General features: G+C 68.3%; 209 protein-coding genes, 1 tRNA gene, 3 pseudogenes and 1 riboswitch (1 of these 214 only partly in view). Of the genes and pseudogenes, 92 read left to right on the top strand and 121 right to left on the bottom strand.

Translation table 11 applies throughout. The features are described 5' to 3' along the window. Positions 1-212, bottom strand: partial view of an SDR family NAD(P)-dependent oxidoreductase gene (locus AB0M45_RS10470; protein ID WP_364325489.1) — the beginning only. It extends 550 nt beyond the left edge of the window; 212 of the gene's 762 nt are visible here — the first part of the coding sequence; its start codon is at positions 210-212; its stop codon lies off the left edge, out of view. Positions 213-339: 127 nt separating this feature from the next. Here AB0M45_RS10470 and AB0M45_RS10465 point away from each other — a divergent pair, with 127 nt between their 5' ends. After that, on the top strand, positions 340-945 hold the full coding sequence (locus AB0M45_RS10465) for a helix-turn-helix domain-containing protein (RefSeq protein WP_364325486.1): 606 nt from the start codon (positions 340-342) through the stop codon (positions 943-945). A gap of 819 nt (positions 946-1,764) precedes the next feature. On the opposite strand, the gene AB0M45_RS10460 is transcribed toward AB0M45_RS10465, so the two are convergent. From AB0M45_RS10460 to AB0M45_RS10440, 5 genes are read right to left on the bottom strand one after another with little or no spacing between them, the layout of a single operon-like run. Then, positions 1,765-2,550, bottom strand: coding sequence for an enoyl-CoA hydratase (locus AB0M45_RS10460; RefSeq protein WP_364325483.1), 786 nt, complete (start codon positions 2,548-2,550; stop codon positions 1,765-1,767). A 44-nt stretch (positions 2,551-2,594) separates the two neighbouring features. Beyond that, positions 2,595-3,488, bottom strand: coding sequence for a 3-hydroxyisobutyrate dehydrogenase (gene mmsB / locus AB0M45_RS10455; RefSeq protein ID WP_364325480.1), 894 nt, complete (start codon positions 3,486-3,488; stop codon positions 2,595-2,597). Further along, positions 3,488-4,552, bottom strand: coding sequence for an enoyl-CoA hydratase/isomerase family protein (locus tag AB0M45_RS10450; RefSeq protein WP_364325477.1), 1,065 nt, complete (start codon positions 4,550-4,552; stop codon positions 3,488-3,490). Before AB0M45_RS10450 ends, mmsB begins: the two co-directional genes overlap by 1 nt. Next, positions 4,549-5,688, bottom strand: a complete 1,140-nt coding sequence (locus AB0M45_RS10445; RefSeq protein WP_364325474.1) for an acyl-CoA dehydrogenase family protein — start codon at positions 5,686-5,688, stop codon at positions 4,549-4,551. Before AB0M45_RS10445 ends, AB0M45_RS10450 begins: the two co-directional genes overlap by 4 nt. Positions 5,689-5,693: 5 nt before the next feature. Next, entirely contained in the window at positions 5,694-7,193 is a 1,500-nt protein-coding gene (locus AB0M45_RS10440; protein ID WP_364325471.1) for a CoA-acylating methylmalonate-semialdehyde dehydrogenase, read from the bottom strand. A 715-nt stretch (positions 7,194-7,908) separates the two neighbouring features. Here AB0M45_RS10440 and AB0M45_RS10435 point away from each other — a divergent pair. Further along, positions 7,909-8,994 (top strand): hypothetical protein, encoded by a 1,086-nt coding sequence (locus AB0M45_RS10435; RefSeq protein WP_364325468.1) that lies wholly within the window; start codon positions 7,909-7,911, stop codon positions 8,992-8,994. A gap of 17 nt (positions 8,995-9,011) precedes the next feature. Here the strand turns inward: AB0M45_RS10435 and AB0M45_RS10430 are convergent, their stop codons facing one another. Beyond that, positions 9,012-9,962, bottom strand: a complete 951-nt coding sequence (locus AB0M45_RS10430) for a DUF2157 domain-containing protein (RefSeq protein WP_364325465.1) — start codon at positions 9,960-9,962, stop codon at positions 9,012-9,014. Between the two features lie 351 nt (positions 9,963-10,313). Here AB0M45_RS10430 and icmF point away from each other — a divergent pair, with 351 nt between their 5' ends. Continuing rightward, positions 10,314-13,532, top strand: a complete 3,219-nt coding sequence (gene icmF / locus AB0M45_RS10425) for a fused isobutyryl-CoA mutase/GTPase IcmF (RefSeq protein WP_364325462.1) — start codon at positions 10,314-10,316, stop codon at positions 13,530-13,532. A 21-nt stretch (positions 13,533-13,553) separates the two neighbouring features. Here icmF and AB0M45_RS10420 read toward each other — a convergent pair whose 3' ends face one another. Continuing rightward, on the bottom strand, positions 13,554-13,880 hold the full coding sequence (locus tag AB0M45_RS10420) for a Dabb family protein (RefSeq protein ID WP_364325584.1): 327 nt from the start codon (positions 13,878-13,880) through the stop codon (positions 13,554-13,556). Here AB0M45_RS10420 and AB0M45_RS10415 point away from each other — a divergent pair. Both AB0M45_RS10415 and AB0M45_RS10410 read left to right on the top strand, forming a co-directional pair. After that, entirely contained in the window at positions 13,780-14,166 is a 387-nt protein-coding gene (locus tag AB0M45_RS10415) for a TetR/AcrR family transcriptional regulator C-terminal domain-containing protein (protein WP_364325459.1), read from the top strand. The genes AB0M45_RS10420 and AB0M45_RS10415 overlap by 101 nt on opposite strands. Before the next feature lie 74 nt (positions 14,167-14,240). Continuing rightward, entirely contained in the window at positions 14,241-15,311 is a 1,071-nt protein-coding gene (locus AB0M45_RS10410) for an amidohydrolase family protein (RefSeq protein WP_364325456.1), read from the top strand. A gap of 76 nt (positions 15,312-15,387) precedes the next feature. Here AB0M45_RS10410 and AB0M45_RS10405 read toward each other — a convergent pair whose 3' ends face one another. From AB0M45_RS10405 to AB0M45_RS10395, 3 genes are all read right to left on the bottom strand, one after another. Beyond that, complete coding sequence (locus AB0M45_RS10405; protein ID WP_364325453.1) at positions 15,388-16,194, bottom strand: helical backbone metal receptor; 807 nt, start codon at positions 16,192-16,194, stop codon at positions 15,388-15,390. Between the two features lie 453 nt (positions 16,195-16,647). After that, on the bottom strand, positions 16,648-17,415 hold the full coding sequence (locus AB0M45_RS10400) for an SWIM zinc finger family protein (RefSeq protein WP_364325450.1): 768 nt from the start codon (positions 17,413-17,415) through the stop codon (positions 16,648-16,650). After that, complete coding sequence (locus tag AB0M45_RS10395) at positions 17,412-20,222, bottom strand: DEAD/DEAH box helicase (protein WP_364325447.1); 2,811 nt, start codon at positions 20,220-20,222, stop codon at positions 17,412-17,414. The genes AB0M45_RS10400 and AB0M45_RS10395 overlap by 4 nt, the downstream gene beginning before the upstream one ends. Positions 20,223-20,570: 348 nt before the next feature. On the opposite strand from AB0M45_RS10395, the gene AB0M45_RS10390 reads away from it, so the two are divergent. Next, a complete protein-coding gene (locus AB0M45_RS10390) occupies positions 20,571-20,933 on the top strand; it encodes a hypothetical protein (protein WP_364325444.1) in 363 nt (120 codons plus the stop codon). 12 nt (positions 20,934-20,945) lie between these two features. Here the strand turns inward: AB0M45_RS10390 and AB0M45_RS10385 are convergent, their stop codons facing one another. Further along, the gene (locus AB0M45_RS10385; protein WP_364325581.1) at positions 20,946-21,752 is read right to left on the bottom strand and encodes a sulfurtransferase; all 807 of its coding nucleotides are present in this window, start codon (positions 21,750-21,752) and stop codon (positions 20,946-20,948) included. Between the two features lie 186 nt (positions 21,753-21,938). Here AB0M45_RS10385 and AB0M45_RS10380 point away from each other — a divergent pair, with 186 nt between their 5' ends. Then, a complete protein-coding gene (locus AB0M45_RS10380) occupies positions 21,939-23,144 on the top strand; it encodes a benzoate/H(+) symporter BenE family transporter (protein ID WP_364325441.1) in 1,206 nt (401 codons plus the stop codon). A 45-nt stretch (positions 23,145-23,189) separates the two neighbouring features. Here AB0M45_RS10380 and AB0M45_RS10375 read toward each other — a convergent pair whose 3' ends face one another. After that, positions 23,190-23,996 (bottom strand): SDR family oxidoreductase, encoded by an 807-nt coding sequence (locus AB0M45_RS10375; protein WP_364325438.1) that lies wholly within the window; start codon positions 23,994-23,996, stop codon positions 23,190-23,192. A 74-nt stretch (positions 23,997-24,070) separates the two neighbouring features. Further along, positions 24,071-24,562 carry an Lrp/AsnC family transcriptional regulator gene (locus AB0M45_RS10370; RefSeq protein ID WP_040774899.1) on the bottom strand — a complete coding sequence of 164 codons (492 nt, stop codon included), beginning with the start codon at positions 24,560-24,562 and terminating at the stop codon, positions 24,071-24,073. A 139-nt stretch (positions 24,563-24,701) separates the two neighbouring features. Between AB0M45_RS10370 and pdhA the strand changes: the two genes are divergently transcribed. From pdhA to AB0M45_RS10355, 3 genes are read left to right on the top strand one after another with little or no spacing between them, the layout of a single operon-like run. Further along, complete coding sequence (gene pdhA, locus AB0M45_RS10365; RefSeq protein WP_364325434.1) at positions 24,702-25,814, top strand: pyruvate dehydrogenase (acetyl-transferring) E1 component subunit alpha; 1,113 nt, start codon at positions 24,702-24,704, stop codon at positions 25,812-25,814. Then, a complete protein-coding gene (locus AB0M45_RS10360; RefSeq protein WP_364325431.1) occupies positions 25,811-26,794 on the top strand; it encodes an alpha-ketoacid dehydrogenase subunit beta in 984 nt (327 codons plus the stop codon). Before pdhA ends, AB0M45_RS10360 begins: the two co-directional genes overlap by 4 nt. A gap of 30 nt (positions 26,795-26,824) precedes the next feature. After that, positions 26,825-28,237, top strand: coding sequence for a dihydrolipoamide acetyltransferase family protein (locus AB0M45_RS10355; protein ID WP_364325428.1), 1,413 nt, complete (start codon positions 26,825-26,827; stop codon positions 28,235-28,237). Positions 28,238-28,248: 11 nt separating this feature from the next. Here the strand turns inward: AB0M45_RS10355 and AB0M45_RS10350 are convergent, their stop codons facing one another. Continuing rightward, a complete protein-coding gene (locus AB0M45_RS10350) occupies positions 28,249-28,671 on the bottom strand; it encodes a thioesterase family protein (protein WP_364325425.1) in 423 nt (140 codons plus the stop codon). 66 nt (positions 28,672-28,737) lie between these two features. Next, positions 28,738-29,694, bottom strand: a complete 957-nt coding sequence (locus tag AB0M45_RS10345; protein ID WP_364325422.1) for an AraC family transcriptional regulator — start codon at positions 29,692-29,694, stop codon at positions 28,738-28,740. Positions 29,695-29,774: 80 nt separating this feature from the next. Between AB0M45_RS10345 and AB0M45_RS10340 the strand changes: the two genes are divergently transcribed. Together AB0M45_RS10340 and AB0M45_RS10335 are read left to right on the top strand one after the other, a co-directional pair. Next, positions 29,775-30,620: an NAD(P)H-binding protein gene (locus AB0M45_RS10340; protein WP_364325419.1), complete on the top strand. Its 846-nt coding sequence runs from the start codon at positions 29,775-29,777 to the stop codon at positions 30,618-30,620. A gap of 59 nt (positions 30,621-30,679) precedes the next feature. Then, positions 30,680-32,197, top strand: a complete 1,518-nt coding sequence (locus AB0M45_RS10335) for an MFS transporter (protein WP_364325416.1) — start codon at positions 30,680-30,682, stop codon at positions 32,195-32,197. On the opposite strand, the gene AB0M45_RS10330 is transcribed toward AB0M45_RS10335, so the two are convergent. The 5 genes from AB0M45_RS10330 to AB0M45_RS10310 all read right to left on the bottom strand — a co-directional run bounded on the left by AB0M45_RS10330 (position 32,169) and on the right by AB0M45_RS10310 (position 37,308). Next, complete coding sequence (locus AB0M45_RS10330) at positions 32,169-32,921, bottom strand: hypothetical protein (protein ID WP_364325413.1); 753 nt, start codon at positions 32,919-32,921, stop codon at positions 32,169-32,171. The genes AB0M45_RS10335 and AB0M45_RS10330 overlap by 29 nt on opposite strands. 156 nt (positions 32,922-33,077) lie before the next feature. Next, positions 33,078-34,229, bottom strand: coding sequence for a DUF5925 domain-containing protein (locus tag AB0M45_RS10325; RefSeq protein ID WP_364325410.1), 1,152 nt, complete (start codon positions 34,227-34,229; stop codon positions 33,078-33,080). A gap of 96 nt (positions 34,230-34,325) precedes the next feature. Beyond that, positions 34,326-35,756 carry an NAD(P)(+) transhydrogenase (Re/Si-specific) subunit beta gene (locus AB0M45_RS10320; protein ID WP_364325407.1) on the bottom strand — a complete coding sequence of 477 codons (1,431 nt, stop codon included), beginning with the start codon at positions 35,754-35,756 and terminating at the stop codon, positions 34,326-34,328. Positions 35,757-35,758: 2 nt separating this feature from the next. After that, the gene (locus tag AB0M45_RS10315) at positions 35,759-36,076 is read right to left on the bottom strand and encodes an NAD(P) transhydrogenase subunit alpha (RefSeq protein WP_364325404.1); all 318 of its coding nucleotides are present in this window, start codon (positions 36,074-36,076) and stop codon (positions 35,759-35,761) included. Then, positions 36,076-37,308 (bottom strand): Re/Si-specific NAD(P)(+) transhydrogenase subunit alpha, encoded by a 1,233-nt coding sequence (locus AB0M45_RS10310; RefSeq protein ID WP_364325401.1) that lies wholly within the window; start codon positions 37,306-37,308, stop codon positions 36,076-36,078. Before AB0M45_RS10310 ends, AB0M45_RS10315 begins: the two co-directional genes overlap by 1 nt. Before the next feature lie 407 nt (positions 37,309-37,715). Between AB0M45_RS10310 and AB0M45_RS10305 the strand changes: the two genes are divergently transcribed. From AB0M45_RS10305 to AB0M45_RS10295, 3 genes are read left to right on the top strand one after another with little or no spacing between them, the layout of a single operon-like run. Next, positions 37,716-38,177, top strand: a complete 462-nt coding sequence (locus tag AB0M45_RS10305; RefSeq protein WP_364325398.1) for an HIT family protein — start codon at positions 37,716-37,718, stop codon at positions 38,175-38,177. Further along, on the top strand, positions 38,174-39,010 hold the full coding sequence (locus AB0M45_RS10300) for a maleylpyruvate isomerase family mycothiol-dependent enzyme (protein WP_364325395.1): 837 nt from the start codon (positions 38,174-38,176) through the stop codon (positions 39,008-39,010). Before AB0M45_RS10305 ends, AB0M45_RS10300 begins: the two co-directional genes overlap by 4 nt. 5 nt (positions 39,011-39,015) lie before the next feature. Next, positions 39,016-39,669, top strand: coding sequence for a Type 1 glutamine amidotransferase-like domain-containing protein (locus AB0M45_RS10295; protein WP_364325392.1), 654 nt, complete (start codon positions 39,016-39,018; stop codon positions 39,667-39,669). Positions 39,670-39,735: 66 nt separating this feature from the next. Here AB0M45_RS10295 and AB0M45_RS10290 read toward each other — a convergent pair whose 3' ends face one another. Next, a complete protein-coding gene (locus tag AB0M45_RS10290) occupies positions 39,736-40,251 on the bottom strand; it encodes a GtrA family protein (protein WP_364325389.1) in 516 nt (171 codons plus the stop codon). A 272-nt stretch (positions 40,252-40,523) separates the two neighbouring features. Here AB0M45_RS10290 and AB0M45_RS10285 point away from each other — a divergent pair, with 272 nt between their 5' ends. The 3 genes from AB0M45_RS10285 (at position 40,524) to AB0M45_RS10275 (ending at position 43,282) form a co-directional block, all read left to right on the top strand. Further along, positions 40,524-41,882 (top strand): FAD-linked oxidase C-terminal domain-containing protein, encoded by a 1,359-nt coding sequence (locus AB0M45_RS10285; protein ID WP_364325386.1) that lies wholly within the window; start codon positions 40,524-40,526, stop codon positions 41,880-41,882. A gap of 46 nt (positions 41,883-41,928) precedes the next feature. After that, on the top strand, positions 41,929-42,213 hold the full coding sequence (locus tag AB0M45_RS10280; RefSeq protein WP_364325383.1) for a GNAT family N-acetyltransferase: 285 nt from the start codon (positions 41,929-41,931) through the stop codon (positions 42,211-42,213). 610 nt (positions 42,214-42,823) lie between these two features. Continuing rightward, entirely contained in the window at positions 42,824-43,282 is a 459-nt protein-coding gene (locus AB0M45_RS10275; RefSeq protein WP_364325380.1) for an NUDIX hydrolase, read from the top strand. Between the two features lie 126 nt (positions 43,283-43,408). Here the strand turns inward: AB0M45_RS10275 and AB0M45_RS10270 are convergent, their stop codons facing one another. Further along, entirely contained in the window at positions 43,409-44,566 is a 1,158-nt protein-coding gene (locus tag AB0M45_RS10270) for an acyl-CoA dehydrogenase (RefSeq protein WP_195129998.1), read from the bottom strand. A 154-nt stretch (positions 44,567-44,720) separates the two neighbouring features. Next, entirely contained in the window at positions 44,721-45,407 is a 687-nt protein-coding gene (locus AB0M45_RS10265; RefSeq protein WP_364325376.1) for a TetR family transcriptional regulator, read from the bottom strand. A 100-nt stretch (positions 45,408-45,507) separates the two neighbouring features. Here AB0M45_RS10265 and AB0M45_RS10260 point away from each other — a divergent pair, with 100 nt between their 5' ends. Then, entirely contained in the window at positions 45,508-45,966 is a 459-nt protein-coding gene (locus tag AB0M45_RS10260; protein WP_364325373.1) for a helix-turn-helix domain-containing protein, read from the top strand. Between the two features lie 2 nt (positions 45,967-45,968). Continuing rightward, complete coding sequence (locus tag AB0M45_RS10255) at positions 45,969-46,535, top strand: PIN domain-containing protein (protein ID WP_364325370.1); 567 nt, start codon at positions 45,969-45,971, stop codon at positions 46,533-46,535. Positions 46,536-46,547: 12 nt separating this feature from the next. Here AB0M45_RS10255 and purE read toward each other — a convergent pair whose 3' ends face one another. After that, positions 46,548-47,063 (bottom strand): 5-(carboxyamino)imidazole ribonucleotide mutase, encoded by a 516-nt coding sequence (gene purE / locus AB0M45_RS10250; protein WP_364325367.1) that lies wholly within the window; start codon positions 47,061-47,063, stop codon positions 46,548-46,550. Beyond that, positions 47,056-48,276, bottom strand: a complete 1,221-nt coding sequence (locus AB0M45_RS10245; protein WP_364325364.1) for a 5-(carboxyamino)imidazole ribonucleotide synthase — start codon at positions 48,274-48,276, stop codon at positions 47,056-47,058. Before AB0M45_RS10245 ends, purE begins: the two co-directional genes overlap by 8 nt. A 39-nt stretch (positions 48,277-48,315) precedes the next feature. Between AB0M45_RS10245 and AB0M45_RS10240 the strand changes: the two are divergent. Next, positions 48,316-48,795: pseudogene (locus AB0M45_RS10240) on the top strand (GtrA family protein); the annotation flags it as partial. 61 nt (positions 48,796-48,856) lie between these two features. On the opposite strand, the gene AB0M45_RS10235 reads toward AB0M45_RS10240, so the two are convergent. The 5 genes from AB0M45_RS10235 to AB0M45_RS10215 form a co-directional block, all read right to left on the bottom strand. Further along, a complete protein-coding gene (locus AB0M45_RS10235) occupies positions 48,857-50,161 on the bottom strand; it encodes a HAMP domain-containing sensor histidine kinase (protein WP_364325361.1) in 1,305 nt (434 codons plus the stop codon). A 1-nt stretch (position 50,162) separates the two neighbouring features. Further along, positions 50,163-50,840, bottom strand: a complete 678-nt coding sequence (locus tag AB0M45_RS10230; RefSeq protein ID WP_364325359.1) for a response regulator transcription factor — start codon at positions 50,838-50,840, stop codon at positions 50,163-50,165. Positions 50,841-50,857: 17 nt separating this feature from the next. After that, positions 50,858-51,403: a PH domain-containing protein gene (locus tag AB0M45_RS10225; RefSeq protein ID WP_364325356.1), complete on the bottom strand. Its 546-nt coding sequence runs from the start codon at positions 51,401-51,403 to the stop codon at positions 50,858-50,860. Positions 51,404-51,614: 211 nt separating this feature from the next. Continuing rightward, positions 51,615-52,415, bottom strand: coding sequence for a biotin--[acetyl-CoA-carboxylase] ligase (locus tag AB0M45_RS10220; RefSeq protein ID WP_364325353.1), 801 nt, complete (start codon positions 52,413-52,415; stop codon positions 51,615-51,617). 28 nt (positions 52,416-52,443) lie between these two features. Further along, positions 52,444-52,641, bottom strand: a complete 198-nt coding sequence (locus AB0M45_RS10215; RefSeq protein WP_364325350.1) for a hypothetical protein — start codon at positions 52,639-52,641, stop codon at positions 52,444-52,446. Positions 52,642-52,845: 204 nt separating this feature from the next. Between AB0M45_RS10215 and AB0M45_RS10210 the strand changes: the two genes are divergently transcribed. The 3 genes from AB0M45_RS10210 to AB0M45_RS10200 all read left to right on the top strand — a co-directional run bounded on the left by AB0M45_RS10210 (position 52,846) and on the right by AB0M45_RS10200 (position 55,600). Next, entirely contained in the window at positions 52,846-54,486 is a 1,641-nt protein-coding gene (locus AB0M45_RS10210; RefSeq protein ID WP_364325347.1) for an acyl-CoA carboxylase subunit beta, read from the top strand. Between the two features lie 149 nt (positions 54,487-54,635). Then, complete coding sequence (locus AB0M45_RS10205; protein WP_364325344.1) at positions 54,636-54,971, top strand: acyl-CoA carboxylase subunit epsilon; 336 nt, start codon at positions 54,636-54,638, stop codon at positions 54,969-54,971. After that, the gene (locus AB0M45_RS10200; protein WP_364325341.1) at positions 54,968-55,600 is read left to right on the top strand and encodes a Maf family nucleotide pyrophosphatase; all 633 of its coding nucleotides are present in this window, start codon (positions 54,968-54,970) and stop codon (positions 55,598-55,600) included. Before AB0M45_RS10205 ends, AB0M45_RS10200 begins: the two co-directional genes overlap by 4 nt. Here the strand turns inward: AB0M45_RS10200 and AB0M45_RS10195 are convergent. Further along, positions 55,529-56,305: a transcriptional regulator gene (locus AB0M45_RS10195; RefSeq protein ID WP_364325337.1), complete on the bottom strand. Its 777-nt coding sequence runs from the start codon at positions 56,303-56,305 to the stop codon at positions 55,529-55,531. The genes AB0M45_RS10200 and AB0M45_RS10195 overlap by 72 nt on opposite strands. Positions 56,306-56,474: 169 nt before the next feature. On the opposite strand from AB0M45_RS10195, the gene AB0M45_RS10190 reads away from it, so the two are divergent. The 3 genes from AB0M45_RS10190 (at position 56,475) to AB0M45_RS10180 (ending at position 60,541) form a co-directional block, all read left to right on the top strand. Continuing rightward, complete coding sequence (locus AB0M45_RS10190) at positions 56,475-57,392, top strand: sulfurtransferase (RefSeq protein ID WP_364325334.1); 918 nt, start codon at positions 56,475-56,477, stop codon at positions 57,390-57,392. A gap of 196 nt (positions 57,393-57,588) precedes the next feature. Further along, positions 57,589-59,394 (top strand): acetyl/propionyl/methylcrotonyl-CoA carboxylase subunit alpha, encoded by a 1,806-nt coding sequence (locus tag AB0M45_RS10185; protein WP_364325331.1) that lies wholly within the window; start codon positions 57,589-57,591, stop codon positions 59,392-59,394. Positions 59,395-59,587: 193 nt separating this feature from the next. Beyond that, positions 59,588-60,541 (top strand): patatin family protein, encoded by a 954-nt coding sequence (locus AB0M45_RS10180; RefSeq protein WP_364325328.1) that lies wholly within the window; start codon positions 59,588-59,590, stop codon positions 60,539-60,541. A gap of 16 nt (positions 60,542-60,557) precedes the next feature. Here the strand turns inward: AB0M45_RS10180 and AB0M45_RS10175 are convergent, their stop codons facing one another. Further along, the gene (locus tag AB0M45_RS10175; RefSeq protein WP_364325325.1) at positions 60,558-62,681 is read right to left on the bottom strand and encodes a protein kinase; all 2,124 of its coding nucleotides are present in this window, start codon (positions 62,679-62,681) and stop codon (positions 60,558-60,560) included. Positions 62,682-62,856: 175 nt separating this feature from the next. Beyond that, a complete protein-coding gene (locus AB0M45_RS10170) occupies positions 62,857-64,302 on the bottom strand; it encodes a serine/threonine-protein kinase (RefSeq protein ID WP_364325322.1) in 1,446 nt (481 codons plus the stop codon). 132 nt (positions 64,303-64,434) lie between these two features. Here AB0M45_RS10170 and AB0M45_RS10165 point away from each other — a divergent pair, with 132 nt between their 5' ends. Continuing rightward, the gene (locus AB0M45_RS10165) at positions 64,435-64,779 is read left to right on the top strand and encodes a hypothetical protein (RefSeq protein WP_364325319.1); all 345 of its coding nucleotides are present in this window, start codon (positions 64,435-64,437) and stop codon (positions 64,777-64,779) included. 16 nt (positions 64,780-64,795) lie between these two features. Here AB0M45_RS10165 and AB0M45_RS10160 read toward each other — a convergent pair whose 3' ends face one another. The 3 genes from AB0M45_RS10160 to AB0M45_RS10150 all read right to left on the bottom strand — a co-directional run bounded on the left by AB0M45_RS10160 (position 64,796) and on the right by AB0M45_RS10150 (position 67,998). Then, a complete protein-coding gene (locus tag AB0M45_RS10160; RefSeq protein WP_364325316.1) occupies positions 64,796-65,977 on the bottom strand; it encodes a hypothetical protein in 1,182 nt (393 codons plus the stop codon). Between the two features lie 169 nt (positions 65,978-66,146). Then, positions 66,147-67,481, bottom strand: coding sequence for an L-lysine 6-transaminase (lat, locus tag AB0M45_RS10155; protein ID WP_364325313.1), 1,335 nt, complete (start codon positions 67,479-67,481; stop codon positions 66,147-66,149). 64 nt (positions 67,482-67,545) lie between these two features. Beyond that, on the bottom strand, positions 67,546-67,998 hold the full coding sequence (locus AB0M45_RS10150; protein ID WP_040774829.1) for an Lrp/AsnC family transcriptional regulator: 453 nt from the start codon (positions 67,996-67,998) through the stop codon (positions 67,546-67,548). A 133-nt stretch (positions 67,999-68,131) separates the two neighbouring features. Between AB0M45_RS10150 and AB0M45_RS10145 the strand changes: the two genes are divergently transcribed. The 6 genes from AB0M45_RS10145 to AB0M45_RS10120 all read left to right on the top strand — a co-directional run bounded on the left by AB0M45_RS10145 (position 68,132) and on the right by AB0M45_RS10120 (position 73,400). Continuing rightward, positions 68,132-69,664: an aldehyde dehydrogenase family protein gene (locus AB0M45_RS10145; RefSeq protein WP_364325309.1), complete on the top strand. Its 1,533-nt coding sequence runs from the start codon at positions 68,132-68,134 to the stop codon at positions 69,662-69,664. Between the two features lie 63 nt (positions 69,665-69,727). Continuing rightward, positions 69,728-69,801, top strand: a tRNA-Met gene (locus tag AB0M45_RS10140). Between the two features lie 626 nt (positions 69,802-70,427). Beyond that, the gene (locus tag AB0M45_RS10135) at positions 70,428-71,057 is read left to right on the top strand and encodes a hypothetical protein (protein WP_364325306.1); all 630 of its coding nucleotides are present in this window, start codon (positions 70,428-70,430) and stop codon (positions 71,055-71,057) included. A 6-nt stretch (positions 71,058-71,063) separates the two neighbouring features. Continuing rightward, positions 71,064-71,258, top strand: coding sequence for a hypothetical protein (locus tag AB0M45_RS10130; RefSeq protein ID WP_364325303.1), 195 nt, complete (start codon positions 71,064-71,066; stop codon positions 71,256-71,258). A 317-nt stretch (positions 71,259-71,575) separates the two neighbouring features. After that, complete coding sequence (locus AB0M45_RS10125) at positions 71,576-73,042, top strand: subtype B tannase (RefSeq protein ID WP_364325300.1); 1,467 nt, start codon at positions 71,576-71,578, stop codon at positions 73,040-73,042. A gap of 55 nt (positions 73,043-73,097) precedes the next feature. Beyond that, positions 73,098-73,400 carry a hypothetical protein gene (locus tag AB0M45_RS10120; RefSeq protein WP_364325297.1) on the top strand — a complete coding sequence of 101 codons (303 nt, stop codon included), beginning with the start codon at positions 73,098-73,100 and terminating at the stop codon, positions 73,398-73,400. 10 nt (positions 73,401-73,410) lie between these two features. Here the strand turns inward: AB0M45_RS10120 and AB0M45_RS10115 are convergent, their stop codons facing one another. After that, positions 73,411-76,884: an indolepyruvate ferredoxin oxidoreductase family protein gene (locus AB0M45_RS10115; RefSeq protein WP_364325294.1), complete on the bottom strand. Its 3,474-nt coding sequence runs from the start codon at positions 76,882-76,884 to the stop codon at positions 73,411-73,413. A gap of 275 nt (positions 76,885-77,159) precedes the next feature. Between AB0M45_RS10115 and AB0M45_RS10110 the strand changes: the two genes are divergently transcribed. Then, positions 77,160-77,639, top strand: a complete 480-nt coding sequence (locus tag AB0M45_RS10110) for a hypothetical protein (RefSeq protein WP_364325291.1) — start codon at positions 77,160-77,162, stop codon at positions 77,637-77,639. Between the two features lie 397 nt (positions 77,640-78,036). Then, positions 78,037-79,200 (top strand): lipase family protein, encoded by a 1,164-nt coding sequence (locus AB0M45_RS10105; protein ID WP_364325578.1) that lies wholly within the window; start codon positions 78,037-78,039, stop codon positions 79,198-79,200. 54 nt (positions 79,201-79,254) lie between these two features. Here the strand turns inward: AB0M45_RS10105 and AB0M45_RS10100 are convergent, their stop codons facing one another. From AB0M45_RS10100 to AB0M45_RS10090, 3 genes are all read right to left on the bottom strand, one after another. Beyond that, entirely contained in the window at positions 79,255-80,091 is an 837-nt protein-coding gene (locus AB0M45_RS10100; protein ID WP_364325287.1) for an SDR family NAD(P)-dependent oxidoreductase, read from the bottom strand. Beyond that, complete coding sequence (locus AB0M45_RS10095; protein ID WP_364325284.1) at positions 80,088-81,035, bottom strand: patatin-like phospholipase family protein; 948 nt, start codon at positions 81,033-81,035, stop codon at positions 80,088-80,090. The genes AB0M45_RS10100 and AB0M45_RS10095 overlap by 4 nt, the downstream gene beginning before the upstream one ends. A 61-nt stretch (positions 81,036-81,096) precedes the next feature. Further along, on the bottom strand, positions 81,097-81,642 hold the full coding sequence (locus AB0M45_RS10090; protein ID WP_364325281.1) for a histidine phosphatase family protein: 546 nt from the start codon (positions 81,640-81,642) through the stop codon (positions 81,097-81,099). A gap of 107 nt (positions 81,643-81,749) precedes the next feature. On the opposite strand from AB0M45_RS10090, the gene AB0M45_RS10085 reads away from it, so the two are divergent. Both AB0M45_RS10085 and AB0M45_RS10080 read left to right on the top strand, forming a co-directional pair. Then, the gene (locus AB0M45_RS10085) at positions 81,750-87,044 is read left to right on the top strand and encodes a DEAD/DEAH box helicase (RefSeq protein ID WP_364325278.1); all 5,295 of its coding nucleotides are present in this window, start codon (positions 81,750-81,752) and stop codon (positions 87,042-87,044) included. A 63-nt stretch (positions 87,045-87,107) separates the two neighbouring features. Continuing rightward, the gene (locus AB0M45_RS10080; protein WP_364325275.1) at positions 87,108-87,890 is read left to right on the top strand and encodes a DNA-formamidopyrimidine glycosylase family protein; all 783 of its coding nucleotides are present in this window, start codon (positions 87,108-87,110) and stop codon (positions 87,888-87,890) included. Positions 87,891-87,914: 24 nt separating this feature from the next. Here AB0M45_RS10080 and AB0M45_RS10075 read toward each other — a convergent pair whose 3' ends face one another. The 5 genes from AB0M45_RS10075 to AB0M45_RS10055 form a co-directional block, all read right to left on the bottom strand. Then, positions 87,915-89,648, bottom strand: a complete 1,734-nt coding sequence (locus AB0M45_RS10075; RefSeq protein WP_364325272.1) for a glycerol-3-phosphate dehydrogenase/oxidase — start codon at positions 89,646-89,648, stop codon at positions 87,915-87,917. 325 nt (positions 89,649-89,973) lie between these two features. Then, a complete protein-coding gene (locus AB0M45_RS10070) occupies positions 89,974-91,149 on the bottom strand; it encodes a PLP-dependent aminotransferase family protein (protein ID WP_364325269.1) in 1,176 nt (391 codons plus the stop codon). A gap of 111 nt (positions 91,150-91,260) precedes the next feature. Then, the gene (locus AB0M45_RS10065; protein WP_364325266.1) at positions 91,261-92,271 is read right to left on the bottom strand and encodes a hypothetical protein; all 1,011 of its coding nucleotides are present in this window, start codon (positions 92,269-92,271) and stop codon (positions 91,261-91,263) included. Positions 92,272-92,344: 73 nt separating this feature from the next. Continuing rightward, entirely contained in the window at positions 92,345-93,286 is a 942-nt protein-coding gene (locus tag AB0M45_RS10060; protein WP_364325263.1) for a hypothetical protein, read from the bottom strand. A gap of 379 nt (positions 93,287-93,665) precedes the next feature. Continuing rightward, a complete protein-coding gene (locus tag AB0M45_RS10055) occupies positions 93,666-95,069 on the bottom strand; it encodes an NAD(P)H-quinone dehydrogenase (RefSeq protein WP_364325260.1) in 1,404 nt (467 codons plus the stop codon). A 170-nt stretch (positions 95,070-95,239) separates the two neighbouring features. On the opposite strand from AB0M45_RS10055, the gene AB0M45_RS10050 reads away from it, so the two are divergent. After that, a complete protein-coding gene (locus tag AB0M45_RS10050; protein WP_364325257.1) occupies positions 95,240-95,716 on the top strand; it encodes a gamma-glutamylcyclotransferase in 477 nt (158 codons plus the stop codon). A 334-nt stretch (positions 95,717-96,050) separates the two neighbouring features. Here AB0M45_RS10050 and AB0M45_RS10045 read toward each other — a convergent pair whose 3' ends face one another. The 3 genes from AB0M45_RS10045 to AB0M45_RS10035 form a co-directional block, all read right to left on the bottom strand. After that, positions 96,051-97,190 (bottom strand): M20 family metallopeptidase, encoded by a 1,140-nt coding sequence (locus AB0M45_RS10045; RefSeq protein WP_364325575.1) that lies wholly within the window; start codon positions 97,188-97,190, stop codon positions 96,051-96,053. Positions 97,191-97,306: 116 nt separating this feature from the next. After that, entirely contained in the window at positions 97,307-98,545 is a 1,239-nt protein-coding gene (locus AB0M45_RS10040) for a M20 family metallopeptidase (RefSeq protein ID WP_364325255.1), read from the bottom strand. 67 nt (positions 98,546-98,612) lie between these two features. Continuing rightward, complete coding sequence (locus AB0M45_RS10035) at positions 98,613-99,311, bottom strand: enoyl-CoA hydratase-related protein (RefSeq protein WP_364325252.1); 699 nt, start codon at positions 99,309-99,311, stop codon at positions 98,613-98,615. A gap of 124 nt (positions 99,312-99,435) precedes the next feature. Between AB0M45_RS10035 and AB0M45_RS10030 the strand changes: the two genes are divergently transcribed. Then, positions 99,436-100,215, top strand: coding sequence for a purine-nucleoside phosphorylase (locus AB0M45_RS10030; RefSeq protein ID WP_364325249.1), 780 nt, complete (start codon positions 99,436-99,438; stop codon positions 100,213-100,215). Next, entirely contained in the window at positions 100,216-101,712 is a 1,497-nt protein-coding gene (locus AB0M45_RS10025; protein ID WP_364325246.1) for a phospho-sugar mutase, read from the top strand. A gap of 10 nt (positions 101,713-101,722) precedes the next feature. Here the strand turns inward: AB0M45_RS10025 and upp are convergent, their stop codons facing one another. Continuing rightward, entirely contained in the window at positions 101,723-102,346 is a 624-nt protein-coding gene (gene upp, locus AB0M45_RS10020; protein WP_364325243.1) for a uracil phosphoribosyltransferase, read from the bottom strand. Positions 102,347-102,499: 153 nt separating this feature from the next. Here upp and AB0M45_RS10015 point away from each other — a divergent pair, with 153 nt between their 5' ends. The 5 genes from AB0M45_RS10015 (at position 102,500) to AB0M45_RS09995 (ending at position 106,032) form a co-directional block, all read left to right on the top strand. Beyond that, entirely contained in the window at positions 102,500-102,811 is a 312-nt protein-coding gene (locus AB0M45_RS10015; protein ID WP_364325240.1) for a hypothetical protein, read from the top strand. Positions 102,812-102,815: 4 nt separating this feature from the next. Further along, positions 102,816-103,922, top strand: a complete 1,107-nt coding sequence (locus tag AB0M45_RS10010; protein WP_364325237.1) for a C40 family peptidase — start codon at positions 102,816-102,818, stop codon at positions 103,920-103,922. Next, complete coding sequence (locus AB0M45_RS10005; protein ID WP_364325234.1) at positions 103,919-104,260, top strand: hypothetical protein; 342 nt, start codon at positions 103,919-103,921, stop codon at positions 104,258-104,260. Before AB0M45_RS10010 ends, AB0M45_RS10005 begins: the two co-directional genes overlap by 4 nt. Before the next feature lie 150 nt (positions 104,261-104,410). Beyond that, the gene (locus tag AB0M45_RS10000) at positions 104,411-104,758 is read left to right on the top strand and encodes a YbaB/EbfC family nucleoid-associated protein (RefSeq protein WP_364325231.1); all 348 of its coding nucleotides are present in this window, start codon (positions 104,411-104,413) and stop codon (positions 104,756-104,758) included. Positions 104,759-104,784: 26 nt separating this feature from the next. Next, the gene (locus AB0M45_RS09995) at positions 104,785-106,032 is read left to right on the top strand and encodes a primosomal protein (protein WP_364325228.1); all 1,248 of its coding nucleotides are present in this window, start codon (positions 104,785-104,787) and stop codon (positions 106,030-106,032) included. Here AB0M45_RS09995 and AB0M45_RS09990 read toward each other — a convergent pair whose 3' ends face one another. The 4 genes from AB0M45_RS09990 to AB0M45_RS09975 all read right to left on the bottom strand — a co-directional run bounded on the left by AB0M45_RS09990 (position 106,033) and on the right by AB0M45_RS09975 (position 109,914). Next, positions 106,033-106,689, bottom strand: coding sequence for a hypothetical protein (locus AB0M45_RS09990; protein WP_364325225.1), 657 nt, complete (start codon positions 106,687-106,689; stop codon positions 106,033-106,035). It lies immediately after the preceding gene. Positions 106,690-106,712: 23 nt separating this feature from the next. After that, the gene (locus AB0M45_RS09985; RefSeq protein ID WP_364325222.1) at positions 106,713-107,810 is read right to left on the bottom strand and encodes an adenosine deaminase; all 1,098 of its coding nucleotides are present in this window, start codon (positions 107,808-107,810) and stop codon (positions 106,713-106,715) included. A gap of 321 nt (positions 107,811-108,131) precedes the next feature. After that, positions 108,132-109,436 carry a thymidine phosphorylase gene (locus tag AB0M45_RS09980; RefSeq protein WP_364325219.1) on the bottom strand — a complete coding sequence of 435 codons (1,305 nt, stop codon included), beginning with the start codon at positions 109,434-109,436 and terminating at the stop codon, positions 108,132-108,134. A 76-nt stretch (positions 109,437-109,512) separates the two neighbouring features. Then, a complete protein-coding gene (locus AB0M45_RS09975; RefSeq protein ID WP_364325216.1) occupies positions 109,513-109,914 on the bottom strand; it encodes a cytidine deaminase in 402 nt (133 codons plus the stop codon). 276 nt (positions 109,915-110,190) lie between these two features. Between AB0M45_RS09975 and sdhC the strand changes: the two genes are divergently transcribed. From sdhC to AB0M45_RS09955, 4 genes are all read left to right on the top strand, one after another. Then, positions 110,191-110,589, top strand: a complete 399-nt coding sequence (sdhC, locus tag AB0M45_RS09970; RefSeq protein WP_364325213.1) for a succinate dehydrogenase, cytochrome b556 subunit — start codon at positions 110,191-110,193, stop codon at positions 110,587-110,589. Between the two features lie 82 nt (positions 110,590-110,671). Continuing rightward, positions 110,672-111,103, top strand: coding sequence for a succinate dehydrogenase hydrophobic membrane anchor subunit (locus AB0M45_RS09965; protein WP_364325210.1), 432 nt, complete (start codon positions 110,672-110,674; stop codon positions 111,101-111,103). 15 nt (positions 111,104-111,118) lie between these two features. Then, positions 111,119-112,888, top strand: a complete 1,770-nt coding sequence (sdhA, locus tag AB0M45_RS09960) for a succinate dehydrogenase flavoprotein subunit (protein ID WP_364325207.1) — start codon at positions 111,119-111,121, stop codon at positions 112,886-112,888. Further along, the gene (locus AB0M45_RS09955; RefSeq protein WP_364325204.1) at positions 112,888-113,661 is read left to right on the top strand and encodes a succinate dehydrogenase iron-sulfur subunit; all 774 of its coding nucleotides are present in this window, start codon (positions 112,888-112,890) and stop codon (positions 113,659-113,661) included. The genes sdhA and AB0M45_RS09955 overlap by 1 nt, the downstream gene beginning before the upstream one ends. Before the next feature lie 62 nt (positions 113,662-113,723). Here the strand turns inward: AB0M45_RS09955 and AB0M45_RS09950 are convergent, their stop codons facing one another. Both AB0M45_RS09950 and radC read right to left on the bottom strand, forming a co-directional pair. Next, a complete protein-coding gene (locus AB0M45_RS09950) occupies positions 113,724-113,948 on the bottom strand; it encodes a hypothetical protein (protein ID WP_364325201.1) in 225 nt (74 codons plus the stop codon). 97 nt (positions 113,949-114,045) lie between these two features. Next, on the bottom strand, positions 114,046-114,723 hold the full coding sequence (gene radC, locus AB0M45_RS09945) for a DNA repair protein RadC (RefSeq protein ID WP_364325198.1): 678 nt from the start codon (positions 114,721-114,723) through the stop codon (positions 114,046-114,048). A 164-nt stretch (positions 114,724-114,887) separates the two neighbouring features. Here radC and AB0M45_RS09940 point away from each other — a divergent pair, with 164 nt between their 5' ends. Then, the gene (locus tag AB0M45_RS09940; RefSeq protein ID WP_364325195.1) at positions 114,888-115,184 is read left to right on the top strand and encodes a hypothetical protein; all 297 of its coding nucleotides are present in this window, start codon (positions 114,888-114,890) and stop codon (positions 115,182-115,184) included. Positions 115,185-115,218: 34 nt separating this feature from the next. Here the strand turns inward: AB0M45_RS09940 and AB0M45_RS09935 are convergent, their stop codons facing one another. Further along, a complete protein-coding gene (locus AB0M45_RS09935) occupies positions 115,219-115,422 on the bottom strand; it encodes a type II toxin-antitoxin system VapB family antitoxin (RefSeq protein WP_364325192.1) in 204 nt (67 codons plus the stop codon). Positions 115,423-115,529: 107 nt separating this feature from the next. On the opposite strand from AB0M45_RS09935, the gene AB0M45_RS09930 reads away from it, so the two are divergent. Both AB0M45_RS09930 and AB0M45_RS09925 read left to right on the top strand, forming a co-directional pair. Further along, entirely contained in the window at positions 115,530-116,060 is a 531-nt protein-coding gene (locus AB0M45_RS09930; protein WP_364325189.1) for a DUF4396 domain-containing protein, read from the top strand. A 121-nt stretch (positions 116,061-116,181) separates the two neighbouring features. Further along, entirely contained in the window at positions 116,182-117,078 is an 897-nt protein-coding gene (locus AB0M45_RS09925; protein WP_364325186.1) for a phenylalanine 4-monooxygenase, read from the top strand. A 21-nt stretch (positions 117,079-117,099) separates the two neighbouring features. On the opposite strand, the gene AB0M45_RS09920 is transcribed toward AB0M45_RS09925, so the two are convergent. Together AB0M45_RS09920 and AB0M45_RS09915 are read right to left on the bottom strand one after the other, a co-directional pair. Beyond that, entirely contained in the window at positions 117,100-117,705 is a 606-nt protein-coding gene (locus AB0M45_RS09920) for a TetR family transcriptional regulator (protein WP_364325183.1), read from the bottom strand. Beyond that, positions 117,695-119,209: an MFS transporter gene (locus tag AB0M45_RS09915; protein WP_364325180.1), complete on the bottom strand. Its 1,515-nt coding sequence runs from the start codon at positions 119,207-119,209 to the stop codon at positions 117,695-117,697. The genes AB0M45_RS09920 and AB0M45_RS09915 overlap by 11 nt, the downstream gene beginning before the upstream one ends. Positions 119,210-119,338: 129 nt before the next feature. On the opposite strand from AB0M45_RS09915, the gene AB0M45_RS09910 reads away from it, so the two are divergent. Beyond that, positions 119,339-120,640, top strand: a complete 1,302-nt coding sequence (locus tag AB0M45_RS09910) for a serine hydrolase (RefSeq protein WP_364325177.1) — start codon at positions 119,339-119,341, stop codon at positions 120,638-120,640. Between the two features lie 38 nt (positions 120,641-120,678). Here AB0M45_RS09910 and yhjD read toward each other — a convergent pair whose 3' ends face one another. From yhjD to AB0M45_RS09895, 3 genes are all read right to left on the bottom strand, one after another. Further along, on the bottom strand, positions 120,679-121,710 hold the full coding sequence (gene yhjD, locus AB0M45_RS09905) for an inner membrane protein YhjD (RefSeq protein ID WP_364325174.1): 1,032 nt from the start codon (positions 121,708-121,710) through the stop codon (positions 120,679-120,681). Between the two features lie 93 nt (positions 121,711-121,803). Next, entirely contained in the window at positions 121,804-122,835 is a 1,032-nt protein-coding gene (gene trpS / locus AB0M45_RS09900) for a tryptophan--tRNA ligase (RefSeq protein ID WP_364325171.1), read from the bottom strand. Positions 122,836-122,856: 21 nt separating this feature from the next. Further along, the gene (locus AB0M45_RS09895; protein ID WP_364325168.1) at positions 122,857-123,789 is read right to left on the bottom strand and encodes an oxygenase MpaB family protein; all 933 of its coding nucleotides are present in this window, start codon (positions 123,787-123,789) and stop codon (positions 122,857-122,859) included. A gap of 188 nt (positions 123,790-123,977) precedes the next feature. On the opposite strand from AB0M45_RS09895, the gene AB0M45_RS09890 reads away from it, so the two are divergent. Further along, entirely contained in the window at positions 123,978-124,667 is a 690-nt protein-coding gene (locus tag AB0M45_RS09890) for a TetR/AcrR family transcriptional regulator (protein ID WP_364325165.1), read from the top strand. 10 nt (positions 124,668-124,677) lie between these two features. Here the strand turns inward: AB0M45_RS09890 and AB0M45_RS09885 are convergent, their stop codons facing one another. The 3 genes from AB0M45_RS09885 to AB0M45_RS09875 are packed head-to-tail and all read right to left on the bottom strand — an operon-like array spanning position 124,678 to position 126,436. Next, positions 124,678-125,172, bottom strand: coding sequence for a barstar family protein (locus tag AB0M45_RS09885; protein ID WP_364325163.1), 495 nt, complete (start codon positions 125,170-125,172; stop codon positions 124,678-124,680). After that, positions 125,172-125,663 carry a ribonuclease domain-containing protein gene (locus tag AB0M45_RS09880; RefSeq protein ID WP_364325160.1) on the bottom strand — a complete coding sequence of 164 codons (492 nt, stop codon included), beginning with the start codon at positions 125,661-125,663 and terminating at the stop codon, positions 125,172-125,174. The genes AB0M45_RS09885 and AB0M45_RS09880 overlap by 1 nt, the downstream gene beginning before the upstream one ends. Further along, positions 125,660-126,436, bottom strand: coding sequence for an exodeoxyribonuclease III (locus AB0M45_RS09875; RefSeq protein WP_364325157.1), 777 nt, complete (start codon positions 126,434-126,436; stop codon positions 125,660-125,662). The genes AB0M45_RS09880 and AB0M45_RS09875 overlap by 4 nt, the downstream gene beginning before the upstream one ends. 68 nt (positions 126,437-126,504) lie before the next feature. Between AB0M45_RS09875 and AB0M45_RS09870 the strand changes: the two genes are divergently transcribed. Beyond that, positions 126,505-127,425 carry an alpha/beta hydrolase gene (locus AB0M45_RS09870; RefSeq protein ID WP_364325154.1) on the top strand — a complete coding sequence of 307 codons (921 nt, stop codon included), beginning with the start codon at positions 126,505-126,507 and terminating at the stop codon, positions 127,423-127,425. A 100-nt stretch (positions 127,426-127,525) separates the two neighbouring features. Here the strand turns inward: AB0M45_RS09870 and AB0M45_RS09865 are convergent, their stop codons facing one another. The 5 genes from AB0M45_RS09865 to AB0M45_RS09845 form a co-directional block, all read right to left on the bottom strand. After that, positions 127,526-128,779: an acyl-CoA dehydrogenase family protein gene (locus tag AB0M45_RS09865; RefSeq protein WP_364325151.1), complete on the bottom strand. Its 1,254-nt coding sequence runs from the start codon at positions 128,777-128,779 to the stop codon at positions 127,526-127,528. Positions 128,780-128,806: 27 nt separating this feature from the next. Beyond that, positions 128,807-129,685 (bottom strand): SDR family oxidoreductase, encoded by an 879-nt coding sequence (locus tag AB0M45_RS09860; protein ID WP_364325148.1) that lies wholly within the window; start codon positions 129,683-129,685, stop codon positions 128,807-128,809. A gap of 73 nt (positions 129,686-129,758) precedes the next feature. Continuing rightward, positions 129,759-130,637, bottom strand: coding sequence for a MaoC/PaaZ C-terminal domain-containing protein (locus AB0M45_RS09855; protein ID WP_364325145.1), 879 nt, complete (start codon positions 130,635-130,637; stop codon positions 129,759-129,761). A 70-nt stretch (positions 130,638-130,707) separates the two neighbouring features. Continuing rightward, positions 130,708-131,142 carry an SRPBCC family protein gene (locus AB0M45_RS09850; RefSeq protein WP_364325142.1) on the bottom strand — a complete coding sequence of 145 codons (435 nt, stop codon included), beginning with the start codon at positions 131,140-131,142 and terminating at the stop codon, positions 130,708-130,710. 39 nt (positions 131,143-131,181) lie between these two features. Continuing rightward, entirely contained in the window at positions 131,182-132,399 is a 1,218-nt protein-coding gene (locus tag AB0M45_RS09845) for a lipid-transfer protein (protein ID WP_364325139.1), read from the bottom strand. 265 nt (positions 132,400-132,664) lie between these two features. On the opposite strand from AB0M45_RS09845, the gene AB0M45_RS09840 reads away from it, so the two are divergent. Together AB0M45_RS09840 and AB0M45_RS09835 are read left to right on the top strand one after the other, a co-directional pair. Continuing rightward, positions 132,665-133,246, top strand: a complete 582-nt coding sequence (locus tag AB0M45_RS09840) for a helix-turn-helix domain-containing protein (protein ID WP_364325573.1) — start codon at positions 132,665-132,667, stop codon at positions 133,244-133,246. Positions 133,247-133,409: 163 nt separating this feature from the next. Further along, entirely contained in the window at positions 133,410-134,372 is a 963-nt protein-coding gene (locus AB0M45_RS09835; protein WP_364325136.1) for a serine/threonine-protein kinase, read from the top strand. A 136-nt stretch (positions 134,373-134,508) separates the two neighbouring features. On the opposite strand, the gene AB0M45_RS09830 is transcribed toward AB0M45_RS09835, so the two are convergent. Then, positions 134,509-135,699, bottom strand: coding sequence for an MFS transporter (locus AB0M45_RS09830; RefSeq protein ID WP_364325570.1), 1,191 nt, complete (start codon positions 135,697-135,699; stop codon positions 134,509-134,511). An 866-nt stretch (positions 135,700-136,565) separates the two neighbouring features. Here AB0M45_RS09830 and AB0M45_RS09825 point away from each other — a divergent pair. Both AB0M45_RS09825 and AB0M45_RS09820 read left to right on the top strand, forming a co-directional pair. Then, positions 136,566-136,820 (top strand): peptidoglycan-binding domain-containing protein, encoded by a 255-nt coding sequence (locus AB0M45_RS09825; RefSeq protein ID WP_364325133.1) that lies wholly within the window; start codon positions 136,566-136,568, stop codon positions 136,818-136,820. 11 nt (positions 136,821-136,831) lie between these two features. Continuing rightward, entirely contained in the window at positions 136,832-136,960 is a 129-nt protein-coding gene (locus AB0M45_RS09820) for a hypothetical protein (RefSeq protein WP_364325130.1), read from the top strand. A gap of 156 nt (positions 136,961-137,116) precedes the next feature. Here the strand turns inward: AB0M45_RS09820 and AB0M45_RS09815 are convergent, their stop codons facing one another. Together AB0M45_RS09815 and AB0M45_RS09810 are read right to left on the bottom strand one after the other, a co-directional pair. Further along, positions 137,117-138,334: an NADP-dependent isocitrate dehydrogenase gene (locus AB0M45_RS09815; RefSeq protein ID WP_330232904.1), complete on the bottom strand. Its 1,218-nt coding sequence runs from the start codon at positions 138,332-138,334 to the stop codon at positions 137,117-137,119. Positions 138,335-138,696: 362 nt separating this feature from the next. Further along, the gene (locus tag AB0M45_RS09810) at positions 138,697-140,196 is read right to left on the bottom strand and encodes an MFS transporter (protein WP_364325126.1); all 1,500 of its coding nucleotides are present in this window, start codon (positions 140,194-140,196) and stop codon (positions 138,697-138,699) included. Positions 140,197-140,322: 126 nt separating this feature from the next. Between AB0M45_RS09810 and AB0M45_RS09805 the strand changes: the two genes are divergently transcribed. The 3 genes and pseudogenes from AB0M45_RS09805 (at position 140,323) to AB0M45_RS09795 (ending at position 142,792) form a co-directional block, all read left to right on the top strand. Next, the gene (locus AB0M45_RS09805; RefSeq protein WP_364325123.1) at positions 140,323-141,027 is read left to right on the top strand and encodes a TetR family transcriptional regulator; all 705 of its coding nucleotides are present in this window, start codon (positions 140,323-140,325) and stop codon (positions 141,025-141,027) included. A gap of 52 nt (positions 141,028-141,079) precedes the next feature. Next, positions 141,080-141,190, top strand: a riboswitch (SAM riboswitch). A 265-nt stretch (positions 141,191-141,455) separates the two neighbouring features. Further along, positions 141,456-141,638 (top strand): annotated as a pseudogene (locus tag AB0M45_RS09800) (O-acetyl-L-homoserine sulfhydrolase); the annotation flags it as partial. Further along, the gene (locus AB0M45_RS09795; RefSeq protein WP_364325120.1) at positions 141,635-142,792 is read left to right on the top strand and encodes a homoserine O-acetyltransferase; all 1,158 of its coding nucleotides are present in this window, start codon (positions 141,635-141,637) and stop codon (positions 142,790-142,792) included. The pseudogene AB0M45_RS09800 and the gene AB0M45_RS09795, both read left to right, overlap by 4 nt. Before the next feature lie 46 nt (positions 142,793-142,838). Here the strand turns inward: AB0M45_RS09795 and AB0M45_RS09790 are convergent, their stop codons facing one another. After that, a complete protein-coding gene (locus AB0M45_RS09790) occupies positions 142,839-143,075 on the bottom strand; it encodes a DUF3017 domain-containing protein (protein ID WP_364325567.1) in 237 nt (78 codons plus the stop codon). Positions 143,076-143,266: 191 nt separating this feature from the next. Between AB0M45_RS09790 and AB0M45_RS09785 the strand changes: the two genes are divergently transcribed. Continuing rightward, positions 143,267-143,731 carry a tRNA (cytidine(34)-2'-O)-methyltransferase gene (locus tag AB0M45_RS09785; RefSeq protein WP_364325117.1) on the top strand — a complete coding sequence of 155 codons (465 nt, stop codon included), beginning with the start codon at positions 143,267-143,269 and terminating at the stop codon, positions 143,729-143,731. Between the two features lie 39 nt (positions 143,732-143,770). Here AB0M45_RS09785 and AB0M45_RS09780 read toward each other — a convergent pair whose 3' ends face one another. From AB0M45_RS09780 to AB0M45_RS09765, 4 genes are read right to left on the bottom strand one after another with little or no spacing between them, the layout of a single operon-like run. Next, the gene (locus tag AB0M45_RS09780) at positions 143,771-144,001 is read right to left on the bottom strand and encodes a DUF167 domain-containing protein (protein WP_364325114.1); all 231 of its coding nucleotides are present in this window, start codon (positions 143,999-144,001) and stop codon (positions 143,771-143,773) included. Beyond that, positions 143,958-144,944 (bottom strand): DUF4349 domain-containing protein, encoded by a 987-nt coding sequence (locus AB0M45_RS09775; protein ID WP_364325111.1) that lies wholly within the window; start codon positions 144,942-144,944, stop codon positions 143,958-143,960. The genes AB0M45_RS09780 and AB0M45_RS09775 overlap by 44 nt, the downstream gene beginning before the upstream one ends. Before the next feature lie 30 nt (positions 144,945-144,974). Next, complete coding sequence (locus AB0M45_RS09770; protein WP_364325108.1) at positions 144,975-148,403, bottom strand: error-prone DNA polymerase; 3,429 nt, start codon at positions 148,401-148,403, stop codon at positions 144,975-144,977. A gap of 56 nt (positions 148,404-148,459) precedes the next feature. Then, positions 148,460-148,915, bottom strand: a complete 456-nt coding sequence (locus AB0M45_RS09765) for a hypothetical protein (RefSeq protein ID WP_364325105.1) — start codon at positions 148,913-148,915, stop codon at positions 148,460-148,462. Positions 148,916-149,126: 211 nt separating this feature from the next. On the opposite strand from AB0M45_RS09765, the gene AB0M45_RS09760 reads away from it, so the two are divergent. Continuing rightward, a complete protein-coding gene (locus AB0M45_RS09760; RefSeq protein ID WP_364325102.1) occupies positions 149,127-150,098 on the top strand; it encodes an SDR family NAD(P)-dependent oxidoreductase in 972 nt (323 codons plus the stop codon). Between the two features lie 15 nt (positions 150,099-150,113). Here AB0M45_RS09760 and AB0M45_RS09755 read toward each other — a convergent pair whose 3' ends face one another. Together AB0M45_RS09755 and AB0M45_RS09750 are read right to left on the bottom strand one after the other, a co-directional pair. Continuing rightward, entirely contained in the window at positions 150,114-151,022 is a 909-nt protein-coding gene (locus AB0M45_RS09755) for a sucrase ferredoxin (RefSeq protein WP_364325099.1), read from the bottom strand. Positions 151,023-151,244: 222 nt separating this feature from the next. Beyond that, complete coding sequence (locus tag AB0M45_RS09750) at positions 151,245-152,000, bottom strand: alpha/beta hydrolase (RefSeq protein WP_364325096.1); 756 nt, start codon at positions 151,998-152,000, stop codon at positions 151,245-151,247. A 174-nt stretch (positions 152,001-152,174) separates the two neighbouring features. Here AB0M45_RS09750 and AB0M45_RS09745 point away from each other — a divergent pair, with 174 nt between their 5' ends. After that, the gene (locus AB0M45_RS09745; protein ID WP_364325093.1) at positions 152,175-152,873 is read left to right on the top strand and encodes a class I SAM-dependent methyltransferase; all 699 of its coding nucleotides are present in this window, start codon (positions 152,175-152,177) and stop codon (positions 152,871-152,873) included. A 72-nt stretch (positions 152,874-152,945) separates the two neighbouring features. Further along, on the top strand, positions 152,946-153,821 hold the full coding sequence (locus AB0M45_RS09740) for an LLM class F420-dependent oxidoreductase (RefSeq protein ID WP_364325090.1): 876 nt from the start codon (positions 152,946-152,948) through the stop codon (positions 153,819-153,821). Positions 153,822-153,826: 5 nt separating this feature from the next. Here the strand turns inward: AB0M45_RS09740 and AB0M45_RS09735 are convergent, their stop codons facing one another. The 3 genes from AB0M45_RS09735 to AB0M45_RS09725 all read right to left on the bottom strand — a co-directional run bounded on the left by AB0M45_RS09735 (position 153,827) and on the right by AB0M45_RS09725 (position 156,479). Continuing rightward, positions 153,827-155,341 carry a DNA polymerase Y family protein gene (locus tag AB0M45_RS09735; protein WP_364325564.1) on the bottom strand — a complete coding sequence of 505 codons (1,515 nt, stop codon included), beginning with the start codon at positions 155,339-155,341 and terminating at the stop codon, positions 153,827-153,829. 88 nt (positions 155,342-155,429) lie between these two features. Further along, positions 155,430-156,212: a hypothetical protein gene (locus AB0M45_RS09730; protein ID WP_364325088.1), complete on the bottom strand. Its 783-nt coding sequence runs from the start codon at positions 156,210-156,212 to the stop codon at positions 155,430-155,432. A 144-nt stretch (positions 156,213-156,356) separates the two neighbouring features. Then, positions 156,357-156,479: a hypothetical protein gene (locus AB0M45_RS09725; RefSeq protein ID WP_364325087.1), complete on the bottom strand. Its 123-nt coding sequence runs from the start codon at positions 156,477-156,479 to the stop codon at positions 156,357-156,359. A 336-nt stretch (positions 156,480-156,815) separates the two neighbouring features. On the opposite strand from AB0M45_RS09725, the gene AB0M45_RS09720 reads away from it, so the two are divergent. Next, the gene (locus tag AB0M45_RS09720; RefSeq protein WP_364325084.1) at positions 156,816-157,937 is read left to right on the top strand and encodes a serine/threonine-protein kinase; all 1,122 of its coding nucleotides are present in this window, start codon (positions 156,816-156,818) and stop codon (positions 157,935-157,937) included. Positions 157,938-158,003: 66 nt separating this feature from the next. Here the strand turns inward: AB0M45_RS09720 and AB0M45_RS09715 are convergent, their stop codons facing one another. Together AB0M45_RS09715 and AB0M45_RS09710 are read right to left on the bottom strand one after the other, a co-directional pair. Then, positions 158,004-158,648 carry a response regulator transcription factor gene (locus AB0M45_RS09715; protein ID WP_364325081.1) on the bottom strand — a complete coding sequence of 215 codons (645 nt, stop codon included), beginning with the start codon at positions 158,646-158,648 and terminating at the stop codon, positions 158,004-158,006. Between the two features lie 91 nt (positions 158,649-158,739). After that, positions 158,740-160,029: a PspC domain-containing protein gene (locus tag AB0M45_RS09710; protein ID WP_364325561.1), complete on the bottom strand. Its 1,290-nt coding sequence runs from the start codon at positions 160,027-160,029 to the stop codon at positions 158,740-158,742. 395 nt (positions 160,030-160,424) lie between these two features. On the opposite strand from AB0M45_RS09710, the gene AB0M45_RS09705 reads away from it, so the two are divergent. Further along, positions 160,425-162,038 carry a PspC domain-containing protein gene (locus AB0M45_RS09705; protein WP_364325078.1) on the top strand — a complete coding sequence of 538 codons (1,614 nt, stop codon included), beginning with the start codon at positions 160,425-160,427 and terminating at the stop codon, positions 162,036-162,038. Then, on the top strand, positions 162,031-162,249 hold the full coding sequence (locus AB0M45_RS09700) for a hypothetical protein (protein WP_364325075.1): 219 nt from the start codon (positions 162,031-162,033) through the stop codon (positions 162,247-162,249). The genes AB0M45_RS09705 and AB0M45_RS09700 overlap by 8 nt, the downstream gene beginning before the upstream one ends. Positions 162,250-162,569: 320 nt before the next feature. Here the strand turns inward: AB0M45_RS09700 and guaA are convergent, their stop codons facing one another. Further along, on the bottom strand, positions 162,570-164,144 hold the full coding sequence (gene guaA, locus AB0M45_RS09695; protein ID WP_364325072.1) for a glutamine-hydrolyzing GMP synthase: 1,575 nt from the start codon (positions 164,142-164,144) through the stop codon (positions 162,570-162,572). A gap of 119 nt (positions 164,145-164,263) precedes the next feature. Here guaA and AB0M45_RS09690 point away from each other — a divergent pair, with 119 nt between their 5' ends. Then, on the top strand, positions 164,264-165,082 hold the full coding sequence (locus AB0M45_RS09690) for an alpha/beta fold hydrolase (protein WP_364325069.1): 819 nt from the start codon (positions 164,264-164,266) through the stop codon (positions 165,080-165,082). A 55-nt stretch (positions 165,083-165,137) separates the two neighbouring features. Here the strand turns inward: AB0M45_RS09690 and AB0M45_RS09685 are convergent, their stop codons facing one another. Together AB0M45_RS09685 and guaB are read right to left on the bottom strand one after the other, a co-directional pair. Next, entirely contained in the window at positions 165,138-166,301 is a 1,164-nt protein-coding gene (locus AB0M45_RS09685) for a GuaB3 family IMP dehydrogenase-related protein (RefSeq protein ID WP_364325066.1), read from the bottom strand. A 388-nt stretch (positions 166,302-166,689) separates the two neighbouring features. Beyond that, entirely contained in the window at positions 166,690-168,234 is a 1,545-nt protein-coding gene (guaB, locus tag AB0M45_RS09680) for an IMP dehydrogenase (RefSeq protein ID WP_364325063.1), read from the bottom strand. Positions 168,235-168,461: 227 nt separating this feature from the next. Between guaB and AB0M45_RS09675 the strand changes: the two genes are divergently transcribed. Then, entirely contained in the window at positions 168,462-168,875 is a 414-nt protein-coding gene (locus tag AB0M45_RS09675; protein WP_011207424.1) for a DUF5319 domain-containing protein, read from the top strand. Between the two features lie 198 nt (positions 168,876-169,073). Here the strand turns inward: AB0M45_RS09675 and AB0M45_RS09670 are convergent, their stop codons facing one another. The 3 genes from AB0M45_RS09670 to AB0M45_RS09660 all read right to left on the bottom strand — a co-directional run bounded on the left by AB0M45_RS09670 (position 169,074) and on the right by AB0M45_RS09660 (position 171,794). Then, positions 169,074-170,210 carry an anti-sigma-D factor RsdA gene (locus AB0M45_RS09670; RefSeq protein ID WP_364325059.1) on the bottom strand — a complete coding sequence of 379 codons (1,137 nt, stop codon included), beginning with the start codon at positions 170,208-170,210 and terminating at the stop codon, positions 169,074-169,076. After that, positions 170,203-170,781, bottom strand: coding sequence for a sigma-70 family RNA polymerase sigma factor (locus AB0M45_RS09665; RefSeq protein WP_195128916.1), 579 nt, complete (start codon positions 170,779-170,781; stop codon positions 170,203-170,205). Before AB0M45_RS09665 ends, AB0M45_RS09670 begins: the two co-directional genes overlap by 8 nt. Positions 170,782-170,921: 140 nt before the next feature. After that, the gene (locus tag AB0M45_RS09660; RefSeq protein WP_364325056.1) at positions 170,922-171,794 is read right to left on the bottom strand and encodes a hypothetical protein; all 873 of its coding nucleotides are present in this window, start codon (positions 171,792-171,794) and stop codon (positions 170,922-170,924) included. A gap of 626 nt (positions 171,795-172,420) precedes the next feature. Here AB0M45_RS09660 and AB0M45_RS09655 point away from each other — a divergent pair. The 3 genes from AB0M45_RS09655 to AB0M45_RS09645 all read left to right on the top strand — a co-directional run bounded on the left by AB0M45_RS09655 (position 172,421) and on the right by AB0M45_RS09645 (position 174,023). After that, entirely contained in the window at positions 172,421-172,714 is a 294-nt protein-coding gene (locus tag AB0M45_RS09655; RefSeq protein WP_039796164.1) for a WhiB family transcriptional regulator, read from the top strand. 480 nt (positions 172,715-173,194) lie between these two features. Beyond that, a complete protein-coding gene (locus AB0M45_RS09650) occupies positions 173,195-173,770 on the top strand; it encodes a sigma-70 family RNA polymerase sigma factor (RefSeq protein ID WP_364325053.1) in 576 nt (191 codons plus the stop codon). A 1-nt stretch (position 173,771) separates the two neighbouring features. Beyond that, the gene (locus tag AB0M45_RS09645; protein WP_364325050.1) at positions 173,772-174,023 is read left to right on the top strand and encodes a hypothetical protein; all 252 of its coding nucleotides are present in this window, start codon (positions 173,772-173,774) and stop codon (positions 174,021-174,023) included. A gap of 219 nt (positions 174,024-174,242) precedes the next feature. On the opposite strand, the gene groL is transcribed toward AB0M45_RS09645, so the two are convergent. Next, positions 174,243-175,853 (bottom strand): chaperonin GroEL, encoded by a 1,611-nt coding sequence (gene groL / locus AB0M45_RS09640; RefSeq protein ID WP_364325047.1) that lies wholly within the window; start codon positions 175,851-175,853, stop codon positions 174,243-174,245. Positions 175,854-175,995: 142 nt separating this feature from the next. Beyond that, complete coding sequence (gene groES, locus AB0M45_RS09635; protein ID WP_014981824.1) at positions 175,996-176,295, bottom strand: co-chaperone GroES; 300 nt, start codon at positions 176,293-176,295, stop codon at positions 175,996-175,998. Positions 176,296-176,879: 584 nt separating this feature from the next. Here groES and AB0M45_RS09630 point away from each other — a divergent pair. Then, positions 176,880-178,394, top strand: coding sequence for an Hsp70 family protein (locus AB0M45_RS09630; RefSeq protein WP_364325043.1), 1,515 nt, complete (start codon positions 176,880-176,882; stop codon positions 178,392-178,394). A gap of 213 nt (positions 178,395-178,607) precedes the next feature. Here the strand turns inward: AB0M45_RS09630 and tsaD are convergent, their stop codons facing one another. From tsaD to AB0M45_RS09595, 7 genes are all read right to left on the bottom strand, one after another. Then, entirely contained in the window at positions 178,608-179,684 is a 1,077-nt protein-coding gene (gene tsaD / locus AB0M45_RS09625) for a tRNA (adenosine(37)-N6)-threonylcarbamoyltransferase complex transferase subunit TsaD (protein ID WP_364325040.1), read from the bottom strand. Next, positions 179,681-180,187 carry a ribosomal protein S18-alanine N-acetyltransferase gene (gene rimI, locus AB0M45_RS09620; protein ID WP_364325037.1) on the bottom strand — a complete coding sequence of 169 codons (507 nt, stop codon included), beginning with the start codon at positions 180,185-180,187 and terminating at the stop codon, positions 179,681-179,683. The genes tsaD and rimI overlap by 4 nt, the downstream gene beginning before the upstream one ends. A 2-nt stretch (positions 180,188-180,189) precedes the next feature. Next, complete coding sequence (tsaB, locus tag AB0M45_RS09615; protein WP_364325034.1) at positions 180,190-180,882, bottom strand: tRNA (adenosine(37)-N6)-threonylcarbamoyltransferase complex dimerization subunit type 1 TsaB; 693 nt, start codon at positions 180,880-180,882, stop codon at positions 180,190-180,192. Between the two features lie 54 nt (positions 180,883-180,936). After that, complete coding sequence (gene tsaE / locus AB0M45_RS09610) at positions 180,937-181,389, bottom strand: tRNA (adenosine(37)-N6)-threonylcarbamoyltransferase complex ATPase subunit type 1 TsaE (RefSeq protein WP_364325031.1); 453 nt, start codon at positions 181,387-181,389, stop codon at positions 180,937-180,939. Then, complete coding sequence (locus AB0M45_RS09605) at positions 181,382-182,470, bottom strand: alpha/beta hydrolase (protein WP_364325028.1); 1,089 nt, start codon at positions 182,468-182,470, stop codon at positions 181,382-181,384. The genes tsaE and AB0M45_RS09605 overlap by 8 nt, the downstream gene beginning before the upstream one ends. Then, a complete protein-coding gene (gene alr / locus AB0M45_RS09600) occupies positions 182,467-183,609 on the bottom strand; it encodes an alanine racemase (protein ID WP_364325558.1) in 1,143 nt (380 codons plus the stop codon). The genes AB0M45_RS09605 and alr overlap by 4 nt, the downstream gene beginning before the upstream one ends. A 342-nt stretch (positions 183,610-183,951) precedes the next feature. Beyond that, positions 183,952-185,397, bottom strand: coding sequence for an NAD(P)H-hydrate dehydratase (locus AB0M45_RS09595; protein WP_364325025.1), 1,446 nt, complete (start codon positions 185,395-185,397; stop codon positions 183,952-183,954). Positions 185,398-185,439: 42 nt separating this feature from the next. Here AB0M45_RS09595 and AB0M45_RS09590 point away from each other — a divergent pair, with 42 nt between their 5' ends. Next, positions 185,440-185,871 (top strand): plastocyanin/azurin family copper-binding protein, encoded by a 432-nt coding sequence (locus AB0M45_RS09590; protein WP_364325022.1) that lies wholly within the window; start codon positions 185,440-185,442, stop codon positions 185,869-185,871. 29 nt (positions 185,872-185,900) lie between these two features. Here the strand turns inward: AB0M45_RS09590 and AB0M45_RS09585 are convergent, their stop codons facing one another. Then, positions 185,901-186,383 (bottom strand): MarR family transcriptional regulator, encoded by a 483-nt coding sequence (locus AB0M45_RS09585; protein WP_364325019.1) that lies wholly within the window; start codon positions 186,381-186,383, stop codon positions 185,901-185,903. 139 nt (positions 186,384-186,522) lie between these two features. Here AB0M45_RS09585 and AB0M45_RS09580 point away from each other — a divergent pair, with 139 nt between their 5' ends. Beyond that, complete coding sequence (locus tag AB0M45_RS09580; RefSeq protein WP_364325016.1) at positions 186,523-187,707, top strand: MFS transporter; 1,185 nt, start codon at positions 186,523-186,525, stop codon at positions 187,705-187,707. Positions 187,708-187,778: 71 nt separating this feature from the next. Here the strand turns inward: AB0M45_RS09580 and glmS are convergent, their stop codons facing one another. Next, entirely contained in the window at positions 187,779-189,662 is a 1,884-nt protein-coding gene (gene glmS / locus AB0M45_RS09575) for a glutamine--fructose-6-phosphate transaminase (isomerizing) (RefSeq protein ID WP_364325013.1), read from the bottom strand. A gap of 36 nt (positions 189,663-189,698) precedes the next feature. Between glmS and AB0M45_RS09570 the strand changes: the two genes are divergently transcribed. Then, positions 189,699-190,556 (top strand): hypothetical protein, encoded by an 858-nt coding sequence (locus AB0M45_RS09570; RefSeq protein ID WP_364325010.1) that lies wholly within the window; start codon positions 189,699-189,701, stop codon positions 190,554-190,556. Between the two features lies 1 nt (position 190,557). Here the strand turns inward: AB0M45_RS09570 and AB0M45_RS09565 are convergent, their stop codons facing one another. The 7 genes from AB0M45_RS09565 to AB0M45_RS09535 all read right to left on the bottom strand — a co-directional run bounded on the left by AB0M45_RS09565 (position 190,558) and on the right by AB0M45_RS09535 (position 195,360). Then, positions 190,558-190,908 (bottom strand): hypothetical protein, encoded by a 351-nt coding sequence (locus AB0M45_RS09565; RefSeq protein ID WP_364325007.1) that lies wholly within the window; start codon positions 190,906-190,908, stop codon positions 190,558-190,560. Positions 190,909-190,957: 49 nt separating this feature from the next. After that, positions 190,958-192,598: a hypothetical protein gene (locus AB0M45_RS09560; protein ID WP_364325004.1), complete on the bottom strand. Its 1,641-nt coding sequence runs from the start codon at positions 192,596-192,598 to the stop codon at positions 190,958-190,960. A gap of 58 nt (positions 192,599-192,656) precedes the next feature. Next, positions 192,657-192,968, bottom strand: coding sequence for a hypothetical protein (locus AB0M45_RS09555; RefSeq protein WP_364325001.1), 312 nt, complete (start codon positions 192,966-192,968; stop codon positions 192,657-192,659). Positions 192,969-193,263: 295 nt separating this feature from the next. Further along, on the bottom strand, positions 193,264-193,737 hold the full coding sequence (locus tag AB0M45_RS09550; protein ID WP_364324998.1) for an LOG family protein: 474 nt from the start codon (positions 193,735-193,737) through the stop codon (positions 193,264-193,266). Between the two features lie 2 nt (positions 193,738-193,739). Beyond that, positions 193,740-194,492, bottom strand: a complete 753-nt coding sequence (locus AB0M45_RS09545) for a hypothetical protein (RefSeq protein ID WP_364324995.1) — start codon at positions 194,490-194,492, stop codon at positions 193,740-193,742. Positions 194,493-194,579: 87 nt separating this feature from the next. Then, on the bottom strand, positions 194,580-194,882 hold the full coding sequence (locus tag AB0M45_RS09540; RefSeq protein WP_364324992.1) for a DUF6802 family protein: 303 nt from the start codon (positions 194,880-194,882) through the stop codon (positions 194,580-194,582). Positions 194,883-195,168: 286 nt separating this feature from the next. Then, positions 195,169-195,360, bottom strand: a complete 192-nt coding sequence (locus AB0M45_RS09535) for a PspC domain-containing protein (RefSeq protein WP_364324989.1) — start codon at positions 195,358-195,360, stop codon at positions 195,169-195,171. A gap of 147 nt (positions 195,361-195,507) precedes the next feature. On the opposite strand from AB0M45_RS09535, the gene AB0M45_RS09530 reads away from it, so the two are divergent. Next, on the top strand, positions 195,508-197,163 hold the full coding sequence (locus tag AB0M45_RS09530) for an ABC-F family ATP-binding cassette domain-containing protein (RefSeq protein ID WP_364324986.1): 1,656 nt from the start codon (positions 195,508-195,510) through the stop codon (positions 197,161-197,163). Between the two features lie 186 nt (positions 197,164-197,349). Here AB0M45_RS09530 and glmM read toward each other — a convergent pair whose 3' ends face one another. The 5 genes from glmM to AB0M45_RS09505 all read right to left on the bottom strand — a co-directional run bounded on the left by glmM (position 197,350) and on the right by AB0M45_RS09505 (position 204,543). Then, on the bottom strand, positions 197,350-198,726 hold the full coding sequence (gene glmM / locus AB0M45_RS09525) for a phosphoglucosamine mutase (RefSeq protein ID WP_364324983.1): 1,377 nt from the start codon (positions 198,724-198,726) through the stop codon (positions 197,350-197,352). A 281-nt stretch (positions 198,727-199,007) separates the two neighbouring features. Then, on the bottom strand, positions 199,008-199,514 hold the full coding sequence (gene rpsI, locus AB0M45_RS09520; protein WP_364324980.1) for a 30S ribosomal protein S9: 507 nt from the start codon (positions 199,512-199,514) through the stop codon (positions 199,008-199,010). Then, a complete protein-coding gene (gene rplM, locus AB0M45_RS09515; protein WP_364324977.1) occupies positions 199,511-199,954 on the bottom strand; it encodes a 50S ribosomal protein L13 in 444 nt (147 codons plus the stop codon). The genes rpsI and rplM overlap by 4 nt, the downstream gene beginning before the upstream one ends. 178 nt (positions 199,955-200,132) lie before the next feature. Beyond that, positions 200,133-201,917 (bottom strand): hypothetical protein, encoded by a 1,785-nt coding sequence (locus tag AB0M45_RS09510; RefSeq protein WP_364324974.1) that lies wholly within the window; start codon positions 201,915-201,917, stop codon positions 200,133-200,135. A gap of 100 nt (positions 201,918-202,017) precedes the next feature. Beyond that, positions 202,018-204,543 (bottom strand): FHA domain-containing protein, encoded by a 2,526-nt coding sequence (locus AB0M45_RS09505; RefSeq protein ID WP_364324971.1) that lies wholly within the window; start codon positions 204,541-204,543, stop codon positions 202,018-202,020. A gap of 105 nt (positions 204,544-204,648) precedes the next feature. Between AB0M45_RS09505 and AB0M45_RS09500 the strand changes: the two genes are divergently transcribed. Then, positions 204,649-206,094 carry a metallopeptidase gene (locus tag AB0M45_RS09500; protein ID WP_364324968.1) on the top strand — a complete coding sequence of 482 codons (1,446 nt, stop codon included), beginning with the start codon at positions 204,649-204,651 and terminating at the stop codon, positions 206,092-206,094. Between the two features lie 25 nt (positions 206,095-206,119). Here the strand turns inward: AB0M45_RS09500 and AB0M45_RS09495 are convergent, their stop codons facing one another. After that, positions 206,120-207,445: an FHA domain-containing protein gene (locus AB0M45_RS09495; RefSeq protein WP_364325555.1), complete on the bottom strand. Its 1,326-nt coding sequence runs from the start codon at positions 207,443-207,445 to the stop codon at positions 206,120-206,122. Positions 207,446-207,591: 146 nt separating this feature from the next. Between AB0M45_RS09495 and AB0M45_RS09490 the strand changes: the two genes are divergently transcribed. The 6 genes from AB0M45_RS09490 to AB0M45_RS09465 all read left to right on the top strand — a co-directional run bounded on the left by AB0M45_RS09490 (position 207,592) and on the right by AB0M45_RS09465 (position 214,176). Next, complete coding sequence (locus AB0M45_RS09490) at positions 207,592-208,797, top strand: hypothetical protein (RefSeq protein WP_364324965.1); 1,206 nt, start codon at positions 207,592-207,594, stop codon at positions 208,795-208,797. A gap of 151 nt (positions 208,798-208,948) precedes the next feature. Next, positions 208,949-210,112 (top strand): hypothetical protein, encoded by a 1,164-nt coding sequence (locus AB0M45_RS09485; protein ID WP_364324962.1) that lies wholly within the window; start codon positions 208,949-208,951, stop codon positions 210,110-210,112. Then, the gene (locus AB0M45_RS09480; protein WP_364324959.1) at positions 210,109-211,338 is read left to right on the top strand and encodes a hypothetical protein; all 1,230 of its coding nucleotides are present in this window, start codon (positions 210,109-210,111) and stop codon (positions 211,336-211,338) included. The genes AB0M45_RS09485 and AB0M45_RS09480 overlap by 4 nt, the downstream gene beginning before the upstream one ends. Before the next feature lie 86 nt (positions 211,339-211,424). Beyond that, complete coding sequence (locus tag AB0M45_RS09475) at positions 211,425-212,966, top strand: serine/threonine-protein kinase (RefSeq protein ID WP_364324956.1); 1,542 nt, start codon at positions 211,425-211,427, stop codon at positions 212,964-212,966. 553 nt (positions 212,967-213,519) lie between these two features. Further along, positions 213,520-213,837, top strand: coding sequence for a WXG100 family type VII secretion target (locus AB0M45_RS09470; RefSeq protein ID WP_364324953.1), 318 nt, complete (start codon positions 213,520-213,522; stop codon positions 213,835-213,837). Between the two features lie 36 nt (positions 213,838-213,873). Next, positions 213,874-214,176 carry a WXG100 family type VII secretion target gene (locus AB0M45_RS09465; RefSeq protein ID WP_364324950.1) on the top strand — a complete coding sequence of 101 codons (303 nt, stop codon included), beginning with the start codon at positions 213,874-213,876 and terminating at the stop codon, positions 214,174-214,176. Between the two features lie 94 nt (positions 214,177-214,270). Here the strand turns inward: AB0M45_RS09465 and AB0M45_RS09460 are convergent, their stop codons facing one another. Next, entirely contained in the window at positions 214,271-215,710 is a 1,440-nt protein-coding gene (locus AB0M45_RS09460; protein ID WP_364324947.1) for a type VII secretion-associated protein, read from the bottom strand. Further along, positions 215,710-219,741, bottom strand: coding sequence for a type VII secretion protein EccCa (gene eccCa, locus AB0M45_RS09455; RefSeq protein WP_364324944.1), 4,032 nt, complete (start codon positions 219,739-219,741; stop codon positions 215,710-215,712). Before eccCa ends, AB0M45_RS09460 begins: the two co-directional genes overlap by 1 nt. Before the next feature lie 169 nt (positions 219,742-219,910). Between eccCa and eccD the strand changes: the two genes are divergently transcribed. The 5 genes and pseudogenes from eccD to AB0M45_RS09430 form a co-directional block, all read left to right on the top strand. Continuing rightward, positions 219,911-221,377 carry a type VII secretion integral membrane protein EccD gene (gene eccD, locus AB0M45_RS09450; RefSeq protein WP_364324941.1) on the top strand — a complete coding sequence of 489 codons (1,467 nt, stop codon included), beginning with the start codon at positions 219,911-219,913 and terminating at the stop codon, positions 221,375-221,377. Continuing rightward, positions 221,374-222,783: a type VII secretion-associated serine protease mycosin gene (mycP, locus tag AB0M45_RS09445; RefSeq protein ID WP_364324938.1), complete on the top strand. Its 1,410-nt coding sequence runs from the start codon at positions 221,374-221,376 to the stop codon at positions 222,781-222,783. Before eccD ends, mycP begins: the two co-directional genes overlap by 4 nt. 255 nt (positions 222,784-223,038) lie before the next feature. Further along, positions 223,039-223,866: an ion channel gene (locus tag AB0M45_RS09440; RefSeq protein ID WP_364324935.1), complete on the top strand. Its 828-nt coding sequence runs from the start codon at positions 223,039-223,041 to the stop codon at positions 223,864-223,866. Positions 223,867-224,378: 512 nt separating this feature from the next. Beyond that, positions 224,379-224,810, top strand: a complete 432-nt coding sequence (locus tag AB0M45_RS09435; RefSeq protein ID WP_364324932.1) for a contact-dependent growth inhibition system immunity protein — start codon at positions 224,379-224,381, stop codon at positions 224,808-224,810. A 106-nt stretch (positions 224,811-224,916) separates the two neighbouring features. Further along, positions 224,917-225,273 (top strand): annotated as a pseudogene (locus AB0M45_RS09430) (pentapeptide repeat-containing protein); the annotation flags it as partial. A 33-nt stretch (positions 225,274-225,306) separates the two neighbouring features. Here the strand turns inward: AB0M45_RS09430 and AB0M45_RS09425 are convergent. Genes AB0M45_RS09425 through AB0M45_RS09410 form a run of 4 tightly spaced genes read right to left on the bottom strand, consistent with a single transcriptional unit; the run spans position 225,307 to position 228,314 of the window. Further along, positions 225,307-226,122: an ESX secretion-associated protein EspG gene (locus tag AB0M45_RS09425; protein WP_364324929.1), complete on the bottom strand. Its 816-nt coding sequence runs from the start codon at positions 226,120-226,122 to the stop codon at positions 225,307-225,309. Further along, the gene (locus AB0M45_RS09420; protein WP_364324926.1) at positions 226,119-227,402 is read right to left on the bottom strand and encodes a hypothetical protein; all 1,284 of its coding nucleotides are present in this window, start codon (positions 227,400-227,402) and stop codon (positions 226,119-226,121) included. The genes AB0M45_RS09425 and AB0M45_RS09420 overlap by 4 nt, the downstream gene beginning before the upstream one ends. Positions 227,403-227,418: 16 nt before the next feature. After that, on the bottom strand, positions 227,419-227,796 hold the full coding sequence (locus tag AB0M45_RS09415; protein WP_364324923.1) for a hypothetical protein: 378 nt from the start codon (positions 227,794-227,796) through the stop codon (positions 227,419-227,421). A gap of 17 nt (positions 227,797-227,813) precedes the next feature. Then, on the bottom strand, positions 227,814-228,314 hold the full coding sequence (locus tag AB0M45_RS09410) for a DUF3558 domain-containing protein (RefSeq protein WP_364325552.1): 501 nt from the start codon (positions 228,312-228,314) through the stop codon (positions 227,814-227,816). Between the last annotated feature and the right edge of the window lie 100 nt (positions 228,315-228,414).

Genomic DNA, 228,414 nt, shown 5'->3' with positions numbered 1-228,414 from the left:
GCGGCTTGGGGGTCGGTGACGTCGGCGGGCACGACCAACGCCTGTCCCCCGGCATCGGAGATTTCCGCGGCGAGGTCGGTGAGCCGGTCCTCGCGGCGTCCGGCCACGGCCACGGACGCGCCCTCGCGGGCCAGCTCCAGGGCGGTGGCGCGGCCGATACCGCTGGATGCTCCGGTGACGAGGGCGACGGTTCCGTCGAGACGACGAGTCATGATTTCAAAGCCTTTCGATGAACGGCCACATTGCTGCGGGCCGTAGGAGAGAGATCGACGGTCCTATAGGTGCGGCCGTACAGGTGTGGAGGCCGGCTCGACGCTGGGCCAAGGGCACAATGGGGAAGTGAGCACCCCTGCGCGGTCCACCGATGCCACGCGTCGAGTGACCGAGATAGATCGAGAACTGCCGCCCCGCGAACGCCTGGTCAAGGCCGCGTCGCGCCTGTTCTACTACGAGGGCGTACGCGCGATCGGCGTGGAGCGGCTGATCGCCGAGGCCGGGGTGACGAAGGCGACCTTCTACCGGCACTTCGCATCCAAGGACGACCTTGTCCTGGCCTATCTGCTGACCAAGGATGCCTACTATCGGCAGGTGGCCGAACCGCTGGCCGCCGGGTATCCGCCCGCGGAGGCGATCGACCTGATCTTCGAGGCGATCGCCGAGCACGCCCGCGAACGCGGATTTCGCGGATCGCCGTTCCTGAACGCGGCCGCCGAGTACCCGGACGCCACCGATTCGGTGCGCCGTCTGGTGGCGTCCCATCGGGAGTGGCTTCGCACCCTCTTCCAGGACCTGCTCACCCGGCTCGACCACGCCGACCCGGAGTCGGCCGCCGGTGCGCTGCTGATGCTGTACGACGGCGCGATGGCCGCCGGTTACCTGGACGACTCGTCCGCCGCCCACAAGACCCTGCTGGACGCGGTCCGGCTGATCCGTTCGGTGGACTGACCCCACCGGGGCCTCGCGAACCCGCGACCCGCTGTGAAACCCCGGCCGAGCCTGCGCGCCCTCGCGCCAGCGAATGGAAGGGTTCTCCACAAGCATCACCCGCAGATCGGTACAGAGCTGAACCTGCGGCTCATCCAGCTTGCCCCGCTCGGGGAGGCCGTCGGCCAAAGCGTCGCGCACCGGTTGGGGATCGGCCGGCCGGCCGATGACGCGCGGCGTCAGGGGCTCGGCGGTGGGGACCACCCTGACTCCGAAGCGGCTTTGTTTCATACAACCTGTTCATCTCTATTCGATGCGCACCGGTGACCCAGTGGCACTCCTCCGCCGGGAGGCGGCCCGACCAGAAGCCCAGAGATCCACTCCTCGCGGCAAGGTGGAAAGACCGGTCGTTCTACCTGAGCGAGGATAGCGTCCCCGACGCTCTCGCGCCAGTCGTCGATCCCGCTCGGAGGATCCCCCGCAAGGTCGATCGCCAGCATGTTGCCGCTTCGCGATCTCATCCGAGTTCGTTTTGGCGGTCCCGGCTCACGCGTTCTACAACAAAACGCTAGTGCCGCGTATTCGGGTGAAACAGGTCCGCACGCCGGGAGAAGACGTGTTCTATCGGCGGTGGCCGGTGACCGGACGAGGCCGACTGCACCACAGCCGCGCAGGCATTCGTGAAGGAATGGCGAGCAACCCACTACGGCGACGCGGTGGAAGTCTTCACCGACGGCGCGAAGGGCCTACCCCGCCTCCCCTGCGAGCGGCTCTACCTCGAGCCATGATTTCCGCAAGACGACTTCGCCCGGCCGAGTGTGCGGCCGGGCGATGTCGTCGTCAGCGGTTGGTGAACTTCGCGGGGCGCTTCTCGACGAAGGCGGTCATGCCTTCCTTCTGGTCCTCGATCGCGAACAGCGAGTGGAAGACGCGCCGTTCGAAGCGCAGGCCCTCGGCGAGGGTGGTCTCGAACGAGCGGTTCACCGCCTCCTTGGCGATCATCGTGACCGGCAGCGACATCGACGCGATGGTCTCGGCGACCTCGAGGGCGGTGTCGAGCAGTTCCGCTGCGGGCACGATGCGCGAGACCAGGCCGGCGCGCTCGGCTTCCTCGGCGTCCATATTGCGGCCGGTGAGCACCAGGTCCATCGCCTTCGCCTTGCCGATCGCGCGGGTCAGGCGCTGCGAGCCGCCGATGCCGGGGATCACGCCCAGCTTGATCTCCGGCTGCCCGAACTTCGCGGTGTCGGCCGCCAGCAGGATGTCGCAGATCATGGCCAGCTCGCAGCCGCCGCCGAGCGCGTAGCCCGCGACCGCGGCGATGGTGGGCTTGCGGAACTGCGCCAGCCGGTCCCAGCGGGCGAAGTAGTCGCCCAGGAACATGTCCATATACGACTTGGGCTGCATCTCCTTGATGTCGGCGCCCGCCGCGAAGGCCCGCTCCGACCCGGTGATCACGATGGCGCCGATCTCGTCGTCGTGCTCGAGCTCGTCGAGCGCGGCGATGACGTCGTCGAGGACCTGCGCGTTCAGTGCGTTGAGCGCCTTCGGGCGGTTCAGCGTGATCCAGCCGACCCGGCCCTTGCGTTCCAGCAGAATCGTCTCGAAGTCAGGCCCTCCCGTCACCCGGCCGCCACCCCCCACAGAATCGCTTCGCGATGCATCCATCTTCAGGCACCTTCATGGTCGGAACGGTTACGGACATCGGTGACGATAGCGGAGAAGTCCCGCCCGGCAGCCGTCTGGTTGAACCGGCTGTAGATCTCCGCGGCGAGCAATCCGAACCGGCCGTCGACGTTGTTCTCGAGCAACGCGTTCGCGGCCAGGCCGAGGTCTTTGGTCATCAGCGCGGTGGCGAAACCGGGCTGGTAGTCGTTGTTGGCCGGGCTGGTCGGCACCGGGCCGGGCACCGGGCAGTAGTTGGTCAGCGCCCAGCTCTGGCCGGAGGCGGTGGAGACCACGTCGAAGAAGGACTGATGACTCAGCCCCAGCTTCTCGCCGAGTACCAGCGCCTCCGACAGCGCGATCATCGAGACGCCCAGCAGCATGTTGTTGCAGATCTTCGCCGCCTGGCCAACGCCGGAGCCGCCGCAGTGCACGACTTTGCCGCCCATCACCTCGAGCACGGGAAGCGCGGCGGCGAAGTCCTCGCCGGCGCCGCCGACCATGAAGGTCAGCGTCCCCGCGGCCGCACCCGCCACACCACCCGAGACGGGAGCGTCCAGCGCGCGATGTCCGGCAGCCATGGCGCGTTGGGCCGCGGCTTTGGCGTCGGCCACGTCGATGGTGGAGCAGTCGATGAACAGCGTGCCCGGCGCGGCGACCGGGAGCAGTTCGGCGTACACGTCGTGAACGAGTTTGCCGTTCGGCAGCATGGTGATCACGGTGTCGGCGGCGGCCGCCTCCGTAGCCGTGCCGACTACCGTCGCGCCGTCATGTTCGGCCTGTTCCCGCGCGGCGGGCACCGGATCGAATGCGAGCACCTCGTGACCCGCTCGCACCAGGTTGGCCGCCATCGGCGCACCCATGTGGCCCAAACCGAGGAAACCGATTCGCTTGCTCATCACGCCACCTCCGGGGCCACCAGACCCAGCTCTTGCTCGCCCAACTCGGCGAAGTATTCGTCTACCTGTGCTTTCGTGACCTCGGCGAGGGTCGCGGGCGACCAACGCGGGTTGCGGTCCTTGTCGATCACCTGGGCGCGGATGCCTTCGACCAGATCATGCGAGGACAGCGACGCGATCGAGACCCGGTACTCCTCGTTCAGCACCGCCTCCAGGCTCGGCGCGGTCCGCGCGGCCCGGAGCGAGCGCAGCGTGACCTTCAGCGCGACCGGGGATTTCGCCAGGATCTCGGCGGCGGCCGCTCGCGCCTCGGGCGCTTCGTGCGCCTCCAGGCGCGCGACGATCTCCTCGACGGAGCCGGCGCCGTAGCAGGCGTCGATCCATCCCTGTCCGACGGCCAGCGCGGATTCCGGTGCGTCCGTGGCGAACTTGGCGATCGCGATATCGGCGGTCTCCGAGCGCAGCGTCTCCAGCAGGGCGGGCAGATCCTCCGAGGCGACGAAATAGTCGGCGAAGCCTGCCGCGATGGCGTCACCGGCGCTCATGCGCGCGGTGGTCAGAGCGATGTGGGTACCGATCTCGCCCGGGCTGCGCGCGAGCAAATAGGTGCCGCCGACGTCGGGGACGAAGCCGATGCCCACTTCCGGCATGCCGATCTTGGACCGTTCGGTGACGATGCGGTGGCTACCGTGCCCGGACAGGCCGACGCCACCACCCATCACGATGCCGTCCATCACCACCACGTACGGCTTCGGGTAGCGGCCGATCAGCGCGTTCAGGATGTACTCGTCACGCCAAAACCGTCCGGTCGCCGAATCCGCGGTATTCGCATCATTTTTCGCGTCGGCGTGGATGGCGACGATATCGCCGCCCGCGCACAGCCCACGCTCACCCGCACCGGCGACGACCACGGTGCGCACCGCGTCGTCCTCGGCCCAGCCGTGCAGCGCATCCGTGATGGCAAGGGCCATCGAATGATTCAGCGCGTTGATCGCTTTCGGCCGATTCAGCGTGATCAGGCCGAGGCCGTCACGCTGCTCGAGCAGAACTTCTGATTCGGTCATGCCGCTCCTACCACCGAGCGGGCGACGACCACCCGCATGATTTCGTTGGTGCCTTCGAGGATCTGATGCACCCGCAGATCCCGGACGATCTTCTCCACGCCGTACTCGGCCAGATACCCGTAGCCGCCGTGCAGCTGAAGCGCCTTGTTGGCCACCTCGAAACCGGCGTCGGTCGCGAAGCGTTTCGCCATGGCGCACAACTCGACCTTGTCCGGCGCGTCGGCGTCCAGCGCCGCCGCGGCCCGCCACAGCAGCGTGCGCGCGGCCTCCAATTCGGTGCGCATATCGGCGAGTTCGAATTGCAGCGCCTGGTTTTTCGACAGCGGCTTGCCGAACGCGTGCCGCTCGGCGAGATACGGCACCGTCTTGTCCAGCGCCGCCTGCGCGCCGCCGACCGAGCACGCGGCGATATTGAGCCTGCCGCCGTTGAGCCCGTTCATCGCGATGCGGAAGCCGTCGCCCTCCGCGCCGAGCCGGTTCGCCGCCGGAATCCTGGCGTCGGAGAAGATCACCTGACGGGTCGGCTGCGCGTTCCAGCCCATCTTCTTCTCATTCGGGCCGAAGGAGACGCCTGGGGTGTCGGCGGGCACGATGAACGCCGAGATCCCGCGCGCCCCGGCGTCTCCGGTCCGCGCCATGACGACGTAGACGTCGGTGGCGCCCGCGCCGGAGATGAACTGCTTGGCGCCGTTGAAGATATAGTCGTCGCCGTCACGAACGGCCTTGGTGGCCAAGGCCGCCGCGTCCGAGCCGACGCCCGGTTCGGTCAGCGCGTAGCTGGCCAGCAGCTCCATCGTGGTCAGGCGAGGCAGCCAGCGGTTGCGCTGTTCGTCGTCGCCGTAGCGGTCGATCATCCACGTCGCCATGTTGTGGATGGAGATGTAGGCGGCGATGGCCGGGCAGCCGGTGGCCAGCTGCTCGAAGATGCGCACCGCATCCAGCCTGCGCAGGCCCGAACCGCCCACGTCCTCGCGGACGTAGATGCCGCCGAGGCCGAGCGGTCCCGCCTTGCGCAGCACGTCGACCGGGAAATGCTTCTGCTCGTCCCATTCCAGCGCGTTCGGGGCCAGGAATTCGTCGGCGAAGCCGCGCGCGGTGTCGCGGATCGCTTTTTCGTCGTCGTCCAAGTCGAACATCAGCGTCAGTCCATGGTCGGGATGACGAACGCGTTGCTCTCCTTCAGGCCCGCGGGCCAGCGCTGCGTCACCGTCTTGGTCTTGGTGTAGAAGCGGATCGAATCCGGACCGTGCTGGTTCAGGTCGCCGAAACCGGAACGCTTCCAGCCGCCGAAGGTGTAGTACGCGATCGGCACCGGGATCGGGACGTTGATGCCGACCATGCCGACCTGCACCCGCGCGGCGAAGTCGCGCGCGGTGTCGCCGTCGCGGGTGAAGATCGCGACGCCGTTGCCGTACTCGTGCTCGTTGGCCAGCCGCAGCCCTTCTTCGTAGTCCTCGGCGCGGACCACGCTGAGCACCGGACCGAAGATCTCCTCGCGGTAGATCCGCATGTCCGGGGTGACCTTGTCGAACAGCGTCGCGCCGACGAAGTAGCCGTCCTCGGCGCCTTCCACCACCAGCCCGCGACCGTCCACCACCAGCTCGGCACCCTCATCGATGCCGAGCTGGACGTAGTTGTTCACGCGGTTCACCCCGTCCTGGCCGACCAGCGGGCCGAAGTCGGCGCCGGGGTCGTCGGAGCGGCCGACGTTGAGCTTGCGCACCCGCTCGGTCAGTTTGGCCACCAGGCGATCGGCGGTCTCCTCCCCGACCGGGACCGCCACCGAAATGGCCATACAGCGCTCGCCCGCGGAGCCGTAGCCCGCGCCGATCAGCTGGTCGGCGACGTCGTCCAGGTCCGCGTCCGGCATGACGATCGCGTGGTTCTTCGCGCCGCCGAAACACTGGGCGCGTTTGCCGTTCGCCGTCGCGGTCTCGTAGATGTACTGCGCGATCGGAGTGGAACCGACGAAGCCGACGGCCTTGATCCGCGGATCGTGCAGCAGCGTGTCGACCGCTTCCTTGTCCCCGTTGACCACGTTGAACACACCGGCGGGCAGACCGGCCTCGAGGAACAGTTCGGCCAGCCGCAGCGGCACCGAGGGATCGCGTTCGGAGGGCTTGAGCACGAACGCGTTGCCGGTGGCCAGCGCGGGACCAGCCTTCCACAGCGGGATCATGGCCGGGAAGTTGAACGGGGTGATGCCCGCGACCACGCCGAGCGGCTGGCGCATCGAATAGACGTCGATGCCGGTGCCCGCGCCTTCGGTGTACTCACCTTTGAGCAGGTGCGGGATGCCGGTGGCGAACTCGATGACCTCCAGTCCGCGCTGGATGTCACCCTTGGCGTCGGCGATGGTCTTGCCGTGCTCGGAGGACAACAGAGCGGCCAGCGAGTCCATCTCGTCCTGCACCAGCATGAGGAACTTCATCAGCACGCGCGCCCGCTTCTGCGGGTTGAACGCGGCCCACCCCGGTTGCGCCGCCTCGGCATTCGCGATGGCCGCCTCGACTTCGGACTTGCTCGCCAGCGGCACCCGGGCCTGCACCTGACCGAGGTTGGGGTCGAAGACGTCGCCGAAGTTGCCGGACGCGCCCGGCACATGCTGCCCGCCGATGAAGTGGGTGAGTTCGCGAACCATGCCAGTCCTGTTCTCGTAGCCGATCGGAACACCGCGATGCGGTATGCGGGCATCCTATAGTTGGATGTCCAAGTATTGACGGATCGTTCCGAGCGATGTGATTCATCCCACGTCTATCACGTGGTTGCACCGGCGCTCAGCTCCACTCACCGTCTCATCGAGCCGCGGAATCGCGATAGACGCCAGTTCCGCCGCCTCAGGTGCGTCTCCCGAATTGATGTGACGACCACGCGGCAGCATGGTCCCTGTGGTTACGGGAGCGCTTGCCGCATTTGTCGGCCGGTTCTGGCACTGTGGACCGCCGGGCGCCCACGACCGGGCGTTGCTCGCGCGGAGGGTACTTGTCACCGATGGATATCGATCGCTGCATCGCTCAGTTGGACGCCACCGATCGGAATGCCCGGCGCGCCGCCGCAGATACGCTGGTCGCCGCAGGCCGCAGCGCGATACCGGCATTGCTGCACACACTGCGTGCAGCGGAGTCGGCAAGCAGTGCCGATGCCTGCGCAGAAGTGCTGCGCAGGCTCGGTCCGCTCGCGTACCCGGCGCTGCTCGAGCTGCTGGGCGGCATCCGAGCCGAGCCTCGCTCGATCGAAGCGAAGAGCCGAGCCGAGCCGAATACCGAGCGTGCCGGGCGCTGGGTCTCCCGGCTCTCAACAAAGCAGCGTTCTACACTGAGCAGATACGCCGTGCGAATGCCGCCGCGCGGCACGAGGTGGCCGAGGAAATCGGCAGGCACGGCGCGACCGATTACGCATTTGTGCTCACAGCGCTACTCGGCGATGTCGATGAGCGGGTGCGCAGCACGGCAGCGAAGTCGTCCCGCGAGCTCGGCGCGCAGCTGGTTCCACTACTACAGCAAGTCAGACGGTCGCCTCTGCCCGCGCGGCGCGGCGCACTCGAAGCGCTCGCCGAAATCGGCTGGCACACTATCGAACCCGTTGATCTGGCGCTGCTTCATCGGTTCATCATGAGCAAGCTCGCATGCGAGGCACCCCAGCCCATCCCGGCAGCGAAGGAGTGCTTGTGGTGGGCGCTACCCACCGATGACCAAGCCGCGGTACTCGACGCGTTCGGGCTCTCGGATCCGGTCCCGGCGACCGTCGCAATGGGCTCCGCTGTGGCTTTGGACGAACACCGTCCACTCGAGGAGTGCGAACGGGTCTACGTCAGCCCTGTTCTCGACGGCTGGACGCTCGTATTCGGCGACTCGGCTTCCCATTACCCCCGCGACGACCGGCGTATCCACGAGTTACAGCAATCCGACATCTGGCAGACGATCATGGTGAACGAGTCGGATGCCGTCAAAACGGCATGGCTCACAGCGATGTCGCGCCCGTCCAAGGAGGAACGTTGCGCGCAGCTGAGCGGACGATTCGGCGCAGCACACTGGTATGAAGAAGCGGGCGACCACGATTCGGGTGGCTGGTGCATCGCCGAAAACGGCGAAACGATACGCACTGCTCACCTCGAGGATTGCGTCCACGAGGAGCTGACGTTGTACGGAGATCCGCACCCGTCCGAGCAGGGTCTGCGTGCCGAGCCGGTCTCGGAGTGGTTGCGCGACCACGGCTTCGCACCCGACGCTTGGAACGATATCGTCTCCGGCGCTCCTTACACCGCGTGGGACGCACAGTGGGCGGAATTCCAGCACCGGACCGGAATTCCGGATGCAATGACACCCATGCGTATCGCCGAACGGGCCTCTGTGGGTCCGCTTACCCTGGGCCCGCACACTCGGATCGCACTGACCGAGCGTGGGCGGCAAGGCGGCAGACACCGCGGTGCTCTACCCATCTGATACGAGAGCTGAGGTGGCTAGCTCGGTTTCTTCTGGGATCGCGTGAGCTGGAACGCGCCGAAGGCGAGGGTGATCGCGCCGATCGCCACGACCACGGCGGCCGCGCCGAGAGCGTCGTCGGTCCATTCGGCGACCGCCTCGCCCGCGGCGAGCGCGACGGACACAGCGCCGCCGATCACGAGCACCGCCGACCGCTGGGTCGCGTACAGCACGAAGCAGACCAGAGCCACCAGCGCGGTGAGTGCATAAGCCCAAGTCCGGCCCTCGACGTCGATGCTCTGCGCGGCCGCGACGGAGGTGACGATCGCGATCAGATATCCGGCGTGGGTTTCGAACAGGGCACCGATTCTGGTCAGCGCGAACCACGCGCCGCCGAGCAGCAGTACGGCCGCGCTGCCCCACACGTCATCGAGGCCGAACACCTCGGTGAGCATCCCCGCGACGGCCGCGGGCACGAAACAGGCGCAGACGAGCATGCCGAGCACCGACGGCAGCGCGAGGTAACCGAGTACCGCGACCACCGCACCCGCCGCGCACGCGAAAACCCAGGCGGCGTCGAATCTCCCGTCCTCGAACGCGGTGCCGACCGCCCCGGCGAGCGCGACGGAAGCCAATGCGAACAACGCCGCCGCAAGCCTGGCGCGGGCTCCGTGCGCCCTGCGGCGGGTGAACAACGCACCGGCGAGCAGGACTCCGACGAACAGCAGCCCGGCCGCCACGATGGCGAGTACGCCCACCCGGACCGGACGTCCCAGGTCCTCCCAAGACGAAGCCATCACCAGGACGATCCCGCCGAACACCAGACCGGCCCCGAGGTAAGCGGCGATCTCGGCGAGCACCTTCCCGCGCGCCGCCGCGGCCTGCTCGACGGCGAGCGCCGCGAGTACCGCATCGGCCTGTTCACGGGACAGCACCCCCTCGGCGACCAGCCGCCCTACCGCTGCCCTGGCCCTGTCGTCGCGCACCATGCGCCCAGTATGTCCGAGTCGGTAGTTCGGGCAACACAAATAGGGTCCCGGACAACCTTGCCCGAACCGCCATTGGCGTCGACCTGGACGAACACATTCGCGACTCCGACGACGCCGACCGCCTCGCACATCCAGCGCCGGCAGCCGTCGAACTCGACCAGCACCAAGTCGTGCGCCAGGCTCGGCACGACGGTCCCGAACCAAGATCAGCACATAGGCACCGAGAGAGCGCGGTGGCCGTCGGCCATCTCGCGCCCCGGCACCGGATCACCTGGCGCTGTGATCACGATCACCGTAAGATTAGTTTGACGTCCTAGTATCGGGCGCCAATGGACTCGCCGGAGGAATCCCGTGGCCGACCGCAGCGCGCTCTACACGCCCATCCATCCCGTTCGCTTCGTCACCTCCGCTGCCCTCTTCGACGGGCACGACGCGGCGATCAACATCATGCGCCGCATCCTGCAGAGCCAAGGCGCGGAGGTGATTCACCTCGGCCATAATCGCGCGGTCAGCGAGGTGGTGGACGCGGTGCTGACCGAGGACGCGCAGGGCGTCGCGGTCAGCTCCTATCAGGGCGGCCATGTCGAGTACTTCGAATATCTGGCCGACGCCTTGCGGAAGGCAGGAGCCGAGCACGTCCGGATCTTCGGCGGCGGTGGGGGCGTCATCGTCGCCGACGAGATCGCTCGGCTGGCCGAATCCGGCGTCACCATCTTCTCCCCCGAGGACGGGCAGCGACTCGGCCTGCCGGGCATGATCAATCAGTTGATCCGCGACTGCGACATCGACGTGGCAGCCGAAGCGCCCGCGCTGGACGCGGTACTCGCCGGCGAACGATCCGCTCTGGCCCGCGTCATCACCTGCCTGCAAGGGGACACGCTGCCGGAGACCGACCGGCAGAAGCTGGCTGCCGCCGCCGCGGCGCGCCGCGTGCCGGTGCTGGGCATCACCGGGACCGGCGGCTCCGGAAAGTCTTCGCTCACCGATGAATTGGTGCGCCGACTGCGTTCGGATCAACAGGACAAGCTTCGGGTCGCGATCCTCGCGGTGGACCCTACCCGGCGGCGCGGCGGCGGCGCGCTGCTCGGCGACCGGATCCGGATGAACGCACTGGACGGCGAGCACGTCTTCTTCCGCTCGCTGGCCACCCGCGGCGGCCGGGAACTGCCGGACAATATCGATCTGATCGTGACCGCCTGCAAGGCCGCCGGATACGACCTGGTCATCGTGGAGACGCCGGGCATCGGCCAGGGCGACGCTGCGGTGACCGACCACGTCGACGTCTCGCTGTATGTGATGACGCCCGAATTCGGCGCCGCCTCCCAGCTGGAGAAGATCGACATGCTGGATTTCGCGGACGTGGTGGCGATCAACAAGTTCGAGCGACGCGGCGCGGCGGACGCGTTGCGTGACGTGGCCCGGCAGCTGATCCGCAACCGGGAGGAGTTCCAGGCGACGCCGGAGGACATGCCGGTCTTCGGTACCAGCGCCGCGACGTTCAACGACGACGGTGTGACGGCGCTCTACCAGCACCTGACCGGTTTGCTCGCCGACCGCGGCCTGCCGCTGGAGCCCGGCACGCTACCGAAGGTCGACACCCGCCTTTCCACGCGCTTCGCACAGCTCATCCCGCCCGCACGGGTCCGCTACCTGGCCGAGATCGCCGAGACCGTACGCGCGTACCACGCCGAGACCGCCGCCCACATTGTCGCGGCGCAACGCCTGCAACGCCTCGAGCAGGTGGCGGCCGAACTGCCCGACGACAATGCCGTCGCCGCACTGGCCGAACGCGCACGCGCCGACCTCACCCCGGCCGATGCCGCACTCTTGGCCGAATGGCCCGCGCTGGCCGAATCCTATCGGGGAGACGAACAAGTCGTGCGCGTGCGCGACCGCGAGATCCACACCCCGTTGCGGCGGGAAACGCTGTCCGGCAATTCGGTTCCGCGCGTCGCACTCCCCCGTTACACCGATCACGGTGAGCTGCTGCGCTTCCTGCGCGCCGAACACCTACCGGGCCGATTCCCCTTCACTGCTGGAGTGTTCGCGTTCAAACGCGACACCGAGGACCCGGCTCGGATGTTCGCGGGCGAAGGCGACGCCTTCCGCACCAACCGCAGGTTCAAGGTTCTGAGCGAGCATTCCGACGCCAAAAGGCTGTCCACGGCGTTCGATTCGGTGACGCTCTATGGTCACGACCCCGCCGAGCGCCCCGACATCTACGGCAAGGTGGGCACGTCCGGGGTGTCGATCGCCTCGCTCGACGACATGAAGGTCCTCTACGACGGCTTCGATCTGACCGCGCCGACCACGTCGGTGTCGATGACCATCAACGGACCGGCGCCGACCATCCTGGCGTACTTCCTCAACACCGCGATCGACCAGGCGCTGGATCGGTTCGCGACCGAACAGGGACGCCCACCGACCGACACCGAGGCGGCCGAGGTCCGGGCCCGGGCGCTGGCCACCGTGCGCGGCACGGTGCAGGCCGACATTCTCAAGGAGGACCAGGGTCAGAACACCTGCATCTTCTCCACCGAGTTCAGCCTGCGCATGATGGCCGACATCCAGGAATGGTTCGTCCACAACGGCGTCCGCAACTTCTACTCGGTGTCCATCTCCGGCTACCACATCGCCGAGGCGGGTGCGAACCCGATCAGCCAGCTGGCCTTCACCCTGGCCAACGGATTCACCTATGTGGAGGCGTATCTCGCGCGCGGCATGCACATCGATGATTTCGCGCCCAACCTGTCGTTCTTCTTCTCCAACGGAATGGATCCGGAGTACTCGGTCATCGGCCGGGTGGCCCGGCGCATCTGGGCCGTCGCCATGCGGGATCGCTACGGCTCAGGCGACCGATCGCAGAAGCTCAAGTACCACATTCAGACTTCCGGCCGGTCGCTGCACGCGCAGGAGATGAACTTCAACGACATCCGCACCACCCTGCAGGCGCTGATCGCGATCTACGACAACTGCAACAGCCTGCACACCAACGCCTACGACGAGGCGGTGACCACCCCGACCGAGGAATCGGTGCGCCGCGCGCTGGCCATCCAGCTCATCATCAACCGGGAGTGGGGCGTCGCGATGAACGAGAATCCACTGCAGGGCAGCTTTCTCGTCGACGAGCTCACCGACCTCGTCGAGGAGGCCGTGCTGGTGGAGTTCGACCGGATCAGTGAACGCGGCGGCGTGCTCGGCGCGATGGAGACCGGCTACCAGCGCGGCAAGATCCAGGACGAATCGATGCGCTACGAGCAGCGCAAACACGACGGTTCGCTGCCGATCATCGGCGTGAACACCTTCCGCAACTCACACGGCGAACCGCACCGGGTTCTGGAGCTGGCGCGTGGCACCGAGGCGGAGAAGCAGTCGCAGCTGCGGCGGGTCCGCGAGTTCCAGCAGCGCCACCGCGACGACGCCCCCACCGCGCTGGCCCGTCTGGAGGCGGTGGCTCGCACCGACGACAACATCTTCGAGGTGTTGATGGACGCCGCTCGCGTGTGCACGCTGCAACAGATCACCGACACCTTCTTCCGCGTCGGCGGGCAGTACCGCCGCAACGTGTGAGGTGCGGAAGGCGCTGAGCCGTCAGAAGATTCGCACCTCGGGGATGGTGTCCATGAGCGCTGCCCACTCGGGGTACTTCGCGAGCTTCGCCTCGTGCAGCGCCATGATCTTCTCGCGCAGCTCGGGATCGGGCTGATCGGAGACGTCGGGACCGATCGCGATCTTCGCGAAGTACGGGATGATCCGCGGATCGCCCGCCAAGTGGACCGGGTCGTGCATGTAGCGCTCCAGCGCGTCCAGGTCTTCGATGCCCACGCAGTACGCGTGGGTCAGCCCGTCGGACGCGTCGCCCAAGTTCTGGCCGACCGTCGAGAACGACACCGACTCCACCGACGCTGTCCGCCGCATCATCGCGAGGACCTCGGCTTTCTGCTCCTCGGTGGTCGACACTGTTCTCACGCGTACCTCGCGCATGGTCGCCGAAGCGCTGGCCGATCGGATCGCCCGGCTCGCGCTCGCGGGCAAGCTTCGCCTCACCGATCCGTCGGAGGCCGCCGATCAATTGCTCGCCTTGCTCACCGCCCCGCTGGAGGCCCGCTCCCGGCTCGGGACCCGCCCGGTCCCAGCCGACGAACTCGAGAGCATCGCCGCGGCCGCGATCCGTACTTTTCTGGCCGCCTACGGGCCCGGCTGATTCCCGGACCCGCCCCCATGGGCCGTGTGACAATCGGCCCCGGGCAGACCATCAGCGCGGTTGGGACGGCAGACATGGATCTCTCGGGCATCCGGATCATCGACGCACACATCCACCAGTGGGACCCGTTCACCACGCCCCGGGATTTCAGCGGGCTGGCGAAGCTGTCGCGGCGGCTGCCCGTGCCGGTTGACCTGGCCAAGCGCCTCGCGCCGCGGCGAGACCGCGAATTCGTCGGCGACCCGGTCGCCTATCTGCGGCCCTACCTTCCGTTCGACTACCGCGCCGATGCCGGGAACGCGCCGATCGAGGTGGTCGCGCACATCGAGGTCGAGTGGTCGCAGCCGGGGCCGCTGGGCAAGGCAGGTGAGACCGCCTGGGTGGCGGGGCTGCCGCTGGAGGCCGCACCGCGACTGGGCGCGATCCTCGCGGGTGGCGACCCGGCCGAACCCGGGTTCGGCGAGTTACTTGACGCGCATGCCGCCGCCTCACCGCTCTTGCGCGGCATCCGCACGATGGTTGCCCACCATCCCGATCCGGGCGTGCGGTCGTTCACCGACACGCCGGGCAAACTCACCACCAAGGCGTTCCTGGACGGCTTCGCACACCTCGCCGAGCGCGGCCTGTCCTTCGAGGCATGGGTGTACTCGCACGCCTTTCCGGATGTCACCGCTCTCGCCGAGCGTTATCCGGAGGTGCCGATCGTGCTGAACCATCTCGGTACGCCCGCGGGGATTTTCGGCGCGGTCGGCAAGCACACCGGTACTGATCCCGGCCTGCGCAGGCAGCTGCTGGTGCGCTGGCGCGACGATCTCAGCGCGCTGGCCGCGCACCCGAACGTGGTCGCGAAGGTCAGCGGGCTGATGATGCCGATTCTCGGCCACCCGGTCCCGCCCCGCGGCACGCCGACACCGGTGCCGCGGCTGCTCGACCGGATCGTCCCGCTGGTCGAGCACGCCCTCGACGTCTTCGGCGCCGATCGCCTCATCTGGGGCTCGAACTTCCCCGTGGACAAGCCGATCACCAGCATTCCCGACAGCATCGAGACGATCGCGACCGCGATCACCGGTCACGGCGGCGGACGACCGGAACTCGAGCAGGTCTTCCGGACCACCGCGCAGCGGGTGTACCGCATTGCGGACTGACCGGGCGCTCGCCTGCACAGAGGTGTCCAGCCGTGTCGGTGCCCGTCGTTCAGCGGGGATCGCGAATCTGGTTCGACTACTGACTCGGCTGATTCGGCAGCCGCGCACGCCCCAGTGCCGCGGTGAGTTCGGCGCGCGCGGTGGCCAGCGAGGGCCCGTACCAGGTGAGGGCGCGGCCCTCGACCAACGCGACCGGAATGTGTGGGAATGCTTCCGGCCCCTCTGATTCGGTGAAAACGTAGGGTTCGTCGGGGAGCACCGCCAGGTCGACGCCCTCGGTCAGCTCCGCGTCGGTGACGCGGGGATAGCGCTCGGGGCGAACGGCGTGCACCAGCCGTAACCCGAGACGGCGTGCGACATCGCCGGTGAAGGTGTCGCGTCCGACCACCATCCACGGATTGCGCCAGATCGGGATGACCGCGGCGCATTCCGGTTCGGGTGGCGGTGACGCCCAAGCGGATTCGGCTTCGGCCAGCCAGGGCGGGACGCCGACGCCGATGGCCTCGGCGCAGAGCCGGGTGAGGGAAGCCATGGCGTCGGCGACTGTTTCTATCTTGGTGACCCACACCGGGATTCGCGCCGCGCGCAGCCGCATGACATCCAAGCGGCGGTTCTCCTCCATGTTGCACAGCACGAGATCTGGGCGGAGTTCGATGATGCGCCGGACGTTCGGGTTCTTGGTGCCGCGGACCCGTTCGACCGCCAAGTCCGCCGGGTGCGTGCACCACTGTGTCGCGGCGACAAGGACTTCCGGGCACGTCGACGCCACCGCCTCGGTCAGCGACGGCACCAGCGAAACCACCCGGCGCGGGGGCGTGCGGACGTCGACGGGTGTGCCGAGATCGTCGCGCGGCAACGCTGCCCGCGAGCTGTTCCCTGCCACGCCTGCCAGCCTATAACAGAACATATGCGCTGGTCGGTGCCGTATTTCTTGGCACGGTTGCGCGCAGCGTCCGGGCTTGGTCGATCCGATGCCGATCGGTCCTCTGCTGCCGGGAGCCGGGTGGCGGCTCAGTGCTGCGGCCACCAGCGTGAAACGCGGCATTGCGCTCTGCTGCACCGGACTGTGAATCGCCAGATCCGCTGGAACCCAGGCTCTTAACGCCATCGCGACAGCTCGCGGCGATGGGACGAGACACGCGGTATCGCTCGTTTACGCGTCAAGTTCGGCGCAAGGGCAGTGCGGGGGCAGTTCCATACGGAAGGGTCCGGCGGGAGACTGAGAAAGGCACCCGGTATCGGGAAGTCTCCGGTCCCTTCGCTGCGCCGGACTCGATCCCGCCCCGACTGTCCGGCGTCAACCGACAGCCCCGATGCCGGGTGCCTACCAAACCGATCAGCCGTCGAATCGGCGATAGAGCGCGGTGAGTTCGCGCAGGCCGGTCGCGGCGGTCGTCTCGTCGGGAGCGGTCATCCGCAGCGCCTTGCGCAGCAGCAGCGGATCCAAATCCTCTGGCGCGGGATGGAATTCGGGGCTCGGCAGGGCCGGCAATACGATGTGGTCGCCGTACGGGTCATCGGAGACGGCAGGCTGGGCGTCGCGTTCGATGCCGCCGATCAGCGTGTCCAAGTCGAGGCCGCGCAGGGTGAGAATCTCGCGGGGGCGTTCGTCGAGCCGCTCGGCCAGCAGGTAGCACACCGCGGCCACGTGCTTGCACGGCCAGCCCGGATCCGGGCAAGTGCAGGTGAAATCCAGGTCCGCCGCGGTGGTCGGCAGCAACAGCGGCCCGAGGCCGGTCGGCAACGCGCCCGACGCGATCTCGGCGAGCATGCCCGGCGCGGAACGGATGGTCTCGATCAGCAGCTCCAACTCGTCCTCGCGCAGGGGGCGCACGATGAATACCGCGGTGAACGGACGCGGTTGGCTGCCTTGCACTTCCGCGGTCACGGCACCGGGCTCGATCCGGTAGTTCACCACCTGACCCGACCTGGCGTAATTGCGGCCGCGCGCCAGACGCCCCGGCTCCGCCATCCGCTCCACCGAGTCCACCAGGGCCTTGCCCCACCAAGTGCGCCCGAACGTCCCGCGGCGGCTGCGCGCGGCCACCCCGCCGCGCACCGGCAGCTTCTTCCCGTACTCGGAGTAGTCGACGAAAGGACTCATTCGCCCACCGCCGCGGCGCCCAGGGTGAACAAATCGCGCAGTTCGTCGGTGCTCAGCTCGGTGATCCAGTTCTCCTCCGCGCCGACGGCCAGATCGGCGAGCTGCCGCTTGCCGGTGATCATCTCGTCGATCCGCTCCTCGATGGTGTCCACGCAGACCAACTTGCGCACCTGGACGTTGCGCCGCTGCCCGATCCGGAACGCGCGGTCGGTGGCCTGGTTCTCCACCGCCGGATTCCACCAGCGGTCCAGGTGGACGACGTGATTGGCGGCGGTGAGGTTGAGTCCCGTACCACCGGCCTTGAGCGACAACAACATCAGCGGCGGCCCGTCCGGCGCCTGGAACCGGATGACCATGTCGTCGCGCTTCTTCTTCGGCACCCCACCGTGCAGGAACGGGATCTCGGCGCCGAACCGCTCGGCCAGATACGGCGCGATCAGTTCGCCGAACTCACGGAACTGGGTGAACAGCAGGGCTTTCTCGCCCTCGGCCAGCACCGCGTCGAGCACATCCTCCACGAGGGCGAGCTTGCCGGAACGGTGGGCGCCGCGGTGCAGCACCGCCGACCCATCGCCGAGAAAATGGGCGGGATGGTTGCACACCTGCTTGAGCCGGGTGAGTGCGCCGAGAACCGCTCCCTTGCGGGCCATCCCCTCGGCGTCCTTGATCTTGGCGAGCATGTCGTCGACGACCGCCTGGTAGAGCGCGGCCTGCTCGACGGTGAGATTGGCCCGCACCGTCATCTCGAGTTTGTCCGGCAGATCGCTGATCACCGCCGGGTCGGTCTTCACTCGGCGCAACACGAAGGGCCGGGTGAGCCAGCGCAGGCGACTGATCGCGTTCTCGTCGCGCTCGCGTTCGATGGGCACCGCGAAACGCGCTCGGAACGACTGCGGGCTGCCGAGCACCTTCGGCATCGCGAAATCCATGATGGAGCGCAGCTCTTCCAATCGGTTCTCCACCGGAGTTCCGGTGAGCGCCAGGCGATGTCGCGCTGGCAGCGACCGCGCCGCCCGCGCCTGCCGCGTGCCCGCGTTCTTGATGTGCTGCGCCTCGTCCAAGACGACGCGGTCCCACGGTTGCCTGCCGAGTTCCTCGACATCGCGGGCGAGCAGCGCGTAGGTGGTGATCACCAGGTCGGCCGCGGCGATCGTCGCGTCGAGTTCGGCGCCCGCCAGGCGTCCGCCGCCGTGGTGCACCCACACCCGGAGATCGGGCGCGAATCGCTCGGCCTCGCGCTGCCAGTTGCCCACCACGGACATCGGACACACCAGCAAGGTGGGGTCCGGCTGCTCGGGCGCATCGGCCGCCGCCTCGCGCTCGTGCACGAGCAGGGCGAGCAGCTGGACGGTCTTGCCGAGCCCCATGTCGTCGGCGAGGATCGCGCCGCAGCCCATCCGGCTCATGGTGGCCAGCCAGGCCAGACCGCGTTCCTGATACGGCCGCAGCTCGGCTTTCAACCCGACCGGCGGCGCCACCGGCGCCGGCTCGCGGGCGCCATCGAGCAGGTCCGCCGCCCAGCCTGAGGCCGTGACCTCGGCGATCGGCACCTGCTGCACCCGTGATCCCGCTATCTCGCCGAGCATGTCCGCGAAGGTGACCGGAGAGTCGTCGGTATGCGCGGCGACATAGCGGGCCGCGGCGGCGAGCACCTTGTGGTCGGCCTGCACCCACTGGCCGCGCAGCTGGACCAGATCGGACTTGCCGCGCACCAGCCGTTCCATCTCGGCCGGGGTCAGCACGATATTGCCGAGCGCGAGTTCCCACCGATAGGAGACCAGGCCGCGCATGCCGACCGTGCTCTCCGCGGCGGGCACCGCGCTCTCCACCTGCAGCCGCATGCTCGGCTCGGCGACGCTCCACGCCCGCGGCAGCAGCAGCCGGATCCCCGCGCCGTGCAGGGCGTGCGCGCCGTGCGCGACCAGGTCGAGCACCACCTCGGTGGGCAGCAGCAGATCCATGCTGCGCGGATCGCTCGGCAGATCGCGCAATCGCGGGTAGGCCCGCTGCGCCGCGCCGAGTTTGTCCACCGCGATCCGGACCAGACTCGGATCGTCATGCAGCGGAACGGGTTTCGGCGCCTCACCGGTGACGGCCAGGCAGACCTCCAGCCGCCACAGCGCCACCGTCTCGTCGCCGGTGCCGAATTCGCCATCCGGCTCCAGCAGGCGAAGCACCAGATCCGGTTCGTCGCCGGTCAGGCTGGCGCGCCACTGTTCCAGCACCTCGGCCACTTGATAACTGCCGTTGTCCAGCGGGGTATCCCCGACCAGGGCAGCCACCAGGGGATGCGGCGAATCGGTCAAGTCGACCAGCGCTCGCGCGATCGGATCGGTGAGTTCGGTGACCATATCGTCGAGCAGCGCGGCCGGACGCCCGGCTACTCGCAGAGCCCGCGGCATGGCGACAGCCAGTTCAGCCAGCCAGGCGCGTTGCCGCTCGCCGCCGACCAGCCGCCAGCGCACCCACCACTCGCCGTCCTCCCTCCGCAGCTCCGGAACAACCCGCCCGGCGCGGACCCAGCGCTCGACCCCGTGCGCGACGTGCGCGAGAAAGCGCAGATCACCCGCCACCAACTCGGCGGGCAGCCGCTGCCGCAGCACCTGCGCCGCCGCGGCCGGGGTCAGCGCATGCGCCCGGACCTGCTCGGTGGCGCCGGACCCCGCAGCCAGAACCTCGGCACGGTGCCGGAACTTCGCGGCACGCAGCACACCGCCCAGCGGGTCGGGAAGCGCAGGCAGCGCGGTGGCCGGCGAGTCGTGCCAGAGCAGCAACCCGCCACCCGGCGACCACAGACCGTGCAGCATCACCCCATCCAATCAGGCCGGTCCGACACGTCCACGGCGACTGGGGGGCGTCTAGGGCTCGGAGGCGCGCGCTCCGCCCTAGCGGCCGCGCTGCGTGGCCTCCGAGTAGCGGCGAGTACCAGCGGACACGCCGACGACGTGCCGCAGCAAGCGAAGAACGCAGGTCAGGCGTAGTTTCGAAGGTGCGGCCAGCACCGGGACGGCACGGGCCGGAGGACGAGAAGACGCCGACCCGGCGAACGAACGGACGAGCAGTACCCAACGGACCGGAAAAGGAAGATACTGGAATATCCGCTGGTCATCGCGGAAGAACCGCAGCTTGGTGTCAAGGGAAGCGGAGGAAGCAGCATGACGATTCTGCTCCAGGTCCTCGAACAGAGCTTCACACCGACGACCGCGTGGGAACGACGGAAGTTCACCTTCGTGCACGCCGACAAGATCGTCGGCATGCGGTGCGACGGACAGTGCGGCGTGTGGCTTGACCTGTCGCGACCTGGTGAATCCCAGCGTCTGGCGCGGACAAGCGACCCGCGTGCAGCGGTCACCTTCCTGCTCACCACCTTCGCCAAGATCGCCGAGTGCGAGGAACGCGGCGGATCGTGGGTGATCGGGCACGACGGAACGCACATCGATTCCATCGCGGCCACCCGGTTCCCGCCTCGGGTGAGTGAGGTCGCCGACGACGATCTCCTGGCACGCGCCTGGTTGTAACGGCTCGCGCCGTCAGTTCCCCGCCGCCACCGGCCGTTTCGGATCGTTCGACCACTGCGACCACGAACCGGGGTACAGCGCCGCCTCGACACCTGCCACCGCGAGCGCGGCGATCTGATGCGCCGCCGTCACGCCGGACCCGCAGTACACCGCGACCGGCCCCGAGCCGAATCCGGCAAAACGGTCGCGCAGTTCGTCCGCCGCCCGGAAGCGGCCCTCGGCGTCGAGGTTCTCGGCGGTCGGAGCGCTGAGCGCACCGGGTATGTGCCCGGCGCGGGGATCGATCGGCTCCACCTCACCGCGGTAGCGCTCGCCCGCGCGGGCATCCAGCAGTACGCCCTGCCAGCGTGCCGCGGCGTCCGCGTCGATCACGGGCAGCCGGCCGGGGCTCAATTCGACATCGCCCGGCTCGGGGTCCGCTTCGGCGCCGGTCGCGATCGGCCCGCCCTCGCCGGTCCATGCGGGCAGCCCGCCGTCGAGAATGCGCACGTCTTCGACGCCCGCCCAGCGCAGCAGCCACCAGGCGCGGGCGGCGGCCATGCCGCCGGTGGCGTCGTAGACCACCACCGGATCGCCAGCGCACAGCCCCCAGCTGCGCGCGCACTTCTCCAGTTGCGCGGGGTCCGGCAGCGGGTGCCTGCCGCGGGCCGGCGAAGGCGGCGCGGCCAGTTCGGTTTCCAGATCGACGAACACCGCCCCGGGGATGTGGCCGTCGAGATAGTGCTGCGGCCCATCCGGGTCGCCCAGCGCCCATCTGACGTCCAGCAGGCGGAGCCGCTTGTCCGCCAATGCTTCCCGCAGCTCCCCCGGTGAGATCAGTACCGCGCTCAACCCAGCTCCTCGTCCCGAATCGCGTCCTCGCGCACCGACTCCCCCACCCTACGCATCCGGATGCGCCGATGTCGCCATACTCGCGCGTACCGCCGAGCCGGGCGGCGCGAGTCAGGCCAGTTTCCTGGCACTGGCTGGCGACACGGCCTGGTGACCAGGGGCAATATCCGGCCAATGTCGAACGTTTCCACGGCCCCGGCCACCGCCGCCCGCGAACCCGAGCATTCCAAGGCCGGTCTCGTGCCGCCGCTCGGCGCGGGCGCGGTGACGGCGCTGGTGGGTTTCACCAGTTCGTTCGCCGTTGTGCTGAGCGGGCTGACCGCGGTGGGCGCCACTGCCGCACAGGCGGCCTCGGGTCTGCTCGCGCTGTGCGTCACGCAGGCGATCGGCATGCTGCTGCTGAGTTACCGGTATCGGATGCCGATCACGCTGGCCTGGTCCACGCCGGGGGCGGCGCTGCTGGCGGGCACCGGTGCCGTGGCGGGCGGGTGGCCCGCGGCGATCGGCGCCTTCGTGGTGGCCGGGGCGCTGATCGTGATCACCGGACTGTGGCAGCGGCTCGGCGCGCTGGTCGCCGCGATCCCGGTGGAGATCGCGCAGGCCATGCTGGCCGGAGTGCTGCTGCCGCTGTGCCTGGCTCCGGTGCGGGCGGTGCAGACCAGTCCGGCGGTGGTGGTTCCGGTGATCCTCGTCTGGCTCGTGCTGCAACGGTATGCCCGGCGCTGGGCCGTGATCGCGGCCTTCGCCACCGCGGCGGCAGGCGCCGCGATCAGCATCGTCGTCCAGCACAAGCCGCTCACCGTGGGCGCCATGGTTCCGTCGCTGGAACTGACACTGCCGCACTGGAGTTGGCAGGCGCTGATCGGCGTCGCGATCCCGCTCTACATCGTGACCATGGCGTCGCAGAACATTCCCGGCACCGCGGTGCTGGCCTCGTTCGACTACCGGGTTCCGTGGCGCGCGGCGATGACCGTCACCGGCCTCGGCACCGTCATCGGGGCGCCCGCGGGCGGGCACGCGATCAACCTGGCGGCGATCAGCGCCGCGCTCTCCGCGGCGCCAGCCGCGCATCCGGACCCGAAGCGACGCTGGATCGCGGCGTTCACCGCGGGCGTGACGTACTTGCTGCTGGCGCTGGGCTCGGCCGCCCTGGTCACGCTGATCGCGACCGCTCCGGCGGGAACGCTGGAAACCGTCGCTGGTCTCGCCCTGCTCGCCACACTCGCCGCGGCACTCGACGCGGCGCTGCGCTCCGACGAACATCGGGAGGCCGGCGTCGTCACCTTCGTGATCGCCGCGTCCGGCGTCGGCTTCGCCGGAGTCGGCGCAGCGTTCTGGGCCTTGCTCGCCGGTCTGCTGGTGCGCAAAGTGCTGCGTTAGCGACCGAACGCGCGGTCAGCGCGGCGCTCGAGGGGCCGGTTGCCGCTACGACTGGAGGACGGCCTGGAAGCGGCGCATGCCGTCGATCCAGCGGTCGTAGTCGGAGCCCTTGTGGCGGTACATCTTCAGCACCTCCGGATGCGGGAGGATCAGGAAGTGCTCGTCCGCGACTCCGGTGAGGACGATCTCGGCGACCTCATCCGGGGACAGCACCGCGCCCGCGCTGGTGACGGCTTTCACCGCGAGCTCGGCTTCGGTGGCATGCTCAGGCGGAACGAGTCCGCCGTGCAGCAGCTGGGTGTCAACGCCCATCGGGCACACACAGCTCACCCGCACCCCTTTGTCGCCGTATGTGACCGACAGCCACTCGGCGAAACCGACGGCCGCATGCTTGGACACTGCGTAGGGCGCCGAACCGAGCTGGGTGAGCAGGCCCGCCGCCGACGCCGTGCTCACGAAATAACCGCCGCCACGCTCCAGCCAGCCGGGCACCAGCAGCCGCGCGGCGCGAACATGAGCCATCACATTGACCTCGAGCGCGGCCGCCCACTGCTGATCGGTACTGTCCAGACCCGCGCCGCCGCCGATGCCCGCGTTCGCGAAATAGAAGTCGACCGGCCCGAATTCGGCCTGGGCGCGCTCGATCAGCCCGCGGATCACCGTTTCGTCGGCCACGTCGCCACCGATCGCGACCGCGGCCGAGCCGAGCGATTCCGCCACCCGCTCCGCACTCGGCCCGTCGAGGTCGGCGAGCACCACCCGCGCCCCACCGGCGACAAGCCGGCTCGCCAGCGCCGCCCCGATCCCAGCGCCCGCGCCCGTGACGATCGCAACCTTGCCCGAAATCTCCATCTCCGCACCCTAGCGGGGCGTCGCCGAGAACTCCCCGACCACCGGCCGATCGATCGCACCCGAGGTCAAGGACCTCAGCTCGAATTCGCCAGGCGATCCAGCAACGGCGCGGTACGCGGGCCGACCAGCTCACGCATTACCAGCGCCATATTGGTCCGCTCGACGCCGGGAATCTTGAGGATTTGCCCCGCGATGCGATACAGGTCGTCGGCGTCCTGCGCCACCACCCGGACCGTGAGGTCGGTGAGCCCGGTCATGCCGCACACCTCGGTCACCTCGGGCACCTCCGCGAGCTCGTCGACCACCGAATCCAGCCGGTGCTGATCGACGACGACCGCGACGAACGCCGCGAGCGGATAACCGAGCGCGCGCGGCTCGACGCGGCGCTCGAAACTGCCGAGGACGCCACCCGCCTCCCAGCGGGACAGCCGAGCCTGCACGGTATTGCGGGACAGGCCGAGCCGGGCCGCCAGCTCGACGCCCGTCGCCCGGGGATTGGCGACCAGCTCCAGCAACAGCCTGGCGTCGGTGGCGTCCAGGGTCACGCCGACGTTTTCTCTGGTCATACAACGCAGTATGACACCAGTCGCGGGGGCAGAATTGAGCATTCTGCCCATTCGCCTGTCAAGCACTTGCGCAGTCCGCGTTCTGGTGGATGCTGTGAGATAGAACACATTTCTTTGTGGCGCGACGGGGTGAGCACCGATGACGGGCAAGTCCGAGTATCCGGTCCAATTGGTCCAGCCAGACGGTCGCCGTGTGCTCGACCCCGAGCATGCGGCGCTGGTCGCCGACATCGGCCCCGACCAGCTGCGCGATCTGTACGTGGACATGGTCGTCACGCGAAGGATCGACACCGAGGCCACCGCGCTGCAACGGCAGGGCCAGCTCGGACTGTGGGCGCCCCTGCTCGGGCAGGAAGCCGCCCAGGTGGGTTCGGCGCACGCGCTGCATCACGACGACTATGTGTTCTGCAGCTATCGCGAGACCGCCGTCGCCTACTGCCGTGGCGTGCCGCCCACGGATCTCACCCGGCTGTGGCGCGGCGCCGCCCACCACTGCTGGGATCCGCACGCGGTGAACATGACCAACCCGAACATCGTCGTCGGCTCCCAGGGCCTGCACGCCACGGGCTACGCGTTCGCCGCGCACCTGGACGGCGCCGACATCGCCACCATCGCCTACTTCGGCGACGGCGCGACCAGTCAGGGCGATATCGCCGAGGCACTGGGGTTCGCCGCGAGCTGGAGCGCGCCCGTGGTGTTCTTCTGCCAGAACAACCACTGGGCGATCAGCGAACCGGTACGTGTGCAGAGCGCCACCCCGATCGCGCGCCGCGCGGATGGATACGGCATGCCGGGCACGCAGGTCGACGGCAACGACGTGCTGGCCGTGCTCGCCGTGACCAGGCAGGCGGTGGCGCGGGCGCGCTCGGGCTGCGGCCCGTCGTTCATCGAGGCGCTCACCTATCGGATGGGTCCGCACACCACGGCGGACGATCCCAGCCGCTACCGCTCGACCGCCGAGACCGAGCAGTGGGCGCGGCGCGATCCGATCGACCGGATGCGCAAACTGCTCGAACGCGAGGACCTGTGGGACGAGGCGTTCGCCCGCCACGTCGCGGAGCGCTCCGACGAGGTCGCCCAGGCGGTGCGCAGCGCCACCATCGACATGCCCGACCCCGTGCCGACGGAACTGTTCGACCACGTCTACACCACCCCGCACCCGCTGATCACCGAACAGCGGAGGGCGTACGCGGAGTACCTGACCGGCGATCCCGGCCTGTCCTCCGCACGAGGAGAAGGAGTCACACAATGATCACCACCTTCGCCGCCGCACTCAACACCGGATTGCGGCGCGCGCTGGAGGACGACCCGAAGGTCCTGCTGATGGGCGAGGACATCGGCCGTCTCGGCGGGGTGTTCCGGGTGACCGACACACTGCAGAAGGACTTCGGCAACAATCGCGTCATCGATACGCCACTGGCCGAATCCGGCATCATCGGAACGGCTTTCGGCATGGCGCTGCGCGGCTACCGGCCAGTGTGTGAGATCCAGTTCGACGGCTTCGTCTACCCCGCGTTCGACCAGATCGTCTCGCACGTGGCGAAGATCAACTACCGGACGTGGGGAAAGGTCAACGCCCCGCTGACGATCCGCATCCCGTTCGGCGGCGGCATCGGGTCGGTGGAGCACCACTCCGAGTCGCCCGAAGCTTATTTCGCACATACAGCGGGCCTGCGCGTCGTGACGCCGAGCAACCCGGCGGACGCGTATTCGATGATCCGGCAAGCGATCGCGTTGAACGACCCGGTGATCTTCTTCGAACCCAAGCGCAGGTATTGGGACAAAGCCGATGTCGACTTCATCGCGCTGGACCGTCACGGCGGACTGCCGCTGGATCGCGCCAAGGTGTGCACAACGGGCACGGACGCGACCGTCGTCGCGTACGGCGGTACCGTCGCGACCGCGCTGTCGGCCGCGAAAATCGCCGCGGCGGAGGGACACGCGCTCGAGGTGATCGACTTGCGTAGTCTCTCACCGATCGACTTCGACACGATCGAGGCGTCGGTCGCGAAGACCGGGCGGCTGGTCGTCACGCACGAGGCGCCGGTATTCGCCGGGCTCGGTGCGGAGATCGCCGCGCGGATCACCGAGCGCTGTTTCTACCACCTCGAAGCACCGGTCCTGCGGGTCGGCGGATTCGACATCCCCTATCCCCCGGCTAAGCTCGAGAAGCACCACCTGCCCGATCCCGACCGCATTCTCGACGCGGTCGACCGCTCCCTCGCCGCCTGACGCGGGTTCGCCGTAGTGAGAGGTGCCCACGTGGAAGACCATGCTCCCCAGTCTCTTCCGGCGTCCCTGCTGGAATTCCGGCTTCCGGATCTCGGGGAAGGGCTCACCGACGCCGAGCTGGTGTCCTGGGCGGTGGAAGTCGGCGACACGGTGGAGTTGAACCAGACCATCGCGGAGGTGGAGACGGCGAAAGCGGTGGTGTCGCTGCCATGTCCGTTCGCGGGCCGGGTGGTCGAGTTGCTGGCGCAGCCGGGCGACACGGTCGCGGTCGGCGCACCGCTCATCCGTGTGGAGGACGAGCGGAAAACGGCACCCGAGGACGCCGCCATTCGGGAATCGGGGCGCTCCTCGGTTCTGGTGGGCTACGGCCCCGAGGAGGAAGTGACATCTCGGCGGCGCAGGCCCGCAAGACAAACCCCAGCCGAACCGGGCATCGTCGTTCCGGAGCCCGACCGATCCGGTTCAGAAGCAGGCGCAAGCAACATCACGGCAGACAGCGTCGTCCGAGAGCCCGAACGGCCGAGTTCAGCGCTCGGCGCGACGCGCGCGGCGGCGACCCCTGCCGCCCGGAAACTCGCACGCGAGCTCGGGGTCGATCTGTGGTTTGTCGCGGGGTCCGGCCCGGGCGGCGCGGTTACCGTCGACGACGTGCGCGGCGCGGTGCCCGTCTCCCAACCTCGTCCGGCCGAACACGCCGGGGCAACAACGACCGTCGGCGATGCCGGTGTGGTTCGGCCGCCCGCGCGTGAGGTCCGCACGCCGATCAGCGGCATCCGCAAGCGCACCGCCGCGGCGATGCTGAACAGCGCCCGCACCATCCCGCAGGCCAGCACCTTCGTCACGGTCGACTGCACCGCCTCGATGGAGCTGCTCGACCATCTGCGCAGCACGAAATCCTTTGCGGGCCTTACACCGACACCGCTGGCGCTGGTCGCCAAGTCGGCGCTGGCCGCACTCGCCGATTTCCCCGGCATGAACGCCTTCTGGGACGAAGCGAACCAGGAGATCGTCACCAAACACTATGTGAACCTCGGCATCGCGGTGGCCACCGACCGTGGCCTGCTGGTACCGAACATCAAAGAGGCGCAGACCCTGAGCCTGCGCGATCTCACCCGCGAGATCGGCTGGCTGGCCGACACCGCCCGCTCCGGCGGCGCCACGCCCGCCGACCTGCGTGGTGGCACCTTCACCATCACCAACGTCGGGGTCTTCGGCGTGGACGCCGGGGTACCGCTGGTCAATCCGGGCGAGGCCGCGATCCTGTGTCTCGGCTCGATTCGCAAGCGGCCGTGGGTATTCCGCGACGAACTCGCGGTCCGGTGGGTGACCACGCTCGGCGTGAGCTTCGACCACCGGATGATCGACGGACAACTGGCCGCCCGCTTCCTCGCTACTACCGCAAGCCTGCTGGAGGACCCGCTGACGCTCCTCAGCCGCGTGTAGTCCAGGGACCGTCAGTCCGTGACGAGCGCCGCCGCGGCAGTGCGGATGACGTCCGGGATCTCGACCGGCTTCCGCGTCTCCGCGTCCACGTAGACGTGCACGAAGGTGCCGGTCGCCGCGAACTCGAGGCCGCCGTCGGCCTCACGGAAGATGGCGAGATCGTAGGTGATGCTGGAACGGCCGAGCCGCGAGACGCGCAAGCCGACCTGCAACTGATCCGGGAAGCTGATCGAACCGAGGTACTGGCAGGATGTCTGCGCGACCACGCCGAGCGCGGGCAGCGTGCGGATGTCGGTGCCGGTGGCGTGCATCAACCACGCGTTGACCGCGGTGTCGAAGTACGAGTAGTACGTCACGTTGTTCACGTGCCCGTAGTGGTCGTTGTCGGCCCACCGGGTGGGGACCGGCCAGAGCACCGGATACTGCTGCGTCACCCGGCCGACGATAGCTCAGTAGGAGTCCTGGCCGTATCTACGCGCCGCGTGCGGGGCCCTCCATGGCTACGCGAGCTCCCTCCTCCGGGCCTGACCACACACGGCCTGGCGGTGGTCGCGCGGGGATACGCCGAAGTGGCGCTTGAACGCGGTGCTCAGCGCGAAGGCGCTGCCGTACCCGACCTGGCGGGCGATCGCCTCGATGGTGGCGTCGGATTCCTGGAGCAGGTCCGCCGCCAGCGCCAGCCGCCATTCGGTGAGGAACGCCATCGGCGGCTCGCCGACCAGGTCGGTGAACCGGCGGGCCAGCGCGGCCCGGGATACTCCGACCGCCTCGGCCAGGCCCGCGACCGTCCACCCGTGCGCCGGGTTGTGCTGGAGCAGGCGCAGTGCTTTGCCGACCAGCGGGTCACCGTAGGCGTGATACCAGGCGGGCGCGTCGTTGCGGGCGAACCACGCGCGCAGCGCCGCGATCAGCACCAGATCCAGCAGGCGGTCCAGCACCGCGCTCTGCGCGGGCTGATCCTTGGTCGCCTCGTCGACCAGGATGTCGAGCACTCTGCTGTCGAAGTCGCCCCGTTGCAACACGATCACCGGTGGAAGCGCGCGCAGCAGGCGCTGGCTGGCCGCGCCCGCGGACTCGTAGGTCCCGGTGACCATCATGGTGGCCCCCTCCGGGTCGGTGCCCCACTGTCGAACGCCGAGACTCAATGTCTCGCAGAGGACTTCACCGTCCGGCGTCTTCGTCACCTGGCCCGGATCGATGACGATCTGCGGTTCGGTCGCCGGGTCGTCGGCCACCGTGTACGGATCGGGCCCGCGGAAGATCGCGACATCGCCCGCGCCCAGTTGCCGCGGCGCGCCCTTGCCGGTGACGATCCACGCGCCGCCGCGGATCATCGACAGCACCGTCAGCGGGGACTCGTCCTGAATCCGCAGCGACCACGGCGGGTCCAGCAGAGAACACATCACGAACGCACCGCGGGCGCGAGGACCTTCGAGCAGACTGGCTAGCGCATCCACCCGTCAACTGTAGACGATCACGCATGTCCATGAGCCCCTGAACGATGTTCCGTCTCAGCCCGGGACGATGTACTGGGATCATGACAAACACCACCGCTCACCAGCGCCTCATCCTCGTCACCGGCGGCACCGGCAAGACCGGCAGCCGCGTCGTCACCCGGCTCCGGGCGGCCGGGCATCCGGTGCGGGTCGGCTCCCGAATCGCTGACATTCCCTTCGACTGGGCCGACCGGGACAGCTGGGCCGCGGCGCTGACCGGCGTGCACAGCGCCTACGTCGCCTACCAACCGGACCTCGCGGTCCCCGGCGCTCCCGAGGTGATCCGCGCGTTCGCCGCGGCCGCCGCGCACGCCGGTGTGCGCAAGCTGGTGCTGCTGTCCGGCCGCGGCGAGCCGGAGGCCGTGCAGTGCGAGCAGATCGTGCAGGAATCCGGCCTGAACTGGACCATCGTGCGGTGCAGCTTCTTCGCGCAGAACTTCAGCGAAGGCGCGTTCACCGAGTACATCCTGGCCGGGCAGGTCGCGCTGCCGAACGGCCACGTTCCGGAGCCGTTCGTGCACGCCGACGACATCGCCGACGTCGCCGTCGCAGCGCTGACCTCGGACGGGCACGACGGCGAGATCTACGAACTGACCGGTCCACGGGCGATTACCTTCGCCGAAGCGGTGGCGGAGATCGCCGCGGCCACCGACAGGCCGATCGCCTTCGTGCCGATCTCCCGCACGGATTTCGTCGCCGGGCTGACCGACTACGGGGTGCCCGCCGACACGGTGAGCCTGCTGGACTACCTCTTCGGCACCGTGCTCGACGGCCGCAACACCAAGGCGGCCGACGGGGTGCGCCGGGCGCTCGGGCGGGAACCGAAGGATTTCGCGGAATACGTCATGGCGACGGTGATCACGGGAGTCTGGAATGTCCCGGAGTGATGCGGCGTTGCACTGATCAGTAGGCTCGCCCGCGGACGTGACGCGCAGCGTCGAGCGTCATGCACGGGACGCACGATCAGGTCAATGACGCCCTGGACCGATTCCGCGGGTGGGCTGGCCATACCGGAGCGTCCATCGGTACCGTCGAAGTGGTGTTGAGCCCGACGGTCGATCGTCCGATCCGCGTCGCGCGCGCCGCGGTGTTCACGGTATTCGCGTTGAACGGCTTCCTGCTCGCCATGTGGGTGGTGCACATCCCGGTCGTCACCGACCGCACCGGCGTCGCGAAATCAACGCTGGGGATGTTCATCCTGCTGATGGCCGGTGCGGGCATCGTGGGAATGCGGCTGGCGGGTCCGCTCGCCGACCGATTGGGCAGCAGAACGCTGGTCGGCACGGCCGCGTGCATCGCCTCGGTGGCGGTGCTCGGGCCCGGCCTCGCCACCGGACCCGTCACCCTCGCCATCGCGCTGGCCTGCTTCGGTTTCGGCAACGGCGCGCTGGACGTCTCGATGAATACCCAAGCGGTGCATGTGGAACGGGCCTACCGGCGTCCGATCATGGCCGCGTTCCACGCCTTGTTCTCCGGCGGCGGCCTGCTCGGTTCGCTCGTCGGCGCCGCCACCCTCCGAGCTGGCTGTGATGTGCGACTGACGCTGGCGGCGGCCGCACTGGGCTGCGTCGCGCTGACGCTCGCTTTGGTACCGCACCTGCTTCGCGACACCACATTCGACGCGGAGACAGCGGTTGAGACGACGATTCACGGCGTCTCGGCCGGGCACGACACGCCTCTGCCCGAGCAAGGCGGGGAACTCGGCAAGCACGACACGACCCCACTCGAGCGAGAGACAGCCCTGCTCGATGTCCACCCCGAGCACGACATGACACCGGCCCGGCCCGACGGCGCACCGACCGGGTACGACGCCGCACCGGCGCTCGGCGAGCCCGACCCGAACACCTCGGAACACACCGCGCTCGCCACGGTTACCGACACCCGCGATCGCAGCCGAAAGGTGCTGGCGCTTGCGGCGATCGCTTTCGCATTGCTGCTGGCCGAAGGCGTAGCCGCCGACTGGAGCACGTTGCAGATGCGCGAGCATCTCGGCGCCGACGAGGCGACCGCGGCGCTCGCGTTCGGCGCCTTCTCCACCACGATGACGGTCGGACGTTTCGGCACCGACCGGGTCAGCCACGCGTTCGGCCGGGTGGCGGTGGTTCGCTACGGTGCGCTGATCGCGGCCGTCGGATTGGCCGTGATCATCGTGTCGCCGTGGGTTGCGCTGACGCTGCTCGGCTGGGCGATGGCCGGACTCGGACTCGCCGGCGGTGTTCCGCAAATCTTCACCGCCGCAGGCAATCTCGGTTCGGACACCGCCGCCACCGATATGTCCCGAGTATTCAGCGTCGGTTATCTCGGGCTGCTCGCCGGTCCCACGGTGATCGGCTGGCTCACCGCGGTGGTATCGCTGACCACGGCCATGGTGGTGCCGCTGGTGGCCATGCTGCTCTGCTGCCGATACGCGAGCGTCGTGGCCGCGCCGCGAAAACCTACTTGGGTGGCACCAGGCACAGCGTGATGGGTTCGGGCTTGGGGTAGACGATCGTGTCGTTCTCGGTCGCCTTCGACCCGCACGCGGATACGTCCGCGGTGCCGCGCACCACCCGGCCGATCTTGAAGTCCGCCGCCGCGCCACAGGCGACCTTGGTGCTGGCGCCGAGGAAGCCGCCGTCGATACAGTCGCCCTCCTTGACGTTCAGCCGCAGGCAGAGCGTGTATTCGTCGCCGCCGGTCTGGTAGTAGCTGGCGTAATCCTTGGTCGGGCACTCCGCGTTCGAGTCGTCGAGCCGTTGCGCCACCACGTAGTTGGCTTCCGAATCGGAGCAGTCCTTGATGGCGAACTCGGCCTTGACGGTGGTGCCGGACAACTTCGCGCATTGGCCGATCTCGATCTTCTCGCCATCGGAGCGCAGCACGGTCCGGCCGCCGACGATCAGGAGACCGATCACCACCACCGCGCCGAGCACGGCGAGAATCTTTCCGATTCCGCTACCGCCGCCGCGATTCTGCTGCGGTGGCGGCCCCGGCGGAGGGAAACTGCCGGCCGGGTTGCCGGGCTGCTGCGGCGGCGGGAACCCGCCCTGTGGCGGATACCCGACTTGCGGCTGACCGGGATATCCCGGCTGTGGATATCCCTGCTGCTGGCCCGGAAAGCCTTGGGGCGCCCCGGCCGGCGGCTGCTGCGGAAAGCCGGGCTGGCCGCCGGGCTGACCTGGATACGGATTGTTCGGTGGTGTGGTCATGGATCCCCTCCCCGAGTCTCGCGTGGTTCCGTCCGCACTGGGCGACGGGCGAACCCATGGAATCTAGCCGATGCGCACGGGTGCCGCCGCATGAGATATACCGCGTGGTCCACTTCTATCGCGGTGAACCGCCGCAACGACTTCGGCTCCACAAGGTCAGAGATACAGCCCCGGATTCACCGGATCTCGTGCGACGGCATCGATTCGAACGTCACCGTCACGCCGCACAACCAGCTCGGCGAGCGTCCCGCCGTCCGGGCCCGCGGTGGCGTCGCTGCCCTCCCTGACCAGCCATGCCGCCGCCTCCGCCGCGGACAGCCGCCCGATCTCGATCCGCGCCAGGCACCGCCCCGGCCGGGTCACCGCCGGGTGCAGCCGGGACAGATCCTCGTTGGTGGTGATGGCGACCAGCACGTCACGACCTTGGCCGAGCATGCCGTCGGTCAGGTTGAGCAGGCGGGAAAGCCCCTGGCCCGCAGCCTCTTTCGCTTCACCGCGGATCAGCTCGTCACAGTCTTCCAGGACGAGCATGCGCCAGCGGCGCTCGCCGCCGTCACCGTCGACGCCCGCGGCCACGTCCATCAGGTATCCAGGCTTGCCGAACATCACCTCGGGATCCAGCACGCAGTCGAACTGACACCAGGCACTCCAGGCCCGAGCCAATGCGCGCAGCGCGGTGGTCTTACCGGTGCCGGGAGGGCCGTGCAGCAGCACCAGTCGGCCACGCACGTCGTCGGCGGTGAGCGTCATCAGGTGATCCATCGCGGCGGCGACATCCCCCGAATAGTTGCCGCGTATCGCGGACCACTCGGGCGCGGAGATCGAACGAGCGCGCCGCTGCGGTCCGTGGCTGTGCAGATGCCAGAACCCCATGTCGACGGTCTCCCCCACCTCGGGTGGAGCGGCCGCGTCGCGGATCGCCTCGGCGAGCAGTTCGTCCGCGAGCGCGTCGGTGGCGGCGGTGACTTCGACCAGCGCCGATCCACCCGACCAGCGCACCGACCGCAACGACCACCCGGCGCCGACGACCAGGGTCGCTCCGCTGTCGTCGTCGCGCACGGTGCGCACCACACGACCCTGTGCTGGTCGCAGCGGCGCGTCGGGACGCACCCGCTCCAGATGCGCGGTGCGCGCGCACGGCTGGTCGCCGCGCAGGAACGGACCGAGCGCGAGGGCGTCGATCGCGTCGCGGACCGAGTAAGTGGAATCGATCGTGACGGTCCACGGCAGCCGCTCGGCGGGATCGACCGCGGGCTGCCCGGGACCGATCAACCGAAGAGGCTCATGACGTGCGGACACTTCGAGCATGATCCGGGGTGACAGTCCGCGGTGTCCATCGAATTACGCCGAACGCCCCTGCACCCGAGGACTCGGTGCAGGGGCGTTCGCGTCGAAACCGCCGGCCTACAAGACCTTCAGTTCTTCGGTGACTGCGCTGACAGACTTCTTGGCGTCGCCGAACAGCATGGAGGTGTGGTCGGCGTAGAACAGCGGGTTGTCGATACCGGCGAAACCACTGTTCATGGAGCGCTTGAGCACGATTACCGACTTGGCCTGGTCGACGTTGAGCACGGGCATGCCGTAGATCGGGCTGGCGGCGTCCTCGCGGGCGGACGGGTTGGTGACGTCGTTGGCGCCGATCACCAATGCGACGTCGGTCCGGTTGAATTCGCCGTTGATCTCGTCCATCTCCTTGAGCGCGTCATAGGAGACCTCGGCTTCGGCCAGCAGCACGTTCATGTGGCCGGGCATGCGACCGGCGACCGGATGGATGGCGTACTTGACCTCCACACCCTTCTTCTCCAGCAACTCGGCCATCTCCTTGACCGCGTGCTGAGCCTGCGCGACGGCCATGCCGTAGCCCGGTACCACGATCACCTGGTTGGCGTACGCCATCTGGATCGCGGCATCCGCGGCGGAGGTGGCCTTGGCCTGCTTCTGCTCACCACCGGCGCCGCCGACGGCCGCACCGCCGCCACCGAATCCGCCGGCGACGATGGCCGGGATGGACCGGTTCATCGCCTTGGCCATCAGGTTGGTGAGGATGGTGCCGGACGCGCCGACGATCATGCCCGCCACGATCATCGCGGTGTTGTTCAACGCCAAACCCGCGGCCGCGGCCGACAAGCCGGTCAGCGCGTTGAGCAGCGAAATGACCACCGGCATGTCCGCGCCGCCGATCGGCAGCACGACCATCAGGCCGAGCACACCCGCGAGCACCAGCACCGCGATCATCCACAGCTGCGACACCCCGTCACCGGTGGCGCCGCCGCCGATCACCACCGCCGCGGCGATCGCACCGAGCAAAAGCAGCAGGTTCAACGGTTGCTGGAGCTTGCCGATCCCGATCGGACGCCCGGGCAGGATCTCCTGCAATTTGCCGAACGCGATCAACGAACCCCAGAACGACACCGAACCGATGATCGCCGCGAACAGCGACCCGATCACGATGTGCACCGTCGGCTCTTCCTCGAAGTGCGAGAAGCCCTGGGAATTGATGAATTCCGACCACGCGATCAGCGCGACCGTGCCACCGCCGACACCGTTGAACGCGGCCACCAGCTGCGGCATCGCGGTCATCTTCGTGTACTTCGCGGGCGGAACACCCAGCACGACACCGACCACAAGACCGGCGATGATCAGAATCCAATTGCCGGTGTGGCGGACCGCGATCAGCGTCGCCCCCACCGCGATCGCCATGCCGACCGCCGCGATCAGGTTGCCGCGCACCGCGGTCTTCGGGCCGGTCAAGCCCATCAGACCGTAGATGAACAGCGCGAACGACAGAATGTAGAGGCCGTTGACCAGATAGGTCACATTGTCGAAGGTGTGCATCGTCAGTTACCCGCCTTCTCGACAGCAGCGGGCTTCTTGCCCTTGAACATGCCCAGCATGCGGTCGGTGACCACGAAACCACCGATGACGTTCAGGGTTCCGAACACCACCGCCACGAACAGGATCACCTGGGTCAGGATCGAGGGATCCTGCACGTTACCCAGCGTGACCAGGGCGCCGAGCACGACGATGCCGTGAATGGCGTTGGTGCCCGACATCAGCGGGGTGTGCAAGGTGTTGGGCACCTTGGAGATCACGGCGAAGCCGACGAACCCGGACAGCACCAGGATGGCGATATTCGCCAACAATTCGGTGTACATCAGCTCTCCACCTTCGCCTCGATCGCGTCCTTCGCCTCAGCCGGCTCCGCCACCTCGGCCGACTCCGCCACCTCAGCGGAGTCCACCGCCTCGGTCGCGTCGGCCGATTCGGTCACCTCGGTCGCAGCACGGGTGACGCAGGAATCGGCGAGCACCTGATCGCTGAAGTCCGGCGCGAGCTTGCCGTCCACCAGCATCAATTCCAGCAGCGCCGCGATGTTCTTCGAGTACAACTCGCTGGCGTGCTCGGGCATGGTCGCGGGCAGGTTCAACGGCGAGGCGATGGTCACCTCGTGCTTTACTACGGTCTCGCCCGGCTCGGTCAGCTCACAGTTGCCGCCGGTCTCTCCGGCCAGGTCCACGATCACGCTGCCCGGCTTCATGCCCTGCACCGCCGCGGCGGTCACCAACCGCGGCGCGGGACGGCCGGGCACCAACGCGGTCGTGATCACCACGTCGAAACCCTTGATCGCGTCCTCGAGCGCCTGCTGCTGGGCGGCCTTCTCCTCCTCGGTCAGCTCACGCGCGTACCCGCCCTCCCCGACGGCATCGATGCCCAGATCCAGCCACTGGGCCCCGACCGAACGCACCTGATCGGCCACCTCCGGTCGCACGTCGTATCCGGTGGTGCGTCCGCCGAGACGCTTGGCGGTGGCCAGGGCCTGCAACCCGGCCACGCCCACACCCAGCACCAGCACCGTCGCGGGTTTCACCGTGCCCGCCGCGGTGGTGAGCATCGGGAAGAAGCGGGTCGACTCCGAGGCGGCGAGCAGCACGGCCTTATAACCGGCCACGTTCGCCTGCGACGACAACGCGTCCATCACCTGCGCGCGCGAAATCCGCGGGATCGCCTCCACCGCGAATGCTTGCACCCCCGCCGCTTTCAGCGCACCGATCTGATTCTCGGCGTTGCGCGGCGCCAGGAATCCGATCAACGTCTGCCCCGACGACAGCTTGCCCACCTCGTCGTCACTGGGCGGGGCCACCTTCACGACCACATCCGCCGACCACGGATCCCCGATCGAGGCACCCGCCTCCACATAGGCGCTATCGGGAATCAGCGCACCGAGCCCGGCACCGGACTCGACGACAACCTCCACACCTTGCTTGGTCAGGCTCGGAATGATCTTCGGCACCAATGCGACACGGCGTTCTCCCGCGGCGGATTCGCGGACGACTCCGACACGCGCGCCACGCGGCGATGGATCGCCTACGCTCTGCGTTGTCTCCACTTGTCAGACTTCCTTCTCGTACTGAGCTTCAGGCAACGAGTAGACGACCGGGCGATGTTACTGTCGAGTAGGTTCGCCCAAATCCTCGCAACTGTACCTGGCTCGCGGTGAGCGTAGCTGAGATGCCCGTCACACACGCCGGACGGATCGCGCCGCTACGCTGGATTCCCCGGTCGTCGCGGAGCGGGCGGCCGACTGCCGAACCGCGGTCTACTCGTTTTTCCTCTCGCTGTGTGATCGTGGTCTCCCCAGGTGAACCCGGCAAGACCGTACGGAAAAGTCCCTTACTTACCCCGAGGTTCGACAACTGGTCAGGGCCTCGGCGTGTCGCCGGATAGTGACGTGCGTCATGCTCGATCGGCACACGGGGGTGTTCCGACCGGCTCGTACGCCGTATGGTCCAGCGTGTGAACGACTGCGTCTTCTGCCGCATCGTGGCAGGCGAGGCTCCGGCGGCCAAGGTGTACGAGGACGACACGCTCTGCGCGTTCCTCGACATCCGCCCGGTCGCCCGCGGGCACACGCTGGTGATCCCCAAGCGGCACGCGGCCGAGTTGGAGGACCTCGATGCCGAACTCGGCGCGCAGATCTTCCGGGCCGGACATCGGCTGGCGCTGGCCATCCGCCGCAGCAGCCTCGCCGCGGACGGCGCCAATCTGGTTCTGAACGACGGCATCGCCGCGTTTCAGACAGTCCCGCACGTCCACCTGCACGTGATCCCCCGCCGGCACGGCGACACGCTCCGGTTCGCCAAAGGTTTTCTGCTGCGGCGTCCGCACGACCCGGTCACTACCGCCGCCGCCATCCGGGATGGCATCGCGGCACTGGACAACGAGGGCGAAGGCCCGGAAAAGGAAACCGACGGATGACCGAGACGCTGGACCGCACCGCGCGGATCAGCCTGCTGTCGCAGCAGTGGGACGCGATCGAAGCGCTGGTCGCCCCGCTGGGCGAGGACGGCTGGCGCACCCCATCGGCGCTGCCCGGCTGGACGGTGTTCGACATCGTCGCCCACGTCATCGGCACCGAGTCCTGGCTGCTCGGCGATCGTCCACCCGCACACGACCCGACCAGAGCCAAGACCGATGTGCGCACGCTTCCTTACGTGCGCAATGAGACCGCGGTGCTCAACGAGATCTGGGTGGACCGGCTGCGCGCGCTGTCCGGCGCCCGGCTGCTCGAGCTCTACCGCGACGTCATCGACCGCAGGCGAGCGGCACTCGCGGCGATGGGCGACGCCGCGTGGGCGAAGGAAACCGTGTCGCCGATCGGTCAGATCAGCTACGGCCGGTTCATGCGGGTGCGGTTGTTCGACTGCTGGACGCACGAACTCGACATCGCCGACGCACTCGGCGTGCGGGTCGAGGAGGGTGGGCCGCGCGGCGAGCTGGCGTTCGCCGAGTTCGCGCTCGGCATTCCGCGCGTGGTGGCCAAGAAGGGCGAGGCGCCCGAGGGCGCGCGGATCGCCTTCACGCTGACCGGTCCGCTGGCCAGGACGCTGCGTATCCAGGTGGCGGGCCGGGCGAACTACGTGGACGCGTTCGACCAACCCGCCACGGTCGAGATCGGCATGGGCTCGGGGCTTTTCGTGCGGTTGGGCTGCGGCCGGACGAAGGCCGAGGAGCACCTCGACGAGATCAGCATCGACGGCGACGCCGAACTCGGGCAACGCCTGCTTCGCCACCTGGCCTTCACCCTCTGACCCCCGTGCGCCTCTTTCTGTCCAGCTACCGTTTCGGGGCGCACCACGACCGGCTGGTCACGCTCGCCGGGCCGCCGGCCCGGGTCGCGGTGATCGGCAACGCTTGCGACGCATGGCCCGCCATGCGAGCGTCGGCTATCACCAGCGACTTGGTGCCGTTGCGCAAACTCGGATATGCCCCGGAGGAGATTGATCTGCGCGACTTCGTCGGCCGTACCGCGGAACTCGAACGCCGTCTGGCCGAGTTTCCCCTCGTGTGGGTGCGGGGCGGCAACACCTTCGTTCTGCGCGCCCAATTCGCCCGCAGCGGAGCGGATCTCGCGCTCACCCGGCTACTCGCCGACGACGCCCTTGCCTACGCGGGTTACAGCGCGGGCGCGTGTGTGCTCACGCCGGACCTGCACGGACTGGAGACACTCGACGACCCGGCCGAGGTCGCCCCCGCGTCCGGCATCGAACCACAATGGGACGGACTGAATTTGGTCGATCGCGCGATCATCCCGCACATTGATTCCCCCACCGACCCGGACGGCGCGTGCAACCGCCTCGCCGCACGCTACCGCGCCGAGGCCATCGCACACTGGGCGCTCACCGACGACGACGCGATCGTCATCGATGGCCCACGCACCGAGGAGCTGATCACCTCGTCCGGCCGATGACCAGCCCGGCCAGTGGCACATGGCGGCGGCGAAACGCGAGAAGGTCACACGGTGGTGTGCCACTCGTCAGTGGGACTGGCGCTCGGGCCTGAGGCGTGGTTCCGGCTGGACAGTGCGGCGGAAGACTATCCAGCGCATGGCGCTGTACATGTAGACCGCCTCGCAGCCGCCGGCCAGTAGCCGGGACAGGTGGTATTCCATGCCCAGCGCGGTCAGCCCGCTGCCGACGCCGAGGATGAACGAGAGGTAGTTGATGACGACCACCACGACGTACACGGCGGCCTGCCTGCCGACCGGCGCGTGCGAATGGAAGTTGAAGGTGCGGTTCAGCACGAAGCTGAGGCCGAACGCGCACACATACGCCACGGTCACCGACAGCCAGACCGGCAGACCGAACCAGCCGTGCAGGAGAGTGAGCAGCACCAGGTCGACGCCGAAGGTGAAGCTGTTGATCAGCGCGAAGCCCAGGAAGGTCGGCGGGACGACACGATCCAGCCCGAAAGGCAACCTGGCCACGACGGCCTCGCACCAGCGGGTGAATCGATCAGCGATCGTGTCGGCGGTCTCGGACAGCTCGTGCACGCGGCCAGCTTGCCAGCGGCAGGTGTCCGTCAGATGAGCAGCCGGAGACCGGGCGGTAGCTCAGCGGATCCGCGCCTGGGGTCCGCCCGCCGCATGATCCGGCATGCCCGCACCACGTCGCAATCCGATCGGCACCGTCAGCAGTGCTCCAACCTGGAGCACTGCTCGGGTGTCACCGTTCGGGCACCGGCGGCATCCAGGCTTCCCGCCCGCTACACGCTGAGCACACGGCCGATCGGCGAATATCGGGCATAGGGAGCTAGCGTGAAGATGTGGACCTGGAAGACCTGATCGCCTGTCTCCCCGAAGGCGCGGTGCTCACCGACGCCGATCTGCTCGCGAGCTACCGGCAGGACTGGGCGCGTGATCCGGACGCGGGCACCGCCCTGGCCGTGGTACGCGCCACCAGCACCGAGGACGTGGCCGCGACGCTGCGGTGGGCCAGCGCCCACCGCGTGCCGGTGACCCCGCGGGGCGCTGGGTCCGGTCTGTCCGGCGGCGCGACGGCCGTCGACGGCGGGATCGTGTTGAGCACCGAGCGGATGCGCGCGATCACGGTCGATCCGGTCACGCGGACCGCGGTCGTGCAGCCGGGCTTGCTCAACGCGGAGGTCAAGCGCGCGGTCGCCGAACACGGCCTGTGGTACCCGCCCGATCCGTCGTCGTTCGAGATCTGCTCGATCGGCGGCAACGCCGCGACCAATGCGGGCGGCCTGTGCTGCGTGAAGTACGGCGTGACCACCGACTATGTGCTCGGCATGAAGGTCGTCCTCGCCGACGGCACCGTCGTGCGGCTCGGCGGCCCGCGACTGAAGGACTCGGCGGGGTTGTCACTGACCAAGCTGTTCGTCGGCAGCGAGGGCACGCTCGGGGTGATCACCGAGCTGACCTTGCGGCTGCTGCCCGCGCAGCCGCCACAGAGCACGGTCGTCGCGAGCTTCGGCACGCTTACCGCCGCCATCGAGGCGATCTTGACGATCACCGGCGAACTCCGGCCGTCGATGCTCGAGTTCATGGACTCGGTGTCGATCAACGCCGTGGAGGACGAGTTGCGGATGGGCCTGGACCGCACGGCGGCCGCGCTGCTGGTCGCGCGGTCGGACGCACCCGGCGAATTCGCCCGTCGCGAGGCGGAAATCATGGCCACGGCCTGTGAGAAGGCAGGCGCTACCGAGGTTTTCCACACCGACGACCCTGCCGAGGGCGAAGCTTTCGCTGCCGCGCGGCGTTTCGCGATTCCCGCCGTGGAGAAACTCGGCCCCCTGCTGCTGGAGGATGTCGGCGTCCCGCTGCCCCGGCTCGGCGACCTGGTGACCGGCATCGCCGAGATAGCCGAGCGCAATGCGGTCACGGTGTCGGTGATCGCGCACGCGGGTGACGGCAACACCCATCCGCTGATCGTGCACGACCCGTCCGACGCGGACCACAGCGCCCGAGCGCACCGCGCCTTCGGCGAGATCATGGACCTGGCCATCGCCCTCGGCGGCACCATCACCGGCGAACACGGCGTCGGCCGGTTGAAGAAGGCCTGGCTGCCCGATCAGCTCGGCCCCGACGTGATGGCCCTGACCCGGCGCATCAAGGACGCCCTCGACCCCAACGGCATCCTCAACCCCGGCGCGATCCTGTAACGGCCCCGCCGGAACATTCCCCACCGCCAAGGAGTTCTACCCCATCATGACGACCAGGCTCGAACACAACGTCGCCGACACCCGTTTCGAGATCTACATCGACGACACCCTCGCCGGGTACGCCGACTACGCCGAGAACGCCGACACCAAAGTCCGCGACTTCCACCACACCCTGACCTTCCCCGAATTCCGCGGCCACGGCATCGCCGCCCAGGTCGTCGGCTACGCCCTCGACGACTCCCGCAAAGCGGGCTACTCCGTCATCCCCACTTGCTGGTACGTCGAGAAGTACATCACCGAACACCGCGAATACGCCGACCTGGTCGGTTAGTTCGGTCACGTCACGGCTCGAGGAACAGACGTTCACAGCGCAGGCGGGGTAGCCCGGCGGTGCCGCCGAGAACCACAGCAACTGTGTCTGGGTGCCGCTTGGCCCGCCACTCTCGGACGAAGACATGCGCCGCCGTTTCGCACGCCACTACGTCGAACCGCATGCCGCATATGGACAACCGCAGGTGAAAATCTGGTTCGTCGGGTTTGGGAGACTCCTTCAATGGCGAGTCTTCCGTCGTATGCAGTCAGCAACCACGTCGAGAACTACGGACCCTGAGGGCCGGAACCGGTCAGCCGGGGCCTCGATCCACCGACGCAACAGGCTCCGCTGATCTCGTGGCGACGGCAGGGCAATCTCCCCTCCGATGGGCACTACTGAAACCACATCGCGAGCCGTTGCCCCACCCAAGGTGCGCGCGGATCACCGAGCGGAGTGAAATGGCGGCCCGCGGATGCTTGACGAGAAGGACGGGAGTTTCGGCCCGGTCCGGTTCGACGCCACAATCTGAGCCGACAGCTCGTACTCAACTGGATGCGCAACGCCCACAGCAGCTCGTCGTTCGCATCACAGCCTCTTGCCCAAGGTATGCGGATCGTGAGGTAACCCGATGACAAGCGAGGACAACAACTTCGCCCGCGCGCGATTGGCTGCGGGCGCATTGTTCGTGAAGGGGGACGCCGTGCTGCTGATACACAAGACATACGGCAGCGGCTGGGATATTCCAGGCGGCTACGTGGAGCCAGGTGAAGCGCCCGCAGTGGCCTGCCACCGCGAAGTCCGTGAGGAACTCGGAATTGACCGTGCCCCACAACGACTGCTCGTGCACGACTGGGCGCCGAGCCCGGGCGATGGCGACAAGATTCTCTATGTGTTCGACTGCGGCGAACTCGGCAATGAAGAAGCCATCAATCTTCAGCCATCCGAACTCGACCGCTGGGACTGGGTTCCGGTCGACAAGCTCGATGACTATGCGATCCCACGTCTGGTCCGCCGACTACGACAGGCCCACGCCGCCCACAGCCAGTGCCGCACCACCTACCTCGAACATGGTGAGCCCGCGCCGTGAAACCGAGATAGGGGCATCGGCGACCGCCTCAACTACGGTCGAACACGCACCGGATCGGTTCGGTGGAACGCGATCGGCGGGATGTCCGAGGCCTGATGCGCCCTCGAACATCCCGTATCGACGGAATCAGCGCAGCAGCGCGCGGGACATGACCAGGCGCTGGATCTGGTTGGTGCCCTCGTAGATCTGGGTGATCTTGGCGTCGCGCATCATGCGCTCCACCGGGAAGTCGGTGGTGTAACCGGCCCCGCCGAACAGCTGGACGGCGTTGGTGGTGACTTCCATGGCGACGTCGGAGGCGAAGCACTTGGCGGCGGCGGAGATGAAGCCGAGGTTCTTCTCGCCGCGCTCGGCGCGGGCGGCCGAGCTGTAGACCATGAGGCGGGCGGCCTCGATCTTCATCGCCATGTCGGCGAGCATGAACTGGGTGTTCTGGAAGTCGGCGATCGACTTGCCGAACTGCTTGCGGTCCTTGGTGTAGGCGATGGCCGCGTCCAGTGCGCCCTGGGCGAGGCCGACGGCCTGCGCGCCGATGGTCGGGCGGGTGTGGTCGAGGGTCTGCAGCGCGGTCTTGAAGCCGGTGCCCGGTTCGCCGACGATGCGGTCACCCGGCACCCGGCAGTTCTCGAAGTACAACTCCGCGGTGGGCGAGCCCTTGATGCCGAGCTTGTGCTCCAGCGGGCCGACCACGAAGCCCTCGTCGTCCTTGTGCACCAGGAACGCCGAGATGCCGTTGGCGCCCTTGTCCGCGTCGGTCACTGCCATCACGGTGTACCAGGAGGACTTGCCGCCGTTGGTGATCCAGCACTTGGAGCCGTTGATGATCCAGTCGTCGCCGTCCTGCTTGGCCCGGGTGCGCATGCTGGCCGCGTCGGAACCGGCCTCGCGCTCGGAGAGCGCGTAGGAGGCCATCTCGCCGTTGACGATGTCGGCCAGCACCTTCTTCTTCAGCTCCTCGGAGCCGTTCAGGATCAGGCCCATGGTGCCGAGCTTGTTGACCGCGGGGATCAGCGAGGAGGAACCGCACACCCGGGCGACCTCTTCGATCACGATGCAGGTGGCCACCGAGTCGGCGCCCTGACCGCCGTACGCCTCGGGCACGTGCACGGCGTTGAAGCCGGAAGCGTTGAGCGCGGTCAGTGCCTCTTCGGGGAAGCGGGAGTTGCCGTCGACGTCCTTGGCGTGCGGGGCGATCTCCTTCTCCGCGAGCGCACGGATCGCCTCGCGCAGCTCATCGTGGAAGTCCTCGAGCTTGAACAGGTCGAAATCGGGGTTTCCCGCCATCGGGCTCACTCCTGGTCGTCGGTGATGATCGCTGATATCCGCCAGCACATCGGCACTCAGTGCCACTTTGTCACCGAGTATACCCACATATACGCCAGCTACGTGCTGATAAACCGTGGCACTCAGTGTCAGATTGGTCGCATTCCGGACGGGTTCAGAGCGTACCGAGCTTGCGGAGGAGCAGATCGGCGACCTGTCTGGGCGGTGCGTCCCGGGGAAACACGGCGACGACCAGCTCATCGGCGTTCGCCGTGCGCCTGGCGCCGCGCGGAATCGCGGCCAGCTCTACCCGCAGATCGGTGGCGCCCGCGTCCGACTCGCCGCGCACCATCCGGCGCAGCAGATAGTTGTGCGTCGCCGTCACGGCCGCGGTGAACTGCACCCGCGCCAGATCCGGGACATCGGGCAGCCGTTCACGCAGGTAGTCGGTGAACAACCGCTCGTAGCGGAACACCGTGACGATCTCCCGCTCACGCAGCGCGGGCACCCGGCGCACCACCTGATACCGCCGCGCCGCGATATCCCGCCACTGCGTGAATCGCTCGAACACCTGCACCACCGCCGAGCACACCGCCTCCCACGGGTCCTCGCGCGACGCGGATAGGAACTCGGCCGCCTGGGCCAACTGCGACTCGTGATCCGCGAAGATCACATCCTCTTTCGACCGGAACTGCCGGAAGAACGTCCGCCGCGAGATCCCGGCCGCCTCCGCGATCTCGTCCACAGTCGTCGCCTCATACCCCTTCTCGGCGAACAACCGCAGCGCCTGATCCACAACAGTGAGCCGGAAATAGGCGGTGTCGTCGTTGCCCCGCAGCCGAGCGATATCCCCTGTAGTCACGAACTAACCGTAGTCAGGGGACGCCCCGCGGGTTTCCACCCTATGGAGACGTTTCGTTTATTTCGGAAGATTCGTATACTTCGATTAGGAGGTGGCCACGATGGCGAAGATTCAAGCCGCAAAGCGTGCCGAGCCCGGAGCGATCGATGCCGAGGTCGCGGCCCGCGCCCTGCGCAGGATCAAGGACTACCTGATGCGGCACCCTGCGGAGCAGACGATCCGGGTGTCTCCTGAGCACGCTGGTGATGATGCTCTGATCCTGCCGCGCGAGTCGGTCAGTCTGCTGGCGTTCATCCTGGCGCAGGCCGCCGAAGGACGCGGTATCACCGTGGTGCCCTCGCACGCCGAACTCACCACGCAGCAGGCGGCGGACATGCTGAACGTGTCAAGGCCTTACGTGGTGACTCTGCTGGAGGCAGGCGAGATTCCGTTCCGTCTGGTCGGCCGACATCGCCGGATTCGTTACGACGACTTGAAGCAGTATCAGCTGCGAACCGAGGCAAAGGGCCGAGCCGCAATGGACGAGCTGGCGAAACTCGGCCAGGATCTCGGCATCTGACCATGGCCTTCGTTGTCGTGTACGACGCCAATGTGCTGTACGGCAATACCCTCCGGGACCTGCTGATCCGCCTGGCGCGATCAGGGGCCGTACAAGCAAAGTGGACTGATCGAATCCTCGATGAGGCACTGAGCAACCTGTCCGCGAAGCGACCGGACATCCCATCCGAGAAGTTGGCCCGCCTCCGCACGCTGATGAACGCCGCCATCCCAGACTGCCAAATCTACGGCTACGAACCCTTGATCGAGGGGTTGAAGCTACCGGACCCTGACGACCGGCACGTCCTCGCGGCGGCAATCGCAGCAGGCGCACAGGTCATCGTCACATCGAACTTGGCGGACTTCCCGACCGATGCATTGGCACCGTGGCACATCGAGGCAAAGAGCCCGGACGATTTCCTGCTGGACCAGATCGATCTGGATGACCGAGTGGTGTGGGCGTGCATTCAGCAGATTGCCGACTCCCGCATCAATCCACCGGAATCCATCCAGGATATCCTGGACGCCCTGGAAAACGCCGGGCTGGTGGAGGCGGTCGCGAGCTTGCGTGCGGGCGGTCGCGACCGTTGATCCGAAACCGGGTCAGCCCAGGAGCTTGGTGCGCAAAGCGTCGTCCTTGTCCAGGACCATCTGTTCCAGTCCGGCCTGGAACTGTTCCATGCGGGTGCGCAGGGACGGGTCGTGGGCGGCGAGGATGCGCGCGGCCAGCAGGCCCGCGTTGCGGGCGCCGCCGATGGAGACGGTGGCGACGGGGACGCCTGCGGGCATCTGGACGATGGACAGCAGCGAATCCATGCCGTCGAGGTACTTCAGCGGGACCGGGACGCCGATCACCGGGAGCGGCGTGGCCGAGGCGACCATGCCGGGGAGGTGAGCCGCGCCGCCAGCGCCCGCGATGATCACTTTCAGGCCGCGGCCCACGGCCTCGCGCGCGTAGTCGAGCATGCGCTGCGGGGTGCGGTGCGCCGAGACGACGCCCACCTCGAAGCGAATCCCGAACTCCGCCAACGCTTCCGCCGCGGCCTCCATGGTGGGCCAGTCGGAGTCGCTGCCCATGATCAGGCCGACCGACGGGGTCACGGCCTCTGCTTCACTCATGCGGATCCCATCCATCGGTCCAAACCGCGTGCGACATCCAGTGCGCCGCCCGCTCGGCCTTCTCCCGAACTTCGGCCACGTCGTCGCCGAGAACGTTCACATGCCCGATCTTGCGATCGGGACGCTCGCCCTTGCCGTACAGATGCACCTTCGCCTCGGGCATCCTGGCGAACAGGTGGTGCAACCGCTCGTCCATCGACATGGCCGGGGCCTGCGCCGCGCCGAGAATATTGGCCATCACCGTGACGGGCGCCAGCGGCGCGGTGTCGCCGAGCGGGTAGTCGAGCACGGCGCGCAGATGCTGTTCGAACTGGCCGGTGCGGGCGCCGTCCATCCCCCAGTGCCCGGAATTGTGCGGCCGCATGGCCAGCTCGTTCACCAGCAGTTCGCCGTCGGTGGTCTCGAACAGCTCCACCGCCATCACGCCGACCACACCGAGTTCCTTGGCGAGATTCAGCGCCATGGTCTCCGCCGCGGCAGCCGTGTCCTCCGGCAGACCGGGGGCGGGCGCGATCACCACCGCGCACTGCCCGTTGCGCTGCACGGTCTCCACCACCGGCCAGGTCGCCGCCTGCCCGAACGGCGAACGCGCCACCATCGCCGACAGCTCCCGCTTCAGGTCGACCTTCGCCTCGGCGAGCAGCTGGACGCCGTGTGCGAGCTGATCGCTGACGACCGCCTCGGCCGCCTCGGCGGATTCGGGCATCCACACACCGCGACCGTCGTAACCGCCGCGCACCGCCTTCAGCACGATCCGCCAGTCGTGCTTCTGACCGAAGCGCACCGCGTCGGCGACCGAGGTGACCGGCGTGAAGGCGGGCACGGGCAGCCCGAGCTCGCTCAGCTTGGTGCGCATGGCCAGCTTGTCCTGCGCGTAGACCAGCGCTCGCGGCGGAGGCTGCACGCTGACCCCGTCGGCGACCAGCGCCGCCAAGTGCTCGGTCGGCACGTGCTCGTGGTCGAAGGTCAGCGCGTGCGAGCCGACCGCGGCCTTGCGCAGCGCGGTCAGATCGGTGTGGCTGCCGAGCACCACATCCGGGCTCACCTGCGCGGCCGGGTCATCGGGGTGCTCGGCGAGCACGCGCAGCCGCTGGCCCAGCGCGATGGCCGCCTGGTGGGTCATGCGCGCGAGCTGGCCACCACCGATCATGGTGACGGTGGGCATGGCCGATGGATCGAAGGAACGAGCGCTCACGTCGGACCATATTGTCATGTCCGGCGCAAATGATCGGGACCGGTACACTCCGGTCTTGTGTCATTCGTCGACGACGTGGTCAGCGTCCTTCCCAAGCCGCTGCAAGATATCGCATACCGGCATCGGGAACTGATCAAGTTCGCGATCGTAGGCGCGACCACGTTCGTCATCGACAGCGGCATCTTCTACGCGCTGAAGTGGACGGTGCTGGCGGAGAAGCCGGTGACCGCCAAGATCATCTCCGGCGTCATCGCCGTGATCGCCTCCTACATCCTCAACCGGGAGTGGTCGTTCAAGAACCGGGGCGGACGCGAGCGCCATCACGAAGCGCTGCTGTTCTTCGGCGTCAGCGGCGTCGGCGTCGTCCTGGCCTTCACGCCATTGTGGATTTCCAGCTACATCTTCGACCTGCGGCAACCCAACGTGAGCTTCACGGTGGAGAACATCGCCGACTTCATCAGCGCGTTCATCATCGGCAACCTGCTGCAGATGGCCTTCCGGTTCTGGGCGATGCGCCGCTGGGTCTTCCCGGACGAAATGAGCGAGCTGGAGGCGGAATTCGTGGATCTGGTGGAAGAGGAACTCGGCCGCAGCTGAGTCATCTCGGCTCGGGCACCACCGCTGGTGGACGAAACTTCGAGGACCCGAGGAACACCGCGAACAGCGCGGGCCTGCGCCGCTGCAATTCCAGCCGACCGCCGTCGGCCTCGACCAGGGCCCGCGCCAGCGCCAGCCCCACACCCGTCGAACCGCCCGCGGAGAATCCCCGGTCGAAGATGTGCGGCGCCAGCTCGTCGCGCACGCCGTGGCCCTCGTCGGCGACCTCGACACACACCAGCGGCTCGCGGTCGGCTCCCGGCCACACCGACCGCACCGACACCGTGCAGGTCCCGCCGCCGTGCATGAGCGCGTTGTCCACGAGCACCGCCACCGCCTCGCGCAACCGCGAACCCGTGATCGGCGCGCGCAGCGATTCGTCGCCGGTCAGCGTGAGGGTGCGGCCCGCCTCGGTGAACGGGTGGGTCCATTCGGCCACCACGCCGCGCAATTCGGCCATCACCGGCACCGGGTCGCGGTCGGCCGCGTCCTCGTCGCGGGACGCGCGCACCAAGTCGTCGATCGCTTCGGTGAGCCGGTCCACCTGGGCCATCGCCTCCTCGGCCTCGTGCACCACCTCAGGATCAGCGTGCGCGGACAGCTCGTCGAGGCGCAGCCGCACGGCGGTCAGCCTGCTGCGCAACTGATGCGAGACGTCGGCGACCAGCGCGTGTTCGCGCTGCAGTCGCCCGGCGATCTCCACGGTCGCGGAGTCGAGCACGTCGGAGACGCGATCCAGTTCGGCGATACCGTGCCTGCGTGAATCGGGCCGGAAATCGCCCATCGCCAGCCGCGCGGCGCGCGCCGCGACGTCGCGCAGCGGATCGGCGACCCGGCGAGCGGTGACCACCGCCACCGAGACTGCCGCGCCCAGCGAGGCGAGCACCGCGAGCGCGACCACCGCGACCGCTTGGCGCTGCATGGCGTGCATCGGCGCCGAGGGCACCTCCAGACGCAGTGACCCGGACGTGCCCATCGACAGCGACTCGACCAGCGGGTCGGGCACCTCGGCCACCCCGAGGTCGCGGCGGGAGGCGTTGTCCGCGGGCGCAGGATAGACGATGGTCAGTCTGCTGTTCTCGGGCACCAGCGGCGCCACCGACCTGGTGTCCAGCTCGCCGAGCACCATCCCATCGCCGTGCTCCTGCGCGATGATCTCCGCGGCGATCCGGTCCAGCCGGTTTTGCAGGTCGTTGCGGGTGATGTCCTCCACCCACAGCCACGCCGTGTAGATCAGCGGCACGCCGAGCACCACCGTCGTGAGCGTCAGTACGGTGAGCATCGAACGCAGGATGCGGCGGCGCATGTCAGTCGGTGTTCAGCCGGAACCCGACACCGCGGACGGTGACGATGCGCCGTTCGGCCATCGGCCCCTCGTCGCCGATCTTGCGGCGCAGCCAAGACATGTGCATGTCCAGGGTCTTGGAACCGCGCAGCTCGGCGTCGCCCCACACCTCGCGCAGGATGGTCTCCCGCGCCACCACCTGGCCCGCCCGATCGATCAGCACCTTGAGCAACTCGTATTCCTTGTTGGCCAAACCGATTTCGACGCCGTTGACCAGCACCCGCCGCGCCGCGGGCTCCAGGCGGATACCGCCGACCTCCACCGTGTCGTCACCGATTCCGCTGCGCCGCAACAACGCTCGCACGCGGGCGAGCAGTTCGGCGAGCCGGAACGGCTTACCGACGTAGTCGTCGGCGCCCGCGTCCAATCCGACCACGAAGTCCACCTCGTCGGTGCGCGCGGTGAGCATCAGCACGGCCAGATCCGCGCCGCGGGCACGCACCTGACGGCACACCTCCAGCCCGTCCATGCCGGGCAGGCCGAGGTCGAGAATGAGCAGATCGTGGCCGCCCTCCAGCGCTCGCCGCAGCACGGCGGGACCGAAACTCTCGACGGTCACCGAGTACCCCTCGCGGCCGAGCGCGCGCGACAGCGGAGCGGCGATGGCCTCGTCGTCCTCGGCCAGCAGTACGGCGGTCATACGCCCAGGTTACGGGCTCACCGGTAGCTGCGGCGGTCGTCCCAGCGATCGTCGTGCCCGTTGTGCTGGCGTTCGACCTCGAACACCTGGTGATACAGCAGCGAATGCACCTGCTGGACGGACGGGATGTCGTCGTACTCCAACGGCTCGGAGGAGGACGATTCGATGATCAGCGTTCCGGTGCCGAGCAACCTGTCGAACAGGCCGTGCCGGAACTGGACACTGGAGATCCGGCTCATCGGGATGTCTATGCCGCTGTGGGTGATCACGCCCTGGCGCACCAGCACTCTGCGGTCGGTAACGATGAAATGCGTCGACTTCCAAGTGATTATCGGTGCGACACAACGCCATAGGAGAATTCCCAGGTACACCACGAGCACCGTGATCAGCAACGCGGAGCGCGCGGTCCCCTCGGCTTTGCGCGAGATCAGTCCCGCCGCGAAACCGGCGAGTGCGGTGGCGACGATCAGCGTCACGATCGGCCAGAAGAGCATTTTCCAATGCGGATGACGATGAAGCATCAGCCGTTCGTCGGGCGCCAGGACATCCTCCGGATAACCCATGCCACGAACACTACCGGGTGCGGATGCCGGAAAGGCGCACACCGCAGCGCGTCATGCTGCACAATCGCCCGCCTGCGTGTGACGATTCCTCGGCGGTTGCTCGCCGCCGATCCGGCTCTGTGCCGACGTGCACCGCACAACGCTCGGTTGCCCGGTCGAGCAGCTCGTCGCTACCGCGCTTTCCGCATTGTGACGCTTGCCGTTTCGGCGGTCACTGCCCCACGCGCAGGTGCGTGACGTCTGCCGCCGACACCGCTTCACCGCCGATGAGCAGGCGACCGGAATCGTCGATGTCGTCGGCGACGCCGGTCAGCGTCCGGCCGCCGGGCAGTTCGGCACGAACCTGGGTGCCGATCGTCGCGCACCGCTCGCGATAGGCGGCGGCCAGCTCGCCGATCCTCCAGTCGTCGTCACGCCAGGCGGAGAAACGACGGGCGAACTCGGTCAGCAGCGAACGGACGAGCACGGTGCGATCGGTCTGTTCCGCCCCGGCCAGGACGAGCGACGTGGCGTGCGGCACCGGTAGTTCGGCTTCAGTGAGACTCACGTTGACCCCGACGCCGACCACCACCGCCGGCACACCAGCGCCCACCGCGACCTCGGCGAGGATGCCCGCGACCTTGCGGCCATCGATCAGCACGTCGTTGGGCCATTTGAGCTCGGCGGGCACGCCCGCGGTCGCCCGCAGCGCGTCGACCACGGCCACGCCGGTCAGCAGGGACAGCCAGCCGAGCGTGGCCGGGTCGATTCCGCGCAACCGCACCAGCACCGACATCGAGATCTGCGCCCGCGGCGGGCTGACCCAGGTCCGCGCGTGCCGGCCGCGCCCCTGCTCCTGTGCCTCCGCCAAGAGAACCGCGTGGTCGGCGCCCGGCTCGGCCGCGCGCGCGATCAGGTCCGTGTTCGTGGACCCGGTCGACTCCACCACGTGGATCTGCGAGAAGAACGACAGCTCGGGCGACTCGATGACGCTGCGCCGTAACTGCTCTGCATCCAACGGTGGCCTCTGCATACCGGCAGGCTACCCGCCGGGCGAGGCGCTACCCGGCCAGGTCGAACTCGCCGATGAACGGGTCGCCCGCCGCCGCGCCGACCCCATCGCCTTCCGCGGACCGCTCCTCCGTGGTGGTCTCGGCCCAGCACTCGGGCTCGCCGTACTTCGGCTCGGTCTCGGCAGGCTGCGTGGTCCACGCCGCGGCGGCGGCGTATTCGGCGAAGGTCTTGCTCCATTGCCACATGACGGGCTCCTCCCCTGAGCTCGAAAATCCGTCGCTGCCAGGCTATCCGGACACGACCGGCGGGCGATACTCATTTTCCGCCCTCCGACCCGGCGACCGACCAGGAAGTTCGTCTCCTGATATATGATCTAGCTGCGGTTTTCTACTCGCCGGTAGGCGGACTCGGTTACGGAGAAGCACTGCCACTGGTTACACTCCGGAGCCATGACGAGTGTCCAGCAGCAGCCCGCCTCAGGACCGGCGGACTCCCCCGATATCCACACCACCGCCGGGAAGCTGGCTGACCTGCGGAATCGGCTGGAAGAGGCCAAGCACCCGATGGGTGAGGCCGCGGTCGACAAGGTGCACGCGAAGGGCAAGATGACCGCCCGCGAGCGCATCCTCGCCCTGCTGGACGAGGGTTCCTTCGTCGAACTCGACGCGCTGGCGCGCCACCGCAGCGTCAACTTCGGCCTGGAGAACAACCGCCCGCTCGGCGACGGCGTGGTAACCGGCTACGGCACCATCGACGGCCGCGACGTGTGCATCTTCAGCCAGGACGTCACGGTGTTCGGCGGCAGTCTCGGCGAGGTCTACGGCGAGAAGATCGTCAAGGTGATGGACCTGGCCCTGAAGACCGGCCGCCCGCTGATCGGCATCAACGAGGGCGCGGGCGCGCGTATCCAGGAGGGCGTGGTCTCCCTCGGCCTCTACGGCGAGATCTTCCACCGCAACATCCAGGCCTCCGGCGTGATCCCGCAGATCTCGTTGATCATGGGCCCGGCCGCGGGCGGTCACGTGTACTCCCCGGCGCTGACCGACTTCGTGGTGATGGTCGACGGCACCAGCCAGATGTTCGTCACCGGCCCGGACGTCATCAAGACGGTCACCGGCGAGGACGTCACCATGGAGGACCTGGGCGGCGCGCACACGCACATGGTGAAGTCCGGCGTGGCGCACTACGTCGCCTCGGGCGAGCAGGACGCGCTGGACTACGTCAAGGACCTGCTGTCCTACCTGCCGAGCAACAACCGCGCCGAAGCGCCGCGGTTCCCGGCCACCGACCCGATCACCGGCGCCATCGAGGACTCGCTCACCGAGGAGGACCTCGAACTCGACACGATCATCCCGGACTCGCCGAACCAGCCCTACGACATGCACGAGGTGATCCGTCGCCTGCTCGACGACGACGAGTTCCTCGAGGTGCAGGCCGAGCGCGCGATGAACGTCATCGTCGGCTTCGGCCGGATCGATGGCCGCAGCGTCGGCATCGTGGCCAACCAGCCCACCCAGTTCGCGGGCTGCCTGGACATCGACGCCTCGGAGAAGGCCGCCCGTTTCGTGCGTACTTGCGACGCGTTCAACATCCCGATCATCACCCTGGTCGACGTTCCCGGCTTCCTGCCCGGCACTGGACAGGAGTACAACGGCATCATCCGGCGCGGCGCGAAGCTCCTCTACGCCTACGGCGAGGCCACTGTGGGCAAAATCACGATCATCACCCGGAAGGCCTACGGCGGCGCCTACGACGTCATGGGGTCCAAGCACATGGGCGCCGACGTGAACCTCGCCTGGCCGACCGCGCAGATCGCCGTCATGGGCGCTTCCGGCGCCGTCGGATTCGTCTACCGCAAGCAGCTGCAGCAAGCCGCCAAGGAGGGCGGCGACGTCGATGCGCTGCGGCTCGAGCTGCAGAACGAGTACGAGGACACGCTCGTGAACCCGTACATCGCCGCCGAGCGCGGATACGTCGACGCGGTCATCCCGCCGTCGCACACGCGGGGCCAGATCGTGTCCGCGCTGCGACTGCTCGAACGCAAGATGGTGACCCTTCCGCCGAAGAAACACGGCAACATTCCGCTGTGATCGAGCGATACCCTCGTTGGGCCGCGCACCACGTACAGAGACGCAATGAGTGAATCCGAGGATGATTGGTTCATCCGTAAACAGTCGGAAAATGGGAACAGCCTGACCAGGTGATCATCCTGATCGAGGCACAGAGAGGATCTGGCACTGTGACGACCGTGGCAGAAGAAGATGTGTTGACCGCCGTCGAACTGGATCTCGCAGTCGACCCGCTCACGGACGAGGTCGGTGCGGCCACCGACCCGGACGCGGCCGCGCTACCCGCCGAAGCCACCGCGGAGCCGTTCTTCCGTGTCGTGAAGGGCTCGCCCACCGACGAGGAACTCGCCGCGCTGCTGTGCGTGCTGTCCGCCGTCGCGAGCGATGCCGCGTCGACGGGCCCGTCCGGCCCTCCGGACGGGTGGGGCCGCCCGACGCTGATGCATCGTGGCACTTCGCCGTTCTCCCCGTACGCCTTCCCGCAGCTGTCCCACCTGCGCGGGTGACCCATCTGATTCTCGCTTCCGCGTCGCCTGCCCGCCGGGAGGTTCTCCGCTCGGCGGGCATCGACCCGATCGTCCGGGTTTCCGCCGTGGACGAAGACGCTGTGGCCGCCGCCCTCCCCGAGCGCACACCACCGCAGGTAGTCGTGGTGGAGCTGGCACGGGCCAAAGCGGATGCCGTAGCCGCCGACATCCCCGAGTTCGCCGCCGACTGCGTTGTGGTGGCTTGCGATTCGATGCTGCTCGTCGACGGCGAGCTCCAAGGCAAACCGCACACCCCCGAGGTCGCTCGCGCCCGCTGGGGCGACATGGCCGGGCGCAGCGCGGATCTTGTGACCGGCCACTGCGTCGTGCGGCTCCAGGGCGGTCAGGTCACCGCAGAAGCGGTCGACTGCAGCAGCACCACCGTGCATTTCGCCAAGCCGGAGCCGGACGAGCTGGACGCCTACATCGCCACCGGTGAACCGCTTCAGGTGGCGGGCGCGTTCACCCTGGACGGACTCGGCGGCTGGTTCGTCGATCGCATCGACGGCGACCCGTCCAGCGTCATCGGCATCGGGCTACCACTGCTGCGCCGACTGCTTGGCGACGTTGGGATCAGCGTTACGCAGTTGTGGGGCCACACGGCCTGAGGGCGCGGGGAACGCCTCCGCGTCGCCGCCAGGAGGCACCGTGGCCGCCTCTTGGGTTTTCTCGCGGGACGCGGCGATCAGTTCCAGTCGGGCCACGCACAACTCCGGCTCGACGAACGGATGCAGCCGGACATCGATCTCGCCGCGCGCGCCGCCCCGCTCCAGCACCTCTTCGATCAGACCCAAGTGCACGCCGCACACCACCTCGGAATGCGTTCGCGCGAGTTCGCGCAGCGGACACGCCGTCAACCGGATCAGCGCCTTGTCCCCGGTCTCCGAGGAAGGATCGCGTTCGGGCGCGAAGCCGAGTTCCGACATCAGCGTCATGGTGACGTCCTTGGCGTCCTCCAGCGATTCGACCCGGTGCTCACCGATATCGACCTTGGACCCCCACGCTCGGCCCGCCGCGACGGCGGCCTCCGCTCTGCGCCGCGGGTCGGGCCCCAACTGGTCGGCGAGCACCTGCGCCAAGTCCTGATAGCCGACCGATCGCTGCACCGCGCTGTAGCCGATACGCGGACGCCCGCGACCGCGCGGCGGCTGCTGGAATTGCCGGACGAGGGATTCCCTGGTGAGCACGTCCAGATGGAACCGGACCGTGGTGACGTGCTGTCCGGTGATCCTGGCCAGCTCCTGAGCGTCGAGAGGCTCGCTGGCGCCACGTAGGATCGCGAGCAGTCGCCGCCGCGGCCAAGAATCGGACATAGCTCACCCCTCCTCCCGGGAGACTTTATCGGATCTAGGTGCAATTTATTCGCCCCTCATCCGATTTGTGATCTGAAACGAGAGTCACTGTCGTCTCATACCTACCATCGCTGTGAGACTTCCCAATCGCCGTCACCGCCGCCCTACCCACGCATGAAGGACCCACATCGTGCCCGTTGCCCCGGATCCTCATCCCTCGTTCGGTTCCTACGCACACTCTCACCGACTAGTAACCACCGAGTGGCTGTCGGCAAACATCGGCGCGAAGGGACTCAAGATCATCGAGGCCAACGAGGACACGCTGCTCTACGACATCGGGCACGTTCCGGGCGCCACCAAACTCGATTGGCGAAGCGATCTGAACGATCCGGTCACGCGCGACTATATCGACGGAAACCGCTTCACCGAACTGATGCGCGCCAAAGGAATCGAACGTGACGACACTGTGGTGATCTACGGGGACCGCGGCAACACGCAAGCGGCGCACACCGCGTGGGTATTCACCCTGTTCGGGCACGAGGACGTGCGGTTGCTCGACGGCGGCCGGGCGGCGTGGATCTCCGAGGAACGCGACACGACCTTCGAGCCCGCCCACCCGGTGTCCAGCGACTACCCGACGGTGCGCCGCGACAACGACACCGCCCGCGCCTTCCGCGAGGACGTGCTCGCACACCTCGGCAAACCGCTGGTCGACGTGCGCGCGCCCGACGAGTACTCCGGCGCGCTGGCCCAGAAGCCGGACACTCCGGAAGACGCGGCGCTGCGCGGCGGCCACATCCCCACCGCGTCGAACATCCCCTGGACCGAGACGCTCGCCTCCGACGGACGGTTCCGTTCCCGCGCGGAACTCGAGGACGTCTACCGCGCGCTACCCAGCCAGCAGGACCTGATCGTCTACAGTCGGGTCGGCGTACGATCCGGCCACACCTGGTTCGTCCTGACCTATCTGCTCGGCTTCGACCGCGTGCGGAACTACGACGGCTCCTGGACCGAGTGGGGCAACTCGGTGCGGATGCCGATCGCCAAGGGGGATGAACCCGGTGAGGTCCCGTCGGGTGGTGGTTCGCGGCGCACCCGCAGCGGGTAGGGCCGTGCACGATCCCTACCACAGTCCGCGTACGTTGTGACCCACGACCTACTGTGGAGTAGGCATAGCCGAGTTCGGCGTCTGTTGGCAGACTGCCTACACTCGCCGAGACGTAAGGTTGTCGATTACGGGAGCGGAGCCTGCGCAGCGACCCCATCCCCCTGAAGCGACCAGAAGAATGCACACAGGAGGCTCAGTGCCCAGCCATGCCAGCGCGCGGATCACGAAGGTACTCGTAGCTAACCGAGGCGAAATCGCCGTGCGCGTGATCCGGGCGGCCAAGGACGCCGGTATCGGCAGCGTCGCGGTGTACGCCGAGCCGGACGCCGACGCACCGTTCGTCAAGCTCGCCGACGAGGCCTTCGCCCTGGGCGGCCAGACCTCGGCCGAGTCGTACCTCGTGTTCGAGAAGATTCTCGACGCCGCGGCCAAGTCCGGCGCCGACGCCATCCACCCGGGCTACGGCTTCCTCTCCGAAAACGCCGACTTCGCCCAGGCGGTCATCGACGCAGGGCTGATCTGGATCGGCCCGTCCCCGCAGTCGATCCGGGACCTGGGCGACAAGGTCACCGCGCGGCACATCGCCGAGCGCGCGAACGCGCCGATGGCCGCGGGCACCAAGGACCCGGTCAAGGATGCGAACGAGGTTGTCGAGTTCGCCGAGAAGTACGGCGTTCCGGTGGCCATCAAGGCGGCATTCGGCGGCGGTGGCCGGGGTATGAAGGTCGCGCACTCCATCGAGGAGATTCCCGAGTTGTTCGATTCCGCCGTTCGCGAGGCAACCGCCGCGTTCGGCCGTGGCGAATGCTTCGTCGAGCAGTACCTGGACAAGGCCCGCCACGTCGAGGCGCAGGTACTCGCCGACAAGCACGGCAACGTCGTGGTCGCAGGCACCCGCGACTGCTCGCTGCAGCGGCGCTTCCAGAAGCTCGTCGAGGAGGCCCCGGCGCCGTTCCTGTCCGACGAGGTGCGCGCGAAGATCCACGCCTCCGCCAAGGCCATCTGCAAGGAAGCCCACTACTACGGCGCCGGCACCGTGGAATACCTGGTGCAGGGCGAGACGGTCTCCTTCCTCGAGGTGAACACCCGCCTGCAGGTCGAGCACCCGGTCACCGAGGAGACCTCGGGCATCGACCTCGTGCGCCAGCAGTTCCGGATCGCCAACGGCGAGAAGCTGGAGATCACCGAAGACCCGGCCCCCCGCGGCCACTCCTTCGAGTTCCGCATCAACGGTGAGGACGCCGGCCGCGGCTTCCTGCCCGCCCCTGGCCCGGTCATCGTCTACCGGGAGCCTGCCGGCCCCGGTGTGCGCGTGGACTCCGGTGTGGTGCAGGGCAGCGTGATCGGCGGACAGTTCGACTCGATGCTGGCCAAGCTGATCGTCACCGGCGAGAACCGCACTCAGGCACTGGAGCGTGCGCGGCGCGCTCTGGCCGAATTCGAGGTCGACGGCCTGGCCACCGTTATCCCGTTCCACCGGGCGATCGTCGAGGACTCGGCATTCGTCGGCGACGGCGAGAAGTTCGACGTCTACACCAAGTGGATCGAGAACGAGTGGGTCAACACCATCGAGCCGTTCACAGGCGCGGGCGCCCCGGCCGACGAGGACGAGGAGCTGCCGCGGCGCAAGGTCGTCGTCGAGGTCGGCGGGCGCCGCGTCGAGGTGTCGCTGCCGGGTAACTTCACCGTCGGCGCCGGAGCAGGCGGGGCCGCGGGCAACGGCGCGGGTGTCATCCGCAAGAAGCCCAAGCCGCGCAAGCGTGGCGGAGCTGGCGGCGGTGCGGCCTCGGGTGACGCGGTCACCGCTCCGATGCAGGGCACCGTCGTCAAGGTCGCTGTCGAGGAGGGCCAGTCGGTCGAGGCGGGCGATCTGATCGTGGTGCTCGAGGCCATGAAGATGGAAAACCCGGTCAACGCCCACAAGGCGGGTGTGGTCACCGGCCTGTCCGTGGAGGCGGGCGCGGCGATCACCCAGGGCACGGTTCTCGCGGAGATCAAGTAGACACCTGGCGGAGACCGTCTCGCCAGCGGGCGCAGGACAACGGCGTCCGCGCCCGCTCCGCTCGTTTTCGGCGGTCCCGCCGTGGTCGCGCAAGCGGCCTCGTCCATCTCGCCTCCCTGTCGCTGTCCCGCGGTGGCCACACGCCGCCCTTCTTCGACCTGAGGTTCGCGCCGCGGTGTCGTATCGTGATGCGGTGACCAGCTCGTCAAGCGTCTCCCCCGTCGCGGAGCTGATCCGCGCGCGCCGTGCGGCGTCCAGCCGTGCCGACGGGCATCGGCTCGTGCTCGTCGTCGAGGGCGGCGGCAGCCGAGGCGTGTACTCCAGCGGCATGGTGTCCGCGCTGGAGGAACTCGGGCTCACGGCGGTGTTCGACGCGGTGTACGGGACGTCGGCGGGCGCTATCAACGGCGCCTGGCTGCTGTGCGGGCGCGCGATCCCCGGTATGCGTACCTGGACCGACCCGGTGATCATGCGCCGCGCCATCGACCCGGCCCGGCTCCTGCGCGGGCGACCCGCGTTCGATCTGCGGTACCTCGTATACCAGGTGTACGACGGCATCGAGCCGATGGATTTCGACGCGATCCTGGCGAACTCCACAACGTTCCATCCGATCGCCACGGATATCCGGACCGGTCGAGCGGTCGACCTGCATCCGCACATCACCGACAAGGGCACGCTCATGCGCGCGCTGCGAGCGTCGGCGGGCCTGCCCATCCTGGCCGGTCCACCGGTCAGCTTGGGCGGCTCCGCCTACTTCGACGGCGGTCTCACCGAGACGGTGCCGATCCGCACCGCCGTCAAAGCAGGCGCAACGCATGCCCTCGTCCTGCGTACCCGCCGCGTCGACGAGCGACGTCCGCCCGCCTCACGGCTGCACCAGATCGTGGGCGGCAGCTATCTGCGCGCGGTGGCACCCGGCGCCCACCGTGCTTGGCTCGAACGCCCGCGTCAGCAGGACATCGAGGACAAAGCGCTGGCTGATCTCGGCGATTCCGTCCTGCAGATCCACCCTCCGCCCGGCTCCCCCGACGTCGACAGTGCCGCCCGCGACACGACGCTCCTGTCCGCCGCGCTCCAGATCGGCCGCCATGCCGTCCTCAGCGCCCTCTCCACCACCATCCACGGCGGTGTAGCGGTCGCCGAGTGAGGAACCGGCGCAGACGTCAAGAAACCTTGACGCGAGTGCCGTTGGACAGCACGAAGTCGTGGAGTTCGAGGTGGTCCGGGCTGGCGTCGGGCGGGAGATCGAAGACCAGTTGCGTGGTCGCGGATTGGCCGGGGCGCAGCTCGAAGGAGTAGCCGAGGCCCTGCTGGGTGTTCTGCCACAGGGTGGCGGTGGCGTTGTGATCGAAGGGGGTGCCCTTGGTGTCGACGAGGCGCTGCCCCAGCGGTAGGAACCACTTCACTTCGTCGGAGATATTGCGGATGGCCAGCGTGACGGTCAGGAATGAGCCTGCGGCCGTTTGCAATCCGACGCGGGATACGCCCGCGTCGACCTTCGTCACGACGAATTCGAACTTGCCGTCGCGGACGGCGGTGCCGACCGGCGCCACGGCGGCAGGGTCGGGCAACCGGTGATCCTCGGGCGGGCCGAGGTGCTCCACGGCCACCGCGGAGGGTGGCAAGGTGGGGGCGGACGTGCCGGAGTCGCCCGTCCTGCTCCCCGCCGCGATCAGAGCGACGCACCCTGCCGCGAATGCGAAGGGCGCGAGGAAAACTACGACCAGCACGCCGATCACCTTCGACATCACGCTCCGGCGCCGTCGCGGCCGTCGCCGGATCACCGGGGCAATCGAACGTCGCTGCGGAACCGCAGGATAGGCGGGACGTCCGACCAGCGGGAAGACTTTGCGCGCGGGCACGCCCGGCCGCGAATAGGGCGGTGGGGCAACAGGACCCGGCCTGGGGGCCAGCACACGCGCCTGAAATGCGAGCAGCCGCGCCTGCCAAGCGTTGCCCGGATGTCCGGGCGGGACCGGCGCGGCAGGGTAGGACCCATTCCGATACCACCGTCGAGCAGCGGTGTGTGGTGGCTGTCCGGCAACGGGATACCCGTTCCCCGGTGAGGGCTGTCGAGTACCGGAATAGCCCTGCACAGAAGATCTCGGAACATACTGCACCGGAGCCGGATGGGGCGCGGGCGCGGGTAGGGACCAGTCGAGTTTCGTGGCCACCAAGGTCGGGGGGAGACCCGGCTCCGGCAGGACCTTGGTCGGAGCGGGCCGCGCAGCCTCCCCCGAATCCGCGCCCTGCTGGGGAGCCTCCTGCAAGCCGTCGGCGGCATCGTCAACCGACTGTGCCCCGGCCACGCGTTCCTGCGAACGCCCGTCCCGTGCCGCTTCCCCGGCCGGACTCCCGGATTCGGGCAGGGACTCGATCGGCCTCGGCACGAGGGCCGCCGGTTCATCGGTCGATGCCTTCGTTGCCGGACGGCCTGCACCAGAAGCCGCGGGTGGCGATGCGGCATGCGGGGTGGCAGCGCCGATCGCGACACGTGCGGCGGCGGCGAATTCACCCGCGGTGGAGAATCGTTCGTTCGGATCTTTGGCCAGACCGCGAGCGATGACGGCATCCAGCGCGGCGGGAACGTCGGCGCACACCGACGCGGCCCGTGGTGGCGCCGTCATCAGGTGGGCGTGCATCTGCTGCGCGGGATCGGTGTCGCCGTAGGGGCGGGCGCCGGTGAGGCATTCGTAGAGCACGCAGGCCAGCGAGTAGACGTCCGCGCGGCCGTCCACCGCACCGGTGAATCGTTCCGGAGCCATATACGCCAGCGTGCCGATCGCCATGCCGGTGGTGGTCACGGCGGTCTGGCCGAGGCCGTGCGCGATGCCGAAGTCGATCAGATAGGTGAAGCCGCTGGGATGGACGATGATGTTCGAGGGTTTGACGTCGCGGTGGACCAGTCCCACCCGGTGCGCCGCGTCGAGCGCCACAGCGACGTGACCGACGATGCCGACCGCCACGTCCGGCGTCATCCGCCCCGCGGCCCCGAGTTTGCCCGCCAGGTCGGTGCCCTCGACGAATTGCATGTCGATGTAGAGCCGACCGTCGATTTCGCCGAACCGGTGGATCCGCGGGACGTGCGGGTCGCGCAGCTGTGCGACGGCCTCGGCCTCGCGCTCGAATCGTTTGCGATAACCCCCGGTGGCCGCACGTTCGGCGGGCAAGAGTTTCAACGCCACCCGTCGCGCCGCCGCCGTGTCGTACGCCAGCCACACCTGCCCCATGCCGCCCTTGCCAAGCAGCCGCTCCAGCCGGTAACTCCCGAATCGCACCTCCCCCATAGCGAACCTCCAGTCACCGTCGACGTCTGGTCGACCCGCCCATCGCCGCGGCGCCGACAACGGAAAATCAGCAGCTCACCGCGTGAATACCGAAGGACGTGGCCTCTTCGGAGCGTAACCGCACCCCGCGTCGCACACCACTGTGTGCTGGACGACAGTCCGGCGGAATGGCCGCCTACCGATGCGGTCTCGGCTTGTCCTTGCCGTTGCCCTGTTTCGAATGGTCGGGCTCGTCCTTGCTCCGACGGTCCGCGCCCGAGTCGTTCGGACCGTTATCGACATTCACCGGGCCCGCACCGCCCGAATTCGACCGGAACGGAATCCAATCCGCTTTGCCCGCCGCCAGCGGCGTGCAGGTCGAACTGATGCCGTCGACCACGACACCGTGCACGTCGACCGCGGGATCACAGGGCAGCCCGGCCGCGGGTACGACATGAGTCGGCGCCGAAATAGGTGCCGGTGCGGCCGGAACGAGCGACGGTGGTTGCGAATGCGACGTGCGCTCCTGCTTCGGGGATGAGACCGGCGCGGCTGCCGGGCCGGCGTCGGCAGGCTCGGGCCGGCCGAACCATAGCGCTCCGGCGACCGCCGCGACGAGAACCGCGAAGGCCGCCAGCGCCAGGCGCGGCCCGAGAGACGTCCGCGCATACGGGATGCGCGATTCGGCGGCCCACATCCTCCAGAGTGGCGGCCGCATGATGGTCGATACCGCGGGCGCCAGCTCCGCCGTCGTCGCGTCCTGGCCCGTCACGGCCGCATACGCCGCGGACGCTAGTTCCCCGGCGCTGGACCACCGCCGGTCCGGGTCCTTCGCCATGCCCCGCGCGATCACCGCGTCCAGCGCCGCGGGCACACCCGGATTCAGCGCGGACGCGAGCGGCGGCGTGTCCAGCAGGTGGGCGCGCATCACACGCGGCGCCTCGCTGACGTCGAACGGCCTTCGGCCGGTGAGACACTCATACAGCACGCAGGCCAGCGAGTACTGGTCCGCACGGGGCCCTGCCGTGCCGTCGAACCGCTCCGGCGCCATGTAGGCCAGCGTGCCCACCACATTCCCGGCGGCGGTGATCGCGGGCTGATCACCGCGGCGTGCGGTACCGAAATCGATCAGGTACACCATGCCGTCCGGCTGCACCATGATGTTGGACGGCTTGACGTCACGGTGCACCAGACCGCCGCGATGCGCGGCCTCGAGCGCGGCCGCCGTCTGCGTGACGATCTCCACCGTCTGCTCCGGCTCCAGCCTTCCGTGACGGCGCAACAGCGCCGCGACGTCGAGGCCATCGATGAACTCCATCTCGATATAGAGACGGCCGTCGAGCTCGCCGAAGGAATGGATCGGCACAAGATGCGGCCCACGCACCTGGGCGGCGAGCCGGGCTTCTCTCGTGAATCGCTGCTGGAAGGCGGTATCGTCCGCGTGCACGGCGGCCAGGACCTTCAATGCGACGGCACGGTCGGCAGTGGTGTTGTACGCGAGCCACACTTCGCCCGTGCCGCCGCTACCTAGCAACCGGTCGAGGCGGTAGTGGCCGAACCACAGCTCGCCCATATCTCTAGAACCTCCCGCTACTAGCCTTCTCCTCGTGAAGGAGCTACCCAGAAACCGCGTCGGTACCACGGAACGCGCGCGAACGGCACCGTGGAAGGCCGATCATGTCGCAGCGGAGCGTCTCCGCGCCCCGGAATCCGGCAGACTGGTCACGGATGCCTTGGTCGGCGCCGACTGGCGCGGCGAAGCGGGCGAGGGCTGATGGAACCGATCGAGATCAACGCGGGCGCTTGGTATTTGCGTGCGCTACGCGCGGACGACCGCATCGATGACCGCCCGGCGCTGGCGGCGGGCGGGATCACCGATCTCGACTACGTGGCCCGGCGCGGCACAGGCTGGACCGAGGAGACCCACTTCTCCTGGGCGGTGTGTGAACCGACCACCGCCGAGCTGGTGGCCGAGATCGGGGTGACGCCCGTGGGCGATGGCACCGCGACCATCACCGGGTGGGCGCGCCCGGGCTACCAGCAGGCCCTGGACGCCGGGCTGACGTCCGTCCGTCGCTTCGTCGAGGGCGGTTTGGGCCTGCGGCCGGTCGCCTCCTGATGACGCCGGGCGGGGATCAACGCATGACGCCGGTGTGCCCGGTGGAATAGCGTCCTGGTTGGGGCCAGATGGTGAGCCCGTGCGGTCCTTTGCCCACCGGGATGCGCGCCAAGAGATTCCAATTGACGATGTCGATGGCGTATACCTCGCCGTGGTGGCGGCCGGACGCCCAGAAGACGCGCCCGTCCGCGGAGAGATTGCCCATGTCAGGGCTGCCGCCTCCCGGCACGAACCACTTGTGCACCAGGGCATTCGCCGCGAAGTCCCACACCGAGATGCTGCCTTCGTGCCGGTTGGTGATGAGCATCTGGCGGGAGTCACGGGTGACGTAGAGCCCGTGCGTGCCCTTGCCGGTCGGCACGAAACCGGTGTTCTCGAACGTGTGCGCGTCGAAGGTGTAGATGCCGTCGGCGGTCATGTCGGCGACGAAGAAGGTGTGCCCGTCCGGCGACAGCTTCACATCCTGCGGCTTGCCGGAGCGGCCGCCGGGCAGATCGACCACCTTGACGACCTTGCGCTCGGCGACGTCGAAAGCCACCATCCTGCCGATGAATTCGCAGGACGCCAGGCCGAACCGTCCGTCGGCGGTGAAGTCCATGTGATCGACGCCGGCGCAGTCGGGCACCGGAAGGGCGTGGATCTTCTCCCAGTTCTGCGGGTCGTAGAAGTCCAGCGACTTGTCCGCCTCCGCGACCACCAGGGCGTACCGGCCGTCGGGCGTGTAATACATGTTGTACGGGTCACGGACGGGAAAAGGCTCCCCCGGCTTGCCCGTGCGCGGATCGATCGGCAACAGGCTGCCCGCACCCAGCGGCAGGTCGTTGGTGACGTAGAGCGTTTGCATGTCGTAGGACGGGACGACGTGCTGCGGCTCCTGGCCACCCGCGGCGAAGGTATCGATCACCTGGAAGGTGTCCGGATCGATCACCGAGACCGTGCTCGACTGGCTGTTGGGCACGTAGACCAGCGGGCGATGGTCGGCCACGCTGGGACTCAGTTCGCGGTTGGCCGCGTACACGTCGGTGGGCGAGAGCGGCGGCGGCATCCCGGGCAGCAGATCGGTCATGTGCGGCGGGAGCCCGCTGCTGGTCGGTGCGGCCACAGTGGTCGTGGCCGCCTGTCCCGCCTCGGCGCCCACCGTGCCCGCGTCGCTGGCGGCGCAGCCTGTCACGGCGGACAGCACGGTGAGGGACGCCACGAGGTGGGATGCGCAGTACCGGTATATGCGCTGTCGGTTCAAGCGCCGCACCTGCTCGGAGAGTGGTGAAGACGAGTGGACATGCTTGCGAAGCCTAGGAGGTGGATCCGGGATTCCGGCGCACCCCGCGCCGAGGACACCGGAATGCCCGGATCATCCTCTTCGCGTGCTATTCGAGGCTGGTCAGCACACGATCCAGGGCGTCGACCGCCTCATCCAGCTCGGCGATCGTGACGGTCAGCGGAGGACGGAAGCGGATGCCCCGCTCGCCGGTGCCGAGAATCAGCACGCGCTCGCGTTCGTGCAGCGCCGAGAGCACCTCATCGCGCAGCCGGGCCGAAGACAGTGTGATCGCGCACATCAGCCCGCGCCCGCGCGCCTCACTGGCGTCGGCGTGCCGTGCGGCCACCCCCGCCAGCCGGTCGAGCAGGTGCGCACCCAGCCGCCGGGACCGTTCGATGAGCTCGTCGCGCTCGATCACCTCCAGGATGCGCCGGGTGCGCACCATGTCCACGAGGTTGCCACCCCAGGTGGAGTTGAGCCGGGAGCTGACCGCGAACACATTGTCGGGCACCTCGTCCACGCGCCCGCCCGCCATCACGCCGCACACTTGGGTCCGCTTACCGAAGGCGACGACGTCCGGCGCCAGCCCGAGTTGCTGGTAGGCCCAGGTGGTTCCGGTCATGCCGACGCCGGTCTGCACCTCGTCGAGGACGAACAGCGCGTCGTTGTCGTGGCACAGCCGCTGCACGGCTTGCAGGAACTGCGGGCGCAGATGCCGGTCGCCGCCTTCGCCCTGGATCGGCTCGGCGATGAAACACGCGATGTCGTCGGGGTTTTCCGTGAACGCCCGGCGTGCTTGGGCCAGCGCGCACGCCTCCGCCTCCTCGATGTCGAAGGCGTCGGTCAGGTAGGGCGCCTTGATGCGGGGCCAGTCGAACTTCGGGAACCGCGCCGTCTTCACCGGATCCGTGTTGGTGAGCGACATGGTGTAGCCGGTGCGGCCGTGGAACGCGCCGGTCAGGTGCAGCACCTTGGTGCCGAGTTCCGATGCGCGGCCGTGGGATTGGTTGTGCCTGCTCTTCCAGTCGAACGCGATCTTGAGGGCGTTCTCCACCGCGAGACCGCCCCCGTCGATGAAGAACAGGTGCGGCAGCCGCGGATCGCCGAGCACCCGTACGAAGGTCTCGACGAAGCGGGCCATCGCCACGGTGTAGATGTCGGAGTTGCTCGGCTTGTTCAATGCCGCGGTGAGGAGTTCGGCACGGAACTGTTCGTCCGCTGCGAGGGCGGGATGGTTCATGCCCAGCGCGTTGGAGGCGAAGAAACCGAACATGTCGAGGTAGGCGGTGCCGTCACGTTCGTCGACGAGACGGCAGCCGCGGGACTGCTCGAGGTCGAGGACAAGGTCGAAGCCGTCGGCGAGGATGCTTGCCGACAAGATCTCGCGGACCCGGGCGGCGGGGGTGACCGCCGGGCGGGTGCGTTCCAGTTCGATGGTCACGCCCTGAGGGTACGAAAAAATTTGCGCAACCTCTACACCAAAACGGATTAATTCCTAGCTATCGCTACCTGTCATAGAATGTCTGAAGGATGATGGTGCTCCGGGTGCGCACGTTGGCGGTCGCTCTGATCTCCTGGAGCAACTGCTCGAGGTGCCGCGGGGAGGCCACGCGGACCAGCAGGATGTAGCTCTCGTCGCCGGCCACCGAGTGACAGGCCTCGATGCCGGGGATGTGCTGGAGCACCGCGGGCGCGTCATCGGGTTGCGACGGGTCGAGAGGAGTGATCGCGACGAATGCCGACAGCAGCTGGCCGAGCGCTTCGGGATCGACATGCGCGGTATACCCGCGGATCACGCCACGCGCCTCTAATCGACGGACCCGCGATTGCACTGCGGACACCGACAGACTCGCCTTTTCGGCCAGATTCGACAGGGTGGCCCGTCCATCGGCCATCAGTTCACGAATCAGCAGGCGATCGATGTCATCGAGTACGGGTCTTGCCGGTGTATCCGCCATCAGCGAAGGCTAACCCAGGCGGCGCACCTCGTGTCCGGAACCTGACCTCCATCCTCCCGCTATGTGGGACGACACCCCCGCTCTGCGGGCCAACGATGCCGCGATGCGGCCGAAAGGTACGGCGGAACAACAGATGACTGAAGTACTCGGCGCCAAGGCCACTACGCAGGAACTCGCCGATCGCGCGACCGCGGTGCTGCGCGAACTCGGCGCGCGACCCCCGGAGCCCGGCACGCTGCCAGCGCGCACTCCGATCACCGGAGGACAGCTACTGAGCCTGCGGCCCAGCTCGCTCGAGGAGGTCGATGCCGCGATCGGCCGGGCCGCCACCGCCTTCCAGGCGTGGCGGAGCGTTCCGGCGCCGGTCCGGGCCGCGGTCGTGCGCCGGCTGGCGCAGCTGCTCACCGCGCACAAGGGCGACCTGGCCGAGCTGGTGACCCTGGAGGCGGGCAAGATCCCCGCCGAGGCCGCGGGCGAAGTGCAGGAGATGATCGACATCTGCGAGTTCGCCATCGGCCTTTCCCGGCAGCTGTACGGACAGACCATGCCCTCCGAACGGCCGGGGCACCGGTTGATGGAGACGTGGCATCCACTCGGTGTGGTCGGGGTGATCTCGGCGTTCAACTTTCCGGTCGCGGTGTGGGCGTGGAACACGGCGATCGCGCTGATCTGCGGGGACACCGTCGTCTGGAAGCCCTCGGAGACGACGCCGCTGACCGCGCTGGCCTGCCATGCGTTGCTGCGGCGCGCGGCGAGCGAGGCCGGGGCGGATCCAGAAGTGCATCAATTGATCCAGGGCGGCAGCGACGTCGGGTCCCGCCTCGTCGAGGACGAACGAGTGGCGCTGGTGAGCGCGACCGGCTCGGTGCGGATGGGGCGGCTCGTCGCGCCGCGGGTTGCCGAGCGGCTCGGGCGCTGCCTGCTGGAGCTGGGCGGCAACAACGGCGCGATCGTCACCCCCTCCGCCGATCTCGAGCTCGCGGCGCGGGCCATCGTGTTCGCGGCGGCGGGCACGGCCGGGCAGCGCTGCACCACGCTGCGGCGGCTGATCGTGCACCGCGACGTGGCCGACCCGCTGGTGGAGCGGCTGGAGCGGGCGTACCGGCAGCTGGCCGTCGGCAATCCGCTCGACGACGGGGTGCTGGTGGGTCCGCTGATCGACGGAAAGGCCTATACCGGAATGCGCGCCGCGCTGGACAAGGCGGTGACCGATGGCGGCGAATTGGTCTGCGGCGGTGAGCGAGTCGAGGGGTACGGCGACGACGCCTACTACGTGCGGCCCGCCATCGTGCGCATTCCCGCCCAGACCGCCGTGGTGCGCGAGGAGACCTTCGCGCCCATCCTGTACGTGCTCACCTACGACGACTTCGACCGCGCGCTAACCCTGCACAACGACGTGCCGCAGGGCCTTTCGTCCGCCATCTTCACCACCGACCAGCGCGAGGCAGAACGCTTCCTGGCCGCCGACGGATCCGACTGCGGAATCGCCAACGTCAACATCGGCACCTCCGGCGCCGAGATCGGCGGCGCCTTCGGCGGCGAGAAGCAGACCGGCGGCGGACGCGAATCGGGCTCGGACTCCTGGAAGGCCTATATGCGCCGGGCCACCAACACGATCAACTACTCCGCCGAACTCCCCCTGGCCCAGGGCATCAAGTTCGGCTGAACACCCCCGCCCACCAGCGGATTCGGTAGTACGCGCATACCTGTGTAGTGTTGTACCTACCGACGCGGGGTGGAGCAGCTCGGTAGCTCGCTGGGCTCATAACCCAGAGGCCGCAGGTTCAAATCCTGTCCCCGCTACTAGAAAACGGTCCGGAACACACAGCTCCGGGCCGTTTTTCTTCGCCCGATCCGAGACGGCCACGGACCGCAGAGCAGTGTCCGCCCCGAGCAGTACAGCGCGTGGAACGGTCCGGGTTCCGGATCGGCGGGCAACGATGCCGGAGCCGTTGGGCCGGACACCAACGGTTTCACGGAATGGTTGCGACGGAACTCGCGCCGGTGCGCCGGATGCGGAACCGCCGCGCACCGTCGGAGACTGCGACAGTCCACGCGGCGATTTCCATACCTACGTATGTCGCTTGTGGCGACGTAAGCACATCCACTGCGATCGGTCGCGTATCTGTCACCCGGCTCACATCCGGATCTTCGCAGGAATAGCGTCATTGCCCACCCGTCGCGGGGCGCCGCCGCAAACCGGGCGTTAAGAGATGGTTACAGCGCGGTCCTGGATTGGTGGCCCCGAAGCTACCGTGTCACGATACTTTCGAGTCACACCCGGACAATTCATCCCGAAGCGTTTACCCAAAGGCAACGCCCGGTTCCCATCGCCGCACCGGCTTGTCTCCTTCGGCGTGTTCGTATGACGATCGCCAATGTCGGCCATCTCCGCACACCAGGGCAAGAATCTGTGAGGAATTTTTCGCGTGAGTGATTTCTGGAGTGTCAGCACGTCTATGGCGTGCCTCAGCATCGGCATTTCATTGTATGGCGTCATCGCCTATCTGGGCGGGATACTGGACGGTGATACGCGGCCGCGCATCGCGTCGTGGGCGGCGTGGTGCACGGCCAATACCGTATTCGCGGTCGTCGCGTATCTCGAGGGAGCCCATCTCGCCGCAGGCATCAACGCCGCGGCGGCAGCGATGAATGCCGCGGTCATCGCCGCCGGCATAACTCGTGGGTCCGGTCTGCGACCGGAAGACAATATCGACTGGGCATGCCTGATTTCATCGATTGCCTGCGTCATGGTGACCGTCGGCGTATCAGAGAAGGCTTACGGTGCATTATTCGCCATTTGCGCGAACCTCATCGCCACCGTGCCGACAGTCCGGCACGCATGGTCCAAACCCCATGAAGAAACGTGGCAAACTTTCGCCGCGAATTCCTTCGCCAACAGCCTCGGCTTGGTCGGCGTACTCATGGTCAGCGGGCTGGAATTCGCCTCGATCGCCGGTCCGCTGATTTCCACGGCGGGCAATATCGGCTTGGTCACCCTCACCATCGGTCGTGGTCTATTCGCCGATGATGCCGCCGAACCGGTGAGAGTTGGTTGACCACTGATGCGATCGCTCATCTCGAATATCGGCGACTGCTTCGCCGATCCCGGCGAACTCACCCTGGGGCAGGCCCGACGCGCCCTCGACATCCACATCATCTGTTCTGCCCGCTGTCTCGTCCTGCAGCGGGCCAAGCGTGTGCTCGGCGTAGACGGCCGAGACGGGCCACCGGCCGGTGCGCCACAAGTCGCTCGGTGACCGCTGGCCGGGCAGTTCGCCCGCGCTGACAACGTCCTGCGTCGGAGGATCCAATGGTTCTCCGGCCCAGGGCTTTTCATGCCGAAAGCGGCCGAGATCTCGATCGGCAACCGCCCGGACCGTACATGAATGGCGACCGACCTGGCCATCACGTCATCGAACGCGACATCAGACGACAATGCGTCCACCATGCCGGCTACCCAGACCGGCGAGACAAGACGGACGCCGTTCCGCTCCGAATACCAACTGTTCGTTCCAGCGACAGTTCCACCAACGCCTGTCGGGCATGACTTGCCACGTACGCGAAGGAGATAGCTGTGCAGCGCAGAGCGATGCTCAAGGGATGTGCCGCGGCGGCCGCAGTGCCGATTGTCGGTACCGGTTGTTCGCGCAAAGGCGACGGGAACCCGGTGGACGCCTTGGTCTTCGACCCGGACAGGTTCACGGTGGAGACGAAGACCGTGGCCACCTTCGAGCGCGACAAGAAGGTGACCTATCGCTTGCACCGGGGCATCGTCTATGTCGCGGAACCGGTGGACGATGCGTATCAGAGTTTGAACATCAGTGTTCCCGTCGAAGTCGACGGAACGCCGGTCGACGCGAGCAAGGCGCCGATTCTCTTCAGCAACTCGGTCGGCGGATACCTGTCGTCGTCGGTGACGAGCGGCAAGCCGAACGGCTTCGACGGTGGCGATCGGACCAGGAACCCGGACCTCGCCTTGGTCGCCGGTTATGTCGTCGTGGAGTCCGGTGCTCGCGGGCGTGAGCTGGTCGCCGACGACGGCACGTACTACGGCGTAGCGCCCGCCGCCATCGTCGACCTGAAGGCCGCCGTGCGGTACCTGCGGCACAACTCCGGTCGCGTGCCGGGGGACACCGACCGGATCGTCACCACCGGAGTCAGCGCGGGCGGCGCGCTCTCCGCCCTGCTCGGCACGTCCGGCGACAGCCGGATGTACGACCGGTACCTCGATGAGCTGGGCGCGGCGGACGCCAGTGACGCCGTCTTCGCGAGCGCCTGCTACTGCCCCATCACCGATCTCGAGCACGCGGATATGGCGTACGAATGGAATTGGGGCGCGAACCCGCTGAGCTCCGGCCAACTCGACCCGACCGTCTCACGGGAATTGAGCAAGGCGTTCGTCGACTACCAGGCATCACTCGGCCTGCAAGGGAAGAACGGATTCGGACCGATCACGGCCGACAACTACGGCCGGTACCTCGTGCGGACCTACCTCGAACCGGCCGCCACCGCGTACCTCACGGATTTGAACGGCGCCGAACGCTCCAGCTACCTGGCCGACAATACGTGGATCACGTGGGCAGGCGATCGAGCGGAGTTCCCGTGGCAGGACTTTCTCGTTCACGTGGGACGGCGAAAGAAGAACGCGCCCGCGTTCGACGCGTTCGACCTGTCATCCGGAGAGAACAACTTGTTCGGTGCGGGAACGACCAAGGCCAGGCATTTCACCCTCTACAGCTTGCGGAGCGCGACCGGCGACGCGGGCGCACAACTCGACCGCGATCTGCCCGAGAAGATCACCCTGATGAATCCGATGCACTTCATCGAACAGAAGAATCCCGCGCGGGCGAAGCACTGGTGGATTCGTGTCGGTACCAAGGACACCGACACCTCGTTGACGATCGCGGGCAATCTCGCCGCCGGACTGCAGAATCTGGGCGATGCCGTCGACGCCGCGATGTACTGGGACGCTGGGCACGGCAGCAATGAGGACGCCGAGGACTTCATCGAGTGGATCGGCAAGGTGACCGGCTACTCCTAGAACGAGACCTGCGGATACCCTCCATTCCCCGAATAGCCGGCCCTGGCATCACTCCGTGAGTGACGCGGAGAGCAGTGCCGCGGTGCCGGTGAGGAGTTCGTCGGTCTGCCCCGACGCGCCGGTCGCCAGTTCCGTGAGCGCGAAGTTTTGTGCTGCGCCCCAGCGCATGGCCACCACCTATACGACCCAGACAGCCCTGGTCAACGGAGCCGCCGGGCTGGTCAGCACTCTCGATGGCGTGCTGATGTCGGTGATGAGCTTCACCGTCGTCGCCGGCCGGATCGCCGAAATCGACATTCTCGCCGACCCGGACCGGCTGGCCCGGCTCGACGTGGCCACCATCACCGCAAGCCAGTAGCCCTCCGCGTCTAGCTCACAGGCGGCTGGATGCCCAGCTCACGCAGACGATCGCAGTAGCGCCCGACATTGGCGAGTTTGATGTCCTCGTAGCCGCGGACGAGATCGGCCAGGCCCGCGGCCTCCACGGCGCGGTCGTAGTTCTCCGCGTCGAGAGAGTCGGCGAGGGTGGTCACCATCTCGAGGTAGTGGTCGCGCAAGGCGCGCTCCACGCGGCGCACGTGGGCGTAGCCGAACGGGTCGAACTTGGTGCCGCGCAGTCGTTTTCCCTTGGCCAGCAGCCGCAGTGCGAAGTGGCCGCGTCGGCCGATGCCGATCTTCTTCTCGCGGCCCATGGCACGCAGGATCGGCGGGTGCAGCCGGTAGGTCAGGTTCGCGCCGTCGGGCAGCTGCGCGGCGACGTCGTCCAGGAAGGCCGGATCGGTGAGCCTGCGCGCCACCTCGTACTCGTCCTTGTACGCGGTGAACTTGTACAGCCCGCGCGCCACCTGCTCGCTGAACTCGGTGCGGTCGCCGACCCGGCTCTGCGCCTGCCAAACCCGTTCCACGGCGTCCACATATGCGCGGGCGAGCCCGGCGCTCTGAAATCCGATCAACTCTTTCGCACGCAACTCGACCAGCCGCCGGGTCTCCCCACCCGCGGTCAGGCCGTCGAAAAGAGTTGCCGGAATGGGAATCTCGGACTTCGGTCGGCGCTGCGGTGTGGTGGCCGCCGCGAACTCGTCCGGCCGCGCCACCGCGACGCGTCCCCAGCGGAACGCGGCGATGTTCGCGGCGACCGCGACGCCGTTGATCTCGATCGCCTCCTCGATCGCCGCCGCGGGCAGCCGCAGGCCGCCGACCTGGTAGGCGGCGCCGATCAGGAGGAAGTTGGCGGCGGCGGTGTCGCCGAACAATGCTTCGGCCGCGGCGAGTGCGTCGAACGAATGCACCGAGCGCGAAACCTGCTCCAAGCGGTTCAGCAGCAGCCGCTCGTCCGGATAGGACACCGACTTGTCGTAGACCATGTCGCCGGTCGGCGTCTTGCTGGTCGACGCCACGGCGACGGTGACCGTCGGCGAACCGTAGGCGAGGTTCTTGTTGTCGGTGGCGGCGAGCAGGTCGAAGGCGACGACGCAGTCGGCGGAGGCGGGCGCCAGCCGGTTCGCCGGTTCCAGCTCGCCGAGCGCGAACCGCAGGTGGGAGACCACCGGGCCCGCCTTCTGACTCAAGCCGATCTGATCCAGGCTCGCGACCTCGTATCCGGCGCGCATCGCCGCGGTGGCCAGCACCTGGTTGACGGTCACGATGCCGGTTCCGCCGATACCCGCGAGGAAGACGTTCTGTGTCGATGCCGGCGCTTCGTAGGGAAGGTCGGGTACTCGCGGCGGCTCGGGGCGGCGAATGCTCATGCGCTTCTTCACCTTCGCCGGGTCGGGCAACTCGACGGTGACGAAAGACGGGCAGTCGCCGTTCAGGCAGCTGTAGTCGGTGTTGCAGGAGGTCTGGTCGATCCTGGTCTTCCGGCCGAATTCGGTGTCCACCGGCTGGACCGAGAGGCAGTTGCTCCGCACCCCGCAGTCACCGCAGCCCTCACACACCGCCTCGTTGATGACCACCCTGGTGCGCCGCACCGGCAGCGTGCCGCGTTTGCGCTGCCGCCGGGCGTCGGCGGCGCAGTGCTGGTCGTAGATGAGCACCGTGACGCCGGGCACCTCGCGCAGCATGCGCTGCGCTTCGTCGAGCCGGTCCCGGTGCCAGAGCAGAGTGCCGGGGGCGAGATCGCGCTTGCGGTAGCGCTGGGGCTCGTCGGCGCAGACGACGATCCGCCGCACCCCCTCGGTGGTGAGCTTGTGGGTGAGCATCGGCACGGTGAGCGCGCCCTCGGCGTGCTGCGCGCCTGTCATCGCGACGACGTCGTTGTGCAGCAGCTTGAAGGTGATGTTCACGCCCGCGGCGACGCACGCCTGCACGGCGAGCTGGCCGGAGTGGAAATAGGTGCCGTCGCCGATGTTCTGGAACAGATGCCCTACGTCGGTGAACGGTGCCTGGCCGATCCATTGCGCGCCTTCGCCGCCCATCTGGGTCAGGCCGGTGACCTTACTGTCGGCGCGACCAGACATGGTCACCATGGTGTGACAGCCGATGCCGCCGCCCGCCAGCGAGCCTTCGGGCACGGCGGTGGAGCGGTTGTGCGGGCAGCCGCTACAGAAGTACGCCGCGCGCTTGGCGGGGAGGACCGCCAATGACAATGGTTGCGGCAGCGGGCGTTTCAATTCGAGGTGGCCGTCGAGCGCACGGCGCAGCGGCGCAGCGATGCGCCCCGAGGTCAGTTCGCCGTCCTGACCGAACAAGGGGCGGCCCGAAGCGTCACGTTTGCCGACGATTTCGGGAGCGCCGGGCGTACCGTACAGGATGTCCCGGATCTGCGTTTCGATGAAGGCGGTCTTGTCCTCGACGACGATCAGCCGGGAGAGCCCGGCGGCGAACTCGCGGACACGTTCGGGCGCGATGGGGTACGGCATGCCGATGCGCAGCAGCCGAATGCCCGCGGCGCGCAGCAGGTCGTCGTCCGCGCCGAGGTCGATCAACGCTTGCCGGACCGCGTCGAAAGTCGGTCCGGCGGCGGCGATTCCAACGGTGGCGCGTGCGGGGTTCACCTCGATCACGTCCAACCCGTTGCACGTGCTGTATGCCCGCACCAGTTCCCAGCGCGGGCCGTAGAGGTCCGCCTCCGCAGGCAAGCTGTCCGCGGGGGCGGCCATCGGACGCTGCCGGTAGCGGAATGGCTTTCCCTCCCAGTGGATCTCGGGCACCACGATCTCGATGTCGCCGACCGAACCGTCGACGGTCCAGGCGCCGTCGGCGACATCGGCGACGATCTTGAGCGCCACGAGGCATCCCGAGGCTCGCGACAGGGCCACGCCGTGCAGGCCCATGGTGATGATTTCGCGGGCGTTGCGCGGGAACAGCACCGGGATGTTCATCGCCGCCAGGGAGCGCTCGCTCACCGCGGGCACGGTGGACGACTTCGACGCCGGGTCGTCGCCGACCAGCAGCAGCACGCCGCCGCGCGCGTTCGCGCCGTACATGTTGGCGTGGCGCAACGCATCGGTCGCCCGGTCCAGTCCTGGCCCTTTGCCGTACCAGACACCGACCACGCCGTCGTGCGTGGCGGTGCCCGCGGGCAGGTCGGCCTGGCTGCCCCACACCGAGGTCGCGGCCAGTTCCTCGTTCAGTCCGGGCACGAACGTGATGTCGTGCTCGGCGAGGACCTCCGGCATGCCGGCCAGCATCTTGTCGACGCCACCGAGCGGACTGCCCTGATAGCCCGATACGAATGTGCCGACTCGCCGGCCGGCCCGCAGATCGCGCACGTGCTGCTCGACCAGCTGCCGAGCGATGGCCTGGACACCGGTGAGGACAACCGCCCCCGCGCCGACGCGATAACGGTCGGCAAGGTCATAGGGAGCTGCGATCAGATCGCGGTCAGCGAGCTCGGTCATACAGATCCACCCGTCCGCAAGGCCCCGGTCGGGGGCGCCTCGCATCGTTGTGCACTTGGTGCCGACATCGTGGCCTTAAAGATCTGAACGCACAACCGTTACGAACCAAACTGAGCATCATGCACAATCTGGAGCGTTGCCAATGGGCATCCCCTATGCACGGTGCGAGGTAAATGTGACGACGCGCACAAGGATCTACCGGCTGGGCGCGGACGTGGCCGCGCCACACCGCGTTGCTCCGCGACAGGGGTCCACACCTGTGTGAAGGTGGAGAGATGGGTATGCGCAGGAGGCGCACGGCGGTCGCCGCGGCCGCCGCGCTGTGGGCGTTGACCGCTTGCGGGCAACAGGCGCCGCACGCGGATTCGGGCGTCACCTCCGCACGGGACCCAACGGCGGCGGGGACCAGGGCCGACGCGGGTTCCCGCAGCTACGCGGGCGGATCGATGGTCGTCATCCCGCACGCGGCGGATCTGGAACCGAGTTCAGGCATGGCCTTCTCGGAGTACGACATCGACGACGGCACGGACAAGCTCGCCATCCACATCCCCGGGCCGGTCGGCTGCCCGAGCATCGGGTTCACCGCGCGCGTCGAGGAATCGGCCGAGCTGGTGAGCGTGCGGCTGATCCGGGGGCTGCATCGCGGCATGCCGCCGTGCCAGGGCGCCAGCCCCGAGCAGAAGCGCGAGTACGGCGTGGTCGTGGTCGACCTGGAACGCCCGCTGGGCAATCGGACGGTGCTCAGCCTGGCGTGAGCCGCGCCTGCCGGTCCGCGTACCGACCGGGCGACCGCTCAATAGTGATCTTGTGCAACTCCGAGCGGGCCGAGTTGTGAATTGTCCCTTTCGTCGTTTCTCATTCGGCGGCGCGCTCGGTTCGACGCTATTTTCGCAGCGGATGGTGCCGCCTCCGCGGCCACCGGCGGTCCCGGAGCAGAAGGAGGGTGCACCAGTTCGCCGCGATCGGCCCACAGTCGCTTGCGGTGATTCCTTCTGCTCTTTCCGTGGTGAACGAGGTGGTTCGCCGCGGCTTTCCGTGTAGTGCCGGTCCGTCCGAAGCACCGGCGCCGCGGCGTGACCGCCGCGCGCCGATGGGTCGGTGGCGGCTGACTTTCGAAGGAAAACCGTGTCCAGAATTCCGTTCCGGATCGCGATCTTGCTGCTGTTGAGCGTCGTCTCGGTGGGCCTGCTCGGCCTCCCCGCGACGGCCCAGCCGCTGTATCCCACTCCCGATCCCGATCCGTTCTACACCGCGCCGCCGGACCTGGCGGCGTTCGCGCCCGGCGACGCAGTGCGGAGCCGCCGGATCGACACCGGCCCCTACCTGGGGACCGAGGGCTGGCAGGTGGCGTTCCGGTCGACCAACTCGCAGGGCAAGCCGGTCATGGGCGTCACGACCGTCCTGGTGCCGGTCGGCGTCCAGAACCCGCCGCTGGTCTCCTATCAGGCGTTGATCAACTCCCTCGGCACCCAGTGCAACCCGTCGCGCTCACTGTTCAACGGCGAACTGCAGGACGCGGTCGGCGCGATGCTGCCCATCGGACGCGGTTGGGCGATCTCGCTGCCGGACTACCTCGGCCCCACCTCCGCCTATGGCGCAGCGCGGCTGGGTGGCATGATGACGCTCGACAGCGTCCGGGCCGTGCAAAAGGTTGCCGAGCTCGGTCTGTCCCAGTCCCCGGTCGCCATCGCGGGCTATTCCGGCGGCGGAATGGCCACCGCCTGGGCGGCCGCGCTGCAGCCCAGCTACGCGCCGGATCTGCGCCTCACCGCGGCCGTGGCCGGCGGCATCCCCGCCGACCTCGAAGAGATGGCGCTCGCGCTCGGCTTCGACCCGCACCCCGGCTTCGGGCTCGCGTTCGCCGCGGCCATGGGACTGGAGCGCGAGTACCCGGACCGGCTGCCGGTCTCCGAACAGCTCAACCCACACGGATTGTGGTTCCGGGAATTCACACACGACGCCTGCCGCCGGTTCCTGCTCTTCCACGGCGCCTTCCGCAGTGCCGAGCAGATGGCGGCGACCAAGAGCCTGATGGACAGCCCGGAGGCACATGCCGTGCTGCGCGAGAACAGCCTTCGCTACTTCCAAGGCGTACCGGCCGTTCCCACCTACCTTTGGCAGGGCCGATTCGACACGCTGACCTTCTACGGGCCCGTCGCCGAGGTCGCCGACCGGTACTGCAAGGCAGGTGCGCCGGTGCAGTTCCACACCTATGACATCTCCGAGCACATGACCGCGGCGGTCGCCGGATTCGCCGACGCGTGGAACTACGTGGAGGCCAGGTTCCGCGGCGAACCCGCGACGACGAACTGCTGACCACGCGCGAGCAGCGGCCCAGGAGATGATCTCCCGGGCCGCCATTCGTTCGGATCAGCTGATGGAGCGAACGTGCCGCTCGTACTCCGCGCGGGTCTTCTCGTCGTCGGGATGCAGCGCGCGGTCGCCGTCGAACAGCCTGCGGACCAGACGCACCGCGCGTTCCGGCGCGGCGGCCAGCGCGATGTCCACCGGACCGAGGTAATTCGGCACGGCCACTTCGGCTTTGCGGGTCGCGCAGGTGCGTACGATCGCGGCGGCGACATCCTCCGGATCGACGGTCGGCATGCCGTGACCGAGCGCCAGCCCCGAAGAGAGACGGGTCCGCACCGCCGACGGCAGGACACAACTGACGCTGACGCCATGTTCGGCGAACTCCAGACGCGTGGCCGCCGAAAGGCCGACGGCCGCGAACTTGCTCGCGTTGTAGACGGCGAGGCCGGGGATCGGGACCTTGCCCGCCAGCGAGGCGACGTTGACGATATGGCCGCGGCCGCGCTGGATCATGCCCGGCGCGGCGGCCCGCATGCCGTGGATGAGGCCCCACACATTGATGTCCATCGTGGCCTGGCCCACCACGTCCGGCTCGTCGAGGAACGCGCCCGCCGGCATGACGCCCGCGTTGTTGACCAGGATGTCGACCTCACCCACCGCGGCGATCATGGTGTCCCACTGGCCGCGCGAGCGCACGTCCAATTCGCAGGCGACCCCGCCGATCGCGTCGGCGGCCGCTTCGGCGGCGGATTTGTCCACGTCCGCGAGCATGACCCGAGCGCCTTTGGCGGCGAACAGTTCCGCGGTGGCTCGGCCGATGCCGCGACCACCGCCGGTGATCACGACCCTGGCCTCGCGCAGATCGATGCCGGAGTAACCGGATCCGAAAATTCTCATTCGAAGGCTCCTTGTTCGAGCGCGTGACGAGTGCTGCGCAGGCTGTGTTCGAAGGTGGCCAGACGGCGACGGCCGTCCATGAAGTTGGCGCCCATCACCGCGAGGTCGTCGGCGGTGGCGCCCACGAAGAGGACCTTGGTGCCAGCGGCGCGCAACCGCACGAGCTCGGCGTCGAGCTCGGCACTCATGCGATTGCGCATCTGTCGCTCCAGTAGCTGACCGACACCGGTCGCGGGAATCCGCCCCACCGAAGCCATCGGGGCGAGCACGAGCACCTCGCCCAGCTTTTCGCCGGCGAGCAGGTCCACCGATGCGGTCGACCCCGCTCCGCCGTCGACGAAGCGCCGGCCGGCGATCGTGACCGGCGGGAACCAGCCGGGGATCGCCCAGGACGCGCGCAGTGCTTCTCCGATGGTCGCCTCGGGCGCGCCGGGTGAGCCGAACGCCACCCGCTGTCCGGTCTCGTAGTCCATCGCCACCAACCGGGTCGCCGGATGCGGTACCCACGAGCGGCCCGGGTTGAGTTTCTCGGCCAGCCGCTGCAACCAGCTCGGGTCGCCGCCGCCGATCGGCAGCAGCCCGCTGCCCGCGGCCAGCAGCACCTGCCCCGGCTGGTGGCGCCGCAGGGCCAGCCGCGGCGAGCCGAGTCGCGGGCGCGGCAACGGCGGAAAGCGCCCCGGCTCGGTGCGCCCGTGCTCGCGCAGAATCGGGTCGGTCGAGGTGCCGCGTTGCATGGCGACCAGCTCGTCGACCGAGACGCCACTGCCGAGCATCGTCACCGCCTCCGCGCCCGCCGAGGTGCCGATCAGCACGTCCGCCGCGCGTGGATCCCAGTCGAGCACGTCGCGGGCAGCGGCCAACGCGGCGACGATCCACGCAGCCCCCACGGTGCCACCGCATCCGATGGCCAGGCCGCGGCGCTGCGGCCCATTGTTGTTACTCATAGTCTCAGACAGTATCCGGTCTGCGCCGGAATGCCACCCGTCTCGGGTTCCTCGACCGGTATCAGGCCGTGAAGTGCAGCGTCCACTCGCCGCGATAATGCAGGCGGGTCACACTTCCGGGCGGAATATCGATGCGCCAGAACGATTTCGGCGGGGCGTCCAGCGTCACCAGCAGAGCGGCCCGGATGACCGCGGGGTGGGTGACCGCGATGGTGGACACGGCCTGTGCGGCGACCTCGGCCATCCAGGTTCTGGTCCGCTCGATCACGTCCACCACGGACTCGCCACCGTGCCCGCGGAACTCGGGATCGGTGAGCCACGCGTACAACTCGTCCTGGGGTACCGACATGAGCTCCCCCCCGCGCCAGGCGCCCGCGTCCAAGTCGCGCAATCGGCTCTCTTCCTTGCCCGGCAACCCGAGCAGAGCGGCGGTCTCCACGGTCCGGCGTTCCGGTCCGGTGAGCACCCGCGGAGCGGTCAGCGGTCCGCATCCCGACACCGCGCGGCGACCTGCCTCGGTGAGCGATTCGTCGACCGGAAAACGTGCCTTGCGCATCGCCTCGGTCATGCCATGGCTGACCAGGTCGAGTCTGAGCACCTTTTGCACCTGTCGAAGCGTACGGTGCGACGGCCGCAGCCGTAGTTCGATTGCTCCCGCTGAGCTCGCGCAATGGCACGGGCGTACTTGTCGGTGGTTCGGTGCACACTGATGCCATGGCCCAGTTCTCCCGCGCGACCCAGGAGTGGTTCGACGGCGCGTTTCCCGCGCCCACGTCCGCTCAGCTCGGGGCGTGGCGAGCGATCGCTGCGGGCGAGCACACCTTGGTCGTCGCGCCGACCGGCTCCGGGAAGACGCTGTCGGCGTTCCTTTGGGCGATCGACCAGCTGGCTGCCCGGGAGCGGACCGCCGAGCGTAGCGACACCTCCGTGCTGTACGTGTCGCCGCTGAAGGCGCTCGCCGTGGACGTGGAGCGCAATCTACGGGCTCCGCTGGTCGGCATCACGCAGACCGCCAAGCGGCTGGGCGTCGAGCCGCCGGAGATCACCGTCGGGGTCCGTTCCGGCGACACCAGCGCCGCCGACCGGCGGTCCATGCTGCGCACCCCGCCGGACATCTTGATCACCACGCCGGAATCGCTGTTCCTCATGCTCACCTCGGCCGCGCGAGACACGCTGGGTGACGTGCGCACGGTGATCGTGGACGAGGTGCACGCGATCGCCGGTTCCAAACGCGGCGCGCACCTGGCACTGTCGCTCGCCCGGCTGGACCTGCTGACCGAGCGGCCCGCGCAGCGCATCGGCCTGTCCGCCACGGTCCGGCCACCGGAGGAAGTCGGGCGTTTCCTGGTCGGCGCCGCGCCGATCACACTGGTCGCGCCGCCCGCGCCGAAGACGTTCGACCTGTCGGTGCGCGTGCCGGTCGCGGACATGACCGAGCCGGGCGACTCCGACCAGCCCGGATCGATCTGGCCGCACGTGGACGAAGCGATCGTCGAGCTCGTCCTGGAACACCGATCCTCCATCGTCTTCGCCAACTCCCGCAGGCTGGCCGAGCGTCTCACCGCCCGGTTGAACGAGGCCTACGCGGCACGGCTCGGCGAGCCGGTGGAGACCGAACACAAACCGCCCGCCCAGCTCGGGGCGTCCACGGAGGTGATCCACGGCGCTGATTCGCTGCTGGCGCGGGCGCACCACGGTTCGGTCAGCAAAGAACAGCGCGCGCTGATCGAAGACGATCTCAAAAGCGGGCGGCTGCGCTGCGTCGTCGCGACCAGCAGCCTGGAACTCGGCATCGACATGGGCGCGGTGGATCTCGTCGTGCAGGTGGAGGCGCCGCCCTCGGTGGCGAGCGGATTGCAGCGGATCGGACGCGCCGGCCATCAGGTCGGTGAGATCTCCCGCGGAGTGATCTTCCCGAAGCACCGCACCGACGTCATCCACTGCGCGGTGGCGTCGCAGCGGATGACCGCGGGGCAGATCGAGGCGATCCAGATCCCGGCGCACCCGCTGGACATTCTCGCGCAGCAGACCGTCGCCGCGTGCGCGCTCGATCCGATCGACGTCGACGCGTGGTTCGACGTCGTTCGCGGCACGGGGAGTTACGCGTCGCTGCCGCGCTCGGCCTACGAATCGGTCCTCGACCTGCTCTCCGGGCGCTATCCCTCCGACGAGTTTGCCGAGCTGCGGCCCCGGCTGGTCTGGGACCGCGACGCCGGGACGCTGACCGGGCGGCCCGGCGCGCAACGCCTGGCCGTGACCTCCGGCGGCGCGATCCCCGACCGGGGCCTGTTCGCGGTGTACATGGTGGGCGAGAAGTCCTCGCGCGTCGGTGAACTCGATGAGGAGATGGTCTACGAGTCACGGGTCGGCGACGTGTTCGCGCTCGGGGCGACGAGCTGGCGGATCGAGGAGATCACCTTCGATCGGGTGCTGGTCACACCCGCGTTCGGGCAGCCGGGCCGGTTGCCGTTCTGGCACGGCGATGGGCTCGGGCGGCCCGCGGAACTCGGTGCTGCGCTGGGAGAGTTCGTGCGCACGGTCGGGCTGCGGCTCGCGTCCGAACCGGACGGCGCGACCGGAACGCGTAAGGCATTGCGACGCAGGACCACTGCTGCGTCGACCGGTTCGATGTCGTCCGATTCGGCGGCATCCGATCGCGCAGAATCCGATTCCGTCTCGCTGAGTACAGCCGAGCCCGATTCGGCGGCGCTCGGTTCGGCGGAGCCGGGTTCAGCCGAGCCCGGTTCAGCGAAGCGCGGTGCGGCGGAGCGCGGTGCGGCGGAGCGCGGTTCTGCGGAGCCGCCCTCGGATGCATCCGGCTCGACGAATCCGTCTCGGCCGCCCGGGGAGCCCGCTCGCGTCGAGCACGATCGGGCACAGGCTGCCGTTCCGCGTACCTCGCGGCGAAAGTCCGGCAGCGACGAATCGAGCACCGAGCCAGCGCAGGACGGCATCGCACAGGTGCTGCGATCGGCCGGTCTGGACGACAACGCGACCGCGAACCTGCTCACGCTCTTGGACGACCAGCGCGCCGCGACCGGGCATCTGCCCACCGACCGCACGCTGATCGTGGAGCGTTTCCGCGACGAACTCGGCGACTGGCGACTGGTCCTGCATTCGCCCTACGGACTGCCGGTGCACGCGCCATGGGCGCTGGCCGTCGGTGCGCGGCTGCGCGAGCGGTTCGGTGTGGAAGCCGCGTCGAACGCCTCCGACGACGGCATCGTCGTGCGGCTGCCCGACACCACCGACGATCCGCCCGGCGCCGAGCTGTTCGTGTTCGAGTCCGACGAGATCGACGACATCGTCACCGAGCAAGTAGGCGGTTCGGCGCTGTTCGCCTCCCGGTTCCGGGAGTGTGCGGCACGCGCCCTGCTGCTGCCCCGCCGCGACCCAGGCAAGCGTGCCCCGCTGTGGCAGCAGCGCCAGCGCTCGGCTCAGTTGCTCGACGTGGCGCGCAAATTTCCCGAGTTCCCGATTCTTTTGGAGACGGTGCGCGAATGCCTGCGCGACGTCTACGATCTGCCGTCGCTGCGCGAGTTGCTCGGCCGGGTGGCGCGTCGCCAGGTGCGACTGGTCGAAGTGGAGACCGCGACGCCGTCACCGTTCGCGAACGCTCTGCTGTTCGACTACATCGGCCAATTCATGTACGACGGCGACAGCCCGCTGGCCGAGCGCCGCGCCGCGGCGCTGTCGCTCGACTCGGGCCTGCTCGCCGAGTTGCTCGGCCGGGTAGAGCTACGCGAGCTGCTCGACGCCGCGGTCATCGACCAGACCGAGCGAGAGCTGCAGCGGCTCACGCCGGAGCGGCGCGCTAGGGACGCCGAGGGCTTGGCGGATCTGCTGCGGCTGCTCGGGCCGCTCACCGCCGCGGAGGCCGCCGAGCGCTGCGAAGAACATCCCGCGGAATGGTTCGCGAGTCTGGTGGCCGCGCGGCGGGCACTGGAGGTGTCGTTCGCGGGCCGAACCTGGTGGGTGGCGGTCGAGGACGCGGCCCGCCTGCGTGATGCGTTGGGGGTTCCGCTGCCGATCGGAACGCCCGCGGCGTTCATCGAGCCGGTGGCCGATCCGCTCGGCGACCTGGTCGGCCGCTACGCCCGCACACACGGGCCTTTCGGCACCGAGGCGGTCGCGGCCCGGTTCGGGCTCGGCACCGCCGTCGCCGCTTCCGCGCTGCACCGGCTCGTCGCCGAGAAACGCGTGGTGGAAGGCGAATTCACGCCCGGAGCCGCCGGGGCGGAATGGTGTGACGCGCAGGTGTTGCGCCGACTGCGCCGCCGGTCGCTCGCCGCCGCACGGCACGAGGTCGAGCCGGTCTCCACCGCCGCGTTGGGCCGCTTCCTGCCGTCCTGGCAGCACATCGGCACCGGCGAACTGCGTGGCGTCGACGGCGTCGCGGCCGTCGTGGAACAGCTTGCCGGCGTGCCGATTCCGGCGTCGGCCTGGGAGTCGTTGATCTTGCCCGCGCGGGTGCCGGGCTATACCCCCGCCATGCTCGACGAGCTGATGGCGACCGGCGAGGTGATCTGGTCCGGACATGGGGCCATCACCGCGAAGGACGGCTGGATCGCCCTGCACCTGGCCGACCAAGCCCCGTTCACGCTCGCACCACCGGACGAGATAGATCTCTCGGACACTCAGCTGCGGCTGCTCACGGGATTAGGGGCGACTTTCGTGCCGTGGACATCTCTCGGCACCGCCGACACCCCGGCAGACCGGGAGCCCGTGCCGCTGGACGAGCCCGACCCATCGGCCGACGACACTGACGCGCGGATGGATTCGAGCCGAAAACGCTCCGCCGGACGGGCAGCACAGGTAGGCCGCGATCCACGCGAAGCAGACGGCCCGGTAGATCGAGAGCCGGTGCCGCTCGATGAGCGCGATCCATCGTCGGCAAACGGCCGTGGCACGCGCAGGGATTCGACCGGCAGAGGGGAAGCACTCGTGGGCGGTGATACGCCGGCCGGAGGCACGGCGGCGCGTCACGACGTCCGCGGGCGTCGGTCGCCGAGCGACTTCGGACCCACGGCTGGGACCGAACAACTCGGCGGAGCACAACGCCTGGTGCCGGTCCCGCAGGGCGGCGGTGCGTTCTTCTTCCGGCAGCTGTCGGATGCCACCGGTCTGCTCGACGACTCCGCGGTGGTTACCGCGCTGTGGGAATTGGTCTGGGCGGGCTTGGTTTCCGGTGACACGTTCGCCCCCGTACGCGCGCTGTTGTCGGGAACGACGCGGAGCACCACCGCCCATCGCACACCCAGGCGCGCTCCCCGCGGCCGCGCCTACCTGCCCAGACCGACCATGCCGACTCGTTCCGGTCCGCCCTCGGTGGCCGGAAGGTGGTCGCTGCTGCCCCAGCGCGTCTCGGACAACACCGTGCGCGCGCACGCGACCGCGGATCTGCTTCTGGAGCGGTACGGGGTGCTCACCAGAGGATCGGTGCAGAACGAAGGGGTGCCGGGCGGATTCGCACTGATGTACCGGGTGCTGACCGAATTCGAGGATCGCGGGCGGTGCCGCCGCGGGTATTTCGTCGACTCGCTCGGCGGCGCCCAGTTCTCCACCACCGATGTGGTGGACCGACTGCGTTCCTTCGACACCGAGCGAGCCCGTCCCGAGTCCAGGCAGCCGACCGGTACGGTGCTGGCACTGGCCGCCTGCGATCCCGCCAACCCGTACGGCGCCGCGCTGGCCTGGCCGAAGAGCAACGTCGAGGGCGGGCATCGTCCCGGGCGCAAAGCCGGGGCGCTGGTCGTGCTCGTGGACGGGGAACTGGTCCTCTACCTGGAACGGGGCGGCAAGACCCTGTTGACCTTCACCGAAGATCCCGACGCCCGCCGCGGCGCCGCGCAGGCCCTGGCCGATCTGGTACGGCACCGCCGCGTGGACTCGCTGGTCATCGACCGCGTCAACGGAGACACCGTGCACGGCAATACTTTCGCCGGATTCCTCATCGAGGCGGGCTTCTCCGCCACGCCGCGCGGCCTGCGCCTGCGGAGCCGCCCGTGAGTCCCGATGGTCCCTTAGGCGGCGATAGCGTCGATGTCCGCGGTACAGCACCGGGGCCGCGCTATGCCTGAGGGTGACACCGTATTCCTCACCGCCAAGCGGCTTCGGGCCGCATTGACAGGAAAGGTGCTGACGCGCAGCGACTTTCGAGTACCGCGTTTTGCGACGCTCGACCTGCGCGGGCAGGAGGTCGAGAGCGTCGGCAGCTACGGCAAGCACCTTTTCATCCGTACGCCGACCGTCAGTATCCACACGCACCTGAAGATGGAGGGCAGCTGGCACGTGTTCCACTGCGGACAGCGCTGGACCAAACCGCGGGTCACCGCACGGGTCGTGCTGAGCACCGCGGAAGTGGAAGCGGTCGGGTTCTCGCTGGGTACCGTCGACGTGGTACGGGTCGGCGATGAACACCGGATCATCGACCACCTCGGGCCGGATCTGCTCGGCCCGAATTGGGATGCCGTGGAAGCGGTCCGGCGGCTGCGGCGGTATCCGAACCAGCCGATCGGTGTCGCCGTGCTCGACCAGCGCAACCTCGCGGGCATCGGCAATATCTATCGCAGCGAGGTCTGCTTCCTCCGCCGCGTCCACCCCGCCACCCGCGTCGGCGACGTCCCTGATCTGCTCGCCCTGGTCAACGAGGCGCACCGGGTCTTGACCGAAGCCGTGGACAAACCCCCACGACGCCCGCTGGCCTACGGCCGCACCCACCGTCCATGCCAACGCTGCGGCACACCGCTGAAGGCCGACCTGCTCGACTACACCGCACCCGATTACGATCGCGTGGTCCAGCGTGAACGCGGCATCTATTTCTGCCCGCGCTGCCAGCCCGTTCCGCCGATGTAGTCCGGCAGGGCCACAAAAAGAGCATCAGCCTTCGGACGGCACCGGTTCCAGGATTTCCGGGCGGGGTTCGGGAGCCGCGATCCGCAGGGCGTCCGCGGAGGCGTCGTCGGGCTGGGTCTGCGAATGGACTTCCGCGTCGACCCGCGCCTGATAGGTGCGGACCTCCCGGTCGATCTCCTCCTCGTCCCAGCCCAAGATCGGGGCGACCAGCCCGGCCACTTGCTCGGCACAGTTGGCGCCGCGGTGCGAATACTCGATCGAGATCCGGGTCCGCCGGGCGAGGATGTCGTCCAAGTGCAGCGCGCCCTCGGCTGCCGCCGCGTAGACCGCCTCCACCTGCAAATAGGATGGCGCGTCCGTAATCGGTTGCAGCAGTTCGGGTTTGTCCTCGGCCAAGGCCATGACGTCATAGATCAGGGAGCCGTACCGGTCCAGGAGGTGCTTGATCCGGTAGGGATGCACGCCGTACGTCTCAGCCAACTGCACCGTCTGGTTGACCAGCGCGAAGTAACCGTCCGCGCCGAGCAGCGGCACCTTCGCGGTGATCGACGGGGAGACCCGGGCCGGAATGTCCTGCGCCGCTTCGTCCACCGCGTCGTAGGCCATCACGCGATAGGTGGTGTACTTGCCGCCCGCGATACCGACCAAGCCGGGCGCGACGCGGGCCACGGCGTGCTCGCGCGATAGCTTGGAGGTCTCGTCGCTCTCCCCCGCCAGCAGCGGGCGCAGCCCCGCGTACACGCCGTCGATGTCGTCGGGAGTGAGCGGCGTGACCAGCACTTGGTTCACCCGTTCGAGCAGGTAGTCGATATCGGCCTTGGTGGCCGCCGGGTGCGCCAGGTCGAGGTTCCAGTCGGTGTCGGTGGTGCCGATGATCCAGTGCGTGCCCCACGGGATGACGAACAGCACCGAGGTCGCGGTGCGGAGGATGATCGCGGTGTCGCTGACGATCCGATCACGCGGCACCACGATGTGCACGCCTTTGGACGCCCGCACGTGGAACCGGCCCCGCTGATGCGACAGGGCCTGGACTTCGTCGGTCCACACGCCGGTCGCGTTGATCACGACATGTCCGCGGACCTCTCCGGTGCGCCCGTCCTCGGTGTCGCGCACCTTGACGCCGACCACCCGGTCGGCCTCGCGCAGGAACCCCACCACCTGGGTGGAGGTGCGGATCACGGCACTGTAGTGCGCGGCCGTGCGCGCCACCATCATGGTGTGGCGTGCGTCGTCGACGACCGTGTCGTAGTAGCTGACACCGCCGATCAGCGAGTCGCGCCGCAACCCCGGCGCCAGCCGCAACGCGCCCGCACGAGACAGATGCCGTTGACCGGGAACGGATTTCGCGCCGCCCATGGTGTCGTAGAGGACCAGCCCGGCGGCCACGTACGGACGCTCCCAGGCGCGACGGGTCAGCGGATAGAGAAAGCGCAGCGGCTTGACCAGGTGCGGCGCCAGAATGGACAGCGAAAGCTCGCGTTCCCGCAGCGCCTCGCGCACCAATCCGAACTCCAGCTGTTCCAGATACCGCAGTCCGCCGTGGAACATCTTCGACGACCGGCTGGAGGTACCCGACGCGAGATCGCGAGCCTCGACCAGCGCGACCTGCAAACCCCTGGTCGCCGCGTCCAAGGCGATGCCGGCCCCCACGATCCCGCCGCCGACGACGACCACGTCGAAATGATCCTTGCCGAAGCGCTCCCAAGCCGTCGTGCGCTGCTCCGGGCCGAGAAACTGCGAATCCGGTTTCGTGGTCATGCTCGACTCCTCCCGCCGACGCGGATGTGTCCGACCGAGCCTTCACCACCAGGCTAAAGCGTATCGAACAACTTTGGTGAAGCTGGTCGGCACCGCCCTTCCCGGGCGTCGTCGGTTCAGGCTGCGGGGGCAGCGTGAACGTTGGTTCCCGCGTCTTCCGGGATGGTTTCACCGGCACACGTATGGTGCCGGTCAGTGCCGTCCCGTCGGCGGGCGTTGGTGGCCCGGCCTCCTGCTCGGGGGTCCGGGGATCGGGGGTGGTCACGGTGGGTCTACAAATCGGTCGAGCGCACCTACGACTGGGTCGGCTGAGCGTTCTCCGGCGCTACCCGACGGCGTCCGCCAGCCGGTCGACAGCCAGTTCCAGCGTCGCCGCGTCGGATGTGGTGAAGCACATCCGCATCGAATTGCGGTACCCGCCGTCGACCGCGAACGCGGAACCGGGCACGTAGGCGACACCGGATTCGAGCGCACGCGGCAGGAGCCGGCCGGTGTCGGTGCCGTCGGTGAAATCGGCCCAGACGAACATGCCGCCCGCGGCGTCGCTGCAGCGCACGCGGTCCCCGAACCGGGTGCGTGTCGCGTGCACGAGCGTCTTCGCCCGCTCGCCGTAGACCCCGCGGACGTGGTCGACATGGCCGGCGAGCCACGCCGTGTCGGCGAGCAGGTCGGCGGCGATCTGCTGGGTGAGCGCCGACCCGCACAGGTCCGCCCCCTGTTTCAGCAGTTCGACCGCGCGGCAGACCGGTTCGGGCGCAACCATCCAGCCGACGCGCAGGCTCGGCGAGAGGATCTTCGACGCGCTCGACAGCCGGATGACGTTGCGGGAGTACGACGCGACCGGAGCGGGCGCGGGGCTGTCGAACCACAGCTCACCGTACGGATCGTCCTCGATCACCCAGAAGCCGTGCTGCTCGGCCAACCTCGCCAGTTCCGCGCGGCGCCGCGGGCTCATCGTCACGCCGCCTGGGTTGTGGAAATTGCTCACCGTGTGGACCACGGCCGGGCGCTCGCCCCCCGCGATCAGCTCGGCGATGGCCTCGGTGCGCATGCCCTCGTCGTCCAGCGCCACCGCGGCGATACGCGCTCCCGCGGCCCGGAAGACTTGCAGCGCACCGACATACGCCGGATCCTCGACCACGACCAGCGCGCCCGGGTCGAGCAGCACCTCGGCCAGCAGCGACAATGCCTGCTGCGAACCGTGCGTCACGAACACCTCGGCGAGTTGCACTGGGCGGCCGATTCGCGCCGACTCCCGGTGGGCGAGCACCTCGCGCAGTGGCGTCCACCCGGTCGACTCGGTGTACTGCAGGCAGCCGTTGTGGCTCAGCGCCGCGTCCGCGGCCGCGGCCAGGCGCTCGCGCGGCATGAGTTCGGCGTCCGGCAGCCCCCCGGCCAGGCTGACGATATCGGCGCGCGAGGTCAGCTTCAGGAGATCACGGATCGCCGAGCTCCGCAGGCCCTCCAGTTTGCCTGCCAGCGGTGGGATGGTCGGCGACATGGGAAACCTCCGGGGGACGCCGCGGGACGCGATGTCCCACTGTCGCACATCGCCACCAGATTCCGAAATATTCATCCCATGATCCGGGAGGCGACGAACCGCCCGGCGAAGTTACCGCTTCGCGATGACGAAGACCAGTTTCCTGCCGTCCCGGTCGACGGTCGAGACACGCTGCGGGTACACGATCGTCGTGCCGTCGGGGCGATGCTCGGTCAGATCGACGTCGAAGGTGTCCGGGCCTGTCTCGGTGATCCGCACGCAGTGCGTCGTCCCCACCGGGATCTGCTCGTCGATGGCCTGCTGAAGGACTGCGGCGGTCGAAAAATCAGCGTCCGCCGCGACGAATGACCTGGCCAGTTCCCCGTTGCGCGCGACATAGAACGCGTTCTGGAACCCGAGAATGGCCCCGGCCCCGCTGGCGGTGTCGCCGGGTCCGTTGCCGATGGTCACTGTGCCGTCCTTGCGGGACGGGCAGCTCAATGCCGCTGTCGTGCCGACGGCACTCGGAGCGGCGCTGCTGTCGCCGTTGTCGCGGGAGACCCCGATGATCGTCACCGCCAGCGCAATCAGCACCACGACCGCCGCGAGCGTCCCGAGCACGACCCATCTGCGCCGCGAGGAGCCGGAACGTCGCGCGGGCGCCGGCGTCGAGGGGACGCGCAGCGCCAACCGCATGGCGATCGGGTCCTCGGCCCAGGACAGGCCGGAATCGGACTGCTCAGGCGGCTTCGGCACGCCACCTTCGGCGGTCGGCTGATTCCACCACGTGTCCCGCTCGCTACCGGTGGCCTGCGGGCGCGCGGCCTCCGCGGCAGGCTGCTCCGGCGGCACGGGCGCGGATGGCCGTTCGGTGTGGACCGTGGAATCCGGCGCGCGATACTGCGGGGCCGGTGCGGGCCTCGGCTCCGGCTCGCCCGCGGGGCGCCAGGTGAGTCCGGGGTGGTCGGTGGGCTGCTGCGGGACCTGCCACCTCTGGCCGGTATCGGCGCCCATCGGTGGACCGAATTCCGAAATAGCCGGCCCGAATTCGGAAACCGGCGGCCCGAACTCCCCCAGCGGTGGACCGAACTCCGACCCGGACTGGTCGGATTCGTTCTCCCTCGCATCACCCTCGGAGGTCACACCCAATCCTTTCCCAGGACACACGAGTGGGGCGGCCGTGAACGACCGCCCCACCCGTCGAGATCAGCTCGTGTCAGTACTGGAGCGAACCACCCCACTGGGCGGTCACACCAGCGACGTCGACGGTCTGCGGAGCGATATCGCCCGACTGAAGCGGAAGCTTAACCTGTGCGGCCGCCTCGAGTGCGGCCGCGCCGCCCGGCTGCTCCCGGATCCAATCCTCCACCGCGGCCTTGGCCTGGTTCAGCTGCGTGGTGTCGAACACCGCGGTGGCGTTGTTGTCGGCCAAGCCCTCGCCACCGGTGTAGGTGGTGAGCTTGACGGTGTTCTTGTCGACGAACTCCACCGAGACGCCCGCTTCGCCCTGACCGGTCGGCGTGCGGTAGCCGATGGTGCCGACGTAACCGGCCTCGTTGCTGAAGTGATGAGTGTTGGCCACGTAGCCCGGCAGCAGTCGGTTGCCGTCGATGTTCGCGCCGATCTCCGCGTGCGGACCGGTCATCTCCACGACCGGGGCGGGCGGGGCGGTCTCCAGGCGCGGCGCCTGCCAACGCGGCTGCGGCTGCACCAGCGTGGAGCTATCCGGCTGCTGCGCCTGGGCGTTCTCGCCGCCTTGCGTGTCCGGCTGCGGGGCCGCCTGCTGCCCGGGTTGCGGAGTGGCTTGCTGCCCGGGTTGCGGGGCGGCTTGATCCGGCACCACCGCGGGCTGCGGCTCGCCCGGCTGCTGGCCGGGGACCGGCAGCGGCGCGACGCGCGGGGTGCTCACACCCGGCTGCGTCGGACTCGCCAGTTGCGGGTCCTTCTGATCGGGCGCGGCGTGGTCTTGGTCCGGAGTGGTGACGCCGGGCTGGCTCGGCGTCGGTTTGCTGTCCGGCTTCTGCGGATCCTGCTTGGACTCCGGCTTGTTCGGTTCCGCCTGAGTGGTCTCCGGGGTACTCGGCGACTCGGTCACACCCGGCTGCGTCGGCTGATCGTTGGGAGCCGCCCCCGCCGGCGCCGCGAAGAGAGTGGCCACTGCGGCCGCTGTAGCCAGCGGCAACGAGGTGCTCGCCATCGCTCGCTGCGCCCGACTCGGCTTACGATGTTTCACTGTCGCAATTCCCTTCCGGGTGCGGCTGGTCGGCCGCATTCAGTTGTCCCTGGGTGAGACGCCTGATCGTCGAACGACCCGAATCGTTCGCCGTGCCGATTTGGAAAGGAACCCATCCCCCCGCACCGAACCTCGCGACCGCCCTCCGATCGCATCTCTGTCGAGGAGTGAACCACATGTGCGCACAATGAGCAACGCGGCGAATACCCAAGGGTGGCAAGCCCACCCGCGCCGCACGGCAGCCCCATGTTCGCGGGGCATGATGTCCGATATCGGACACGGCACAGCGCGCGTCAGGCCGACGTCAATCCAGATCGTCGTGCCGCATCAGCAAACGGGCCGCCTCGGTCACCGACCCGGTCAGCGACGGGTACACCGAGAAGGTCTGGGCCAGGTCGTTCACCGTCAGATTGTTCTGCACCGCAAGCGCGATCGGCAGAATCAGTTCCGAGGCGATCGGCGCGACGATCACACCGCCGATCACAACGCCGGTCGCGGGACGGCAGAAGATCTTGACGAAACCGCGTCGCAGCCCGGACATCTTGGCGCGCGGGTTGGTGTTCAGCGGCAGCATCACCGTGCGCGCGGGCACCTCGCCGTTATCGATCGCGGTCTGGCTGACCCCGACCGTCGCGATCTCCGGCCGGGTGAACACCGCGGAGGCAACGGTCTTCAAGCGAATCGGGCTGACGCCCTCGCCGAGTGCGTGGTACATCGCGATGCGTCCCTGCATCGCGGCCACCGAAGCCAGCGGCAGCAGACCGGTGCAGTCGCCCGCGGCGTAGATACCCGGCACCGACGTGCGCGATACGCGGTCCACCCGCAGATAGCCGCCGCGGTCGAGTTCGATGCCGACCCGGTCCAGCCCGAGCCCCTCGGTATTGGGTGTCGAGCCGACGGTCATCAGCGCGTGCGTGCCGGAAACCGTGCGGCCGTCGGACAACTTGACCACGATGCCTTCGGCGGTGCGCTGCACCGCGTCCGCCCGCGCGTGCTTGACCAGTTCGACGCCGCGCTCGGCGAGCGCGTCCTCCAGCACGAGCGCCGCGTCGGCGTCTTCACCGGGCAGCACGCGGTCGCGGCTGGAGACCAGCTTCACCCGCACGCCCATTTCGGTGTACGCGGAGACGAACTCGGCGCCCGTCACACCGGAGCCGACCACCACCAAGGTCTCCGGCAGCTCCTCCAAGTCGTAGAGCTGACGCCAGTTGAGAATGCGCTCGCCGTCCGGTTCGGCGCCGGGGAGCACGCGGGGGCTGGCGCCGGTGGCGATCAGCACAACCTCCGCCTCGATCGTCTGCTGCGCACCGTCGGCCAGCTTGGCGAGCACCCGGTGCGCGGCCAGACCACTGCCGGGATCGATCAGCTCGCCGCGGCCGGACAGCACCGTCACCCCGACGGTCTGCAGCTTCGAGCGGATATCCGACGACTGCGCCAACGCCAGCGCCTTCACGCGCGCGTTCACCTCGGGCAGCTGGACGTGTGCCTGGTTCGGGTCGAGGGTGATCCCGAGATCGCGGGCGCGGCGCAGGTCGGTGCGCACCCCGGTCGAGGCGATGAACGTCTTGGAGGGGACGCAGTCCCACAGCACACACGCCCCGCCGATGCCGTCGGAATCGATCAGCGTCACCGACGCACCGTGCTGGGCCGCCACCAGCGCCGCCTCGTAGCCGGCCGGTCCGCCACCGATGATCGCGATGCGGGTCATTGATACCTCCGCTCGTGCTTCGCGCCGGGATCTCCGGCACATGTCAACGTTATCCGGCAATCACCTCGCACTTCCGACCGCGTTACCGGTGCGCGGCAGTTCCCCGCACGCCGCGCCGCAGGTGCGGCAATCGAACGCGGTCGGTGAAGGTTATTGGCTACCCTTTGCTGGTGCCGATCTATGCCGCCTACGGGTCCAACATGGACGCAACGCAGATGCTCGAGCGCTGTCCGCACTCACCCATGTCCGGGACGGGCTGGTTGGAGGGCTGGCGGCTCACCTTCGCCGGTGACGACATCGGCTGGGAAGGGCCTCTCGCGACGGTCGTCGAGGACCCGGATTCCCGGGTGTTCGTCGTGCTCTACGACGTCTCCCCGGAGGACGAGCAGCGGCTGGACCGCTGGGAGGGATCGGACTTCGGTATCCACAAGAAGATCCGCCTGCGGGTCACCCGCGACGCCGACGGCGACAGCGAACCCACCCTCGCCTGGCTCTACGTGCTGGACGCCTACGAGGGCGGGCTGCCATCGGCCCGCTACCTGGGCGTGATCGCCGACGCGGCCGAAAAGGCGGGCGCGCCAGCGGATTACGTGCACGAACTACGCACCAGAAACAGCCGCAACGTCGGGCCGGGCAACTTCGGCTGACCACGCGTTCCACTCCGCTATCCGATCAACACACTCCCAGCCCGGTCAGGTGCGAGACCATCGAGCACCGTTCGCGGCCCGTCTCGTGTCCAAGTGGGCGAAGCGCATGTGCCGCAGGCGCGAGTCTCGCCCGCACCGCTCACCCGATCACTACCGAACAACCACGTAACAACCAATCCCACCCAGCCCCGTCGGGTGCGAGACCATCGAGCACCGTTCGCGGCCCGGCTCGCGTCCGAGCGGGCGAAGCGCATGCGCCGCAGGCGCGAGTCTCGCCCGCTCGGACGCGAGCCATAAAGGGGCCGCGAACACCGAGCGCCGCAGGCGCTGGAAATCAGACAGAGAGCACGATATTGCTCAGCACCCGGACGCCGACCGCGAGCGCCCGCTCGTCGATGTCGAAGGTCGGCTGGTGTAGATCCAGTTGTTCGCCCTCGCCGGACCAGACACCCAGGCGAGCCATCGCACCCGGCACCTCTTCCAGGTACCAGGAGAAGTCCTCGCCGCCCCCGGACTGCATGGTGTCCGACAGCGCGTCGGGACCGAGGGCGCGGATCGCGTCCTCGAACATGCGGGTGGAGTGCTCCTCGTTGACCACGGGAGGCACGCCGCGCCGGTAGTTGAGCTGGTAGCGCACGCCGGTCGGGGCGAGCAGCCCGTCGACGATCTCGCGCACCATCGGCTCCAGCAGCGACCAGGTGTCGTGATCGCCGGTGCGGATGGTGCCGGTGAGCATGCCGGTCTGCGGAATGGCGTTCGGCGCCTTGCCCGCGCTCACCGCGCCCCACACCATCACGGTGCTGGTGCGCGGGTCGATGCGGCGGCTCAGCAGGCCGGGCAGGCCGGTGATCACCGTGCCGATCGCGTAGACCAGGTCGCTGGTCAGGTGCGGGCGCGAGGTATGGCCGCCCGGTGAGTCGAGCACCAGCTCGATGGTGTCGGCCGCCGAGGTGATCGCGCCGACGCGGATGCCGACCCGGCCCACCTCCAGACGGGGATCACAGTGCAGCGCGAAGATCCGCTCGACGCCCGCCATCGCACCGGTGGCGACCACGTCGATCGCACCACCCGGCATGATCTCCTCGGCGGGCTGGAAGACCAGCCGCACGCCGACCGGCAGCTCGGGCACCTCGGCCAGGGCCAGCGCCGTGCCGAGCAGGATCGTGGTGTGCGCGTCGTGGCCGCACGCGTGTGACACGCCCGGCACGGTGGAGGCGAAGCTCAGTCCGGTGAACTCCTGCAGGGGCAGCGCATCCATATCGGCGCGCAGACCGATCCGGCGCCCCTCCGGCCCGATATCACAGATCAGACCGGTGCCGCCGGGAAGTACCTGCGGCGCCAGGCCCGCCTTGATCAGCCATGCCGAGACGAACTCGGTGGTGCCGAACTCGGTGCGGGACAGTTCCGGGTTGGCGTGGATATGCCGTCGCCACCCGACCAGGTCGACCGTGTGATCGGCCAGCCACGACTCCACCACTTCCCGCCCGGATCCCCTGGTCTCCGACACCGCGGAGCTTCCGAGGCCTTCCGTGACGACGCGGGCGCCCGCGGTCGGAACCGTCGCCTGCGCCGCCGAACGGCCGGATGTGCTCACCGAATGTCCTCCTGTCGTTGAACTAGCCGTTGCAACAACCTGTCTCTATGGATGTCATCGCGTGCGACCGTGACCGCGGTACGCGCGAGCGCGAGCGCACCGTCGACGACCGCACGATCGGCCGAGGCGTTGACGCTCGCCGCGGCGAAGCCTGGCTGATGTGTCACCGCACCACCGGCATCAATGCCGATGACCGGGTGAATGCCCGGAATGACATTGGTCACGTTGCCCATGTCCGTGCTGCCCAGGGGCCGCTGCGCCTCGAGTTCCGGGGCGAGCGGCACGCGTCCCAATCCGGTGATCTGCTCGCGATAGGCGAACAATAACTCCGGATCCGGGGTCAACTCGGTGTACGTCGGCGCGAGCGTCCGGATTTCGTGGGTGCAGCCGGTCGCGAGGGCGCCCGCCTCGAAGCAAGCCGTCGCTCGTCGCGTCAGATCGTCGAGGGATGCGGAGTCGACTGCGCGTAGGTAATACAGCAGTTCCGCACGTCCGGGCACGATGTTGGGAGCTACGCCACCCTCGCCGACTATACCGTGCAGTTGCTGGCCCGGCAGGAGATGTTGTCGCAGCAACCCGAGAGCGACCTGCGCGACGGTGACCGCGTCGCCCGCGTTGCGGCCTTGTTCGGGGGCCGCGCTGGCATGCGCCTCGCGCCCGTGGAAGACCACCGACACGTCGGCCAGCGCCAGCGAGCGGGCCCCGACGATGTCGAGCGGACCCGGGTGCACCATCATCGCCATCGCGACGTCGTCGAACACTCCGCGCTCGAGCATCAGCACCTTGCCGCCGCCGCTCTCCTCGGCGGGCGTGCCGAACACCAGCACGGTGATGCCGAGCGCGTCGGCGACCTCGGCCAGGCCGAGCGCCGCACCCACCGAGGAAGCGGCGATGATGTTGTGGCCGCAAGCGTGCCCGATCTCGGGCAACGCGTCGTATTCGGCGCAGAGGCCCACCGTGAGGGGCCCGCTGCCGTAGCTGGCGCGAAACGCCGTCGGCAGGTCCGCAACCCCGGTCTCGACCTGGAAACCACGCTCGGCCAGCGGGGCGATGGTCTTGGCGACGCTCCGCGTCTCCTCGAACGCCAGCTCCGGTTCAGCGTGGATCGCGTGCGAGAGCGCGATCAGCTCGGCGGACGCCGCGATGATCGCCGCGTCGCTGCGACCAGCCGCGTCGGCGCCGGAGCACACAGCGTGGTCGTCGCAGTGCGATTGGTCGCTGCGCGGTGGTGGCATGCAACACAGTCTCGCACTGTGTTGGTCTTGCAGCGACTTCGTCGCTGCGTGTTCGCGGCCCTTCGCGTCAGCCGAAGGCCAGGTTCTCCGCGGTGGTCGGCACCGCAAGTCCGGCCAGCGCCGTCGCATGCAGCGCGCGCTTGATCACCGGCAGGTTCGGCTTGCGGTTGGCCGCCAGGGCGGCCGCCCGCTCGACAGCGGTCGCGAGCAGCGCGGATGCGTCTGCCTTGCCGTCCACGATGCCCGCGGCGATCGCGTCGTCGGCCGGGTAGCGGTGACCCGTGGTCATCGCCTGGACGCAGACCTGGTTGCTCAGCCGCTCTGTGAGCAGGGCGTTCATGCCGATGGTGAACGGCATGCCCAAGTGCACCTCGGGCAGGCAGTAGAAGCCGCGGTCGGCGCGCATCACCCGGAAGTCGTGCGAGGTGGCCAGCATCGCGCCCGCGCCGAAGGCATGGCCGTTGATCGCCGCGACGGTCGGCAGCGGGAAGCCGAGCAGGCGGGTGTAGAGCGAGTGCACGCGGTCGAGGTAGCCGTGGATCTTGTCCATGTTGGGGAACAGCCAGTCGGTGTCCAGGCCGTTGCTGTAGAACTTGCCGGTCGCGGTGGTGACCAGCGCGGCGGGACCCTCGGAGCTCTCGACCTTGTCCAGCAGCGCGTGGAATTCGTCGATCCAGTCCGGGTGGAAGCGGTTCTCACTGTCGGTCTGTCCCTCGGCCCCGAGGTAGAGGACGAACACTTCCCCTTGGCGTTCCAGATACGGCATGGGTGCAGCGTATCCGGCGGCCACGGAAAGCCCTACTCGCGGGTAGGGCTCGAGTGTCCGCCCCACGGCGTCATCTCCCCTGGACCACCCATCCGCCCGCCGACCTGGCGCTAGAGTGGCGATCATGCTTGCCCAAGAGGCCGCCGAGGCGATCGCCGAACGTACGGGAGTGCCGCGCCACCGGGTCGCCGTGGTGCTGGGATCCGGCTGGCAGGACGCGGCCGCCGAGATCGGGGCGCCGCGAGCGTCGGTGCCGATGCCGGAGCTGCCCGGCTTCGGGACGCCGACCGCGCAGGGCCACGTCGGCATGGTCCACTCGGTCCAGGTGGACGGCACCGCCGTGCTGCTGCTGATGGGCCGCCAGCATCTCTACGAGGGCTACCAGCCCGCCGACGTGGTGCATCCGGTGACGGCGGCGATCGCCGCTGGCGCGGAAATCGTCGTGCTGACCAACGCCGCGGGGGGCATCCGTCCCGGCCTGCGGGTCGGCGAACCGGTGCTGATCAGCGATCACCTCAACCTGACCGGCCGGACGCCGCTGGCGGGCGCGACCTTCGTCGATCTGGTCGACGCCTGGGATCCCGAATTGCGGGCGCTGACCCGGGAAGTCGACCCGAGCCTGACCGAGGGCGTGTACGCGGGCCTGACCGGTCCGCAGTACGAGACCCCCGCCGAAATCCGGATGCTGCGCACGATCGGCGCGGACTTGGTCGGTATGTCCACGGTGCTGGAGGCGATCGCCTGCCGCGCGCTCGGCGCGCGAGTGCTCGGTATCTCGCTGGTCACCAACCTGGCCGCGGGCGTCACGGGCGCGCATCTGTCCCACGCCGAGGTGCTCGCCGAAGGACATGCCGCCGCGCCGCGCCTGGGCAAACTGCTGCGCGGCGTGCTGGAACGGGTGTAGATGCTGCGCTTCGGCACGGCCGGGCTGCGCGGCCCGCTGCGCGACGGTCCGGACGGTATGAACGTCACCACGGTGACCAGGGCGACCGCAGGGATCGTGGACTGGTTGCGCGGCCGCTGTCTCGGCGGCGGCGCGGTGGTCGTCGGCCGCGACGCCAGGCACGGGTCCGCCGAGTTCGCCACGGCGACCGCGGAAATCTTCGCCGCGGCGGGTTTTCCGGTGACGCTGCTGGCGCGCCCGCTGCCCACGCCGGTGGTCGCGTACGCGGTGCGTGAGCTCGGCGCGGTCGCGGGCGTGCAGATCACCGCATCGCACAATCCGGCTACCGACAACGGTTACAAGGTCTACCTCGACGGCGGTTCGCAGTTGATCGCCCCGGCCGACCGCGAAATCGAGCGCTGCATCGAGAAGGTCACCGAGCCGGTCGATCGTGCGCCGGTTGGCCCCGCGAGCGACGATATGGTGCGACGCTACCTGCGGCGGGTCGCCGAACTGCCCGCCCTGATCGGCGGTCCAGGCGAGCGCGCGGATATCCGGATCGCCCTCACCCCGCTGCACGGCGTCGGCGGCGACCTCGCCGTCGAAGCGCTCACCGCCGCCGGTTACGCCGACATCCACGTGGTCGACGAGCAGTTCGAGCCCGACCCCGGCTTCCCCACCGTCGCGTTCCCGAATCCGGAGGAACCCGGCGCCACCGATCTGCTGCTCGCGCTGGCCACCCGGGTCGGCGCCGACGTGGCGATCGCGCTCGACCCGGACGCGGACCGCTGTGCGGTGGGCGTTCCGCGGCCGGACGGCACCTGGCGGATGCTGCGCGGCGACGAGACCGGTGTACTGCTCGGGGACTGCGTGCTGCGCACCGCCGCGGCCGACGCGCTGGTGGCGACGACGATCGTGTCCTCGCGACTGCTGTCCAAGCTGGCTCCGGCGCGCGGCGGCCGCTACGCGGAGACGCTCACGGGCTTCAAGTGGCTCGCCCGCGCGGGCGACGGCCTGGTGTATGCCTACGAGGAGGCGATCGGCCACTGCGTCGACCCGGCGAAGGTCCGGGACAAGGACGGCATCTCCGCCGCGGTGCTCGTGGCCGACCTGGTCGCCCGGCTGAAGGCGGCGGACCGCACTCTGACCGGCGAACTCGACGACTACGCGGTCGAATTCGGCTTGCACGCGGGCGACCAAGTGGCGCTGCGACTGGCGTCGGCCGCCGACGCCGCGGCGGTGGTCGAGCGGTTGCGGGCGAACCCGCCCGACGAGATCGCGGGCGAGCCGGTGAAATACACCGACCAACTCCAGGTGCGCGGCCGGATGCGGACCGACGCCCTGATCTTCGAAGGCGCCTCCTCCCGCGTGGTCGTGCGTCCTTCCGGCACCGAGCCGAAACTCAAGTGCTACCTGGAGGTGGTCGAGCCGGTCGGCTCGCACGCCGGGCTTCCGGCCGCGCGAACCGCTGCGCGCGTACGTCTTTCGGCGCTGCGCGACTTCTGCCTGACCCTCTGATTTCGCCCGTTCAGCGCGGGCCGAACTGCCGATCGCCCGCATCGCCGAGGCCGGGCACGATGAAGGCGTTCTCGTTCAGTCGCGCGTCGACCACCGCCGTGACCAGGCGCACCGGCAGACCCGAGTCTTCCAGCGCCGCAATGCCTTCCGGTGCCGCGACGACGCACACCGCGGTGATGTCGGTGGCGCCGCGTGCCGCGAGCAGTTCCAGGGTGTAGCGCATCGAGCCGCCGGTGGCCAGCATCGGGTCCAGCACGAACACCGGAAATCCGGCGAGGTCGGCGGGCAGCGATTCCATATAGGGCACCGGCAGATGGGTGTGCTCGTCCCTGGCCAGGCCGACGAATCCGATTCTGGCATCGGGGATCAACTCGGCGGCCGCGTCGATCATGCCGAGCCCGGCGCGCAGCACCGGAACCAGCAACGGCGGCCGCGCCAGCCGGACGCCCTCGGTGGCGGCGACCGGCGTCACGATCGGGAAACGCTCGACCGGCGCCTCGCGCAGCGCCTCGTAGATCAGGATTCCGGTCAGATCACGTAGTGCGGCACGGAAAGCCGGATTCGGCGTGCGCTCGTCCCGCATCGTGGTGAGCAGGGCGGCGACGAGTGGATGGTCCACGGTGTGGGTGCGCATGAGGGAACGATAAGGTCGATCGCGGGCGCGCCGCCGGACTCGACGCGACTTTTTTCCGAAGCGGCGGAACCGAACCGGAACAGGGCGCGTCGAACCAAGTGGATGACGTACTCTGCCTGGGAACAACAGATGGGGGAAGTTCTGATGCGAAAGATGTCGGCGGACACGGAGGGCATCGCCGCCTATGGTGCGACCGCCCACGTCATGGCGGGCGAGATGGCGGCGGCGGGGGTCAGCGCGGCCGCGGCGGAGCCCGCGTTGCTAGGCCCGATCATGGGACTCATCGGCGCCGATTTCATGGCGGCCTACACCGCGGCGCACGCCGGGCACGTCGCCGCGATCGGCCAGCTGTCGGCGGTGCTGACCAGCATGGGTGGAGCGGCCACCGGCGCGGCGACCGTCCTCACCGAGACCGATACCTCCACCGCGAGCGCGCTGCAGAACGCGGCCACCGAACTGGAGTGAGCCTGTGATCGATATCAACGCGCTGGCCAAACCGATCCTGGACCTGCTCGCCAGCTTCGGCACCGGCGTGCTGCCCGCCGGCGGTCCCACCGACGCGCTGCGCAGCACCTCGTCCGTGGTCGACCAGATCCACCAGATGGGTCGCGACAGCATCAACGGGATGAACGCGGCGTGGGATGGCCGCGCCGCCGACGCCGCCACCGCCAAGGCGCTGCGGGTGCAGACCTCCGCGGCCACCATCTCCGATCGCGGCAACGAGATGGCCACCGTGGTGAACCAGGCCGCCGCCGAGGTGGAGACGGGCCAGAAAGAACTCACCGATATCGCGCAGTCGTTCGTGAACACCGCGGCGAGCATGGGTCCGGCCTTGGCGACGCCACAGGGATTGACGGTGCTCGTCGGCTCGGCGATCGACCATCTCGGCCAAGCGCTCAACGTGGTCGGCCGGGTGCAGAACGAGTTGCACACGCAAACCGCGTCGATGAACGAGCTGACCCCGCCGCCACCGACCCCGCCGCCCTCCGGACTGCCCGTCGCCGCCGCCTCCGGCGTCCAGCAGGTGGTTTCCACCGCATCCGGCGTGCTCACCGGCGCGGGCCAGATGATGAGCACCGCGATGAGCTCACCCCGCTCCCCAGGCACTCCCGGGACCACGCGGGGCACGCCGGGTGTGCCCCGGCCCGACACCGGTTCGGGGACGGCCGACGACGGCAAGGGCGTGAAGATCACGCTGCCCGACGGCAGCGTCGTGGAGGCGCCGAACGAGCAGGCCGCCACGGCGGTCCGCTCGGCGATCGGCACCCTCGGCACCCCCTACGTCTGGGGCGGCAACACCCCTGGCGCGGGACTGGATTGCAGCGGGCTCACCAAGTACGCCTACAGCGAGGCCGGCGTCGACCTGCCCCGGCTCGCCGCCGAGCAGGGCAACGGGGCCACACCGGTGTCCCCCGGCGACCTGATGCCCGGCGACCTCGCGATCTGGGATGGCCACGTGGCCATGGTGATCGGCAACGGGCAGTTCGTCGAGGCGGGTGACCCGGTCCAGATCAGCTCGATTCGAACGGAGAACTCAGGTATGGACTTCTACGGTTTCTACAGGCCCACAGCATGACCCAACCGCAAATCCCCAACGTCACCGTCGCGGCCAGCAGCAACCGCTCGGGCACCATCTCGGTGCGGGCGACCGACCAGGGCATGCCGGTGGAGATCAAGTTCGAGCGCAGCGAATACCGTTACGGCGCACAGTCGCTCGCCAACGAGATCCTGCGGCTCACCCAGCGCTCCGCCATCGCGGCGCGGGCGCGGCGGCGCGAACTGCTCGCCGAGGCGGGCATGCCCGCGGACATCCTCGACCGGCTCGGCCTGCCCACCCGCCAACAGGCGGTGGACGAGCTGGACCGGATCGACGACGCGGACACAGGTCCGACGAGCTGGATGAGGCCGGTGTGAACGAGCCGGGCGCCACCGAGGTGGAAGGTATGAGGAAGCTGGAGCCGAGCGCCAGCGAGGTGGAAGCGGCATGAGGGAGCGAAGCGAGCGAATCATGGACACAGCCGCGTTCGCGGTCATGCTGGAGCCGAGCGCCAGCGAGGTGGAAGCATGACCGCGGAAATGGACGCCCTGGTCGCCTCGGCGACCCAGAAGCTGGAGGCGCTGGAGGCGGCGCTGTACGGGCTGAAGCAGGTGCGCGGACGGTTCACCAGCGAGGACGGCGCGGTGAGCGTCGAGGTGAACAGCGATGGCGCGCTCGTGGGTCTGACGCTGGCGGAATCGGTCACGTCGCTGCCGCCCGCCGAGGTCGGACAGCTGATCGTCTGGGCGTGCCGGCAGGCCGCCGAGGACGCCGGCGCACAGCGGTCCAAGGTCGTTGCGACACTGAACGAGTCGTTCGTCCCGGCCGGGCAGCCGCCCGGAGCGACGAATGGGGGCGGGCCGGATAGTGCCTGACGCGGAAGGTCGATAGGCTTCCGCACATGGCTTCTGGAGACATCGTCCCGATCGAGCTCGGCCTGACCGACGGCGATCTCGTCACCCTGTGGGCACCGCGCTGGCGAGACGGTGACGACGAGTGGGAGGCGTTCCTCGGACACGAGGACGCTCTCTACGGTTTCGAGTCCGTTGCTGAGCTGGCCGCGTTCATCCGCACCAACTCCGACAACGACCTCGTCGACCATCCGGCATGGAAAGTCGTCGCGGGTCTCTCGGCCGTCGAACTGGAGCCGGAGGAGAATTTCACCTTCGACCTGGTCGCGGTGCCCGAACTGGCCGCGGGCGAGCCCGACGTGGACACCGTCGCCGAGCTGGAGGACACCCTCGGCATGGTGCGCAACATCGGCGAGGTCTGTGAACTGGAGACGGTGACCAAGTTCTTCGGTTCGCATCCGGTGCTCGGCGCGCTGCCCGGTGGGGTGAGCGCCTTCGTCGGGCGCGACGGCGAGGAGCTGTGGGACCAGATCGGCGCGGCCATCGCCAAGGGCTGGGACGACGTCTTGGATGCCATCGACTCCGTAGTGCAGACCCCTGAGGTCGACGCCGAGGCGGTCGCGGTGGCCGAGGCCGAACTCCTGGCCGCCGAGGAGAACGTGGTCGACGCCGACGACGCGGCCGACAGCGACGAGGAGGAGGAGTTCGAGCCCGTCGACCTCGACGACGACGAGGAGGAGGACGAGGACGAGTCGTTCTGGCACGAGGTCGGCATCGACCCGATCAAGATCGTCACCTCCGACGGCAGCGTCTTCACGCTGCGCTGTTACCTGGACGACGAACCGATCTTCCTCGGCGCAAAGGGCTCGATCACGGTGTTCCCCTCCGAGCGCGCACTGGCCCGGTACCTCGCCGACGACCACGAACACGACCTGGCCCGGGTGAGCACCTTCGCCGACGTGCAGACCGCGGCGGTGGACGGCTCGCTGGAGGTCGAGGTCACCGACGAGAACGTGTACGTGCTGCCCGGCCTGACCGAGGACTTGGCGGAGGGACCGGAAGCGGTCGACATCGAACAACTCGACTTGGCGGTCGAGCTGTTCACCGACGCCGCCGACTACGCCGACGACGACACCGTCGAGCGGGCGCTGGCGCAATCCACCCCGCTGGGCTGGTACGTCTCCTACCTGCTGAATCCCGATCCGACCCGGTTGGCGCCCAACCCGCCGTTCACCGCCGAGGCACAGGCGTGGCGGGAGCTGGAACGCAACCTGGAGTCCCGGCTCGACAAGCAGTAACTAGGTCAACCGGATCCAGACCTGCTCGGCTTGTCCGAGCAGGCGTTCGTCGACGCCGTAGACGGCGGTCGAGGCGAAGCATTTGCGGCCCTGCTCACCGTGGTACTCCCCCACGACTACGCAGCGCTCCCCGACCTGCGGCAGGCCGTGCACGGTGGCGGTCATCGAACCGAGCAGGGCGGGACGGTCGAGCATGCCGGGTAGCGACCAGCCGCCGGGGCAGTCCATCGCGGCCCACAGCAGCGCTGGTCTCAGCGGCACGGTGTCGTCCGGTATCCACGATGCGGCTACTCGGTTCTCGCCCACCCGGCCGGGTTCGATGCGCAGGCCATCCGTGCGACCGCTGCCGCAGACGAAGCAGGACGCGAACATCTCGATGCTCACATAGGTGTCCGACGCCGCGACCGCTTCGGCGAACGGGACGGGACGCGGCGCGTCCCGCTCGAGTTCGCCGCCGATCGACTCCGCGATCAGCGTGTCACCGTCGTAGAGCCGTCCGTCGCGCACGTCGAGCGGCGTCTCCAGCGGCGGGCGGCTGCGCAGGATTACGGTCACGGTCTCCTCGTCGCACTGCTCGGCGAGCAAACCGGCCACGTAACCACCGTTGCCGGAGTCGGGCGGACCGTTGAACCGACCGGAGATGCGCAATGTCGCCATGATCGTCACGCTAGCGAACCGAGCTATCCGATCAACACCGCGTATCCGGGCTTGATGATGTCGTCGATGATCCGCAGCCGTTCGGGGAACGGGATGAACGCCGACTTCATGGCGTTGATGGTGAACCGTTCCAGATCGCTCCATCCGTAACCGAACGTCTCGACCAGCTTGAGCATCTCCTTGCTCATGCTGGTGTCGCTCATCAGCCGGTTGTCGGTGTTGACCGTGACGCGGAAGCGCAGCCGGGCCAGCAGGTCGAAGGGGTGCTTGTCCAACGAGGGCACGGCGCCGGTCTGCACGTTCGACGAGGGACACAGCTCCAGCGGAATGCGCATGTCCCGGACATAGTTGGCGACCACCCCGAGCCGCGCGTTCTCGATCGCGCCGGGCACGCTGATGTCGTCGGTGATCCGCACGCCGTGCCCGAGCCGGTCGCAGCCGCAGAAGGCCAGCGCCTCGTGGATGGACGGCAGACCGAACGCCTCCCCCGCGTGGATGGTGAAATGCGCGCTGTGGGCACGCATGTATTCGAACGCGTCGAGATGCCTGCTCGGCGGGAAGCCCGCCTCCGCGCCCGCGATGTCGAAGCCGCCGACGCCGCGATCACGGAAGCGCACCGCGAGTTCGGCGATCTCCCGCGAGCGCGCGGCATGCCGCATCGCGGTGAGCAGGCAGGTCACCACGATGGTGTGGCCTTGCGCGGCGGCGGCCGCCTCGCCCTCGCGGAAACCGGCAAGGGTGTGTTCGACCACCTCGTCCAGCGTGAGCCCGCGCTCCAAGTGCTGTTCGGGGGCGAAGCGCACCTCCGCGTACACCACGCCGTCGGCGGCGAGGTCCTCGGCGCATTCGCGGGCGACCCGGCGCAGGCCCTCAGGGGTTTGCATCACGGCGACCGTGTGGTCGAAGGTCTCCAGGTACCGTTCCAGCGATCCGCTGTCGGCCGAGTCCCGGAACCAGGCCGCGAGCGACGCCTCATCGGTGGCGGGTAGGTCGTCGTAACCGCTGTGCGCGGCCAGCTCGAGCACCGTGGCGGGCCGCAGACCACCGTCGAGGTGATCGTGCAGCAGCGCTTTCGGCGCCTGTCGGATCGAGGCAAGGGTCAGAGGCATCGGTCCAGTCATGTATCGACGGTAGCCGCAGCGCGCCGAAACGGCAGCGGACTGCCGGCGTGGCAACCATCTCGTTGCCGACCGGATGCGGGCCGGTCCACAACGCGACACCAGCCGGACCGATACCACCGGCCCGGTGCGAGCGAAATGACCCGGCTCGACGGTTGCCACCGCGCGAACTCGGGTCCTCTCGACAGCGGTAATTTCGCACCGGGCCGAGATAGGCGCGTGCCGCCCGCCGCGATCAGCGCTGGACCAAGCTGTACACCGCGCTTCGGCCCGGGGAGGCTACGGCGCCACGACGATGAACGAGCGAGCCGCCCTTCCCATCGATCAAGCCACGATCGATCCGGCCACGATCCGATCGAGGATCAATGGTGCGGGTGCGAGCACGTGCGCGGTGTCGATGGTGACGGCATCGCGCAGGGCCGCGGCGGCACCCGCGAATGCCTCGGGGGTGTCGGTGTGCATGGTGAGCAGCGGCTGTCCCACGGTGACGGCGTCGCCCGGCTTCGCGTGCATTTCGACCCCGGCGCCGAATTGCACCGGATCGCCCTGACGCGCGCGGCCCGCGCCCAGCCGCCAGGCGGCGATACCGACACCCATCGCGTCGAGCCTGGTCAGCACGCCGTCGGCGTCGGCGCGGATGATCTCGGTGTGCGCGGCGACGGGTAGTGGCGCGTCCGGGTCGCCGCCTTGGGCGCGGATCATCGCGCGCCATTGGTCCATCGCCCGGCCATCGGCCAGCACGTCGGCGGGATCGACGTCGAGCCCGGCCACCGCGACCATCTCACGGGCCAGGGTGAGGGTCAGTTCCACCACGTCGGCGGGCCCACCACCCGCGAGCACCTCCACCGATTCCGCGACCTCGAGGGCATTGCCCGCGGTCCGGCCGAGCGGGGTATCCATGGCGGTGAGCAGCGCCACCGTCCGCACGCCCGCGTCGGCGCCCAGCGTGACCATGGCCGTGGCCAGCTCACGCGCCCCGTCGAGTGTCTTCAGGAAGGCACCGGAGCCCACCTTGACGTCCAGTACCAGCGCCGCGGTGCCCTCGGCGATCTTCTTGCTCATGATCGAACTGGCGATGAGCGGGATCGATTCCACCGTGCCGGTGACGTCGCGCAGGGCGTAGAGCCGTTTGTCCGCGGGCGCGAGGTCCGCACCTGCCGCGCATACCACCGCGCCGATGCCCGGGTCGGCCAGCAGGTCGCGCATTCGCGACACCGGCACGTCCGCCCGCCAGCCGGGGATGGATTCCAGCTTGTCCAGGGTGCCTCCGGTGTGGCCGAGACCGCGCCCGGACAACTGCGGCACCGCGGCGCCGCACGCGGCAACCAGCGGCGCCAGCGGCAGCGTGATCTTGTCGCCGACCCCGCCGGTCGAGTGCTTGTCCACGGTCGGTCGCGGCACGCCGGTGAGGTCCATGCGCCGTCCGGAGGCGATCATCGCGGCCGTCCACCTCACCGTCTCGCGCCGCGTCATCCCGCGCCAGACAATCGCCATGGCCAGCGCCGACATCTGCTCGTCGGCCACCGCGCCGCGGGTGAACCCGTCGATCACCCAGTCGATCTGCGCGTCGGAGAGTTCCCCACCGTCACGCTTGGTCCTGATGATCGAAACCGCGTCCAGTGCCGTCACATTCGTCAGTCTGGCATGTGCGGCGCCGACCCTGGGTTCCTGTCTGTGGCAGGGGCCGGCCTCGCCCCATCATTCGTCACACCTGACCGGCGTCCAGGTCGTCGGGGCCGAAGGCATCCGGGAGCAGCGTGCGCAGCGGCACCGCCCCCGCCTTGTGATCGACCAAGAGGTCGGCTCCACCGTGCTCGTAGAGCAATTGGCGGCAGCGCCCGCAGGGCATCAGGATTTCGCCGCGAGAATCGGTCACCGAGACCGCCAGAAGGCGACCCCCACCCCCCGAAATCAAGTTACCGATGAGTACACATTCGGCACACAGGCCCAATCCATATGAGACATTCTCCACATTGCAACCGCTCACAATTCGGCCATCGGAACTGAGAGCCGCGGCGCCGACCGGAAACCTCGAGTAGGGTGCATAGGCGTTCCGCATAACTCGAATTGCATTGTCGCGCAACAGATTCCAGTTGATTTGCGACATGGCGAACCCCTCTCGAACCGAGCCGAAGATGGCCGCGCGAGGGCCAGGACAGAACCCCGCGCATGTCGAGAAAGGTAAACCTAACCCGATCCTTTGTCGCGCAACGCACGGCACGCCGAATTAGTTCCGGGATTGCTGGGGGATTAGAGTCCAGAACAGATCGGTTCAGGTTCCCCGCGACGGGCCGGAGTACAGCCACCTGGGCATTCGCCCCCAACGCCGCCGGCGTCGGACCTGAAACCGGGTCCATCAACGACGTTGGAGGCACCGCACTCTATGACCACGATTGAAGCTCCGGCCCCGCCGAAGCGGAAGACGCTGTACCGAGGCGACCCCGGAATGTGGTCGTGGGCGCTGCACCGGATCACCGGCGTCACCATCTTCTTCTTCCTCTTCGTCCACGTGCTGGACACCGCGCTGGTGCGCGTCAGCCCGGAGACCTACAACGAGGCGATCGAGATCTACAAGACGCCCATCGTCGCGTTGATGGAGATGGGCTTGGTCGCGGTCGTGCTGTTCCATGCGCTCAACGGCGTCCGCGTGATCCTGGTGGACTTCTGGTCCAAGGGCCCGAAGTACCAGCGCCTGATGCTCTGGATCGTCCTCGCGGCGTGGTTCCTGCTGGCCGTTCCCGCTGTCGGGCGCCAGTTCGTCTACTTGTTCACGGAGCACTGATAATGAGCGAGCGAAGCGAGCGACCAATGAACACAGCCGCCAGTGCGGTCATGCCGGAGCCGAGCGCCAGCGAGGTGCAGGCATGAGCGCACCTGTTCTCGGCAAGTCGTACGACCGCCCGGCCAGCCTGGATCTGCCCCGCTCGCCGCGCGCCCGCTCGACCAACAACTTCGAGAAGTACGCCTGGCTGTTCATGCGCTTCTCCGGCCTGCTGCTGATCGTGCTCGTGCTCGGTCACATGGCGATCATGCTGCTGCTCGACGGCGGCGTGAAGCGGCTCAACTTCGCCTTCGTCGCTGGGCGCTGGTCCAGCCCGTTCTGGCAGTTCTGGGACCTGAGCATGCTGTGGCTGGCACAGCTGCACGGTGGTAACGGTCTGCGCACCGTCATCGACGACTACTCCCGCAAGGACTCGACCCGGTTCTGGCTCAAGACCCTGCTGGCCATCTCGATGATCCTGGTCATGAGCGTGGGCACCTACGTCATCTTCACCTTCGACCCCAACATCAGTTAGGAACAGGCCCCCTCGATGAGTGAGTCCCGACCGATTCAGGAGCACCGCTACGACGTCGTGATCGTCGGCGCGGGTGGCGCGGGCATGCGCGCCGCGATCGAGGCCGGCCCGCGGGTTCGGACGGCGGTGCTGACCAAGCTGTACCCGACCCGCAGCCACACCGGCGCGGCGCAGGGCGGCATGTGCGCCGCGCTGGCCAACGTCGAAGAGGACAACTGGGAGTGGCACACCTTCGACACCGTCAAGGGTGGTGACTACCTGGTCGACCAGGACGCCGCGGAGATCATGGCCAAGGAGGCCATCGACGCGGTGCTCGACCTGGAGAAGATGGGCCTGCCGTTCAACCGCACGCCCGAAGGCAAGATCGACCAGCGGCGCTTCGGCGGCCACACCCGCGATCACGGCAAGGCCCCGGTCCGCCGCGCGTGCTACGCCGCCGACCGTACCGGCCACATGATCCTGCAGACGCTGTACCAGAACTGCGTCAAGCACGACGTGGAGTTCTTCAACGAGTTCTACGTGCTGGATCTGGTGCTGACCGAGACCGATCGCGGTCCGGTCGCCACCGGCGTGATCGCCTACGAGCTGGCCACCGGCGAGATCCACGTCTTCCACGCGAAGTCGATCGTGTTCGCCACCGGCGGCTCCGGCCGGATGTACAAGACCACCTCGAACGCGCACACGCTGACCGGCGACGGCATGGCGATCGTGTTCCGCAAGGGTCTCCCGCTGGAGGACATGGAGTTCCACCAGTTCCATCCGACGGGTCTGGCCGGGCTCGGCATCCTGATCTCCGAGGCCGTCCGCGGCGAAGGCGGGATTCTGCGCAACGCCGACGGCGAGCGCTTCATGGAGCGCTACGCGCCCACCATCAAGGACCTCGCGCCGCGCGACATCGTCGCCCGCTCGATGGTGCTCGAGGTGCTGGAGGGCCGCGGCGCCGGACCGAACAAGGACTACGTCTACATCGACGTGACCCATCTCGGCGAGGACGTGCTCGAGGAGAAGCTGCCCGACATCACCGAGTTCTCCCGCACCTACCTCGGTGTGGACCCGGTGAAGGAACTGGTGCCGGTGTTCCCGACCTGTCACTACGTGATGGGTGGCATCCCGACCCGCATCCGCGGTGAGGTACTGCGCAATAACACCGATATCGTCCCGGGCCTGTACGCCGCGGGCGAGTGCGCGTGCGTCTCGGTGCACGGCGCCAACCGGCTCGGCACCAACTCGCTGTTGGACATCAACGTGTTCGGCCGGCGCGCCGGTATCGCCGCCGCGGAGTACGCGCAGCGCAGCGAGTTCGTCGAGCTGCCGGAGAACCCGGCGCAGATGGTGCAGGACTGGCTCGCCCAGCTGCTGAGCGAGCACGGTGACGAGCGGGTCGCCGACATCCGCACCGAGCTGCAGCGGTCGATGGACAACAACGCCTCGGTGTTCCGCACCGAGGACACGCTCAAGCAGGCGCTCACCGATATCCACGCGCTCAAGGAGCGGTACGCGCGGATCAGCGTGCAGGACAAGGGCAAGCGCTACAACAGTGACCTGCTCGAGGCCGTCGAGCTCGGCTTCCTGCTCGAGCTGGCCGAAGTCACCGTGGTCGGCGCGCTCAACCGCAAGGAATCGCGCGGCGGCCACGCCCGCGAGGACTACCCGGACCGCGACGACGTGAACTTCATGCGGCACACGATGGCCTACAAGGAAGGCGCGGATCTCCTCTCGGACATCCGCCTGGACTTCAAGCCGGTGGTGCAGACCCGTTACGAGCCGATGGAGCGTAAGTACTGATGACTGCTGTTGCCGAAGCACCCTCTTCGCAGAAGCCCGCTCCGGTCCCCGAGGGCTCGGTGATGATCACCGTCAAGGTGGCCCGGTTCAACCCGGAGGACGAGAAGGGTGCGCACTGGGAATCCTTCCAGGTGCCGGTCCTGTCGACCGACCGCTTCCTGAACGTGCTGATCTACATCAAGTCCTACCTGGACGGCACGCTCACCTTCCGCCGCTCCTGCGCGCACGGCGTGTGTGGTTCCGACGCCATGCGCATCAACGGCGTCAACCGGCTGGCCTGCAAGGTCCTGATGAAGGACATGCTGCCCAAGAGCGGCAAGCCGATCACCGTCACCGTCGAGCCGATCCGCGGCCTGCCCGTGGAGAAGGACCTCGTGGTGGACATGGAGCCGTTCTTCGACGCGTTCCGCGCGGTGAAGCCCTACCTGATCACCTCGGGTAACGAACCCACCCGCGAACGCATCCAGAGCCAGGCCGACCGCGCCCGGTTCGACGACACCACCAAGTGCATCCTGTGCGCCTGCTGCACCACCTCCTGCCCCGTGTACTGGAGCGACGGCAGCTACTTCGGCCCGGCCGCGATCGTGAACGCCCACCGCTTCATCTTCGACAGCCGCGACGAAGCCGCCCGCGAACGTCTCGACATCCTCAACGACGTCGAAGGCGTCTGGCGCTGCCGCACCACCTTCAACTGCACCGACGCCTGCCCCCGCGGCATCGAAGTCACCAAGGCCATCCAAGAAGTCAAACGAGCCCTGCTCTTCACCCGCTGACCCAGGCACCAACGCCGAAGGCCGCCTCCATCAACAGATGAAGGCGGCCTTCGCCATTTCCATCAGCGAGTTGCTTCCGCCATCGAACGCTCGATCACCTCGAAGGTGTCGGCATCCGTCTCCTGCTGCCACTCTGGCAACTGATCCCAATCCGCCACATAGCCCGGCTTCGGGTCGGGAATGTGCTTGTAGATCTGCGCGATCCAGCACAGCGCGAGCCATCTACCCTTCTGCGTCCGGCTGAGCTTGCTCGTATTCCCATCGCTGGCCGCTACGAAGGCGGCCACTTGGTCGTAGACGGCAATCGCAATCTGACAGGCGAAGCCGTCGTACTAACAGTGCCCGGAAGGCCGCATCGCTCGAGGCGGCTTTCGCCATTCGCCATCAGCGCATCGGGTACCCCGGCGCGCTGGCCCATTTCTCGCCTGCGATCACGACGTGGTCGAGGAAGCGGAGGCCTACGGTGTGTGCGGCTTCGGTGAGGATGGTGGTGGCGCGGCGGTCGTCGGGGCTGGGGGTGGGATCGCCGGAGGGGTGGTTGTGGACGACGGCGAAGGCGCGGCCGTCGTGGCGCAGGACCGTGTTCAGGATTTCCCGGACCGGGACGGCGACCTGGTCGACGGCACCTTCTGCGACGAAAACCTTGTGGCGCAACCGGTTCTGCGTGTCGCATACCAGCACGAGCAGTCGCTCCACGCGGGCGCCGGTGAACTGCGGACGGGCCGCGGCGGCCACGTCGGCGGCGCTGGTCAACCGGGACGAGGTGTCCGGGCCGCCGCGCGCTCGGGCTCCGAGGTGGAACGCGGCGATGATCGCGGCCGCCTTCGCCACGCCGATCCCGGCCCGCCGGGACAACTCCTCCGGACGCGCGGATGCCAATCCGGGCAGCCCGTCGTGCTCGACCAGCAACTCCGCCGCCAGATCCAGCGCGCTCGCGCCACGCCTGCCGTGCCGCAGCAGCAGTGCGAGCAACTCCGCGTCGCTGAGCGCCTGCGGTCCGAGCAACAGCAACCGCTCGCGCGGCCGCTGCGCGACGGGCACATCGACAAGAGAGACCGCCATGACTCCACCCCTCGGTCCGGCCAACAGTGCCCGGGATTCTGCCAGCCACCACCGACACCTCGTGCGGAGCCGGTGTCCCGCGGCATGCATCGAAGCAGGACAACCCATATGCTGAGAAGCGGTTCGGTAGCCAAGTCGGTCCGTGAGCTGGGAGTTGATGGGCGATGTGGTACCTGAAGGCGCAATGGCATCACGACTTCGACGACGAGCCGGTGGAGATGCTCAGCGAGATCGCCGACGACGGCTTCGAGGTGCGTAAGGTCGAGATCTTTTCCAACGGCCACATGGACTGGGCCGATGCCGGTCGCGGCACCGGCACGACCGCGATCAGTCAGATGCCGATCCCCACGGTGGACGAGATCGATACCCAGTTCGAGTATTCCGCCGTCGAGGTCGATTCTCGGGAGTTCGAGACCGTCTGGCTGCGTGCTCTCGAGCAGACAGCACCCGGCACGCAATAGGGTGCTTCATACGGCGCGTGCTCAGGCCGGGAGCCTAGCGCTCGACGGCCGCAGCCTCCGGCTCAGGAAGGGCGGAGAAGGCCTTCGCGGCGAGCTTCTCCAGGTGGTGCAACTGCCGCTCGTGCACGACGATTCGGCGTAGAGCCTCGTTGATGGTGGCATCGCTCGTCGCCGTGCCCATGATGGCGGCGGCAGCGGCGAGTAAATTCTGGTCGAGATCGATCCGCACGGATTTCATGCGTCCTCCTTCGTACATTCGCCATATTGCGGCATGACGCCCGCTCATGTCTGGCAAATCGCGAACTCGGACTTGCACCGATACCCTACGGGGGTAAAGTTCCTTGCATGGAACACAGGCACGACCCCTCCGCCGACCACGCCGCACACGCGCACGCTACGCACACGGCCGAACAGCACACCGCGGCGCACCCGTCGGCTACCTGGCGAATGGCAGCCATGGCGACATTGCACTGCCTCACCGGCTGCGCTATCGGCGAGGTCCTCGGCATGGTGATCGGCACCGCGCTGGGCTGGAACAACGCCGCGACCATGGCCCTGGCCATCGTGCTGGCCTTCCTGTTCGGCTACGCGTTCACCATGCGAAGTGTGCTGCGCGCGGGACTGCCGCTGGCCGCGGCCGTCAGCACCGCCCTCGCCGCCGACACCGTGTCGATCACCGTCATGGAGATCGTGGACAACGCGGTGATCCTCGCCGTCCCCGGCGCGATGGACGCCCACCTGAACAGCGCGCTGTTCTGGGTCACTCTCGCCTTCGCCTTCGCGGTGGCGTTCGTGGTGACCACGCCGGTGAACAAATGGATGATCGGACGCGGCAAGGGCCACGCGGTGGTGCATTCGCTGCACGGCGGGCACTGATCAGCACGCGGCCCAGCGTTTACTCGCGACATCGCTAAGAAGAAGCCCGTTCAGCTAGACACTTTGCTCAGCTGGACGGGCTTTTGTTGTCGACGGCGGTCAGCGGTGCTTGCATCGAAGTATGTTCACCGAGGCTCAGCTGTACTCGCCGGTCACCCGCACCGGCGACGACGTGACAGTGCACCTGAGCGACGAGCACCCCGGCGTGCACGACCCGGAGTACCGGGCCCGGCGCAACGCCATCGCCGCGCTGGCACTGGACTACGCGCCAGGAAAACCGCTCCCCCACATCGACTACACCGATGAGGAACAGCACGTGTGGCGGATCGTGTCGGCCGAACTCGCCCGCAAACACCGCGCCTATGCCAGCGCGGAGGTGCTCGCGGCCGCCGAGGCGCTCGCGCTGCCCACCGATCACATCCCGCAGCTGGACGAGGTGTCCGCGGCGCTCCAACCGCTGACCGGGTTCCGCTACGTCCCGGCCGCGGGCCTGGTGCCGTTGCGCGAGTTCTTCGGCTCCTTCGCCGATCGGGTCTTCCATTCCACCCAGTACATCCGGCATCACTCCGCGCCGCTGTACACGCCGGAGCCGGATGCCATCCACGAGATCATCGGGCACGCCAACCAGATCGCCAGCCCGCGCTTCGCGGCCGTCTACGCCGCGGTCGGCGCGGCGGTCGGCAGGCTGAGCACCGAGCGCGCGCTGAAGTTCCTCGCCGACGTCTTCTGGTTCTCGATGGAATTCGGCGTCGTCCGCGAACATGGCGAGGTCCGGTGCTATGGAGCGGGTCTGCTGTCGTCCTACGGCGAGATCGAGGAGTTCCGGCACGCCGAGCTGCGCCCGCTCGACATCGCCCAGATGGGAACCGCCATCTACGACATCACCCACTACCAGCCGATTCTGTACTGCGCGGAATCTATCGCCGAGATCGAGGACGTGATCGGCGGCTTCTTCGCGACCATGGACGACGACACACCCGATCGCTTGCGACCCGCCAGCCCCGCCGGAGCGCAGTAGGCCGGGCCGGGTCGGAAACCCTCAGGACTCCTGCCCGAGCGGCATGCCGGCGTCCAGGAAGTCCAACGTGCGGGTGATGTTCTCGACGTTCAACGGCGTGACCGTCGCCATGGCCAGGGCAGCGCCCGCCATCGCGCCCGCCGCCACTCGCACCTCGAAATCGTCGGCGGGCCTGCCGACGTGGTCGGCCAGCAAGACCGCGAGCAGATCGATGCTGCGGATGATCTCCCAGCCGATGGCCGACCGCAGCTCCGGCACGTGATAGAGCAGCGCCTGCCGCTCCTGCTCGAACGCCAGATCGGCCGGGGGCAGACTGCCGAAGACCTCGAGCACCGCGTTGCGTAAAGCGGTGAACGGTGAGATGTCGCGCGGCTGCCGTCGCAGCGACTCGATCATCGCCGGGTCGAGGTCGTCGGCGAGCACCAGCTGTTCCTTGGTCGGGAAGTAGCGGAAGAAGGTGCTCGGCGAGACATCGGCGGCCGCGGCGATCTGCTCGATCGTCGTCTCGTTGTAACCCTGCTCGCGGAACAGCCGGAACGCCTCCATGCGGATCGTCCGGCGGGTCCGTTCCTTCTTCCGCTCGCGCAGACCTTGCGACGTCCCGTTCGCGGGTAGGTCAACCGACATGGATCGATTCTGCCGCACTCGGCTCGGGCATCTGGCCGGGTCGCCGGGTGCGGACGAACGCCACGGCCAGCGCCGCCGCCAGCAGGCACAGTGCGGCGCAGGCCCACAACATCGCACTCATGCCGCCGACGAACGCGTTCTGCACGTGGTGCAGCATTGCCGGATCGCCCGACTCGTGCGCTGTCGCGACGCCCGCGTTGACACCGTCGGAAATCGGGTCGCGATTCAAGGCGCCGAGCTCCGAGCGGTAGCGGGTGGACAGCACGGTACCCAGCATCGCGACCCCGATGGTGCCTGCGGCCTGGCGCAGCGCCTGCAGCAGCGCGGAGCCGGACCCGGAACGCTCCGCGGTCAGCTCGCCCATCGCGACGCCCATGGCGGCGGGCATCACCAGGCCCATACCGGCGCCGAGCAGCGTCAGCCACACCGCGGTGAAGCCGTAGCCGCTGTCCACGGTGGTCAGCGCGCCCAGCGCCAGCGAACCGCCGAGCAACGCGAACCCGGCGGAGATCACCACGCGGATGCCCAGTTTCGGCAGGATCCGGTCGACCAGCCTGCTGCCCACCAGCAAACCTCCGATCAGCGGAAGCAGCCGCAGGCCGCTGCCGAGCGCGTCCACGCCGAGCACCGCCTGAAAGTACTGCGGCACGGTGAAGAACATGCCGAACATGGCGAAGTTCACCACGATGGAAAACGCCGTGCCCCAGCGGAATCCGTCGGCGGCGAACAAGCCGAGGTCGACCAGCGGATACGTGGTCCTGCGCTGCCAGGCCAGGAAAGCGCCGAGCAGCAGCACCCCGCCCGCGACGATCACCCAGGCGGGGGCGTCGCCCCAGCCTTCCTCGCCGAGCCGGATGAAGCCGTAGGTGAGCCCGAGCATGCCGGCGGCCGACAGCACGATGCCGGGCAGATCAATGCGGAAGCTGTGCGCGCTGCGCGATTCCGGTACCAGCGCCGCGACGGCGAGCGCGCCGATCACCACCATCGGCACGTTGATCAGGAACACCGAACCCCACCAGAAGTTGCGCAGCAACCATCCACCCACGATCGGTCCGAGTGGAAGTCCGATCGCCGTCGAGGTGATCCAGATGGTGAGCGCGCGCTGCCGCTCCGCTTGGTCGGGAAACATGTCGGGCAACACCGACATCGACAGCGGAATCATCGCCGCCGCCGCGATCCCGAGCAGGACGCGCGCCGCGATGAGCTGCCCCGGCGACGTGGCCACGGCGCAGGCGATCGACGCGATCCCGAACAGCACCAGCGCGGCCAGCAGGAACTTCTTGCGGCCGTAACGATCGCCGAGCGCGCCCGCCGGCAGCATCACGGCGGCCAGAGCCAGCGTGTACGCACTGCTGAACCATTGCAGCGCGGCGGTATTCGCGTTCAGGTCGACGGCGAGCGTGGGCAGGGCCACGGTCAGCACGGTGACGTCGAGCCCGATGGTCAGCATCGCGACCGCCAGCGCGCCGAGCGCGAGCCAACGGCGGGTCGAGTCGATCTTCATGACACCTCCAAAAGGAAAGCTACAACTTTTTGATAGTAACTCTCATTTGATATAGTGTGTCAATAATGTTCGGCGGGCTTGGGACATATGTGCGGCTGACCGGCGGAACCCTCGCTAGGCTCACTGCCGATGAAGATCACGGAGTTCCGCCGCCGCGCCGGGTTCTACGCGGGCGCCGTGCTGGCTGTCGTGGCGATCGGTGCGACGGCCGTGCCCGCACTCGCCGCGCCGACCACCACCACGCCGTTCACCACGCCGAATACCGACGGCTGCCCACAGAAGACGCTGCCGCCACCGCCGATCGATGCGTCCGAGGTGCCCGTGCCGGGTCAGCCGGCACCGGCGCCGCTGCCGATCCCGACGCCTCCGATCGGCGGCGCCCGGCTCGGCGAGTGCGGAGTCGTGCTACCGAGATCCGGACCGCCCGCACCACAGGACATTTCGGCGACGGCCTGGCTGGTGGCGGATCTGGACACCGGCGAGGTGATCGCGGCGAAGGACCCGCACGGGCGCTATCGGCCCGCGAGCACGATCAAGGTGCTGCTCGCCACGCTGGCGCTGCGGACACTGGATCTGAACAAGGTGGTGGTCGGGACCCGCGCCGACGCCGATGTGGACGGCACCAGGGTAGGCATCGGTCCCGGCGGTCGCTACACCAATCGCCAGCTCATGCAGGCGCTGATCATGGCCTCCGGCAACGACGCGGCGCACGCCATCGCCGCGCAACTGGGCGGCGACGCGGCCACCGTCGCGAGAATGAACGAGCTGGCGAAATCATTGCGCGCCATGGATACTCGCGCCGCCACGCCCTCCGGGCTGGACGGTCCCGGCATGAGCATCTCGGCCTACGACTTGGCCGTGCTGTTCCGCGAAGCCATGACCATCCCGCTGTTCGCCGAGCTGATCCACACCGAGCAGGCCGATTTCCCCGGTTACCCGGCGGATCCTGGAGTTCCCGGCGACACCGACCGTCCCGGATATCCGATCGGCAACGACAACCAGCTGCTCTACAACTACGAGGGCGCCCTCGGCGGCAAAACCGGCTTCACCGACGACGCGCGCCAGACCTTCGTCGCCGCCGCCCAGCGCGACGGCCGCAGACTCGTCGTCACCCTGTTGCAGGCCGAGGTGCGGCCGTTGCGCCCGTGGGAGCAGGCTGCCCGGCTGCTCGACTACGGCTTCGCGTTGCCCAGCGGCGCGTCGATCGGCAACCTGCCCGGCGCGGTGGTACCCCAACGTGACGCGGTGGTACCCCGGCGTGAACAGAGCGAAGTAGCCCTTGCCGCGCCACCCGCATCGGGAACCGACCCTTCCGCCATGCCTCTTGCCGAAGAGCGCCGTGTCGATACCAGGACCGTGCTGATCGCCGGCGGCGTCATCCTGGTCCTCGCCCTGCTGGCCGCGGCGCGCCGAGCCAATCGACGACGCTGATCAGCCAGGCGCGCAAGACAACTCGGCCTGCCCGCCGGTCACCGACGGCCGGGCAACCGGCGTAACCCCGAAAAGGCGAGGGCCGCAAGAGCACCGGCACCGAAGAAGGCGGCGCCCACACCCACCGAGACGTCGCGCGCGCTGGCCCGGGGCGCGATCACCGCGGGAGGAGGCGGGGGTATCTCGGCTTCCGGCTCGTTCTCGGCGGCGGTGGCGGCCCAGGCGGTGGCGAACAGGACGATGCGGTAGGTGACGTAGGTGAACACCATCAGACCGATGATCGAGCCGAACGTGGCGCCCGCCGGGCTGCTCAGCACCGATCGCAGGTAGATCGAGGCGACGATCTTGAACACCTCGAACGCCAGCGCGGCCAGCGCCGCCGCCTTGGCCGCGCTGGCCAGCGTGACGGGTTCGCGCGGCAGCCTGGCGATGACCCAGGCGAACACCGCCCAGGAGGCCAGGAACCCCAGCAGAGTCGACAGCAGGGTCAGCAACACCCCGGCGCCGGGTAGCTCGGCGAGACCGAGGTTGGTGAGCAGCCGCCTACCGAGGGCGCTCGACGCCAACGCCGACAGACCCAGCGAGACCACGAAGGCGAGACCGAGACCGACCAGCGCGCCGAGATCGGAGAGCTTGGTCACCAACCAGTTGCCGTCCGGGCTTTTCTGATCCCACTGCTCGGTGAGCGCGGCCCGCAGGTTGGCCATCCAGCCGAGGCCGGTGTAGACGCCGACCAGCAGACCGAGCACGCCGACCGTGCGCCGCGACTCGACCGCCTTGTCGACCAGGTCGTTGATCTGGTCGCCGAACGAGCCCGGAATATTCTCGACGATTTTGGCCTGCAATTCGCCGAGCAGCTCCGGATTGCTGGACAGGACAACGCCCGAGACCGCGAACGCGATCATCAGCAGCGGAAACAGCGATAGCACAGTGAAGTACGTGATACCGGCCGCGTAATAGTCACCACGTTGTCGCTGATAGCGCGCGGCCGTCCGGACCAGATGATCCAGCCACGGCCTCGTCTGAATCCGGCGTTCGATCCCTGCTTTGATGTTGTCGATCACCTGCACGCCGCGCCCCTTCGAACGAGAGACAGACCTCGCACGAAGCCTAGTGGGCGCAGCCGAGCTCCGGCCGAGGAAGCCGCGAACCGCGAGACAGGACTAGCGGCCCACCAAGCCGACCTGGTCGTATACCTGCGCGAGGGTGTTGCCCGCGATCTCCCGCGCACGCTCGGCTCCGGCGGCCAGGATGCGGTCGAGTTCGACCTGGTCGGACAGATACTCTTGCACCTTCGCCCGCAACGGCGTGATGAATTCCACCAGCGCGTCGGCGACGTCGGCCTTGAGCTCGCCGTAACCCTTGCCCTCGAAGTCCTTCTCCAGCGTGACGATCGGCGCCGCGGTCAGCGAACTCAGGATCACGAGCAGGTTGCTCACGCCCGGTTTGCCTTCGGGGTCGTAGCGGATCTCGCGTTCGGTATCGGTGACCGCCGATTTCACCTTCTTCGCGGTGATCTTCGGGTCATCGAGCAGGTTGATCAGGCCCGCGTCGGTGGAGGCCGACTTGCTCATCTTCGCGGTCGGGTCCTGCAGGTCGTAGATCTTCGCCGTGCCCTTGACGATATGCGCCTCCGGCACCACGAACGTCTTCTTGAACCGAGTGTTGAAGCGCTGAGCCAAATTCCGGGTCAGCTCCAAATGCTGGCGCTGATCCTCGCCGACCGGGACCTGATGGGCGCGATAGAGCAGGATGTCCGCGGCCATCAGCACCGGATAGGTGAACAGGCCGACGGTCGCGTTCTCCGCGCCCTGCTTCACCGACTTGTCCTTGAACTGGGTCATCCGGCTGGCCTCGCCGAAGCCGGTCACGCAGCTGAGCACCCAGGCCAGCTCGGCGTGCTCGGGCACCTGGCTCTGCACGAACAGGGTGGACTTCTTCGGGTCGATGCCGAGCGCGAGCAGCTGCGCGGCGGCGGCCAAGGTGTGCGCCTTCAGCTCCTTGGGATCCTGCGGCACCGTGATCGCGTGCAAATTCGGAATGAAATACAGCGCGTCGTAGTCGTCCTGCATGGTCACCCAGTACTGCAGCGCGCCAAGGTAGTTCCCGAGATGGAACGAGGAGCTGGTCGGCTGGATCCCGGACAGAACCCGCTGTTTGCGTTCGGCGGCCGGGGTGGGCGCAGGACTGGACATACCCCGATCTTCGCATGCGGCTCAAGCCGAATTTCGCTGCACCCAGTTGCGCGGATCGATCCCGGGCATGCTCGGCCGCCCGCTGCTGACCAGTTCGTGCTCGCGTTTGGAGAGCAATGTGTAGACCGGCGCGCTTGGCCCCGCCAGCGTGCCGCGCAGCACCGGAGGCACGAGCGGAACCGACACGTGCGCGGTGCGGACCGCCCGCGACAGCGCCTGGTAGGCGACCTCCTCGGCCACACCCCAGCGCATGCCGTACATCCGCCGGATCCGCGGCGGCAGGCTCCCCTGGACCAGCAGATAGAACGCGGAGGTGACCTGGTGCAGCGGCACACCCTGCGTGTAGGGCACCCGCTGACCGGCCAGGTAGGAGCCGACCAGCCGCGCCTCGTCGGTGAGGAACAGCTCGTCCGAGGCGAGGTAGCCGTCGAAGAAGGCGCGGAACTCCCGGTAGCCGCCCGGCGCCGCGTCCGCGGGCATGCCGAACAGCTCGGCCCAGCGTACGTAGTCCTGGTAGAGGCCCTCGCGCTCGCCATCGGTCATGGTGCGCACCAGCAGGTCGTACATCACCTCGGCCGAGTCGAAGGTGAACGCCATCGTCATGAACATCAGGTGTGGGTCGAGCGCGGAGTACCGGGTGCCCGCCGGATGCTCGGCGCCCGCGTCCTCGGGCAGTGTGCCGCGCACTTTGACGTGCTTCTTCCTGGTGAACGCCAGCGCGCGATCGGCCTCGGCCTTGCTGCCGAGGAACACCGCTTCGAACAGGTGCCCGGTCAGCGCGAGCCGGGTGTAGGGCGTCATCCGATGCTCGGTGTTCTCCGCGGTGCCGACGTAGAGCAGCGGATGCACCGCGCCGACGACCAAGGCGCGCAAGCCGTAGGTGAGCCCTACCGCGCGTTTGCTCATCACCCGCCGAATCATCGAGTGATCGCTGAAGTAGCCGGGCTCGGACATCGCCGCCTCCTCGTCGAGAGCATCTGGCAATAGCATCCACCAGATTTGCAATTCTGGCAATGGCCTCTACCAGAATTTCCGAGTGGCCGTCACGTCCCGCGACGAAGTCGCCAGCGGCGATCGCTCGGACGCGAGCCACAGGGGCCGCGAACACGCAGCGCCGCGGGCGCTGCCAATAGACTCGAACCGTGACGGCGCAACGGACCTACGGGGGCATCTCCGCGCAGGAGCGCCGGGCGCAGCGGCGCGCCGCGCTGCTGGAGGCGGCGCTGGAGATCATCGGCACCGAGGGGCTGGGGAAGCTGACCGTCTCCGGGTTGTGCGCGCGGGCCGGGCTGAACGAGCGGTACTACTACGAGAATTTCGACAGCCGCGACGCCGTGCTCGCCGCCCTGATCGACCGGATCGCCGAGGAGTTGGCCGACGCCATCCTCGCGGCCGTGCGCGCCGCCCCGGACGGACCTGTGCGGACGGACGGACCTGTGCGGACGGACGGACCCGTCCGGACGCCGGATACCCGCGCCACCGCGCACGCCGCGATCACCGCGGGCGTGCACCTGCTCACCGACGACCCGCGCAAGGCGAAGGTCGCTCTGATCGCGGGCATGGCGACACCGGAGCTGCGCGCCCGCACCACCGAAACCGTGCGCGTGTTCGCGCGAATGGTGGCGGCGGAAGGCATCGACTTCTACCGGATCAGCGACGCCGCGCCGGACCCGGCGATCGACTTCCGCGCCATGTATCTGGTCGGGGGACTAGTGCAGACGCTGACCGCCTGGCTGCAAGGCGATCTGGATCTCACCCGCGACCAACTGATCGAGCACACCGTCGACGTGTTCGTCCTGCTCGGCGAGGATCTGGCGAACAAGCTGCGGTGAGCGGGGGGCGTCACATGCGCAGCGACACGTCCTGGAGGTCGGGAGCGTCACCCTGCAGGACGACCCGGAAGAGCACGTCGCGCCGCGACCAATAGGCCGCGCAGTCGCGCATCGCCTCGGCGAACCAATCGCGTTCGACCAGCTCGTCGGTGAGCAACCCGGCCGAGTCGCGCACCACGGCAATGTATCCGGCCGCTTCGCCGATGCAGTCGTCCAGGTCGCGCAGGCATTCGTCGAACGCGTCCTTGTTCTCGCCGAAGTAGTACGGGAACTGGAACGCGGCGGCGAACTCGTCGAAAACCCGCGCGGTGGTGGGCATCTTCATGCCGCGTACCTCGCGCACCAGATACCCGGACGGCGCCCGGTCGCGCACAGCGCTGAACTCCGCGGCGTCGAGCGCGAGGGTTCCGAACGTGAGCCCCGGCGGGGCGAGCGTGGGGCTGGGCGGCGCCTCGTCCGCGTCGGGCCGGGCAAGGAACTGCGACAGCGTGACGGTCTTTGTCATCAGCGCATCCTCGTGAAGGTCTTGTAGTGGTCGCCGGTGTACCAGGCCGAGCCGTCGCTGCCGGTGACGATGCGTTCGGCGTCGCGGGATCGGCCGGCCTGCTTCGGATTGACGTCCCATTCCCGGTAGGTGATCGGCTTGCCTCCAGCGTCGGTGGCGGGCAGGTCGCCGCCACGGTTCATCCAGCGTTCGCCACCCTTGGTGCCGGGGGCGTTCGCCGAGTCGGGCCAGCGGCCCGCATCGATCTCCCGCAGCGTGGCGTAGGCGCGCTCCGGGACCCCGGCCGCCTGGGTGACCGGCGAGGCACTGTCCACGCCGCGCGGTGCGGTGGCGGGCGCGGCGACGGCGCTTGTCGCAGTGGTGGTCGCGGGGTCGAGCGAGCTGGAGGTGGTGATCCCGGTGCCGCGCAGGGCGAGCACCGCGACGATCAACGCGAGCGCGACCGCCCCGATCACGCCGAGGGCGCGAATCATCTTCGGCGCGGAGTTCATCGGTACTGCACCGTGACGGGCGCGTGGTCGGACCAGCGCTGATCGTAGGCGGCGGCCCGCTCTACCACGGCCGCTTTGGCGCGGGTGACCAGATCTCCGCGGGCCAGGTGGTAGTCGATGCGCCACCCGCTGTCGTTGTCGAACGCACGACCGCGGTAGGACCACCAGCTGTACGGGCCGTCCGCCCCGGGATGCAGGCCGCGCACCACGTCGACGTAGCCGGCGGCCAGCAGCTCGTCGATCCAGGCGCGCTCCGGTGGCAGGAACCCGGCCGACTTCAGGTTGCCCTTCCAGTTCTTCAGATCGCGCTCGGTGTGGGCGATGTTCCAGTCTCCCGCCACCACGAAGTCTCCGCTCCGCGCGGTCAGGTGGGCGCCGAGCTCAGCCATGAAGCGGTACTTCTCGTCCTGGCGCACGGTGCCCGCGTCGCCGGAATGCACGTACACACTCGCCACGGTGATGTCGTCGAAATCGGCCTCGAGGTAGCGGCCCGCGGCCCCGAATTCGCTGCTGCCGAAGCCGATTCGCACGGCACGCGGTGCGCGCCGGGACAGGATGCCGACACCCGCCCGGCCCTTGGACTCCGGCTCGGCGTGCGACAGCTGCCATCCCGCGTCGAGCGCGGGCGCAAGCGCGGCCATGACCTGCTCGTCGGTAGCGCGCGTTTCCTGCACGCAGACGATGTCGGACTCGGTGGCCGCGAGCCAGGCGAGCAGGCCCTTGCCCGCGGCCGCGCGGACACCGTTCACGTTCACTGTCGAGATGTAGGGCACTCCTCGACCGTACAATGCTGGTCTGATGAAGTCCCCCGGACACTGCCGTCCAGGAAGGGGTGAAGACGATGTCGTCCGACGCCTCCAAGTCCTCCTCCACCGCCGATCGCCCCGGCGCCCCCGCGCGAAGCTCCGCCGCACGCGGCTCCGCGAAGGCGGCGAACCCGCTCCAGCCGATCAAGGCGCTGCACGTCGGTTCCGGTGACCCGCTGCTGTTGCTGCACGGATTCATGATGTCGCCGCACTGCTGGGAGCAGACCGCGGCGCGACTGGCGACGCACTGCGAGGTGTTCGCGCCCGCGTTCCCGGGCCACTGGGGCGGCGCGCCCCTGGACGGCCGGTCCGTCGACGTGCAGTTTCTCGCCGACCGGGTCTGCGATCAGCTCGACGAATTGGGCTGGCGCACCTGCCATATCGCGGGCAACTCGCTCGGCGGCTGGGTCGGCGTCGAACTCGCCCGCCGCGGACGCGCTCGCACGCTGACACTGATCGCACCCGCGGGCGGCTGGCGCGCGCCCTCGCTGACCCAGCTGCGGATCAGCCTGAAATTCCTCTCCCTGGTTCCGCTCATCGGAATCGGCAAGCTGCTGGGCGGATTCGCGGCCGGTAATCCACTCGCCCAGCGCATCGCCCTGCTCGCGCTGAGCAAGCACGCCTCCGCGGTGTCGCGGCGCGATGCCGCCGCCGCCATCACGGCCGCGCTGAACTGCCCGGTCATGCTCCCGATGATCATCAGCGCACTGCGTGCGCCGGGACAGGACGATTTGTCCACGCTGCGAACGCCGGTCCGGCTGCTGCTGTCGGAGTACGACCGGGTCATCCCCAACCGCGTCTACGCCCGCCGCTACCTGAAGGAACTCCCCGAATCCGCCGACCGCATCCTGGTCAACGGCGTGGGCCACGTACCCATGCTGGAAGCGCCAGACCGCATCGCCACCCTGATCGCCGAGCACGTCTACGCCAGCCGCACCCGCCTGCGTGCGGTGTGAGCTGTGTTCGATATGCAGCGCCTGCGGCGGACCGGCGAATGTCGGTTCCCACAGCGGAGTTCCCGGACGCGCGCCGGTCCGGGAACTACCGGTCCGGGAACTACTGCGCGAGCAGGCCCTTGGCGATGTGGGTCACCTGGATCTCGTTGCTGCCCGCGTAGATCATGAGCGACTTGGCGTCGCGGGCGAGTTGCTCCACGCGATATTCGGTCATGTAGCCGTTGCCGCCGAAGAGCTGCACCGCCTCCATGGCGACCTCGGTGGCCGCCTCGGAGGCGTACAGCTTCATCGCGGACGCTTCGGCGAGCGTCGGCGGCTTGCCCGCCCGGCCGCGCTCCAGCGTGTTGAACACCATGTTCTGCACGTTGATCCGCGCGATCTCCATCTTGGCCAGCTTCAGCTGGACCAGCTGGAATCGCCCGATCTCCTGGCCCCAGAGCTTGCGGCTCTTGGCGTACTCCACGCACAGCCGATGGCATTCGTTGATGATGCCCAGCGCCATGAACGCGACGCCGATGCGCTCGGCGGTGAAACTGGAGCGCGCGCTCTCCCTGCCGTCGCCGCCTTTGTGCTCCTCGGTCTCGCCGAGCAGCCGGTCCCGGCCGACGCGCACGTTGTCGAAGAACAGCTCACCGGTCGGTGAGGCGTGCAGGCCCATCTTCTTGAACGGCTTGCCCTGGGTGAGCCCGGGCATGCCCTTGTCGAGCACGAAGGTGAGCACCTTGCGTTCGCGCTTGTCCCCGCCCGCCCCGTCGTCGAGCTTCGCGTAGACGATCATCACGTCGGCATAGGGGCCGTTGGTGATGAACGTCTTCTGGCCGTTGAGCAGGTAGTCCTCGCCGTCGCGCTTGACGTAGGTCTTCATCCCGCCGAAGGCGTCCGAGCCGGAATCCGGCTCGGTGATCGCCCACGCGGCCACCTTCCGCATGGTGACGATGTCCTCCAACCAGCGCTGCTTCTGCGCCAGCGTGCCGCGCGACATGATGGTGGTGGCGCCGAGACCGATGCTCACCCCCAGCGCGGTCACCAGGCCCATGCACACCCCGGACAACTCGCTGATCAGCACCGCCATCAGCGATTCCTGTCCGGCGAACGGGCTCGTCTTCGCTTTCTTCGCCGGCTTCGGCTCCCCAGCGGCGGCGGCCGCTTCTCGTTCCTGTTGCTTGGCCAGCATCTTCTGCACGGCTTCGCCACCCATGGCGTCGATACCGAATTCACCGAACAGCTTGCGGATGATCGGGTAGGGCGGCAGTTCGCCGCTGTCGAGCGCGTCCAGGTTGGGGCGGATCTCCTTGTCGATGAACGCTCGCACGGCATCGCGGATCAGCACATCGGTTTCAGACCATTCGAACATCGTCGTTCTCCTCACGTTCCGCCGAGGTCAGGGCAGCCGGGCGGCGATGTCGTCGATCAGCCACGGGCCCTCGGTCTCGATGGTCTTTACATCGTGCCAACCGGCCAGCTCGGAGATCGCGCCGCCCTGCACCGCGAACACCTTGCCGGTGATCGGGCAGGATTCCGAGGCCAGGTAGGCGACCAGCGGTGCGATATTGGCGGGGCTGAAGGCGTCGAACCCGTCGTCGGCCGCTGCCTCCGCCTCGGCCGCCATCATCTCGCCCATGCCGGGCGTGGCCAGGGTGAGCCGGGTGCGCGCGATCGGCGCGATCGCGTTGACCCGTACGCCGTAGCGCGCCAGCTCGTCGGCGGCGACCAGGGTCAGCGCGGCGATCCCCGCCTTGGCCGCGCCATAGTTGGCCTGGCCTGCGTTCGGGATGGTTGTGCCGGAGGCGGAGGCGGTGTTGATCACGGCGGCCTTGGGCTGGTTGCCCGCCTTGGACTGCTGCTTCCAGTAGGCGGCGGCATGGTGCAGCACGGCGGCGTGGCCCTTGAGGTGCACGGCGATCACCGCGTCCCACTGCTCCTCGGTCATGCCCGCGACAAACCCATCGCGCAGGATGCCCGCATTGTTGACCACGACGTCGAGCCCGCCGAACTCCGAAACGGCTCGAGCGACAAGCTTTTGCGCGCCATCCCAGGTCGCGATGTCGTCGTTGTCGGCCACGGCCTTGCCGCCCGCGGCGACGATCTCACGCACCACCTCCTGAGCGGGCCCGGAGTCGGTCCCCTCGCCCGCGTTGCTGCCGCCGAGATCGTTGACGACCACCGCGGCGCCTTCCTGCGCGAACAGCAGCGCGTGCTCGCGGCCGATGCCGCGGCCCGCTCCGGTGATGACGGCGACCCGTCCGGCCAGTGCGCCCATGTGTTGTCTCCTGAAGTCGTTGTGAATCCGGCGATGGGATGGGTGCGGCGGTGTCTCGTGCCGCCGCTTCGAATCAGTCGGCGATCTCCGCCAGACCGTCGCTGAGCACGACATCCTCGCCGCGCACGGTCTCGAACGCGTAGCTGGTGACGCCGTCGGCCGAACCGAGTCTCCAGATGCGGGTCTCCAGATCGTCACCAGGAAAGACCAGCTTGGCGAAGCGCACCGCGAATCGCTTCAGCCGGTGCACATCGGACTCCGCGACCTCGGTGAGCACCGCCCAGGACGCGAAAGCCATGGTGCACATCCCGTGCGCGATGATGCCGGGCAGCCCCGCGTCCTTGGCGACCTGCTCGTCCAAGTGCAACGGCACCGGATCATCGGATGCCGGTGCGTAGCGGAAGGTCTGGTCGTGGTCGACATGCTGCGCAACGACCGCGACCGGACGCTGCCCGCGCAGCCGTTCATCGAACTTGTGCGCCGCGGCGGCCGCACCGACCGTCTTACCCGCGTCGATATTGCGGAAGAACGCGGTCAAGTACTGATCGTTGACCGGTTCGCCGGTCTCGGTGCGGCATTCGATGCGGATGGTGATAGCCGTCCCGTTGGGGCGGCTGGTGTAACCGATCGCCTTGGCGCGCGAAACCAGCCGGTCGCCGGGACGGATGGCGCGATGGAAGTGGAAGTCCTGCTCTCCGTGCACCACTCGGCCGAATATGTCCATCGGCGCGACATCGATCACCGGCATCATCATGGCCTCGAAGACCGGGACGATGGCGAAGACAGCAGGCGCCACGGCCCCCTCGAGATGCGCGGCGATCGGATCGTTCGTCGCGGCCGCGTACTCCGCGGTCCGCTCGGCGGTAACCTCGAAACGCTCTTCGTCGCACCAGATTTCCAGTCCCGCGTCATCGAACTCGACGACGCGGGCGGCGGTGGTGTGCTCGCTCATGCCCTGCCCTTTCCGGCCCGAGCGGAGCCCTCCATGGTCACGCTCCGCTGCCGCCTCCGGGCCTGACCGCTCATGCCGAGGCCAGGGCGTCCAGTTGGGTCAGGGATCGGTCGAGCTGTTTGATGCCGTCCTTCTCCACCGCCTTGCCCAGCGCGCCCTTGATCAGCGCGCCCTCGAAGTCACCGGACACCAAGATCGTGCTGCCGTCGCCGTTGGCCCGTATGTCGAAGGTGAACTCGGTCTTCACCCCCGCCATCCCGGTGCCGCCCAGGGTCAGCTTGTGCGGCGCGGCCACCGAGACGATGGTCCACTCCAACTTGTTCGCCATCCCGAGCATGACGATCTTGGCGACCAGCTTCGCGCCTTCGCTCAGCACGGCGGGCGGCTCCTCCATGAACCGCTCATGGATGGTGAACCACTTGTCCCAGGTCTGCGGGTCGGAGACGACCGCCCACAGCGCCTCGGGCGTGGCGTTGACGTCTTTGCTGGCTTCGATGTGTCCCATGTGTCCTGTTCCTCGAATCAGTCCGCGGCCGCGCCGGATTCAGCGAACGGCCCGCTGATAGGCGGTGACGACGGCAGCGCCGCCGAGGCCGATGTTGTGTTGCAGGGCGGCGGTGACGTTGTCCACCTGGCGCTTGCCCGCGGCGCCCCGTAGCTGCCAGGTCAACTCGGCGCACTGCGCCAGACCGGTCGCGCCGAGCGGATGGCCCTTGGAGATCAAGCCGCCGGACGGATTCACCACCCATGTGCCGCCGTACGTTGTCTGGTTGTCATCGATCAACCGCCCGGCCTCGCCCTCGCCGCACAGGCCGAGCGCTTCGTAGAGCAGCAGTTCGTTGGCGGAGAAGCAGTCGTGCAGCTCGATGACCTGGAAATCCTCCGGGCCGAGGCCCGACTGCCGGTAAACCTTCCGCGCCGCTTGGACATTCATGTCGTAGCCGATGATGTTCTTGGCGGTGTCGTCGAAGGTCGAGGCGAAGTCGGTGGTCATGGCCTGGCCGACGATCTCGACCGCCTGCCCGGCGAGATCGTGGGTGTCCACGAAGTCCTCGCTCGCCAGGATCACCGCGCCGGACCCGTCGGAGGTGGGCGAGCACTGCAGTTTGGTGAGCGGGTCGTAGATCATCCGGGAGGCGAGGATGTCCTCGAGCGTGTACTCGTCCTGGAACTGCGAGTACGGGTTGTGCACCGAGTGCTTGTGGTTCTTGTGGCCGATCTTCGCGAAGTGCTCGGCGGTGGTGCCGTACTGCTTCATGTGCTCGCGGCCCGCCGCGCCGAACATCCACGGCGCCACCGGGAACAGCACCTCGGAGATCTCGGCGAGCGCCACGACGTGCTTGGCCATCGGCTGCTCGCGGTCGTCCCAGGTGGACCCGAGCGAGCCGGGCTGCATCTTCTCGAAGCCCAGCGCCAGCGTGCACTCGGCCAGTCCGCCCCGGATCGCCTGCGCCGCGAGATACAGCGCCGTCGAGCCGGTGGAGCAGTTGTTGTTCACGTTGACCACCGGGATACCGGTCAAGCCGAGTTCGTAGACGGCCCGCTGCCCGGAGGTGGATTCGCCGTAGACGTAGCCGACGTAGGCCTGTTCCACCAGGTCGTAGGCGATACCCGCGTCAGCGAGCGCCTTGGTGCCCGATTCCGCCGCCATGTCCGGGTAGTCCCAGGCCCGGGTGGTGCCGTCGGCTTCCTCGACTCGGCGGCGGCCCGGCTTCTCGAACTTCGTCATGCCGACACCGACGACGTAGACCTTGTTCGTCATCGAACTCCTCAGATTGTGCGTGCACCGCAGGGCGGAACGAGCTGAAAACAAACATACATACCTGTATGTAACTGAGCAAGAGTTCGATGAGTAGCCGCGATGGGTACGAAGGCAACCAGTGGATTACGTCTCGTCTGGCACATACAGCAAGAGGTGTATGTGCAGCCAGCACATACAGCACTGTATGTAAGTGTAAGATCGGCGGGTGGCCAGGAGCGTAGTCGTGAAGCAGCGGCGCCGGACGCAGGAGCAGCGCAGCACCGAGATGCGTACCCGGTTGCTGGACGCGACCGTGGACTGCCTGGTCGAGTACGGGTACGCAGGCACCACGACGCCGCGGGTAGCCGAACGGGCCGGGGTGACCCGCGGGGCCCAAGTGCATCACTTCGGCTCGAAAACCGATCTGGTGGTGGCCGCGATCAGCCATCTGGCGCAGCTGCGCGCCGAGACCGCGATGCGGGAGATGTCCCGCGTGGAAGCCGGCGACGATCCGGTGGCGGCGGCGCTGGAATTCCTGTGGGACCTCCACCAGGGTCCGCTGTTCATCGCGACCGTCGAACTGTGGGTGGCCGGGCGAACCGATCCGGTGCTGGCCGCGGCGATGGAGAAGGTCGAACCGTTCGTCAACAACGCCGTCTTGATGGCGGTCGCCCGTTTCGTGCCCGACGACGTGCGCCGCAAAGAAGCGCGCGATTTCGTCTACACGGCCATGGACGCCTTGCGCGGCATCCTGATCTCGAATTTCATCGACCCGGATACCGAACGCGCCCTCCGCCGTTGGCGCCGCGCCTCGGCGCACTTACACGAGATCGCCGGCCGCGCCCTCGCCGTCCGCCGCGCCGAATAGTCCTTACCGCACCGGGCCGCTTGCCCGCGGTACACAAGCGGCGAAACCGAACTCCCACTACTGCGGCACCGCCGAAGGCGCCGGTCCGGCCGTCGAGATAGTAGATTCTCGGCACTCCAACGCCGGGGAGAGGTGGGTGGACCGCGCTGACTATGGTGGGGCGGTGGCACTCGAGCCAGGTGATCGGTTTGCGGGATTCATTGTGAAGGCCCGGCTGGGCCATGGTGGCAGCAGCGAGGTGTATCTGGCCGAGGATCCGGAGCGGTCGAGGCCTGTCTCACTGAAGATTCTGGGGCCGGACGACAGCCGGTCACCGGAGGCGCGTGCGCGATTCCTGCACGAGTTCGACATCCTGTCCGCGCTGCGGCATCCGAACATCGTGCGGATGTACGCACACGGTGAAACCAGCGGCAGGCTGTGGTCGGCGCGTGAGTACGTGGCCGGCACGACCGGCTCGAGGGTGGTGCGGATGCCACACCAACGCCCGGATCTGCGGCGGGTGCTGCACATGCTGACCCACATCGCGGCAGGACTGGATTTCGCGCATGCCAACGACGTGGTCCATCTCGACATCAAACCGGCGAACGTGCTGGTCGGCGCGGAAGAGCCCGCGACGGTGAAGATCTCGGACTTCGATCAGGGCCGGTGGCTGCACCGGCCCGAACCGCCCCTGGCCACCAACGGTTTCGTCGTCGTATCGGTGCCGTATGCCGCACCGGAACTACTGCAGGCGGGCACAGTATCCCCGGCAACCGACCAGTACGCGCTGGCCTGCTCGGCCTTCGAACTGCTCACCGGCCGCCCGCCGTTCCCCCGCACGAACCTCATGGCCACCGCGGAGGCCCACCTGCACGACCCGCCTCCCGAAATCTCCGAGCGCCAACACTGGATCCCGCCCGAGGTCGATGCGGTCCTGCACAGGTCGCTCGAAAAGGACCCCGGCGCCCGCTACGACTCGTGCACCGAACCCATCCGCCTGCTCACCGAGGAATTCGACGACATCGATCCCCGCCCCCTCGCCCCCTTACTGAACCGCCTGAAAGTGGCATCGCATCGCTTGAACGCCACCTTCAGACGGAAAGAAGGCGAGGCGAACCAGGCGCAGACCGGTTCCGGCACCCAATAGAACCAATGAGCAGCGGAAGACCCAGAATCCGAAGGTGGTGAGCGATCCGAAGTCCGCCCTACGCAAAGCTTGTCGCACCGTCACCCTACGCAGTTGGCCGCTCGGCTACAGAGTTGCTACTGGATCGCTACGCGAATCACTTGCCGCCTGCGTCGCCTAGGCGCGCGGCCCAGACCGTCGCGGTGAACAGCAGCACGCCGGTTGCGGCCAGGGCGGCGCCGACCACGGACGGGGCTGTGTAGCCGAAGCCTGCGGCGATCACCAGGCCGCCGAGCCAGGCGCCCGCGGCGTTGGCGATGTTCAGGGCGGCGTGATTGAGGGCGGCGGCCAGGGTTTGGGCGTCGGCGGCGACGTCCATCAGGCGGGTTTGCAGAGCGGGGGCCAGCGCGGCTCCGGAGGCGCCGACCAGGAACGCGCCGAGGGCGGCGGTGTAGGGGTTGTGGGCGGCGGCGATGAAAACGCCGAGGATGACGGTCATGGCGATCATCGCCGCGAAGATCGCGCGGTCCACGCCCCGGTCGGCGAGCACGCCGCCGACGATGTTGCCGACCACCATGCCGATCCCGAACAGCATCAGCACCAGCGGCACCAGCCCGGCCCGCAGACCCGAGACGTCGGTGAGCGTGGTGGCGATGTAGGTGTAGACGGCGAACATGCCGCCGAAGCCGACGGCCCCGACCAGCAGCGTCAACAGCACCTGCGAGCGGCGCAGGGCGCCGAGTTCGGTCATCGGGTTGGTCACGGCGATGCCGGTGAGTTCGGGGACGAAGCGCAGCAGGGCCGCGACGGTGGCCGCGCCGATCACCGCGACCACCACGAACGCGTCGCGCCAGCCGAGGTGCTGGCCGAGCCAGGTAGCGGCGGGAACGCCGACAACGTTGGCGGCGCTCAAACCCAGCATAACCGCAGCAACCGCCTTCGCTCGCTGCCCCACCGGGGCGAGCGTGGCGGCGGCCAGCGAGGCAACGCCGAAGTAGGCACCATGCGGCAACCCCGACACGAACCGGGCAAGCACCAGCGTCTCGAACGACGGCGCCAGCACCGTGGCCACGTTACCCAGCGTGAACGCCACCATGAGCACGACGAGCAGTCGCTTGCGCGCGACCCGCGCACACAGCGCCGCGATCAACGGCGCGCCGATCACCACACCGAGCGCATATGCCGACACCGCGTGCCCCGCGGTCGGCTCAGAGACCTTCATGGCCGAGGCGATATCCGGCAGCAGACCCATGGTGACGAACTCGGTGGTCCCGATCCCGAAGCCACCGAGCGCCAACGCCAGCACGGCGTGGACGTGCCAATCGGTGCGTTCGGGACGGGTGCTGATGCCGGTGGCGACAGGAGTGGTCACGTGTTCATGTAACCGCCCGCCAGCCGTATTCGCTTCCCCGGCAAACGTGAGTTCGCCCACCACATCGGCAGGAAAGCGCTGGTCAGCAACTAAATCCGCGCAAGAGGACCGTACCGCGCCCCTCAGAAGCAGCACGTCGTCACCGATGCACCAGAGGGCCCGCGACCCGCTTCGCTCTGCGATTGAACAGGAGCGTTGCAGGCGGCGATGGAAGGTGCGCTGGTGGCTCCGGGTTCGACGATGGCTTCGAAGGCCCAGCACAGCCGGTGCAGCCGCCGGACGTGTCGGCCAGCAGGTAGTACTGCACGATGCCCCGGTATTCGGCCCCGTCGATACAAACGATGTCGTAATCGCTGTAGCTGAAGTGGGAACGCCCAGGCTGATCGACCCGTTCACGCGGCGATGGCCGTTGCGGGAGCGTTGCCTGTCGTCGCGTTGCACTCCGATGTCATAGCTGAGGAACCGGGCTCGCCCGTTCCGGGCGTGCGTGATCAGTGTCTTGTCTTGCGACGACTCCAGCGCGAGATCGTCGCGTAAGGATGCCGCCAGCGCCGTGGTTCCCGGCGTGAAGTACCCCAAAGGGAACGTAAAAGAATATGTCACCGACTATGTGTCGCTGTGGACTCTGAGGATCATTGTCCATGATCTGGAGTCGTCGATGTAAGGAAGCTATGCGCAAAGTTGGAATTCGCGTTGCCATGTCGGCTGCGGTTGTGTTGGCCGGGACCAGTGTGAGCGTGCTTGCCGCCGCGCCCGCTAGTGCCCAGACCTGCAGTGGCGCGAGCAATGTTCATCAATCCCCCAGCGTCCACGCCTACGTCCCAAGCCCAAGCGGTTGCTCGTTGCGCTCAGGTGATTCCGGTTCCGGGGTGATCGCCCTGCAGAAGGCTCTCAACAAGTGCTACAAAGCTGGGTTGTCCGAAGACGGCAAGTTCGGTCCCAGGACCCGCTCCGCGCTGATGAGTGCCCAGAAGGACGCCAAAACAGATCCCGATGGCATTTTCGGCCCTGATACCAGGGCCAAGATGGAGTGGCCCTTCTACAAGGACCGGCCCGAGAACGGTGACTACCCCTTCTCCGTCTGCCGTCGGCTCTGAGCGTTAGCTGCGTGGCGACCGATCTGCTTGATCCGCTGCTGCGGCTGTTCGAGGCGGAGGTCGAACGCGGCAACGGAACGGCAAGCTTCACCCGTGCTGTCGCCGGGCTACTCGACCGCGCCGAAGTCAGCGCGAACTGATCGCGAAAACAGTCCGGGCACCCGTTCCACCAGAAGGTGGGGCGGGTGCCCGATTGTGTCAGCCCGGCGCTGGGAACAGCCCCAGCGCCGGAGTCGGCCGAGCGACCCCGCTCGGCCCCGCAGCTCGGCGCCGAGAAGGATCGGCGCCTGGTGGGCTCAGCGCAGCGCGCGCGCCAAGTTCGCGTCCAGCGCGCCGAGGAATTCCTCGGTGCTCAGGTAGCCCTGGTCTCCGCCGACGAGCAGCGCGAGGTCCTTGGTCATCTGGCCGCCCTCGACGGTCTTGATGACGACGTCCTCCAGGGTCTGCGCGAAGCCGATGACCTCAGGGGTGTTGTCCAGCTTGCCGCGGTGCTCGAGGCCACGGGTCCAGGCGAAGATCGACGCGATCGGGTTGGTCGAGGTCGGCTTGCCCTGCTGGTGCTGGCGGTAGTGCCGGGTGACCGTGCCGTGCGCGGCCTCGGCCTCACAGGTCTGGCCGTCCGGGGTGAGCAGCACCGAGGTCATCAGGCCGAGCGAACCGAAGCCCTGGGCCACGGTGTCGGACTGCACGTCGCCGTCGTAGTTCTTGCAGGCCCAGACGTAGCCGCCCTCCCACTTCATGGAGGAGGCGACCATGTCGTCGATGAGGCGGTGCTCGTAGGTCAGGCCCGCGGCGTCGAACTGGCTCTTGAACTCGGCGTCGAAGATGTCCTGGAAGGTGTCCTTGAACATGCCGTCGTAGGCCTTCAGGATGGTGTTCTTCGTCGACATGTACACCGGGTAGTTCTGCTGCAGGCCGTAGTTGAACGACGCCCGCGCGAAATCCTCGATGGACTTGCGGAAGTTGTACATGCCCATGACCACGCCGCCGTCCTCGGGCATCTTCACGACCTCGTGCACGATCGGCTCGCTGCCGTCGTCCGGGGTGAAGGTGAGGGTGACGGTTCCGCCCTGGAACACCTTGAAGTCGGTGGCGCGGTACTGGTCGCCGAAGGCATGACGGCCGATGATGATCGGCTTGGTCCAGCCGGGCACCAGCCGCGGGACGTTCGAGATGATGATCGGGGCACGGAAGATGGTGCCACCCAGGATGTTACGGATGGTGCCGTTGGGTGAGCGCCACATCTTCTTCAGGCCGAATTCCTTGACCCGCGCCTCGTCCGGCGTGATGGTGGCGCATTTCACGCCGACGCCGTGCTGCTTGATGGCGTTCGCGGCGTCGATGGTGACCTGGTCGTCTGTCTTGTCCCGGTACTCGATGCCGAGGTCGTAGTACTCCAGATTCACATCGAGATAGGGGTGGATCAGCTTGTCCTTGATGAACTGCCAGATGATCCGGGTCATCTCGTCGCCGTCGAGTTCTACGACGGTACCTTCAACCTTGATCTTGGACATGGATCTTCGTGTCCTCCTAGGATGGTGCCCTCATTGCACGGCCAGGCGAACACGCTTGTGAGCGGACCCCAGCTGTTCCAACAGACAACGTATATGGTCCCGCGTTGTCCGCGAGACTTGTGGTGCAAACAAGACAAGCGTACTGCTGCCGAAGTCCTCACCGCACGGGCAGCCCCCGGAGTGAGACGCGCCACGTCAGTTACCGATCGGTAGATCGGCGGCGCCTCCGCGAAGCTGCGGGCGCCCACGGAACCGCCGTGCCCAATGATCCACTTTCCGTTCCGGCGCGGCAACCGGCCCGACCGGAAACGGCGAGGTCCGCGCGTCGCCATGGCGATGCGCGGACCTCACGTGCACCAGGATCAGACCGCGACCGGAATCCGGGCGCCGTCCTCGGAGCCTTCGATCAAGTTCTCCGGCCGGTCCCGGATCATCAGCGCGATGATCGGAATGGCCGCGAGGAAGAACCCGGCGCCGACGTAGAAGGCCACGTCGTAGCTGTGGATCGCGGCGCGGGCGGCCAGGTTGTCGATGGCCGGGTTCTCCTGTGCGAAGGTCTTGGCGACCTGCACCGAGATGGTGGTCAGCAGCGCCGTGCCGACCGCGCCGCCGACCTGCTGCGCCGCGTTCAGCAGCGCGGAGGCCACGCCCGAGTCCTCTTCCTCCACCTGGTGCAGCGCGACGGTCTGCATGCCGACGAACAGCGGGCCCATGCCGAGGGCGATGAGCACCTGGGCGGGCAGCACGCCGGCGACGAAGCTGTCACCCAAGCTCAGCTGGGCCAGCAGCAGCAGGCCGATGACGCCCAGCACCGCACCGGCCACCATCAGCGGACGCGGGCCGAGCTTCGGCAGCAGAGCGCTGGTGACGCCCGCGGAGATCGCGATTCCCGCCGGGAAGGGCAGGAACGCGAAGCCCGCCTTCAGTGCGGAGTAGCCCAGCGTGATCTGGAAGTAGTAGCTCAGGAACAGGAACATCGCGAACATGGCGATCGGGATGAGCAGCGCGGCCAGGAACGCGCCGCCGCGGTTGATCTCGCCCGGAATGTGCAGCGGCAACAGCGGGTTCGACGAACGCCGTTCGATCGCGACGAAGGCCACGAGCAGGACCAGGCCCGCGATCAGCAGCGCCACGGTGCTGGCGGCCAGCCAGCCGTCGTCGGCGGCGCGGCTGAATCCGTACACGATGGCGATCAGGCCCAGCGTCACCGTGACGGCACCGGGCACGTCATAACCTCCAGCCCGCGGCACCGGCACGTCCTTCACCACCCAGGCCAGTGCGCCGACCAGCGCGAGCACCGCGATAGGCGTGTTGACCAGCAGGCACCAGCGCCACGACGCGTACTCGGTGAGTGCGCCGCCCGCGATCAGGCCCAGCGCGGCGCCACCCGCGGAAATGCCCGCGAACACGCCGAAGGCGGTGGCCCGCTCGCCCGGCTCGGTGAACGTCACCGACAGCAGGGAGAGCGCGGCGGGCGCGAGCAGCGCGGCGAACGCGCCCTGCAATGCGCGCCCGGCGAACAGTTCCGCGCCGTTCTGGGCGAGACCGGCCAGGGCCGAAGCTCCCGCGAAGCCGATCAGGCCGATGATGAAGATCCGGCGCCGCCCGAGGTAGTCGGCCAGTCGGCCGCCCAGCAGCAGGAGGCCGCCGAAGATCAGCGTGTAGGCCGTGAGCATCCACTGCCGGTTGCCGTCGCTGATGTCGAGATCGCGCTGCGCGAACGGCAGCGAAATGGTCACGATGGTGGCGTCCAGTACCACCATGAGCTGGGCCAACGCGATTACCGCCAAGGCGAGCCAGCGCGCTGAACCGCCCTTTCTTCCTGGCGCGTCCACCGCCGTCGCAGTTTCCGTCACTGTCATCTCCTCGTCCTCGATGTGCCGGATCATCCTGTCATCGAGCGACATTTGTCGTCAAGAGAAAAATGTCGCATCACGACATTTGACTGTTTCAGACAAGAAAACGGCGGCTTGCGTTAGCATGGGGGAATGCTCGAGTCATCGGCGCCGATGGGCGCGAGCGCAGCGGAGGGCAGCCCACCGGCAACCCCCGGATTGCGCGAACGCAAGAAGCAGCAGACCAGGCTGCGCATCATCGAGGTCGCGCTCGATCTGTGCGACGCGCACGGCTTCGACGCGACCACGGTCGAGCAGATCGCCAACGCCGCGGACGTCTCGCCGCGCACCATCAACCGCTATTTCGACAGCAAAGAGGCCATCATCCTGGGCCCGGTACAGGACTTCGGGAGCGCGGTGGCCGAGACGCTGCGCGAGCTTCCCCGCACCGGCAACGAACTGGCGGCGTTACGTGAAGCGTTCCTGCGCGTGGTCGACCAGGCCGCCGACGCGGGCAGCAGCTCCCCGATCTCGTTCCGGAGATACCAGCAAATGCGGCGAATCCTGCGCAGCAGCCCCTCGGTCAGCGCACGCAGTCTCGAGCACGCCGACGAGAAGAACACCGCGATAGCGGCCGTGCTCGCCGAGCGCCTCGGCACCGAGCCGGACGCGCGCGCCGTGCGGCTCATCCTGGGAGCCTGGCAGCTGATCGGCACCGTCGGCATGGAGTGCAGCGGCGACATGTTCGACCATGAGGACGTGGCGATCGCGTCCCGGGCGGGACGTACCGCGTTCACCGAGACCTTCGACGAGTTCGTGCGCACCTGCTGCGTACCCCCGAACGGTGCCGACCAGTGAGTTCGATGAGGGATTTCGACGGCTGACCGCACGCCGGTTATGATGCCCGGCAGGTCATGAGCACCAGCGCCAAGCCCCGGCTCGCTGGTCGGCAACCCTGCAGCAGCGGTGGGGTGCTCCGGGTGATGACCTGGCTCCCGAGAGCCGGGAGCAAGCGCGCATCAGGAGGTCGCCGGTATGTGTTGTTGGTCACACCGTTAACCCCTGCTGTACCGGCGAACACCCTTTTGGAGCAAACCATGAGTGAATCGACCGCGTCCGTGGCCGAGAACGCACCGGCGCAGCGGTCCCCCGCGGCCGCGCAGGTCCACGGGGGCTTCGAGGGCGGCACCGGCGCACCGATGATCGCGGGCCTGTCCTCCGCGCCCTGGTCCATGGGCGCAGCGCAGCCGGCGAGTAGGCCGTTCACCGCCGGATCGGACCGGTCCGCACGTGTAGCTACCATCGGCGATGTGCGTTCTCTCGTGATTCACTCCGCGTCGATGACGCATCCCGAGCTCATGCCGGAGGAGCCGACCTCCGGAACCATTCCCCGATCGGTCCCCCTCGCGGCGGGCGCCGAGGCCATGCGCGCCGATCTGTGCGCCGGTTTCGCGGCGGCTGCGACGTGACCGTGGATACCGAATCGAGCGTCCGCCCGTCCACTGTCACCCTGCCGTCCCCGGACGGGGAACTGGGCTTCATCCCCATCGGGGACGTGCGGTTGGAGAATGGCGCGGTCATCCCGGACGTGTGCCTCGCCGTGCAGCGCTGGGGTGAACTTTCCCCGGATCTGGACAATGTCGTGCTCGTCGAACACGCGCTCACCGGCGACTCGCACGTCGTCGGCAAGCCGGACGCCATCCATCCGCTGCCCGGCTGGTGGGACGGCATGGTCGGGCCGGGCGCGCCGCTGGACACCGACGAATGGTGCGTGATCGCGACGAACGTGCTCGGCGGCTGTAAGGGCAGCACCGGGCCGTCCAGCTCGGCGCCGGACGGAAAACCTTGGGGCGCACGGTTTCCGGATATTTCTATCCGCGATCAGGTGACCGCGGAAGCGGCGCTGATGGATCTGCTCGGCATCGACCGGCTCGCCGCCGTTGTCGGCGGGTCGATGGGCGGCATGCGCGTGCTGGAATGGATGGTAGGCGCGCCGGAGCGCGTCGCCGCCGCACTGGTGCTCGCCGTGGGCGCCCGCGCCACCGCCGACCAGATCGGCACTCAGATCACGCAGATCGCGGCGATCAAGGCCGATCCCGACTGGCAGGGCGGCGACTACCACGACACCGGCCGCGCCCCGATGACGGGCATGGCCGTCGCCCGGCGCATCGCGCATCTGACCTACCGCACCGAGTTCGAGCTCGACCACCGGTTCGAGAACAAGCCGCAGGGCGACGAGGACCCGTGGAACGGCGGCCGCTACGCGGTGCAGAGCTACCTGGACCATCAAGCCGAGAAGCTGTGCAAACGCTTCGACCCGGCGACCTACGTGCTGCTGACCGAGGCGATGAACCGCCACGACGTCGGCCGCGGCCGCGGCGGCGTGGAGGCGGTGCTCGCGGCGACGCCGGTGCCATGCGTGGTCGGCGGCGTCGACTCCGACCGCCTGTATCCGCTGCGGACCCAACAGGAGCTCGCCGATCTGCTGCCCGGCTGCGACGGCTTGGAGGTCGTGCATTCGCGCGACGGACACGACGGGTTCCTCACCGAGGCGGCGGCGGTGTCGAAGCTGCTGACCGAGACCATGCGGCTCGCCCGGGCCGGTGTGCACCCCGAACGCTGAAAGGCTTCTGCCATAGAGGGTTTCGCGCTGACCGGAGTTGCTACTCCTAGCCGAGATTGATGGTGGCCGCGAGGAATACGATGCTCGAGCCGAGCAGTGTCAGGGCACCCACGTCGAAAGGCTTGCTGCGGACCGCGAGCAGACCGACCCGCGCGGTCGGCAGGCACAGCCGGAACGTCGCGGCCAGCAACGTCGCCCCACCGAAGAAGAAGGCCCCGCGCCGCCACCGATCGGACGCGACGAACACCACCGCCACCCCGATGACCAGCATGACGACCACCATCGGCAGATGGCAGCGCAAGAACTCCGCACCCAAACTGCGGCGCCCGGTCCGCAGGTCAGCGGTAGGCGTGTCGGCATCGGTCACGCCCCCGATTCTTGCAGACACGCGCTGCGTCGAGCGATCAGGCCGCTGATCCCGCACGCGCTGGAGCCCGGCGACGGGGCGGTGGGCGGTGCTGATTGACTGGCGGTGTGTTCCATCTGATGTTCCACGAGCCGTGCATTCCGCCGAATACCGGCAACGCGATCCGGTTGGCCGCGGGGACCGGGTGTCATCTGCATCTGATCGAGCCGTTGGGGTTCGATCTGTCCGAACCGAAGTTGCGCAGGGCCGGGTTGGACTACCACGATCTGGCGTCGGTGACGGTGCACGCGAATCTGGCGGCGGCGTGGCAGGCGCTTCGCCCGAAGCGGGTCTACGCGTTCACCACGCAGGCCACCACCCGGTTCACCGACGTGGCGTACCGCGAGAACGATGTGTTGCTGTTCGGAACCGAACCCACCGGCCTGCCGGAGGAGGTGCTGTCGGACCCGCACATCACCGACCGGCTGCGCATCCCGATGCTCCCCGGCCGCCGCTCCATGAACCTCTCCAACGCTGCGGCGGTCACGGTGTACGAAGCCTGGCGCCAACTCGGATTCCCGGGCGGGGTCTAGCCCGCCGAACTGTAGTTCTGATTTCTCGAGTTCGCGGCTTCAGATGTCGATCTCGAAGCGTTTGAAGCGCGAGGTTGGCCCGGCGGCGAGGCGGACCGCGGACTTGGGCACCCCGTAGTGCTCGGCGAGGAGTTCGATGGCCGCTTTGTTGGCTTTGCCCTCGACGGCGGGGGCCCGCACGTACAGTTGCAGGCTGCCATCGTCGAGGGTTTCCACCAGCGGACCCTTACGGCTGTTCGGCTTGATCGTCGCGCTTATTACCGTCGGCACGCTTGTCTCCCGCGCTGGTTTCCGCGCCTTCCGAAGAAACGGCGCTGGTCGAGTCCGGTGCCGATTCTTCCCCACTCGGCGCGGACTTACCGCGCCGCACCAGCCGCACAACGGCCCACAGCACGGCGGCCAGCACCGCGAGGAAGCCGAGCCACGGAATCGCCTTGCCGCTGAACACGACCGCGTCCTGCAGCCAGTCCACCAGCGAGTTCCAGCCGGAGACGATGCCGTCCCAGAAGCTGTCGGCGTCGTCGTCGGACTTCTTTTCGTCGGTGGTGATGTCGATGGTCAGCGTGGACAAAGCGACCTGGTCGTCCAGGCGCCGCTTCTGCGCGGTGAGGCTGTCCAGCTCGCCCTGGCGGCTGGAGAGCGCCTGCTCGGCGGCGATCAGGTCGGAGGTGGTGGTGGCGCCGGCGATGAGCGCGCGCAACCGGTCGACCGAAGCCTGCAACGCCCTGATCCTGGCGTCCAGGTCCTCCCACTGCATGGTGACGTCGTCGCGGTTGGTGCTGACCCGGGTGACCTGGCCGACGCCGCCGAGTCCCGCGATGAACGCGTCGGTCTTGTCGGCGGGCAGCCGCACGATGAGCGTGGCACTCGGCTCGGAGTCGTCGGTGCCGGGCTGTTCGGTTCGGCTGTCGACTCGCCCGCCCGCCTCGCGCACCCGATCGATGACCGCGCCCGCCGCGGCGATCGGTGCGTCGGCGGTGATCTCGACGCTGCCGGTGACGACCTCTTTGCGCGCGGTCATCGGTTCGCCGCCCGAGTTGTCGCGCTTCGGCGGCGCCTGCTCCCGGAACCCGGGAGGCACCACCGCGGGGGCGGGACCGGTGGCGATCGATGACGATCGGTCCAGGCCGGGTGTCGCTTCGTCGTCGTCACCGCAGCCGGCGAGCAAAGTCAACCCCAGCACGCCGACGCAGAGCACAGCAAGCTTCCTCATGCCTGGCACAGTAGCCGTTCCGCCACGCGCTCAACGGAAGTCGCGCGACTTGGATCCCATCCGCAGATCCAGGCGTTGCAGGTGTTCGGCGACGACGCTCACCGCGCCCTCGGCATTCTGCACCCGGCCACGGATGAGCAGGGCCGTCGCGCCTTGGGCGAGGCGGCGGTAACGACTCCACAGACCTACCGAGCAGACGATGTTCACCATGCCGGTTTCGTCCTCCAGGTTGAGGAACGTGACGCCCTCCGCGGTGGCGGGACGCTGGCGGTGCGTCACCGCGCCGCCCACCAGAACGCGCGAGCCGTCGGGCACGTCGAGCAGACCGGACGCCGGAATGACGCCGAGGGCGTTCAGCCGCGGGCGCAGGAACTGGGTCGGATAGCTGCTCGGGGAGACGCCCGTGGCCCACACGTCGGCGGCGGCCATTTCCAGATCGCTCATCCCGGGCAGGACGGGCGCGGTGGTGGCCGCGCCGGTCCCGGGCAGGCGATCCGGACGCTCGCCCGCGGCGGCGCCCGCCGCCCACAATGCTTCGCGGCGGGTGACGCCCAGACTGCCGAGCGCACCCGCGGTGGCGAGCGATTCCGCTTGGGCGACAGTGAGTTCCACCCGCCCGGTCAGATCGAGGAAGGAGGTGTAGGGCCGCTCGCCCCTGGCGGCGACGATGCGTTCGGCGAGGTCGTCGCCGATCTGGCGGACCGCGGCCAGACCGAGGCGCACCTCGGTGCCTCTCGCCTCGAGGGTGGGTTCGGCGCGGCTGGCGTTGACGTCGGGGCCGTGCACCGCGACGCCGTGCCTGCGCGCGTCGGCGACCAGCGACTGCGGGGAGTAGAAGCCCATCGGCTGGGCGCGCAGCAAGCCCGCCAGGAACGCGGCGGGATGGTGCAGCTTGAACCAGGCCGAGTAGAACACGATCGAGGCGAAACTCTGCGAATGACTTTCCGGGAAACCGAAATTCGCGAAAGCGTGGAGCTTTTCGTAGATCCGGTCGGCGACCTCGCCGGTGATGCCGTGCCGCTCACGCATACCCCGGTAGAGCCGTTCCCTGAGCCGCTCCATGCGTTCCGGGGAACGTTTGGAACCCATCGCGCGGCGCAGCTGATCGGCCTCGACGGCGGTGAATCCGGCGACGTCGACGGCCACCTGCATGAGCTGCTCCTGGAACAGCGGCACACCGAGCGTGCGTTCCAGCGCTTTCTTCAAGGCCGGATGGTCGTAGACGACGTCCTCGGCCCCGTTGCGCCTGCGGATATAGGGATGCACCGAGCCACCCTGGATGGGACCGGGACGGATCAGCGCCACCTCGACCACGAGGTCATAGAAGCTACGCGGTCTCAGCCGGGGCAGTGTGGCCATCTGCGCCCGCGACTCGACCTGGAAGACGCCCACCGAATCCGCGCGCGACAGCATCTCGTAGACCTCGGGCTCGGCCAGATCGAGTTCGTGCAACTCGACGGTCTCGCCTTTGTGCTCGCGCACCAGGTCGATCATGTAGTGCAGCGCGGAGAGCATGCCGAGGCCGAGCATGTCGAACTTCACCAGGTCGATGGCGGCGCAATCGTCCTTGTCCCACTGCAGGACACTGCGGCCGGGCATGCGCGCCCACTCCACCGGGCAGACGTCGGCGATCGGCCGGTCGCAGATGACCATGCCACCGGAATGGATGCCGAGATGCCGCGGCAGCCCCTCGATATCGGCGGCCAGCTCGAGCACTTCGGCGGGGATGTCGGTGTTCGTCTCGGCGCCGACCGCGGCGCGAGCGACGGGCCCGGAGGCGGTAGCTTGCGTAACCATGGAGGGCCCCGGGAGCGCCGCCGATGCGACACTGCTCCAGCGGCTCACCTGCTTGCTCCACGCGTCCTGCTGGCCCGGCGAAAACCCCAGCGCCCGTGCGGCATCGCGCACCGCGGACTTGCCGCGATAGGTGATCACGTTGGCCACCTGTGCGGCGTACTCGCGGCCGTACTTGCGGTAGACGTGCTGGATCGCCTCTTCGCGGCGGTCGGATTCGATGTCGACGTCGATATCCGGCGGGCCGTCACGCTCCGGGGAGAGAAAACGCTCGAACAGCAGTTGGTTGCGCACCGGATCGACATTGGTGATGCCGATCGCGTAGCAGACCGCGGAGTTGGCCGCCGAACCGCGGCCCTGGCAGAGGATGTCGTTGTCCTTGCAGAAGCTGACGATGTCGTGCACCACCAGGAAGTAGCCGGGGAACTGCAAGGCGTTGATCACCGCGAGTTCATGCTCGATCTGCTCATACGCCTGTGGGCTCCGCTGCGGATTTCCATAACGCTCCGCAGCGCCGGTCATGGTGAGTTCGCGCAACCAGGACTGCTCGTCGTGGCCAGCGGGCACGGCGAACGGCGGCAGTTTCGGGGCAATCAACTTCAGGTCGAAAGCGCATTCCCGAGCCAGCGCCGCCGCGTTCGCCACCGCCTGCGGACAGTCGGCGAACAATCGCGCCATCTCCACCCCGGACCGCAGGTGCGCGCCGCCCGCGGGGGCCAGCCAGCCCGCGATCTCGTCCAGGCTCTGCCTGGCCCGGATCGCCGCGAGCGCCATGGCGCGGCGGCGCTGGCTCGGCGCGGCGAAATGCGCGCCCGTGGTGGCGAGCACGGGGAGGCCGCGACGCTCGGCGAGCGCGATGAGGTGGGCGTTGCGCTCGTCATCCTCGGGGATGCCGTGGTGGGTGAGTTCCACGCTCACCCGGTCGGCGCCGAAGCGGTCGGTCAACTCGCGCAGCGCGGCCTCCGCGTGCTCCAGACGGGTGTTGCCCGTGCGCAAGTCGAGCTCGAGCGCTTGGCGGAGGTGTCCTTTTCGGCAGCCGGTCAGGATGTGCCAGTGCCCATCCGACGCGGCGGTGAGCGTGTCCAGGTCATAGCGCAGGATGCCCTTCTCCCCCGCGGCCATGTGCGCGGCGGCGATCTCCCGGGAGAGCCTGCGGTAGCCCTCCTGACCACGGGCCAGTACCAGCAAGTGCGGCCCGGCCGGGTCCGGCGCACCGGTGCGCGGCGCCGAATCGGGGGCGGCGGCATGCCCGCGTTCGGTGCCGGGAACGCGCTGTTCGGCCGGCACACCGAGCGACAGTTCGGCGCCGAAGACCGTGGGCATCCCCCATTCCTTGGCGGCCTCGGCGAAGCGGACGGTGCCGTAGAAGCCATCATGGTCGGTGAGCGCGATCGCCTCCAGGCCGAGCCGCACCGCCTCCTCCACCAGCTCCTCCGGATGGCTCGCCCCGTCCAGGAAGCTGTAGGCCGAATGCGCGTGCAGCTCCGCGTACGGCACCGACGGTTCGCCGGCTCGCCGCACCGGCTCGGGCCGGTACTCCGCACGCTTGCGCGACCATGCCGGGCTGTCGCCGCCGTCGCCCGGACACACCGCGTCCGGATTCGGCCGTCCGGACAGCACCCGTTCCATCTCCGCCCAACTCGGCGGACCGTTGCCCCAGCCCACGACCTCACCTCCTCTTTCTCGAACATACATTCGAGGAGAGGGGATGTACAGGCAGGTCAGGGACTTGGGAGGCGTTCAATGGAACCGGCGGCCAGAGCCGCTTCAACCCGGCGCAGGCGCCCCCGGATGAGCGCGCCGTAGGCGTCGGAGGCGAGGACGTCGAGATGCCCACGGGCGATGGCCAGCTGCATCCTGGCCACATCGAACTCGCCGACCCGGCGATGACTGTCGGCCAGATTCAGATACAGCGAGGGAAGGAAACCGCGCAGACCCTCGTCGAGCGGCACGCCGGGCCCGAACACCGCGGCCAGCGCGGCCCGATCCCAGTGCAGCGCCTCGGCGGCCTCCTCCTGGAGGTCGGCGAGATGATGGGCGATCACGCAGCGATGCAACGCCTCCGCGTGGTCACCGAGTTCGCTCCAGAGCTTTTCCAACGCCCGCCGCCCCACCGCAGGGTCGACGCCACCGAGCCGCACCGCGGCGAACACCTCCGCCATCCGATCGTCCGACATGCGATGAGTATCGCACATATGTTCGAACGTTTCGAGCGTTGTTCGAACCGTTTCGCACACTCCGAATCCCTCGTGCGCGTTGGATTCTCGAACCGGGCGATCAGCCCGCCGTCCGGCGCGAGCAGTAGATCCCGAACGTGACCGGGATCACTTGGCAGTAAACTTACTTCGGAGTAAGTTCATTCCATCACGACCTGCAAAGGAGCAGTGCATGACCGACGCAGAGACCGCCGACCTGCGTGGACAGGTGCGGCGCCGCAACCGCGATCTCACCGGACGGCATGTCCTCATCACCGGCGCGTCGTCCGGAATCGGACGGGCGGCGGCCCTGGCCGTCGCGGGCAAGGGCGCCGCGGTGTTCCTGCTCGCTCGCCGCGGCGACGAACTCGCCGCCGTGGTCGAGGAGATCAAGGCCGCCGGCGGCTCGGCCTACGCGTATTCCTGCGACGTGACCGATGCCGACTCCGTCGACCACGTGGTCAAGACCGTGCTGGACGAGCACGGCCACGTCGACATGCTGGTGAACAACGCCGGACGCTCCATCCGCCGCGCCATCCACCGCTCCACCGACCGGCTGCACGACTTCGAACGCACCATGGCGGTCAACTACTTCGGCGCGCTGCGGTTGACGCTGGCCCTACTGCCGCAGATGCGGGAACGCAAGTTCGGGCACATCGTCAACATCAGCAGCGCGGGCGTGCAGGTGGCCACGCCGCGGTTTTCGGCGTATCTGGCCAGCAAGGCGGCGCTGGACAAGTTCACCGAGGTGGCCGCGATCGAAACGATGGCCGACGGCGTCACGTTCACCACCATCCACTTGCCGCTGGTACGCACACCGATGATCGCTCCGAGCGGCGACCAGGGTCCCGCCGAGTCTCCGGAGTGGGCGGCCGCGACCATCGTGCGCGCGCTGACCGAACGCCCCAAGCGCATCGACGTGCCGCTGGGCACCATCGCCGAATACGGCGCCTTGCTCACCCCGAAGATCCGCGACCGCATCCTGCATCGCTATTACCGTGCCCTACCCGATTCTCCCGCCGCCAAGGGCGAGCAGATCGAGCCCGGCGAGCAGCAGGCCGAGCCCGCGCCTCGCCGCGCACCGCGGCCCCGGTCGGCCGCTCGCCGCGTCACCGGCACCGCCTTGCGGCGTGCTGCGCGCTGGGTACCCGGCACGCACTGGTGAGACCCGCGGTGACGGTCAGGGAGTAAGCGGTTGAATGTCGTCCGCGATCAGTGCCGTCACCGCTTTCGGGGCGGCATTGCAGCTCGCCTGCCGGGGAGCAAGAGCCCGGGTGCGGACGGTGACGCGCCAGCGACGGCCATCGCGATGGGTGACGATCGCGGCGCCCGCGATAGTCGCTTCGGCCGAGGTCGGCTCGGACTCGACGGTCAGATCGTCCACGCGAGCGGAAATCCGTTCGCGCACGGCGATTTCCGCGACCTGCTCGATCGGCCGGTAGCAGCTGCGGCCACGCAGGCCGGTCATCGAAACCTCACCACGACGGGCTGCCTCGACCATATCCGCGGCGGCCGCGGCGTTGAGGCGACCGTAGGTCAGGCCTTGGGGCAAGAGCACCATCGCGGGTGCGAACCGGTGCCCGCCGGTATGCGAACACTCCCAGACCCGCCCCGGATATCTCTGTGCCAGATCCGCGGCGATGGGGCGGCCCAGGAGGGCGCAGCACTGGTCGCGCTTGCCGTGGGCGCACACCAGGACCAGCGGATCGCGCACCGGCACACCGATTCCCGGCGGCGGACCGTTCAGCAGCTGTAGGTCGAGCTCGAGCAGCTGGGTCAGGTCGGTGATCTCGAGACGCTCGCACCATGGCTCCGCGCGGCCCGAGCTGGCGAGCAGAACCGTTCGGGTGCCGGTGAATTCCCTGCGACCGGGGCGGCGGATCAGCGTCGGGCGGACGTGCGCCGCCGCCGTGCGAGCCGCCAGTTCGGCGGTGATCTCCGGCCCGAGCACTTCGTCCCCGAGCACGTCCCGGCCCCAGGCGCCCGGGTGCTCCACACACAGCCAACCGGTGACGCGGGTCGCGGTACCCGGCAACGGAACATCGACCGCCGCGGCGGCCGAACAGAGCATGCCCTCGAAGCCACTCATCGGCACCCGGCACACCCCGCGGGCCTCTGACGCGGCGCGCCCACGAGGTCGAGGATGGCTACGCCCGCCCTTCTCGACGCGAATCCACCGCTGAGCAGGGAGTCGACCCTCGCCCGGGCACGGAAATGCTGTTCATCGGACAACAGCGGACGGTCGTACGCGGACATTCCCTCACTCTAGGATCCGGACGCCGCACACCCCCGGATGGGGCACGGAGAACGTTCAGCCTGCCAGGAACGGCCGAACGGCCGCCGCGAACTCCCGGTAACGATCGCGGTGGATGCTGTGGCCGCAGGTGAACGTGGTCACCGTGCAGTCCGGGATGCCGGCCCGCAGGACGTCCAGCTTCGCCGGATCGACCATGCCGCCGGGACCGCCGCACAGCACCAGTGTGGGCGCGGTGATATCGGAGAGCCGGTCCCACCACTCCGGGTTCGGCTTGCGGAACTGTTCCAGCGCGGTCTTCGTCATGGAGCGGTCGAACGCGAGCACCGCGCGGGGGTGCCGGACCAGACTGGAGGTGGCGTGCCACAGCTCGGGGACGGTGGGAAAGCGCCGGGTCAGGCGCAGTTCCTCGGCGCCGGACTGCAACGGAAGCGGGCATTCTTCGATGACCAGCCTGTGCGCCAGCTCCGGCCGCTCCTGTGCGACGCACGACACCGCGTAGCCGCCGAGCGAATGCCCGACCAGATCCACCGCGGGCAGCTCCAGTTCGTCGCACAGCCGCAGCAGATCGGCGCCGAAGTCGTCGAACCGGTAGGAATCGGTATGTGAGCTACGGCCGTGTCCACGGAGATCGGGGATGATCACGCGGCGCCCGGACTGCACCAGCACACGGGCGAACCGGTCCCAGGTGTGTCCGTCACCGCCCATGCCGTGCACCAGCATCACGGGAATGTCGCTCACCGCGCCGATGCCCGAATCCCGATAGGCGATCCGCACGTCTCCGAATGCCACTTGGCCTACCGTCAGATCCACGACCAACGAGAATACTGGTCGTCCACAGTGACCCGCCCAGTGTTACCTGGATCACTCGAAATGACCGCGGTGCAGCGCTAGCCGAGGAGCGTGTTCCGGATATCGCGAACCGCCCTGTTCGAAGCGACGCGTAAATGCCTGGCGGGGCGCGGAACTCGGGAGAATACTCGCCGCATGCCATCCTTCGCCGATTTCGACCGTCGTAACTATCGCACCGTCGACGTGGCCACCGGGTACGACGGATGGGCACCGACCTACGAGCAGACAGTGCTCGACGAGATGGATCTCGCGCTGCTGGGACGACTGCGACTGGATTTCGGCGACGTGCGGCGCGCGGCCGACCTGGGCTGCGGCTCCGGGCGAACCGGAAGCTGGCTGCGGGAACGCGGGATCGCGCACATCGACGGGGTCGACGTGAGCCAGGGAATGCTGGCATTGGCCGCCGAACGCGGGGCGCACACCACGCTGAGCAGAGCGGACGTGCGGGCCACCGGACTACCGGATGGCGCCTACGACCTGGTAATCGCCTCGTTGATCGACGAGCACCTGCCGGAATTGGCGCCGTTCTACGCCGAAGCCCGGCGCCTCGCCGCACCTGGCGCACGATTCGTATCGATCAGCTACCACCCGCAATTCATCATGGTGTCCGGAATGCCGACGCACTACACCGGCGTCTCCGGTGAGCCGGTCGCGATCGACACCCACCTGCACCTGATCAGCGAGCACCTGTCGGCGGGTCTGGCCGCGAACTGGGTCCTGACCGAGGTCGCCGAAGCGCTGATCGACGACGCGTGGCTGGCACGCAAGCCGAAATGGGCTGATCTGCGCGGACATCCGTTCACCCTGGCGACGGTCTGGTCGCGCCCGGTGTGAGCTTGACCTGGAGTGCACTCCAGCACTTAGTGTGCGCTGATACAGGGTTGTCCAGTACAAGGGAATCGCTTCATGGAGCTCGGTTTTCACCTACCCATATTCGACATCGACGGCGGGACCACCGCCATCGCCGGTGAGCTGGCCAGAGTAGGCGCCGCGGCGGAGGAGTCCGGTGCGACCTGGTTGTCGTTCATGGACCATTACTTCCAGATAGAGCCGACCGGCCTGCCAGCGGAGTCGAACATGTTGGAGGGCTACACCACGCTCGGCTACTTGGCCGCGCACACCTCCCGCGTCGACCTCGGCCTGCTCGTCACCGGCGTGACCTACCGGCACCCTGGCCTGCTCGCCAAGATCGTCACCACACTCGACGTCCTGTCGGGCGGCCGGGCGGTGCTGGGTCTCGGCGCGGCGTGGTTCGAGCGCGAGCACCGCGGGCTCGGCGTGCCGTTCCCACCGGTCGCCGAACGGTTCGAGCGGCTGGAGGAGACGCTGCGCATCTGCCGGCAGATGTGGGACCCGCACGACAACGGAGCATTCGACGGCACGTACTACCAGCTGGCCGAGACGCTCTGCTCGCCGCAGCCGATCAATCGACCCAAGGTGCTCATCGGCGGCGGCGGGGAGCGCAAGACGCTGCGGCTGGTCGCGCAATATGGCGACGCCTGCAATCTGTTCGGCTCCGCACCCGCGGATGTCGAGCACAAGCTCGACGTATTGCGACGGCATTGCGACGACGTCGGCCGGGACTACGACCGGATTCGCAAGACGATCGTCGCGAACAACCCGCGGCCGAGCCCGGACACCCGCGACGAGTTCGTCCGGCAGATGGCCGACTACGCCAAGCTCGGCGTGCACACCGTCATCGTCGTCCCGGCCACCGGCTCGCCGGCCGCTTGGATCGACGGCATGGCACCGGCCGTCCGGCAGCTCGCCGAGCTCGGCTAGCACGCTCAGTCGTAAAGCCCTTCGACGCGCCAGGTTTCGTCGTGGTAGACCAGCAAGACCACCCGGCTGTCCGCCGGGGCGCCGTCGAGCTGAACCTGGGCGCGGGCGGTGAATTCGGCGTCGTCCGAATCCGGCGCCCACCACCGTTCGTCCACCGGCCACGGCCCGGCCCAACCGGTCAACCGCCACTGTTTGCTTCCCCAGCGCAGCAGGGTGGGGTCGGCGTCGAACATGGCGCGGTCGGTGACCTTGACGAGAGCGCCGTCGGCGGCCTCCAACCGCACCAGCGGACGATTCAGCAGGATCACGGCGGGGGCGGGCTCGGGTAGCCGGCCCGGCCAGGGTTGTGCGGGGTCGGTCGCGGGGACGAGTTCGTCACCCAGCGCGACCATGGTGATGCGCTCCGCGGGTCCGCGTCCGCCGCTGAGCACGCCCACCCGCACCGCTTCCCCGCCGAGCAGGCCCTGCACCCGCACCAGCGCGCGGCGGGCGCGCTCGTCCTCCTCGCCGACCCCGCCCCACAACCCGAGTTGCAGCGCACCCGCCGCGACCACCTCGACGGGTTCCAGCCGCAGCACGATGATCGGCGCGGTGGGCCGCGCGCCGTCCCGCCGGGTGAGCCAACCGTCCAGCTGCCAGCGCACCCGGTCCGCCGCGCCCTCCGGCGTCAGCGGCTCGGCGCACCGCCAGATCCGCGAAAGAAGCCCTCCCGCAGCGGTTTCCGCGAATACGGAGAGCCTGGTGCAGGCCAGCCCGGCATCCGCGAGTGCGGTGTGCAGCCGGGTGGCGAGCAGGCGACCGGCGAAGGCGGCGGCATCGACCCGCTCGATCGGCGGATCGCAACGGTACTCCACCACCAGATCCGGTGGTGGCCGCCGCGCGGACGGTGGACGCTCCGGTTCGGCCCTGGCACAGCGATGCGCGAGCACGGCGTCGGCGCCGAACCGGGAGGTGACCTCCGAGGAGGACAGCGCGGCGAAATCACCGATTCGCCGCAACCCCAAGCGATGCAACAGGTCGACCAGGTCGGCGCGCTCTGGCGCGGCCAAGCTCGGTTCGATCGCGAGTTCCCCCACCGGCAGCGGGGCGAGGAACCGCGCTCCCCCGCCCGCGGGCACGATCGCGGCACGGCGAGCGGCGATCACCGCCGTGGACAGCTCATCGGCGATCCCGATCTGCGCCTCCGCCCCGGCCACGGCCACCGCGTCGACCAGACGCTCGGCCGCGGCCTCCTCGGAGCCGAAGAACCGTGCCGCGCCGCGTGCGCCGAGCACGAGCAGTCCGGGTCGCAACACCTCCACGCCGGGCATCGTCGCGGCCACCGCGGCGACCACCGGCTCGAACAATCGCGCGTCCCGATCCGGATCATCCTGTGCGAGAAAGAGTTCGGGACACCGCGCCTGCGCCTCCCTGCGTCGCAGCCCGCGGCGCACCCCCTCGGTTCGCGCGATCGCCGAACACGCCACGACCCGGTTGGCGAACAGCACCGCCACCGGCCGCGTCGCGGGAAGTCCCGCCATCGCCGCCGCGGCGACCGCGGGCCAATCCGGACACCACAGGGCGAGCACCCGCTTCGGTCTCCGCCGAGTCACGGTGCCGCACCACCACTCATGACACCGCCTCCTGCGTGTCGACGGCTTCGACTGGCCGCGTCGACTTTTCGCGCAGCACCCATTCGACGCGCCCCGCGTTCGGGCACAGGTCCAGCCGTCCGCGCCGGGGCGGTCCCGTCTTTCCGCGCACCTCGACCGTCAAGCCGAGCGACCGCAGTCGCCCGCGCCCGCGGCCCAGACCGGCGTAACCCGCGATGCGGGCGTCGAGGTGGAGGGACGCTCCCGGCCAGCGGCCGTCGGCGACCACGAGGGTGGCGCCTTTGGCGCGGGCGCGGGCCGCGATGACCCTGCCGCGGGCGGACCGAACGGCGCCGCCGCCGAGCCCGAGCACGACCAGGTCGAGCCCGTCGAGCAGCACCGCGGCCACCTCCACCGGGTCGGGGCCGGGGTCGGCGATCACGGCGAGCCGCCGCAGCTGCGCTCCCATCTCCACCGCGGCGAGCAATCCGAGCCGGGGCATTCCGACCACCGCGGCATGCCCACCCTCCTCGGTCACCGCGGCGAGCAACCCGGCCAGCAGCGAACTCGCCCCCGAGTACGCCACCACAGATCCCTTGACCAAGACACCATCGGGCAACAATGGCGCGAGCGCGGCGGGCACCGGCAACGCCCCGATGCGCCGCCCGGCGTCCAACTGGCCGTGCCGCGCCGTGCCCGATTCCCCGCGCCCAGGTACCGCGGCTATCCGTCTGCGCAGTTCAGCCAGCGATGGAGGGTTCTCCCGACCATCGCCACGCGGCAGCGCACCCCCCTCCTGCGATATCGCATCCGAACCCATCTCAACCACCTACTTCCACGATGGACCCGAGGCGAAGCATGCGGAGCAGCCCGCACGATTCGAGCAGCAGCACCGATCCAGCTATCGATCTGTCTCGAATATACGTTCGATACCGACCCAGTAGAAACCGACCCCCGGGTTTCGTCAAGAACCGCGCCCGTGTCGCGCCGAACGGTTGCCGGACGTGATCACGGGAACCGGTCCCGCGATCAGCATGCGCAGGTCGACCGACCAGCCGTCGGCGTCGACCCGAACCCCGTTCCGCACGCCGCTTCGCCATCTGTGTTCCCCGGCCGCGGTCCAGCGGCCCGCTCACGGCAAGGTGCTGCATGAACCGCGATCCCGACGATGCCCGTCCGCGCATCGAAGCCGCCCACACCCGCCGCCGACAATCAGAACCGGACTCGATCAGCACGCGCTGCAAACGCACCGACTGATTTCGCAAGTACATGGGTAACTCACCGGGTACGCCCAGAACTCGCGCGGCACCCAACGCAGGACCTGAACGCAAATCGCATGGCACTCGCTAGTACGGCCTAAAGACGCGGAGAGGCGGAGGAGCGGGGGAGTCCAGCTAGCCGTATTTTCCGCTACCCTGCACCCGTGACCGAACGCGCTCGTCCTACTGTCGGCCCTCAATACCTCGTCGCAGGCCGCTACCGTCTCCAGTCGAAGCTGGGTGGCGGTGGCATGGGCGCGGTCTGGCTGGCACACGACCGGCTGCTCGACCGGGACGTCGCGATCAAACAGGTTCTCACCACGGCCGGACTCGACGAGGCGGAGGCCAACGCGGTTCGCAACCAGATCATGCACGAGGGCCGGGTCGCCGCGAAACTCTCGCACGATCACGCGATCGCCGTGTACGACGTGGTGCTCGAGGCCGGTGAACCCTGGCTGGTGATGGAGCACCTACCCTCGCGCAGCGTCGCCAAGGCGCTCGCACTGGTCGACACGCTGCCGCCGATCGAGGTCGCGCAGATCGGCGCGCAGGTCGCCGACGCGCTCGCGGCCGCGCACGCGGTGGGCATCGTGCACCGGGATATCAAGCCGGGCAACATCCTTGTCGCCGATCGCGGTCCCGGCGTCGGCATGGCCAAAATCAGCGACTTCGGCATTTCCCGCGGCGCGGGCGAGGTGTCCGACGAACCGGACGGCGTGATCACCGGCACCCCCTCCTACCTGCCTCCGGAAGTGGCACGCGGCGCGGAGCCGACCAAGGCAAGCGATGTGTTCTCGCTCGGCGCCACGCTCTACACCGCGATCGAGGGCCAGCCTCCGTTCGGTTTCCACGAGGACAGCGACGTTGTCGTGCAGCGCGCCGCCATGGCGCAGATCATCCCGCCGAGCCGCAGCGGCGTGCTCACGCAGGCGCTGCTGCACATGATGGAGCCCGCCCCGCAGCGCCGCCCGACCATGGCCGAGGCGCGGGACGAAATCCTCACGGCCGCTTTCGGTCCCGGTACCGGACCGTACATCATCGGCGCGCCCGTCCGCACCGAGGACGGAACCATCCCGTCCTGGGCGGCGCGCAATTCGGCATCGGGCATCCGCAGCCCGCACTCCACGCCGCTGCCCCGCCCGCACCGCAACCACGCCGGGGCGAGGGCAGCCACGCCGGTTCAGCGCGCCAGAACTCCTCAGCCGAGCAACGCCCCGCTGGCCATCGCCGTCGGCTTGCTCATCGGTCTGATCATCATCATCGCGATCATCGTCGCCGTCCTCTGACGCGCCCTCGCACCCCTGACGGGCGCAAGCTGGTACTCGGCCTCGCACGGATGTGGCGAAGAGCGGTCAATCGATACGGCGGCGATGTGCCCAGCGAGTCAGGGCGTTGCGATTGGATTGCTGGGTTTTCCGCAGCACATTGGAGGCGTGGGTCTCCACGGTCTTGACCGAAATGAACAGGGATTCGGCGATCTCCCGGTAGGTGTAGCCGCGGGCGAGCAGGCGCAGCACCTCCAGTTCGCGCGGGGTCAGCGAGTCCAGTTCGGGATCCAGCGGCGGCTCGGGCACCGGGGACTTTCCGGTGAACGAGTCCAGCACGAACCCGGCCAGCCGCGGACTGAACACCGCGTCGCCGCTGGCCACCCGGCGAATGCCGTCGGCCAGCTCGGATCCCGAAATCGTCTTGGTCACATAGCCTCTGGCCCCGGCCCGGATCACCGCGATCACGTCCTCGGCCGCATCGGACACGCTCAGCGCCAGACACACCGGCCCCGGCTCGATACCGGACAGCACCGCGACCCCGCCACCGTCGGGCATGTGCACATCGAGCAGGACGACATCCGGGCGCGCCGCATTGATCCCGGCGACCGCCTCGGCCACGCCACCGGCCTCACCGACCACCTCCATGTCGGCCTCCCGGCTCAACTCCACGCGCACCCCCGACCGAAAAACGGCATGATCATCGACGAGAAAGACTCGCGTAAGCGTCACTCGCCCGCCTCTCCGCGTCTTCAGGCCGTACCAGTCGGGTGGCACAGGATTTGCGTTCTGCCTTGCCACCTTAACTGTCCGTTGGACATCGTCACCTTCCAGGGCGCGCCGGTTGTTCCCGCATCGGCACCGGTTCAGGCATGGCAGCGGCGGCCGGCGAATCCTGGGATGTGGCGGTGGCATTCGCATCGCAATCCTGGCCACCGGAATCGCTGCGGGGCATGATGATTCGCACCTCCGTGCCGCGGCCGGGGGCGGACAGGATCTCCACTTGGCCGCCGCGGCGCTCGATCCGCCCGCGGATGGACTTGGCCAGGCCCCGGCGATCCTCCGGCACGGACGCGAGGTCGAATCCGTCGCCGCGGTCGCGGACGAAAACGCTCACCTGGTGCGGCTCGGTCTCGGCGAACAGGTCGATCTCCGGGACACCCGCATGCTTCGCGGCGTTGACCAGCGCTTCCCGGCTCGCGCCGAGCAGCGCGGTGAAATGTTCCTTGGGCAAACCCACCCCGGAGCCGTCGACGTCCATCGATACGTCCCCCACGGTCACCGGCGCCACCTTCACCCCGTGCTGGTCCTCCACCTCGCCCGCGATGGTGCGCAGGGCCGCGGCCAGACTCGACTGGGCCGGACCGGAATCCTCGAACAGCCATTTGCGCAGCTCCCGCTCCTGGCTGCGGGCCAGCCGCACCACCTCCTGCGGGTCGTCGGCCTGCCGCTGGATGAGGGCGAGCGTCTGGAGCACGGAGTCGTGCAGGTGGGAGGCGATCTCCTCGCGTTCCTCGTTGCGGATGCGCGCGGCACGCTCGGCGTTCAGCGCGCGCATCATGCGCAGCCACAGCGGAACCGTCAGCAATCCCGCGCCGATCAGCGTAACCGCCACCGCGAGCAACGCCGACCCGAGCGAACTCAGATCGATCCTGGCCAGCACCACCACACCGAGGCCGACCACGATCAGCGTCGCTCCGGCGACGATGCGCGACCAGGTCACCACCGACGGCCGCGCGGGCAGCCCGAGCAACGAGCGCGGGCCGTCGACGTCGTATTCCCGCCACACCAGCGCCGCGCCGACCGCGACCACGACGATCGGCGCGATCACCTTGGCCGCCGTGCCGCTGAACACCCACGACACGGCGACCGCGAGCCCGAGCCCGAGCAGGGCGAGCCCGATCGCCTGCCGCCGTTCCGCGCCGGAGGGCTTCGCCTGGTCCGAGCCACCCGGCGTGAATATCCACAGCAACCCATACGCGGCGATGCCCGCCCCCGCCAGCGCGGACAGCAACACGAACGCCATCCGCACCTTGAACACGTCGACGCCGAGGTGATCGGCCAGGCCACCCGCCACCCCGCCGACGATCCGTCCGCCCGATCGGCGCACCATCCGCGCCTGCGGCAGTTCCGGGACCAACGCGGGCGCGGGACCGCGGGCAGCGTCGAACCCCCGAGTGTCGAACGCGGGAACAGACGGGTACATGCCTTCGATACTGGCACGACCACCCGACGGCCAGCCATCGGGAATCACCCTGATCTCACCCATGGGCACCACGCTGATCAGGACCGAAGCTGGTCGTACCGACTCCGCCGCCCGTTCCCGGCAGCGTGCCGTTCCACGGTGTTCGCCGTCCGGGGCAGCACCCGTGCGACAAGTCCGCCAAGAGGTAGATCAGTGCACTGACCAGGGGCCAGGGGACGACAAGGTCGGTCCAAAGTGTCCCCGATATTTTTCAGGGTTCCCCCCGATGTGCCGACGCACGGGTCGGGCCCACCATGGAAAACATGACGAAAACCAGCTTCGGCGATCAGCTCCAGCAGATGTGGCAGACGCGGCCGGTGCGATTGCCGCGGCAGGGCCCGATCGCGGGCGTCGCGGCAGGGTTCGCGCGGCGCTACGACATCGACCCGGTGCTGGTTCGCGTCGCGTTCGTGGTCTCGACGATCTTCGGCGGCGCGGGCATCGTGCTCTACCTGCTGGCCTGGCTGCTGCTGAGCGCGGCGGGCGACCAGGTGTCAGCGGCCGAGTCGCTGGTCGGTAAGGGACACAGTTCACAGTCGCAGACCAAGAGCATCGTGTTGATCGTGGCGCTGGCCATCGCGGTCAGCACGATGGGTCCGGTCGGCGTCGGTCTCGGCGGGTCCGGCCTGATCAGCCTCGCGCTGATGCTGGCGGGCTGGTGGATGCTGCACATGCGCACGCCCGCGCCGCCGCCGGGCACCACCGAAGCGTTCGGCGGGTTCGCCCCGGACGGCGGGATCACCGCCACCGGCTACCCCGGCGCGGTCTTCCCGCCGGTAGCGCCCCGGACCGTCGGCGACATGTACGTACCACCGAGCGCCATGTACACGCCGTACACCAAACTCCCGGATTCGTATGTCCCGGAAACGCCGGTCCGAACGGATGGCGACGCCGAGCCGGTTCTGCTGGACAAGGGAATGGCCGACCAGCAGGGCGACACCGCGACCGTAGTGCTCGACAAATCCGCGGTGAGCCCACCTCCTGATCAGGCCGGACCTACCGAATCGGATACCGCGCAGACCGGACCGGCCGCAGCTGGCAGCGGGAAGAGCAGCGACCGAGCCGACCTGGCCCCGTCCACCGGCGCCGGTTCCGCACCGGCCGAGTCACCGACCGCCGGCCCCATCTCGCTCGGCGAAGACTTCGCCGACACCGCGACCGGCACGAACCGTCCCGCGGCGGCGCACCCCGCGATCGTCGGGGGCGCAATCCCTCCGTCCTGGGATCCGCTCGGCGTCGCCCCGCTGGCCTGGGACCTTCCGGAACCTGCGCCCGTCCGTACCGCCGTGGCGCCACCGGCGAAGCGCCCGCGCTCGCGGCTGACCCCGGTGGTCATCGGCCTGGCCATCCTCGCGGCCGCCGGCGCGGGCGCGGCGGCGGCCTCGGGTGCGGAGTGGATGACGCCGGGCCGGATCGGCGCGGCAGCGCTGGCGGTGATCGGGCTCGGCCTGGTGCTCGGCGCTTTCCTGCACCGCGGCTACGGCCTGCTGGTGCTCACCGCGCCACTCGCCGGATTCGTACTGCTCGCCTCCGCCGTCGGCCCGATCGAGTTCGACCGCGGCGCGATGGGCGACCACATCTGGGCGCCGACCTCCGCCGCCGACCTGGCGCCGCAGTACAAGGTGACCATGGGCTCCGGCACGCTGGACCTGCGTTCGCTGAAACTGACCGAGAACCGCGCCGTGAACATCGACGCCGACATGGCCGAAGTCCGCGTACTGCTGCCCGCGGACCTGACGGTCCGCACCCACTGCACGGCATCCATGGCCGAAGCCATCTGCGACAACGGCATCAGCGGCCCGAACACACCTGGGGCGCCGGTGCTCGACTTGAACGTCGACGTCCGGTTCGGAAACGTGGAGGTGCGCCGTGGCTGAGACCGGCAAGAACAACACCGGCGAATCCCGCCGCGGCCCGGCCGCCTCGCTGCTCATCGCTGGACTGCTGGCCCTCGCGGTGAGCGTGCTGGGCTTCATCGGTCCCGCGTCCTGGCCCGCGGCCAGCATGCTCCCGCTCGGTTGGATCGTGGTGCTCGCCGCGATCGTCATCGGCATCCTGCTGGTGATCTCCCCGCGTAAACGATCGTGATCATCCGGCCGCTACGAATGGCCCGCCGACACGGACAGACCTTTTCGCGAAGCGTGTGAGGCGCACGCAGCCGAACCCCACTGCCCATTGTCGTTGCACGACAGGAGTACCGATGAAGCCCGACCAGAACGGCGCTCAGGCCGAGCCCGCCGCCAGACCCACACCACCCGATCCACGCGGCAGACCGCACCTCTGCACCACCAACGGAACGCTCTTGGGCCACTTGGTCCTGCACAGCGCCACTTGGCACCGGCCGCGCTGACCCGTTCACACCGCGGCAGTGGGTGTGCAGAGCTGCTCGGGAATGTGAAGGCGCGGAATTACTCCCACTCGATGGTGCCCGGCGGCTTGCTGGTCACGTCCAGGACTACGCGGTTGACTTCGGCCACCTCGTTGGTGATCCGGGTGGAGATGCGTTCGAGCACGTCATAGGGCAGACGGGTCCAGTCGGCGGTCATCGCGTCCTCGCTGGAAACCGGGCGCAGCACGATGGGGTGGCCATAGGTGCGGCCGTCGCCCTGCACGCCGACGCTGCGGACATCCGCCAGCAGCACGACCGGGCACTGCCAGATCTGACCGTCCAGGCCCGCCGCGGTCAGCTCCTCGCGAGCGATGGCGTCGGCGCGGCGCAAGGTCTCCAGGCGGTCCGCGGTGACCTCACCGACGATCCGGATGGCGAGACCCGGGCCCGGGAACGGTTGGCGGGCAACGATTTCCTCCGGCAGGCCGAGCTCGCGGCCCACGGCCCGAACCTCGTCCTTGAACAGCAAGCGCAGCGGCTCGACCAGTTCGAACTCCAGGTCTTCTGGCAGCCCGCCGACATTGTGGTGGCTCTTGATGTTCGCGGTGCCGCTGCCGCCGCCGGACTCCACGACGTCCGGATACAGCGTGCCCTGCACCAGGAACTCGACCTTCGGCGTCGCGCCGTCCGCGTCGCTGTGCTCGAGCACCACCTCGCCCACCGCGTCCTCGAAGGACCGGATGAATTCCCGTCCGATGATCTTGCGCTTCTCCTCGGGATCGGTGACGCCCTTCAACTCGCCGAGGAACTTGTCCACCGCGTCGACGGTCACCAGCTTGGCGCCGGTCGCGGCGACGAAATCCCGCTGCACCTGCTCGCGCTCCCCCGCCCTCAGCAGGCCGTGGTCGACGAAGACGCAGGTCAACCGGTCACCGATGGCACGCTGCACCAGCGCGGCGGCGACCGCGCTGTCCACCCCACCGGACAGCCCGCAGATCGCGTGCCCGTCACCGACCTGCTCGCGCACCGAGGCGATGAGCGACTCGGCAATGTTCGCCGGGGTCCATGTCGATGGAATGCCCGCGAGCTCGTGCAGGAACCGGCTCAGTACCTGCTGACCGTGCGGCGAGTGCAGCACCTCGGGGTGGTACTGCACACCCGCCAGGCGGCGCGCGCGGTCCTCGAACGCGGCGACCGGCGCGCCCGCGGTGGTGCCGGTGACCTCGAAGCCCTCCGGCGCGTCGGTGACCGCATCGCCGTGGCTCATCCATACCGGCTGGATGGTGGGCAGGCCGCCGTGCAGCAACCCGCCGTCGATGTTGAGTTCGGTGCGGCCGTACTCGCGCGTGCCGGTGTGGGCGACCGTGCCGCCCAGCGCCTGCGCCATCGCCTGGAAGCCATAGCAGATGCCGAACACCGGCAGTCCCAGCTCGAACAGCCGTGGGTCCAGCTGCGGTGCGCCCTCGGTGTACACGCTGGCCGGACCGCCGGAGAGAATCACCGCGAGCGGCTGCTTCTCCGCGATCTCCTCCACCGTCGTGGTGTGCGGAACCACCTCGGAGAACACGCTCGACTCGCGAACCCGCCGTGCGATCAGCTGCGCGTACTGAGCTCCGAAGTCGACGACGAGGACCGGTCTCTGGGTTTGTGCCACCCACACAGTTTAGTGAGCGGCGAAACGACCGAATCATCGGCACAGCGTCCGCGCGCACGACCGAGTCGGCCGACCGAATCGTCCCGCGAACCCCCGCCGCGCTGGTTATCCTTCTGCTCGTGCCCTTCGCCCGCGCGATCGATGCCCACATCCACTACGAGGACAGCGGCGGGGACGGCCCGGTGGTACTGCTGGCGCACGAGTTCTTCATGGACCGCACCATGTTCGCCGCCCAAATGGCCGCGCTCGCACCGGAATTCCGGATCGTCTCCTGGGACGCACGCGGCCACGGCCGCACCAGGGACGAGGGCCTACCGTTCACCTATTGGACCGCCGCGCGCGACGCGCTGACCGTGCTCGATCACCTCGGCGCCGAACAGGCCGTGGTCGGCGGCACCGCGCAGGGCGGCTTCACCGCACTGCGCACCGCGCTGATCGCGCCGGAACGGGTCTCCGCGCTGATCCTGATCAGCACCGAAGCGCACGGCCCCACTCCCGAGCAGTCCACCGCCACCCAGAAGTTCCTCGAACAGTGGTACGACGACGGCTCCCGCGAACGGGCCGCGCGTCAACTGGCCTCCTGGCTGATCGGCGACGACGAGTGGTATCGCACGATCTGGACCCAGCGCTGGCTGGTGCGTGACCGGCGTGGCATCGAAGCCGCCGCGGGCTGCCTGCTCAGCCGGGATTCGGTGCTGGACCGGCTCCGCGAAATCACCTGCCCCGCCTTGGTGATCCACCCCACCGACAGCGGAATGGACCGCGAGCGCGCCCGGCAACTGGCCCGCGGCTTGTCCGGCGCCACCTTCGTCGAGATCGCCAACGCGCGACTCGCGGTGACGATGACCCATCCGGAGCCGATCAACCACGCGATCCAGCAGTTCCTGCGCACCAGGACGAAGCCGGCCCGCAAGACGAAAGCGACCCGGGCGCGGTGAACCCGCCACGCGAGTCGGGCGCGAGTCTTACGAGCGCCGTTCGTGGCGCTGCAAATCAAGCACGAACGCTGAGCCCGACCTTCTGGAACTCCTTCAGATCCGAGTAACCGGCCTTGGCCATCGAACGCCGCAGGCCACCAACGAGATTCAGCGTGCCGAACGGATCGTCCGAGGGACCGTAGAGTACGCGCTCCAGGGTCGGGCGCACGCTGCCGCCCTCCGGCTCGCCGCCGAGGTCCCACGGATCGTCCACGTGCAGCAGCGAACCGCGCGGCACCGAAGGATGCGCGGCCGCCGACGGCCAGTACCAGCCACGGCCCGGCGCCTCCGCGGCCACGGCGAGCGGCACACCGAGCATCGCGGCGTCCGCCCCGCATGCGATCGCCTTCGCCAGCTGGCCGGACGTGGCGATGTCCCCGTCGGCGATGACGTGCACGTAGCGGCCACCGGTCTCGTCCAGGTAGTCGCGGCGGGCGGCGGCGGCATCCGCGATCGCGGTCGCCATCGGCACACCGATGCCGAGTACCTCGCCGGTGGTGGTCGCACCGGGGTAGGAGCCGTAACCGACGATCACGCCCGCCGCGCCGGTGCGCATCAGGTGCAGCGCGGTGCGGTGATCGCTCACGCCGCCTGCGACCACCGGCACGTCCAGCTCGGCGATGAAGGTCTTGAGGTTCAGCGGTTCACCGTCGCCGACATGCTCGGCGGAGATGATCGTGCCGTGCACCACCAGCAGGTCGATGCCCGCCTGCAACAGCGCCGGGGTGAGAGTCCGCGCGTTCTGTGGGCTCACCCGCACCGCGACCGTGACACCGGCCGCACGGACCTGCGCGACCGCGGCGGCGAGCAGATCCGGCTGCATCGGCGCGGCGTGCAATTCTTGGAGCATCGCCACGGCGCGCTCGTAGCCGCCCTTGCCGACGAGTTCGAGCAACTGGTCGATCTTCGCGGAGACGTCCGCGTGCCGCGCCCACAGGCCCTCACCGTTGATCACGCCGAGCCCGCCGAGGCGGCCCAACTCGATGGCGAACTCCGGCGACACCAGCGCGTCGGTCGGATGCGCGAGGCACGGGATCTCGAAGCGGTAGGCATCCAGCTGCCAGGACAGCGACACCTGCTTCGACGAGCGGGTCCGGCGCGAGGGGACGATGTCGACGTCGTCCAGCTCGTAGGTACGCCGGGCGGTCCGGCCCATGCCGATCTCCACCATGTCGCGCACGCATATCTCCTTAATGTTTCTGCCGCGCATGCGGCGCTGCGCATTCGCGGCCCTCGGTGGCTTCGTTTCCGAGCGGCCGAGACCGCGACTGCCGTCGCATGCGCTCCGGCCGCTCGAACGCGAGCTGGGCCGTCTTCGTTTTGTCGCAGCGCCACTGGCGCTACGTGTTCGCGCCCCTGTGGCTCGCGCAGAGCGGGGCGAATTCGCGCGTGCGCTTCGCCGCACTCCGACGCGGCCGGGCCACGAACGGACGCTCGTAGGACTCGCACCTCCGGTGGTCACGGGGCGGGCCGAGCGGACCGCTGCCGCGCGGCCGGCTCGGTTACCGAAGCCCACGAGCAGCTCAATCATGCACGGACCGGTTGGTCCTGTACATGAACGTAGCGGGCTAGCCGCGTCCGGTGTAGTTAGGGGCCTCGACGGTCATGGTGATGTCGTGCGGGTGGCTCTCCTTGAGACCCGCCGCGGTGATCTGCACGAACTGCGCGTCCTGCAGATGCGCGATCGACTGCGAACCGGTGTAGCCCATGGCGGCGCGCAGCCCACCGACCAGCTGGTGGATGACCTGGTTGACCGGCCCGCGGAACGGCACCCGGCCCTCGATGCCCTCCGGCACCAGCTTGTCCTCGGCAAGCACGTCGTCCTGGAAGTAACGGTCCTTGGAGAACGACTTGGCCTGCCCGCGGCCCTGCATGGCGCCCAGCGAGCCCATGCCGCGGTAGCTCTTGAACTGCTTACCGCCGACCAGGATCAGTTCACCCGGCGATTCGGCGGTACCTGCGAGCAACGAGCCCAGCATCACGGTGGACGCGCCCGCGGCGATGGCCTTGGCGATATCGCCGGAGAACTGGATGCCGCCGTCGGCGATCACCGGGACACCCGCGGCCTTGCACGCCGCGACCGCCTCCAGGATCGCGGTGATCTGCGGCGCGCCGACGCCGGCGACGACGCGGGTGGTGCAGATGGAGCCGGGGCCGACACCGACCTTGACCGCGTCCGCGCCCGCCTCGACCAGGGCCGCCGCGCCCGCCCGGGTGGCCACGTTGCCGCCGACCACCTGGATCCGGTCGCCGACCTCTGTCTTCACCTTGGTCACCATCTGCAGCACCTGCGCCTGGTGACCGTGCGCGGTGTCCACCACGAGCACGTCGACGCCCGCGTCGGCGAGCGTCATGGCGCGCGACCACGCGTCCTCGCCGACGCCGACCGCGGCGCCGACCAGCAGGCGGCCGTCGCGGTCCTTGGTGGCGTTCGGGTACTGATCGGTCTTGACGAAGTCCTTGACGGTGATGAGCCCGCGCAGCCGTCCGTTGCCGTCGACGATCGGGAGCTTCTCCACCTTGTGCCTGCGCAGCAGACCGAGCGCGGCCTCGGCGGTCACGCCCTCCTGCGCGGTGATCAGCGGGGCCTTGGTCATCACATCGGCGACACGGCGGTCCTGGTCCACCTCGAAACGCATGTCGCGATTGGTGATGATGCCCACAAGCGCGCCGGTCTCGTCCACCACGGGAAGCCCGGAGATGCGGAACCTGGCGCACATCGCGTCGACCTCGGCGAGGGTGTCGGTCGGACGGCAGGTGACCGGGTCGGTGACCATGCCCGCCTCGGACCGCTTGACCGTCTCCACCTGGGATGCCTGGTCGGCTGCCGAAAGGTTGCGGTGCAACACGCCCATGCCGCCCGCGCGGGCCATCGCGATGGCCATCCGCGCCTCGGTCACCGTGTCCATGGCCGAGCTGACCAGTGGGGTGCGCAGCCGGATCTCCCGGGTCAACAGGCTGGAAGTCTCCACGGAACTGGGGATCAGATCCGACGCGGCAGGCAGCAGCAGCACATCGTCGAACGTGAGGCCGAGCATGGCGATCTTGTTCGGATCGTCGCCACCCGTAGGAGGGCGGACTGCGATTCGTTCGCCCGATACGGGATTACTCATTCGGATCGACCCCTCCTGGACGTCGATAGCGACCGGCGCCGGACGAACCGGCGTCGGGACGGCTGATGGGATGGACGGTGGCGTTCGGCGGCGGTGCTGTCGGGACCCGCCGTAGCCATTGCTCCATGGTATCGGTCCGGTGAACTCGCCGACGAAGTGAGGCCACCACCGAAACTGGCAGGCCGCATCGCTGGCGCAGATGGGCCTGTTCTGCGTACCGTGGGGATGTGCGCGACCATCTACCACCTGGCTTGCCGCCGGATCCATTCGCCGGAGACCCCTCCGACCCGTCGGCCGCGCTCGATGCCATCGAGCCCGGCGAACCGCTGGATCCCCACGAGCGCCTTGCGGTCGAGGAGGATCTCGCCGACCTCGCGGTGTACGAGGCACTGCTGGCCCACCGCGGTATCCGCGGACTCGTGGTCAGCTGCGAAGACTGCAGGCAGGACCACTACCACGACTGGGACATGTTGCGCGCCAACTTGCTGCAGCTGCTGGTCGACGGCACGGTCCGCCCGCACGAGCCCGCCTACGACCCGACACCCGAGGCGTATGTCACCTGGGACTACTGCCGTGGCTACGCGGACGCCTCGATGAACGAGGCCTTCCACGGCGACGGGTTCGACGGATTCGACAGCTGAGACAGCTCTCCCCACAGACGAACGCGGCCCACTGGAGGCTCGCGTACCCGATGCTTGCCACTGTGATTTTCGACGCACACGATCACGGTGGTAGGCGGATGGCCCGTCGTCGGCAGACCGCCGCGCCGATAGTCGAACAGACAGAAAACCGACCACCGGATGGCGATCGGTTCATGTCTTTTTCGAGAGTTCTTCGGTTCAGCGACCGGGCGGGAACGTACCCGGGTTGATGGGGGCGTTGGGCACGACGACAGTCGGAGGCGTGTAGTTGGTCGGGGTCTGTACCCGCGTGGGAGGCAGCGGCGCCGTCGGAGGACCCCCGGTGTCCGCCGTCGGTTGCACGACGGTTGGCGGGTCCACGTCCGTTGTCGGCGCGGTGGGCGGCTGCTGGGCCGGGGTGGTGGGTTCCACGGTGACCTGCGGCGGCGTGGTCGCCGCAGGCGGCACGGTGGTCATGGGCGGCACGGTGGTCGGCGCACCGCCGCCGTTCGGCGCGGTGACCTCCGGCGACAGCGTCGGCTTGCCGGACTGTTCCACCGGCGGCTGCAGGATCGTCGTGCCGGTGCCGCCGGTCGCCGGATTGGGCCGCGTGGTCGCGCTGTTGCCCTGGGTCGCCCGCGGGTCGGTGGTCTTCGGCGCCGTCGACTCGAGCTGGTCGGCCAGCTCCGGCGAGTACTTGCGCAGCTCGGCGAGCAAACGCTGCCACTCGGTCATCAGTTCGCTACGCTTCTCCGGGTCGCTGACCTGATCGGCAGTCTCCCTGGCCCGCTCCAGACGCTCCTTCGCCTGCGTCGGGTTCTGCGAGACCAGCGCCGACGCCTGACTCAGATCGTTGTCGGCCCGCTGCACCACGGTCGTCTGGGCCTGCTCACTGAACACGACCTCCTTGACCCGCCACAGCGGATCGCCCGGCTCAGCGTTGTACGAGAACGCTGTCATGCCGCCGATGACCAGGGCCAGTGCCGCCGCGGTGCCCATGATCGGGCGAAGTAGCCGTAGCCGCCCACCGGTGTGTGCCCCGATGCGAGCCTGCCGCGCGCCGATCTCCTGGTTGACCGCGGCCACGATCGCGTCCAGATCCGGCTCCGCGGGCATCGGCGGGGCGACCAGCTCCGCCCGCCAATCCGCGAGCAGCGTCGCGAGCTGATACTCCTCGGCGCTGTCGGTGTGCACCGGACCATCGCTGGCGATGGCGTCGATCAGAGCATCGTCGCGGCGTACCGCGGCGATGTCGACCGGGCCGCTGTCACCGGACGCCTCGGCGTAGGGACCGCTGTTCCGCGATCCAAGCCGCGCCTTCCAGTCACCCCGACCGCGCTCGCCATCCCTAGCCATACATTTCACCTGCCCTCGCCACTTGTGACTTGAGTTTCGCGAGTGCCCTGTGTTGGGCGACCCGTATCGCACCCGCCGTACTGCCCACGGCGACTGCGGTTTCTTCCGCTGACAAACCCATGACCAAGCGCAGGATCAAGATCTCCCGATGCTTCTCAGGAAGCGTCGCGAGCAGACGGTTCATCTGCCTGCTCGTCTCGGACTCGAGAGCTCGTTGTTCCGGTCCCTGGTCGGTGGATATGACATCTGGTACTTCGGCCATCGCCTCCGCCTTGTTACGGGCGGCGTTGCGATGCGCGTCGGCGACCTTGTGCGAAGCGATCCCGTACACGAAGGCCATGAAGGGCCTGCCCTGGTCTTGATACCTGGGCAAGGCGGTCATCACAGCCAGGCAAACCTCCTGCGCAACGTCGTCCGCGGAGAGCTGCCCACGCTCCGCGGCTCCGATCCGCGCGCGGCAGTAGCGCACCACCAGCGGGCGGATCATCCCGAGTACTTGAGCTAAAGCGGATCTGTCGCCCTGCGCAGCGGCAGCGACGGCGAGGTCCAACTCTTCGCCCGTGTGCGTCATCGTCAGAGATATTCCTGGCGTTACAAGTGGCACGGTCCGGTGACGACCAGTGCTTCCACCGAAGGGGCGGAACGGATCTAACAATAGCGACCCGTTGGCGGGAACTTGGCAACACGGTGTTCTCCGTGATCATCTGCCAGCTACCAAGGGGAACGCAGTGCCCCGCCGCGGCGAGCGACGATCGCGGCGCACTCGTCCGCTTCCGCCGCGGCGCCTTCGACGCCGAGTCCGGCACGAAGCATGGCGCAAGCCCAGCGCAACGGAAGCAGGTCGTGCGCGCGACACTGTCCGACGACCTCCTCGCTCAACGCGACCGATCGCTCGCGCGCGTCGCACGCCGCGGCGGCCGCGGCGACCAGCAGGCGGGACTTGACCTGATGCCGCACCGAGGGCGTGCGCTCGGCCAGTTCCAGCGCGGCCGCCGCATGCGTGGCCGCGGACCCGGAATCGCCTGCCGCCAAAGCCGTTTCCGCGGACACCCAGTGCAGCCGGACCGCGGGACGCCAGCTGGTCCGGTGCCGGCGCGCCGCCGCCGCGCTGCGCCGCAGCAGCCGATCGGCGAGCGCGAGCCGTCCGGTGCCGAGCGCGTCGGCGGCGAGTCCGGTGAGTGCGTCGCAGATGGCGTCGCCGCGGCTGGGACGGTAGGGGGCGTCGGGGGCGCTCCCGGTCGCGACGGCTTCGGTTGCGGCGTCGGTCGCGAGGATCAGCGCGGCGGCCCGTCCGTCCAACGCCGAGGCACGCTCGTGCCAGCCGAGCTGGCGCAGAAAAGATCCTTCCGCACTTCCCGCCAGTGAGAGGAGCACTGGGTCGGCGCTGTGGTTGCATACTTTGCGCAATTCGACCCTGGCCGCGGCGTAGCGCCCCTGGCCACCGAGAACCACCGCGCGATACCACCAACCAAGCGCATCCGATGCGGGCGGCAACTCGGTGGCGGCACGACCGGGATCGGCCCCGAAGGCGGCCTCGGCGAGGACAACGAGACGAGGATCTCCGAGTGGAGCGGGCGCGAACACGGGCGCACTCTATCCCGTGCCGGACCAGGGACGGTCCAACGGAAAGGCCGCCAGCAGCCCGCTGGCAACCTCTCAGCATTTCGGTCGCGCGCCCATGTTGCCATTAGGTAAATCTCGCTCCGGCAATCGCCGAGCGCCCGCCCCGGGAATTCATGCGTGTTTCGTGTAATTAACCCGCCCGCCCCGTTTCCGCCATCTCCGATCCGCACGACGCGAACGCCCGAGGGGCAGCGGTGATCGCCGCCATACGGCCGACATCGGCACCCAGGGCGCCGCTAGAGCAACAAAATCGCCCCTACCTGCGCAAACTCGACTTCGTTCAGTGCATGACGGAGCCACGGTCCACCGGCCAACCGAACAGTATCGCCGGAACCAATGCAAAAAGTAAACAGTCCGGAGGTTAAATTTGGCAGCGCGAGATTTGGAAAACTGCTGCGCCGAACTATTGACGGAATTTCGCGGCTGGACCTAACGTAGCTCATCGCCACGGACGGCGCCGCGCGAAATTGCAGCGACCGCGAAGGGCGAGCCCCAGGGCACCTTCGCCGACACGGCGCCGTGGCCCACGACCGTTGCAGAACAACTGCTCGACAATGCTGACGAGCTCGCACCACGAGGAGTTCACCATGCCCATGCCGACCCACCTTCCGGGACCTAACGCCGATGTCTGGGATTGGCAGATGCGAGGGTCTTGCCGCGGGCAGGATTCCGCGGTGTTCTTCCATCCCGATGGGGAGCGTGGCCGAGCCCGCACCGCGCGCGAGATGCGCGCCAAGGAGATCTGCCGCACCTGCCCGGTGCTCATGCAGTGCCGCGCGCACGCGCTGAAAGTCAGCGAGCCCTATGGCATCTGGGGCGGCATGTCGGAGACCGAGCGCGAGATGCACGCGCGGCGCAACCGCCGCCGCATGGCCGTCTGAGCCGAATCCCCTCCCATCCGGACGCCGCCGGGCGTCGAATGCCTAGCAAACAACGGGCCACTGCAACAAGCTCCGGGCCGAGCCGCGCACGCATCACGGTGATCGGTTCAACGCCGGAGATCGGCGCGTGGGTTCCGATCGGTCACCATCGATCGGCCGGCCGCCGTGGCGCACGGTCGAGGGCCGTGCGGCTGTCGGTCCGGCGTGTTGCGGGCACGCTCGGCGGGCGCGAACGACGGGCCTGGAGTGCCGCCGATCGGACACAGCGGGTCACGGCGTGTTTCCTTCCGAGAGATGTCCGGCGTGTCGCGGTTTTTCGCGGAGCCGCTGGCCTACCGTCAGTTCGCGGGTACCCCACCGGAAGGGAGGTCATAGCGACGCGCTACGGTAGTGACTGATGACACAGAATGGAGCGTTGTGACAACGCGGCCGCCAGCCGCAGAGGGCGACTCGTTCCGAAGAGAAGCCTTCCCACCCACGGTGGATTCTGCGGTTACGGCACGCGCAGCCGAAAGTATCGAGCTCGCCGCCCTTTTGCATCGATGCGGCCACGCCGACCAAGACGCATTCGCCGAGTTGTACGACCGGACGTGTGCGCGCGTCTTCGGTCTGGTGTTGCGCGTGCTGCATGATCCGGGATACGCGGAGGAGACCACGCAGGAGGTCTATCTGCAGATCTGGCGGATGGCAGCGAGTTTCGACCCGGCGAAGGGCTCGGCGGTCACGTGGTTGATGACGCTCGCGCACCGGCGCGCCGTCGACCGGGTCCGCGCCGAGCAGGCCCACACCCAACGCGAAGTCGCCTATGGGATTCGGGTTCTGGGCAACGAATTCGACGAGGTCACCGAAGAGGTCGAGCGCAGGTTCGAGCAACAGGCCGTCCTGGCCGGTCTCGCCACCCTGACGGAGACCCAGCGGGAAGCCATCTCGCTCGCCTACTACGGCGGGCGAACCTATGCGGAGGTAGCCACCTACCTCGACGTAGGGTTACCTACTGTGAAGTCCCGGATTCGGGACGGATTGACACGACTGAAAAGAAGTTTGGGGGTGACGTGAGATGAACGAACGCCAGATCGATCTCGCGCACGCCGTCGCGCTCGGATCGATCGACGACGAAGACCATCACGAAGTACAGGAACTGCTCGACAGCGAGGACCCCGTGCTACGCGCGGAGTTCGCCGAGCGCGTGAGAGATACCAGAGAAGCTCTTTCGGCTTTCGCCACAGCCGCGGCGGCCACCCCGCCGCCGTCGCTGCGTCTTCGCTTACTCGCGGCCGTCACCGCGCAGCAGCCACCGGTCGCCAGCTGAAACCGGCCGCCGCCAAGGCTTCCCGCTCCGCGCGCGCCGACCCGTAGCGGTCGGACCGCCCAGGATCGTCTTCCGGTTCCGCGCCAGACAGCGTGTCGAGCTTCGGAATACCCCGGTACCGCCAGCAGTCGCCGACGTCGGGTCGTCGTGTGCACGGGCAAGGCCCCCGAACCGCGTGGTTCGGGGGCCTTGTCGCCTGGATGCTCGAGCAGTCCCTGCTCAGTGCGCGTGGCCGTGGTGTCCGTGGTTGTGCTGCTCCTCGGCAGGCTTGTCGACCACGGCGCTCTCGGTGGTGAGCACCATGCGCGCGACCGACGCCGCGTTCACGACGGCCGAGCGGGTCACCTTCACCGGGTCGACGACACCGTCGGTAAGCAGGTCACCGTAACTGAGGGTGGCGGCGTTGAAGCCCTCCTTGCCCTCGGCGACCTTGCTGACCACCACGGCGCCGTCCACGCCCGCGTTGGTGGCGATCCAGTACAGCGGCGCCCGCAGCGCGGTGCGCACCACCTCGACGCCGACGGCCTCATCACCGGACAACGCGTCGCGCAGCTCGGCCAGCTTGGCGCTCGCCTGCACCAGAGCGGTGCCGCCACCGGGCACGATGCCCTCTTCGACGGCGGCCTTGGCAGCGCTCACCGCGTCCTCGACGCGGTACTTGCGCTCCTTGAGCGCCGTCTCGGTGGCCGCGCCGACCTTGATCACCGCGACGCCACCGGCCAGCTTGGCCAGCCGCTCCTCGAGCTTCTCGCGGTCCCAGTCGGAATCGGTGGACTCGATCTCCCGGCGCAGCTGCGTGACGCGGGCCTCGATGTCCGCCGCGGAACCGGCGCCGTCGATGATGGTGGTGTCGTCCTTGGTGACGACGACGCGACGCGCCTTGCCGAGCACCTCGATGCCCGCCTCGCGCAGGGAGATGCCCAGGTCGGGGTTCACCACGGTGCCGCCGGTGACCACGGCCAAGTCGTCGAGGAACGCCTTGCGGCGATCGCCGAAGAACGGCGCCTTCACCGCGACCGCCTTGATCGTCTTGCGAATCGCGTTGACCACCAAGGTGGACAGCGCCTCGCCCTCGACGTCCTCGGCGATGATCAGCACCGGCTTGCCGCTCTCGGCGATCTTCTCCAGCAGCGGCAGGAAGTCCGGCAGCGAGCTGATCTTCTCGCGGTTCAGCAGGACGAACGCGTCCTCGAGGACGGCCTGCTGGCTGTCGGCATCGGTGACGAAGTACGGCGAGAGGTAGCCCTTGTCGAACTGCACGCCCTCGGTGACGACGAGTTCGGTCTGCAGCGTGGAGGACTCCTCGACGGTGACAACGCCGTCCTTGCCGACCGTGGTCAGCGCCTTGCCGACCATTCCGCCGATCTCCTCGTCGCGCGAGGAGACCGTCGCGACCTGCGCGATGGCCTGCTCGCCGGAGACCGGGGTGGCCAGTGCGAGCAGCGCCTCGGAGACCGCGTCGGCGGCCTTGGCGATGCCCGAGCCGACGGCGATCGGATTCGCGCCGGCCGCAACGTTCTTCAGGCCGGCGCGGACCAGCGCCTGGGCCAGCACGGTGGCGGTGGTCGTGCCGTCGCCCGCGACGTCGTTGGTCTTGGTGGCGACGCTCTTGACCAGCTGCGCGCCGAGGTTCTCGAACGGGTCGTCCAGCTCGATGTCGCGCGCGATGGTGACGCCGTCGTTGGTCACGGTCGGGCCGCCGAAGGCCTTCGCGAGTACGACGTGACGCCCGCGCGGGCCGAGGGTGACCTTCACCGCGTCGGCGAGCTTGTCGACACCGCGTTCCAGAGCCCGACGAGCCTTCTCGTCGAACTCGATCTGCTTTGCCATGTGTTTTGCTCCTGTATCGGGTTCGCGGCGCTCCGGGTGGTTTACCGAAGCCACGCCAGGCAATGCGCCGAAGGCGCCGGCCAACGCACTCCGCCCCGGGTCACGAAAGACACCGGGGCGGAACGCATGCGTGCCTGATCGGCTACTTGGTGACGACGGCCAGCACGTCGCGCGCCGACAGGATGAGGTACTCCTCGCCCTGGTACTTGATCTCGGTGCCGCCGTACTTGCTGTAGATGACGGTGTCACCCTCCTTGACGTCGACCGGGATGCGGTCGCCCTTGTCGGTGACGCGTCCCTCGCCGACGGCGATGACGGTGCCCTCCTGCGGCTTCTCCTTCGCCGTGTCGGGGATGACCAGGCCGGAGGCCGTCGTCGTCTCGGCCTCGTTGGCCTGGACGAGGATCTTGTCCTCGAGCGGCTTGATGTTCACGCTCGCCACGTTGAGCCCTCCACTTTCAGGGGATGTCGGTCGCCCGGAACTGTTGTCCCGGACTCATCGGTTCGGTCACGGTGCTGACCCTGGGCATAGCCCCGTCGTCGCGGGTGCCGGGACCCCTGCTCAGTAGTCAAGCTGCTGGCACAAGCACTACACACAGTGCCGACTAGCACTCTATACATGAGAGTGCCAGCGCTCAAGGCTGGGCGGTGCCAACTTTGCGCGGCGCGCCCATGACGCTCGGGGCTTGGCGATTAGTTCGGGAAAACAGTAACGTTCGGATAACGGATTGTGACACTATGGACGACGGTCGCTGTCCGGCCTTGTCGTTCGTCACCAATCGGCGACGCCGAGGCTATGCAGGGGTACCACGGCGGCGCCGAAAGATGCGGCGTCGCAGCACCATCGTTGCACCACCAGCGTCACCAGAGAGCAACCCACGTGATCCATGGCCGGTCCCCGCGACCTCACCCGGACGAGGGCCGGTTCGATTCCCGATCCGGGTCGCACGTCATCCACACGGCGGTCCGGCAGTTCATTCGAGATGGTCGGCCACACCACGACCATCCGCTCGAAGGGAGGTGAACATGCGAACGTCCCTCGGCATCTCGGCCGGGACCGAGGTCGTGTGCTCCGCGCTGGTCGCCACCGCATCCAATGGCGCGCAGAGCTTCGACTACCGCGTCGTCTCCGCCGACGCGGCCCATTCCGACCTCGGCGACCTGGTGGCGTCCTCGATCGAACTGATGACCACCCAGCTTCCGACCACCCAACCGTCGCGCGACGTCGTCCCACCGGTCGGTGGGCGCTTCGCCGGTGCGCCACGCGATTTCGATTCCGTGACCAGGCGCCCGCCCACCAGCGTCGCGGTCGCCTACCGCACCAAGGAGCAGGCCCAGGTCATCCGCTCGGCCACCGGAAAACAGCGTGATCTGCGACTGATCCCGGAGGGCACCGCCGCGTTGACCTATCTGCGGTACACGGGTCTGCTCGACCGGTATGACACGGTAGCCATCGTCGATCTGGGCGCGGCCGGGCTCACTGTCACCGTCGCCGACCTCACCGACGGCTCCCTGCTCCGCTCCGATCGCACCGCGGCCGTCAGCGGCAAGGTCATCGACGACCTGATCTACCACCATCTGGTGGACCTGCACTTCGCCCGGCGCGGCACCCGCCCGAACCGCGGCATGCTGACCAACCGGGGCCGCGCGGCCAAGGAACACCTATCCGTCGCGCCCGCGGTCACCATCGACCATGTCGCCGGTCGGCCGCTGAAGCTGACCAGAGCCGACTTCCAAGAGTTGATCGCCGACCTGCTGCGCGACCTGACGGTGTTCGTCACCGCCGCCTTCACTCGCGCGCCGCGGCCACCGGAGGCGGTCGCGGTGATCGGCGGCGGCGCGAACATTCCCGCGGTGCTCGACAGGTTGACCGCCGCCCTGGACGTGCCGGTGTTCACCGTGCCCGACCCGGAGGCGGTGACCGCGAAAGGCGCCGCGCTGGTCGCGGATTCGGTGCAGCCGTCGGTGTTTCCGGTGGGCGCGCTCGGCGGCGACGCGCCCGCCGGGACGTTCGCCAAGGTGTTCGGCACCCTGGCCGGCGCTATCGTGGTCGTCGGCCTGATCGTCGGCTACGGCGTGAAGACATTCGCACCTACCTCGGACGACGAGGTCTCCCCCGCGGGGACCACGAGCAGTGCCTCCCACCTGCCGACGCCGGTGCCCGCCCCGCCGCCGACCCCGGCAGCCACCGCCAATGGCCGTGACCAGGACAGCACCGTTCGGCCCCCCACCAGCATCGCGCCGACCACCACCGGAGAGGCAGGCGGCACCGGAGTCCCACCGACCCAGCCCACGCTGCGCCCCGACCCGAACCTCCCGCCGATCCCGTTCCCGGAACTGCTCGGCCCGATGTACGGCAATCGGACTGTGCCACTGGGCGCTTCATCCAATGCGGAGCCGAGCGATGGGGACCGGACATTCGGCGCCGCGGACGGTGCGAGTTCCACACCGACCCAGGCACCCGCGCGGACGCGCCTGCCGCTCCCGCCACGAACGAACTCCCGGTCGGCAGCAGACCCGGGACTGCTCATGTCGAACTGACCCGGCCACCCGAAAGCCGAGCGCACCGCGGCCGAGCGGTCCAACACCCGCGAAGCCAACGCAACTACTGATACCGAAAGCACATGGGTAACTCGTCAAGTACGCCCAGAACCCGGAGAGCACCGACGCAGGACCTGAACGAAAATCCCGCGCTCCCCGGCTAGTACGGCCTAAAGACCCGGAGAGGCGGGGGAGCACATCCCGCGCCCCCGACTAGGACGGTCTAGAGACCCGGAGAGGCGGGGGAGCGGAGACCAGGCTGACCGACACCGGCAGACCTGGATCGGTGGCGACGGTCAGCGGCGACGGTGCGGCGCCGCCCGCGATCACGTGTGCGCCGAGCGCCGCGATCATCACGCCGTTGTCCGTGCACAACCGGGGCTTGGGCACGCGCAGGGTCAAACCGGCGGCGGCGCAACGCTCCTCGGCCATCGAACGGATCCGCGAATTGGCCGTCGCGCCGCCACCGAGCACCAGCGTGCCGACGCCGACGTCCTCGGCCGCGCGCACCGCCTTCATGGTGAGTACGTCAGCGACGGACTCCTGGAACGACGCCGCGATATCGGGGATGGGCAGATCGTCGGCGGCGATGCCATCGCGCTGTGCCGCCTCTACGTACCGGGCCACCGCGGTCTTGAGGCCGGAGAAGGAGAAGTCGTAACGAGGGTCACGCGGTCCGGTCATGCCGCGGGGGAACGCGATGGCGTGCGGATCACCGGTCGCCGCGGCGGCATCCAGTGCGGGACCACCGGGAAAGCCCAGTCCGAGCAGGCGCGCCACCTTGTCGAACGCCTCCCCCGCCGCGTCGTCGACCGTGCTGCCCAGCTCCACGATCGGCTCGGCCAGATCCGTGACGTGCAGCAGATGGGTGTGCCCGCCGGAGACCAGCAGCGCTACGCACGGCGGCATCGGCCCGTGCTCCAAGGTGTCCACCGCGACGTGCCCGCCGAGATGGTTGAGTGCGTAGAACGGCACATCCCACGCCGCCGCATACGCTTTCGCAGCCGCGACGCCGACCAGCAGCGCACCGGCCAAGCCCGGTCCGATGGTCACCGCCAGCGCGTCCGGCTTCGCGATACCCGCGGCGGACAGCGCGCGGCGCATCGCGGGCACGATCGCCTCCAGGTGTGCGCGCGAGGCGATTTCGGGGACGACGCCGCCGAAGCGCGCATGCTGGTCGACGCTGGAGGCGACCTCGTCGGCGAGCAGTTCGCAGGTGCCGTCGGCATTCCTGCGGACGATGCCGACGCCGGTTTCGTCGCAGGAACTTTCGATTCCCATGATGATCACGAGAGCACCTCATCCGGTGTGCGCCACGCCCGCTCCGCGCCGGTCAGCGCGGGGCGGCGCATCGTGTACGCGTCGGCGCCGCTGGGGTGGTAGTAGTTTTTGCGCAATCCGATGATGTGGAAGCCGTGCTTGGCGTAGAGCGCGATCGCGGGCGCGTTGTCGGTGCGGACCTCCAGGAACACCGGTCCACCGCGCCTGCCCGCCTCGGCGAGCAACGCCTCCAGCAGCAGCGTGCCGATGCCCGCGCGATGGCAGCCCGGATCGACGCCGATCGTGTGCACCTCGGCCTCGGGGTGTTCGGCATCACCCAGTAGCGCGATGCCCGCGTAACCGACCATTCGCCCGTCCTCGTCGCGCGCGGTGATGTAGCGGTTGTGCGCACCGGCGAGCTCGGACTGGAACGCCACCGCGGCCCACGGGTCGTCTTCCGGGAACAGCAGTTGCTCGAGCTCCACGCAGCGCGCGATATCGGCCGGCACCATCGGTTCGATTCGGACAGCCACCGTCACGCCCCCGTCCGGTCGAGCTTGCGATAGGCGTTCTCGACGGCATCCGGCCTGCGCAGGTACAGCGGTACCAGCGGCTCCGGCACGGTACGGGCGAGCAACTCGGCCGCCGCGACGCGCACCAATCCGGCGGACGAGGGTGTCTCGGCCGGGAGCACGGGAAGATCGAAGAAGTCGACGTGCGAAGCGGATCCGGCAATCGCCGTCGCCGGTCCCGCGTCCAGTTCGCCCGGCTTGCATACGTCGGGCCCCGCGACACGCGCGCCTTCCCGATATCGCGCCCAATACACCTCCCGCCGGCGCGCGTCGGTCACCACGAGCAGCTCGCCGGTCGGCGGAAGCTCCACCGCGGCGTCCGCCGCGATCGCGTCGAGGCTGCACACCCCGTACACCGGGATGCCCAGCGCGTCACCGAACGCGGCCGCCGTCGCCATGCCCACGCGCAGACCGGTGAACGGGCCGGGACCGACGCCGACCACGATCGCGGCGATATCGGTCCTGGAACGGCCTGCCTCGGTGAGGCATTCGAGAATCTGCGGGGTGAGCACCTCGGCGTGGGCACGGGGGTCGACCCGCACCCTGGAGGCGATAGTGCGCGCCTGGACGGGGCCGGCCGCGCCGGCGGCCTGATCCAGGTCCACCAGTCCCGCTGTAACGGCGGGTGTCGCGGTGTCGACGGCGAGTACAAGCATGATTGGCCTAACGATACCGGGTGGTAGACGCCACCGATGCGAGCTACCTTGTAGCTAACCCACCCATTCCCAGATCGCGGTGCGCACATCCGAATCCGGCCGGCGCGACAACAGCACACGCAAGTGGCGCTCCGCGAGGTGCTCCACCACTCCGCGCCCCCACTCCACCACGACCACCGCCTGATGCAGATCGGTGTCGAGGTCAAGGGCGTCGAGTTCGTCCAGGTCGCCGCCGAGCCGATAGGCGTCCACGTGCACCATGGGCACCGCGGGCGCGCCCGCACGGTGCCCGGCCGGGTGCTGACGGGCGATGATGAACGTCGGCGAGCTGACCCGGCCCTGCACGCCGAGCCCTTCGGCGATACCGCGGGTCAGCGCGGTCTTGCCCGCCCCGAGCGGGCCCTCCAGCACCACCAGGTCACCGGCATGCAGGTCCGCGGCCAGTTCGCGGCCGAGCGCTTCGGTGTCGGCCACGGTGGGCAGCACCCGTTGCCGCGAATCAGCCACCGGCCACCTCCGAGGTGTCGCCCAGCATCGGTTCGATGGCGCCCGCACGCACCAGCAACCGGTCAAGGGCGGCATTGACGATGTCCGGGTATTGCATGTGTGGCATGTGCGCGGCGCCCTCCAGCCGGATCAGCTCGCTGCCCGGCAATGCTTCGGCCAGCGCACGGGAATTGCGGAACGGGATCACCCGATCGTGGCCGCCGCCGAGCACCAATGCCGGTGTGTTCGCCAAGGCGGGCAGCGCCGCCGACTCGTCGTGCAGTTCGATGGCGTGGAGAAACTTCACGATGGTTTCCACCGGCGTCCGATCGATCATCAGCGTCGTGCAGCGGGACAGGGTCGGGCTCACCGGGCCGTGGAACGAGCTGACGTGCAGGATCGGCGTGATCAGGTGGCGCGCGGTGACGCGGCCCGCCTGCACCAGCGCGGGCGAGGCGTGCACGGCGAGCCGGAACCCGTCGATCGCCGGGTTGCGCAGTAGCTGGCCGATGCCCGTCGTGGTGACCTCCGCGGCGGTCGTCGACAGCAGCGCGATCCCGATCACCCTGTCCGCGAACAGCTCCGGGAAGCGTGCGGCCGCGGCCAGGATCGCCATTCCGCCCAGCGAATGCCCGACAAGCACCACCGGCCCCTTCGGCGTGGTGGCCGTCAGCACAGCGGCGAGATCGCGGCCGAGCTGGGCGACGGTGCAGCTGGAAGTAGTCGGCGTACCGGAGCGGCCGTGCCCGCGCAGATCGAAGAACACCATGCGGACTTGTGCGCCCCAAAGCTTTTCCAAGTCGCGGCGCTGGAAGTGGAAGGATTGCATGCTGTTGCAGAAGCCGTGCAGGAAGATCACCGTGACCGGCGCGTCGTCGGGGCCGCAGATCCGGGTGGCCAGGGGCACGCCGTCGTCGGCGAGCACCGTGCCCGCGCGGTCCGCATCGATCAGCGCGAAATTCTCGTCGCGGTAGTCGTCGCCCCGTGCGGGCCACAGCACACGCGCACCGGCACGACGCAGAGCGTGCGCTCCTGCCAGCGCGCCGACCACGCCGACGGTGGCCAGCCCGCCGCGCAGCGGGGTCATCCGGAACCGGCTCATCGAGCGCCGCCGACGTAACGCCGGGTCACCCGGCCGCGCGGCGAGCACACCACTTCGTAGTGAATGGTGCCGAGCAGGTCCGCCCACTCCTGGGCGTGCGGTTGTGTTCCGAACAGGATCGCGGTGTCGCCTTCCTGGACGCCCGCGGCGTTGTCGCCGAGATCCACGACGAACTGGTCCATGCACACCCGGCCGACGTTCCGGCGCCGAGCGCCGCCAAGCCAGACGTCGAACCGTCCACTCAAAGTGCGGAACACGCCGTCGGCGTAGCCCGCGGGGATCAGCCCGACGGTGGTGTCGTGCGGTGCGATCCACTGGTGTCCGTACGAGACGCCCTCCCCCGCCGCAACCGGCTTGACCAGCGCGACCCTGGCCTGGAACGTCATCGCCGGACGCAGGCCGAAGTCGTCATCGGGTATCGGGGACAGGCCGTACATGGCAATGCCGGGGCGGACCAGGTCGAAGGCCAGATCGGGGCGGGTCAAGGTGGCGGCCGAGTTGGCGATGTGCACCAGCTCGGGTTCGAGGCCGTGCTCCTTGGCCGCGGCGATCGCTTCCAGGAAGCGGGCTCGTTGCACGTCGTTGGTGGGGTGTTCCGGTTCGTCGGCGTGCGCCAGATGCGAGAAGATCGCGCGCAACCGGACCACCTGCTCGTCGACCAGAGCGCGCAGCGGCGTCAGGATCTGCGGGTATTCGACCGGCAATACGCCGTTGCGGTTGAGGCCGGTGTCCACCTTCACGCTGACCGTCGCGGTACGTCCGGTCTTGCGGGCCGCGGCCTCGACCGCCCGCAGATGAGCCGGCGAGGAAACCCCGATCTCGACATCGGCGGCTACCGCTGCCGCGAAGTCCGCGTCCGCGTTGTTGAGCCAGCACAGGATGGGCGCGGTGATCCCGGCCGCGCGCAGCTGCACCGCCTCGGCCACCGTCGTGACACCCAGCTCTGCCGCCCCCGCCGCCAATGCCACCCTGGCCACCTCGACCGCGCCGTGGTTGTAGCCGTCGGCCTTCACCACCGCCATCACCCCGGCGTCCCCTGCGTGTTCCCGCAGGATCCGCACGTTGTGGGCGATCGCATCCAGATCGATGACCGTTTCCACTTGCGCTCCCCCGCCTCTCCGGGACTTCAGGCCGTACAAGTCAGGTGACGCGGGATTCTCGTTCAGGTCCTGCGTTTGGTGCCGCTTCAGTTTGGACGTACCCGACGAGTTACCCATGTGCTCTCGAAATCAGTTGTTGCGTTGGTTTTGGTCGAGTCTATTGGCGCGCCGGGTTCTGGTCGCAGTCGGTTGACGCGCCGATCGACCTGCGCGACCGCGCGCTGATTCCGGCAGTGCGAGAAACGCGGCACCCGGCGCACCGGTACACACCTGTTTTCGCGGTCGGCCGATGAGGTTGTGCAGTGGACATTCGCTGGGTCGGCCGCGTCGGGGCCGCACTGCTCATCGCTCACCGCATTCCGGCCGACTGTGACGGCCAGGTCAGAAGGGGTGGGCGAGGCGGCGGAGGACGCCGATCGCGGGACGGACGTGGGCCGAAAGCAGGCTGGCCGAGATGGGGGCTCCGGCGGGGGCATCGTCGAGGGCGGCGAGGTTCGCGGCCAGCGCGTGCGCGCGCGCGGCCGCGGCGGCGGACCAGGCGGGGTCGCGGCCCGCCGCGAGCAGCGCGCCGATGATGCCCGCGAGCACGTCGCCCGCACCGGCGGTCGCGGCCCAGGAACCGCCCGCGTCGTTGACCAGGACGGGGCGGTCCAGCGCGGCGACCAGCGTGGCTCGGCCCTTCAGCAGCACGGTCACCTGCCAGGATTCGGCGAGCTCGCGAATGGCGGCCACCCGGTCCGCGCCGACCTCGCCGCCGGTGAGGCGGGCGAACTCGCCGGCGTGCGGGGTCAGGACGGTCGCAGCGGCGCGGTCGCGCACCAGCCACGGTTCGGAGGCGAGCAAGGTCAGGCCGTCGGCGTCGATCACCACCGGAAGATCCGTGGACAGGATCTCGATGAGGCGCTTCCTGGCGGCGGCGTCGGTGCCCGCGCCTGGACCGAAGACCCAGGACTGGACACGTCCGGCGGCGGCGACCGTGGGCGTGGCGATCACTTCCGGGAAGTGGTTCAGCACCTCGGCCGCTCCGGTTCCGGCATACCGCACCATGCCCGAGGTCGCGGCGACGGCGGCGCCGGCGCACAGCACCGCGGCGCCCGGATACGTCGCGCTGCCCGCGCAGACACCGGTGACGCCCTGCGTGTACTTATCGTCGGCCGGGCCGGGGACCGGCCACGCGGCGCCGATCGAGACGGGCTCCAGCGCGGCGAGGCTCGGTTCGGGGAGGCGTAATCCAATGGGAACCAGTTCGATTCGGCCGCACTGCGCAGCGGCGAGGGCGTGTACCGGTTTGTAGGCACCGAAGGCGACCGTGACGTCCGCGCGGACGGCGGCACCTTCGATCGCACCGGTATCGGGGTCGACGCCGCTGGGCAGGTCGGCGGCGACGATCGGGGCGTCCAGCGCCGCAACGATTTCCGCCGCGCGCGGACGAAGCGGGCCGTGACCCGAGATGCCCACGATGCCGTCGATCACCAGGTCGGGGTCGCCGACGTGATCGGCGATTCGCCCGCCCGTCTTGCGCAGCGCCGCAAGCCCTTTCGCGTGTGCGCGTTCCGGATTCAACAGCACCGCGGTCACCGCGACACCGCGGCGGCGCAGTCGCGCACCGGCCCAGAGCGCGTCACCGCCGTTGTCGCCGGACCCGACCAGCAAGGTCACCGCTCGTCCCGCGATACCGCCGGTGCGCTCCCGGAGTTCGCCCGCGACCACGGTGGCCAGGCCGTGCGCCGCGCGCTGCATCGGCGCCCCCTCCGGCACCCGGGTGAACAGCTCGGCCTCCGCGGCACGCACCTCGTCGACGGTGAAATAGCCCCGCTGCGTGGACATCGCCGCTCCCTCCGTCGGTGTGGCCTACTACGCTTGGCCATCATGCCAAGTGCCCGCCGCCACACAGGGACCATCCAGGTGGTCACGGGAGTCGCCATGACCGGTGCGCTGCTGCTGACCGGATGCGGCGGCGACGAATCCGGCTCGGCCGCCACGACTACGCGGAAGCCGGCCCGCCCGGCAACCACCACCGCGCAGCAGACCGGCGAGCGCAAGCCCGCCGCCGCCACCGTCGCGGTCGACGACATGAAATTCTCTCCCGCCGAGGTCACCATCGAGGTCGGCGACACGGTCACCTGGAAATTCGACGACAAGGTCCCGCACTCCGTGCAGGGCATCGGCGACAAGGCGATGGGCATCAACAGCCCCATCCTCGACAAGGGCGAGTGGAGCTACACCTTCACCAACCCGGGGACGTACCGCTACCTCTGCTCGCTGCACCCGGAGATGCGCGGGACGATCACCATCGAGTAGCGCGGACGGACGGCCCGCATCGGTTCGCCTCAGACCGGGCGGTAGTCGCGGGTGTGGGCGCCGCGGGTGTTCAGTGCTTCGACGGCCGCGACGAGCGGAGCGAGTTCCGGGTCGGCGGCGGCTTGGCCGAGGGCGCCGGCGAGAGCGTCATCGTGCGTGGGGCGGGCCTGTTCGAGGAGGTCGAGGCCCGCCGGAGTCACGTCGGTGTAGATGCCGCGGCGATCGTCGGGGCACAGGTAGCGCTGTAGCAGGCCGCGGTCTTCGAGCCGGGAGACCAGGCGGGTGGTGGCGCTCTGGCTCAGGACCACCGCTTCGGCGACCTGGTTCATGCGCAGGTGGCCGCTGGGTCCGTCGTGCTGACGGCTCAGCACGAGCAAGAGCGAATACTCGCGAACGCTCAGGTCGTGGCCGGATTGCAGCGCCCGTTCGATGTGCGCCTCGATCCGATCGTGCAGCAGCGAGAGTGCGTACCAACCATCGGCCAGGCCGGTCAGTGCGGCATCCGCGGTCATGGCGTTCCTTTGGCATCGGGGATTTCTGCCTCCAGGATAGCCAGGCATCACAATAGCCAGCGCTTGCATTTATTGCGCGTCTGCAATTATTGTCTTCGCCTGTAAGGATCTGACGCAATTTTCATGTGGAGGCTCCCCCATGCCACTCGCACTGCTCGCCCTGACCCTCGGGGCATTCGGAATCGGGACGACGGAGTTCGTCGTCGTCGGTTTGCTGCCCGGGGTCGCGGACACCTACGCGGTGTCCATCCCCACCGCGGGCCTGCTGGTCAGCGGGTACGCGCTCGGTGTCGTGGTGGGTGCGCCGCTGATGACCGGGCTCGGCACCCGCGTGTCGCGCAAACGCATGCTGCTCGGCATGCTGACGCTGCTCGTCATCGGCAACATCGTGTCCGCCGTCGCACCGACCTTCGGTCTGATGCTCACCGGGCGCATCGTGGCGTCGCTCGCGCACGGCGCGTTCTTCGGCATCGGCGCGGTCGTCGCCGGCACTCTGGTCAGCGCCGATCGGCGGGCCGGCGCGATCGCGATCATGTTCACCGGACTCACCGTGGCCACCATGGTCGGCGTGCCGCTGGGCACGCTGCTCGGCCAGCACTTCGGCTGGCGGCTGACCTTCCTGTTCGTCGCGTTCGTCGGCCTGATCGGCCTGGTTGGCGTCGCCGCGCTGGTTCCGAAACAGCCCGCGCCCACGGACGCGAGGCTACGCACCGAACTCGCGGTCTTCCGCAATCCGCAGGTCGTGCTCGCGATGGCGATGACGGTGCTCGGCTTCGGCGGCGTGTTCGCCGCGATCACTTATCTGGCCCCGATGATGACCGAAGTCACCGGCTACGCGGACAGCTCGGTCACCTGGCTGCTCGTGCTGTTCGGTCTGGGCTTCTTCGCGGGCAACCTGATCGGCGGCAAGTTCGCCGACCGTCACCTGATGCCGATGCTGTATCTCACCCTCGGTGGGCTCGCGATCGTTCTCGCGCTGTTCACCGTCACCGCGCACAACAAGGTCGCCGCCGCGATCACCGTCGTGCTGATCGGCGCCCTCGGTTTCGCGACCGTCCCGCCGCTACAGAAACGCGTCCTCGACCAAGCCGCAGGCGCGCCCACCCTGGCATCCGCCGTCAACATCGGAGCGTTCAACCTCGGCAATGCCATCTCCGCCTGGTTGGGCGGTGTGGTCATCGCAGCCGGGCTCGGGTACACCTCCCCCAACTGGGTCGGCGTCGCTTTGGTTCTGATCGCGCTCGGCCTCGCGGTCCTATCCGGCTACCTGGAGCGCCGCACCCCGACTATCCCGGCCGAGCCTCCTGTTCCCGTCCACGCGTAGGCAATTACGCACGAGCGAGAACTCTCCATTGATACGCAGCAGCCGCGCACCCCAGGTGCGCGGCTGCCGGTCTATTCCACGGTGACGGATTTCGCCAGGTTGCGGGGCTTGTCGACGTCGTAGCCCCGGGTCTGGGCCACCTCGGCGGCGAAGATCTGCAGCGGGACCGTCGACAGCAGCGGCTGGAACAGCGTGGGCGCGCTGGGAATCTCGATGAGGTCGTCGGCGAACGGACGCACCGTGTCGTCGCCTTCCTCCGCGATCACGATGGTACGGGCGCCGCGGGCCTGGATCTCCCGGATATTGCTCAGCAGTTTCGAGTGCAGCACCGCCCGGCCCTTCGGGGACGGCATCACCACAATCACCGGAAGCCCGTCCTCGATCAGCGCGATCGGACCGTGCTTGAGCTCGCCCGCCGCGAAACCCTCGGCGTGCATGTAGGCCAGCTCCTTGAGCTTGAGCGCGCCCTCCAGCGCCACCGGGTACCCGACGTGACGGCCCAGGAACAGCACCGTCGGCACCTGCGCGAGCTCGCGCGCGATGGTCCGCACTTGCGGCGCCGTCTGCAGTACCCGCTCCACCAGCCGCGGCATCGCCTCGAGTTCGGCGAACTCGCGCGCGACCTCGTCCGGGTACTTGGTGCCGCGCGCCTGCGCCAAAGCGAGCCCGACCAGGTAATTGGCGGTCACTTGGGCCAGGAACGCCTTGGTGGAGGCGACGCCGATCTCCGGCCCGGCCCTGGTGTAGAGCACCGCGTCGGACTCGCGGGGGATCTGCGCGCCGTTGGTGTTGCAGATCGCGAGGACGCGCGCCTTCTGCTCCTTGGCGTGGCGCACCGCCTCCAGCGTGTCGGCGGTCTCACCGGACTGGGAGATCGCCACCACCAGCGTGGAGCGGTCCAGAACGGGATCGCGGTAGCGGAATTCGCTGGCCAGCTCGACCTCGACGGGCAGCCGGGTCCAGTGCTCGATGGCGTATTTGGCCAGCAGACCGGAGTGATAGGCGCTGCCGCACGCGACGACGAACACCTTGTCGAAATCACGCAGCTCTTGGTCGGCGAGGCGCTGCTCGTCCAGCACGATCCGGCCTCCGCCATCCTGATCGGTGCTGAAATGCCCCATCAGCGTGTCCGCGACGGCGGCGGGCTGCTCCTCGATCTCCTTGAGCATGAAGTAGTCGTGGCCGCCCTTCTCGGCGGCGGCCAGATCCCAGTCGATCGTGAACGGGCGCGTGCGCGAACCGGCGTCCTCGCCCGCGAAGTCGGTCACCCGGTAGCTGTCCAGGGTGATCACCACGGCTTGGTCCTGGCCGAGCTCGACCGCCTCGCGGGTGTGCTCGATGAACGCCGTGACATCCGAGGCGATGAACATCTCGCCCTTGCCGACGCCGACCACCAGCGGTGTCGAGCGCCGCGCGGCCACGATCATGTCCGGATGGTCGGCGTGCGTGAAGACCAGGGTGAACGCACCCTCCAGGCGGCGCAGCACGGCCAGCGCGCTGGCGGCGAAGTCACCGGCGGTCGGGCCCCCGGCATACGCCCGGGCCACCAGATGCACGGCGACCTCGGTGTCGGTGTCGCTGCGCAACTCGACCCCGGCGTCTTCCAGCTCACGACGCAGCGGAGCGAAGTTCTCGATGATGCCGTTGTGCACCACGGCGACCTTGCCGCTGTGGTCGCTGTGCGGGTGCGCGTTGCGGTCGGTCGGCGCGCCGTGCGTGGCCCAGCGGGTGTGCCCGATGCCGGTGGTGCCCGCGAAACGGTCTATCCCGTTCTCGGACAGTTCGGCCTCCAAATTGGCCAGCCGACCGGCCTTGCGTTCCACCGCCAGCGCGCCGGCGCCGTCCAGGATCGCCACGCCCGCGGAGTCGTAGCCGCGATATTCCATGCGGCGCAACGCGTCAACGACGACGCCGAGCGCGTCTCGGTACCCGACGTACCCCACGATTCCGCACATGGCTCACCACACTACTTATCGGATAACGTTCACGTCGTGTCGGCGTCTGTGAAATCGCTACTGAGCACCCTGACCAGCCGCGGTCCGCACCGTGTGCTGCGCGGCAATCTGGCCATCGCCGGCCAGCCCGGGGTGGTGTTCACGCCCGAGTCGGGGCGCAACCTGCCTGCTGTCGCCTTCGGCCACGGCTGGCTGACCGGCGCCGGACACTATCGCGGCTTGCTCGAGCACCTCGCTTCCTGGGGAATTGTGGCCGCCGCCCCGGACACCGAGCGCGGGCCGATCCCGTCACATCTGGGACTGGCCGCCGATTTGCTCACCACGCTCGACATCTGCACCGGCGTGCGGCTCGGGGACGGCGAGATCAGCGTGCATCCCGAGCGTCTCGCCCTGGCCGGACACGGCATGGGCGCCGGCGCCGCCGTCATCGCCGCCGGCCAGCGCACGGTCGCCACCGTGGCGGCCCTGTTCCCTGCGCCGACGGCACCGTCCGCCGAAGACATCGCAACCAAGCTCGACCTGCCCGCGCTGATCTTGGCGGGCGCGACCGATATCACTTCGGTCAGCTCCAACGCCATCCCGCTGGCCACGGCATGGGACGGCCCCGCGATCCTGCGCGTCATCGACAAGGCCTCGCATAACGGCATCATCGAGGGCCGCCGGATCCTCGCCACGGTGGGTGCGGGCAAGCACGAACCCAAGGCGGCCCGCATCACCCGCGCTCTGCTGGCCGGTTACCTGCTCGCGACGCTGGCGGGCGACAAAACCTACCGCCCCTTCGCCGAGCCCGAGGAAGTCATCCCGCACACCACGGTCATCGACCCCCATGCGCCTCACGAAGAGGAGCCGCCGAAGCTGAAGGTGGGCCAGCTCGTGGGGCTCCTGCGGCGCTGATTCAGACCAGCCAGCTCTTGCGCTGGTAGAACTTCGCCTCTTCGTCCTCCTCGTCGACCGCGGTGACCGTCTGGTTCGCTTTGCGGGCGGCCATCGATCGCGCGATCGCTTCCCGCTGCTCGCGTGCCTCCGCCTCGAGCCGTTCTTTCTCCTCGGCCTCGGCGCGAGCTCGCTCCAGCTCGGCGGCATGCTCCGCCCAGAACTGGTCCATGTCGGCCGCCAGGTTGTCGGCGAATTCGCGGCCCCTCGCCGCGGTCTGCTCGTTGATCTCCTGGATCTCGTCGATCAGGATCGCCATCCGGCGCTGGTTCTCCTCGGCCAGTCGCCTCGCCTCCTCGGCGTAGTTCACCATGCGGTGTCTCCTCGCTGATCCAGCGCCGACGCACTCACGGTGTCGGGGATCACAGCGGTCCCGCCTCGGCCAGTTCCGCGCCACTGTCGAACGGAGCCGCCGGTCTCGGCTCGCTCTGCTCCGGTTTCGGTTCGCCATGCTCCGGTATCGGCTCGGGCCAATGCTCGCCATCTTCTTCGCGTCGCGTGATCGGTGGAGTTCCGGACGGCATGCCTGGCTGACCGGTGCTCGATTCAGGGGCGGGTGTGGCGTCGACCGGCTTGTCCTTGTCCGGCGTTTCGGGGGCCGGGGGCGCCGCCGGCGGCACAGGCTCTGCCGACTCGTTCATCGAGATGACCGGCATCCCATGCTCGTCGAGCTCGAGCTCGAACTCTTGGCGCTTGCCCGCCTCGTCGGACAGGACGAGGTTCAACTGGCCGTCCGGGCCCATCTCGAAGGTCACACGCTTTCCGGCGATATCGAACTCGGCCTTCGGCTTGCCGTCTTTGTCGGCGTTCTTCGGATCGATGCTCTCTTTCAGCTTCTCGATTGCGTCGTCGATTCCGCTCTTGATGGTTCCGCTCAGCGCGGAGATGCCTTGCTGCACCGTTTGGGTGAGACCCGTTGTCAATGGCGACAGTTCCCTCGCCACCTGGCTGATCGCGGCCAGGCCGTCCAGTGATGGCAGCTTGGGGGCAAGAGGTGCGGGAGTCGTCGGTGTGGTCGGCGTTGTGGGTGTAATGCTCGGTGTGGTGCTCGCCGGGACTGTGCTCGGTGTGGTGCTCGCCGGGACCGTGGACGGCGACGGCGTGCTCGGAAGGCCCGGCGGCGCGGAAGGACTGGGCTGGTTCTGGTTCTGCGGCTTGTCCTGGGACGGCTTCGTCGGCCCCTCAGGGCGGGGGTACGCACGGTCCGGCACCGCCACCAACGCATTGGCCAGGTTCTGGTACTGCTGCTTGAAGTGATCGTCGGTCTGTTTGCAGGCGTCGATGTAGCGCGTCAGTTTGGCATCGAAGTCCCGTTTGAAGGGGTCGCGCAGCCAATCGTCGACGGCATTGCGAACCTTTTCGCCGAGCGGGGTGTCCAGTTGGAGCTTCCCGATTTGTCCGGACAACTTGGAAAGTGCGGGGAAGATCCGGTAGAGGTCGCTTGCCTGCTTCCCGCTGATCCACTCGCGCGCATTGTGCACGTCGACTATGACTTTCACATCTTCCGGTGTCTTGCCGTCGATCTTCACGACCCTGCTGCCCTTCCCCGGATCCTCCAGCAGCCCGAGTACCGTATCGGCCTTCCAGCCGACCGACTGGCGCAGCGAGTTCGCCATCGGCTCGATCGTCTTCCATGCATCTCGCGTGTGCTGCCGGTCCTCGTCCGCAAAGACGGACTGCTTGGTGAGCATGTCGAGCGCGGCATTGGCCGCCGCTCCCTGCCACAGTCCCGGCAGGCGGCCGGTGTAGCCGCGTTGCGTGTCCCACTGGGTATCCACGTCGGCCAGCGCGGCTTTCAACGCTTCCCCCGCCTGCTCCAGCTTCTCCACCCGCGTGCCGCGTTGCTCGTCGTACATCGCCAGCAGCTTGCCGAGATCCCCGCGACCGCCGTTGTTACCGAACGCCGCCTCGTACAGCGGCATGAATTTTATCCAGTACTGCAGCCCGTAGCTGCCTTCGTCCAGGATGGCGTCGATCGCCTTACCCTGCCAGGAAACGGTCATGGTTCCGGCCCCTCGAATGTCTGGCGTTCAGTGGAAAACGTATCGGCATCCGGCGATCTCACGTCTTGGGCGTCTCCGCCGCGCGCTGCTGGTCGGTGTCCGAGTACGCCACGACCGCCGCCCCCAGCGCGTCAGCGGTCGCGGTCGTGGCATCGCTCCAGTTCTTCAGCCACGCGCTGATCCGTTGCAACCCCTGATGCACCGCGACGCCCTGCTGCGCGTAGTTCCGCCCCGCCTCGCCACCGTCGCCGAACATGTGCTCGGCAACCCCTTTGGCTTGGTTGCGAACAGCTTCCGCCGATCTCCGATAGTCATCCCCCAGCGCACCGAGCTCGCCCGTCCGAACCCCGACCATCTCCGACCCACCCACGGTTCCCCTCCGTCCTCGTAGTCTCAACTAGCCAGGCGCAGAATCCCTGTCGCGCCGACTGCCGCCATACTTCCTTCGACGCGACACACCGACACTCGGTTCCCCCGAATTCGACTCGATGTCCGTAGAAACCTACTGTCCGCGACCAGCGGCCACAACCAGCACAGATCAGTACTGCGACTTCCCGGACGGGTGCCGTCGTGCCAGCAGCACCGAACCTGTATGGCGTGGAATGGCACCTCGACCGAGTGCGAGCCGGAGTTGTCCCCGCTCTGGGACAAGCGTTAGAGGACAATCAACCGGCTAACGCGATACTCACCGCTTCCTGCGGGCTTTCGGCGACTTTCGACCCGATGACGGGTTTGCCGTCAGCGTCCAGTAGCTGCCATCCGCCGAGGGATACGACCGGCACGCCACCGCGGCGATTGGCCAGTGCGAGTTCTGACAGAGTGCCCCATGAACCGCCGATGATGATCACGGCGTCGGCCGACCAGATCAGGATGGCGTTACGGGCCTCACCCATGTTGGTGTACAGCACAGCGGAGAGGCCTTCGCAAATCACATCGCGATTGGCATCCGGACGCACACCGATGACCAAGCCGTCTGCCTGGGCGGCACCCTCGGCGACTGCGGCCATGACGCCGGTTCCACCACCGCACAGCACCGTTGCACCGGCCCCGGCCAGCAGGCGCCCCACCTCTCGAGCGTTCGCTTCATCGGTATCGGTGCAATGCCGAGGACCGCATACTGCGACCTGGACGGGCGGCACGGTTACTCCTCGCTGTGGGTCTGCGCGGTGTAGGTGGTGAACAGATTAATTCGATCTTCCAGTTCGCGACCGGGTCGCGCCCGAAGTTGCCCGACAGTCAACTCTGAAGCAGCCTTGACGACGCGTTCTACGATCGGCCTGGTACGCAGCTCAACCGGCAGGTCGAGAACTCGCCCGATACGGTCGGCGGCCGATTCCAAGTCACCAATGCTCAGAAGAGCTCTGGCAGCGTCCAATTCCGCCGCAGCGACGAATTCGGGGGGTGACGTGGGCGTGAACACCTCTAGGGCCGCTTCGGCCTGTTCGAGCGCACGCCGACCATGCGCATGCCCGCCTAGCGCCAGGTGTACCTCGGCGGCATAGTAGCGAGCTTTACCGGGATCGAAGTACATCACGCCCGGTTCGGCAGCGACAGGTGAGACGCGCGACAGTGCATCCATCGCGACCTCCAACGCGCTCATCGCTGCCCGCTCGTCCCCGCGTGCCGCTTCAGCGCGAGCAAGCTGGCTGGCGAGCCGAAGTCGCGTCGAATCGTCGGTCATATCAGTCAATCCGGATTGCGCATACTGGGCTGCGCGGTTGCAGTCGCCAGCCCAATAGGCGACGTTCGCCTGAATCCACCGGACGTATGCGCGCAAGTGCTGGTCCTCCGCATAGTCCGCGGCGAACCATGCTGTGCGGGCATGGGTATCTGCGTCATAAGTGCGGCCGAGGTCGGCGCAGGCATGAGCTGAACGAGCGGCTCTATCTGCCATGACCGGCGACGGTCGCGTACCGGGCCGCCGATCACGATCCGCGCTATCGGGTGCGGATCACAAGCGGAATGGCATAGCGAGTTCGGGCTAACCGATCTTGCCCTTGTCGGTGCGGACCCATTCGGAGGTGCCGTCGGGGTGGCGGTGGAATTCCCACGCGGCGTAGTCGCCGTCTTTTTCCACCACCGTGACGTGGTCGGCGAAGCCGTCGTGGTCGTAGTCGGTCCAGACCTGCATCGCCTCGTCGCCGGTGGTGGTGACCGTGTCGAGGGTGCCGTCGCCGTCGATGTCCTGGGTGGGGTGGTGCAGTTCCACCGCGCCCAGGCCGTTCAGTGACGAGGACGCGTCGATCCCGGGTATATCCAGACCCGGGAATTCCGAGGTGATCATTGAAACTCCTCAGCAGGACTCGTGCGATGGTGCGGTGCCGCACCAGCGGCATTGCTCCATCCTGACACCCGCGCGGGCTCGGCGCATCCCTTGGCTCGCCGAGAAAACGTACCGCGGATGCCCTGTCGTTCAAGCCCCGGGGAGGAAGCGTGTCTCGCGACAAGGAGCTAACCGGAGCCGAAACATCCAGGCGCGGGCTAGGTTCCGAGATCGAAGCGGATACCGGAGCGCAGTGCGGTGGCGGACAGTCCGAACATGTGATGAAACGTTTCGCTGAAGACGGGCATCACTTCTTCGGCATCAGCAGCCACAGCACCAGGTAGACGATGAACTGAGGCCCGGGCAGCAGGCACGAGACCACGAACAGCAGCCGGACCACGTTGGCGTTCCAGCCGAGGTACTCGGCGATGCCACCGCAGACGCCTGCGATCCACTTGTCCTGAGTAGAGCGGGCAAAGCGACGGGTAGGAGCGGTCATTGGTCTTACCTCTCTGGCGGTGATCGCTACGAACTCCACTGTGCCCGCCTCCGCACGCCCCGGCATCGGTACGACGGCCGATACCGACCCTGATTTCTCCCGGGGCCGATCTCAGGGTCCGACCCCGAGCACGGCAGACTCGTGCTGGTGAGCACCACTCTGCATGCCCGCGGCCTGTCGGCCGGTCACGGCGAGCGAACACTGTTCGCCGACCTCGATCTGACCCTGGCGCCGGGTGACGTGATCGGCCTGGTCGGCGTGAACGGCGCGGGCAAGTCGACGCTGCTGCGGATGCTCGCCGATCGGCACACGCCGACGGGGAGCATCACACTCAGTCCGCCGGAGGCGACGGTCGGCTATCTGGCCCAAGAGGCGCAGCGGGTGCCCGGCGAGACCGTGCTCGAGTTCCTCGGCCGCCGCACAGGCGTCACCGCGGCACAACGGGTGATGGACGCGGCGGCCGAGCGCCTCGCCGAAGGCGGCCCGGACGAGTACTCCCCCGCGCTGGAACGCTGGCTCGACCTCGGCGGCGCCGACTTGGACCAGCGTGCCCATGAGGTTGCCGCCGACCTCGGCCTCGCCGACAGCCTCCCGAATGGCTTGGATACTCCGATGACCGGCTTGTCCGGCGGCCAGGCGGCACGCGCCGGATTGGCCTCGGTCCTGTTGTCCCGCTTCGACATCCTGCTGCTCGACGAGCCGACCAACGATCTGGACCTGGACGGCCTGGCACGCTTGGAACAGTTCGTCGCCGGTGTCCGAGTCCCGCTGATGGTGATCAGCCACGATCGGGAGTTCTTGGCGCGCACCGTGAACCGGATCGTGGAGCTGGACCTCGCGCAACAGCAGGTCGGCCAGTACGACGGCGGCTACGAGTCGTACTTGATGGAACGGGAGATCGCGCGGCAGCACGCGCGCGAGGCTTACGAGGAGTACGCCGACACCAAGGCGGGCCTGGAAGCACGCGCGCAGATGCAGCGCAACTGGCTCGAACACGGCATCCGCACCGCACGCCGCAAGGCGCGCGACCCCAGGAAGATGGACTCCGACAAGGCGGGTCGCAAGATGCGCGCCGAAGCCACTGAGAAGCAAGCGGCCAAGGCCAGGCAGACCCAGCGCCGCATCGAGCGACTCGAGGCGGTGGAGGAACCTCGCAAGGAGTGGGAGTTGCGCATGAACATCGCCGCCGCTGCGCGCAGTGGCGCGGTGGTCGCCACGCTATCCGAAGCGACCCTCACCCGTGGCGATTTCACGCTCGGGCCGATCAGCACCCAGATCGACTGGGCCGACCGCATCGTGCTCACCGGCGCGAACGGCTCCGGAAAATCCACCCTCCTGGCCGTGCTGCTGGGAAAGATCCAGCCGGACCACGGAACCGCGAGCCTTGGCTCGGGCGTCGCGATCGGCGAGGTCGACCAAGCGCGCGGGCTGTTTCGCGGGACCGCGGCGCTGGCCGAGACCTTCGGCGCCGAACTGCCGGACTCGCCGGAAGCGGACATGCGCACGCTCCTGGCAAAGTTCGGCCTGCGCGGTCCGCACGTGCTGCGTCCCTGCGACACCCTCTCCCCGGGCGAACGCACCCGCGCCGCCCTCGCACTGCTGCAAGCCCGCGGCGTCAACCTGCTCGTGCTCGACGAGCCGACCAACCACTTGGACCTGCCCGCCATCGAACAGCTGGAGCAGGCCGTCGAATCCTTCACCGGCACACTTCTGCTCGTCACGCACGACCGCCGCATGCTCGACACCGTCCGTGCGACGCGCCGATGGCACATGGAAGCGGGCGTCCTCACCGAGACGCTGTAATCCGGGAGCTAGAGCCGAGATCCGAATCGGCCGCGCCACAACGAGACACGGCCAGACGTCCAGCGCAAGAAGGCGGACGATCAGTACCGCTTCACTCCGCGGAACGCAACCACACCGGCCCAACTTCCGCTTTCGAGCGCAGCGATACCGAGCATTCCCGTTCGCAGTGCCGCAGGCGCTGCAAACTTACACAGCGCCGACGCACTTGGCGAGATCGTCCGCCAACTGCTGCGCTTGCGCCAAGTCGGTGGCCTCCACCATGACCCGCACCAGTTCCTCGGTGCCGCTGGGACGCAACAGGACTCGGCCGGAGTCGCCCAGCATTCGCTCCGCCTCCAGCACCGCTGCCCGCACCTCGGGTGCGCGCGCGACCAGGGACTTGTCGCCGACCGGCACGTTCACCAGGACCTGCGGCACGGTCTGCAGCACGCTCGCCAGATCGGCCAGGGTGCGCCCGGTCCGCGCCATCCGGGCCATCAGGCGCAAGCCGGTCAGGATGCCGTCGCCGGTGGTGCCGTAGCGCGGGAAGACCACGTGTCCCGACTGCTCGCCGCCCAGCGTGAATCCGCCGCGCCGCAATTCCTCCAGCACGTAGCGGTCGCCGACGGCGGTGGTGCGCAAGGTGATTCCGGCCGCCCGCATGGCGATGTGCAGACCGAGGTTGCTCATCACCGTGGCGACCAGGGTGTTCTGGGCCAGTTCGCCCGCCTCGTGCATGTCCAGGGCCAGGATCGCCAGGATCGCGTCGCCGTCGACGACGGTGCCGCCGGCGTCGACAGCCAGGCAGCGGTCGGCGTCACCGTCGTGCGCGAGACCCAGATCGGCGCCGTGCTCCAGCACCGCGGCGCGAACCTGGTCCAGATGGGTGGAGCCGCAGCCGTCGTTGATGTTCAGCCCGTCGGGCTCGGCGTTGATGGCGATGACGGTCGCGCCCGCCTCGCGATAGGCGGCGGGTCCCACCTCCGCGGCGGCGCCGTGCGCGCAGTCGACCACGACGGTCAGTCCGGACAAATCCTGTCCGGTCGCTTCCACCAGGTGCTCCACGTAGCGCTCATGGGTGCCCGCGAGGCTGTATTGGTCCGGGATGACCAGTCCTTGATCGCGTGCGCCCGCCGCGTTGCGCACGCGGCCGATGCCCGCGCCGGTCGGGCGGAACGGTGTGTCCGCGGCGATGAGCGCCTCGATCCGGTCCTCGATCGCGTCATCGAGTTTGTGCCCGCCCGCGGCGAAGATCTTGATCCCGTTGTCCGGCATGGGGTTGTGCGAGGCGGAGATCATCACACCGAGGCACGCGTCGTATAAACCGGTGAGGTAGGCCACGGCCGGGGTTGGCAGCACCCCCACCGAGAGCACGTCCACGCCCGCCGCGGTCAGCCCCGCGGTCACGGCGGCCTCCAGCATCTCACCGCTGGCCCGCGGGTCGCGTCCGACCACCGCGAGCGCGCGCTGCTTGCCGCGACTCAGGATCTGCGCGGCCGCACCGGAAATGCGCAGCGCGAGCTCCGGACTCAGCGACTCGTTGGCAAGCCCGCGGACTCCGTCGGTGCCGAACAAACGTCCCATACCTCGCCTCTACATCGGTGGATCCGCGGTGCGAGCGACGGCCCAGGAGACGGCGACCTAGGTCACCACGTGGGGCACCGCAACACCGCAAGTTCATACAGCACGAGAGCAGGCGACCAGCTGTTCGCTGGGAGCCTGCTCTCGTACAGCTGCCGCGTCGACCGTACCGTATGGATGCAGCGAAAGCGGGGCTCTTGACGGGTTGCGCGAGCTTCGCTTCCTGGCCACGTCCTCCGCATCCGGCGCCGGGGCGCCGGATGCGATGGTCGACGCTGCCGAAATCAGCGCTTCGAGTACTGCGGCGCCTTGCGCGCCTTCTTCAGGCCGTACTTCTTGCGCTCGGTGGCGCGCGGGTCACGGGTCAGGAAGCCGGCCCGCTTCAGGGCGGGACGATCCTCCGGGGTGACCTCGATCAGCGCACGGGCGATGGCCAGCCGCAGGGCGCCTGCCTGGCCCGACGGACCGCCGCCGACCAGGCGGGCGTGCACGTCGAAGGACTCGGTGCGCTCGACGGTCACCAGCGGCGACTTGACCAGCTGCTGGTGCACCTTGTTCGGGAAGTAATCCTCGATGGTGCGGCCGTTGAGCACGAAGTTGCCGGTGCCGGGCAGCAGGCGGACGCGGACGACGGCCTCCTTGCGGCGGCCGACGGTCTGCACCGGGCGGTCGATCACAACCGGCGAGTACGACGGCGAGACCTCGGTCTCCTCGTAGCCCGCGCCGTCCTCGACGGCCTCGGCGTCGAACTCCTCGGCGAAGTCCTCGTTGAATTCCTCGGGAGCGGTCACTGGGCCACCTGCTTGATCTCGAACGGAATGGGCTGCTGGGCGGCGTGCGGATGCGTCGGGCCCGCGTAGACCTTCAGCTTGCTCGCGATCGTGTTACCGAGCTTGTTCTTCGGGATCATGCCCTTGACGGCCTTCTCGACGAGCCGATCGGGCCGAGTCTCCAACACCTGACCGACGGTCCGCGACTTGAGGCCGCCCGGGTGCCCGGAGTGGTGGTGGATCAGCTTGTCCTGCCGCTTGTTGCCGCTGATGGCAACCTTGTCGGCGTTGATGATGATGACGAAATCGCCACCATCGACGTTCGGAGCGTAGGTCGGCTTCGTCTTGCCACGCAGCAGATTCGCTGCCTGGACGGCGAGACGGCCGAGCACTACGTCAGTGGCGTCGATGACGTACCACTTACGGGTCACGTCACCCGCCTTGGGGCTGTACGTAGGCACAGTGCTTCCCTGTCTGTCGTCGGTGTTGCCAGCCCAGCGTGTGGTCGAGGGAGTTCCCGGCGGCCGGTGGAGACCCGGGACTCGGTGGACGACCGGACGATTCACCAGGGGATCGACCGGGCGTTCCACACGCCAACGAGCCACGATACCAGCGGGGTATCGCCGGAAAGAAATCGCGTCAGATCTCGATCGGCGGGCCGAGGTCGATGGCACCGGGCGGCCCCGGGACCAGGTAGCGCAGGGTATCGATGCCGGGCCGCCCGCAGTCGGGGTCGCCGCCCTTGTCCTCGGACTGGTTGCCCTTGGTGGTGGCGATCCCCGGCTTCGGCTGGTTGATGGCGTAGGGCGTCAGCGGGCACGCGATCGGCTCCGCCTCGCCGGGCGCCGCCATCTCGTCCATGGTCACCGAGCCCGCGTCGAAACCAGCCGAGCGCGCGGTCAGCTCGGCCTGATCGGTACCGGCCGGAAGCGCGACCACGGCCAGCGCCACCGCACCGGCAACGGTGCCGGCTCCGAACAGATTGCCCTTCATCTTGTTCCAGATCTTGCCCTTGCGGGGCCGATCCCCGGCGTCATCGGACTCCGCGCCGGATTCCTGCCACGAACCGTGGCCCGGTTGCTGCTGCGCGCCGTGGTACGGCTGATGCTGCTGCGGCGCGCCCTGCTGTTCGGGGGCTCCCTGATACGGCGGCCGCGGCCCGAGCGGTGGCACCGGGCCACCGGGCGGCGGCCCCGACGGCGGACCGGCGAACTCGCCCTGCGGACGTCCGGGCGCGCCGCCGCGCTGATCGTCCGGCGCGCTCGGTGGCCGGGTGAACCGGCTGCCGAGCTCGGCGAGGTTCGGCGGGAGTCCGCGCGGCACCTCGTCGTGCTGGGTGGGGTACCCCGGACCGTATTGGACACCGGGCACCGGTTGGGAGGGCGCCTGCTCCGAACGGCGCTGTCCAGCGTCCGGTTGCTGCTGCGGAGTCTCCGGCCGTGGCGTGGCCTGCTCGCCGGAGCGCTGCGCCGCCTCTGCCTGCCGCTGCGCGTATTCGGCCTGCTGCCGAGCGTCCACCGGACGCTGCGGGACGGGCGCGGGTTCTGCGACGGGCCTGCCCGGCTCCGGTTCGGCCGCCTCGGTGTCACTCACCAGCAGATGCACGGCGCCGAGCACGAGCGCGTGCATGGGATGGTCGGCCACGTGCAAGCGGTGCCCGAGGTGGTTCTGGAAGGCCAGGCGCAGCGCGTCGTTGAAGCGCACGTTGCCCGATAGCAGGACCGTGGAGGTGTCCGCGCCGATCGAGCGGGCGGCCGCCATCACCTCGATCACGACGTTGTCCGCCGACCGGGCGTCGCGCATGGCCTCCGCGTCGACCGGAACCTCGACCGACTCGGTGGGCTGCTCGTCGTCGCCGTGCACCGCGACCACCAGCATGGTGCGCCCGTCGGAGTACACGCCCGTCGCCCCGATGCCGTGCGGCCTGGCCCGGTCCGGCGGCTGCACCAGTCCGAGCGCGCGGACGTAACCCGACAGCGCAACGCTCTCCGGCAGCGGCTCGACGATGACGTCGAGCTGTTCCACCATCGAGGCGTATATCTCGACCTTCTCGTCCGGCCAGCCGTCCGGGAAGGGCAGCGCCACCAGGTCCGGTTTGCCGCGCAAGTGTTTGCCGATCTCCGCGAGCGGGTTGTACATCCGCGCGCGGAACACCAGCTCGGCGGGCCACGTCGCGCCCGCCACCACGATCTGTGGATGCCCCAGGATGTCGCGCACGTCGGCGATCGCCATCCCGAGATCGGGCCGGTTGCGTTCCACACCGGCCGTATGCAGCCGACCCGACGAATCCGCAAGCAGATACGCCGGCGGCGTCCACACACCCTCCACCTGCACCGGTCGGATCGGAATGCCACCGCCGCCCGCCGCCACGGACACCACATCCCAGCCGAGATGCACTGCCCCTACTCGCACCGTCACAGGCATTAGTCTGCCCGGTTCGCGGCCGAGATGCTCGCCGTTGTGGGCCGGCCCCGGTCGTCGCCGTTTTTGCGCGCGGGAACGTCCGCGAGCCGTGTGGAACGCCTCACGCCGACGACTTCTTCAGTCGCAGCCGGCGCCACGTGATGATCGCGAGCACCAGGGTGATCAACAGCAGGACGCCGATGTCCAGCGCCCAGATCTCCGGCTTGCGCTGCCAGAGCGTGTCGGGCTGCGCGTTGAGGAACAACTCGCGGATGTTCACCGTCGACGCGCCTGCGGCATAACCCCAGCGGGCCGGGAACAACCAGGACACCTGCTCGAGCACCACCCGGCCGGTGACCGGGATCAGACCGCCCGCCATGACGAACTGGCACATGACGGCCACCACCAGCAGCGGCATCACCTGCTCGTTCGACCTCGCCAGCGACGAGAGCAGCAGGCCGACGACCACGCAGCAGACCGCGGTCAGCGCGATGTCGATGTACAGCTCCGCGCTTCCGGACGCCAGCACCGCGCCCTCGCCGGGCCGTTTCTTGCCCGCCAGCACGATGCCGACAAGCACCGCCGACTGCAGCAGCGCGGTGAAGCTGAACACGGCGATCTTCGCCATCAGGTACGCCGAAGGCAGCAGTCCGACCGCGCGTTCCCGCTGGAAGATCGTTCGCTCGCCGACCAGGTCGCGCACGGTGAGCGTGGAGCCCATGAAGCAGGCGCCGAGAATCAGCACCACCAGCAGCTGCTGGGTCTCGCCGCCGCCTTCGGGGACGAAGCTGCCGTCGGGTAGCGCCTTCAAGGCGCCCCGCTGGAAACCGTTCTTGCCGGGCACGACCAGGGACAGCCCGCCGAGGATGAACGGCAGGATCACCAGGAAGGTCAGGTAGCCGCGATCGGCCAGAATCAGCCGGATCTGCCTGCGCGCCAGGGTCGAGAACTGTTTGCCGCGGCTGGACTGCGGCGGACTGCCCGCCGATCCGTACGGCTGCGGCGGAGGTGGAGGCGGCGGCGCGAACGCCTGCCGGGAGCGGTAGGCCGCGAACGCCTGATCCGGGTTGGCCGCGACGTTGGCGAAGATCTCCGCCCAGTCGCTGGTGCCCAGCGCCGCACCGACACCGGCGGGGTTGCCGCAGTAGGCGGTCTTGCCGCCGGGCGCGAGCAGCAGCACCTGATCGCACATGTCCAAGTGCGCCACCGAGTGGGTCACCACGATCACCACGCGCCCCGCGTCGGCGAGCTCGCGCAGCATCACCATGACCTGCCGGTCCAGCGCCGGATCCAGGCCCGAGGTGGGTTCGTCCAGGATGAGCAGCGATGGACCGGTCAGCAGCTCCAGCGCCACCGAGGCGCGCTTGCGCTGACCGCCGGAGAGCCGGTCGACCCTGGTATCGGCGTGCTCGGTGAGCGAAAGCTCTTGCAGCACCCCGTCGATCACCTTCTGCCGATCCTCCTTGCTGTTGTCCCGGGGCAACCGCAGCTCGGCAGCGAAACCGAGCGCCTGGCGGACGGTGAGCTGGCGGTGCAGCACGTCGTCCTGCGGCACCATGCCGATGCGGGAGCGCAGCGCCTCGTATTCGGCGTGCAGGTTGCGGCCTTCGAAGGTGACCACGCCGCCGGAAGGCCGAGTGGTGCCTGCGATCAGCCTCGACAGCGTCGATTTGCCCGCGCCGGAAGGGCCGATCAGCGCGGTCAGCGTCCCGCGGCTGGCCGACATGTTCACATCGACGAGCAGTTGCTTGTTGCCCTCGACGGTGAAGCCGACGCCGTGCACCGCGAGCCCCTGCTCGGCGACCGGCTTCTGCCGGTGCACCAGCGCGCCCTGCTGAACGACGAAGTCGACGTTGCCGATGGTGATGATGTCCCGTTCGCGCAGCACCGCCCGCTGCTGCCGGTGCCCGTTGACGAAGGTGCCGTTCGCCGAACCGAGGTCCTCGATGGTCAGTCCCTCGGCGGAGGCCACCAGGCGGGCGTGCTTGCGGGAGGCCAGCGGATCGTTGACGACGATCTGGTTGTCGGTGGTGCGGCCGATGGCCAGACCACTCGGCGGAATCCGGTCCCCGCGGGAGATCGGCGCCGTGGTGGCCCTGGCCCGGACCGGCGGCATGTTCGCAACGTCGGCCCTGGTCGTCATATTGATGTTCACCGCGGGCGCGGGCGCCGGTGCTTCCTGCGGCGGCGGATAGTGCGGGCGCTGGAACTGGTGCGCGGGCCGCGGAACCTGCGGCGGCGGTCCCGGCTGCGGCGCCGGTCCCGGCGGCGGCGCCGGTTGCGGCGGCGGCGCCGGTTGCGGCGGCCGCATCGAAGGCCATTGCGGTGGTTGCGGGTTCGCGGGCAGCAGGTGTAGCAGCGGACCGCTGATCGCGTCACCGAGCCGCACTTGGGTCGGCCGATCGATCGACACCGGTTGGGTCACCCTGCGTGCGTCGACGAATACGCCGTTGGTGCTCCTGTTGTCGGTCAACACCCAGGCACTGCCCTGCCAGGCGAGCGTCGCGTGCACGCGGGAGACGAGCGGGCTGTCGACGAACAGCGTCACTTCCGGCGCGCGGCCCATGGTGACCTGCTGGCTCGAATCGAATACTCGTTCGTTTCCATCATGGCGCACGGTGATGGTCTGCGCCCCCGGTGAAGACATGCAGCGGATACTATTCCATCACCCGGACATCGGCGGTGCCCCCGACGCGCCTTTGCCCCGATCCGGCGACCGATGTGAACGCGATCCGGCCGACTAGGGGGAGCCATGCCGACAGCCAGAACCACCGCCATCGTTACGGCGCTGCTCAGCTTTCTGGTCCTGGTCGGGGGCTGTACGAGGTTCGTGGACGGCCACGCCGTCTCCATCTACGACGATCCGTTCAAGGTCGCCGGACTGCCCACCACGAACGGGCCGAGCGGCCCGCGCGCCGGTGTCCCGGACAGCACACTCTCCGCGACCAACGGCGACCGCGGCCCAGTGGATACGCTGGCGCTCAACGCCGTCGACGACATCCAGACCTACTGGCGCGGTGAGTTCGGCAAGGAATTCCAAGGCGAGTTCAAGCCGGTCGAGAAGCTGGTTTCCTGGAGCGCGAAGTCCGGCCGCTCCGAGGCGTTCGAGTTCTGCAAGGAGAGCACCTACCGTCTGGTGAACGCCGCCTACTGCCGATTGGACAATTCCATCGGCTGGGATCGCTCCGTCCTACTTCCCACCATGGAGGAGACCTTCGGGAAGATGGCCGTGGTGATGGTGCTCGCGCACGAGTACGGGCACGCGGTGCAGACCATGGCCAAGATCGTCGGACCGAAGGACCCGGTGATCGTCAAGGAGCAGCAGGCCGATTGCTTCGCGGGCGCGTTCATGCGCCACGTCGCCGAGGGCAAGGCGAAACACTTCACCATCAACACCTCCGACGGACTCAACTCGGTGCTCGCCGCCACCGTCGCCATCCGCGACTCCAACCCCGACGACCCGGAGAGCGTGCACGGCTCCGCCTTCGAGCGGGTGACCGCGGTACAGATCGGGTTCACCGACGGGCCCAGGGGATGCAAGGGCATCGACGAGGACGAGATCGACCAGCGCCGCGCCAACCTGCCCCAGAGTTTCAGCGGCGACGAAGGGCGCGGCGAGTTCCCCATCACGAAGGAAGCCCTGGTCGAGCTCACCAAGGCGCTCAAAGCCATCCTGCCGGTCGACGACGAGCCGACCTATGACTACTCCCGGGCAACGATCGAATGCCGCGACGGCGTTGTCACCGAACCGGTCTCGTACTGCCCGGCCCAGAACACGATCGCCACGAACATATCCGGCCTCGCCGATCGGAGTACGTCCGAATCCGACGCGGACGACCCGCTGCCCCTCAAAGTGACCGGTGACTACAACGGCTACGTCGTGTTCATCTCGCGGTACACCCTGGCCGTCCAGCAGAGCCGCGGGCAGAGTCTGGTAGGCGCCAAAACCGCGCTTCGCGCGGCCTGCCTGTCCGGCGTGGTCACCGGCAAGCTCGCCGAATCCGGGCGGCCTGTCAGCCAGGGCGATATCAAGCTCGCGGCAGGTGATCTGGATGAGGCGGTCTCGGGTCTACTCACCGACGGCCTTGCCGCGAGCGATGCCGACGGCAAGACCGTGCCCAGTGGCTTCTCCCGTGTCGACGCTTTCCGCGCGGGAGTACTGAACGGCGAGAGCACGTGCATGGCGCGCTATTCGTGAATTCGCGCGAACGCATAGCGCGCGTTCAGCGGCCGAAGGGTGGCGGCGCGGCGAGTTCGAAACGCAGTACACGGTTGCCGAGCATGATCTCGGCGCCGGGGACGAGCACCATGGACTGGTTGGGCGCCAGGCGCATCCAGTCTCGGTAGCCGGGCAGGCGGGTGCGGGTGCCGTTGGTCGAGCCCCGATCCACCACGGTGACATCCCAATTCACCAGGCGGATCTCGGCGTGCGCGCGCGACATGCCGCCGGAGGAATCGTCGACGCGCAGCGGCACGAGGCCACGATCGGCCGCCTCGGAATGCTCCGGGTCGCGGCCGAGCACCGCGTCCGCGGCCAGCATGTAGGTCATGCCGTCGTCGAGGATCAGCATGCCCAGCGGCGGGCGCACCACCTCGATGAGCGGCTGCGTCTGGTCCACCGGCATACCGCACACGGTGCAGAACGCGGCGCGGGGATCGGTGGGATGCGCACGCGCACACTTGAATCCCATCACCTTGACGGTGAGCGCGGTAGTCCGCGCGGTCGCCTCCAGACGACGCTGTAATTCCGGGTCCGGACGTGGCGCGGGATTGGTGCCGCCCGACTGCGTCGGCGCGTGGTGCGGGTCGATCGGCGCCTGCTCGGACTCGCCGACGTGCATCGCGGTGGACGGCGCCGACCGGTCGACCGCGAGCTGTGGCTCGGTCTGCCGCCGTTCGGACTCGGCGGGCGGCTCGTTTTCGATGCGCGCGGTCGGCGGTGGTGGCGCTTCGGGGCGGCGATGCCTGCTCTCGGCGCGGGATGCCCGGCCGTTCGCCGGGACCCGGACGCGGGCTCCGTCGGACCAGACGATCGCGCCGCCCGCCTGCGCGACACCCTCGACCAGCCAGCCGATGCCCCGCTCCGGCGGCAGATCCGGGATGCGGCCCTTCGCGTCGTCGACGAACAAGGCCGCCGCCCGCGCGGGAACGCTCGCGACCCGATCCACGGTGAACGCCGCGTCGCTGCCGCGATACCGCTCGACCGAACCGTCATCGGCCAGCACGGCGGTGATCGCGCCGTGCAGGAAGATCGCCACACCGCCGTTCTCGGCGGTGGACAGGATGCCGAAGTCGATCGGTTCGCCGGGGCTGATCTGCTCGGCATGTTTCATGAGCCAGCGCGTCGCCTGCCGCGCCACCATGGCGCCCGGCCCGTCCGGCTCCCGCTCGGTGGCCTCGCGCACCAGTTCGGCCAGTGATTCGAGTGCGACGACGGCGGGCGAATCGTGCGCCGGCCTGCCGCTCCCACGGTGCGCGACGACGATGACCGCGCCGGCGACCCTGGCCACGGCATGGCTGCCTCCGACGACCTCGACCTGCCGATCCATCACCGGAATCGGCCTCCACCGGGGATGTAGTGCAGGGTCGTCGCCACACCCACCAGGGTATTGCAATCCGGACACCATCGGTCCCCCTCCCTGGCGTCCGTCCGGTAACTTCACTGTCAGCAACGGGAGGAACGAGGGGCCCTGAGATGGTTCGGACGCAACGCATCGCGCTCACCGCGTCATGTCTCGCATTGGCAGGATTGCTGACCGGCTGCGCAGGCGTGCAGGGGACCCCCACCGCGGGGGAGATCGACGTGCGGATGCTGGAAGTCGGCACCTATCCCGTCGACCGGCACGAGTACGACCAGGACTCCGGGGGTAAGGGCGCGCTGTTGGAGGGCATGCGGATGTCCGACGCGGTGGTCCCCACCGTGCGCATCGATCCGTCCCTGAAGGTAGGGCGCGGCAGCACCGTCGTCGCGGACGGCGAGCAGGCGCTCGACTTCGTGGCCAAGGTGTCCAAACCGGTCTTCGACAACCGCAAGCTGGTCGTCGGGTACGCCGTCAGCGGCGCCGACCGTCCCGATCCCGCGGGGCAGTCCAACCCGGCCCCCGACGCCACGGCGATCACCAACGCCGTGTTCCGCTTCCCCGACGAGGCCTCCGCGAAGCTCGCCGCCCGCGAGCTCGAGGATGTCGACATCGCCGTGTCACCGGAAAACCGCAAGCTGCCGTCCAGCAAATTTCCCGACGCCCACATCCATTGGCGGCCGGGCATTCCCACCGTCGGCACCTTCATGGCGCACAAGGAATTCGTCATCTCCTTGTTCATTCAGCGGCCGACGGCCGACGGCGACGACCTGGTGAAGTGGGTCGACAAGACCCTCGCCGCCCAGGTCCCGCAGCTGGACAAGTTCACGGCGACCCCCGCCGCCCAACTCGACACCCTGAAGGTCGACCCCGACGGCCTGCTCGCTCGCGTCGCGGTCGCCGACCGTGCCAACCGCACCCCCGACCCGACGACCTTCGGCGTGTACGGCGGCTACCACACCGTCCACCGCGCCGACGACGAGGCCGCGCACTTGCGCCTGATCGAGGACGCGGGCGTGGACCGTACCGCCATCGCCGACGACAGCTATGTCGCCCGCACTCGCGACGCGGCCGCCGCGCAGAAGCTGGTCACCGGTCTGCTGGAAAATGAAGGCGGCCACTACGACGCCCTCGGCGCTCCCAAGGACGTCCCCGGCGCCAAGTGCCTGCAGCTCAACAGCAAGGGCGACCCGGAACGGGAGTACAAGTACCGCTGTTACGTGGCCTACAAGCGTTACGTCGGAGTCGTCACCAGTGATAAGGAACCGGACGTACGGCAGAAGGTCGCCGCGGAGTACGCGCTGCTGGCGAACAGTTTCTGAGCACGCGGCAGTAACGGTCGGCGCCCTTGCGATCGGCGGATCGCAAGGCGGGGTGAAGTAGCATTCCGCCGCAACCACCGCAGTTAGGGGAGGGAAGTAAGTGCAGCCCGGCGCGATATCGAGACCGGCCCGAGCCGCCTGTGCCCTGATCATGGCCGCTGTCGTGGCCGCGGGTACCGGCGCGTGCGGCGGCTCGGAGACCGGTACCGAGCAGTCGGCGCGTCCGGTCGACCTGGCCCAGCTGGACGTGGGCAACTATGCGACCCAGCCGCGCGCGCTGGGGACGGTGAAGAACCCCGAGCAGGCGCGGATGGTCGAGGCGGAGCGACTGGCGAACTTCGTTCCCGCGCCGTCGGACATCGACCCCGCGTTCGTCCACGGGAACCCGTCGATCTCGAAGATCTTCATCGAGCCCAAGAACGCGCTCGGGCGGATCATGGATGTCTCCCGGTTCGCCGAGGCCGCTCCGGATTTCGTCGCGGGATTCATCAGCAGCGCCGGCAGCGCGCCGGACAACCGCGGCACGGACCTGGTGAACGCCGTCCTGATCTTCCCGGACGACCAGAAGGCGGCCGCGGCGGCGGCCGCGCTGGAGCGCGTCGACTTCGAGGCCAACGAGCGGAACACACCGGTGCAGATCACCAAGTACCCTGCCGCGCACGCGCATTGGCAGCCGCAGGAGCAGTCGATCGGATCCTGGTTCGCCACTGGAAAGTTCGTCGTCTACACCTGGATCTACGACTACGTGAAGATCTTTCTGCAAAAGGTGGATCTTTCCGAGCTGATCACCGTGGTCGAGAAGAGCCTCGACACCGTGGTCGCGTCGATCCGCCGGTTCACCCCCACACCGGTCGACCAGCTGATGACACTGCCGATCGACATGGACGGCATGCTCGATCGCGCGCTGCCACGGCCACGGGAAGACTCCTGGATCGACCCGCCCGGCGCGTACACCGGTCAGGGCGCCCTGCACTTCACCACCGATTCGGCTGAGGACCGCAGGCAGATCGAAGCGGCGGGAGTGGACCGGTTCGCCACCGACGGCACCGATCTGTTCCGGGCGCGCGACACGGCCGCGGCCGAGCGATTGCGGGAGCATCGTGGCGGCCTCACCAAGAAGTTCCGCGGAACCGAGTCGCCGAAAGGCCTGCCCGCCGCTCAGTGCAAGGAGTACATCGGCAGCAAGACCGTCGTCGTCCGGTTCTACTGCTCGGTGTCCTACGACCGCTACGCGGCCTTCGCCTGGTCGCATCAGCTGCTCGACGCGCAGCAACGAATCTCCGCCCAGTACGCGTTGTTGGTGAATGCCGCATGAGATCCATCCGCACCGTCCCGGCGGTACTCGTCTGCGTTATCTCCGCCGCGATTCTCGCCGCCTGTGGTTCGACGACGACGGGCACCGCGCGGCCCGGTGAGATCGACATCCGGGAGCTGGACACCGGCAATTACCCCACCGAGCCACCGAACGCGCACGACGACGACTATCTGCCGCTGTTCATCGATATGAAGAAGGTGGCCGCGATGCGGCTGGCCGATCACGTCGCCTCCGCCTACGACATCGATCCCCGGATGAAGTACGGATGGTCGTCGTCGAGCATCAGCAGCGGTGTGCTGCCCGGCGAACTCGGGCGGCCGGAGGACATGGAGCCGATCGCCGAACGCAACCGGATGATGTACGGGTTCCGTACCAACGGCGCGGACCAGAACATCAGCATGTTCGCCTCCGGATGGCCGACCAAACCTCGGCCGAATTCGACGACGGTCGGCACGGTCGTCATGCAATTCCCGGACCCGGATCGCGCGCGGCAGGCCGCGACCGAGTTCCACGACGCGGATTTCGGCGCGTACCGCGACCGGAACGAGCCGGTCACGCTGCCCAAACATCCGCAAGCACGAGCGCATTGGCGTCCCGGATCACCCTTCCTGCGCGCGGTACTCCCGCACGGGTCTTATGTGGTGGCGTTTCTCGTCTCGGCCAACGCCCCGGACCGCGACGCCTTGATCGCACTGGTGGAGAAGGCGTACGACACACAACTCCCGTTGCTCGATCAATTGCCGCCGCTGACCGAGGAACAGATGCTACGGCTGCCCTGGGACCCGGACCATCTGCTGAGCCGAACGCTGAATCCGACCAAGGTCCAGACGCCGAGTTACGACAAGTCACACGCGGTGTTCGGTCTGCGCGGAGTAATGCAATACACCGAAGACCGCAATTACGCGAAAGAACGTTTCACCGCGATGGGCGCCGAGAAATTCGCGATGTCCAACGGCACACTGGTGATTCGCACATCCGGCCCGGAGGCAGCGCGCCGCGTCGCCGCCGATCGTATTACACCGACAGTGGTCGTCGGCCCCGCCGAACCACCCGCACATCTGCCCGACTCGGCATGTGTGGAGAACAAGTCCGGACTATTCGACGACAAACGATTCACCTGCATCGTGGCCTACAAAGAATATGTCGGATTCGTCGCCGGGGATCAGCTGCTCGATGCCCAGCAGCGCGCGGCCGCACAGTACTCCATTTTCGCGAACAGCCGATAATGCGCGCACTTTCGGCACGACCCGAGTCCAATATGCTGCTGCGTGGCGAACGCAGTGGCCCGCGTCGAGTCAGGAGATCGTGAAAGATGGCGATGAGCCCCGGAACCATCGTCGGCGGGTACCGCATCCTGCGCGTCCTCGGTGCGGGCGGTATGGGCACCGTGTATCTGGCCAAACACCCCAGCCTGCCGAGGACCGACGCACTGAAAGTGCTCGGCGGTGAACTCAGCCGCGACTACGAGTTTCGTACCCGCTTCGAGCGGGAGGCCAATCTCGCCGCCGGACTCGACCACCCGAACATCGTCTCGGTGTACAACCGCGGTGAAGAACACGGCCAGTTGTGGATCGCCATGCAGTACGTGGACGGCACCGACGCCGCCGCCGAGCTCGCCCGCGACCCGCACGCGATGAATCCGCTTCGCGCACTGCGCATCACGACCGAGGTCGGCAAGGGCCTCGATTACGCGCACCGCAAAGGCTTGCTGCACCGCGACGTCAAACCGGCCAATTTCCTGCTCTCCGCCCCCGCGGACGGCGAAGAAGAACGCGTCCTGCTCACCGATTTCGGGGTCGCCAAATCCAACGACGACACCACCGAACTCACCCAGACCGGCAGCTTCGTCGCCACCATCGCCTACGCCCCGCCCGAGCAGCTCACCGGCAGCCCGCTCGACCACCGCGCCGACGTCTACAGCCTCGCGTGCTCGTTCTTCAAACTGCTCACCGGCCAAAACCCCTACCCGGGAACGCAACCCGCTCTGGTGATGATGGGTCACCTGCATGAGCCGCCGCCGGCGGCCACCGCGGTCAACCCTGGTCTGCCCCCGGCCATCGACCACGTCTTCGCGCGCGCCATGGCGAAGAACCCGGCCGAACGCTTCAACAGCTGCCGCGAATTCACCGACGCGGCCGCGAGCGCCCTGACCCCCGGCTACAACCCGACCGCCACCAATACCTCCCCGACCTACCCGATTCACGTTTTCGACTCCCGGCCCGCGACCGGACCACACGTCGCCGCCTCGCGTGCCGGCACCGTGGCGGCCTCGCCATCGCCGCGCCGCAAGCCCCTGCTCATGGCAGGCATCGGCGTCGTCATCGTCGCCCTCGCCGCGGGAATCGGCATCTGGACGCTGAACCGGGACGAGTCCGCCCCTGCCGTCGCCGCGACGAGCAGCACTGCCGCACCGAGTTCGCTGTCGCCACTGGAACAGGCGCGCGCGGACAACCCGGTGTTCCGGGGCAAGACCATCACGATGGTGGACGTACCGCGCGGCACGCAGGTCTCGATCTTCCTCGGCGGTACCCCGCAGACCAAGTTCCTGGAAGATCTCGGGTTCGTCTACAACCTGAACTACGCCGGGCAGGGCGACGAAGCGTCGCCTCGGGAACTGACGGGCACCGCGAAGCTGGAGGTCGCGCCGGACGGCTACGTGCTGGCCGTGCGCAGCGACGAAAAAGCGGGCGGAGGTGGTCTGCTCGGTCTCCCCTATCAGGTCGCCGGTACCCGCGCCACGGTGATTCCGCTGGACGATCCCGCTGCCGTCGCCGCCGTCCGGAATTGGAATCAGTCCTCCGAGCAGACGTTGCTCGACCGGCTGGTTCCGGTGCTGCGCAACCGAGTGAAGTAACCGGCCACCACGACAGCCCGGCACCGTACTCCCGACGGCGAAGAGCGTCAGCGACTTCGTGTGCGCGCTGCGGTACCGCGACAGTACGTCGGCTATGTCTGGGGCACACAGCTTCAGGATGCTCAGCAGCGTGCGGCGGCGCGATATGCACTGCTGGCAAATGCGCAATAGCCTCTTCTCTTCCGGTCTAACAACTTTCGCCGCGGCTGAACCGCAATCTGCTGGTAGCGGCGGACATAGGGGTTCGGTAAGGTGTACCCAGCCAGCCCACTCGCCGATCATTACAGCAGCGAGCAGGGGGAAGGAGGGGAGCCGAGCGCTGGCGTTACAAGTCATGCTGACCCGGTCCGCCGTGGTCTTCCGAGCGGGCCCGGATGTGGCCACCGAAACCATGGACGAGCCGCGCAACGACGCAGGGCACTGATCTGGTGGGGCGATGCCGAACTTTTTCCGAGTCGGATGGAACCGATCAGACCCACACCGCGTCCAACCAGATGTACAGGCCAACTGAGGCTTCCGCCGTTGGCCGAGACGGGAACCGAAAGGAGCCGAAATGGCAGGACAGCTCGAAGCGAGCGAAGAGGCGATCACGAAGTTTGTGGACAACTGCCGGCAGCGGCACCAGGATCTGCAGACCGCGATCACCGCACTGAACAACAAGTCGGACCAGACCACCGCCACCTGGAGCGGTGCGGCGCGTCAGGCGTTCGACACGTTCATGGACAGCTACTTCGCTCAGGCTCGGAAGCTGGGCGACCAGCTGGATCAGACCTCGGACAAGCTCGCCCACGCTGGACGGAAGTTCGCGGATCAGGACCAGCAGTTCGCCCAGCAGGTGGCCGCGCAGGCCTCCAGCCTGGACCTTCCCTGATTCCACAGCTGAACCACAGACAACAAGGAGCTCCCCATGGTAGCGAACGACCCCGGGCGGATTGCCTCTAACTTCGGCGAGGTCGACGCGGGCGCCCAGGCCATCGTGGCCGAGGCACGCAACGTCATGTCCATGCTCGAAGACTTCCACAAGCAGGTCACCGACTTCGTGACGAACTACTGGAAGGGTGACGCGAACGACGCGTTCGCGTCGCTGCAGTCCCAGTGGAACACCAACATCACCCAGCTGAACACCACGCTGGAAAGCGCGGGCCGACTGGTCAGCAGCGGCAACTCCGACCTGCAGGCCACCGACACCACGCTGGCGGGCCTCTTCTGAGATCCCGTCTCGGCCGATTCGAGCCCCCGGTACCGGTACCGGGGGCTCGAATCATATGCACAAGTCGGTGGCGACGCAGCGCCACCCCGTCGAATCACGGAATGACGCGCACCGAGTCACCGAAATTAGCGCACTGGGTCTCCAACTGACCCCAACCCTCTTCGGCATGCTGGCAACCGATACTGACCTGAATTCCATACTCCAACAGGACATGCCAGCGGACAGTCGATCCGTCGCCAGGACGTTCCGAGTAGGCCAAGCCGGAACGGCCGCCGAACACGACATCGCGTTTCAGGTCGGTCAGCACCCCGGCCGGGCGTTGCGCGATCTGCACCTCCAGCTTCGCGGCGACCTGTTCATAACCGGAGCCCGCGGCCAGCGGCGTCTGCACCACCGTAATGCGTTGCCGAGAACCGTCTTCCGGCACGAAATCGATCCGCGCCCGACCACTTTCCGGCGCCGACGCAACACGCCAACCTGATGGAACTCGAAAACTGATGCGGCCGAACATTTCTGGCTCCGCATCCGACGTGCTTCCGACGGGCGGAGCCGTGACGCTGGGCGGCGCTGCGCCCGTGCTCGGTGCGGCCGCCGTAGTATCGTCCTCGCGGTTCACCAGGATCACCGCGGCGACCGCTACGAGGACGACGACCAGGGCGGCGATCCCCGCGAGCGCGACGCCCGTCCTGCGATTCCCCGGCTGTTGGGCCGCGGCACGCTCCCGGAGGGGTTGCATCCACTCGGCGTGCGAGGGCGCGACCGGTGCCACTTCTTGTCGGCTCGGCTCGGCGTGGCGGCCACGGACGAGATCGGCGCCCGCGACCGGACGTAGCTGGACGGCGGCTCCTACGCTCTGCTCGATAGCCGCTCCGAGGAGGTCGAGTTTCGCGGCATCGGCGACGCCGACCACCTGGGCAAGATCGATCGGCCGACCATCGAGCAGCCGGTCGATGAGAGCGCAGAGCACATCGAATTCCGGTGCGTCCGTGGTGATCTCAGCGAGAACCAGGACGGGTTCGTACTCGCAGGACTCGACGTGGACCCCGCGATGACTTCGAATGACGGTGGAGGCGGTGGTGGTCAGCAAGCCGAACTCCAGCACCAGCGTGCGCTGGCTGTGGCTGGTACCCTCGTCCGCCGCGACCGCGCGCACCGCGATGTCCTCGAACACGATATCCGCCGTGCAGCGACGCGCCGCTTGGTCCAGCACACTCCGGCGGCTGGCGCCCCACTCGGTCGGGCAGATCAGCGTGATCCGCTCGCACGGCGTGGCGATGCGCAGGTTGTCCAGCACGCCGGCGAAGACAGCACCCATCGCATCCACCACCGACGGGGTGCGGGGTGGCAAAGCGATGGCGTCGGCGGGCATGAACTGGACCACCGAGCCGACTTGGGTCGGCGGAGTCAGCGGCTGCCCGACGACCAGATCGAAACCATTGCTGCCCAGCACTATCGAGGGCGGCAGGTCCCAGTGCGTGGTAGCGCCACGCGCCCAGATGCGCGCTTCGGTGATGACCAGCTCGACGTCGGACATCAGGACAACGGCATCCACGCCGTCTGGACCAGTCCCTCGGTATTCCGGGTGACGTAGGTGCCGCGTCCCGCCGGCATCGGGCTCGGACGCTTGGTGCCCATCAGCACGCCCTCGTCCTTGCTGCAGCTCAGAATCAGTCCGGCCGAACCCAGATCGCGCATCCTGGCCAACGTCGCTTCGAACATCGCCCGGCTGGCACCGCCCGAGCGGCGGGCGATGATCACGTGGAAACCGAGGTCGCGGGCGTGCGGCAGGTGTTCCAGCAGCGCTTGGACCGGGTTGCCCGCGGAGGTGGCAACCAAGTCGTAGTCGTCGATGATGACGTACAGTTCCGGCCCACTCCACCAGGAGCGATCGCGGAGCTGCTGCGGCGTGACGTCCGGGCCGGGGGTGCGCTGGTTGACGTAGGCGGCGAGATCGTTCATGTTCTGGGTGAACTGCGGCGCCGTCGAGCCGTAACCGGCGAGATAGCCCTCCGGCACCAGGCCGAGCATGGAGCGCCGGTAGTCGCCGAGAATGAAGCGGGCCTGGTCTGGGGAATTGGACGCGGCGATGCCCTCGATCAGCGAGCGCAGCAGCGTCGTCTTCCCCGATTCGGTGTCGCCGATGATGATGAAGTGCGGGCTTTCGACGAAGTCGATGTAGACCGCGGCCAGTTCGGACTCGTTGATGCCGAATGGGATTCGCAGGCACTTGGCGTTCGGATCTACCTGCGACGGCCAGTCGCCCGCCAGGTACAGCAGCTGCTCACGCGGCAGCTGCTCGGGCAGCATGCGGACCTGCGGCGCGGGGCGGCCCGGTGTCAGCCTGGCGATGGTGGCGACCGCGTCGCCGACTGCCTGGCCCAGGTTGTTCGGATCGGCGCTGCCGTCGATGCGCGGCAGGCCGGTCAGCATGTGCAGGCACTCCGGCGTCATACCGCGACCCGGCCGGCCCTGCGGTACCAGCGAGGCGAACTTGCGGCCGAGGTCGGAGTCCATCGGATCGCCCAGGCGCAGCTCGATTCTGGTGCCGATCTGGTCCTTGAGCGCCGGACGCGCCTCCGCCCAGCGGTTCAGCGCGATGACCACGTGCACGCCGTAGGACAGGCCCTGCACCGCGAGGTTCATGATGGTCTGCTCGAGCATCTCGAAGTCCTGGCGGATCGAGCCGAAGCCGTCGACCACCAGGAAGACGTCGCCGAACGGGTCCTCGTGCGCGCCGGCGGCCGCCGAGCTGCTGGACGGGTCCACCGCGCGCAGCCTGCGGAACTCCGTCATCGACTCGATGCCGAGCTGGCGGAAGCGGGCCTCGCGCTGCCGGACGATGGTGGTCATCTCGGCGATCGTGCGCCGGACCTGATCCTCGTCCAAGCGGCTGGCGACCGAGCCGACGTGCGGTAGACCCTGCAGGCTCGCCAAGGTGCCACCACCGAAGTCGAGGCAGTAGAACTGCACCTGCTCGGCGGTGTGGGTCAACGACATCGCCATGATCAGGGTGCGCAGTGCGGTGGACTTGCCCGACTGCGGGCCGCCGACGACGGCGACGTTGCCGCGCGAACCGGACAGGTCGACGAACATCGCGTCGCGACGCTGATCGTAGGGGCGGTCCACGATGCCGATCGGGGCGCGCAGCGTGGCCACCGGAGAGTATTCGCCGGTGATGATCGAGCGCGGGATGAGCTGGTCGAGCGTGGGAGCCTCGTCCAGCGGCGGCAGCCAGATCTCGTGCGCCGGGCGGCCGTGGCCGCGGATCCGGGAGACCAGCATGTTCAGGTTGGACAGCTGCTCGCCGTCCTCGTCCTGCTCGGGCTCCAGACTGGGCTCGGGCGGCAGTGGAACGCGATCCGCGGCACGGAAAGCGACATGCGTCGCGGTGAACGCCCGTGCGCGGATATCGATTTCGCCGGACTGAGTGGCGATGGACATATCGCGCTGCGAACCGCCGCCGACGTAGGGACCGGAGACGTAGGACGCCTGGAAGCGCTGGATCTCACCGGAATCGGCCTTGAGATAGCCGCCACCGGGAGTGTTCGGCAAGTTGTAGGCGTCGGGGACGCCGAGCACCTGGCGGGATTCATTGGCGGAGAACGTCTTCAAGCCGATCCGGTAGGACAGGTGGGCTTCCAGGCCCTTGAGCTTGCCCTCCTCCAGGCGCTGCGAGGCGAGCAGCAGATGGACGTGCAGCGAGCGGCCGAGCCGGCCGATCATGACGAAGAGCTCGGCGAAATCCGGGTGCTGGGTGAGCAGTTCGGAGAACTCGTCCAGCACGACGAAGAGGGCGGGCAGCGGGTCCAGGTCGGCGCCCGCGGCCCTGGCTTTCTCGTACTCGGAGACGTTGGCGAAGTTGCCCGCCCCACGCAGCACTTCCTGGCGACGGTTCATCTCGCCTTCCAGGGCGTCCTTCATGCGGTCGACGAGATCGGCCTCTTCCTCCAGGTTGGTGATGACGGCGGCGACATGCGGTACGCCGTCGAGGCCGAGAAAGGTTGCGCCACCTTTGAAGTCGACCAGCACCAGGTTCAGCTGGTCCGGCGAGTGCGTGGCGAGCAGGCTGAGTACCAGGGTGCGCAGGAACTCCGACTTACCGGAACCGGTGGCGCCGATGCACAGACCGTGCGGGCCCATGCCGTTCTCGGCGGCTTCCTTGATATCGAGTTCCACCGGAAGGCCGTCGGCGCCGACACCGAACGGAACACGCAGGCGTTCCCGGCCGTAGCGCGGCCGCCAGGCGTGCTCGGGGTTGAACGTGCCGATATCGCCGAGACCCATCAGCTGCGCCCAGGTCGAGATCACCTCGGAGCCATCGGATTCCACGTCGCTGCTGCGCTGGGTCGCCGCGCGGTAGGGCGCGAGCCTGCGCGCCACCTGCTGGGCCTGCTGCGGGCTGATCCGGTCGATCAGCGCGAAGCGCTCCTGGTTGCCGGTCGCGCCGCGGCCGACGCACTCGCCGTTCTCCACGATCATCTTGATGCCGCGGGACACCGCCAGGCGCGGCGCGTAGCCGCACAGGTCGATGATGGTGACACCCTCGTAGCCGGATTCCCGCAGCTGATCGTCCTCGGCCTCGAGCAGGCCACCATCGACCACGATGACAATGTGCACCATGTTCGCGTTGGCGGGCTGGTTGCGCGAGTAGCGAACCCGGTTGCCGAGCAACGGCTGCAGTCCGGCCATGGCCTCCCGGATCGAGCCGTAGACCATGCGCTGGGTGCCGATGCCGTCCTGCGCGTCCGGATGCTGGGTGTGCGGAAGCCATTTGGTCCATTCCCACTCCCGCGCGGTGTCCGGTCCGCAGACCACGGCGACGAGCACCTGGTCCGGCGCCTGGAACATGCACAGCTGCACCAACATCGCACGAGTCATGTCCCGTGCCTCGCCGCGATCGCCGTCCAGCGCGATGGTGGCGAAGCCCTTGACCGCGATCGCGGTCGGCAGGTCGGGCACGGTCGAGTGGGCCCGCACGAAGCGGCGCAACGAGACGGCCGCGATCGGCTCGAGCTCCTCGACCGGACCGGTCTCCGGGGCGACCAGCCGAGTGGCCAAGCGCTGGCCGCCGACGCCGATGCGGGCGTGGCAGAAGTCCTTGTCCCCCGCGCGGCGTTCCCACATACGGCTGGTGCCGGCGAGCATCCAGATCAACTCGGGCTCCGGATGGCTCCACTCCACCGAAGCCCGCTGCTGGCGCGCGGTTTCGTCGACGTCCTTGCGGACCTGGTCGAGATAGCGCAGGTAGTCCTTGCGATCCTCGTTGGCCTCCGCGGCTTTCTGTCCCTTACCACCGCCCTGGCCTGCGAACATGGCGACCATGGAGAACAGCATCATGATCGGGAACATCATGCTCATCGGATTCGACGCGATGCCGCCGCCCTGGGTGAAGAGCAGGGCCATCATGCCGACCATGCCGATCACCATCACGACCGGCATCAACTTCAGCAGCAGGTTTCCCGGTGTGACCCGGGGGATTTCGGGCGGCGGCTGCAGAGTGACCTCGCCGCCGGGCGATCGGGGCATCTCGCGGCGCGCACGGCGCTGGAAGCGGACAGTGCTCATCGACGAGAATCCCCCTTCGGAACGCTGTGATTCGGCCTCAGTGTAGAGGTCACAGCCGACATGTCGTACAGTTCGACCAGCATTCTGCTGCCCGGACCGTGGGTTCGCAAGCTCGCCCCGGCCCGCGGCGTCGCGGAATCACGAGGTAGCAGACCGAGTTGGGGGAAGCTTGACGCACGCGCGACTTGACCACATCGACGAAGAATCCTCGCGCGGGATCGTTCGCGCTCCCGACCTCGCCCGGGTGACGATTCTGGCCAAGCACACCCAGGTCGACATGGCCATCCCGGTGGATGTGCCGGTCGCGCTGGTGATTCCGAGCGTGGTCGACATGGTCGCCCAGCACAGCCGCACCAACGAGTTCGACAACGAGGGCGAGCGTTTCGAGCCGGCGGAGTGGGTGCTCGCCCGCATCGGCCACCCGCCGTTCTCCAATTCGCTCAGCCTCGGTGAGCACGGTGTCCGCGACGGCGAGCTGCTGATGCTGGAGAGTGCCTCGCACACCGCGCCGACGCCGCTGTTCGACGACATCATGTACAACGTCGCGATCGCCGACGCCGACCACTACCGCAGCTGGACCCCGCGGGTCGCACGGATCACCGGCTCCGTGCTCGCCGCGATCACCATGATCGTGGGCTGCCTCGGCCTGCTGCTGTCCCCCGGCTCGCTGCCGATCGGGGTGGGTGGCTCGGTCGCGCTGGTCGTCGCGATCCTGCTCGTGGTGGCGGCGATGGTGCTGAGCAGGATGTACGGCGACATGGGCACCGCTCTGGTACTCGGCGGCTGCGCTCTGCCCGCCGCGTTCACCGCGGGCATGCTCTACGTGCCGGATCACTATGGCTGGGCGCACATTCTGCTCGGCTCGGTCTTGACCGGCGCGACGGCGATCCTGACCTGGCGGGTCACCGGCGTCGGTCTGGCGTTGTTCATCGGCGCGGCCGCCCTCGCGGCGTACGCGGTGCCCGCGACGCTGGTCGGCCTGCTCACCGACCAACCGGAACGCGCGATCGGGGCGGGCGCGGCGGCACTCGGGCTCGGCGGTCTCTCGCTGGCGCCGCGGGTGTCCATGCTGCTCGCGAAACTGCCGCTGCCGCCGGTCCCTTCGCCGGGCACGCCGATCGATCCGACCGAGGACGACCCGGACGATCACCGCGCGCTGCCGACTATGGACGTGCTGCGGGTGAAGTCGGAACGAGCCCGCATGTACCTCGCGGGCCTGGTCGCCGCCACCACGCTCGTCACCGCCGTCGGGGCGCTGGCGGCCACCGACCCGAAGGCCGACGACCCGTACTGGCAAGGCATCGCGCTCGCGCTGGTCTGCGCGGCGGTGCTGATGTTCCGCAGTCGCACCTACGCGGGCGCGGAGCAAGCCGTCGTGCTCATCTCGGGCGGCGCGGCGATCGCGCTGATCATGTTGGTCGGCGCCGGATTCGCGATGGACCAGCCGCTGGCGGTGTTCGGTGCGGCGATGATCGCGCTGGTCGCGGCGCTGATCCTCGGCATCATCATCCCGAACCAGTCGGCCACACCGCCGATGCGCCGCGGCGTCGAACTGCTCGAGTACGCGTTCGTGGCGGCCGTGCTGCCCCTGGTGTTCTGGGTCGCCGACCTCTACTCCCTCGTCCGCGGGCTGTGAACCGCGTACTTCGCACCGGCGCGGCCGCGGCGGTGCTGTCGCTGAGCGTGTCGTTCGGAGTGGGCGTTGGCCAAGGCATCGCCCACGCCGATCGCCCGCCGCCGGTCGATCCCGGCCAACTGCCGTCGGGTGATCCGGCTCGTCCATTGGACAAAACCGAGCGCCCCGCCAACGCGCCGTGCTACTCCACGCAGCAGGGCGGCGACGGCCCTGCCGTTCCCATTCCCCAGCGATCGCTCAATCTGCCGCACGCGTGGGAGTTCTCCCGCGGCGAAGGTCAGCTCATCGCAGTGATCGACACGGGGGTCGCCTCGCACCCGCGCCTGCCCGATCTGGAAGCGGGAGGCGACTACGTCGCGGACGGTGGCGACGGGATCAGCGAGGACTGCGACGCCCACGGCACGGTGGTCGCAGGTATCATCGCCGCGAAACCCGCGGCGGGGCAAGGTTTTTCCGGCGTCGCACCGGAGGCGCGGATTCTGTCGATTCGCCAGACCAGCGCGTTGTACGAAGTCCCCGGCCGACAGGACAAGAGACCGGAAGACCCACCGAAGGGCTACGGCAGGATCGAAGCGCTCGCCTCCGCGATCCGGCGGGCCGCCGACCGGCGCGCTTCGGTCATCAACATCTCGCTGGTCTCCTGCGTCCCCAGCAGCCACAACTTCAGTGACGGCCCGGTCGGCGCCGCCGTGCGTTACGCGACACTGGAAATGGACGCCGTCGTCGTGGTCGCGGCGGGCAATACCGATGGCAACTGCAAGCCGAGCAACCCCGGCATCGACCCGCTGAAGCCGGACGGCGATCCGTGGAACAACGTGACCACCAACGTCACGCCCGCACGCTACGACGATTACGTCCTGACGGTCGGATCAATCGACCAGAACGGCGCACCGTCGAGTTTCACCGTGCCGGGGCCGTGGGTCGGCGTGGCGGCGCCCGGCGAGGACATCGTCTCGCTCGATCCGCGCGGAACCGGCACCATCACCGGAAAGTACGAGAACCAGAGCCTGGCACCGCTCAAGGGCACCAGCTTCGCGGCGCCTTATGTGTCCGGGGTGGTCGCACTGGTCCGCGCTCGCTTTCCCGAGCTCAGCGCTCTCGACGTCATCAAGCGTATCCAGGCCACGGCGCACGCGCCGGGCGAGGGTTGGAATCCGTACGTGGGCTATGGCGCGATCGATCCGGTCGCCGCGCTGACGGCAGAGGTACCGAAGACACTTCCACCCAAGCGCCCGGCGGCGGCGCTGAGTGCGCAACTGCCGATTCCCGCGCCACCTCCCCTGCCGGACCACCGCGCGCGCAACGTGGCGTTGATCGGCAGCGGTAGCGTCGCGGCACTGCTCGTCTTGGGCATGCTCGCTTCGTTCCCGATCCGCCGCCGGTTCGGCGTCCATGAGGACGAGTGAGAATTCCGGAGTCACGCGACACGGCCGGACGCAGTTCGGGACATCTTGCTTGCAGGTGGGGCAACCATCCCGACGCAGGTGAGCGGGACGATACGAGGCTGATGCTCGGCCGTGTCGCCTCGTTCCCGAGCCGCGCCGCGCTGTGTGACAGCGATCGAGCACCGAGTTCGGAGAAGCGGTACACGGACGACAGGTAGCGTGCACGTGTTGCAATGCGGTAACTGAGTACCGCATCAGATCGACACAGGTAGCGCCATGTCCCACGTAACGTCCGAATCCGAGCCCACGGCCCACAGCAAATCCGGTGTGGAAACGTCCGACAGCAGACCCGTGCTCACCCGCAGGCAGGCATGGGAACGCGCGACGAATGCGCCGATGATCCTGCTGGCGGTGTGCTTCGTCGGCATCTACGCCTGGTACGTGCTCGACACCGGCGCGTCACCGGAACTGGATGTCTGGCTCACCCGTACGGACGTGGCGATCTGGGTGGTGTTCGCGGCAGACTTCGCGATCCGGCTGTGGTTGTCCACGAACCGCTGGCGCTTCGTCCGCACCCATCCGCTGGAGTTGCTGATCGTGCTGCTGCCGCCGTTCCGTCCGGTACGACTGGTCCGGGCTGCGCTGCTGCTGATCGACACCGTGAACCGCAGAACAGTGACCCGCGCCCGCATGGCGGTGTTCGTCGCCACCAGCTCGGTGCTCGTGGTTCTTCTGTGCAGCCTGGCATTCTTCGATGCCGAGTATGGTGTCGCAGACAGCAAGATCGATAGCTTCGGCGACGCGCTGTGGTGGGCGATGGTGTCGGTGACGACCGTCGGCTATGGAGATGTCTATCCGGTGACGACCGAAGGTCGCTTCGTCGCACTGATCCTGATGACGTTCGGCATCGGCCTGATCAGCTTCGCCATCGGCACCACCACCAGCTGGGTGATGGACCAGCTGAGATCCGTCGAAAGATCCGCGAAACGCACCGATATCGAGATCGGCCTCCTCGCCGAGGAGATCCGCGCCCTGCGCGCCGAGGTCGCCGCATTCGCCAGGTCGACAGCCGACTTCCGCGCGGAGACCGATCGCATGCCCTGACAGGCAGGGTCCACGCTGCTTGCAACACAAGCTCGACATGCACGGCGATGCGCACAAATCGCGGATTGATCGAAAATTCTCCCGTGCGTGGCCGTTGCACAGCTTCGGACGCCCGGCTTGTATCCGCTCTTGTGAGTCAACCTGGGGGATAACTCGTGTCGGCCAAGGCATTTCGGTTGGCCCGATGCAGTGCGTGAGGTCGGTAAGTACGTATGCGACATCGCCGATTCGCTGCGGTCTGCGCTAGATTCCGCTGCGGGCGACGTCGATACGCTGCTCAACGGCAGCTGGAAGAGATCCGGGCGGGAGTGCACCGGCGGCGCGGCGCTTTCGGCGCGCAGCGCGCGAGGGGAAACGGATTGGCCAGATCAATAGGCGGCCGAGTTGGCCAGAGTTGTCTGCTGAAGAACGGCCCCTACTCGAAAGGGAACTGTCCGAGGCAACTCGCTTGCTCGACTACAGTGAGCAATTCGTGCCGAGATAATATACGAATCAACAGAACGTGAGGATATATGACCGGTGAGGACCTGGAAAGCCTGACTCTGGAACAGATCGATGGTGTAGTGTGGCCGCCTCCACCGAGCGATGCGACGCGATTGATGAAGACAGTTCATGCATTGCGCCGCAAGATGATTCGCGCTCTGAGTGTGGAAGATCTGCGGACTTTGCTGGGGCAACGTGAGGGAGTCGGCGTGCTTGTACCGCGGACTCTCGACCTGTTGGAGCAGGATCCTCTCGCCGAGGGTGACTACTACCCCGGTGATCTTCTCGTGGCTACACTGCAGATCTCGGAAGACTACTGGACTGTGAACTCCAGCTCGGCGGTACGCTTACGCTCGGTTGTCCAGCGTCTCGAGCAGAGGGACGATCTGGACGATTACTTCCCCCAAGATGACGGTATCTCGGCCCGTATCAACGAGTTGCGTTCCGCGCATCTATTGTAAAATCAATTAAATCTACCCTGCGCAATAACTCGAATAAGGAATGGCATTTCGACAACCTGCCGCTAGATTCGACGGCTGATCGGACTACGTCGTCGGATGTGACGCTCGTGGAGCGGTTCTTCGTGGAGCCGATGTCCAAAACGCCGAATTCAATGGCTGTGACTTCAGATCTGCCGACCTGAGCGGCCCCGCTTACAGCTCTGTCTTTGCCGGATCTGATCTCCGCAGAGCCGTTCTTCAGCAATCCGCTTTCGTAGCCTCAGTCTCGCAAAGGCCCGTTTGCAGGCTGCCAGGTTGCAGATGCGAGCGGGACTATTCCAGGGCTGATCGACATCGGCACCGACGCACCCGTCCTCCTCGCTGGCACAGAGTTGCTGTCGTGGTTTGCTCAGAACGGCGCCACACGTGGATGTTCAGTAGGACCGCGGAAGACCACCCCTCCGGATGGTTTCCGAGCCGATGATCGCAGGTGACTGTGAACATTCGACTCCGGATGTCAGCTGTAGCTGTAGTTGGGGTCGTTGTCTTCGCGGTATGCGCCGACCGTGGTGTCGATCAGGCGGCGCAGGTAGGTGTTCAGGGCCGTGGTGTCGGTGGGTTCGGCGAAGATCTCGTGTTTGTTGTGGCGGATCAGGTATCGGCCGTCGGGGAAGTCCATGACGTGCAGGTCGCGGGCGGCGGAGGGGCGGTTTTCCCAGGCGGGGCCGGGGTGGACGGCAAAGTGGACGATGGTGCTGCGGGGGCGTTCGAAGAATCGTCGTGCCTGTTCGCGGGGTGAGCATGGGGAGTCGTCGTGGAATGCGGTGAACGGGCGGTCCTCGTCATCGAGGTCGTACCGGGATACCTGGAGGGCGGCGCCGGTGCCGCGCGCCGTTTGCGGGAGCGCGCCGAGCACATGGCGGGCCACGGCGTCGGCATCGATGAGCGACATATGCACTTGCCCAGCGGAATCGGATGTCGGCTCCTGGGTCAGCAGCACGGCGTGCCGGTAGTGCACGGCGGCATGCACACGGATGCGGTGCTCTGGGTCGCCGCCGTGGAGCAGGCTCGCCGATCCGGTTGCGGCGCCCGCGAATCCGGCGGCCTCGATGCGCGCTTCCGGTTCGTCGAGTAGCCGTAGGGCGGTGTAGATGTCCTCGTCCATCCGCTGGGCGAGGTCGGCCGCCTCTGCTTTCCACGCCTCCACATAGGCATCGACGGTGTCGTGATCGGACCGGTACCGCAGTGGGTACGGCAGCACATCGCGGTCGATACCACGCCACAGCACCGCAAAGCCCAGGGCGCTGAATGTCCACTGCCGCATAATGCTCATCCGCCGAGCACCGGGGGCACCGTCTTGGGGCGGTGCGCTCCGTCCAGGCCGGTCAGCTCCTCACCGTTTTCCTGCGACACCAGGGCTTCGCTGATCTTCGACTTGTGTTCCTTCTCGTCGTCGCGTTGACCGCGGGCACCCGGCGGCATCATGCCGGGGTATCCGCCCATTCCCGGTACGCCGGGCCTCCCGGTGACCGGCCGGCCCGCGCCCGGTGCGACGGACGTGCCCGGCGCACCCGGCACCGACTTTCCAGGATCACCGGGTGGAGCGCCGGACGGTGTCCCTGGAGCACTGGGGCCGACCGGGACGGTACTGGACGGAGTGCCCGGCTGGGTGCTCGCCGGTGTGGTCGTGGCGGGGTCGACACCCGCGGGGGCGGTCTGGTTCGCCTTCGACGGGTCGAAAGCCGATGTCGGCGAGGGGTCCACACCTGCCGGGGTTGTGTCGGCCGGATTCTGGCTCGTCGCCTGATCCTGCGGGTTCGACGGTTGATCGGTGGCCGGGCTGTTCGGGGGCCGGCCGCCCGGCCCGCTCGGGCGGCCAGGAGTGCCCGGCGGTGTCCATGGTGTGTTCGCGCCCGGATCGTTCACCGGATTGTGCGGGTGCGGCGCCAGCGGGACCTGGGTATCGCCTTCCTTCACCGCCGGATAGAAGACGTTGTTGATCACGTGGGCATTCGCGGCAGTGGTGAGGTCGCGGCGGTGATCGTTCAACTTCCAGGTCGGACCGGGAACCCAGCTTGACACATTGCTCGTCCAGGTCGGCTGGTAATCCGGCTGCACGGCCGGTTTGGTGATCTCCACCGCCGACCGCACCAGCTTCACCTTCTCCGCGACGATCTGCGCGGATGCGACCAGTTGCTGGGATTCGTCGGCGTACTTGCGGATTCCCTCGGCCGCCCTGGCACCGGCGCCGCCCTGCCACTTCTCGGCGATCGCCGTCAGAATCGCCGGACCGAACTCCTTCTGACTGTCCTGCAGCTTGTTCCGCAGACCCTCCCACATCTGATGCAGGCCGGTGACCGCGGTTTGATCCATCTTCTGCACGCGCTCGTAGATGTCGTCCAGACCCTCGGGATTTTTGTACGAACCCCCGGGAACCTTCGACGACTGGAACTGAATGCCGGAACCGCCATTGAGAATTTCATTGATCCGATTCCGTGCCGCTATCGCATCAGGACTCTGATCACCATTGGCGTTCGCATACGAATCCGGCGGACCGCTCTTCGACTGCTCCCGCAATGCGATGATCACCGCCGCCAGCGCCGGGATACTCACAACCACTCCCCCCTGATCAGTTGATCTGGATATTCGCCAGAGCCTGCGCGTTGACCCGCTCCTGCTCCACCAAGCGGTCAACCGAGACCTTGATCGTATCCCGGATGAACTCCAGAACGGTGATGTGCTCGGCGAGGGCCGAATCGAAGTCACCCTCTCCGCCGATTGCCTTGACGCCCAGCATCTTCGCAAGCTCGTCCGCGCAGGGGAAGTCGCCGAGACCGGTGACCTTTTCCATGTTGCGAAGCAACCTGCGGCACTCGTTGAGCACGCCGATCCGATCCTCACATGCCTTCAGGCAGTCGCGAGAGACGGAGTCGTCAAGATACAAATGACCAGCCTTCGCCTCATCGGCAAGATACCGCCACAACGTGACGTCCTCGTTCACTCCCATTTATCTCCCCCTTCGAGTCACTCAGGGAACAGCGGCACCAAAACATCGGCCGCAGCGAGCGCCCGATCACATGGCACCGCCTTAGCACTAGGTGAGAGGTTGTAGAACGAAATCCCGAATGTTCCCTTGCTCGTCGGGAAGAGCAGGTCGCATGTCTCATTCTTATGATCAGTAGAACGGTGATATCGCCAACCGTTACGACCTTTCACGAAAATTTCGACGAAATCGACGTTCCCCTCTTTCTTCTTAAAGTCGTCGACAGTAAAGATGGAAGAATCGACTGTCAAGGAGTAGTCATTTCGTGGTGACGAGCTCCAACTGCACATCTTCCACCCCTCCGTCTCGACTCCTCCGACCCCGGAATCACGTGTCGATGGATCAACATCGAGACTGCGTAGCGTCTGGTCGCTGATCTGCGTGCACGGATCCCACAGCGCCGCAGTAGCAGCCTTCTTATCGATGCTAGTACTCGGTGTCGCCGTCCCATCGGATGACTGCGAGCATCCGGCGCTGAGCACCACTATGTCAGCCGTCAAGTAATTCCTCCAGGTGAGGGGTAGTTCCGTCACGGAATTCCCCCACTCTGTCCGTCACCGTTTTCCTCCACCCGGCCGTCAC

Origin of the sequence: Nocardia sp. NPDC051787, assembly GCF_040681325.1 — a bacterium.
Classification (GTDB): domain Bacteria; phylum Actinomycetota; class Actinomycetes; order Mycobacteriales; family Mycobacteriaceae; genus Nocardia.
The sequence above is the reverse complement of the archived record's forward strand: the minus strand, read 5'-3'. Positions and strand labels throughout refer to the sequence as shown.

Bases quoted from the DNA above. Each gene is read 5' to 3' on its own strand.
- mmsB (WP_364325480.1), bottom strand. From the start codon at position 3,488: ATGAGCAAGCGAATCGGTTTCCTCGGTTTGGGCCACATGGGTGCGCCG.
- AB0M45_RS10450 (WP_364325477.1), bottom strand. From the start codon at position 4,552: ATGACCGAATCAGAAGTTCTGCTCGAGCAGCGTGACGGCCTCGGCCTG.
- AB0M45_RS10445 (WP_364325474.1), bottom strand. From the start codon at position 5,688: ATGTTCGACTTGGACGACGACGAAAAAGCGATCCGCGACACCGCGCGC.
- AB0M45_RS10440 (WP_364325471.1), bottom strand. From the start codon at position 7,193: ATGGTTCGCGAACTCACCCACTTCATCGGCGGGCAGCATGTGCCGGGC.
- AB0M45_RS10430 (WP_364325465.1), bottom strand. From the start codon at position 9,962: ATGGTGCGCGACGACAGGGCCAGGGCAGCGGTAGGGCGGCTGGTCGCC.
- AB0M45_RS10415 (WP_364325459.1), top strand. From the start codon at position 13,780: ATGCCCACGCAGTACGCGTGGGTCAGCCCGTCGGACGCGTCGCCCAAG.
- AB0M45_RS10420 (WP_364325584.1), bottom strand. From the start codon at position 13,880: ATGCGGCGGACAGCGTCGGTGGAGTCGGTGTCGTTCTCGACGGTCGGC.
- AB0M45_RS10410 (WP_364325456.1), top strand. From the start codon at position 14,241: ATGGATCTCTCGGGCATCCGGATCATCGACGCACACATCCACCAGTGG.
- AB0M45_RS10400 (WP_364325450.1), bottom strand. From the start codon at position 17,415: ATGAGTCCTTTCGTCGACTACTCCGAGTACGGGAAGAAGCTGCCGGTG.
- AB0M45_RS10395 (WP_364325447.1), bottom strand. From the start codon at position 20,222: ATGCTGCACGGTCTGTGGTCGCCGGGTGGCGGGTTGCTGCTCTGGCAC.
- AB0M45_RS10390 (WP_364325444.1), top strand. From the start codon at position 20,571: ATGACGATTCTGCTCCAGGTCCTCGAACAGAGCTTCACACCGACGACC.
- AB0M45_RS10380 (WP_364325441.1), top strand. From the start codon at position 21,939: ATGTCGAACGTTTCCACGGCCCCGGCCACCGCCGCCCGCGAACCCGAG.
- AB0M45_RS10375 (WP_364325438.1), bottom strand. From the start codon at position 23,996: ATGGAGATTTCGGGCAAGGTTGCGATCGTCACGGGCGCGGGCGCTGGG.
- AB0M45_RS10370 (WP_040774899.1), bottom strand. From the start codon at position 24,562: ATGACCAGAGAAAACGTCGGCGTGACCCTGGACGCCACCGACGCCAGG.
- pdhA (WP_364325434.1), top strand. From the start codon at position 24,702: ATGACGGGCAAGTCCGAGTATCCGGTCCAATTGGTCCAGCCAGACGGT.
- AB0M45_RS10360 (WP_364325431.1), top strand. From the start codon at position 25,811: ATGATCACCACCTTCGCCGCCGCACTCAACACCGGATTGCGGCGCGCG.
- AB0M45_RS10340 (WP_364325419.1), top strand. From the start codon at position 29,775: ATGACAAACACCACCGCTCACCAGCGCCTCATCCTCGTCACCGGCGGC.
- AB0M45_RS10335 (WP_364325416.1), top strand. From the start codon at position 30,680: ATGCACGGGACGCACGATCAGGTCAATGACGCCCTGGACCGATTCCGC.
- AB0M45_RS10330 (WP_364325413.1), bottom strand. From the start codon at position 32,921: ATGACCACACCACCGAACAATCCGTATCCAGGTCAGCCCGGCGGCCAG.
- AB0M45_RS10325 (WP_364325410.1), bottom strand. From the start codon at position 34,229: ATGCTCGAAGTGTCCGCACGTCATGAGCCTCTTCGGTTGATCGGTCCC.
- AB0M45_RS10320 (WP_364325407.1), bottom strand. From the start codon at position 35,756: ATGCACACCTTCGACAATGTGACCTATCTGGTCAACGGCCTCTACATT.
- AB0M45_RS10315 (WP_364325404.1), bottom strand. From the start codon at position 36,076: ATGTACACCGAATTGTTGGCGAATATCGCCATCCTGGTGCTGTCCGGG.
- AB0M45_RS10300 (WP_364325395.1), top strand. From the start codon at position 38,174: ATGACCGAGACGCTGGACCGCACCGCGCGGATCAGCCTGCTGTCGCAG.
- AB0M45_RS10280 (WP_364325383.1), top strand. From the start codon at position 41,929: ATGACGACCAGGCTCGAACACAACGTCGCCGACACCCGTTTCGAGATC.
- AB0M45_RS10275 (WP_364325380.1), top strand. From the start codon at position 42,824: ATGACAAGCGAGGACAACAACTTCGCCCGCGCGCGATTGGCTGCGGGC.
- AB0M45_RS10270 (WP_195129998.1), bottom strand. From the start codon at position 44,566: ATGGCGGGAAACCCCGATTTCGACCTGTTCAAGCTCGAGGACTTCCAC.
- AB0M45_RS10260 (WP_364325373.1), top strand. From the start codon at position 45,508: ATGGCGAAGATTCAAGCCGCAAAGCGTGCCGAGCCCGGAGCGATCGAT.
- AB0M45_RS10255 (WP_364325370.1), top strand. From the start codon at position 45,969: ATGGCCTTCGTTGTCGTGTACGACGCCAATGTGCTGTACGGCAATACC.
- purE (WP_364325367.1), bottom strand. From the start codon at position 47,063: ATGAGTGAAGCAGAGGCCGTGACCCCGTCGGTCGGCCTGATCATGGGC.
- AB0M45_RS10245 (WP_364325364.1), bottom strand. From the start codon at position 48,276: ATGACAATATGGTCCGACGTGAGCGCTCGTTCCTTCGATCCATCGGCC.
- AB0M45_RS10235 (WP_364325361.1), bottom strand. From the start codon at position 50,161: ATGCGCCGCCGCATCCTGCGTTCGATGCTCACCGTACTGACGCTCACG.
- AB0M45_RS10230 (WP_364325359.1), bottom strand. From the start codon at position 50,840: ATGACCGCCGTACTGCTGGCCGAGGACGACGAGGCCATCGCCGCTCCG.
- AB0M45_RS10225 (WP_364325356.1), bottom strand. From the start codon at position 51,403: ATGGGTTATCCGGAGGATGTCCTGGCGCCCGACGAACGGCTGATGCTT.
- AB0M45_RS10220 (WP_364325353.1), bottom strand. From the start codon at position 52,415: ATGCAGAGGCCACCGTTGGATGCAGAGCAGTTACGGCGCAGCGTCATC.
- AB0M45_RS10215 (WP_364325350.1), bottom strand. From the start codon at position 52,641: ATGTGGCAATGGAGCAAGACCTTCGCCGAATACGCCGCCGCCGCGGCG.
- AB0M45_RS10210 (WP_364325347.1), top strand. From the start codon at position 52,846: ATGACGAGTGTCCAGCAGCAGCCCGCCTCAGGACCGGCGGACTCCCCC.
- AB0M45_RS10195 (WP_364325337.1), bottom strand. From the start codon at position 56,305: ATGTCCGATTCTTGGCCGCGGCGGCGACTGCTCGCGATCCTACGTGGC.
- AB0M45_RS10175 (WP_364325325.1), bottom strand. From the start codon at position 62,681: ATGGGGGAGGTGCGATTCGGGAGTTACCGGCTGGAGCGGCTGCTTGGC.
- AB0M45_RS10165 (WP_364325319.1), top strand. From the start codon at position 64,435: ATGGAACCGATCGAGATCAACGCGGGCGCTTGGTATTTGCGTGCGCTA.
- AB0M45_RS10150 (WP_040774829.1), bottom strand. From the start codon at position 67,998: ATGGCGGATACACCGGCAAGACCCGTACTCGATGACATCGATCGCCTG.
- AB0M45_RS10145 (WP_364325309.1), top strand. From the start codon at position 68,132: ATGACTGAAGTACTCGGCGCCAAGGCCACTACGCAGGAACTCGCCGAT.
- AB0M45_RS10130 (WP_364325303.1), top strand. From the start codon at position 71,064: ATGCGATCGCTCATCTCGAATATCGGCGACTGCTTCGCCGATCCCGGC.
- AB0M45_RS10115 (WP_364325294.1), bottom strand. From the start codon at position 76,884: ATGACCGAGCTCGCTGACCGCGATCTGATCGCAGCTCCCTATGACCTT.
- AB0M45_RS10110 (WP_364325291.1), top strand. From the start codon at position 77,160: ATGGGTATGCGCAGGAGGCGCACGGCGGTCGCCGCGGCCGCCGCGCTG.
- AB0M45_RS10100 (WP_364325287.1), bottom strand. From the start codon at position 80,091: ATGAGAATTTTCGGATCCGGTTACTCCGGCATCGATCTGCGCGAGGCC.
- AB0M45_RS10095 (WP_364325284.1), bottom strand. From the start codon at position 81,035: ATGAGTAACAACAATGGGCCGCAGCGCCGCGGCCTGGCCATCGGATGC.
- AB0M45_RS10085 (WP_364325278.1), top strand. From the start codon at position 81,750: ATGGCCCAGTTCTCCCGCGCGACCCAGGAGTGGTTCGACGGCGCGTTT.
- AB0M45_RS10080 (WP_364325275.1), top strand. From the start codon at position 87,108: ATGCCTGAGGGTGACACCGTATTCCTCACCGCCAAGCGGCTTCGGGCC.
- AB0M45_RS10075 (WP_364325272.1), bottom strand. From the start codon at position 89,648: ATGACCACGAAACCGGATTCGCAGTTTCTCGGCCCGGAGCAGCGCACG.
- AB0M45_RS10070 (WP_364325269.1), bottom strand. From the start codon at position 91,149: ATGTCGCCGACCATCCCACCGCTGGCAGGCAAACTGGAGGGCCTGCGG.
- AB0M45_RS10055 (WP_364325260.1), bottom strand. From the start codon at position 95,069: ATGACCCGCATCGCGATCATCGGTGGCGGACCGGCCGGCTACGAGGCG.
- AB0M45_RS10040 (WP_364325255.1), bottom strand. From the start codon at position 98,545: ATGCCACCACCGCGCAGCGACCAATCGCACTGCGACGACCACGCTGTG.
- AB0M45_RS10035 (WP_364325252.1), bottom strand. From the start codon at position 99,311: ATGCCGTATCTGGAACGCCAAGGGGAAGTGTTCGTCCTCTACCTCGGG.
- AB0M45_RS10030 (WP_364325249.1), top strand. From the start codon at position 99,436: ATGCTTGCCCAAGAGGCCGCCGAGGCGATCGCCGAACGTACGGGAGTG.
- AB0M45_RS10025 (WP_364325246.1), top strand. From the start codon at position 100,216: ATGCTGCGCTTCGGCACGGCCGGGCTGCGCGGCCCGCTGCGCGACGGT.
- upp (WP_364325243.1), bottom strand. From the start codon at position 102,346: ATGCGCACCCACACCGTGGACCATCCACTCGTCGCCGCCCTGCTCACC.
- AB0M45_RS10015 (WP_364325240.1), top strand. From the start codon at position 102,500: ATGTCGGCGGACACGGAGGGCATCGCCGCCTATGGTGCGACCGCCCAC.
- AB0M45_RS10005 (WP_364325234.1), top strand. From the start codon at position 103,919: ATGACCCAACCGCAAATCCCCAACGTCACCGTCGCGGCCAGCAGCAAC.
- AB0M45_RS10000 (WP_364325231.1), top strand. From the start codon at position 104,411: ATGACCGCGGAAATGGACGCCCTGGTCGCCTCGGCGACCCAGAAGCTG.
- AB0M45_RS09995 (WP_364325228.1), top strand. From the start codon at position 104,785: ATGGCTTCTGGAGACATCGTCCCGATCGAGCTCGGCCTGACCGACGGC.
- AB0M45_RS09990 (WP_364325225.1), bottom strand. From the start codon at position 106,689: ATGGCGACATTGCGCATCTCCGGTCGGTTCAACGGTCCGCCCGACTCC.
- AB0M45_RS09985 (WP_364325222.1), bottom strand. From the start codon at position 107,810: ATGACTGGACCGATGCCTCTGACCCTTGCCTCGATCCGACAGGCGCCG.
- AB0M45_RS09975 (WP_364325216.1), bottom strand. From the start codon at position 109,914: ATGTCGCAAATCAACTGGAATCTGTTGCGCGACAATGCAATTCGAGTT.
- sdhC (WP_364325213.1), top strand. From the start codon at position 110,191: ATGACCACGATTGAAGCTCCGGCCCCGCCGAAGCGGAAGACGCTGTAC.
- AB0M45_RS09965 (WP_364325210.1), top strand. From the start codon at position 110,672: ATGAGCGCACCTGTTCTCGGCAAGTCGTACGACCGCCCGGCCAGCCTG.
- sdhA (WP_364325207.1), top strand. From the start codon at position 111,119: ATGAGTGAGTCCCGACCGATTCAGGAGCACCGCTACGACGTCGTGATC.
- AB0M45_RS09955 (WP_364325204.1), top strand. From the start codon at position 112,888: ATGACTGCTGTTGCCGAAGCACCCTCTTCGCAGAAGCCCGCTCCGGTC.
- radC (WP_364325198.1), bottom strand. From the start codon at position 114,723: ATGGCGGTCTCTCTTGTCGATGTGCCCGTCGCGCAGCGGCCGCGCGAG.
- AB0M45_RS09940 (WP_364325195.1), top strand. From the start codon at position 114,888: ATGTGGTACCTGAAGGCGCAATGGCATCACGACTTCGACGACGAGCCG.
- AB0M45_RS09935 (WP_364325192.1), bottom strand. From the start codon at position 115,422: ATGAAATCCGTGCGGATCGATCTCGACCAGAATTTACTCGCCGCTGCC.
- AB0M45_RS09930 (WP_364325189.1), top strand. From the start codon at position 115,530: ATGGAACACAGGCACGACCCCTCCGCCGACCACGCCGCACACGCGCAC.
- AB0M45_RS09925 (WP_364325186.1), top strand. From the start codon at position 116,182: ATGTTCACCGAGGCTCAGCTGTACTCGCCGGTCACCCGCACCGGCGAC.
- AB0M45_RS09920 (WP_364325183.1), bottom strand. From the start codon at position 117,705: ATGTCGGTTGACCTACCCGCGAACGGGACGTCGCAAGGTCTGCGCGAG.
- AB0M45_RS09915 (WP_364325180.1), bottom strand. From the start codon at position 119,209: ATGAAGATCGACTCGACCCGCCGTTGGCTCGCGCTCGGCGCGCTGGCG.
- AB0M45_RS09910 (WP_364325177.1), top strand. From the start codon at position 119,339: ATGAAGATCACGGAGTTCCGCCGCCGCGCCGGGTTCTACGCGGGCGCC.
- trpS (WP_364325171.1), bottom strand. From the start codon at position 122,835: ATGTCCAGTCCTGCGCCCACCCCGGCCGCCGAACGCAAACAGCGGGTT.
- AB0M45_RS09895 (WP_364325168.1), bottom strand. From the start codon at position 123,789: ATGTCCGAGCCCGGCTACTTCAGCGATCACTCGATGATTCGGCGGGTG.
- AB0M45_RS09885 (WP_364325163.1), bottom strand. From the start codon at position 125,172: ATGACAAAGACCGTCACGCTGTCGCAGTTCCTTGCCCGGCCCGACGCG.
- AB0M45_RS09880 (WP_364325160.1), bottom strand. From the start codon at position 125,663: ATGAACTCCGCGCCGAAGATGATTCGCGCCCTCGGCGTGATCGGGGCG.
- AB0M45_RS09870 (WP_364325154.1), top strand. From the start codon at position 126,505: ATGTCGTCCGACGCCTCCAAGTCCTCCTCCACCGCCGATCGCCCCGGC.
- AB0M45_RS09865 (WP_364325151.1), bottom strand. From the start codon at position 128,779: ATGTTCGAATGGTCTGAAACCGATGTGCTGATCCGCGATGCCGTGCGA.
- AB0M45_RS09860 (WP_364325148.1), bottom strand. From the start codon at position 129,685: ATGGGCGCACTGGCCGGACGGGTCGCCGTCATCACCGGAGCGGGCCGC.
- AB0M45_RS09855 (WP_364325145.1), bottom strand. From the start codon at position 130,637: ATGAGCGAGCACACCACCGCCGCCCGCGTCGTCGAGTTCGATGACGCG.
- AB0M45_RS09850 (WP_364325142.1), bottom strand. From the start codon at position 131,142: ATGGGACACATCGAAGCCAGCAAAGACGTCAACGCCACGCCCGAGGCG.
- AB0M45_RS09845 (WP_364325139.1), bottom strand. From the start codon at position 132,399: ATGACGAACAAGGTCTACGTCGTCGGTGTCGGCATGACGAAGTTCGAG.
- AB0M45_RS09840 (WP_364325573.1), top strand. From the start codon at position 132,665: ATGCGTACCCGGTTGCTGGACGCGACCGTGGACTGCCTGGTCGAGTAC.
- AB0M45_RS09815 (WP_330232904.1), bottom strand. From the start codon at position 138,334: ATGTCCAAGATCAAGGTTGAAGGTACCGTCGTAGAACTCGACGGCGAC.
- AB0M45_RS09810 (WP_364325126.1), bottom strand. From the start codon at position 140,196: ATGACAGTGACGGAAACTGCGACGGCGGTGGACGCGCCAGGAAGAAAG.
- AB0M45_RS09805 (WP_364325123.1), top strand. From the start codon at position 140,323: ATGCTCGAGTCATCGGCGCCGATGGGCGCGAGCGCAGCGGAGGGCAGC.
- AB0M45_RS09790 (WP_364325567.1), bottom strand. From the start codon at position 143,075: ATGGTGGTCGTCATGCTGGTCATCGGGGTGGCGGTGGTGTTCGTCGCG.
- AB0M45_RS09775 (WP_364325111.1), bottom strand. From the start codon at position 144,944: ATGAGGAAGCTTGCTGTGCTCTGCGTCGGCGTGCTGGGGTTGACTTTG.
- AB0M45_RS09765 (WP_364325105.1), bottom strand. From the start codon at position 148,915: ATGTCGGACGATCGGATGGCGGAGGTGTTCGCCGCGGTGCGGCTCGGT.
- AB0M45_RS09760 (WP_364325102.1), top strand. From the start codon at position 149,127: ATGACCGACGCAGAGACCGCCGACCTGCGTGGACAGGTGCGGCGCCGC.
- AB0M45_RS09755 (WP_364325099.1), bottom strand. From the start codon at position 151,022: ATGAGTGGCTTCGAGGGCATGCTCTGTTCGGCCGCCGCGGCGGTCGAT.
- AB0M45_RS09745 (WP_364325093.1), top strand. From the start codon at position 152,175: ATGCCATCCTTCGCCGATTTCGACCGTCGTAACTATCGCACCGTCGAC.
- AB0M45_RS09740 (WP_364325090.1), top strand. From the start codon at position 152,946: ATGGAGCTCGGTTTTCACCTACCCATATTCGACATCGACGGCGGGACC.
- AB0M45_RS09735 (WP_364325564.1), bottom strand. From the start codon at position 155,341: ATGGCGGGACTTCCCGCGACGCGGCCGGTGGCGGTGCTGTTCGCCAAC.
- AB0M45_RS09730 (WP_364325088.1), bottom strand. From the start codon at position 156,212: ATGGGTTCGGATGCGATATCGCAGGAGGGGGGTGCGCTGCCGCGTGGC.
- AB0M45_RS09710 (WP_364325561.1), bottom strand. From the start codon at position 160,029: ATGGTGCGCCGATCGGGCGGACGGATCGTCGGCGGGGTGGCGGGTGGC.
- AB0M45_RS09705 (WP_364325078.1), top strand. From the start codon at position 160,425: ATGACGAAAACCAGCTTCGGCGATCAGCTCCAGCAGATGTGGCAGACG.
- guaB (WP_364325063.1), bottom strand. From the start codon at position 168,234: ATGAGTAATCCCGTATCGGGCGAACGAATCGCAGTCCGCCCTCCTACG.
- AB0M45_RS09670 (WP_364325059.1), bottom strand. From the start codon at position 170,210: ATGGCTAGGGATGGCGAGCGCGGTCGGGGTGACTGGAAGGCGCGGCTT.
- AB0M45_RS09665 (WP_195128916.1), bottom strand. From the start codon at position 170,781: ATGACGCACACGGGCGAAGAGTTGGACCTCGCCGTCGCTGCCGCTGCG.
- AB0M45_RS09655 (WP_039796164.1), top strand. From the start codon at position 172,421: ATGCCCATGCCGACCCACCTTCCGGGACCTAACGCCGATGTCTGGGAT.
- AB0M45_RS09645 (WP_364325050.1), top strand. From the start codon at position 173,772: ATGAACGAACGCCAGATCGATCTCGCGCACGCCGTCGCGCTCGGATCG.
- groL (WP_364325047.1), bottom strand. From the start codon at position 175,853: ATGGCAAAGCAGATCGAGTTCGACGAGAAGGCTCGTCGGGCTCTGGAA.
- AB0M45_RS09630 (WP_364325043.1), top strand. From the start codon at position 176,880: ATGCGAACGTCCCTCGGCATCTCGGCCGGGACCGAGGTCGTGTGCTCC.
- tsaB (WP_364325034.1), bottom strand. From the start codon at position 180,882: ATGCTTGTACTCGCCGTCGACACCGCGACACCCGCCGTTACAGCGGGA.
- AB0M45_RS09605 (WP_364325028.1), bottom strand. From the start codon at position 182,470: ATGAGCCGGTTCCGGATGACCCCGCTGCGCGGCGGGCTGGCCACCGTC.
- AB0M45_RS09595 (WP_364325025.1), bottom strand. From the start codon at position 185,397: ATGTCCACGCAGCGGGGCTATTTCACCGTCGACGAGGTGCGTGCCGCG.
- AB0M45_RS09590 (WP_364325022.1), top strand. From the start codon at position 185,440: ATGCCAAGTGCCCGCCGCCACACAGGGACCATCCAGGTGGTCACGGGA.
- AB0M45_RS09585 (WP_364325019.1), bottom strand. From the start codon at position 186,383: ATGACCGCGGATGCCGCACTGACCGGCCTGGCCGATGGTTGGTACGCA.
- AB0M45_RS09580 (WP_364325016.1), top strand. From the start codon at position 186,523: ATGCCACTCGCACTGCTCGCCCTGACCCTCGGGGCATTCGGAATCGGG.
- glmS (WP_364325013.1), bottom strand. From the start codon at position 189,662: ATGTGCGGAATCGTGGGGTACGTCGGGTACCGAGACGCGCTCGGCGTC.
- AB0M45_RS09565 (WP_364325007.1), bottom strand. From the start codon at position 190,908: ATGGTGAACTACGCCGAGGAGGCGAGGCGACTGGCCGAGGAGAACCAG.
- AB0M45_RS09560 (WP_364325004.1), bottom strand. From the start codon at position 192,598: ATGACCGTTTCCTGGCAGGGTAAGGCGATCGACGCCATCCTGGACGAA.
- AB0M45_RS09545 (WP_364324995.1), bottom strand. From the start codon at position 194,492: ATGGCAGATAGAGCCGCTCGTTCAGCTCATGCCTGCGCCGACCTCGGC.
- AB0M45_RS09540 (WP_364324992.1), bottom strand. From the start codon at position 194,882: ATGATCACCTCGGAATTCCCGGGTCTGGATATACCCGGGATCGACGCG.
- AB0M45_RS09535 (WP_364324989.1), bottom strand. From the start codon at position 195,360: ATGACCGCTCCTACCCGTCGCTTTGCCCGCTCTACTCAGGACAAGTGG.
- glmM (WP_364324983.1), bottom strand. From the start codon at position 198,726: ATGGGACGTTTGTTCGGCACCGACGGAGTCCGCGGGCTTGCCAACGAG.
- AB0M45_RS09510 (WP_364324974.1), bottom strand. From the start codon at position 201,917: ATGCCTGTGACGGTGCGAGTAGGGGCAGTGCATCTCGGCTGGGATGTG.
- AB0M45_RS09505 (WP_364324971.1), bottom strand. From the start codon at position 204,543: ATGTCTTCACCGGGGGCGCAGACCATCACCGTGCGCCATGATGGAAAC.
- AB0M45_RS09500 (WP_364324968.1), top strand. From the start codon at position 204,649: ATGCCGACAGCCAGAACCACCGCCATCGTTACGGCGCTGCTCAGCTTT.
- AB0M45_RS09495 (WP_364325555.1), bottom strand. From the start codon at position 207,445: ATGGATCGGCAGGTCGAGGTCGTCGGAGGCAGCCATGCCGTGGCCAGG.
- AB0M45_RS09490 (WP_364324965.1), top strand. From the start codon at position 207,592: ATGGTTCGGACGCAACGCATCGCGCTCACCGCGTCATGTCTCGCATTG.
- AB0M45_RS09485 (WP_364324962.1), top strand. From the start codon at position 208,949: ATGGCCGCTGTCGTGGCCGCGGGTACCGGCGCGTGCGGCGGCTCGGAG.
- AB0M45_RS09480 (WP_364324959.1), top strand. From the start codon at position 210,109: ATGAGATCCATCCGCACCGTCCCGGCGGTACTCGTCTGCGTTATCTCC.
- AB0M45_RS09475 (WP_364324956.1), top strand. From the start codon at position 211,425: ATGGCGATGAGCCCCGGAACCATCGTCGGCGGGTACCGCATCCTGCGC.
- AB0M45_RS09470 (WP_364324953.1), top strand. From the start codon at position 213,520: ATGGCAGGACAGCTCGAAGCGAGCGAAGAGGCGATCACGAAGTTTGTG.
- AB0M45_RS09465 (WP_364324950.1), top strand. From the start codon at position 213,874: ATGGTAGCGAACGACCCCGGGCGGATTGCCTCTAACTTCGGCGAGGTC.
- AB0M45_RS09460 (WP_364324947.1), bottom strand. From the start codon at position 215,710: ATGTCCGACGTCGAGCTGGTCATCACCGAAGCGCGCATCTGGGCGCGT.
- eccCa (WP_364324944.1), bottom strand. From the start codon at position 219,741: ATGAGCACTGTCCGCTTCCAGCGCCGTGCGCGCCGCGAGATGCCCCGA.
- AB0M45_RS09440 (WP_364324935.1), top strand. From the start codon at position 223,039: ATGTCCCACGTAACGTCCGAATCCGAGCCCACGGCCCACAGCAAATCC.
- AB0M45_RS09435 (WP_364324932.1), top strand. From the start codon at position 224,379: ATGACCGGTGAGGACCTGGAAAGCCTGACTCTGGAACAGATCGATGGT.
- AB0M45_RS09425 (WP_364324929.1), bottom strand. From the start codon at position 226,122: ATGAGCATTATGCGGCAGTGGACATTCAGCGCCCTGGGCTTTGCGGTG.
- AB0M45_RS09415 (WP_364324923.1), bottom strand. From the start codon at position 227,796: ATGGGAGTGAACGAGGACGTCACGTTGTGGCGGTATCTTGCCGATGAG.